This is a genomic window from Mesorhizobium sp. WSM3873 (assembly GCF_001672445.1).
GTDB lineage: Bacteria > Pseudomonadota > Alphaproteobacteria > Rhizobiales > Rhizobiaceae > Mesorhizobium.
Map to the genome: position 1 here is coordinate 340982 of NZ_LYTM01000034.1, position 205066 is coordinate 546047.

Here is a 205066-nt window from a genome sequence, read left to right on the forward strand (position 1 = left end):
CCGGCGCCCGGCGCACTGACGCTGATCCTCGTCGCCGCCATGGCCGTGACGCCATTCCTCAACAATGCCGCCACCGTGCTTGTCATGGCGCCCGTCGCGTCGGAATTCGCCGCCGATCTGGGCTACAGGCCGGAAGCCTTTCTGATGGCTGTCGCCATCGGCGCCGGCTGCGACTTCCTCACGCCGATCGGGCACCAATGCAACACCCTTGTCATGGGGCCGGGAGGCTATCGTTTCAGCGACTATCCGCGTCTGGGGCTGCCGCTGTCTTTCCTTGTCGTCATCGTTGCCGTGCCGATGCTGGCGATCGTCTGGCCAATGAACTGACAAGCCGTAGAAGGATGCGAACGACCTCGCTCTACCAAGCTGCCGGGAAGTTCACCGCAAATTGCTCTTTGGAAACAGCACGCGATCGGGTTCTGCATTCATTCGCGCCAGCATTTCCTTGATCAAGCGTGTCTTGGTGCGCCCCGCTTCCTTGGGCGGCACGAGGTAGCGCACGATGGCTTCGAGCCAGGTATTTTCGCTGACGCGAAAATGCACCACCGGATGCTCCTTCACTTGCAGCTCGTCCACCGGCGTTTTCGACAGGATGTCCTTATAGACCTTCACCTTCTGGCTCATGATGTCGCCGATCTGCTCGTCCACGACCTCTCGCATGGTTTTCGCCACGAATTCCAGGTCGCTGTCGTAGGCGAGCTGGAACTTGATTTCGTTCCAGACATAGGGAAACAGCGGCCAGGAATAATTGAAGACCGGCGTGTCGAACACGGTGGAGTTGGGGAACTTGATGACGCGTCCGCTCGGATGATCGGTCCAAAGATGTTCGCCGCCGAATTCCCACAACGTCGTGTCGAGATAGCTGACGTCGATGACGTCGCCATGGGCATCGCCGATGCGGATCCGGTCGCCAACGCGATAGGGCGCCCGGGCCAGAATATAGATCCAGGCGATGAAACTGGAGATCGGCATTTGCAGCGCGAAGCCGAGTGTCAGTGAGATCAGGCCGAGCGAAACGACGGCGGCGTACCAGTTCACGAACAGCACCGAGATGGCCACGAAGACGACGGCGACCACGACGATCAATCGAAAAATTCGTTTCAGGTTGAAACGCGAGACACGATTGGGAATTCGGCCGATGAGAAAGACTTCAATGACATTCGCTATCGTCAGCATGACGAAAATGAGAAGGCCGCCCCAGACATAGTTCAGCACGCGGACGCGCAAAGGCGCCTCAAACCATTCCACGCGCCAATTGATGAGAAGTTGGATGGCAAAAAGCAGCAAGGCAGCGGTCGCGAAACCAGCCGTCCACCAGAGGTCTTCTTTGCGAAAGCTGAAGCGGAACTTTTCCTCGGGCTTTTTCGCCTGCTGCTGGATCGTTTTCGGGTCGGCAGTCCGCTGTGCGGCCCGTTCGAGCCGGGAAAGGTTCTGCTGTTCCTTGTCGCGCCGTTCCATGACTTCGCCATCCGATGTCGCATCAACATCGAGCAGCGGCTAATCGTTCCGCGACAGTGGCATTGGGATGAGGCGCTTGCCGACTCGTGAGACCGCGTCGCCATGCTCGACGTGCTGGAACACACACGGATCTGGGTTGCCCCGGGCGCTCCCGACGCGGCAGCTGGCCGTCGCCGTCCCTTATTGCCGCGGCGCGAGCTTGGCGGCGGCGACGCGTGGTTCCGAGGTGGCGCATGCGTCTCCTCAACGAGCATTGCACCACTTCGACCGTGGCTCGCTGGTGGCGCTGCTTGAGCACAACGGCTTCGAATGTTTGACGCCGAACAGCTTCGAGGACGGCATCAGGCTGCGGCCCGGAGAAGCGGCCCGAACCTTTTACCTCGGTTTTTAGTAGGCGATAGGCAGATTCGGTCTGTCTGAACCGGAAGCCAAAGCAAACGTCCAAAATCCTATTTTGTGACGAGTTCGTACAGGCGCCGCCAGCTTCTTGTCGTTCGCGCATTCGGCGCATGCTCTGCTATGTCATCGAGAAGTCCAGCTAGGCCATGGGGAATTTGGGCCGGCTCTCTCGCGATTATGCGATCCGCCACGTTCAAAACCTGCATCGGCCAACGCTTCACCAAAGGTATGCGCTCACCATCTGTCCCGGCTTCTCGTCTTTGATGAAAGATGAACATGTCAGGATGATCAACCGGTCTTAGGTAGTCGGCTATTGTCTGAACAACTTCCGGGAAGCGCTCCGCGTTGCGCTCGGCGATACGCAGCATCGTCTCGGAGGAGGAACTGGTTTGATAGCGCGCTTCCTGGGGCCAAATGTCTGCAAAGAACTGCTTACCAAATGAAGACCAGGCATCTTGTTGGCTAATGATTTGACTGACCGTCCACAAGGCCGAGGCGCGACCTGACGGACTCATTGCCTGAAGTGCCCTTCGGCACTGCGTGTTCGTCAGATAGCGTGCGTCATGCTTGTGCCAGTAGGTAGCAATAGTAAGAATCTGTGCGGTCTGACGTTCGAGCTCATCCTCTTCCAAAAGATCGTTTCGCGTATCGATCAGGTTTAGAAATTCCGCTTTTATAAGGTCGAACAATTCAGCGGATTGCGGAGTTTCGCCTTTGAATAGAAAACCACTCCAGGCAGCCTCAGAAAGCGGCTCTGCTAGTTTGAAAAGCGGCAACAGAACCGCTCGCACCCATGAGGGGTCGACATAGAACAACCAATCCAGACGTCGACCCAACAAGCATGCCGCGTGGCTGGCGCCTTCGCCAACGGCGGTGAGTGCCCTGTCCAATCTTTCGGTTATGTTGACAGGGAGCTGCTCATCCTTGGCGAATTTCCGGTCTCCAAACGTATCAAAAAGGGAATCGACCAATTTCCCAATCGGCCCGTTTATCGCGTAGTCTAATGTCTTTCGCGATCCCTTCACGATACGCCCGCCAACGCGAACCTCGCCCATTGAACTCTGCGTTGCCTCTTCACCGGAGGCATTCAATTTCACGAAGATCGCATCCCAAATGTCGAAGAAGTATGCGGTATGATTAAGCGCGCTGGGAGCAAGATGTTTTTCAATCCAGTCAGGAAGATAAAAACGCAGTTCGAAAACGGTTTCCTGCGGAAGACGGGAGAGATGCAGGCCACACAATAGGAGCAGGCGCGTTGAAGTGCCCTCCGGCCAGTCAGACAGCAATTGTTGCCAAAATTGTGCCGGGTACTTACCTCGCCTTGACTCTAACGCTAACGCCGCGAGCGCACGGAATGGACGTTCACGTACTAGTCCTTCGAAAGGCACGTGTTCGACAAACATCTCATGATCACGGCCGGAAGCGGAGGCCGCTGAATTCAGAATCTTGTCGAGCGGGGTGTTCAGAAGTTTGCTTCCGTCCTTGCGTCGTTCAACCCAACCGGAGCGTCCGTCCCTGTCATCTGCTGCGTGCTCCTCCCACACACGTCGATAGGCCGGTTGCTTCCTTTGATCTTCTAGAAATGCTTGAGCGGGCTCCGACAAAGCGCAGCTATGCTGGTCTAACCACCCCAACCGCACAGCCGCCGCCTCCGCAGCGTCTTGTTCAAATTTGTCGGCAGGTTCCTTTTTGTATCGGTCGCGCCCTTTTATGGTCCGCGTCTCAATTGCTGTCCGCTCTTGGATCGAAAAATCGGGCCATCGCGCCGCTAAAAGCTGCAACATCTCGCGCTGCAAATATGCATCCCAAAAAACCTGTTGAGACAGACCAACGACACCAGCGGCAACGTCCGATCCGGTAAAGACTGCATTCTTCCACGCAAATAACTTCAACTTATCAAAGAAAAATCGGTCGCTTTCCGGCCAAGACGATACATCTCTTTTTGCAGCAAGCGGTGAAATATCGAGGTAACGCCTCAGAATATCAACGGCCCACATAAACAAAGCGTCGACTCCGTCGTGATGGAGATGTCGTTCGCCTGGTTTCTCGTCAGGCTCAATCGCAGGCAGATGGAAATAATATGCAAACGGGGTCTCTTCGAGCAGACTGATTGCGCGCTCTAACGCACCGCGTAGCACCTTGAAGACTGCCGGAATCATGTCCGCTGGGATTTCGCCAGGAGCTTCGTGACGTTCGGGTACCTCTACTTTAGTTCTTAGCATCGACACGGGGTCGTCTGACTGACCCGGGAGCGGCGGAAGCGGCGACCGGAGTATCGGTGGATCGAGTGCAAGCCTTGGACGAACTGCCTCGTCAAGGGCTCGCAGCACGCTGCGTGTCCAGCGGTCTTGGCGTAATTGCGCTGCAAGGTCGAACCAACTGCGATCGCGAATGTCATCTGGTGCCGCCAGATTTATTTCTCGCAGAATCAACCAAGCCCGCCTTGGCCCGTCATCAAACTTGGCACCGTGTCCATTGAGACGTCTATTTACGCCCCACATCAAATCGGGGTCTAAGTGCGATTGCCGCGCAGCCCACCAGATGGCGGGCAATTCGTGTGCGACGGACTCGAACCAGCTTGCAAGCGCCTGTAGACGTGGTGGTAGGATGCCGCGCTGACTGTTTGGAATCCCAGAGAGTCTGGAATAGCGAGGGCCATCGCCATCTGCTGGTAACGAACCAAGTGCATCGATCGCCTCAACCTTTGCGCGCCAATCCGAGGGATCGGGACGCATCGGATCATCATCGAGGCCATAAACTTCAAGGGGATCGATCTCAGGTTTGTCCTCTTCCCATCCATCTTTCCCCGGTTGGCTATACCGGATGGACCTGTCGAGGACACATAACCATTCCGAACTCGGGGGAGGGATAGCGGCGGCAAAGGTCTTTGCGCCTTCGCTGGTGCTAAGGAGCGACACGACTTGGCCCCTCTGAAATGGCATGAGATCGCGCGGTGACCGTCGTGCGAGCGCGATGGTGTTCGCCTTCCATTTCTCTTGGTTGTCAGCACGGGACGCCCATTGCTCCAAACTTTCCCAGAGGTCGGAGAATTCGCCGAATGAAATTCCCGTTACGCCAATGTCACGCCATTTGGCGCGGACTTCGTCCTCCTCGCCGCGATCGAAGGCGTAGATTGTCCTCAGCCGCGCCGAGGTACTGGCTTCTAGACCTTCAAGCAGATAGCGAATGGGTGGATCGCCAGCCGAATAACCAAGAAGTACGACCACGCGCCGTTCCAAAAGTTGCCTTATGAACGTTGTTGCCCAACCATCCGCTAAATAGGCCCGCCCGAAGTCGCCCGAGCCCAACACCAATGTGTTATTCCTTCCGTCAGCGCCTGGCTTTGCGGGTAGCCGGCCGTGAAGGTAAACGACGCCGGTGTGATTTTGATCGCCGGTCATGATGGGAAGTGCCGGCGGCAACCAACTCTTCAAACCGTGCTTTGCGCGCTCGAAGAGCAAGTCGAAGTTTGTAGTAACAACAAAAGGCGCCCCGGCCGAGTCACTCGATAGTCGTAGAACGATGTCATGCTTCGAAATGTCTGCCTTTCTGGGTGTTTTTAAGAAAGACGTTACTTCGCGTTCGATTCTTTGCGGTGTGTATTCACGCTGAAGCATGCGGAAAATTTGATCGAGTGGCGGCGCCAGTTCCGGATCGCCTTCTGCGATCGCTCGCGCCATTAGTTGGCCTATCTTTGAGTTCGGCGAAACACCGACACTCCGCATAACCGATTTTGTCAGATCAAAGAAGCTCGGCAGCCCCGCAGGGATCGAGATGCCGGCACCGCAAAAGAATACAACTTCTCCTTTATCTCTTAGCGTTAAAAGCTCAGCTGCAATTGCGGGTCCTTTCGCGGTGAATCTCAGCGTTCCTCTCCCTTCTGGCATGTGCAAGCAGTGTGTAAAAGCTTAAGCGTCATGAACGCAAATGAGATACTTGAGTCTCCGCTTTTGTCCACAATCCGTGTCTATTGGCAGCGCCAGCGGGCTAAACTCATTCGTGGCGTTACTACCGCTGCCCAATTGCGGGCACGCGTTTGGTCCACTCGGGCTGTCGCAGCAGCCGTGGGCGAGGTCATTTCATATAGACATTATTTAGGCAAAGCACGCTGAGCCATCTGAAGCCCTAAAACGTCCATGGACAGCCGCTTACATCAATCTGGCCTAAAGGGGCCGCCCGATTCGTTCTATTCCGGCTATCCGAAGAGACGCCCAAGGATCGAGCGCGGCGTCACCCCCTTGCCAACGCCGCCACCTTCGCCTAATCTCCTTTCTGAGAAAACCTTTTCCCAAATCGCCTTGCGTCCGCTGACCTCACCCGTCATCTTCGCGCAGGGCGATAAGAGAAAACCTTTTCCCAACTCAGGGATGCGCCTCGAACTATGTCTTCCGACGCCGAGCCAGCGCCAGTTTCCGCCAAGCCGCCGGTCACGCTGCGCGAGGTGGCGGCTGCGGCCGGCGTCAGCGTGGCGACGGCGTCGAAGGCGCTGAACGGGCGGGGGCGCATGACCGCCGAGACGCGCGAGCGCATCCGTGAGGTGGCGCAGCGTCTCGGCTTCCGGCCGAACCATCTGGCGCAGAGCCTGCTGCGCAAGCGCTCCTTCACCGTCGGCCTGCTCACCAACGATACCTATGGCCGCTTCTCGCTGCCGCTGATGGCCGGCGTTTCGGATGCGCTGGTCGACAATGGCGTCTCGGTGTTCCTGTGCAATGTCGAGGACGACACAAGGCTCGGCCAGCTGCATGTCGAGGCCATGCTCGACAAGCGCGTCGACGGCATCATCGCCACGGGAAAGCGCATCGACCGCCATCTGCCGATCGATCTCTCGAATCTGCGCATTCCCGTCGTCTATGCCTTCACCCAGCCGGATCCCGGCGCGGTCGGCCTGGTTTCGGACGACGCCGGCGGCGCGCGGCTGGCGGTCGAGCATTTTTTGCGGCTCGGGCGCCGCCGCATCGCCCATGTTACCGGACCGGCGGGCTTCGCGGTGGTGCACGCGCGGGCCGAGGCTTACCGGAAGGTGCTCGCGGCGCACGGCCTGCCGATCGGCGAGCCGCTGCTCGGCGCCTGGTCGGAAGCCTGGGGCCACGATGCGGTGGCAAAGCTGTTCGGCAACGGCCGGGGCAGGGAAGGCTGGCCCGATGCCGTCTTCTGCGGCAACGACCAGATCGCGCGCGGCGTCATCGACGCGCTGCGCGAGCGCGGCATCCGCGTGCCCGACGATGTCGGCGTGATCGGCTTCGACAATTGGGAGATCGTGGCCGAGGCGACGCGCCCGCCGCTGACCTCCGTCGACATGAATCTTTCGACGCTCGGCCGCGAGGCCGGGCTTGCTCTGCTTTCGCTCGTGGGCGGCCAGCCGGCCGCGCCGGGCATCAGGAAACTGCCGTGCCGGCTGGTGGTGCGTCAGTCATGCGGCCGTCCGCCGGGCGGCTGAGGCATCGAACGAAACGGCCGTCGCGCAACGGCCAAATTGGGAGGAGAACCATGAGGAGGAATACCGTGAAAACCATGTTTGCCAAGCTGGCCTTGGCCGCGGCCGTGATCGGCGGCGGCTTGCAGGCGGCGTCCGCCGAGACCGCCAACATCTGGGTGCGCGCCGACGGCTCGAATTTCATGCCGCGCATCGTCGACGCCTTCAACAAGGCGCATAAGGACCAGATCAAGCTCGACATCATCCCGAACGCCGAGATCATCCCGAAATATGGCGCCGCCGCCGCCGGCGGCACCGCGCCAGACGCGCTGTCGCTCGACCTGATCTACACGCCGTCCTTCGCTGCCGCCGGCCAGCTTGAGGACATCACCGACTGGGCGAAATCCTTGCCCTATTTTTCCAGCCTGTCGCCGGCGCATGTGAAGACCGGCACCTATAAGGGCCGCATCTATGGCCTGCCGTTCTCGGCCGATTCTTCGGTGCTGATCTGGAACAAGAAGCTGTTCAAGCAGGCCGGGCTCGACCCGGAAAAGGGGCCGAAGACCTGGGCCGAGATCGACGCCGACGCCGAGAAGGTCAATGCGCTCGGCGGCGACATCAAGGGCTTCTACTTCTCCGGCAATTGCGGCGGCTGCAACATCTTCACCTTCACGCCGCTGATCTGGGCCTCGGGCGGCGACATTCTCTCCGAGGACGGCTCCAAGGCGACGCTCGACAGCCCGCAGCTGCGCGGCGCGATCGACCTCTACCGCTCGATGGTGAAGAAGGGGCTGGTGCCCGAGGGCGCGCAGACCGACACCGGCGCCAACTTCTTCGCCGCCTTTGCCGGCGGCAAGATCGGCCTTTCGCCGTCCGGCGCCTTCGCCATCGGCGCGCTCAACACGCAATATCCTGATATCGACTACGGCATCACCTTCCTGCCGGGCAAGGATGGCGGCTGGTCGTCCTTCGCCGGCGGCGACAATTTCGTCGTCACCAAGGGTACCAAGAAGATTGCCGTGGTGAAGGAGTTTCTGGACTTCGCCTACTCGCTCGAGGGCCAGACCATCCTCGCCAAATATGGTAGCCTGCCGGTGCGCGGCGACATCGCCAAGGAGGCGCTCAAGGACCTCGATCCGCGCTACCAGGTGGCGGCCGAGGCGATGGCCAAGGGCCGCACGCCCTATTCGGTGGTGTTCAACGACCTGATCAACTCCGCCAACGGGCCGTGGACGCAGATGGTCAACGAGGTCTTCTTCGGCGACGATGTCGACGGCGCCATCGCCAATGCCCAGGAGACCATGCAGTCGATCATCGACCAGGCGCCGCAGAAGTAAAGCGCGGCCCTAAACCTCTCCCTCGAGGGAGGTCGGACCGCAGGTCCGGGTGGGGTCGCCCGCGAAGTACACCGACGCTATCTCCCCGTAGGCGCACTTCACAGCGGACCCCACCCCCGGCCTTCGGCCGGACCCTCCCCTCAAGGGGGAGGGGGACGCCGCGCTAAATGGCAGGATTATCGCGTTGAGAAAGCTCACTCATCATCATCGCCAAGTTGAGGCGCCGCGAGGTTCGCTCCCTCTTCTCCCCCTGTGGGGTGAGAAGCGGTCCGCGCAGCGGACGAAAAGCCAATTGCTTGGCTTTTCGAGCTTCGAACGCCCTGAGCCTGCGAAGGGCCGGGCGGTGGCCGATCCACCTCCGGCCGGGTCCCCGCTGCTTCGCAGCGTCCCGGCGTTCGCCGGCCTTTCATCGTGCCACTGGCACGATGAATTCACCTTCGGTGAACCGGCTGCTCACCCCACAAGGGGAGAAGGGGGAGCTCAGCCATGACCACCCTCACTGCAACCCACGCGCCCGCGCGCGCCAGACGCATCGGCGTCAGCCGCCGGCAATGGGTGGGCCTGCTCTATGTCCTGCCGGCCGTCGCCTTCGTCACCGTCTTCTTCGTCATCCCGCTCGGCATGACGGCGTGGATGTCGCTGCACAACTGGCCGCTGATGGGCGAGCACGCTTTCATCGGCCTCGATAATTATGTCGCCATCCTGCGCGACACCCGGTTCTGGAACGCGCTCAAATTCACCTTCTACTACACGCTGATCGTCACCATCGCGATCTTCGCCGTCGCCTTCCCGCTGGCGATCTTCATCGAACGGCCGCGCCCGCTCACCAATCTCTACCGCACAGCCTTCTTCATGCCGGCGGTGGTGGGCTTTGCTTCCGCAAGCCTGCTCTGGTCGTGGCTGTTGAACGTCGATTCCGGCCTGTTCAGTCCGGCCGCTTACGACCTCGGCCTGACCGAGAGGAAGGCCAATCTTCTCGCCACCTTCCAGCCGGCCTTCTGGTCGATCATCGCCATGGTGGTCTGGAAAGTAGCCGGCTTCACCATGATCATCCTGATGACCGGCCTGCAGTCGATCCCGCAGGACCTGCAGGAGGCCGCCGTCATCGATGGGGCAGGGCCGTTCGCCCGCTTCAGGGCCATCACCCTGCCGCTGATGCGCCGCACCTTGGCGCTGGCGCTGATCCTGTCGGTCGCGGGCTCGATCCTCGCCTTCGACCAGTTCTACATCATCCTGCGCGGCGGCCCGCGCAACCAGACGCTGACGGCGGTCTACTGGATCTTCAATCAGTCCTTCGTCTCGTTCAAGCTCGGCTACGGCGCGGCACTTTCCATGGTGCTGCTGGTCATCCTGGTGGCGCTCAGCCTCATCCAGCTCTGGCTGCTGCGCAAGCCCGAGGGGCTCGACTGATGGCCGAGGCGATGTCGCAGCACCGCAAGGCGGCCTTCAGCCTAGCCAGGCATTCCACCGGCATCATCGCCTCGGTGCTGTTTTTGGCGCCGATCGTGTGGACGGTGCTCTCCACCTTCAAGCCGGCGCAGGAAGCGCGCCAGCCGCCGCTGCCGCCCTGGCCGACCACCGGCTTCTCGGTCGAGAACTATCAGACGCTGAACACCTTCGGCGACGGGCTTTGGGCCTCGGCGCAGAACAGCATCTATGTCTCGGTGATGACGGTGTTGCTCTCCGTGCTGGTCAGCGTGCTCGCCGGCTACGGCTTCTCGCGTTTCCGCTTCCCGTTCCGGGACTTCTTCTTCATCCTCATCCTGTCGACGATCATGATCCCGTTCCAGTCGATCCTGACGCCGATCTTCCTGGTGCTGACGAAACTCGGTCTGCACAACACGCTGACCGGACTGGTCTGCGTCTATGTCACGCTGCAGCTGCCGTTCTCGATCTTCATGATGCGCAACGCCTTCGACGCCGTGCCGCGCGAGATCGAGGAGGCGGCGCGCATGGATGGCGCCAACAATGTCACCATGCTGGTCAAGGTGATGCTGCCGCTGGTCTGGCCGGGCGTCGTCACCATCGCGCTGTTCGCTTTCCTCGGCGCCTGGAACGAGTTCCTGGCCGCGCTCGTGCTGATGACCGACCAGTCGAAATTCACCCTGCCGGTGATGATGACGGCGCTCCAGTCCGGCCGCTTTGGCGCCATCGATTGGGGCGCGGTGCAGGCGGGCGTCACGGTGATGATGGTGCCCTGCCTGATCCTGTTCCTCGCGCTGCAGCGCTTCTACATCCGCGGCCTGATGGCCGGGGCCGTCAAATGATTTTCCCGCATTCGAATGGAGTGACGTTATGACCGCAGCACAATCCGCCACCGCAGCCCAGGCAGCCGCGACCGCGAAGCCGAAGCTTGCCTTCCGGCCGCTGCCCGTGCCGCAGGTCGATGTCCGCGGCTTCTGGGGCGACCGTGTCGACGCGGTCGCCGCCAAGACCGCCGGCATCCTCTACGACCGCTGCGTCGAGGCGCGCATGCTGGAGCAGATCGATCCCGACCGGCCGTCGCCGGGGGTCGTCATTCCGTTCCATTCGCCGTCGCCCGACGAGGCCGACGCGCAGGGCGCCGAGTTCACCGGCTCGACGGTGACGACCCAGATGTTCTGGGATTCCGACTGGGGCAAGACCATCGAGACCGCCGCCTATTCGCTCTACCGGCGCCGCAATCCGGAGCTGGAGAAGAAGATCGATGCCGTCATCGACATGTACGGCAAGCTGCAGCAGGAGGACGGCTATCTCTCCAGCTGGTACCAGCGCATCCAGCCGGGTCTCCGCTGGACCAACCTGCGCGACTGCCACGAACTCTACTGCGCCGGCCATCTGATCGAGGGCGCCGTCGCCTACTTTCAGGCGACGGGAAAGCGCAAGCTGCTCGACATCATGAGCCGTTACGCCGACCACATCGCCTCGATGTTCGGCCCGGAGCCCGGCAAGAAAAAGGGCTATTGCGGCCATGAGGAGATCGAGCTGGCGCTGGTGAAGCTCGCGCGGGCGACGGGCGAGAAGAAGTACATGGATCTGGCGAAGTACTTCATCGACCAGCGCGGCCAGCAGCCGCATTATTTCGACGAGGAGGCGCGCGCCCGCGGCGCCGACCCGAAGGCCTATCATTTCAAAACCTACGAATACAATCAGTCGCACAAGCCGGTGCGCGAGCAGGACAAGGTCGTCGGCCACGCTGTGCGGGCGATGTACCTCTTCTCCGGCATGGCCGACATTGCCACCGAATATGGCGACGACAGCTTGCGCGCTGCGCTCGACAGGCTGTGGGACGATCTGACCACCAAGAGCCTCTATGTCACCGGCGGCCTCGGGCCGTCGGCTCACAATGAAGGTTTCACCAGCGACTACGACCTGCCCAACGAAACCGCCTATGCCGAGACCTGCGCCTCGGTCGGCCTGGTGTTCTGGGCGAGCCGGATGCTGGGCATGGGGCCGAACCGCCGTTATGCCGACATGATGGAGCGGGCGCTCTACAACGGCTCGATCTCGGGCCTGTCGCTCGACGGCTCGCTGTTCTTCTACGAGAACCCGCTGGAGAGCCGCGGCGGCCACCACCGCTGGAAATGGCACCGCTGCCCCTGCTGCCCGCCCAATATCGGCCGCATGGTGGCTTCGATCGGCAGCTATTTCTACGGCCTCGCCGACGATGCGCTGGCCGTGCACCTCTATGGCGACTCCACCGCACGCTTCGAGATCGCCGGCCGGCCTGTCAGCCTGGTCCAGACCAGCAATTATCCTTGGGACGGCGCGGTCTCGATCGAGATCGAGGCACAGACACCGGTTGAATTCACGCTTTACCTGCGCATACCCGCATGGTGCCGCAACGCGGCGCTGAAGCTGAACGGCAACATGCTCGATCTCGATGCGGTCACGGTCGACGGCTATGCCGCGATCCGCCGCGAATGGCAAAAGGGCGACCGCGTCGAGCTCGACCTCGAAATGTCGATGGCGCGCCTCTTCGCCAATCCGGAAGTGCGGCAGGACATCGGCCGCGTCGCGCTGTCGCGCGGCCCGCTGCTCTACTGCGTCGAGGAGACCGACAATGGCGGCGGACTGCACCGCATTGCGCTGCCGCGCACGGCCAGGCTGGAGGCGCACAAAGAGCCGAACCTGCTCGGCGGTATCGTCACGCTTTCGGCGATCGGCAGCCGGGCCGAGGCGAAGAACTGGGGCGGCCATCTCTACCGCCCCGAGCCGCCGGAAACCGAAGAGCCGACGCTCAAGGCAATTCCTTACTTCGCCTGGGACAACCGCGACCCCGGCGAGATGCTGGTCTGGCTCAGGGAAGGGTAGGGCGATCGCTCGATCTACAGATGCACGAAGGCGGTCAGCGGCAGGTGGTCGGACGCCACGCGCGACAGCGGCGTGTCATGCGCTTCCACCGCCGACACCATGCCGTTGCGGTTGCCCATGATCCGGTCGAGCGCCAGCACCGGCAGGCCGGACGGAAAGGTGGGCACAGCGGGCAGCGAGGGGCCGAAGGTGGTGTGCAGCGTGTTGAGCGCGGAGCGGTTGCCCAGCCGCCATTCGTTGAGGTCGCCGAGCAGGAGCGTCGGCCTTTCGTCGGCGCTGCTCATGATATCGAGCACGACGCGGGCCTGTTCCGAGCGCGAGCGGCGCAACAGGCCGAGATGCGCGGCGATCACGCGCAGCGTCCGGTTCTCGTCGAGGTCGATCTCGGCGACCAGCGCCCCGCGCGGCTCCAGGCCGGGCAGCTTGATCTGGTGCACGTCGCGCACCGTGCCCCGCTTGAACAGAAGCACGTTGCCGCGCCAGCCATGTGCCTTGCCGTTTCCGGTGACCGGCACCGGCACCAGCCCCGTTTCGATTTCGAGGCGGTTGAGGTCGAGCAGTCCGGCGCGGTCGCCGAAGCGGTTGTCGGCCTCCTGCAGCGCGATCACATCGGGGCTGATCTCGCGGATGACGCGCGCGGTCCGCTCGGGGTCGAACTTGCGGTCGGTGCCGATGCATTTGTGGACGTTGTAGGAGGCGACCACCATCTCGGCGCCGCCGACCCGTTTGGGCGCCGTGGCTTTCGCTTTCCGCATCTTTCTGCCGCGGATCGACAGGAGCACGGTTTCGGGGAGGGTGCGTCCGTTTCTCTCCATGGTTCCTGCTGCTCGTCTTTCTTGCCTACAGATAGGGCGATCCCAGCCACAGCAATCGGTCGAGGACACGAATGACGAAGGCTCTGGCCCTCAGCATCTCGAGTGTCACCGGTTTCGCCGACGCGATCGCCGCGTCGATACGCGCCTCGATCGCCCGGGCGAAGTTGGCATCCAGGACCTCCATGTCGATCTCGAAATTCAGCCTGAGCGACCGGGCGTCGAGATTGGACGAGCCGACATAAGCCCACGCGCCGTCGATTGCCATAAGTTTCGAATGATCGAAGGGGCCTTCGTGGCGCCACACCCGGCAATAATGCTTCAGCACCTGGTCGAACTGTGCCGTCATGGCGCGGTCGACGAGGAAAAGGTTGTTCACCGCGGGCACCACGATGTCGATCTGGACACCGCGCGCGCCGGCCGTGGTCAGCGCGCTGATCAGCTCGCGGTCCGGCAGGAAATAGGGCGACATGATGCGGATCGATTTGCGGGCGACCGAAAACGCTCCCATCAGCAGCTTGTGGTTGGTTTCGTTCGCGGCATCCGGTCCTGTCGCCACGGCTCTGACCAGCATCGGCTGGCCGGGCGGCGGGGTGGTTCGCTCGACCTGCCAGGCGTCGCCCTTCAGCGCCTCGTTGCTGGCGAAGCGCCAGTCCTCGGCGGCGACTGAGAACAGGTCGACCACCACCGGCCCGGTGACCTCGAAATGCGTGTCCCTGGAGCTGTCGGAACCGGCGAATTCGGCCGAGAACCCCTTGCGGATGTTCATGCCTCCGGTAAACGCCACCGTCGCGTCGATGACCAGGACCTTCCTGTGGGTTCTGAGATTCGCATAAGGAAGTCTCAAGCCCATGACGATGTTGCCGTTGAAGAGATCGACGGCGACGTTGGCCTCCCTGAGCTGCTTCAGGATGCTGGGTACCGAATAACGCACGCCAACGGCGTCGATCAGCACGCGCACGGCGACGCCGCGTTTGACCGCGGCGGAGAGCGACTGCACGAACATCTGTCCGACGGCGTCGTTGTCGAAGATGTAAGTTTCGAGAAGCACGCTCTTTTGCGCGCCGTCGATCGCCCGGCACATCGCCGTATAGGCCTCGTCGCCGGTCTCGAGCACGGCGATGGTGTTTCCCGAAGTCAGCGGACGCCGCGCCACCCTGTCGCCCAGTGTCTTCAATCCGACGAAGCGCTGGCCGAATTGGGCCTCGATCAAGGCTTCGACGGCGACGTCGCGATTGTGCCCGGCCTCATCCGCCGAACCGGCGCTGGGTCGCATGGCGCTGATTGTCGCGCGGCGGATCCGGTTGATGCCGGCGATGGCGTAGATGATCGCGCCGAGGAAGGGCGACAGAAGCATCACGCCGACCCACCCCGTGGCGGCGCGCACGTCTTCCTTCGTCATGATGGCATGGACGATGCCGACCGCCGCCATCGCCAACGACAGGAGAAGGATGAGCGTCTGCCAGTGACTCGCTACCGCCTCGAACATCGCCCCGACTATTGTGCGAGCCGGCGCGGAAGGCAATGCGCCAGGTCAAGGCGATCCGGACTCGCATGCAGCTCTTCCACCGATTGCAGGAGCGGATCCCGCCAGGTGCGACCGGTCGTTCGGACGCTCGGCGCCTCTGTGCGAAAATGGGTCCAGCAGGCAGGGCGAAATCGCAGTTATGTCCGCACCCGCCTCGATGCCGAAGTGTCGGAGCTCACGCGGGAACATTCGGCGATCCGATGCGTTTGGTTTTTCGTTGCCGAGCGGGAATGGGAGATGCGCATCGAAAGCCTTCAAGGAACCGAGGGGTTTATCCGTACCCCGCAGGACGCCGTCGCCCTGCAAATTCCGCCCGACTTCATCGAGACGCTGCCCATTGCGATCTACGCTTGCGACGCGCAGGGCCGATTGCTTTGGTTCAACAAACGCGCTGCCGACCTGTGGGGGCGAACGCCCTTGCTTGGCTCGGACACCGAACTTTTTTGCGGATCTCACAGACTCTATCTCGATGGACGCGAGATCGCGCGCGCCGAAACCCCGATGGCCGCGGTGCTGCGAACCGGCATTCCCGTCAGGGGGGTTGAAGGCAAGCTCGAGCGGCCGGACGGCACGGCGATATGGGTGATGGTCCACATCGAGCCGATCGAAGACGAGGACGGTCGGGTCGTCGGAGCCATCAACTGTTTCCACGACGTCACGGACCGGCGTCTGAGCGATGAGATCATTGGGCAACAGGAACAGCGGCTCGCTGCGACTTACCAGCATGCGGCGATTGGCATCGCTGAAGTCAATGCGAAGGGCGAACTCGGGCGCGTCAACGGCTACCTGGCCGACCTGCTCGGCTATTCGGCCGATGAACTTGTGGGTAGGTCGGTGTTCGATGCCACTCTGGCGGAGAATGTCGATGCGGACCTGCGTCAGTTCGAGCGTCAGGTGCGAGGCGAGATCGACAGCTACCGGCACGAGAAGCGCTTCATCCGCAAGGACGGGGCAAGAGTCTGGGTCGCGGTCACGTCCTCGAGCGTAAGGGACTCCGAAGGCCGCTTCTTGTATGCGGTGCGCGTGCAGCAGGATATCACCGCGCGCAAGAAGGCCGAGGCCGCGCTCGTCCGGCATCTGGAGCAGCAGGCGGCGCTTTACGAATTCACGGACAGCCTTCAGCGCGCGGCGAATCTCGGCGAGGTTCGCGAGATAGCCCTTAGCACCATCATTCGCGCATTGGGTGCGGACCGGGCGTCCATACTCTTTTTCGACAACACCGGCTTCCTCAGATTTGCTGCCTCGCGGGGCCTGTCGCAAGCTTACAGAAAGGCCGTCGAAGGCCATTCCCCCTGGTCGCGAGACACACGCGATCCCGAACCAATCGCTATTGCAGACGTCGAGCAAAGCGGGTTGCCGGACGACCTCAAGGCGGCTGTGCGGGACGAAGGCATTGCAGCGCTGGCTTTCATTCCGATCTCGGTGCGCGGTCAGTTGGTCGGCAAGTTCATGACCTATTACGATCATCCGCACGATTTCGTGGAGTCCGAGCTTCGTTTTGCGCTGACGGTGGCCGGACAACTCGGCTTCGCGGTCGACCGCGTGCGGCTCGAGACCGCCCGCCAGACGACGGAGCGCGCCGCAAATCAGCTGGTGGCCATTGTCGAATCCTCTCACGACGCGATCATCAGCAAGGATCTCAACGGCATTATCGCCTCATGGAATGCCAGCGCGGAGCGCCTGTTCGGCTTCACGGCCGACGAGGCGATCGGCAGGCACATCACGATGATCATCCCCGATGACCGGCTGGGCGAGGAGCCGGAAATCATCAGGCGCATCAGCAGCGGCGAAAGCGTCGATCACTTCGAAACGGTGCGTCGCCGCAAGGACGGCAGTCTCGTCGATATTTCCCTGACGATTTCGCCCATCCGCAACAGCCAGGGCCGCATCATCGGCGCCTCGAAGATTGCGCGCGACATTACCGACCAAAAGATGGCTGAAGCCAAGCTGCGGGCGAGCGAGCGTCAGCTGCGCGACCTGCTGGCGGCAATTCCGGCCGCGATCTACACGACGGATGCCGACGGCACGATAACCTTTTTCAACGAGGCGGCCGTCGAGCTTTCCGGGCGCGTTCCGCAGATCGGCAAAGATAAGTGGTGCGTGACGTGGAAACTGTTCTGGCCGGACGGAACCCCGCTTCCTCACGACCAGTGCCCGATGGCGGTCGCCCTGAAGGAGGGGCGTCCGATACGCAACGCTGAAGCCGTCGCCGAGCGCCCGGACGGCGTGCGCATTCCCTTCATCCCGTATCCGACGCCGCTGCGCGATGAAGATGGCAAGATCGTCGGCGGCATCAACATGCTGGTCGATATCAGCGAACGCAAACAGGCCGAAACACAGCAGCGGCTGCTCTTCAATGAGCTGAATCATCGTGTGAAGAACAACATGCAGATGCTGCAGTCACTGCTGAGCTTGGCGGGTCAACGGGCAGCGAACCCGCAAGCGCGAGAAATTTTGCGTGAAGCCGGCAACCGCGTCGCGGCCATGGCCGCTGCTCAGCAGGTCCTGTACGAGACGGTCGATTCGACGCAGTTCAACGCGAAGGGTTTCTTGCTTGCGGTTTGCGGGACAATAAAGCAGACCTTCCCGAAGGAAGTCGCGGTTGAGTTCGAGGCTGATGATGCAAAGCTTTCGAATGACGTTGCAATGCCGCTGGCGCTGATCCTGAACGAGGTTCTGACCAACGCCATAAAAGATGGAACTCCCGACGGAGTCGGCACAATCCGGGTCGGGCTTCGGCGCGATGCGGACGGCTTCCAGGTATTCGTCGAAGACAGCGGTCCCGGCTTTGACCTGGCTTCGGTCCGCGACCGTTCGTCCGGATTGAAGCTGGTTCAGGGCTTGGCGCGGCAGCTGCACGGCAAGCTTGTCGTTACCAAGGAACCGAAGACGCGCTGCAGCATTCGGTTCTCATGAAGCTCTCGCCGGCTCTTCTTCAGTTCCTGGATGGCTCTCGATGACCGAGCTTGCTGCCCCACACGGACGCCGTCGGCCAATCCCAACGAAAGCCGCGTCGGCCGAACCTGTGGCCGCCGCATTGCCCACGCGGATCTTGGTCGTCGAGGATGATTTTCTCATCTCCCTCGAGATGGAGAGCACTCTGACCGCGGCCGGTTTCGAGGTCGTAGTCGTCGGCTCAGGCGAGGAAGCGCTCGATAGCGCAGCTGCGGACCGGCCTGATCTGGTTGTGATGGATATCCGGCTGTCCGGCGCCATGGATGGAATTCAAACTGCCCTGGAGTTGTTTCGAATTTACGGTTTGCGGTCGGTTTTTGCGACGGCGCATTCCGATTCCGACGTCCGCGCCCGGGCAGCGCCAGCGGAGCCGCTGGGCTGGCTGGTAAAGCCCTACACGCCGGCATCCCTGCTCTCAGCCATCCGCTCCGCGCTTAGGTCCGGCAGCTCGTCGGCAGGTTGAAACGCCGAATCCGCCGCCCCTCTGGCGAGCAGCCGCAGCCAGGGCGCGAGGTGGAAGGCAGCCATCAGGAAATACATCGGCGCCATGCCGCTGAGCACGGAGGCTCCGGGCCCGGACATGCACATCGCGTCCGGTCCGCTATCGGCGGCAGTGAGCAACGTCATGACGGCAAAGGTCGGTGCCGCCGCGAGACATAACCAGTCGGCCAGGCCGAATCCGCTCAGGCCTGCCGGGCGAGGGGCGGGATTGTCGATGCTCATGATCTCTACCTTCCAACTGCTTTCAGGAAAGTTCGGCTCTGGCGGCGCGGGCGACGCCGCCAGAGTCGCTTCGGCGCTCAGGCGTTCTTGTTGCGAAACGCCGCTTCGCCGGCATCCGACACCTCGACCCATCGCTGGTCGGGCGCGGCGCCTTCCTCATAGTTGTCGTGCCAGTTCCACCACTTGTAGGTCTGTGTCTGCGGATAGCCCTCGGGCGAATCCTCCCACACCTCCTGGCGGCCGAGCGGGGTGACGTCGAGATAGCTCCACACCGTGCCGAACGCCTCGTCGCCGCGGTTGTTGACGAAATAGGTGCGGAAGATGCGGTTGCCGTCATGGATGAACACGTTGTGGCCGTGCCATTCGTCGACGCCGAAATCCTTGTCCCAGCTGTCGGTGATGGTGTACCAGGACATCTTCCAGTCCATTCGCTGCTTCAGCCGCTGAATGTCGGCCTGCGGCGCGCGGGACGCATAGGCAAGCGTGGTGTCGCGGGCGTTGAGATGGGCGAGGTTGCCGACCATGTCGGCGCCGAGCGAGCAGCCGCGGCAGGCGTGCTCCGGCCAGCCATAGACGCCGGGCTCGAAGAAGGCGCGGTAGATGACCAACTGCCGGCGGCCTTCGAAGAGGTCGAGCAGGCTTGCCTTGCCGTTCGGGCCTTCGAAGACATAGTCCTTCTCGACAGGCATCCACGGCATGCGGCGGCGTTCCGCAGCCAGCGCGTCGCGGGCGCGAGTGAGCGCCTTTTCCTTCACCAGCATTTCTTCATACGCGCCTTCCCAGGCTTCCGGCGAAACGACCGGTGGTGTCTTCATGTGTTGGGTCATTGCTCTTGTCCCGTTCTTGCGTTTGGTTGGGGTGACAAGGGAAACTTAGAGCCGGACGGCGCGATGGTGAGAGTTACAAGTGTGACGCGATTTGATCCGGCAGACCCGGAAGGGTGCATTGGGGCGGGCGTTGCATGGACTCGCTGATCAATGCCGCCGGCCGCGCGCTCGCGACCGGTGATCCGCTGGGCGCCCTGAAACGCGTCGCGCTGCGCGACGACGCCCCGGCGCTGGCGCTGCGCGGCATCGCGATGGCGCAGCTCGGCGACTTCGCCAAGGCCAAGGCGTTGCTGAAGAGCGCCGCCCGCGCCTTCAGCCCGAAAGAGGCGGTTGCGCGCGCCCGCTGCGTCGTCGCCGAGGCCGAGATCGCGCTGGTCTCGCGCGATCTCGGCTGGCCGGACAAAGCGTTGCGAGCCGCCCGCACGACACTTGCCGCGCATGGAGATCGGGTCAACGCCGCCTACGCCGGCAGCCTCGAAGCGCGCCGCCTCATCCTGATCGGTCGGCTCGACGAAGCCGAGCGGCTGCTTGCCGGCTTCGATCCGGGGCCGTTGCCGCCGGTCGCGCGCGTCGCGCATGAGCTCGCGGCCGCGGGCATCGCGGTCAGACGCCTGCGGACGAAGGCCGCGCGCGCCGCGCTCGGCCGGGCCGCGCTCGCAGCCTACGAAGCCAATATCCCGGCGCTGAAGGCGGAGGTCGAAAGCGCATCGCTGGTGCTGAACACGCCCGTCGCGCGGCTCGTGTCGAAGGGCTTGGAGACGCCGCTGCAGCTCGACGAGGTCGAGGCGCTGCTCACCTCAGGCGCCCTCGTCGTCGATGCCTGCCGCAATGTCGTGCGCATAGCCGACACGGTGGTCTCGCTGGCGACGCGGCCGGTGCTGTTTGCGCTGGCGCGAACGCTGGCCGAGGCCTGGCCCGCGGATGCGTCGCGGGAGGTGCTGCTGAAGCGCGCCTTCCGTGCCAGGCACGCCGATGAATCGCATCGTGCGCGGCTCAGGGTCGAGATGGGCCGGCTGCGCGCCGAAATGAACGCGCTGGCGGAAATCAACGCGACGGCCGCCGGTTTTGCGCTAACGCTGCTGACCGCAGCCGAAGTCGTGGTGCTGGCGCCGCCTGTCGAGGAGGAGCATGGCGCAGTGCTCGCCTTCCTCGCCGACGGCGAGTCCTGGTCGAGCTCGGCGCTGGCGATCGCGCTCGGTGCCAGCCCGCGCACCGTGCAGCGGGCGCTGGAAGCGCTTTCGGCCGACAACAAGGTGCAGACGGTCGGCCGCGGCAGGGCGCGCCGCTGGATGACGCCGCCGGTGACCGGATTCCCGACTGTCTTGTTACTCCCGGGTCCGCTGCCGAGCGACTAGTCTGCGGCCATTGTTCAAACGGAGATCGAAAATGAAACGAGCCGCTGCCGAGATCCTGCGCGAATACGGCCCCTTTCCGGACGCCGAGCGCATCAACGGCGTCACCTATGACGGCAAGAAGGTCTGGTTCGCCACCGGCGACAAGCTGAAGGCGCTTGACCCGGAGAGCGGCGCGATCGTGCGGTCGATCGACGTTGCCTCCGATGCCGGGACCGCCTTCGACGGCGAGCATCTCTACCAGATCGGCGAGGACCGCATCCACAAGGTCGACCCGAAGACAGGCAAGGTCGTCGCCACCATTCCCGCCCCCGGCAACGGCGGTGACTCCGGGCTGACCTGGGCCGAGGGGTCGCTCTGGGTCGGCGAATACAGGGCCCACAAGATCCATCAGATCGATCCTGAAACGGGCAAGGTGATCCGCACCATCGAGTCGAAGCGTGTCGTCACCGGCGTCACCTGGGTCGACGGCGAGCTCTGGCATGCCACCTGGGAAGGGGAGGAGGGTGATCTCCTGTGCATCGACCCCCAGACGGGCGATGTGCTGCAGGAGCTGGCGATGCCCTCCGGCGTGTCGGGATTGGAATCCGATGGCCGCGGCTGCTTCTTCTGCGGAGGCGGCAGCAGCGGCAAGATCAAGGCCGTGCGCCGTCCTGGGTACAACCATGACAAGGACACGACAGTCGGCAAATAGCCGGCTCCAGCCAGGCTTGGCACGGCGGTGGTCTTCGGTCTACGACCAGTCCATTGACAAAGGTCGCGCCCCATCGCTCCATTAGGCGTTCCTAAAAAGGGAGGCAGCGATGGCGTATACGTATCGGTGCAAGGACTATCCGGGAATGGAAGCCTGTCCCGGGAGCTTCACGGCAGAAAACGCGGAAGAGGTGATGAAGCACGTTGAGCTTCATGCCCGGTCCGCGCATGGTGAAGACCCGAGCCAATGGTCCCAAGAGGACCGGAAGCAGCTACAGGCGATGATAATCGGAAGCTAGGCGCGCTTCTGCATCAAGCCGCCTCGCGCGCTGGCCGGGCAACGCCCTGGTTTGAGATCTGGCCGGCAGTCGGCCTGTCGACATGCGCCCAGGCCGGTCGCTCGAACAGGAAGGTTCCGAAGCCGGTGCGCTTGACGATGAAGTAGAGAATGACCGGGCTGACGGCCGAGACGAGCAGTACCGCGAGGCTAAGCATGCCGGTATCGGTCAGAAGGCCGCTTGCCAGCATGATCCCGCGGAAGATCGACATCGGGATGGTGAAGGCGACATAGACGACCAGCGAATGCTCGCCGAGCCAGCGCAGCCATTCCATCGCGGCGAATTTCGACAGGAACCCGCCGGCGACGCAGAGCGCCACCGCGCCTGCGACGGCCAGCGCAAGATGCAGCGGCGGCCATGCCGCCAGGCCCATCTGCATGCCGACCGGCTCGACAGCGTAGCCCGGCGAATAGACGAGCAGGCCGTTGACGGTGGCCCACACGATCAGGCCGGCAACGGCGATCGCTGGACGAGCTTGCGTCCACGCGACCAGCCGGAACACCAGCGGCGCCATGACGAAGCCGAGATAGAAGAACACGAAATAGGCGGCGAATTGCGTGAGCGCATAGCTGTCCGAATGCGGTGCCCACATCTGCAGCGCGGCGGCAGCCGAGATGACGATCCAGTGCGGCACGCCTAGCTCGCGCAGGATGCGCGCCACGAAGCCGAACACGGCCAGCATGTAGATGAACCACAGCACGCCATAGGGCTGGACGACAGCCACGGCGAGGTCGTGCAGCATGCCGGCGGGATCGCGGCTGAAGATGCCGATCTTCAGCCCGATCGAGATGACCGCCCACAGGACATAGAAATAGAGGTAGTGGACGACGCGCCGGTCGATATAGCGCCGCCAAGGCCGGTCGATCACCTGCGACAGGAACAGCCCCGAGATCAGGAAGAATTCCGGCATCCGGAACGGGGTCGCGAAGCCGATGACATAATGCAGGAAGCCGACGCCGCCGGTATATTCGCCGGTGTTGTAGGCGGAATACATCATCACCACCAGGATGATCGAAAGACCTTTTGCCGTGTCCACCCACGGCATGCGCGTCGAATTGTTCATGAAAAACCCCGCAAAGGCACCCAGCGCCATAGTACCCGACAGGCTCACCTCTAGCAGCATGAAGCTTCGGATATCGTAAACGCGGCGCTGTCGGGCTGGAGCTCGGAGCCGGGTCAGCGGCTGGTCTCTCGCATCGCCACCGCCACGATTACACCCGAGAGGAAGGTCAGCGCCGCGATCGCCGCGATCGCCGCAGCGAAGCCGAAGAAGTCGGCGATGAGGCCCGCCGACAGCGCTCCGATTGCGTAGCCGAGATCGCGCCAGAAGCGATAGACGCTGAGCGAGCGCGCCCGCCAGGACGGATGCGATGCGTCCGATACCGCCGCGATCAGGCTTGGATAGACCATCGCCGTGCCCAGGCCGAGCAAGAGGCTCGCCAGCAGCCACCAGCCGAAGTCGCGCGTCATGGCGGTGAGCAGAAGGCCGGCAGCCTGCACCCACATGCCGGCGACGATCAGGCCCTTGCGGCCCCAACGGTCGCTCAATGGCCCGGTTGCGACCTGTAAGACGCCCCAGACGGCGGGATAGACCGCCTTGAGGATGCCGATGCGCTCGACGCCGAGCCCGTTGGCGACGAAGAAGAGCGGAAAAAGCCCCCAGCTCATGCCGTCGTTCAGATTGTTGACCAGGCCCGCCTGCGAGGCCGCGAACAAATTGCGGTCCCGGAAAGAGGTCAGCATGAAGATCTCGCGAAAGCCGAGCGGGGAGACGGCTTTCGGATGGTTGGCCAGTTCCAGCCGCACATGTTCGCGCGTGTCGCGCACCAGAAGTACCGACAGCGCGGCACCCAGGATCGCATAGCCGATGCCGAGATAGATCGGCACCGGGCGCAGCCCGTACCGGCCGGCCAGATAGCCGGTCAGAAAAGCGGTGACGCCGACGGCGAGGTAGCCGGCGAACTCGTTGAGGCCGACGGCGAGCCCGCGCGATTTCGGCCCGACCAGATCGACCTTCATGATGACGGTCATCGACCAGGCAAGTCCCTGGTTGATGCCGAGCAGCGCGTTGGCGGCAATGATCCACCCCCAACTCGGCGCCCAGATGATCATGAAGGGCACCGGGAGGCCGAACAGCCAGCCGAGGATCAGCACGCGCTTGCGACCCCATGTGTCGGCAAGCTGGCCGGAGACGAGATTGGCACAGGCCTTGACCACGCCGAAGCTGACGATGAAGGAGGTGACGAGCGTCGTGGAAGCAACATGGAATTCCTCCGCGCCGATCAGCGGCACGACGGTTCGCTCGATGCCGACCATGCCGCCGACAAAGGCGTTGATCAGCACCAGCAGCGCGAACTGTTTCCAGTTGACCTTGAGGCCGAGCGCGACAGCAGGCGCCGCTGCGCTCACGATCGCGATCCGGCGTTGGCGGCGCGGTTCCGGGCCGCGTCCCGCGGCGGGGGAGGGATGTCGGCGGTCATGGCGGCGATGAACTGGTCCTCGTCCTCGATGCGGAAGGCCTTGTTGAAGCGCCGCTCGAAGCCGATGGTCGATGTCGGCTTGCCGCTGAGCGAGCGGCCGCACACCGAGCCGGAATAGGCGCCCGGCAGCACCTCGATGTGATCGGGCAATTCCTTCAGCCGGCGCACGCTGGCATAGAGCGCGCGGGCTCCGTCCTCGGCGCTCGAAGCAAGCTCGGTGCGACCGAGATCGCCAACCATCAGCGTGTGACCGGTGAGCACGAACCAGGGCTCGGTCGACCGCGTTCGGTCGGTGACTAAAAGGCTCAGATGCTCCGGCGTGTGGCCGGGCGTGTGCATGACGGTCGCCGTCACATTGCCGAGCTCCAGCACCTCGCCATCCTTCACGGGACGGAACGGGAAGCCCGCCTCGGCGCCTTCGAACAGCACGTATTCGGCGCCCGTCGCTGCTGCGAGCGCACGGCCTGCCGAGATATGGTCGGCGTGGATATGCGTGTCGACGACAAAAAGGATGCGCATGCCTGTCGCGCGCGCCGCCTCGACATAAGGCGCGATCTCGCCGACCGGATCGACTACGGCAGCAGACGCCTTGCCGCCGCAGCCGAACAAATAGGAGGCGGCGACCGGGTCGGTATGCAGGAACTGTCTGAGGATCATCGCTTTTCTCCCAAGGCAACTGCGGGTCGCTTGGCTTGACGGCAGGTCGAAACCATCATTCAATAATTACATTGAATGACGATGGGTCGCAGAAAGGTCGATGTCAATCCGCAATCCGAAGCTGGCGCTGTACGAACAGTTCGCGATCGTCGCCAAGGCGCTCGGCAATCCGCTGCGCCTGGAACTGATCGAGCATCTGGCGCAAGGCTCGCGCAGCGTCGAAGCGCTTGCTGCGAAGCTCGGCCAGCCGATCGCCAACATCTCCCAGCATCTGCAGGCGCTGCGCCGCGCCGGCATCGTCTCGGCCGAACGCGACGGCAAATACGTGCGCTATTCCCTGAGCGATGCGAGCGTGCTGTCGGCCTTTGCCGCGGTGCGCGGCATTGCCGAGCGGCAGCTTGCTGAGGTCGATCGCATTGTGCGCGACTGTTTCGAGGCACGTGACGACATACAGCCGGTCACGCGCGGCGAGCTTCAGGCGCTGATGCGCGACGGGCTGGTGACGCTGATCGACGTGCGCCCGCCGGACGAGTTCGCGCTTGGCCACGTGCCCGGCGCGGTCAATGTTCCCCTCGGAGAAGTCAAGGCCTGGTCCCAGGGTGCCGACCCCGGCCGGGAAATCGTCGCCTACTGCCGCGGCCCCTGGTGCGTGATGTCCTTCGAGGCGGTGGCCGCGCTGCGCTCGCTTGGCCATTCCGTGCGCCGCCTCGAGGACGGCATGCCGGAATGGAAAGCCGCTGGCCTTCCGGTGGAAATGGCGGCCTGACGGTGTCGCTAACAAATGCATGTCGCCCAAAAATGGGCAGCGGTTCTGGGGCAAGAGGCGCGAGCAAGTTTTGGGCTCGCAGCCGACGCAAATTGGGCGTATCGTGACATATCGTCGGTTGCTAATAAATGAGCCGGCGACTGAGAGCGCAAGACTCCCGCACCGGACTGGGCGCTAGCATCCACAACCACTCGTCGCGCCCACAAGACCACCTGCCTCTGTCGAAACCTCTTTTGCTCGGTTCCGGCCAGAATTGCCCTTCGCAATTCGGAATGGGAGCGTTCCGATGCAGCAGATCACGCAAACCCGCCGACGATTCCTAGCCGGTGCTGCCCTGGCAGGCGCTGCCGGTATCGTCGTCCTTCCGAGGTCACTCCATGCGGAACCGCCGCTGGAGCGAGAGCTGAAGATGTGAGCAAGAGGCAAGCCCAGAGCCCGCCATGCAGGTACGGCCGACTGTGCACAACACAGCATCCACGGGTCAGCGTTCTCAGTGTCGCACTGGCCACCATCTGGAAAGGAGGTTCCCATGCATACCGTATATCCCGGACGGTTCAGCCGACGGAGGTTCCTGCGTGGGATTACGCTGGCGGGGGCAGCGGGGCTTCTGGGCTGGCACCCCAGGCGCGCCGCTGCGGAGCCACCGCTTGAGACGACGCGGATCCGGCTCGTCCGAATTCCCAGCATCTGTCAGGCCCCCCAGTATGTAGCCGAAGAACTGTTGCGCAGCGAAGGGTTCACCGAGGTGCAATACCTCCAAAGAGAGGGGACGGCAGACATCGCGCCGGCCCTCGCCTCCGGTGAAGCCGACCTCAGTGCGCATTTCGCCGCCCCGCTCCTTCTCCGCCTGGAGGCGGGGGATCCCATCGTCATCCTGGCAGGCCTCCACGTCGGCTGCTTTGAACTGTTCGGGACCGATCGCATCCAGTCGATCCGGGATCTCAAGGGGAAGACCGTGGCCGTGCCAGCGCTAGATTCCAGCCGATACGTCTTTCTCGCCACTATGACGGCGTATGTGGGCCTGGACCTCCATAAGGACATACACTTCGTCACGCATCCGGGACCCGAGTCCATCCGGCTCCTAAGTGAGGGGAAGATCGATGCTTATCTAGGCTTTCCCCCCGAACCGCAGGAGATGCGGGAGCAGCAGATCGGCCATGTGGTGATCAGCAGCACCGTGGACCGGCCCTGGTCGCAATACTTCTGCTGCATGCTGGCTGGGGAGCGGGAGTTCGTTCGTACGCATCCGGTGGCCACCAAACGCGCCCTTCGCGCCATCTTGAAAGCGGCGGATTTCTGCTCCAGCGAGCCAGAGCAGTCCGCCCAGTTCCTGGTGCAGGAGGGCTATACTAAGCGCTATGACCATGCCCTCCAGGTCATGAAGGCGATCCCCTACGGTTGGCGTGAGTATAGCGCTGAGGACACCCTGCGCTTCTACGCCCTGCGTCTCCACGAGGTCGGGATGCTGAAGAGCACCCCCCAGAAGCTGTTGGCCCAAGGCACCGACTGGCGTTTCTTCAACGAACTGAAGCACGAGCTGAAGACCTGACCGGGCGGCCAGCCGCGTGCCCATTTACCACGCGAGGGAGAACCCCATGCAAATCATCCAGAACCGTCGCCACTTCATGGCCGGAGCTGCGGCAGCAGGCGCTTCAGCTCTCATCGGCACAACGACTGACGCTTGGGCCGAGGCACCCCCTGAAACGACCTCCGTTCGCTTGCCGCGGTGGATCGATGGTGCCTACTGCTGGGCAGGCATGTACCTGGCCGGAGAGTTCCTCAAAGCGGAGGGCTTCACCGACGTCCGCTACGTGCAGGGCGACGAAAAAGTCGATCAGGCGGTGTGGATTGCACGCGGCGACACGGATTTCAGCATGAACTACGCGCCGGTCCATGTCGCGTCGATCGACGCGGGCGTGCCAATCAGGGTGCTTGGCGGTCTGCATTCCGGGTGCCTCGAGCTGATCGCCAACGACAGCATCCAAGGCATCCCGGATCTCAAGGGCAAACGGGTGGGCATGCATGACATCCATGCGCCGTCGCGCGTGCTGGTCGCCCTGATGGCCGCCTATATTGGCCTGGATCCCGTCAACGACATCGAATGGGTCGAGGAAAGCAAGCCGGTGGAAGCCTTCGCCAACGGAAAGTTCGATGCATATCTCTTCACGCCGCCGGAGACGCAGCAACTGCGCGCCAAGAAAATCGGCCACACGATCCTCAACACGACCCTCGATCGCCCTTGGTCGCAGCACTTCTGCTGCATGACCTCGGCCGCTGAGGACTATGTGAACAGATACCCGGTGGCGACCAAGCGCGTGCTCAGGGCCATCCTCAAGGGCGCCGACCTATGCATTTCGGATCCGGCATGGAGTGCAGCGCAAATGGTCGATCGAGGTTTCGTCCCCAGCTACGAAATCGCGCTGCAAACGCTGAGCGACACGCGGTACGACGTATGGCGGGACTACGATGCCGAAGCCTCGATGCGCTTCTACGCGCTGCGCATGCAGGAGACGGGCATGATCAAGTCGAGCCCACAGCAGATCATCGCCGAGGGAACAGACTGGCGATTTCTGGAGCAACTGAAGCGTGAGCTCAAGACGTGAGCGGGTTGGCAGCCCGTATCTTGCTGCTGGCGCTGATGGCCGGGCCAGCGCAGGCGCATGATGCGCAGCACGATGAGCGATTGCCGGCAATCGGACCGGCTCCAGACTTTACGCTGACATCGCAGGACCGGGCGAGCGTCTCGCTGCACGACTTTCGCGGCAAGGTGATCGCCATTGCATTCATCTATACGCACTGTACCGACGTCTGTCCCATGCTGACCGCCCAGATGGCCAGCGTGCAGGAAAAGTTGGGTAGTGCGTTCGGACCCAAGATCGCCTTCATTTCGATCACGGTCGACCCGGAGCGCGATACGTCCGATGTTTTGAAGCAATATGCGCAGAATTTTGGCGCCGATCTGAAGGGCTGGTCGTTTCTTACCGGCGATCCGGCGACTGTCCATGAGGTTGGACGGAAATATGGGGTCTTCGCGAAGCAGGCGGCGAACGGTGATGTCGACCATACCTTGTTGACCTCGCTCGTAGACCCGAATGGCATCTTGCGAGTACAATATCTTGGCGTCCGGTTCGACTTGGAGGAGTTCCGGGGTGACCTTCTCGGCCTCTTGGACGAAACCAAATAGCATAACGAACTGGCTCGTTGGCTGGGTTGCCCGGCTGCCGGCGCGCGTCCAGACCAAGCTCTTGATCGCGTTCCTGTCGATCGTCGGCCTGCTGATCGTGCTCGGGTCCGTCGGGTTGCAGGTGCTGAGTGGGGTCAACGACCAGACCAACGAGCTGATCAAGCTGCAGCGCAGGATCGCGGCCTACCGCCAAGTACAGCACGATACGACCACCCAGCTCTACGGTATCTCCACCGCCCTGTTGCTACAGGATAACCGGATGCTGGATACGGCGCTGCGCCAGCTCAATCAGTTCGGCTACGACCTCGAGCGCATGGAGTTCGTCGCCAAAGCCGAGGTGGAAGTGCTTGGCCAGGTCAGGCAAGAGTACGAAAAACTGACGGCCGGGGTGACGCACGTGGCAGAGCTTGTCCGCGCGGGCCGTACCGAGGAGGCGCGCAAGGTTCAGCTTGATGAAATCATACCGTCGGCTGATCGCCTCGAGCGGCTGACAAACCAGCTGGTCAACATGGCCGAAGCCGACATGGTGGCGGCCATCGAAACGACCGAGGGTGCGTACGGCACGTCCAGACTGATCGTGGTTTCGTTTGCCGTCGGCAGTATCCTGCTGGCGTTGGGGCTCGGTTACATCATCTCCTGGTCCTTGATCGAACCGGTCAAGAAGATCGAGACGCGTCTCAGCCAGATAGCGGCCGGCGACTTCGCGCAACGGGTTGCCGTCGTCAATCGCGACGAACTTGGAGTGCTCGCCGCTAACGTCAACCAGACCTCCGACCAACTGGGGCGCCTGTATCAGGAGATTGAGACACGCACCCAGCAGCTCGACGAAGCCCTTCAGCAGCAGACAGCCACTGCAGACGTTCTGAAGGTCATCAGCCGCTCTACCTTCGATTTACAGGTGGTGCTCGATACGTTGGTGGAATCGGCTGTCAGGCTCTGTCGCGCCGACAAGGGTGGCATCGTGCAGTTGCTTGATGGCGTATTCCGCTATGTGTCGACGCTTGGCTACCCGCCCAGCTTCCGTGCCTATGTCGACGCCAATCCACTTCCAGCGCTTGCCGCTGGGCGAGGCTCCGCCGTAGGGCGCGTAATCGAAGAACGGCGGATCGTGCAAATCGAAGACGTGACCGCTGATCCGGACTACCGCGTCGCCTTGATCGCTGAGGCAGGCGGATTCCGCACCGTCCTCGCTGCCCCGCTGTTGCGGGAAGGTGATCTCGTTGGCGTATTCGTCATGACGAGGGCTGAACCGCAACCGTTCAGTCCCAAGGAGATCGCGCTCGTCGAGACATTCGCCGACCAGGCCGTGATCGCCATCGAAAACGCGCGGCTCTTCGAGGCGGTGCAGGCACGGACGCGCGAGCTTGCGGCGTCGGTTGGTGAGCTCGAGGCGCTTGGTGAAGTGAGCAAGGCGGTCAATTCGACGCTGGATCTCGACACGGTGCTGAAGACGATCGTCGCCAAGGCGGTCCAGTTGTCGGCGACGGATGCTGGCACCATCTACGTGTTCAGCAGCACGCGGCAGCAATTCCGTCCGCGCGCAAACTTTGGGATGAGCGATGAGCTTATCGCCGCAGTCTCGCAGCAGACGATCGGGCTGGCCGATATGGGTATTGGCGACGCGCCTGGACGGTGCATGCCGGTGCAGTTTCCCGACCTCAGCAAGGAAACCTCATCCTTCCTTGTGAGAAAGACGATCCTCGACGCCGGATATCGCGGCATCCTGATCGTTCCGCTGCTGAGGCCCAACAAGATCGTCGGTGCATTGGTCGTCAGGCGCCACAAGCCAGGCGCCTTCGATGAGCAAGTTGTTCACCTGTTGGAGACCTTCGCAGCCCAATCGGTGGTCGCGATCCAGAATGCCAAGCTGTTCCGCGAGATCGAGGAGAAAGGGGAGGAGCTGGAAGCAGCCAGCCGCCACAAGTCCCAGTTCCTGGCGAATATGAGCCACGAACTCAGGACGCCGCTCAATTCGGTTCTGGGCTTCACAGAACTGCTGGTCGACGGCATCTATGGCGAACTCCCGGACAAGGCAAAGGCGACCGTCGCGCGAGTGCAGGCAAACGGCCGTCACCTCCTCGGGCTCATCAACGACGTGCTCGACCTGTCCAAGATCGAAGCCGGCCAGCTCACGCTGGCGATCGAGGACTACTCCGTCGCGCAGATTGTCCGATCGACCCTTACGGCGGTCGAGCCGCTGGCACGGGCGAAGGGTCTTGAGCTTTCAGCGACTGTTGCCGAGAACCTTCCAATCGGCCGTGGGGACGAACGCCGTTTGACGCAGATTCTGCTCAATCTCGCAGGCAATGCCGTCAAGTTCACCGAAACGGGTGCGGTAGATATTCTTGCCGATGCAGTCGATGGGCGCTTCGAGATCGCCGTCCGAGACACCGGTCCCGGAATTGCGTCCAAAGACCAGGCTCTTATCTTCGAAGAATTCCAGCAAGTCGACAACAGCAGCACCAGGCAGAAGGGTGGCACAGGTCTTGGCCTGGCGATCTCGAAGCGCATCGCCGAAATGCATGGCGGAACCTTAGACGTCGAGTCCGTGATCGGGTCAGGGTCGACATTCCGTCTGAAGGTCCCGATCCGGATGAATGAGGACGTGAGGGCCGCATGAGCAAACGAATCCTGATGGTCGAAGACACCGAGGACAACCGCCAAATCATCCGCGATCTCATTGCCACCACCGAATACGAACTGATCGAGGCGGCGGACGGCGCCGCCGGCATCGCTGCAGCCGGAGCACACAGGCCAGACCTGATCCTTATGGACATTCAGCTCCCGGTGATCGACGGGTATGAAGCGGCCCGCCGCATCAAGGCCGACCCGGCGCTCCGGCACATTCCGATTATCGCCGTCACCTCCTACGCGTTGTCGGGCGACAAGGCGAAAGCCCTTGCTGCTGGGTGCGATGGTTACATTGCCAAGCCATTCAGCCCACGCCAGCTGCTTTCCGAGATTCGCGGTTTCCTTTCTTGAGGGAGGCAACACCTTGCACGATCCGCCTCGCATTCTCGCGGTCGACGATACTCCGGAAAACCTCGAGATCCTGCGCATGCGTCTCGAAGCGAATGGCTATGAAGTTGTAACCGCCGCCGATGGTGAAGAGGGGCTTGCGAAAGCCCGCGAACTCACGCCGGATCTGATCCTGCTCGACATCATGATGCCGAAGCTCGACGGCATCAGTGTGGTCCGCATGCTCAAGCAGGATCACTCGCTGCGATCGATCCCCGTCATTCTGGTCACCGCGAAAGCCGACACGCGCGACGTGGTCGAGGGGCTGGACGCCGGTGGCGACGACTATCTGACAAAGCCCTTCGAGCACAGGGCGCTGCTGGCGCGGGTGCGCTCGATGTTGCGCCAGAAGGCGCTTCACGACACTGTCGCGAGCCAAGCCAAGCGCCTTGAGGACCAAGCCGCGCAACTTTCCGACTGGAACCGCTCGCTCGAGGAAACCGTCGCCGGCCAGGTGACGGAGCTCGAGCGAATGGCGCGGCTCAGGCGGTTCCTGCCCGAACAGGTCGCCGACCTCATCGTTGCGGCGGGCAATGGAGATGCGCTCTTGCAGAGCCACCGCCGCGAGGTGACGGTTGTCTTTTGCGATTTGCGCGGCTTCACGGCGTTCGCAGAGACCGCCGAACCCGAAGAAGTCATGACAGTTCTGGCCGAGTATCATTCCTGTCTCGGCGAACAAATCGTCCGTCACGAGGGGACGCTCGAGCGGTTCGTGGGCGACGGAATCGTCGTGGTTTTCAACGATCCAATGCCATGTGCCGACCACAGCGAGAGAGCTGTCTCGATGGCTGCCGCAATGCGCGAAGCGATTGACGAGCATTCCGAGCGATGGCGCAAGCGGGACTATTTGCTTGGCTTTGGGATCGGCATTGCCAGGGGCCACGCAACCATCGGGCGCATCGGTTTTGATCAGCGCTCGGACTATGCCGTCATCGGCACTGTGTCGAACCATGCCGCCCGTTTATGCGAGGAGGCCAAATCGCGCCAGATTCTTGTTAGCCAACGGGTCCTCGGAGCTGTCGAGTCGCTGGTCGAATCCGCTCCTGTTGGCGAACTGACGCTGAAGGGCTTTCGCCGCCCGATGCCTGCCTATGAAATCGTGCGGTGGATCGGTCGGCCAATCTAGCGTTGAGCGCACTCCGGCTTCGTTCGAGGGATGCGGTGCGTCGAACCACCGGCGCCGCGGCGCGGATCTGCCGTTCACGTCGCGGCAACCGCAAATCCGCTTCGGGTCAGAGCCTCACGCCCAGACGGCGGACAAACCGTGCTGACGATAGGCCCGCCTGGCCGCAGGCGAGCTGTGATAGTTGACTGCTGTACCCTCAGTCCTTGGCGCGCTCGACATAGGAGCCGTCGGCGGTCATCACCACCACGCGCGTGCCGGTCGTGATGTGCGGCGGCACGGCCGTGCGCACGCCGTTGGAAAGCACCGCAGGCTTGTAGGACGAAGACGCCGTCTGGCCCTTGGTGACCGGCTCGGTATCGACCACCTCGAAGACGGCGCGCTGCGGCAGCGTCAGCGAGATCGGCGCGCCGTTGAACTGCGCCAGCTGCACCGCCATGCCTTCCTGCAGGTAGGGCGCCATGTCGCCGACCACGCTTTCGGAGGCTACGACCTGGTCGTAGCTTTCCGGGTTCATGAAATGGAAGCCTTCGCCGTCGGAATAGAGGAAGGTGTGCTCGCGCTCCTCGACATAGGCGCGCTCGACCATCTCGGTCGTGCGGTAGCGCTCCGAGATCTTCACCCCGTCGCCGATGCGGCGCATGTCGAGCTGGGTCACCGGCGTGCCCTTGCCAGGGTGGATGTTTTCGGCAAAGAGGATGACATAGAGCTTGCCGTCCTTATCGACGACGTTGCCTTTGCGTAAGGAACTGGCGATGACCTTGACCACGATATTCAATCCCAATCGAGTTTTTCGGCCTGCAAGCGTCTTTGCCCACGAAGCGGCGACGGCGGCCATCGCGTGCGCCGTAGCGCATCTTGCGACGAACCGCCAGCCTCATCGGCGATTTTCCCGCCCATGACCGCCGCTTCGCCCTGGTGGACGCCGCATATACACGCCGACCGCCGGCCAAGGCTGATGGCGCGCAACGCCATTGCCGCCGCCTTGCGCGGTTGGTTCGCCGAGCGCGATTTCGTTGAGGTGGCGACGGCCGCGCTGCAGGTTTCGCCCGGCAACGAGGCGCATCTTGCGGCCTTCGCCACCGAGGCGGTCGCGCCGGACGCGTCGCGCCAGCCGTTCTACCTTCACACCTCGCCGGAATTCGCCTGCAAGAAGCTGCTTGCCGCCGGCGAGAAGCGCATCTTCAGCCTGGGCTCCGTTTACCGAAACCGCGAGCGCGGGCCGCTGCATCATCCCGAATTCACCATGCTCGAATGGTACCGCGTCGGCGAGGCCTATGAGCGCCTGATGGCCGACTGCGCCGAATTTCTGGCGCTCGCCGCGGAAAAGGCCGGGGCCAAAAGCTTTCGTTTCCGTGGCCGCGAGGCCGATCCCTTCGCCGAGCCGGAGCGGCTGAGCGTGGCGGAAGCATTCATGCGCCATGCCGGCATCGACCTGCTGGCGACCCTCGGCGCCGACGGAAGCACCGACCGCGAAGCGCTCCACCAGGGCCTGGTCCGCGCCGGCCTGCGCACCGCGCCCGACGACAATTGGGCCGACCTGTTCAGCCGCGTGATGGTGGAAAAGGTCGAGCCGGCGCTGGGGCAGGGATGGGCGACAATCCTCTATGGCTATCCAGTCTCCGAGGCGGCCCTTGCCCGGCCGAGCGCGGAGGACCCGCGCGTCGCCGAACGCTTCGAGCTCTACTGCTGCGGCGTCGAGCTCGCCAATGCGTTTGGCGAGCTCACCGATCCGGCCGAGCAGCGCCGCCGCTTCGTCGCCGAGATGGACGAGAAGGAGCGCATCTATGGCGAGCGCTATCCGCTGGACGAGGATTTCCTCGCCGCGCTTGCCATCATGCCGCAGGCGAGCGGCTCGGCCCTCGGCTTCGACCGGCTGGTGATGCTGGCAACCGGCGCCGCCAGGATCGAAGATGTGATCTGGGCGCCGGTGGCCGGCTAATCCGCACTGTTCATGCGGTTGCGGCGGGGCAGTGCGCTGCGAAGGGCCGCGATTGCCTTGAGATTGCCGCATCCGCCATTGCACAAGCGGTGGTGGAACAATAGATGGTGCAGCAGCATCCAAGACGATTTTGCGGGCTTCCAGAGATGGCGGCCCGGCATCCATGGATGTGCGGTAGCATCTGCCCTCCCGCACAGCTTGAACAAACAGGACCAACCGCATGACCGACACGCTCGACGCAGGAAAACTGACCGACCGCGTCGCGGCGCTCGTCGAGGCGGCCAAGCGCGCCGGGGCGGACGCCGCCGACGCGGTCGCCGTGCGCGGCCGTTCGGCCGGCGTGTCGGTGCGGCTGGGCAAGGTCGAAGGCACCGAATCGTCGGAAAGCGAGGACGTGTCGCTGCGCGTCTTCGTCGGCCAGCGCGTGGCGAGCGTCTCGGCCACCGCCGCCTCCGACCCGAAGGCGCTTGCCGAGCGCGCCGTCGCCATGGCGAGAGTCTCCCCCGAGGATCCGTTCCAGGGCCTTGCCGACCCGGCGCTGCTCGCCCGCAATTTGCGTGATCTCGACCTCTTCGATCCGACTGAGGTGTCGGCCGATCAGCTCAAGGAGGCGGCGCTGGCAGCGGAAGCGGCGGCCCTTGCCGTCAATGGCGTCACCAATTCCTCCGGCAGCAGCGCCAGCGCCGGCCTTGGCGGCCTGGTACTTGCGACCTCGCATGGCTTTGTCGGCCAATATGTCGCGTCGCGCTTTTCACGTTCGACCAGCGTCATTGCAGGCCAAGGCACGGCGATGGAACGCGACTATGAATTCTCCTCGCGCCAGCATTTCGCCGATCTCGACGCGCCGGAGGAGATCGGCCGCAAGGCCGGCGAACGCGCCGTGCGCCGCCTCGGCGCCCGCAAGGCGGCGACCGGCCCGGTCGACGTCGTGTTCGACCCGCGTGTTGCGCGCGGCATTGCCGGCCATCTCGCCGGCGCCATCAACGGCGCCGCGGTGGCGCGCAAGACCAGCTTCCTGCGCGACATGATGGGAAAGCAGGTAGCCTCAAGCGCGATCACCGTCACCGACGAGCCGCTGCGGCGTCGCGGCCAGGCGTCGCGGCCCTTCGACGGCGAAGGCGTCGAGGGCGACAAGCTGTTGATGGTCGACAAAGGCGTGCTCAACCACTGGTTCCTGTCGACCTCGGCCGCGCGCGAGCTTGGTCTCGTCACCAACGGCCGTGGCTCGCGCAGCGGCTCTTCGGTTTCGCCGTCCTCGACCAATCTGGCCATCGAGCCCGGCGATCGCGCGCCGGAGGAGCTGATCGCCTCGCTGCAGCGCGGCTTCTACGTCACCGAGGTCTTCGGCCAGGGCGTCGACATGGTGACCGGCGAATACAGCCGTGGCGCCTCCGGCTTCTGGATCGAGAACGGCGCGCTTGCCTATCCGGTGGCCGAGGTGACGATCGCCTCCAATTTGAAGACCATGTTCCTCAACATGGTGCCGGCGAGCGATCTCGACCGCAATTTCGGCACCGCCGCGCCGACGCTGCTGATCGAGGGGATGACCCTTGCCGGCGCCTAACATGGTCATCTCAGCCGAGACGCACGAAGACCTCGCTCTGCTTCGCGAAGCCGCCCGCGAGGCGGGCACCATCGCCATGCGCTATTTCGGCCAAAACCCCCAGGTGTGGATGAAGGGCGGGACCTCGCCGGTCAGCGAGGCCGACCATGCGGCCGACGCCTATCTGCGCGAGACCCTGCTCAAGGCGCGGCCGAATTATGGCTGGCTGTCCGAAGAAACCGCCGACGATCATGCCAGGCTGTCGGCCCGCCGCACTTTCGTCGTCGACCCTATCGATGGCACGCGCGGCTTTCTCGATGGCCTGCATTCCTGGTGCGTCAGCGTCGCCGTGGTCGAGGATGGCCGCTCGCTGGCCGGCGTGCTCGAATGTCCGGCCAAGCGCGAGACCTATTGGGCGCTGCCGGGCGAGGGCGCGTTCCTCAACGGCAAGCGCATCCAGGTCCGCCAACTCGGCGATACCGTCGAGATCGGCGGGCCGAAGCCGCTGGTCGAGCGCATGCCCGCTTCCTGGCAAGCCCGGATGCGCCGCGTCGCTTACATACCCTCGCTCGCCTACCGGCTGGCGATGATCGCCAACGGCAAGCTCGACGCGACCTTCGTCAAGCCCAACGCGCATGACTGGGACATCGCCGCCGCCGACCTTATCCTCCGCGAAGCGGGCGGCGCCTTGCTCGACCGTACCGGCAAGCCGCCGCGCTATGCCGGCGAGGTGATCAACCATGGCGCGCTCGCCGCCGGCAGCGGCGAACTGCTGGGCGTCCTGGCCGGCGTCATTGCCGGAGCTGACCAAGGGTGAGTCGGCCCACGGTTTCAAAATCGGCGGCTTTGGTCTAAACGTTTCACAAAATTCATGAATCTGCGAAGGATCGGCATGGCCGTGGAAGACGGAAAGAAACAGCTTTTGCACCTGGTGTTCGGCGGCGAGCTGAAAAAGCTGGGTGGAACCGAGTTCCGTGATCTGGATGCGCTCGACATCGTCGGCATCTACCCCGACTATCAATCGGCGCACGCCGCGTGGAAGGCGAAGGCGCAGGCCAGCGTCGACAATGCCCATATGCGCTATTTCGTCGTTCACCTGCACCGGTTGCTCGACCCGGAAACAAAGGCAGCCGGTTGACATCGATGGAGCATGAAGCGGTGAAAGGAGCGACGGGGCGCGCCGCCGGGCGGGGCGGGACTCGCACGCTGTGGCGCCGCATCCGAGAGCCGCTCGCCCAGTCGCGATTCGTCAAGAATTTTATCGCCAGCCTGTTCGCCTGGTTCGTGCGGCTGATTCGCATCACCAGCCCGCTGGTGAAAGGGTCGACGCAGGTCGCCGGCGGCGCCTATGCGCATCTCGAACCGGGCATCATCGCGCTGTGGCATGGCCAGCATCTCTTGACGCCGGCTTATTATCCCAAGGGCCGGCCGCTGGTCGCCATGGTCTCGCGCAGTGCCGACGCCGAGCTCAACGCGCTGATGCTGAACAGATTCGGCATCGAGGCGGTGCGCGGCTCGGGTGGCCGCGACAGTTCGAGGCATCTCGACAAAGGCGGCGCCAAAGCCTTGATTGCGCTCAAGAAAGCGCTGGTCGCCGGCAAGAATGTCGCGATGATCGCCGACATTCCGCATGGCACGCCGCGCGACGCGGGGCTGGGCATCGTGCTTTTGGCCAGGCTTTCCGGGCGCCCGATCCTGCCTTCGGCGATCGCCACTAGCCGCCGCAAGGTGCTGGAAAAGAGCTGGGACAAGACCACCATCAACCTGCCGTTCGGCCGCTCCGCCGTTGTCGTCGGGCAGCCGGTGTTCGTGCCGTCCAACGCCGACGACGCCGAGATGGAGCGAAAGCGCCAGGAGGTCACCGCCTCGCTCAACGCCGCAACCGCCGAGGCCTACCGCCTCGTGGACGGCGACAAATGAGCGAGCGCTGGGCGCGCGCGGCCCTGACCGCCTACCGTTACGCCGGGGCCGTCGCCTATCCGCTGATCGGACCCTATGTCGCCTGGCGCGCCTCGCGCGGCAAGGAAGACCGCGTTCGCCGCCGCGAGCGCTACGGTGTCGCCGGCCGTCCGCGTCCGGAAGGACCGGTGATCTGGATCCACGCCGCGAGCGTCGGCGAGACGATCGCCGTCGTGCCGCTGGTCGAAAGCATTCTCGATTACGGCGTCAACATCGTGCTGACGACCGGCACCGTGACCTCGGCCAAGGTCGCCGACGAGCGGCTTGGCAGCCGCATCATCCACCAATATGTGCCGCTCGACCTTAAGCCCGCGGTAAGCCGCTTCCTCGATCACTGGCTGCCGGAGCTGGCCATCATAGCCGAATCGGAGATCTGGCCGATGACCATCCTGGAACTCGGCGCGCGCAACGTGCCGCAGGTCCTGGTCAACGGGCGGCTGTCGGACCGTTCCTTCCGGTCGTGGAAGAAGCGCGCCGGCGTCGCCGAGGCGCTGTTCGAGAACCTTGCCCATGTGGTTGCCCAGTCGGATGTCGACGGCGAGCGTTTCCGCGTCCTCGGCGCCAGGCCGGTGACCGTTTCCGGCAATCTCAAGGTGGACACCAACCCGCCGCCGGTCGACGAGCGGGCGCTGGCGATCCTGCAGCGCCAGATCGGCTTACGCCCGACCTGGGCGGCGATCTCGACCCATGACGGGGAGGAGGTCGCCGCGGCGGAAGTCCATGCGACCCTGCACAAGCGCCACCCTGGACTGTTGACCATCGTCGTGCCCCGCCATCCCGACCGCGCGGACGCGCTGGCCGCGCAGATATCCGGCATGGGGCTGAAAGTCGCGCGCCGCAGCAAGGGCGACCGCATCACGTCCGACACCGATATCCTGCTCGGCGACACGATCGGCGAGATGGGACTTTATCTAAGGCTGACCGAGATCGCCTTCGTCGGCCGCTCGCTGACCTCCGAGGGCGGCCAGAACCCGCTGGAGCCGGCGATGCTCGACACGGCGGTGCTGGCCGGCCGCAACGTGCAGAATTTCCGCGAAGCCTATCAGCGCCTGCTCGATCGCGGCGGCGCCAAGCTGGTGCGCGACCGCGACATGCTGGCCGGCGCCGTCAATTTCCTTTTGAGCAACGAGGCGGTGCGCCACGAGATGATGGCGGCGGGCGCGGCGACCGTCGACGAGATGCGCGGCGCGCTTCAGCGCACGCTGAAGTCGCTCGAGCCTTACATCCAGCCGCTGGTCGTCAAGGCGCGCCTGAAAGGCGCCAACGGGCGCTAGCGCATGGCCCAAAAATTCGGATCCGATCTTTGGAAAGGGTCATGCGCCACGGAGGTCGCGCCATGACCAGCGAAGCGCCGCCCTTCTGGTGGGAAAAGCCGGACTGGCGCGTGCTGGCGCTTTCGCCGGTGTCCGCGATGTATGGAATGGTGGCTGGGCGCCGCATGCGGCACGCGCCGCGCGAGAAGGTCGCGGCACCTGTGCTGTGCGTCGGCAACTTCACCGTTGGCGGCAGCGGCAAGACGCCGGTCGCCATCGCGCTGGCGAAACAGGCAAAGCGCATGCAGCTCACGCCCGGCTTCCTGTCGCGCGGCCATGGCGGATCCTTCGCCAAGCCGCATGTCGTCGATGCGCATCACGACGCGGCCAAGCATGTCGGCGACGAGCCGCTGCTGCTTGCCGAACATGCGCCGGTCGCGGTGACGGCCAACCGCGCCGCCGGCGCCAAACTGCTGATGGCAGACCATGGCTGCGACTTCCTGATCATGGATGACGGTTTCCAGTCGGCGCGCATCCATATCGACTACGCGCTGGTCGTGGTCGACGCGCGTTTCGGCATCGGCAATGGCCGAGTCATTCCGGGCGGCCCGCTCCGGGCCAAGATCGTTGATCAGCTGGTCTTCACCGGCGGCTTGCTGAAGATGGGCGAGGGGAGCGCCGCCGATACGGTGGTGCGCCAGGCGGCGCGCGCCGGCCGGCCGATCTTTTTGGCCCATGTCGAGCCGGCGAACCCGGCGCGCTTTGCCGGCGGGCGCTTCCTTGCCTTTGCCGGCATCGGCCATCCGGAAAAATTCTTTGATACGCTGCGCGGCGCCGGCGGCGAGGTCGCGCTGTCGCGCGCTTTTCCCGATCATCATTTCTACGCCGCGGACGAGCTTGCCGATCTGGCGGCCCTTGCCAAGCGCGAGGGGCTTCGGCTTGTCACCACGGCAAAGGATGCCGCGCGGCTTCGCCACGGCGCCGCACCCGCCGGCTTCCTGGAGCAGCTCGACGTGCTTGAGATCGACGCCGTGTTCGAGATCGACCACGTGCCGGAGCGCATCATCAATGAGACGCTGGATGCATGGCGGCAGCGCAAGATGAGACCGTCCTCATCCTAGGAGGTTCTACCCCCGCTTGCGCAGTTCCGGATGCGCCTCGATCTCACGCCGCAGCGACGCTGCCGCGTTCACATATGGCTCCTGCCTGGCGACGCTCCAGTATTTGAGCTCGTCCAGCGGGATGCTCTCGCCGGTCACCGCGCAGCGCACGAACGCGCCGGGGCTCGTCACCTGGAAGTCGCCGTCGAGATAGCGGATGCGCGCTTCCTTGCCGCCGGGGCCTTCAAAACGGTTCATCATGGAATGGCGCATAGGTTCATAGGGGTTCAATCGCCACAAATCGAAGGCAAGGTCAAGCTTGGCGCAATGCTCATGTAGTATGCCGGTTGGCACAATGGTTGTCGGGAAGCGCCATGGACATCACCAACGCCAGCGTGACGTCGCTGCTGAAAGAGGCGCTGGCGCCGCAGCCGGTGCCGTCGCCCAAGGCCGAACCTGCGACCGCGGCGCTGGTCAAGGCGCTCGTCCAGCCGCCGGCGCCGTCCGTCGTGTCCTCCGCACAGGTGGCCGCGCAGGCGCTGAACGGCACGTTGCCGGCCGCTCAACCAACTCAGCGTCTGTCCTCGGCCGAGATCGAGAACGCCTACAGAGCCGTCCTGGAATCCGATGCCGGCACTGATGGCGCCTCGACGAAGTCTCCGGCTGGCAGGTCGGCGGCTGACGCCGATCAGCCTTCGCGGGCGCTGCCCCAGGTTCCACCGCCAGCCGCCGATGGCACCGCAAGGGTCGTGGCGGCGCCCTCTTCGTTCTCGCCGGTGCTTGCGTCCGGAGTGCTGGTAGCGGCCAACGCCAATGCGCCGCCGCGCGGCGGCGTTCGCAGCCCCGGCCATGCCCCGCGATCCGAACCCGGCCAGACGCCGCTGTGGATGATATCGATCGTGACGGCCGTCGTCTCGGCTGCGACCACCTCGATCGTGCTGATGCTGCTTCGCTGATCCGGGCGATCTAGTCCTCGTCCTGCAGGAAGGCTTCGAGCTTCTCCGGCGCCAGGCCCGCCTGTTCGGCGATGCGCCTGGCGAGATCGGCGGCGGCCGCGCGCGGCCGGCCGACCGGGCGGTCGAGCCAGTAGGACACCGGATTGAGCGCGACCCGCTCGTCAACGGGAACAATCCGGCCCGACTTCAACTGGTCTGCCGTCAGCGGCGGCCGCGCCAGCGCGATGCCGAGCCCGTGCGCCGCCGCGTCGAGCACCAGATTGTAGTCCTCGAAACGCCGGTCCTGCGGGCGCGGGCGATAATCGACCTCCTGTGCCGCGAACCAGGCGCGCCAGGCGGACGCGTCGGAATCGTTGATCAGCGGCAATTTGAGCAGCCGGTCCGGGTCGCCGTGCCCGATCTCCTCCGCCAGCTCCGGCGAGGCGATCGGGAAGATGTGCTCCTCGAAAAGCTGGACCGAGACGCGGCCCGGAATGCGACCGCGCCCGCAGCGCACCGAAAGGTCGATGCCCTCGTCGGCAAGGTCCGCCTGGCGGTTGTCGACGTCGAGCACGATGCGCAGCCGGGTCGGGTTGTTTTCGAGCGCCGCCATGCGCGGCATCAGCCAAAGGCCGCTGACCGAAGGGATCGAAGCCAGCCGCACCACCGCGGTGCCGCGCGGCTCGACCCAGCGATCGGAATTGACCGAGATCAGCGCGAAGGCCTCGGTGGTGCGCAGGTGCAGCCGGTTGCCCTCATTGGTCAGCGTAACGCCGCGCGCGTTGCGCTCGAACACCTTGAGCCCGAGCCAGTCCTCCAGTTTGGCGATCTGACGGCTGATCGCGCCATGGGTGAGGTTGAGCCTTTCGGCCGCTGCGGAAAAGCTTCCGGTCCGCGCCGCCGCGTCGAAGGCGCGCAAAGTCTCGAGCGGCAATAGCTGGTCAGAGCTGTGAGGCATGCTCACAGCTGACCCTCGAATTGCTCGTTTGTCAATCGGCGGGCAATGGCGTTTTCTCTCTCCATGACACTGAAGGACGAGGATTCGGCAATGAGCGCGTACGCCGGCACGTTGAATGAGACACAGCGCATGGACACCACGGCCGCGATCGCGGTGGCGCTGACGGTGGTCGGCTGGGCGTCTGCCTTTCCGGCGATCCGCGCCGGCCTTGCCGCTTTCCAGCCGCTGGAGCTCGGGGCGCTGCGCTTCGCCATCGCGGCCGTGCCGGCAGCGATCTTCCTTGCGGTCAAGCGTCCGGCGCTGCCGAGGATCGATGAGCTGTGGCGTTTCGGCTTCGGCGGTGCCATCTTCGTCGCGCTCTACACCGCCATGCTCAATTTCGGCGAGCTCACCGTCTCGGCGGGCGCCGCCGGCTTCATCATCAATGTCAGCCCGATCTTCACGGCCATCATGGCCATGGCGTTGCTCGGGGAGCGTTTTTCCGGCATGGCCTGGCTTGGCACGGTGATCTCGTTTGCCGGCATCGGCATCATCGCGGTGGCGGACGGCCATGGCCTGCATTTCAACACCGGCGCGTTGCTGGTGCTGGGCTCCGCCCTTTGCTCGGCCGTCAACACCATCGTCCAGAAGCCGCTCTTTGCGCGCCATCATCCGCTGACGATCGCCGCTTCCAACATGGTGCTCGGCGCGCTCTGCCTGTCGCCCTTCCTGGCGGAAGCGTTTGTGCAGGCCGCGGTCGCCGACATGGCCGGCCTCGGCGCCGCCATCTATCTGGGCATCGTGCCCAGCCTGATCGCCTACGCCGCCTGGGCCACCGCGCTGTCGCGCCTGCCGGCCGCGCGCGCCTCGAACTTCCTCTATCTGGTCTCGCCGACCTCCGCTCTGATCGGTTTCTTCTGGCTCGGCGAAGTACCGACTCTCCTCGGCATGCTCGGCGGCGCGCTGGCGCTCGGCGGTGTGATCGTGGTGAATTTGAAGCGGTAAGTCAGAGGGTTGAGGCCGGTTCCTGACTCAAGGAAAGAGCCGCCTCGAGCGGCCCTTTATCTGGCCGCTACGCGGCCACGAGAACAGGTTGGTGCTGGCGCTGAAGGTCTCCTCTCCCCATCGGGAGAAGTCAGCGGAAGTGAAGCGGAGGCTGGGTGAGAGCCTTGGTGCGCTCACCTTCGCCCGAACAATCTTTCAATGTCGGCGAGTTTCAGCTCGATATAGGTCGGCCTGCCATGGTTGCAGGTGCCGGAGCCGGGCGTCGCCTCCATTTGGCGCAGCAGCGCGTTCATCTCTTCGGCCTTGAGCAGCCGGCCCGAGCGCACCGAGCCGTGGCAGGCCATGGTCGCGGCTATTCTGTCCAGCCGTTCCTTCAGCGTCTCGACCGTGTCGTTGTCGGCGATCTCGTCGGCGAGGTCACGCACCAGTTGCTGCACGTTGGTTTCGCCGAGCATCGACGGCGTCTCGCGCACCGCCACCGCGCCCGGGCCGAAGCGCTCCAGGCCGAGGCCGAATTTGGCCAGCGTCTCGGAATGCATCGCCAGCCGCTCGGCATCCTCTTCCGCAAGGTCGACGATCTCGGGCAAAAGCAGCATCTGCGAAGGCACGGCGCGAGAGTGCAGCGCGTTCTTCAAGGCCTCGTAGACTAGGCGCTCATGTGCGGCATGCTGGTCGACGATGATGAGCGAATCCCGGGTCTGGGCGACGATATAGTTCTCATGCACCTGAGCGCGCGCCGCGCCCAGCACCGTGCCGAGCAGCGCCTCGGCCGGCTCGGCGATGCCCGCCCGCGCGTCGGCGCTTGCCAGCGGCCCGGTGTCGAAGGCAGCCTGATCGTTTTCGGCGAAGCCTCGCGCCGGCCGGGCTTCGCCCATGTCGAGCGGTCGTTGCGGCGAGCGCGCCAAAGTCGAACCGTGGTCGAAGCTGGAGCCGGAGGCGCGAAAAGCGGCCTCATAGCTGCGGTGGCCATTGGCCGGTCCGGGATGCGAATAGGACGCCGCGCCGGGCCGGAAAGCCGCCATCATGCCGGCCGCGCCGGTGGTCGCGGCCCGGATGCCGGCGCCGGCCATCGCCTCGCGGATGGCGCCGACAATCAACCCGCGCACCAGGCCCGGATCGCGGAAGCGCACATCGGCCTTGGCCGGGTGGACATTGACGTCGACGGTTGCCGGATCGAGCGAAAGGAACAGCACGGTGACCGCATGCCGGTCGCGCGGCAGCACGTCGGCGAAGGCGCCGCGGATCGCGCCGGCGATCAGCTTGTCGCGCACCGGCCGGCCGTTGACATAGGCATATTGCTGCAGCGCGTTGGCGCGGGTGTAGGAAGGGATCGAGACGTGGCCGGCAAGATGCACGCCGTCGCGCATGGCATCGATCGCAATGGCATTGTCGGGAAAGTCGGCGCCCATCACTTGCGCGATGCGGGCGAGCCGGCCCTCCGCCGTGTCGCCGGTCGCCGGCAGCTCCAGCGTCGAGCGGTCGGACCCGGCAAGCGTGAAGCGCACGGCGGGGAAGGCGATGGCGATGCGCTTCACCACGTCGCCGGTGGCCGAGCTTTCGGCGCGCTCGCCCTTCATGAATTTGAGCCTTGCCGGCGTGGCGAAGAACAGGTCGCGCACTTCGACGGTGGTGCCGCGGTTGGCCGCCGCCGGCTTGACGGCCGACACCCGGCCGCCCTCGATGCTGATCTCGGCCGCGCTGTCGCCGGCGGCCGTGCGCGAGCGGATCGAAAGCCTGGCCACCGAGCCGATCGACGGCAACGCCTCGCCGCGGAATCCGAGCGAGCGGATGTCGTGGATGTCGTCCGACAGCTTCGACGTGCAGTGTCGGGCAACTGCCAGCGCCAGTTCGCGCTCGGGAATGCCCGAGCCGTCATCGGTGACGCGGATGAGCGAGAGCCCGCCGCCGGCGGTGACGATCTCGACGCGCGACGCGCCGGCGTCGAGCGCATTCTCGACCAACTCCTTCACCACGCTTGCGGGACGCTCGATGACCTCGCCGGCGGCGATCTGGTTGATCATCGTTTCGGAAAGCTGGCGAATGGGCATCCGAGGATTATAGGCGGATTCGAACGGTGTGGGGGAGGGGCTACTTCATGCCTGCGCCACCAGCCAGTCCCTGACCTTGCGCGCGTTGTCGCTGAGCTCGCGGTTCTTCGGCCAGATGACGTGGAAGCCGATGCCGGTCCTCATCACATGGTCGGTCACCGGCACCAGCAGCCCTGATGCGACCAGCCGCTCGACCAGATGCCGCCAGCCAAGCGAGATGCCTTGCCCTTCCATCACCGCCTGGATCACCAGGGCATAGTCGTTGATGCGCAGGCCGCGCTCGGCATTGCGCAGGCTGGTTCCGGCCGACGCGAACCATTCGTCCCAGTTCGGCGCCTCGCGATAGGGCTCCTCGAGATGGATCAGCCGGTGCGTGGCCAGTTCCTCGACCGTCTTCGGCATGCCGAATTTGGCGAGGTAGCTGGGGCCGGCGACGGGGAAGATCTCTTCATCGGACAGCGACAGCGAGTGATAGTCCGGCCAGTCGCGCGGCACGCCGCCGCGCACCCCGAGCGGAATACCCTCGGCAATGATGTCGAGGTCGCGGTCGGCGGTCTGGATGCGCAGGTCGATGCCCGGCAGTTGGTCGCGGAACTGCTGCAGACGCGGCATCATCCAGAACGAGCCGAAGGCCGTCGAGGCGGCAAGGGTGACATGGCCGCCGGTCGCCTGCAGGCGAAGGTCCTCGGCAGATTTGCGGATATGCGACAGCCCCAGCGAGACGTCCGCGTGGAAGCGCTCGCCGGCCTCGGTCAGGAGCACCTGGCGGTGGCGGCGCTGAAACAGCTTGGCGCCGAGCTGTTCCTCCAGCCCTCGCACCGCATAGGAGACGGCCGCCTGGGTCATGCCGAGCTCGCGCCCGGCCGCGGTGAAGCTCGACAGCCGGCCTGCCGCCTCGAAGACGACGAGGCTGCCGGCCGAGGGCAGGAGGTGGCGTAGGCTTCGCATAAGCGCAGCTTATACAAGAGATCAGGATTTTCCAGCGTCACATCCATATTTCGTGTCGCTAACTTGGTCGGGCGGGATGAAGGAGGCAACATGAACGCACCGGCCGCTGAATTGACTGAGCCGACCCACCGTCGCGGCGGCGGCCGCCTTGGGCGCAAGGCGCTGAGAAGCGCGCCCGTCGCGTCCTTCCCGACGCTCGTTCGCCAGATTCCGGCGTATGAGATCGTGCCCAACGAGGCGGTGGAACTGATCCACGAGGAGTCGCTCAAAATCCTCGAGGAGGTTGGCTGCGAGTTCCGCGACGACGAAGCGATCGCGCTTTGGAAGGCGGCGGGTGCCGACGTCAAGGACACACGCGTCCGCATCGATCGCGCGCTGCTGATGGAGCTCGTCTCGAAGGTCCCGCCGGAATTCACGCTCAATGCGCGCAACCCCGAGCGTACGGTTCGCGTCGGCGGCAAGAACTCGATCTTCGTGCCGATGTATGGCGCGCCCTATGTGCGCGACCTCGACAACAAGCGGCGCTACGGCACGCTCAACGACCTCAACAATTTCCACAAGCTCGCCTACATGGCGCCGGCGCTGCATTCGTCGAGCTCGATCATCTGCGAGCCGATGGAGATCCCGGTGCCGAAGCGGCACCTCCACATCATTCATTCGGCGCTCAAGCACTCCGACAAGCCGTTCATGGGCATCGTGACGTCGAAGGAGCGGGCCGAAGACACGATGGCGATGGCTGCGATCGTGTTCGGCGAGGAGTTCGTGCGCGACAATCCGGTGCTGGTGGCGATCACCAATTGCAATTCGCCGCTGGTGTGGGACGCCACCATGCTCGACGCGATGCGGGTCTATGCCCGCCACAACCAGCCGCTGATCCTGGCGCCCTTCGCGCTCTGCGGCGCCTCGACCTCGGCCTCCGCCGTCGGCGCGGTCGCGCAGGTCAATGCCGAGGCGCTCGCCGGGGTGGCCTTCACCCAGCTGATCCGTCCCGGCTCGCCGCAGATCTACGGCCAGTTCATGGTGACCGTCGACATGAAGACCGGCGCCCCGATGGGGGGCACGCCGGAGGCCGCGCAGATGATGTATCTGATGGGCGCGCTGGCGCGGAAATACAAACTGCCATGGCGCACCTCGGGCTTCCATGTCGGCTCCAAGCTCAACGACGCCCAGGCAGGCTACGAGGCGAACATGCTTATGCATGCCGCGATCCTCGCCGGCGCCAATTACATCTGGCACTCCGCCGGCTGGCTCGAGGCCGGCCTTACCTGCGGCTATTCGAAATTCGCCACCGACTGCGAGCAACTCATCGGTTGGTACAAATATGCCGGCGGCGTTCCCTTCGACGATTTCAAGGAGGCTATGGCGGCGATCCGCGAGGTCGGTCCGCAAGGGCATTTCCTCGGCACGCAGCACACGCTCGAGCATTTCGAGCGCGCCTTCTTCATGCCGAGCATCATGGACTTCAATTCCTTCGAACAATGGACAGCCGAGGGCGCGAAGGATCATGATACGCGCGGCCTCGAAAGGGCGCGCAACATGCTCGCCGACTACCAGGAGCCGAAGCTCGACGAGGGCATCGCCGAAGGTCTCAAGGATTTGATCGCGCGGCGCGAGGAAAAGCTGCCTGATACCGTTAGTTGACAAAAATGGGCAAAGGCCGTCGGCAATCGTGACTGACAGCCAGCCAATGGCTCAGCCAGCGCGCACCTTACCGTTCGCCAGGTGTTTCTGAAGCGATTGACAGGCGTTCATAATATGATCGTAGACCAACTTTGCGGCCTGTTCGGTCTCGCCAGCGCGGCAGGCGGCCAGGATTTCGCGATGTTCTCGATCCGCAAGCTCATGACCGCCGGAAATCGTCAGCTGAACTCGCAGATAGCGTTCGATGCGATCGTTAACCGACCGGATCATGCGGAGCAGATATGGTCGCCCGGCGTCTAGATAAAGACTGGAATGGAACTCCCAATTTAGTTCCGCCCAGCGGCCGACGTCGGTTTCCTTCGCAAAGGAGTCGCAACTTGCTTGCGCTTTATCGAAGGTCTTCTCGTTCATGTGAGGAAGGGAAAGCCGAATTGCGTTCGATTCCAGCATGGCTCGGACCTCGAAAATCTGCACGATCTCCGGTTCCGACATGCTGGCGACAATTGCGCCCTTGTTTCGCTGAAATGCCACGAATCCCTCTGCCTCGAGCCGCTTCAAAGCTTCGCGCACCGGAATCTTGCTGATGTTGAACATGCGGGCGACGTCGTCTTGCCTGATCGGTTCGCCCTCATCAAGCGACCCGGATATGATTGCTCCGCGGATGAACTTCAAAACCACGTCGGAAGCGGTGGGGGCGGCACCCAAATCGGGAATGTCGGCAAATGCAAATGGCACGTGTAGAGTCTCCGCACGGAGCGTCAGATCTGCAAACATAGATATCGTAGACGATGTTCGCGATCAAATACGCTCGCGATTCTGCTCAACCCGAGTGTCTGCATGGCCTGAGATGCCGTCCGGCGTGGGCTCTTTTGAGCCCGGCCGATCAGCAGCGACTGGCGCATTTCCCTTCAATCAGCCTTGACGAGAGCCGAAGATCGTATACGATATCCAATCGGAAGCCGCGGCTCTGGGGACTCCCGAATGCGAAGCACGAAAGTCATCCATGTTGTTTCCTGCCACGCGGAGGGCGAAGTCGGGGATGTCATCGTTGGCGGGGTGTCTCCTCCGCCGGGAAACACCGTCTGGGACCAGCGCAAATGGATCGCAGAAGACAACGGACTTCGTAACTTCGTTCTCAACGAACCGCGCGGCGGTGTCTTCCGGCACGTCAACCTTCTGGTCCCTCCCAAGAATCCCGATGCGCAGATGGCTTGGATCATAATGGAGCCGGAGGATACGCCCCCGATGTCCGGCTCCAATTCGATTTGCGTCTCGACGGTAATTCTGGACACCGGGATCATCCCCATACAGGAGCCGGTAACCGAAATGGTGCTCGAGGCGCCGGGCGGTCTGGTACGCGTGCGGGCCGAGTGTGCCGGAGGAAAAGCCCAGCGCATCACCGTCGAAAACGTACCATCATTCGCCAGCAGGGTCGGTGTGCCGCTTGAGGTCGATGGCCTCGGTACCATCACGGTCGACACGGCCTATGGAGGCGACAGTTTCGTCGTCGTCGACGCACCTGCCCTTGGGTTAGCGCTTGAAACCGACGAGGCTCGTGATCTCGCCGAACTTGGGGTGCGCATTACCGATGCGGCCAATCGGCAAATGGCGTTCTCCCACCCTGAGCGTCCCGATTGGCGCCACCATTCGTTCTGTCTTTTTGCCGGCGCCATCACCCAGGATGGCAACCGCCTCCGCGCAAAATCGGTCGTTTCGATAAAACCTGGCAAGCTCGACCGATCGCCGACCGGAACGGCGGTGTCGGCCCGCATGGCGCTCTTGCACGCGAAGGGTCAAATGACAGCCGAGGATTGGTTCACCGGTGTGTCCATCATCGGGTCAGAATTTCACGGCAAGATTCTCGGCACCACCCAGGTTGTCGGTATGCCCGCAATACGCCCCCAGATCAGCGGTCGCGGTTGGATCACCGGCATCCATCAGCACATGCTGGATCCTGAAGATCCTTGGCCGGCGGGCTATCGCGTGGCGGACACCTGGCCGATGAAGCGTGCGAAGGTGTGAAGGTGGTTCTTCGCCCGGCATCTTTCTCCAGCTCATGCCTCAAGAAGCTTGACGCTCAACAAGGCTCGTATACGATATTCGAAATGCCGCAGGATGGAGCGAGTTCTCACTATCTCAGGCAAGGCAGCGTCTGGACGCACGCTCACGCTGCAGGCGCCATCTACAGCTGAAAAAAAGTGCACCAGGATGGCCAATGTTTCGCAACATGGGAGGAAAAAATGACAATCTTCAAAAGCAACGGTGATCGCGTTCCTGCCGCCATCGAGGCGATGGCTAAAGAAGCGCGCGCGGGCCGCGTGGACCGGCGCGAATTCCTGGCGCTGGCAAGCGCCTTCGGCGCGTCGACGGCGTTCGCCTATGGCATGATCGGCCTTGCCGCGCCGACAAAAGCCCTGGCGCAAGAGCCGAAGAAAGGCGGAACGCTGCATGTCGCGATGTCGGTCAAGGCGCAGAAGGACCCGCGCACCTATGACTGGACCGAGATGGCGAACGTCACCCGCACCTGGCTGGAGCCGCTCGTGCGCTACACGCACCAGTTCACTTTCGAGCCGGTGCTGCTCGAAAGCTGGGACGTCAACGACGACGCCACCGAATACACGCTGCATCTGCGCAAAGGCGTCACCTGGAACAACGGCGATGCCTTCAATGCCGATGACGTGGTTTTCAACCTCAATCGCTGGTGCGAGAAGGGGGCTTCCGGCAATTCCATGGCCGCCCGCGTCGGCGCGCTGGTCGACGCCAAGACCGGCAAGGCAAGGGATGGCGCGATCACCAAGGTCGACGACCATACGGTCAAGCTGAAGCTGTCCGAGGCCGATATCGCGATCATCCCGGGTTTCACGGACTATCCGGCGCTGGTCGTGCATCGCAACTTCGACAAGGACGGCGCCGATCCGATCAAGAAGCCGATCGGCACCGGGGCTTTCGAGCTGGTGTCTTACGATGTCGGCCAGAAAGCCGTGGTCAAGCGCCGCGGGAACGGCAAGTGGTGGGGTGGCGAAGCGCCGCTCGACGGGGTCGAGTTCATCGACTACGGCACCGACTTCAACGCCACGCTGAATGCCTTCGATTCCGGCGAGATCGACCTCGATTTCGAGACACCGGCCGACTTCATCGACCCCCTCGACAAGATGGAGCTGGTGAAATCGGAAGTCGCGACGGCGACCACGCTCGTTGCGCGCACCAACATCACGCACAAACCTTACGATGACAAACGGGTGCGCAATGCGCTGCAGATGGCGGTCGACAACAACCAGGTCATGCAGCTCGGCTACGCCGGCCGCGGCACGGTCGGCGAGAACCACCATGTCAGCCCGATCCATCCGGAATATTACCCGCTGCCGAAGAAGGAACGGGACGCGGCGGGCGCCAAGAAGCTGATGGCCGACGCCGGGCAGGCCGACTTCGAGCACGAGCTGATCACGGTCGAGGACGAATGGCAGAAGAACACCGGCGACGCGATCGCCGGCCAGTTGCGCGATGCCGGCATCAAGGTGAAGCGCACGGTGCTGCCCGGTTCGACCTTCTGGAACGACTGGACGAAATATCCTTATTCCATGACCATCTGGTACATGCGCCCGCTCGGCGTGCAGGTGCTGGCGCTGGGCTACCGTACCGGCGAGGCCTGGAACGAGACCGCGTTCTCGAATCCGGATTTCGACGCCAAGCTCAAGGAGGCGCTGTCGCAGATCGACGTCGCCAAGCGCAAGGAGGTTATGAAGGACGTCGAGCAGATCCTGCAGGACTCCGGCGTCATCATCCAGCCGTTCTGGCAGAAGCTCTACTGCCACATGAACAAGAAGGTGAAGAACTACGCCATGCACCAGACCTATCAAATGGACTTCCAGAACGTCTGGCTGGAAGCTTAAGCCGCGCAGCGCAAGGACTTCATGCGCCGTGAAAAAGCCGATATGCAGGATGCGTGGTGGTGATCGTGCCACCACGCCGCCGACCATCCGGAGATCCTGCATGAGACCGATGATGCTGGCAGTTGCCATCTCGATCGCCTTGCCTGCCGCGGCGCTCGCCGGGCCGGCTTCCAACGCCGTGAAGTTCTTCTATGTGCCTGAAGTGAAGTTCGAGGCGGACGCGAAATACCGCGACCGCTTCACCGAGCCGGTCACCAAGCTCTTCGAAGCCAACGACAAGGCGCGCAAGGAGAAGCCTGACGAGGTATCCTGCATCGACTTCGACCCAGGCCTCGACGCCCAGGATTTCGACCAGAAGACCGTGTCGAAGACGCTGAAGCTTGCCGAGGCCGTCAATGGCGACACCGCCGAGGTGACGGCAAGCTTCAATCTTTTCCCGGAAGGCGATGACTCCAAACGCGAAATGGTGTGGTCGCTGAAGAAAGTGGACGGCAAGTGGAAGATCGCCGACATCACCTCCAAAACCAGCGACTGGACGCTCAGCGCGCTGGAATGCGGCTCCTCGACGGAGTGACGCCGTGCTTCGGCGTCTGGTCCTCGCGCTGTCGAGCTTGTCGATGCTGACCGCGGGGCTGAACGGCGGCGCCTACGGGCAAGGACTGTTCGGCTCGCCGCCGCCGAACGCGTCCTCAGGCGACAATGCGCCTGCGATCGACAAGTCGGCGCCGGCCACATCGCCTGAAAGCAAGCCGGCCGAACCGGCGCCAGCTGCGCCCGTCCTGCCCGGATCGCCGACGGCGGTGGTGAAGCCCTTCTACGAGCATCTCGGGCTGGAATTGGACCCCGGCCAGCGCAAGAACTTCAGCGATCCGGCGAAGAGCGTGCTCGACAAAGCCGACGCGCTGCGCGCCTCGGGTCAGGGCGAGTGCCTCGATCCCAACATGGCACTCGACAATGCCGATTACGACAAGCTCGCCATCGACAAGAGCCTGCGCACCATCGAAGCGATCAATGGTGACGAGGCCAAGGTGGTGGTCGTCTTCGTCGTCGAAGGCCACCAGCACCGTCTCGAATGGAAGCTGAAGAAGGTCGGCGGCGACTGGAAGATCTCCGACCTCCTGTCGGTCACCGGCGAATGGGCGCTCAGCCAGTACCAGTGCGAATGAATATGATTGAACTTCGGCGCCGGCGATCCTTCGCGCCCCCCTCTGGCCTGCCGGCCATCTCCCCCACAAGGGGGGAGATTGGCAGCTTCGGCGACCCGCCTACTTTGCCACGATGGAGATTGCCGAAAGCCGGGGTGACGTCCGATCTCCCTCCAAGTGGGGGAGATGTCCGGCAGGACAGAGGGGGGCGCTGTCCCGCCAGCCTTTCGCAACAAATTTCACCCGCGTCCGCGATATGGCGCGACCCCGGTGTCGGGCAGCCAGGCGCCTTCGGGCGGCGCGCCGGTCTGCCAGAAGACGTCGATGGGAATGCCGCCCCGCGGGAACCAGTAGCCGCCGACGCGCAGCCAGAGCGGCTTGGTCGCTTCGACGATGCGGCGGCCGATCATGACGGTGCATTCCTCGTGAAAGGCGCCATGGTTGCGGAACGAGGTCATGAACAGCTTCAGCGACTTCGATTCCACCAGCGTCTTGTCGGGCGCGTAGTCGATGACGATGTGGGCGAAGTCGGGCTGGCCGGTGACCGGGCAGACCGAGGTGAATTCCGGGCAGGTGAAGCGCACGATCGCGGGCGGGCCGTCGCCTCGCTCGAACGGCACGGTCTCCAGGACGGCCTGTTCGGGGCTCTGGGGCGTCTCGACGTGTTTGCCGAGTTGGGTCAGGTTTTTTGCGTCGGTCATCGATGGCTCCTCGCTGCCGCCGATGATTGCAAGGGCGGCAGGTGCAATCAGTTGAAAGTGCGCCGCGATCGAACGGACCCGGCGTGTTTGGCGGCTCATTAGCATTGGAGCGAAAGCCGCGCAGCGGTTTTCGGATGAATCCGATGCGTGAAATGGAAGCGGGAGCAGCTCCCGCGCAATTTGATACGGCAGGAAGACGATGACCAGCAACGACCCGCTTCTCCAACCTTATCAGCTCAAGCACCTGACGCTGAAGAACCGGGTGATGTCGACCAGCCATGAGCCGGCTTATTCCGAGGACGGCATGCCGAAGGAGCGCTACCGGCTCTACCACGCCGAGAAGGCCAAGGGCGGCATGGCGCTGACGATGACAGCGGGCTCTGCCATCGTGTCACGCGACAGCCCGGCCGCCTTCGGCAACCTGCATGTCTATGACGACGCCATCGTGCCGTGGCTCGCCGAACTTGCGGATGCCTGTCATGAGCATGACTGCAAGGTCATGATCCAGATCACCCATCTCGGTCGCCGCACCGGCTGGAACAAGGCCGACTGGCTGCCGGTGCTTTCCGCCTCGCCGGTGCGCGAGCCGGCGCATCGCGCCTTTCCCAAGACCATCGAGGACTGGGACATCGAGCGCATCGTTGCCGATTATGCTTCCGCCGCCCAGCGCTGCCAGGCGGCCGGCCTCGACGGCATCGAATTCGAATCCTACGGCCATCTGATGGACGGCTTCTGGTCGCCCGCCACCAACCATCGCGACGATGATTTCGGCGGCTCGCTCGACAACCGGCTGCGCTTCACCAACATGGTGCTGGATGCGGTTCGCGCCGCGGTCGGCGAGAAATTCGTCGTCGGCATCCGCATGGTCGCCGACGAGGATTTCGAAAAAGGCCTGTCGAAGGAGGAGGGCGTCGAGATCGCGAAACGTCTGGCTGGCTCCGGCAAGGTCGATTTCCTCAACATCATCCGCGGCTCGATCGAGACCGACGCGGCGCTGACCAAGGTCATCCCGGTGGCCGGCATGCGCTCGTCGCCGCATCTCGATTTCGCCGGCGAGGTGAGGGCGGCGACGAAATTCCCGACTTTCCACGCGGCGCGGATATCCGATGTCGCGACCGCGCGTCATGCGATCGCCTCCGGCAAGCTCGACATGGTCGGCATGACGCGCGCCCATATCGCCGATCCGCATATCATCAGGAAAGTGATGGAAGGGCGCGAGCACGAGATCCGGCCTTGCGTCGGCGCCACCTACTGCCTCGATCGCATCTATGAAGGCGGTGAGGCGCTCTGCGTCCACAACGCCGCCACCGGCCGCGAAGCGACGATCCCGCATGTCATCGCGAAAAGCGAAGGGCCGAAGAGGCGGGTGGTGGTCGTCGGCGCCGGGGCGGGCGGTCTGGAAGCTGCGCGTGTCGCCGCCGAACGGGGCCATCAGGTGACGGTCCTCGAAGCGTCCAGCCAGGCCGGCGGCCAGGTGCGGCTCGCGACGCAAAATCCGCGCCGCAAGGAGCTGATCGGCATCATCGACTGGCGGCTTGCCGAGCTCGATCGCCTCGGCGTCGAGATCCGCTACGACACATGGGCCGAAAAAGACGATGTCCTCGCACTTTCGCCGGATGTGGTGATTGTCGCCACCGGCGGCCTGCCGCAGAACCCGCCGCTGGCAGCGGGCGACAATCTCGTCACCTCGAGCTGGGACATCATGGCCGGCAGCGTCAAGCCGGCCGAGAGCGTGCTGCTCTATGACGACAATGGCGGCCATCAGGGCATGGGCGCGGCGGAATTGATAGCCAACAGCGGCTCGAAGCTGGAGCTGGTCTCACCGGAGCGCTTCTTCGCGCCGGAAATGGGCGGCCTGAACCACGTGCCCTATATGCGCGCTTTTCACGAGAAAGGCGTCACCGTCACCATCAACGCCCGTCTGCGCTCCGTGCGACGCGAGGGCAACCAGCTCATCGCCGAGCTGGCGTCGGACTTCGCCGATGGCTGGCGCGGCGAGCGGCGCGTCGACCAGGTGGTGGTCGAGCATGGCACCGCGCCGCTCGACGATCTCTACCTCGCGCTGAAGCCGCTGTCGAAGAATGGCGGCGCGGTCGACTACGAGCGGCTGGTAAGCGGCGGCGACATTTTTCCGCCGCGCAATCCGGAAGGCGGCTTTGTTCTGTTCCGCATCGGCGACGCAGTCGCCTCGCGCAACATCCACGCGGCCATCTATGACGGCATCAGGTTCGGCATCCGGATCTGAAGCTGGGTCGTCCATTGGCCAGGCTAGACCTGACAGATCTTATTTGCAATTTTCGGGCGCGGATTCCGAGGGCTGCAATTCGGGTCGCATAGTCGGGGGCTTGCTTGACCGGAAAAGACCTGTTCGTTCCGCGCCAGACCAATACGGCGCTCTATATCCAATTGCACGAGGCCGGGCACGCATTGGACGATATCGTACGCGTGCAGAAGGCCTATCGGGTGGCGTGCGCGATGTTCAACGGCCGCTACCGAAAGTCGGGACGGCCCTTTATCTGCCATGCGGTAGGCGCCGCCTCGTCGGTGGCGCATTTCGAAAGGGATATCGATTTCGTCGTCGCGGCGATGTTCCACGCTGCCTATGACAGCGGCCAGTATCCGGACGGCAGGTCCAGTCGGCGCAGCGAGGCGCACCGGAAATGGCTGGAGGCGCGGATCGGGCCGAGGACTGAAGGCCTCGTCGCTCGCGTCGGCGCCATGAAATTCGACACCGGCGACCCCGAGCGCCTTCTGCAGGAGGGCGTGCCGGCCGGCGATGAGGACATCCTGTTCCTGCAGCTTGCGCACGAGGTCGACGACCTCGCCGACGGCGGCTTGGCATTCGCACCCAAATATGGCCGCTCGATCGAAACGCGGGTCGCGGCCTGCGCCATCCTGGCCAGGCAACTTGGCCGCGAGGATCTCGCCGCGACGATCGAAACATATGGCGGCTGTTATGAAGCGCTTGGCTGGGCGGCAGCGCTTCAGGACGTCAGGCTGGAAGGTTTTCGCATCGCGCCCAACATGCGCACCTACATAAAGCTGCGACGGGAAAAATTACGCGGCGGTTCCGTTGAGGTGATCTGATGCACCGGTCACGGCCGCACCGAGGAAACGCACCGGACCTTCACAAGGAGAGCCACCTGCCGCGTTGGTCCGGTGCGCCGCGCGCGGCCGCCGGCCTGCACCGGTACCGCGCGAGCCGTTGACGGGTCAGAACATCCTGGCCGTGGCCATGCACAACACGGTGATGACCAGCAGCCCGCCGGCGAGGCGTTCGCCTTTGGTCATTTTCGCGCGCAACTGCGTTTGCGTCGCCGCATCGGCGCCCGCCAATCGCCCGCTGGAAGAGGCGACAAGGGCGCCCTGCACGCCGGCGGCGATCAGCGCCGTCGCAATCCCCAACGCCAGCACCATCTCCATCGAGCCGAAAGCGCCTTCGTGGAAGAAATACCAGAGCAGCAGACCGGTCAAAAAGACCATGCCGGAGGCGCCGAGTTGCGGCCGGATAAAGCGCTCCGCCTTGATCTCCGGATCACGGGCAACCGCAATGGTCGTGCCGGCCCAGAAGACGCCGGCCATAACATGCAGGCCGATGACGACGATGTAGACATATTGCATGACTGCATTCCTCTCGTTCGCCCCGCCACCGGTGTGACGCTTTGCCTGTCGGTTTTGCCTATCGGCTGGGTCCGACAACGTTAATAAGACAAAGTTAGATATCTAACAGTTAGATGTCAATACTTCATGCGAAGTTTCGCCAACCCGTTGCTTGTTCTAGTGTCCGGCCATGACGCCATTTGATCGCCCGCCCATCGGCATGAATCTCGCTCGCACCGCCAAACTGGTGGCGCAGGCCTTTGATGCTGCCTTGGTGGAGGCTGGCGGAACGCTGCCGGTCTGGGTGACCTTGCTCTCGGTCAAGTCGAAGGAACTGGCCAACCAGCGCGAGCTTGCCGGCATGATCGGCATCCAGGGCGCGACGCTGACGCATCACCTCAACGCCATGGAGGCGCAAGGGCTGCTGACGCGCCGCCGCGATCCGCAGAACCGCAGGGTGCATCGGGTGGCGCTGACCGAAACCGGCGAAGCGCTGTTCGAGAAGTTGCGCCTCGCGGCCGTCGCCTTCGACAAAAGGCTGAGAGCCGGGCTGCCGGACGACCGGCTTGCGGAATTCGCCGAGGTGCTGGCGGCGCTTCGGGCGAATGTGGGAGGTTAAGCCCGGCTGCCCTGCAGCACCTTGAGCTTCGCCTTCTTCGGGCTGCGCGCGGTAAGCCATTCGCGCGCCTTGTCCTGCGGCATCGGGAAGGCGATCGAATAGCCCTGCACCTGGTCGCAGCCGATCGCCATAAGCGAGTCGAGCTCGGCCTCCGTTTCCGCGCCCTCGGCGACGATCGAGATGCCGAGCCCGCGGGCAAGCTCGGTGATGGCGCGCACGATCTTGGTGTTGTCGCCGTTCTCGTTGATATTCTGGACGAAGCGGCGGTCGATCTTCAGCCGATCGATCTCGTTCGGGTTGACATGGCTGAGTGAAGCATAGCCCGTGCCGAAATCGTCGAGCTCGAGATGGACGCCCGCCGCGCGGATATGCCTGAGCTTGGCGGCGATGCCGGTCTTCTCGTCGTCGAGGATGACGGATTCAACGATTTCCAGCGACAGCTTCTGCGGCGCAAGCCCTGCCCGCTCCAGCGTTCCGAACAGGAAATTGTCGAAATCCGGCTCGCGCAGCTCGGTGCCCGAGACATTGACGGCGATGCGTCCGAAATCGATGCCGGCGCGATCCCATTCGGCGGCTTCGTTGATCGCCTTGCTGATGACGATGCGGCCGATATCCGGCATGAAGCCGCACTTCTCCGCCACCGGGATGAATTCGCCGGGCGAGATCATGCCGCGCGTGGCGTGCTTCCAGCGCACCAGTGCTTCGATACCGCTGATCTTGCCGCTGGTGAGCGACACTTGAGGCTGGAAATAGACCTCGAAGGTCTTTTCCGCGATCGCCGTGCGGATGTCCTGCTCGAGCTGCTTGCGGTAGTCGAGCTCGCGCCGCAGCTCTTCGGAGAAGAAGGAGAAGCTGCCGCCGCCGAGCTTCTTGGCCGAATAGAGGGCGAGATCGGCATGGACGAGCAGGTCCTGCGCGTTGTCGGCGTCGACTGGATAGACGGCGATGCCGGCGCTGGCGCCAGGCATTATGGTCGTGCCCTGGAAGGTGATCGGCTCGTTGATGTTGGCGATGATGCGCTTGGCCAGCGCATGGATGTCCTCGGTGCTGCCGGCGCCGTTGAGGATCATCACGAACTCGTCGCCGCCCAGACGGGCGCAAAGATCCGATGCGCGGCAGGAATCGCGCATGCGTTGCGCGGTGACGACAAGCACATAGTCGCCCGCCGCGTGCCCCAGCGTGTCGTTGATCTGCTTGAAGCGGTCGAGGTCGAGTTGGATCACCGCCAGCCGCTCGCGGCGACGATGCGCGCCCTTGATCAGCGTGTCGAAATGATCGGTGAGGAAGGTGCGGTTGTGCAAGCCGGTCAGGCCGTCATGCACGGCGATGAAGGCCATCGAATTGCGGGCGTCGACCAGTTCATGCGTCTTGCGCAGGATGGCCTTGGACATCGGCCGGAAGATGAATAGCGCGACCAGCACGATGACGCCGATAGTGGCAAAGAACAGCGTGCGGTGCAGGCTGAGCATCTCATCCGACCGCTCGGTGGCGAAGGCGCTGATGCGCTGGCCGAGCGCGGCATAGCCGGACAAAGTCGCATTGGCGACGGAGGCGTCGAGGCCGACGCGCTCGCCGCCGCCCTTATAGCCGTCGCTTTGCATGCCGAGCTGGGATGCAAATGATGAAACCAGTCGATCGCCGTTGGCGATAAGCCCGACCGAGAAATAGTCGAGATGAAACGGCTTGCTGAACAGCACATATTCGATCGACTGCGGATCATTGCGCGCCGGCGATAGCGGATCGGCGCCGGTCTCCTTGAGCAGCCGGTCGTAATTGGTCTCGAACTCGCCCGTTGCCTGCTTGAGCGCGGTGACCAGCGCCGGCTGCTTGTCGCGGGGGGCCGCACCGGTCGCGCTGGCCAGGAAGACGATGCGCTGCGACAGCGCCTTCTGCGTGGAGACGATGTTGAGCAGCGCGTCGTTATGCTGCTGCTGCGCCATCAACTGCTGCAGCAGGATGAAGGAAGCCATCACCATGGCGGCGATGATCAGCAAGGCCAGCCAGTAGCCGCTCTTGATCAGCAGAATCAGCTTGCGCGAAACGCTGTGCACCGGCTGCTGCGACATAATTGAGTGACCCCTCCCGATCGACGGATTCCTGCCATGGATTTGCGGCGCCAGAACCCTTGACGCGAAAGGGTTAACAGCTCGGCAAACCGGCACGGTGCCGGAGCGGGCGGCGCGACAAAGCTGAGAGGATGGTTATTATGTACTTTCGCCGATCGTCGCATTTGAACACATTCTTGTCCGGCTGCGCTGAAGGAGCTGCGGCGCGGCTTGCGCAACGCCACCGAAGCAGTCGTTTTTGCGATGGATTTTTCTTGTCCGCAGCGCGACAGTCCGCATCGAACAAACAGGGCCATACGATGAGCGCAGCGTTTCTCTCCCACATCGACAACGAGCTTGAAGGCGTGAAATCGGCCGGGCTCTACAAGTCCGAGCGGGTGATTTCCTCCACGCAGTCGGCCCTGATCGAGGTCGCCGGCCAGAAGGTGCTGAATTTCTGCGCCAACAACTATCTCGGCCTGGCCGACAGCCCCGAGCTGCGCGATGCGGCGAAGCAGGCGCTCGATCGCTACGGCTACGGCATGGCCTCGGTGCGCTTCATCTGCGGCACCCAGGAAGAACACAAAGAGCTCGAAGCCACCATCTCTTCCTTCCTCGGCATGGACGACACCATTCTCTACGGCTCCTGCTTCGATGCCAATGGCGGCCTGTTCGAGACGCTGCTCGGCGAGGAAGACGCCGTCATCTCGGACGCGCTGAATCACGCCTCGATCATCGACGGGGTGCGGCTCTCCAAGGCCAAGCGCTTCCGCTACGCCAACAACGACATGGCCGACCTCGAGGCGCGGCTGAAGGAGGCGAAGGACTGCCGCTTCCGACTGATCGCCACCGACGGCGTGTTCTCGATGGACGGCATCATCGCCAACCTGCAAGGAGTCTGCGACCTCGCCGAGAAATACGACGCCATGGTCATGGTCGATGACAGCCATGCCGTCGGCTTCGTCGGCAAGAACGGCCGTGGCTCGGCCGAGCACTGCGGCGTCGAGGGCAGGGTGGACATCATCACGGGCACGCTCGGCAAGGCGCTGGGCGGCGCGTCCGGCGGCTATACCGCGGGGAAGAAACAGGTGGTCGACTGGCTGCGTCAGCGCTCGCGGCCCTATCTCTTCTCCAACACGCTGATGCCGGCGATCGCCGGCGCCTCGCTGAAAGTCTTCGAGCTGATCCGCAATGGCGATGCGCTGCGCCGCCGCCTATATGCCAATGCGGAACGCTTCCGGTCTCAAATGGGCAAGCTCGGCTTTACGCTTGCCGGCGCCGATCATCCGATCATCCCGGTGATGCTGGGCGACGCCACTCTTGCGCAGGAGATGGCCGCCCGCATGCTGAAGCGCGGCATCTACGTCATCGGTTTTTCGTTCCCGGTGGTGCCGAAGGGCCAGGCGCGCATTCGCACCCAGATGTCGGCGGCGCACTCCGGCGCCGATATCGATCGCGCCGTCGAGGCGTTCGGCGAGGTCGGGAAGGAACTGGGTGTAATCGCTTGACGGTGCCGCCGGCAATGGAAAAGGGCCATGGCGATCGATGTAACGAGCAGTATCGAGATCGCCAGCCCGCGCGCGGTTGTCGCCGCCTTTTCTTCCGATCCGGACAATGTTCCGCGCTGGTACGTCAACATCAAGTCGGTGGAATGGAAGACTCCCCGACCGGCCCAGATAGGATCGAGAATTGCATTCGAGGCGCAGTTCCTCGGACGGCGGCTCGCTTATACCTACGAGATCCTGGATCTCGTGCCGGGCGAGAGGCTGGTGATGCGATCCGACGAAGGACCGTTTCCGATGGAGACGAGCTATGGATGGCGGGATTCCGGCGAAGGCCGCACGCATATGACGCTCCGGAATCGCGGCTCGCCGGCCGGCTTTTCCCGTCTCATGACCCCGCTCATAGCCGTGGCTGTCCGACGTTCGACCAATCGCGATCTGCTGCGGCTGAAGAACATCCTGGAAGCGGCAGGTTGATGATCCGTCAGGACGGGGAAGATTTTCTGGAGAGTGTTCGATGTCCAACATGATGAAGGCGCTGGTGAAGGCCAAGGCCGAGCCGGGCATCTGGATGGAAGAAGTGCCGGTGCCGGAAATCGGCCCCAACGACGTGCTGATCAAGGTCAGGAAGACCGCGATCTGCGGCACCGACGTCCACATCTACAATTGGGACCAGTGGGCGCAGAAGACCGTGCCGGTGCCGATGGTGACCGGCCATGAATTTGTCGGTACCGTCGCGGATTTCGGCGCGGCCGTCACCGAATACAAGGTCGGACAGCGCGTCTCGGGCGAGGGCCACATCGTCTGCGGCCACTGCCGCAACTGCCGCGCGGGGCGAGGGCATCTCTGCCGCAACACGCTCGGCGTCGGTGTCAACCGGCCCGGCGCCTTCGGCGAGTATGTAGCGATCCCGCAGCACAATGTCGTGCCGATCCCCGACGACGTGCCGGACGAGATCGCGGCGATCTTCGATCCATTAGGCAATGCTGTCCACACCGCACTGTCCTTCGACCTGGTCGGCGAGGATGTGCTGGTCACCGGCGCCGGCCCGATCGGCATCATGGGCGCGCTGGTCGCGCAATGCGTCGGCGCGCGGAAAGTCGTCATCACCGACATCAACCCGGTCCGGCTGGAACTGGCGCGCAAGCTCGGCGTCCAGCATGTGGTCGACGCCTCGAAGGAGAAGCTGCGCGACGTGATGCCGGCACTCGGCATGACCGAAGGTTTCGACGTCGGGCTGGAGATGTCGGGCGCCGCGCCAGCCTTCCGCGACATGATCGACACCATGAACAATGGCGGCAAGATCGCCATCCTCGGCATCGCTCCCACCGGCTTCGAGATCGACTGGAACAAGGTCATCTTCAAGATGCTGCATCTCAAAGGCATCTACGGCCGCGAGATGTTCGAGACCTGGTACAAGATGATCGCCCTGGTGCAGGGGCCGCTGGATGTTTCGGGTCTGATCACGCATCGCATCGGCATTGACGATTTCCAGGTTGGGTTCGATGCGATGAGGAGCGGTAGTTCCGGCAAAGTGGTGATGGACTGGTAGGTTTGGTGGAAGCAGCATCCTAGCAATGCTGGCGGGACAGCACCCCCCTTTGGCCTGCCGGACGGACAGAGGGGGTGTGAAGGATCGCTAAGAAGAAGATAAAGCCTCTTCTAGCGCTGCCACCCCCCTGACAATCGCCGCTCTCTCTTCCTCGCTCAGCCTCGCCAGCAGCTCCCTTTCAAACGCTTTCGCCAGCGGCACCATCTCGCGATAGGCGGCGAGGCCCGCCTTGGTCAGCGTCAGATGCTCGACGCGGCGGTCGTTCTCGTCCGGCGTTCTTGTCAGCCAGCGCCGACGTTCGAGCGCGGCGACTGCGCGCGACACCTTGGTCTTGTGCATGGCCGACTGCTCGCCGAGTTCCGTCGCCGTCATCATCCCGCGCTGGCCGAGGCCTGAGAGCGTGCGCCATTCCGGCCGCGTCAGACCGTGGCGCTCCTTGTAGATGCGCGAGAATTCGCGGCTCACGGCGTCGGCCAGCCGGTAGAGCCGGTAGGGCAGGAAGTTTTCTAGCTCGAGAATCTCCGATTTCATTTGGCGCACCATCGATGCGGGGTTCGGCGTTGATAGTTACATTTTCGATGGTTACAAATGAAACCAGTTTGGTCAACATCGCCGGAAAGCCTTCCTCAACGCTGAGCGCGGCAGCCCGGGATCAGAGAGGATCGGATGGCTTTTTCCTATATGCCGGGCTTCGGCAACGACTTCGAGACCGAGACGCTGCCGGGATCGCTGCCGCAGGGCCGCAACTCGCCGCAGCGGCCGGCCTACGGGCTCTATGCCGAGCAGCTTTCGGGCTCGCCCTTTACCGCGCCGCGCGGCACCAACGAGCGCTCCTGGCTTTACCGCATCCGTCCAAGCGTGAAACACACCGGCCGCTTCAAGGGCGCGAGCTATCCTATGTGGAAGACCGCGCCCAACGTCGGCGACCACGAGCTGGCACTCGGCCAGTACCGATGGAACCCGGTGCCGATCCCGACCGAGCCGACCGACTTCATTTCCGGCATGCGCACCATGACCACGGCCGGCGACGCGGTCGGACAGTCCGGCATGGCGGCACACGTCTATGTCGCCAACCGCTCGATGGTCGACGACCATTTCTTCAATGCCGACGGCGAGCTCATGATCGTGCCGCAGGTCGGCACGCTGCGCTTTGTCACCGAGATGGGCGTCATCGAGCTTCGCCCCGGCGAGATCGCGGTGCTGCCGCGCGGCCTCGTCTTCAAGGTCGAGATCGCCGACAGTCAGGCGCGCGGCTATGTCTGCGAGAATTACGGGGCAAAATTCACCATGCCCGACCGCGGCCCGATCGGCGCCAATTGCCTGGCCAATCCGCGCGACTTCAAGACCCCCTGCGCCTGGTTCGAGGAGAAGGAGACGCCATGCCGGCTGATCGTCAAATGGTGCGGCACTTTCCACGTCACCGAGCTCGGCCATTCGCCGCTCGACGTCGTCGCCTGGCACGGCAACTACGCGCCCTATAAATATGATCTGGCGACGTTTTCGCCGGTCGGCGCGATCCTCTTCGATCACCCAGACCCGTCGATCTTCACCGTGCTGACGGCGCCGAGCGGCGAGGAGGGCACGGCCAATGTCGACTTCGTCATCTTCCCGCCGCGCTGGCTAGTGGCCGAAAACACTTTCCGGCCGCCCTGGTACCACCGCAACATCATGAGCGAGTTCATGGGCCTGATCCACGGCCAGTACGATGCCAAGGAGGAAGGTTTTGTCCCCGGCGGCATCAGCCTGCATAACCAGATGCTGGCGCACGGACCCGACGCCTCCGGCTTTGAGAAGGCCTCCCGCGCCGACTTGAAACCGGTCAAGCTCGACAACACCATGGCCTTCATGTTCGAGACGCGCTTTCCGCAGATGCTGACGCGCTACGCCGCCGAACTCGACACCTTGCAGGCGAACTACATCGACTGCTGGGCCGACCTGAGGAAGCGCTTCAACGGCACGCCGGAAGGCGACTGGTCCTGATTGGTGAAGTCAGAGTCAGGAAAACATCGGCGGGTGGCTTGACGATCACTCGCGACGGCCTTGTTGTGGGACGAGCGGCACAAAGCCCGCGAGGAGAGGAAACCGCATGAAGCTTGCCACTTTGAAGAACGGGACGCGCGACGGGAAACTGGTCGTGGTCTCGCGCGATCTGACGCGGTTCACCGACGCTTCTTTCCTGGTGCCGACGCTGCAGGCTGCGCTCGACAATTGGGGGCGCTTGGCGCCGCATCTGGCGGCGATGGCGGAATCGCTCGAGACCAGCGCGGTGCCCTCGGCCCGCTTTCACGAGCATGACGCGCATTCGCCGCTGCCGCGCGCCTATCAATGGGCGGACGGCTCGGCCTATGTGAACCATGTCGAGCTGGTGCGGAAGGCGCGCGGCGCCGAGATGCCGGCGAGTTTCTGGACCGATCCGCTGATCTACCAGGGCGGCTCGGACTCCTTCCTTGCGCCGCGCGATCCGATCCGCATGGCCGACGAAGCCTTCGGCATCGACATGGAGGCGGAAGTTGCCGTCATCGTCGGCGATGTGCGGATGGGCGCCGGGCCGGGCGAGGCGCGCGAGGCCATCCGCCTCGTCATGCTGGTCAATGATGTGACGCTTCGCGCCATCACGGGGCCGGAACTGGCAAAAGGCTTCGGCTTCTTCCAGTCGAAGCCGTCTTCTGCTTTCTCGCCGGTCGCGGTGACGCCGGACGAGCTTGGTGATGCCTGGGACGGCGGCAAGGTCAGCCTGCCGCTGCTCGCCGATCTCAACGGCAAACCGTTCGGCCGTGCCAATGCCGGCATCGACATGACCTTCGATTTCCCGGCCTTGATCGTGCATGCCGCGAAAACGCGGCCGCTTGCCGCCGGCACCATCATCGGCTCCGGCACCGTCTCCAATAAGCTGAATGATGGGCCAGGCAGGCCGGTCGCGGCAGGCGGCGCCGGCTATTCCTGCATCGCCGAGCTGCGCATGATCGAGACCATCGAGAGCGGCGAGCCGAAGACCCCGTTCCTGCGCTTCGGCGACACGGTGCGCATCGAGATGAAGGACAAGGCCGGCCATTCGATCTTCGGCGCCATCGAGCAGAAGGTCGAGAAGTACGAGGGGGAGAAAGGAACCTGAAAAGGTGACCCTGCTCGAGCATCTTCGCCGCATGGCTCGCAACAATTTGTGGTCGAACGACCGGCTCTACCGCGCCGTGCTGGAGCTTCAGCCCGGCGAGTTCGAGGCCGGTCGAACCAGTTTCTTTCCCTCGATCAAGGAGACGCTCAACCACATCCTCGCGGTCGATCGTCTCTATCTCGATTTTCTGACCGATGGCGGCCTCGGTGCTGCGGCCTATGACGACTTCACACCGTTCGACGATGCGTCACGCCTGGCCGCTGCACAGACCGATTTTGACCGCAGGCTTGTCGCCTTCTGCGACGGCCTGTCGGAGGCAGATCTCGACCGCCGCGTCATCACCGACCGCCGCGAGGACGGCATGATCCCCGAAAGGATCGGCGACATCCTCGCCCATGTCTTCCTGCACGACATCCACCATCGCGGCCAGGTGCACGCGATGCTGTCGGGCACCTCGGTCTCCCCACCGCAATTGGATGAGTTCTTGCTCGATTACGACATTAAGCTCAGGAAGGACGAGGTCGAGCGGCTTGGGTTGTGAACAAGCGAGAACGCTTCGGGAATTATTGTAGTTACGAAAATTATTGACTTAATTCATGTAGGTACATAAATTCAGATGCGGATCGTCTGGGATGAACCTAAACGGTTGGCCAACATTGACAAACACGGCTTGGATTTCGCGGCGCTAGACGAGGAGTTTTTCCTTGCCTCGGCGATCCGGGCGGCCAAATCCGGCCGTTTCATGGCGATTGGTCGGGTAGTCGGCGGCGGCGTTGTTGCAGTGGTCTTTTCCCGGCTTGGCTCCGAAGGCATCTCGGTTATTTCAATGCGGGCGGCCAACCAGACGGAAAGGAGATTGTTCGATGGCGAAAGCTAAGCTGAACACTACAAAGCTGGACAACGGATTCAAGTCAGGCAAGGGATTCACCGAGGAAGATTGGGATGCGGTTTCGGACAATCCCGAATGGACCGAGGAGGATTTTCGGAATGCTCGTCCCTTCGCCGACGTGTTTCCGGACCTTGCCGAAAGCATTCGCTCGCGTGGTCGGCCGGCACTCGACAATCCGAAGAAGCAGGTAACGCTGCGCCTCGACAGCGATGTGGTTGCTCGTTTCCGTGCCAGCGGGCCCGGCTGGCAGAGCCGAATCAACGAAATTCTGAGGAAGGCCGCCGGCCTTTAGAGTAGCCGGCGGCTTGGTCTTTCGGCTGACTACGCCGCCCTGCCATCCAGCTTGATCACGCCACGCTTGATCTGGTCCTGCTCGATCGATTCGAACAGCGCGCGGAAATTGCCTTCGCCAAATCCTTCGTCGCCCTTCCTCTGGATGAATTCGAAGAAGATCGGCCCGATCACCGTCTTCGAGAAGATCTGCAGCAGGATCTTGGTCATACCGCCGTCGACGACGCCTTCGCCGTCGATCAGGATGCCGTGCTTCTTCATGCGCTCGATCGGCTCGTCATGGCCGTGCACGCGCTCATGCGACATCTCGTAATAGGTGTTGGGCGGGCCGGGCATGAACTTCAGCCCGTTGGCGGCGAGCTTGTCGGTGGCATCGTAGATCGCGTCCGTACCGACGGCAATGTGCTGGATGCCCTCGCCATTGTACTTCTTCAAATACTCGGCGATCTGGCTGGTTTCGTCCTTGGACTCGTTGAGCGGAATGCGGATCTTGCCGCAGGGCGAGGTGATCGCCCGGCTGACCAATCCGGTGATCCTGCCGTCGATGTCGAAGAAATGGATCTGCTTGAAGCCGAACAGGTCGCGGTAGAAGTCCCACCACTTGTCCATGTTGCCGCGATAGACATTGTGGGTCAGGTGGTCGAGGTAGTAGAAGCCGACGCCTTCGGGTTTCGGATTGCGCTCGCCAAGCCACTCGAACTCAGCATCGTAAGCCGAGCCCTTGTCGCCATAGGTTTCGATGAAATAGAGGAGCGATCCGCCGATGCCGACGATCGCCGGCGCGTCGAGCGCCTTGTCGGTGCCCTCGTAGGGCACAGCACCCTTCGACACGGCGTGGTCGAAGGCATGCTTCGCATCGACCACGCGCCACGCCATCGAGGCGGCGCAGGGGCCGTGCTTTTCGACGAATTTCATCGCATGCGAGCCTGGCTCGGCATTGACGACATAGTTGATGTCGCCCTGGCGCCAGACGGTGATGTCCTTGGTGCGGTGCTTCGCCACCGCGATATAGCCCATGCGGGCAAAGAGCTCGGCAAGTTTTGCCGGGTCTGAATGCGCGAACTCGACGAATTCGAAGCCGTCGGTGCCGGCGGGATTCGCCTTGCTGATCTTGGCGGGTGGGGCGTCATGCGGGAAGGGTCCCATGGCATTCCTCCGAAAGCTGTTGCGGCCGTGCTTGGCCGATTTTCACCATAATAACGCTGGACGGCTGCATGGTGCTTGCATTCAACCGCCTGGAATGCCCACAATGTGCGCAGATTGTGCATGATTGGGGACAAAACCATGGATGATGCGCGCCTTGATCAATTTGACCGCAAGATACTGGCGCTCCTGCAGGGCGATGCGCGGCTCACCAACAATGATCTTTCGGAGCGCGTGAACCTGTCGGCCTCGCAATGCTCGCGCCGCCGCCAGCGGCTGGAGGAAGATGGCTATATCAGGGGCTATCGCGCGGTGCTCGACCGCGACCGTCTCGGCTTTTCGCTGGTCAATGTGATTTCGGTGACCTTGGCCACCCACAACCGCGACAATGCCCGCCGCTTCGGCGAGCTGGTGGCGCGGCTACCCGAGGTGCAGGAAGCGCACGCGCTGACCGGCGAGATGGATTACATCCTGAAGGTGGTGACGCCCGATCTCAAATCGCTTTCCGAGTTCGTCAACGGCGTGCTGCTGCCGCATGAATCGGTGCAGCATGTGAAGACGGCGATCGTGCTGGAAACGCTGAAAGAGACCGGCGCGCTGCCGATTTAGTTTGCGGAGATCTTTGTTGGATGCGACGGCGACGGAACGCGAACCTGCGGAATTGGCTCTCGCCAATGCGCAAGCTTTCACCCCCTCTGCTGCTGGATCAGCCCATAGAGGTTGGTGCAGCGCGCGCCGGAGCGGCAATAGGCGAAGACCGGGCCTTCGAGCTCGTCGAGCGCCTCGGCCTGATCCTCGACATTGTCCATAGTGAGCTGGCCGCTGATCACCGGAATGTAGCGGAAGGCGAGCCCCGCGGCTTCCGCGGCCGCCTTGACGCTGTCGGCCGAGGGCTGGCCGGGCTGTTCGTCGTCCGGCCGGTTGCAGATGACGCTCTTGAAGCCGGCGTCCTTGATGGCAACGATGTCCTCGGGCTGGATCTGCCCCGAGACCGAATAGTCTTCGCTGATCTGGCGGTATTCCATAGCGTCGTCCTCGCAATCCTTGGCCGCAGTCATGCCACCGCGCGGCATTAGCGACAATCCGTAGCACCGGATTTCTCTGCCAAATAGAGAGTGCGGGGCGGAAAATCCAACCGGGCCGGTTTTAGCCCGGTTGGATGATGCCGCTTAGCTTCCGAGCAGCGCGCCTTTGAACTGCTCGATGTTGTTGTGCATCATGTCGATATAGGTCGAGGCCGGGCCGTCGGGCGGCGACAGCGCATCGGAATAGAGCGTGCCGCCGACCTTGATGCCGGTCTCGCTGGCGATCTGCTCGATGAGCCTGGGGTTGGTGATGTTCTCGATGAAGATCGCCGCCGCCTTGTCCTGCTTGACCTGGTTGACCAGCTTGGCCACGTCGGCGGCCGAAGGCTCGGAATCGGTCGAGATGCCTTGCGGAGCAAGGAAGGTCAGGCCGTATGCATGCTCGAAATAGCCGAAGGCGTCATGCGAGGTGATGACGACGCGCTTGGCCTCGGGGATCGCCTGGATCGCCGCGGTCACTTCGCCCTCCAACGCGCCGAGTTTCTGGGTGTAGGCGGCGGCATTGGCCTTGTAGCTGTCGCAGCCCGCGCTATCGGCGGCGCAGAATGCATCGGCGATATTCTTCACATAGATCTTGGCATTGGCGATCGACTGGAAGGCGTGCGGGTCGTTGACCGTCTTGCCGCCGCCGGTGCCGGCGCCTTCGGCCGCGTCGGCATCGGCGAATTCCGGCTTGAAGGCGATTGGCGTCACGCCCTTGGTCAGCGTCACGATCGTCGCCTTGGTGGCGCTGGTGTCGACCAGGCGCTGCAAAAAACCTTCGAAATGCAAGCCGTTGACCAGCACGACATCGGCGCCGGCCATCGCCACCGCATCGGCCGGGGTCGGCTCGTAGACATGCGCGTCGCCGTCCGGGCCGACGATGGTGGTGATGTTGACGCGGTCGCCGCCGACATTCTTGGCAAAGTCGGCAATGACCGTGAAGCTCGCCACCACCTTGAGCGGCGCCGCAAAAGCGGACGATGCGGCGAAAGCGCTTAATGTTATAACGCTCAGCGCCAGGGCGGCGCGAAAGGATTTCAACATTGGGAAGAGTCTCCTTGCTTGGGGATTAAGCTGTGCGGTGGCGGTGATGCACGATACGGGCGCGCAGCGCGCCGCGCGTGCCGAACAGGATCGAGCAGAAATAAACGACGCCGGCCGAAAGGATGATAGCCGGGCCGGACGGCAGCGAGGCGTGATAGGACAAAAGCAGTCCGGCTATGCAGGAGGCAAAGCCGATCAGCACCGCCAGCGCGCACATCGGCTCGACGCGAACCGTCCAGAAGCGCGCGGCGGCGGCCGGCAGCATCATCAGCCCGACCGAGAGCAGCGTGCCCAGCGCCTGGAAACCGCCCACGAGGTTGAGCACGACCAGCCCAAGAAAGATGAAATGGACCGGGCTGCCCATGCGGCTCACCGAGCGCAGGAACAGCGGATCGAGGCATTCGGCGACCAGCGCCCGCCAGAAGATGGCGAGGCAGGCGAGCGTCACAACCACAATGCCGCAGATCAGGATCAGCGCCTCGTTGTTGAGCGCCAGCACGGTGCCGAACAGCACATGCATCAGGTCGACGCTCGAGCCGCGGATCGACACCATCAGCACGCCGATGGCGAGCGAGATCAGATAGAAGGCCGCCATCGAGGCGTCCTCGCGCTGGATGGTGAAGCGCGAAACCGCCCCTGCGCCAAGCGCGACGATGATGCCGGCGATCAGCCCGCCGACGGTCATCGGCAGGATTTCGAGGCCATAGAACAGGAAGCCGGCGGCGGCGCCTGGCAGGATGGCATGCGCCATCGCATCGCCCGACAGGCTCATGCGCCTGAGCATCAGGAAGACGCCGACCGGGCAGGCGCCGAGCGACAGCATCAGCGAGCCGAACAGAGCCCGCTGCATGAAGGCGAAATCGGCGAAGGGCTGGATGAACAGGCCGTAGAGAAACTCCATCACGCCGCCCTCGGTCCGGAGCCGTGGTGGTGACCATGCCCATGAGCGTGATCATGGTGGTCGTGTGCGTGATCATGGCCATGATCATCGGGCTCGCACCAGGGCGCGTTCTCTTCCCAGGCCTCGTGAAAGCGCCGCGCCTTGAGCAGGTTTTCAGGCCTGAGCGTCTCTTTTGTGTCGCCCCAGGCGACAGGCTGGCGGGCGAGCAGCAGCGTCTCGGGAAAATTCCGCCGCACGAGATCGAGGTCGTGGACGACCACCATGATCGTGCGCTCCTCGCCATGCCAGCGCTTTATCAGCTGGATGAGGTCGCCGACGGTCTTGGCGTCGACGGCATTGAACGGCTCGTCGAGCAGGATGAGATCGGCATCCTGCAACAGCACGCGGGCAAACAACGTGCGCTGCAGCTGACCGCCGGAGAGCGTGTCGATCGGCCGCTTCTCGAAACCGCCGAGCCCGACCGCCATCAGCGCCTTGCTGACCGACTCGCGATCCTCTTTGGTGTAGCGTCCGAGCATGCCGCGCTTCGGCCACAGGCCAAGCGAGACCAGGTCGACCACCCGCGCCGGAAAGCTGCGGTCGAGCTCCGACTGCTGCGGCAGATAGGCGGTGCGCACGCCGGGCGCGCGGACAACCGTGCCCTCCATCGGCTTCAGCACGCCGACAATGCCCTTCATCAGCGTCGACTTGCCCGAGCCGTTGGCGCCGACCACCGCAGTCAGCGAGCCTTTTCGGACCGTGCCGTTGAGGTGATGGATGGCCGGATGGCTGTTGTAACCGAGCGTCAGGTCGCGGAAGGTCAGGCAGGCATTTGTCATCAGACGTTTCGGATCGGGCGCCAAATTCGAGAGTACCCGTCGATATGTGATGTTATTACATTAGTCAACATGCCGGTTCGGCGGAATTGTGTCCAGATCGGTCAACTCGCCGTGTACACGGAAGCGGTCCGGAGCCGATAAATTGGCTCAATCGGTTTCGCGCCGGTCGGCCTTGCCCGGAGCCGGCACGGACTCTAAACAGGCGCGACCCTAGAAAAGAAGGAGCCTCCCATGAGCATTCGTCGTATCGATGTCGGCCCGCGCATGAGCCAGATCGTCATTCACGGCAACACCGTCTATCTGGCCGGCCAGGTCGGTGAGCCCGGCGGCAACGTCGCCTCGCAGACTCGCGACATCCTGAAGACCATCGACGAATTGCTGGCCAAGGCTGGCACCGACAAGACCAAGATCGTGCAGGCGATCATCTGGCTGGCCGACATGGGCACCTTCGCCGAGATGAATTCGGAGTGGGACAAGTGGGTGCCGCAAGGCCACACGCCCGCCCGCGCCACCGGCGAAGCCAAGCTCGCCACCCCGGAATATCTGGTCGAGATCATCGTTACGGCGGCGCTGTAAGGCGCAGGAACCGCCAATCTTCCCCTCGTGGGCCCCACGAGGGGAAGATCGCTCATCCCTGCGAAGGCGTGAACCGCGCCACAAGCGTGTGGCTTTCCGCCGGATAGATGAAGCGCACTTGCGTGACCGGATGCTCGGCGCTCCAGGTGCGGCGCTCGACCACCAGGCAGGGCGCGCCGGGATCGATGTCGAGCGTGTCGGCGATAGTTTCGTCAGCCGCCATGGCGCGGATACGGTGCTCGGCCTCGCTCCACGGCACGCGTCCGATCAGCCAGGGGCCGGGCGCAATGTCGAGAAATTCTTCCTCGCTGGCCTCGCCCACCGCCGAAAGATTGATCAGGCGCTGCTCGAGCGCGAATGGCCGTTCGCCGGCAAAATGCAGCCCCTCCAGCCAAAGCACTGGACCCGTGGCTGATAGCCCAAGCAGCGACCGATCCTCGGCATTGCCACGCCGTTTCATGCGCTCGAGCCGTTCATAACGATAGGGCAGGCCAAGCGCCTCGACCTCGATCCTGATGTCGTGCAGCTCCAGCACCGCCGCCTGCGACTGCGGCTGGCGCACGAAGCTGCCCGAGCGGCGGCGGCGCTCGATCAACCCCGCCTTGGCGAGCTGCGACAGCGCCTTGTTCACCGTCATGCGCGAACAATCATATTGAGCCGTCAGCTCGTGCTCGAACGGGATGCGGTGGCCGGGTGCCCATGCACCCGACAGGATTTTTTCCCGGATGTCGGACAGGATACGCTGGTGCAGCGACAGGGTCTCGCCGTCTTCCATCTCTGCCGTTTCGGCCATGCTCATCGGGATCAGCCTTCGGACAGCGCCATCATCACTTTGCGGAAGCGCCCGGCGACCGCCTCGCGTTTGACATGCCTGCCGCCGCTCACCTGCTTCTTGCCATGCACCCAGACGCAATCGACCTTGCTGCCATTGGCAAAGATCCAGGCGTCGAGGATGGCATCGCCCGCCTTGCCGGCAAGCGAGGGATGACCGGCGTCGAGCGAGACGAAATCGGCGGGCCTGCCGACGGCGAGGGTTGAGGGGCTGTCGCCGAGCGCGATGCTGCCGCCATCGAGCGCGGCATCGAACAGCGCACGACCGGTAGAGCCGCCGGCGCGCGCCAGCACATTGCGAGCGCGGTGGGCGAGGCGCTGCGAATATTCGAGCTGCCGAAGCTCGTCCGGCAGGCCGATCAGCACATTGGAGTCGGAGCCGACGCCGAAGCGGCCGCCATGTTCGATGAACAAGGGGGCGGCGAAAGTGCCGTCGCCGAGATTGGACTCGGTGATCGGGCAGAGCCCAGCGACGGCGCCGCTCTTGGCCATGGCGATCGTCTCGGCCTCGGTCATATGCGTGGCGTGGATCAGGCACCAGCGCCTGCCCACCTCAGCATGTCCGAGCAGCAACTCGACCGGACGCTTGCCTGACCAGGCGATGCAGTCCTCGATTTCCTTCACCTGCTCGGCGACATGGATGTGGATCGGCCCGTTCGGCGCCATTGCGGCAACCGCGTTGAGTTCGTCCGGCGTTGCGGCGCGCAGGCTGTGCGGCGCGACGCCGACGACGGCTTGCTCCAGCGAGCGAACGCCTTCGCGAGTTTTCTCAAGCAGACGTTCGAAGCGTCCGACATCATTGATGAATCGCCGTTGGCCTTCGTTGGGAGCAGCACCGCCGAAGGCCGAATGGGCATAGAAGACCGGCAGCAGCGTCAGTCCGATGCCGGTGTCGGCGGCGGCAGCCGCGATCCGCTCCGCCATCTCGGCGATGTTGGCGTAAGGCTGCCCGTCGCGGTCGTGATGCAGATAGTGAAACTCGCCGACGCGCGAAAACCCGGCTTCCAGCATCTCCACATAAAGCTGCGCCGCGACCGCCTCGACCTGGTCCGGCGTCATCGACAGCGCGAAGCGGTACATCACCTCGCGCCAGCTCCAGAAACTGTCGGCCGAGGGACCGCGCAGTTCGGCAAGCCCCGCCATGCCGCGCTGGAAGGCGTGGCTATGCAGGTTGGGCATGCCGGGCAGGACGATGGCGTGGCGTTCGTCGCCGGCGTGTGCCGAAGAGCCCGCTTCGACTTCAGAGATACGGCCGCCGTCGAAAGCGATCCTCACATTGCCCCGCCAACCGCCGGGCAGCAGCGCCTGTTCCGCATAGATCGCCATCACCTCCAAACTCCCAATCCGAATGCCCGAGCGACATTAACACTTGCGTCGCGTTCCAATATGTATATACATAATCGTCATCCTTTCAAATGGAAAAGATGATGGGTGGAGCAAACGGAAAGAGCGGCCTTCGTCTGTGGCGCAATGCCCGCCTGGCGACCATGGCCGAGGGTGCTGCCGGTCTCGGCATCGTCGAGAAAGGTGCGATCGCCGCGCGCGACGGGCTGATCGTCTATGCCGGATCGGAGGCCGACCTGCCGGCAGCCGCCGGGCAGGGGGCCGAAACGGTCGATTGCCAGGGCCGCTGGATCACCCCCGGCCTGATCGATTGCCACACCCACCTTGTCTATGCAGGCAACCGCGCCAACGAATTCGAGATGCGCTTGGCCGGCGCCACGTATGAGGAGGTGGCGCGCGCCGGCGGTGGCATCGTTTCCTCGGTCAAGTCGCTGCGCGCCGCGAGCGAAGACGAGCTCGTCTCCCAGACGCTGCCCCGCCTCGACGCGCTGATGGCCGAGGGCGTCACGACCGTCGAGGTCAAGTCCGGCTACGGCCTCGATGCCGACAATGAAAAAAAGTCGCTGCGGGCCGCGCGCCGTCTGGCCGGTGAGCGCTCCGTCACGATCCGTACGACCTGTCTCGCCGCCCATGCGCTGCCGCCCGAAGCCAGGGGCGACAAGGACGCTTTCATCGATCTCGTCGCCGGCACGATCCTCCCGGCGGTTGCCGCCGAAAAGCTCGCGGACGCCGTCGACGGTTTTTGCGAGGGCATTGCCTTCTCACCGGAACAGATCGCGCGCGTCTTCGATAAGGCGAAAGCGCTTGGCCTGCCGGTGAAGCTTCACGCCGACCAGTTGTCCAACCTGCATGGCGCCGCGCTTGCCGCGCGCTACGGCGCGCTGTCGGCTGATCACCTGGAATACACCGATGGGGAGGGCGCCGCGGCGATGGCCGAGTCCGGCACCGTCGCGACCATCCTGCCCGGCGCCTACTATTTCATCCGCGAGACCAAGAGGCCGCCGGTCGATCTCTTCCGCCGCCACGGCGTGAAGATGGCGGTCGCCACCGACTCCAATCCCGGCACCTCGCCGCTTACCTCGCTGCTGCTCACCATGAACATGGCCGCGACGCTCTTTGGCCTGACCATCGACGAATGCCTCGCCGGCGTCACCCGCGAGGCCGCGCGTGCGCTGGGGCTTCTCGACAGGACCGGCACGCTGGAAGCCGGCAAATCGGCCGACCTTGCCGTCTGGGATATCGAGCGTCCGGCCGAACTTGTCTATCGCATGGGCTTCAATCCGCTCCATGCCCGCATCTGGAGAGGACAATGACCGAACTGATCCTGAAGCCCGGCAGCGCGACGCTTGCCGACTGGCGGGCCATCTATCGCGGCGCCGTGCCGAAGCTCGACGATCCCTGCCGGCCGAAGATCAAGGCCAGCGCCGAATCCGTCGCCCGCATCGTCGCCAAAGGCGAGCCGGTCTACGGCATCAACACCGGCTTCGGTAAGCTTGCCAGCGTTCGCATTCCGGCAAACGACCTCGAAACGCTCCAACGCAACATCGTGCTTTCCCACGCCGCGGGCGTCGGCGAACCGATGCCGGCCCCCGTGGTGCGGCTGATGATGGCGTTGAAGCTGGCGAGCCTCGCCCAGGGCGCTTCCGGCGTGCGCGCCGAGACCATCGACCTGCTCCAGGGGATGCTCGCCAACGACGTCATTCCGGTCGTGCCGGCGCAAGGCTCGGTCGGCGCCTCGGGTGACCTCGCGCCGCTCGCGCACATGACGGCCGTCATGATCGGCGTCGGTGAATGTTTTACCCCGCATGGTCGTTTCCCGGCCAAGGTCGCCTTCGTCTCGCATGGGCTGGAACCGGTCACGCTCGGCGCCAAGGAGGGCCTGGCGCTGCTCAACGGCACCCAGTTCTCGACCGCCTTCGCGCTCGCCGGCCTGTTCGAAGCCGAGACGCTCTACCAGTCGGCGCTGGTCGCCGGCGCCCTGTCGACCGATGCTGCCCGCGGCTCCGACGCGCCTTTCGACCCGCGCATTCATCTGTTGCGCAAGCATCGCGGCCAGATCGAGACCGCGGACGCGTTGCGCAATCTGATGGCCGGCAGCGCCATCCGTGAATCGCACCGCGTTGGCGACGAGCGCGTGCAGGATCCATACTGCCTGCGCTGCCAGCCGCAGGTGATGGGCGCCGCGCTCGACGTCCTGCGCAAGGCGGCCGACACGCTCGAGACTGAAGCCAACGGCGTCACCGACAACCCGCTGATCTTCGCCGAAGACGACACCGCGCTCTCGGGCGGCAATTTTCACGCCGAGCCGGTGGCCTTTGCCGCCGACATGATCGCGCTTGCGGTCTGCGAGATCGGCTCGCTGTCGGAGCGGCGCATCGCCATGCTGGTCGATCCGGCGCTCTCCGGCATGCCGGCTTTCCTGACGCCGAAGCCTGGCCTCAATTCCGGTTTCATGATCCCCCAGGTGACGGCGGCGGCGCTCGTTTCAGAAAACAAGCAGAAAGCCTATCCGGCGAGCGTCGATTCCATCCCGACCTCGGCCAACCAGGAAGACCATGTCTCGATGGCTGCGCACGGCGCGCGCCGCCTGCTCGGCATGATCGAGAATGCAACGGCCGTCATCGGCATCGAGCTGTTGGCAGCCGCGCAAGGCTGCGATTTCCACGCCCCGCTCGCCTCGAGCGAAGCGCTGGAGACGGTGCGCAAACTGGTCCGAGCCGAGGTGCCGCATCTCGATAACGACCGGCATTTCCACCCCGACATGGAAAAGGCGATCGCCCTGGTCCGCAGCGGCGCCGCGGTTAAGGCGGCGGCTGCGGTGGCGCTGCCGGGGATTGCGTCATGAGATTGAATGCTCTGATAGGTCGCGATCCTTCACGCCCCTCTCTGTCCTGCCGGACATCTCCCCCACAAGGGGGGAGATTGGCAACTTTGGCGCCCCGCTCCTTCTTGCAACGTGGACGATTGGCGAAAGCCGGCGTGATATCTGATCTCCCCCCTCGTGGGGGAGATGTCCGGCAGGACAGAGGGGGGCGCCGTAGAGCTCCAACCCGTGGAGAGCTCCAATGACCACGCCCTGGCTCACCATCACACGCGGTACGGCGCCGCTGCTGGTCTCGATCCCGCACACCGGCATAGATCTTGCGGGCCTCGACAGCCGGTTGGTCTCGCCGTGGCTCGGCCGCCGCGACTGCGACTGGTGGATCGACAAGCTGTACGACTTCGCGAACGATCTTGGCGCGACGGTCGTCCACACCGCCATCTCGCGCACCGTCATCGACGTCAACCGCGACCCCTCCGGCGTCTCGCTTTATCCTGGACAGGCGACGACCACGCTCTGCCCCACCGACACGTTTGATGGCGATCCGCTCTACCGCATGGGCGAGGAGCCGACGCCGTCCGAGATCGACCGGCGCCGCGAGACTTACTTCGCGCCTTACCATGCCGCACTGCAGGCTGAGATCGACCGGCTGCGCGGCATGCATGAGAAGATCGTGCTGTATGATTGCCATTCGATCCGCTCGGTGCTGCCGCGCCTGTTCGAAGGCACGCTGCCGGTGTTCAATCTCGGCACCAATGACGGCAAGAGCACCGAACCATCGCTGCAGGAAAAGGTAGCCGCCATCCTCGCGGCGAGCAGCCAGTCCTGGGTAGTCAATGGGCGCTTCAAGGGCGGCTGGATCACCAGAAGTTTCGGCCGGCCGCAGAGCGGCGTCCATGCGCTGCAGATGGAGCTCTCGAACCGCGGCTATATGCGCGAGCCGTCGGAAAAGGGCGCGCCAGACAACTGGCCGGTGCCTTACGACCCAATCTACGCGGCGCCGATCCGCGCCACGCTGAAAACCATTCTCGAAACCGCGATTGCCTGGGCCGCGCGCTGACGCTCCCGCCGCACCTGATCGAAAGGGAACTGCCGACATGACCGACCCTCGCCACAACATCCGTGAAGTCCGCGCGCCGCGCGGCGATAAGCTCAACGCCCGCTATTGGACGACCGAGGCGCCGCTGCGCATGCTGATGAACAATCTCGATCCGGAGGTCGCCGAGAACCCGAACGAGCTCGTGGTCTATGGCGGCATCGGCCGGGCGGCGCGCACCTGGAACGATTTCGACCGCATCGCCGCGTCACTGAAGACGCTCGGCGAGGACGAGACACTCTTGGTGCAGTCGGGCAAGCCGGTCGGCGTCTTCCGCACCCACAAGGACGCGCCGCGCGTCTTGATCGCCAATTCCAACATCGTGCCGCACTGGGCGACCTGGGAAAAATTCAACGACCTCGATAGGAAGGGCCTGATGATGTACGGCCAGATGACGGCCGGTTCCTGGATCTATATCGGCACGCAAGGCATCGTTCAGGGCACCTACGAGACCTTCGTCGAGGCCGGCCGCCAGCACTATGGCGGCAATCTCAAGGGCAAGTGGATCCTGACCGCCGGCCTCGGCGGCATGGGCGGCGCCCAGCCTCTGGCCGCTGTCATGGCCGGCGCCTCCTGCCTCGCCATCGAATGCAATCCGGACTCGATCGACTTCCGCTTGCGCACTCGCTACCTCGATGAGAAGGCCGAAACGCTCGACGAGGCGATGGAAATGATCGAGCGCTGGACTAAGGCGGGCGAGGCGAAGTCCGTCGGCCTGCTCGGCAATGCCGCCGAGATCGTGCCGGAGATGTTCAGGCGTGGGATCCGCCCCGATATCCTCACCGACCAGACCTCGGCGCATGACCCGATCAACGGCTATCTGCCCAAGGGCTGGACCATGGCCGAATGGCGCGAGAAGCGCGTCAGTGATCCGAAGGCGGTGGAGAAGGCGGCGCGCGCGTCGATGCGCGAGCATGTCGAGGCGATGGTGGCGTTCTGGAACGCCGGCGTGCCGACGCTCGACTACGGTAACAACATCCGCCAGGTCGCCAAGGACGAGGGTTTCGAAAATGCCTTCGCCTTCCCCGGCTTCGTGCCGGCTTACATCCGTCCGCTGTTCTGCCGCGGCATCGGCCCGTTCCGCTGGGCTGCGCTCTCGGGCGATCCGGAAGATATCTACAAGACCGACGCCAAGGTGCGCGAACTCACCCCCGGCAACACGCATCTGCACAATTGGCTCGACATGGCGCGCGAGCGCATCTCCTTCCAGGGCCTGCCGGCGCGCATCTGCTGGGTCGGGCTTGGCGACCGCCATCGATTGGGGCTCGCCTTCAACGAAATGGTGGCCAAGGGCGAGCTCAAGGCGCCGGTCGTCATTGGCCGCGACCATCTCGATTCCGGCTCGGTCGCCTCGCCGAACCGCGAGACCGAGGCGATGAAGGATGGCTCCGACGCCATTTCCGACTGGCCGCTGCTCAACGCGCTGCTCAACACCGCGTCCGGTGCCACCTGGGTCTCGCTGCATCACGGCGGCGGCGTCGGCATGGGCTTTTCGCAGCATGCCGGCATGGTGATCGTCGCCGACGGCACGGCTGACGCGGCAAAGCGCCTGGAGCGCGTGCTGTGGAACGACCCGGCGACCGGCGTCATGCGGCACGCCGATGCCGGTTATGACATCGCCATCGAGTGCGCAAAGGAGCACCAGCTCAACCTGCCGGGCATTTTGGGTTGAGGTGATGCGCATCCTTCGTGCCGCCGGCTATCGCGTCATGCCGTGGAAGAACGGCGGCGGCACGACCACCGAGATCGCCGTCTCACCTGATGGCGCCGGTCTCGAGGATTTCGACTGGCGCATCTCCATCGCGCGCGTCGAGACCAGCGGGCCATTCTCCAGCTTTGCCGGCATCGACCGCACGCTGTCGGTGCTGGAAGGCGAGGGCATTGTGCTCGACATGGCCTCTCGGCCGCCGACGCGGCTCACGCCAGCCTCGGCGCCGCTTCCCTTTCCCGGCGACGTGCCGACCAGCGCCACGTTGATCGGCGGCCCGATCACCGATCTCAACGTCATGAGCCGCCGCGGCTGCATCAGCCATACGGTCGAGCGCTTGCCTGTTTCGGGTGAAGTCGAGATAAGGTCGGCCGACGGCACGACGATTATCTTGCCGGTTGGCGGTGGCGTCACAGTCCTCACGGACACCGCTGCCAGCCTCGGACCGCTTGATGCGCTCGTCCTCGATCAGCAGAGCCAGAAACTGCGCCTCCAGCCTGAAGGGCATGAGCTGATTTTTGTGATCCGCCTGCGCGTCACCGCCGCCAATGGTTAACGGCTGTTGCCAAACATGATCGCGGCGCGGGCGAAATATCGCCTGGCCCCTTGCATGTATCACGAAAAAGCCTGAATCCTTTCCCTGATCGGACCCGGGGCGGGAAGCGAGGGGCGTTCGCCCTTGAGTTGTCGAAAGGGGACGCCCCTGTCATGGAGCGCAAACAAACTTTCGGCCGAACCTGCCATGCAACAGATTGCATTTGAACCGGTTTTAGGGCCATTGCCGTGGCGGTGACGCCGCATCGCGCCCCGCCTTACGGAATAATCAATGAACATCCAGACGAATCCCGCCAAGATCGAACAAACTAGTGCCGGCTTCCCAACCGTCACGGAAGCGCCGATACGCTCCAATTTCCTGCCGGAAGACCGGCTGCGCGCGCTGGGCGCGGCACTCGCCAAGGGCGATGTCAGGGACCTGTTCGGGCTTTCGCCGTTCGAATTCCAGGCCCGCATCCGCGATAGCGCCAAGAAGATTCTCGAAGTCTACCGTTCGACCAACGCCGCCCAGGCCAAGGGCGAGACGATCACGCCCGCGGCGCAATGGCTGCTCGACAACAACTACCTGGTCGAAGAGACCATATTTCAGGTCAAGCGCGATCTGCCGCGCCGTTTCTACCGCCAGTTGCCGACGCTCAAGCTTGCGGGCGGCACGGCGTTGCCGCGCGCCTTCGTCGTCGCCTGGAGCTATGTCGAGCATTCCGACAGCGCCGTCTCGGCGACCATGTTCAAGGCCATCGTCGAGGGCTTTCAATCGGTCGAGCCGCTGAAGATCGGCGAGCTCTGGGCGCTGCCGTCGCTGCTGCGGTTCGTGCTGATCGAAAACCTCCGACGCATCGCAGTGCGCGTCAACCGTACCAGAGAGATGCGCCAGATCGCCAACGAGGTCGCCGACCGGGTGTTGGCGACCGACGACAATGCCGACCGGACCAGGATCCTGTCGAGCTACGCCGCGCATGCGCAGGATACCACTTTCGCCACCCAGCTCCTTTATCGCCTGCGTGACGGTTCGCAGAACGCCGGCCGCGCGCTGGAATGGCTGGAGGGCGAGCTCGAGAAGACCGGCTCCGACGCCGAGGAGATCATCATCTCCGAGCATCAGACGCTGTCCAGCGGCAACGTCACCACCGGCAATATCATCCGCGGCCTGCGCCTCATCAACGACGTCGACTGGACGGTCTGGTTCGAGGGCGTCAGCCGCATCGACACGCTGCTGCGCGAGAAGACCGATTTCGCCGCGCTCGATTTCTTCTCGCGCGATCAGTATCGCACCGCGATCGAGCAGCTTGCGCGCCGCTCCGACCTTTCCGAATTCCGCGTCGCCGAAACGGCGATCGAGCTTGCAGGCCACGTGCCTGGGGTCACCGATGCGTCCGGCGTGCCGGAAACTGCCGACCCCTCCGTGCATACCGATGTCGGCTTCTTCCTGGTCGGACCGCGCCGGCCGGAGCTGGAACAGGCGATCGGCTACCGGGCTCCCTTCTATGTGACTTTCAAGCGCGCCTTTGCCGCCACCGGCTGGCTCGGCATCGTCGTGCCGGTCTTCCTGCTGACGGTGCTCCTGCTTGTGCTGTCCGGCAACGCGCTTGCCAATCTCGGCCTCTCGGCAGGGGCGATCACGCTGATGCTGGCCTTGTTCGCGGTGCCGGCGAGCGAAGGCGCGTTGGCCTTCTTCAACACCGTCGTGGCGCTCTTCCTGAAGCCGACGCGGCTTGTCGGCTATGACTATAAGCACGGCATCCCCGCCTCAGCGCGCACGCTGGTCGTCGTGCCTTCGCTCATCGGGTCGCGCGACGACGTCGAGGAAAACATCCGCAACATCGAGGTGCATCATCTCGCCAACACGGCAGAAGAGATCCATTTCGCGCTTTTGTCCGACTGGCCTGATTCCAAGACCGAAATCGACGCAGCCGACATCGAGATCCTGCAATATGCCCGCGACGAGATCGCCAGGCTGAACGCCCGCTACCCGTCGGAAGGTGCTCCGCGCTTCTATCTTCTGCATCGCCGCCGGCTCTACAATCAGGCCCAGGGCTGCTGGATGGGCTGGGAACGCAAGCGCGGCAAGCTGCACGAGCTCAACCTTCTGCTGCGCGGCGACAGCGACACCACCTTCCTGCCGCTCGATGTGCCGCTGCCGGACAAAGTCACCTATGTGATGACGCTCGACGCCGATACGCGCACCACGCGCGACGCCGTCTCGAGCCTTGTCGGCAAGCTCGCGCATCCGCTCAATCGTCCGCATTTCGATCCGGCAAAGCGCGTCGTCACAGCCGGCTACGCCATCCTGCAGCCGCGCATCACCGCCTCGCTCACCAGCGGCGACGATGCCTCCTTCTTCCAGCGCGTCTTCTCGGCCAATCGCGGTCTCGACCCGTACGTCTTTGCCGTGTCCGACGTTTATCAGGACGTCTTCGGCGACGGCACTTTCACCGGCAAGGGTCTCTACCATATCGACGCCTTCGAAACGGCGCTGAAGGGCCGCATCGAGGAAAACACCATCCTCAGCCACGATTTGCTCGAAGGCGCCCTGGCGCGCGCCGCGCTCGTCACCGATGTCGAGCTGGTCGAGGACTATCCGACCCGCTACTCGGTCGACGCTTCGCGCCACCACCGCTGGGCGCGCGGCGACTGGCAATTGCTCGGCTCCATGTTCGATCCGCGCTCTGGCGTTCCGGCACTGTCGCGCTGGAAGATGGTCGATAACCTGCGCCGCTCGGTGACCCCGATCTTCTGGGTGATGGCCTGTATCGCCGGCTGGACGCTGCTGCCGTTCACGCAGGCCGCGCAGTGGCAGGCGCTGATGATCCTCAGCCTGTTCATGGCCCCGACTTTCGACATCGTCAACGGCATCCTGCCGAAGAGCGGCGACCAGACGCCGCGGGGCCATTTCTCGGCGCTGGCGCGCGACACTGTGTTCGGCACCGCGCTGGTGGCGCTGAAGGTGCTTTTGATGGCGCACCTTGCCTGGATGATGGGCGATGCCATCGTCCGCACTCTTTACCGGCTCTTCGTCAGCCGCCAGAACCTTCTGGAGTGGCGCACCGCCTCGCAGGCGCACAAGACCGGCGGCAGCGATCTCGGCGCCTATTACAGCATGATGTATGGCGCCGTGATCATCGGCGTCGTCGGCCTTGCCGTTCCGGTGCTGGCCGATTCCACCGGCGCGTTCGTCGCCTTCTTCTTCGCGATTTTCTGGATCGGCTCGCCCGCCGTCGCCTGCTGGATCAGCCGCTCGGCCGAGACCGAGGACAGGCTGCGCATTTCCGCCGCCGACATCCATGCGCTGCGCACCGTGGCGCGTCGCACCTGGCACTATTTCGAGACCTTCGTGACGGCCGAGCATCACCATCTGCCGCCCGACAATTTCCAGGAAAGCCCGGCGCCAGTGGTGGCGCCGCGTACCTCGCCGACCAACATCGGCGTCTACCTGCTCTCGGTGGTGTCGGCGCGCGACTTCGGCTGGATCAGCCTGTCGGATGCCATCACCCGCATCGACGCCACGATGACGACCATCGAGAACATGCCGCGCGATCGCGGGCATCTCTACAATTGGTACGACACGACGACGCTGAAGCCGCTTTATCCGCTCTATATCTCGGCGGTCGACAGCGGCAATCTCGCCGGCCATCTGGTCGCCGTGGCCGCGGCCTGCGCCGAATGGGCCGAGGCGCCTTCCGTCCACCTGCAGGGCGATTTCGAGGGCATCCTCGACACCGTCACCATCCTCGACGAGAGCCTGGAGGAACTGCCCGACGACCGCCGCCAGCTGCGGCCGCTGCGCCAGCGTCTTGCCGACCGCCTCGACGGCATGCGCCGGGCAGTGATGACCATCAAGGCGCAGCCCGAGATGGCCTCGATCCGCACGATCAATCTCGCGGTGCTGGCCGGCGAGATCCGCAAGCTCGCCACGGCCATCCACGTCGAGGCGGCGTCGCCCAAGAGCGACGTCATCGCCGACTGGGCGGCCAGGCTGGAGGCGACCTGCGAGGCGCATGTGCACGATTCGCACAATGACGAAAGCGCGGTCTCGGCGCTCCGCACCAAGCTGCTCGCGCTGCGCGGGCGCTGCCGCCGCTACGCCTTCGAGATGGATTTCTCCTTCCTGATGCGGCAGGAGCGCAAGCTCCTGTCGATCGGCTATCGCGTCGAGGAGCACCAGCTCGACGAGAGCTGCTACGATCTGCTCGCCTCCGAGGCCCGGCTGACCAGCCTGTTCGGCATCGCCAAGGGCGACCTGCCGACCGAGCACTGGTTCCGGCTCGGCAGGCCGATTGTCGAGATCGGCTTCAAGGGCGCGCTGATGTCCTGGTCGGGCTCGATGTTCGAGTACCTGATGCCGCCGCTGGTGATGAAGGAGCCGCAGGGCTCGATCCTCAACCAAACCAGCAAGCTCATCATCAAGCGCCAGATCCAGTATGCGCGCTCGAAAAACGTGCCCTGGGGCATCTCGGAAGCGGCCTACAATGCCCGCGACCGCGAGCTCACCTACCAGTACACCAACTTCGGCGTGCCCGGCCTCGGCCTGAAGCGTGGTCTCGGCCAGAACACCGTGATCGCGCCTTACGCCACCATCCTGGCGGCGCAGTTCAATCCGCGTGAGGCGGTGCAGAACCTGATGCGGCTGCGCGCGATCGGCGCGCTCGGCCGGCACGGCTTCTACGATGCGGTCGACTTCACGCCGCAGCGCGTGCCGGAAGGCACCGACCACGCGGTCGTCCAGAACTACATGGCCCACCATTCGGGCATGTCGATCGCCGCCGTGGCGGACGCCATCTTCGAGGGTCGGCTGCGCGAACGCTTCCACAGCGATCCGGTGATAGAATCGGCCGAACTCCTCTTGCAGGAGAAGGCGCCGCGCGACATCCCGGCCGCCACCGTCAGGACCGAGGCCGACGAGCGCTCCAAGGACGAAACCGAGACCGAGAGCCCGGACAGCCGCATCATCCTTGACCCGATCAAGGCGCTGCGCGCGACCAACGTCATGTCGAATGGCCGTTACTCGGTCATGGTCACCGCCACCGGCTCCGGCTACAGCCGCTTCGGCGAGCTTGCCGTCACCCGTTGGCAACCGGACCCGAGCGAAGACCGTCTCGGTTCCTATATCTTCTTGCGCGACACCGCGACCGGCGACTGGTGGTCGACCACCGCCGAGCCGAAGCGCACCGAGGGCGAGCGCGTGCAGACGCTGTTTGCCGACGACAAGGCGAGCTTCACCAAATCAATCGGCTCGCTGCGTTCGGAGGTCGAGTGCATCGTCATCTCCGAAGGCAATGGCGAAGGCCGACGCGTCACGCTTTACAATGACGGCCTCACCGACCGGCACATCGAGGTGACGTCCTTTGCCGAGCTGGTGCTGGGCAACGAAGCCTCCGACAATGCCCATCCGGCCTTCTCGAAGATGTTCGTCGAGACCGAGATCTCCGCGAACAATGGCGCGATCTTCGCCACTAGGCGCAAGCGCGACAAGAACGAGCCCGACCTTACCATGGTGCATTTCGTCACCGATCCGTCGGGTCCCTCGCGCGACGCCGAGGCCGAAACCGATCGCCGCGCCTTCATCGGCCGTGGCCGCACTATCGCCGACGCTGCCGCCTTCGATCCCGGCGCCCGGCTCTCCGGCAGCCACGGCTTCACGCTCGACCCGGTGGCGGCACTTCGCCGCCAGGTGCGCGTGCCGGCCAACAAGAAGATCTCGCTGACCTTCTGGACCGTCGTCGGCGCCAACCGCGGCGAGCTCGACGAGGCGATCGGCCGCCTCGATCATCAGGAGAGCTTCGCCCGCCAGGCGATGCTCGCCTGGACGCGCAGCCAGGTGCAGACGCGCCATCTCGGCCTCAGCCTGACCGATGCCGCCAATGTGCAGAAGCTGGCGCGTTACCTGATCTATCCCGATCCGTTCCTGCGTCTGCCCGCCGACTCCATCGCCTCGGGCCTCGGCCGCCAATCGAGCCTCTGGCCGACCAGCATCTCCGGCGATTTCCCGATCTTCCTGGTGCGCATCGGCGACGTCGCCGATCTCGAGATCGTCGCCCAGGCGCTGCGCTTCCAGGAATACATGCGCGCCCGCGGCATGATGATCGACTTCGTCGTCGTCAACGAGCAGGCATCCTCCTACGTGCAGGACCTGCAGCGCGCGGTGGAGACGCTGTGCGAGAACAGCCGCCTGCGTGGTCGCGAGCTTGGCCCCCGTCAGCACATCTTCGCCGTGCGCCGCGACCTGATGGACGAGCCGACCTACAAGACCCTGCTGTCGGTCGCGCGTGTCGCGCTCCACACCCGCAACGGCACCATCTTCGACCAGCTCGAGCGGGCCGAGACGGCGGCATTGCAGGCCCGCGACGCGTTGCAGCAGGCGGAAGGCGTTCCGGCTCGCCAGCCGTCGCCGCCACTGCCTGAGTCGACGCGGGCAAGCGAGGGGGGAGCCGATATTGCCGCCGACGGCACCGGCCTCGGCCTCTGGAACGGCTTTGGCGGCTTCGATGGCGACGGCCGCCACTATGTGACGCGGCTGACCGGCCGTCGTGTGACGCCGCAGCCCTGGATCAACGTCATCTCCAACGCTTCCTTCGGCTTCCACGTCTCGGCCGAGGGCGCCGGCTTCACCTGGAGCCGCAACAGCCGCGACTACCAGTTGACGCCGTGGTCGAACGACCCGGTGTCGAACCGGCCGGGCGAGGGCTTCTATATCTACGACCAGTTGAGCGGCAAGGCGTTCTCGCCGATGGCCGCGGTGGTGCGCGATCCCTCGATGACCTACGAGACCTGGCACGGGCAGGGGTTCTCGACCTTCCGCTCGAAGCGCGGGCCGCTGTCGATGGATCTGACGCAGGTGGTCGACCCGGTGGATCCGGTGAAGATCACCCGGCTGCGCATCCAGAATGCCGGCCCCGCGCCGGCAAGGCTGCGCGTCTATGCCTATGCCGAGTGGGTGCTCGGCGGCCATCGCTCGCGCACGGCGGCAACCATCGTGCCGACCAGGGACGCCGCGACGGGGGCCATGCTGGCGCAGAACCCCTACGGGCTCGACTTCGGCGAACGGGTGGCTTTCCTTGCCGCGACAGCGCCTGTTCATTCGGTGACCGCCGACCGCGGCGAGTTCGTCGGCAGGCACGGCACGACCGAATATCCGCAGGCCGTGCTTGGCGGAGTTGCTTTGTCCGGCCGCGTCGAGGCAGGCGACGATCCGTGCGCGGTGATCGCCAGCGATATCGACATTCCGGCCGGCGGCGACGTGACGCTGTTCTGGCTGCTTGGCGACGCCGCCACGGCCGCCGAGGCGAGCGCCCTGGTCCAGACCCACAGGGACAAGGATTTCGACCGGCGTCTGGCCGACAATGAGCGCGTCTGGCGCGGCTTCCTCGACACCATTCAGGTCGAAACGCCGGACAAGGCGCTCAACGCCATGGTCAACCACTGGCTGCCCTACCAGAGCCTGGCCTGCCGCATCCGCGCGCGGTCTGCCTTCTACCAGGCGAGCGGCGCCTTCGGCTTCCGCGACCAGTTGCAGGATACGCTGGCCTTGCTGGCGCATGATCCGAAGCTGGCGCGCGACCAGATTCTCAACGCCGCCCGCCGGCAGTTCCAGGAGGGCGACGTGCAGCACTGGTGGCTGCCCCGCACCGATGCCGGCGTGCGCACCATGATCTCGGACGATGTCGTGTGGCTGGCGCACGCGACGGCCCGCTACATCGAGGTGACGGGCGATGCCGCCATCCTCAAGGAGCAGATACCGTTCATCGACGGGCAGGAGCTTGGCGAGGGCGAGCACGACGCCTTCTTCACGCCCGAGATCACCAAGACCACAGCCTCGCTTTACGAGCACTGCGCGCGGGCGCTCGATCTGGCGATCAAGCGCAGCAGCCCGGCCGGCCTGCCGCTGATCCTCGGCGGCGACTGGAACGACGGCATGAACCGTGTCGGCGAGGGCGGCAAGGGCGAAAGCGTCTGGCTAGGCTGGTTCCTGCTGAAGACGCTGGGTGACTTCGCCCCCATCGCCAAGGGACAGAGCGATGGCAAGCGGGCGCAGGCCTGGACGAAGCACGCGGACCTGCTGAAGCGGGCGCTGGAGAGCACGGCCTGGGACGGCCAGTGGTACCGGCGCGGCAGCTTCGACGACGGCAGCCCGCTCGGCTCCCGCAATTCGGACGAGTGCAAGATCGACTCCATCGCCCAGTCCTGGAGCGTGCTGTCGGGCGAGGGGGATCCTGCCCGCTCGACCACGGCCATGGAGCAGGCGACGAAGATGCTCGTCGACGACAAGCACAAGATCGTCAAGCTGTTCACGCCGCCCTTCTCGAACAGCGACAAGGATCCCGGCTATATCAAGAGCTACCCGCCGGGCGTGCGCGAGAACGGCGGCCAGTACACCCATGCCGCCACCTGGTTCGTCATCGCGCTGGCCGAGATGGGACGCACCGACGAGGCTTATCGCTGCTTCTCGATGCTGAACCCGGTCAACCACGCCTCGGACGAGGCGGCGGCCGAGCATTACCGCGTCGAGCCTTACGTCGTGGCGGCGGACATCTACGCCGGCGAAGGAAAAGGCGGCCGCGGCGGCTGGACCTGGTACACGGGGTCGGCCGGCTGGCTCTACCGGGCCGCGGTGGAAGGAATCCTCGGCATCGAGCGGCGCGGCAAGCAGATCACGTTTAGGCCGAAGCTGCCCGGCCATTGGGACGGCTACGCCGCCACACTCAAGATGTTCGGCGGCGAAATCAAGGTTCGCGTCATCCGCGACAAAAAGACCAAGTCGATCGCGCTTGAAGTCAATGGTTCGAAGACCAAATCATGGTCTTTCGAACCGAAGGCCGGCGAGATGACCGACGTCGTCGTCAAGATACCTGCGTAGGATCAACGACTTGCCTTGCAGGCCGCGCATCTCTCGGGATGCGCGGCCGAGCTTGGCGTTTTACTTTGGCCAATGGCCGGGCAGCGTGCGCCCACGCTGCTTCAGGCACGGCTAAGCAAGCGCCAAGTGATTAAAAATGTGGCAGCGCTGGGCAGGTGCCATTGTTTTGCCGCAAGGCTGACATTTCACCTTTTATCTCAAACCGTTAGGTGATCACGTCAGATTTCGCACCGTCGTCATCTTTTGTTCGCTAAATGGGAACGGAAGGGATAGACGACGCATTGTTTCGCGACACATAAACCGGTACGTGTCAAAAAATGGTGCGGCGCACAATACCGACATTGAGCACGGACAAGAGTTTGGCGGAGTAGCTGAAGTGTCACTTCTGCAGATCTACTTTAGAGCGCTGAGTTATCTGGCTGCGGACAAGAAGCGCGTCGCGCTGATCTGCGGCGCCAACGTCGCGCTTGCCGCGATCGCTATTCTCGAGCCGATCCTTTTGGGCCGGGTGATCGGCGCCATTTCCGAAAAAGGTCCGGTGTTTTCGACGCTCGCCGTCTGGGCTGCTCTCGGTGTCTTCAATGTCATAGCTTTCGTGCTGGTGTCGCGGGGCGCCGACCGCTTCGCCCATGCCCGGCGTTCGGAAGTGCTGTGCCAGTCCTTCGAGCGCGTCATCACCATGCCGCTCGCCTGGCACCACCAGCGCGGCACGTCCAATTCGCTGCACACGCTGCTGCGCGCCGTCGAGACCCTGTTCAGCCTGTGGCTCGAATTCATGCGCGTGCATCTCTCGACGGCCATTGCGCTGGTGCTGCTGGTGCCGACCGCGCTTTCCATGGACATCCGCATGTCCATCGTGCTGCTTGGCCTCGGCGTGCTCTACGTCGGAATCGGCCGTATCGTCATGCGCCGCACCAAGTCGGGGCAGACCGCCGTCGAGCGCCACTACCACACCGTCTTTGCCCATGTGACCGACAGCGTCAGCAACGTCGCCGTGCTGCAGAGCTATAACCGCATCGGCCATGAGACCGCGACGCTGAAGCGCTACGTCAAGGACCTGCTCGACGCTCAGAACCCGGTGCTCGACTGGTGGGCGATCGCCAATGCGCTGAACCGCCTGTCGTCCACCATCTCGATGATGATCGTGCTCTCGATTGGCGCTTATCTCGTCACCCGTGGCCAGCTTCGTGTCGGAGACGTCGTCGCCTTCACCGGCTTTGCCGGAATGCTGATCGCCCGTCTCGACCAGATGTCTGCCTTCACGACGCAGATTTCCGAGGCCCGCGCCAAGCTCGAGGATTTCTATCGCCTCGAGGATTCGGCCGCCGAAACCGCCGAGCCGGACGGCCTGCGCGAGTTGACCAACGTCACTGGCCGTGTGCGCTTCGAGGACGTCAGCTTCGAGTTCGCGAATTCGGGCCATGGTATCGAGAATGTCTCCTTCGAGGTGCCGGCCGGCAAGACCGTCGCCATCGTCGGCCCGACCGGCGCCGGCAAGACGACGCTCATCAACCTGCTGCAGCGCGTCTTCACGCCGTCCAGCGGCCGCATCCTGATCGACGGCATCGACACCCGCACGGTGACCCGCAAGTCGTTGCGCCACTCGATCGCCACCGTCTTCCAGGACGCCGGCCTGCTCAACCGCTCGATTGAGGATAACATCCGGGTCGGCCGCGCCGATGCGAGCAATGACGAGGTGCACGCCGCCGCCAATGCCGCCGCCGCACAGGACTTCATCCTGGCCAAGAGCAGCGGCTACGATACCGTCGTCGGCGAGCGCGGCGGCCAGCTCTCGGGCGGCGAGCGCCAGCGCATCGCCATCGCCCGCGCCGTGCTGAAGGATGCGCCGATCCTGGTGCTCGACGAGGCGACCAGCGCGCTCGACGTCGAGACCGAGGACCGAGTCAAGGAAGCGATCGACGAACTGCGCCGCAACCGCACGACCTTCATCATCGCCCACCGCCTGACCACCGTGCGCGACGCCGACCTGGTCGTCTTCATGGACAAGGGCAAGGTGGTCGAATACGGCGGCTTCACCGAGCTGTCGCTGCGCAACGGCCGCTTCGCAGCCCTGCTGCGCGCCGGCGGCCTGCTCAACGACGAGGAGGTCCGTCGCCTCAGCCGTCCGGTGACGGAAGCGGCGTAAGCTTTCTTCCCTGTGGGACAAGGTGTCGCCGCAGGCGACAGATGAAGGTGTTCCAGGAAGACCAGCGTCTCACTCCGTCGCGCACCCTATCCGTCTCGGCGCTCGCGCGCCGACCCACCTTCTCTCACAAGGGGAGAAGGAGAGAGTGCGACAACCTTCCGATTGCCCCTGATGCATCGCCGGTCTATTTAGATCGGCATGAGCGACACCACCTCACGCCTCGCCGGCTGGATCGATCTCGCCAACCCGACCCGCTTCGTCGGGCTGGCCGACAAGGTTATTCCGTGGCTCGCGGCGACCGCGGCGATACTGCTCGGCGTCGGCCTCTATATGAGCTTCACCGCGCCGGAGGATTTCCAGCAGGGCATCACGGTGCGCATCATGTACATCCACGTGCCTTTCGCCTGGCTTGCGATGATGTGCTACACCATCATGGCGATCTCGGCGCTCGGCACGCTGGTCTGGCGCCACCCGCTGGCCGACGTGGCGCTGAAGGCAGCGGCTCCGATCGGCGCCACCTTCACCGCGCTCGCGCTGATCACCGGCTCGATCTGGGGCAAGCCGATGTGGGGCACCTGGTGGGTGTGGGACGCTCGGCTGACCTCGGTCTTCGTGCTTTTCCTCATGTATCTTGGGATTATCGCGCTGACCCGCGCACTGGACGACGCCGGCCGCGCCGCCTGGGCCGCCGCCATCATCACGCTGGTCGGCTTCATCAACATCCCGATCATCAAATTCTCGGTCGATTGGTGGAACACGCTGCACCAGCCGGCCTCGGTCTTCCGCCTCGGCGGCCCGACCATCGACCCTTCGATGCTGTGGCCGCTCGCCGTGATGGCGCTTGGCTTCACCGTGCTGTTCTTCGCGCTGCACCTGATGGCGATCCGCACGGAGATTTTCAGGCGCCGCGTGATCGCGATGCGCAGGGTTGCGGCGCGGCAGGCTGAGCGGCAGTAGATTTCGGATCGCTAGCGGTCTGTCGCGTTCCTTCTCGCCCCCTCTGTCCTGCCGGACATCTCCCCCACAAGGATGGTGCGATTGCTTTCGGCAACTTTCAGCGTTTGGAGGAGGGCGCGACGCCCGAGCCGCCAATCTCCCCCAAAGTGGGGGAGATGTCCGGCAGGACAGGGGGGCGCTGTCCCGCCAGCCTAGACGAACTTAAAACATCTACGTGCGTCTCAGGATCCTCAGGCCATCTTCCCCCGCGCCGCCACCGGCAGCGTTTCCAGCACCTTGTCGCCATCGATCAGATGCACCTGGTCGAACAAATTCGTCACCACGCAGCAATGATCGGGAACCACGCGCACGCGCTCGCCAATGCGCAGGGCGGCGCCGTCTGAAAGCGTGACGTTGCCGTGCTCCTCGCTCAATCCAGTCACTCGCGCGCTGGGCACGCCGAGCAGCTCGCCGAAATCCGGCAGTCCTAGCGTATCGGAGGACAGAGCCTTGCTGCCGCTGTCGAGGATGGCGCGGGAGGGCGTCGGGTGGCTGACCACGGTGGCCAGCACCGTCAGCGCGCAATCGTCGAGCGTGCCGACGCCTTTGGCGACCTGGTAGCGGTCGAGATAGATGTAGGTGCCGGGCCGGTATTCGGTGACGACGCTGTCCTCGCCCGAGCGCCACATGTCCGGCGTGCCTCCGCTGGAGATGCGCCGGCATTCGAGCCCGGCCGCCGCAAGCGTCTCGCGCGCGTTCCGCAGCCACGCCTCGGCTTCGGCGGCGCGGCCCGCCGCCGGATAAGTCATCAGCCCGCCGAAGGTTAGTCCTCTGGCCTGGTCGATCACTTTCGCCAGTGCAACCGCTTCGGCCGGGCTCTGCACGCCGCAGCGGCCCATGCCGGTGTCGCATTCGACCAGCACCGGCAGCGGGTGGCCGGTATCGGTGAAGGTCGCGGCTAGCCCTGACAGCGTTTCGTGGCTGTCCGCCGTGACCGACAGCGTGACGCGGCCATGCAGTGCCTTCAGCCGCTCCAGCTTGGCGCGGCCGAGAATGTTGTAGGGCAGGAAAATGTCCTCAAGCCCGGCATCGGCCATCACCTCGGCCTCGCCGATCTTCTGGCAGGTGATGCCGACCGCGCCAGCCGCGACCTGCTTCTTCGCCCAGTAGGGCAGCTTGTGCGTCTTGATATGCGGGCGAAGCTTCAGCCCGTGGCGGTCGGCATGCGCCTGCGCCTTTGCGATGTTGGCTTCGGCGCAGGCCGCGTCGATCAGGATCGCCGGCGTGTCGAGATCGTCTATGCTTGCCATGAAGATCACCGTTCAAAAGCATGTCTCCCGAAAGTGGGAACCGGTTTCGGGAATGAAGACATGCGCAATCAAAAACCGGTTGGGGTTATGGGCTTGATCGGGCCGGATGTCACGAGGCCAGAGCCGTCGGTTTGCGTCGACAGCGGATCGGCATTGGGATATTCGGGTTGGCAGATTTCAGCAGGCAGCGGCCGGAAGGAAAAACGACCATGAAGCGCTCCAAAATCAACGACATCATCCGCGAAGCCGACGCCTTCATCCGCTCGTTCGGCTACATCATGCCGCCCTTCGCTTACTGGTCGCCGGAAGAGATGAAGGCGCACAAGGCGGACTCCTCGGCCATTTTCAGCTCGCGTCTCGGCTGGGACATCACCGACTACGGCCAGGAGAAATTCGATGAGCTTGGTCTCTTCCTTTTTACCGTCCGCAACGGCCGCTACGCGGACATGAAGCTCGGCATGGGCATGCTCTACGCCGAGAAGATCATGATCTCGCGCAAGGACCAGCTGTCGCCCATGCACCGCCACAACATCAAGGCCGAGGACATCATCAATCGCGGCGGCGGCAAGCTGGTGCTGGAACTGTTCATGCACGACCGCGACGGCGGCATCGATCCGAAGGCGGAAGTGTCGGTGCCGGTCGACGGCACCATCACCAGATTGCCCGCCGGCGGTCTCCTGAAGCTCGACCCGGGCCAGAGCGTGACGCTGCTGCCGGGCGTCTGGCACGCCTTCTGGGCCGAGGGCAAGGACGTGCTGATCGGCGAGGTCTCGACCGTCAACGACGACCTCACCGACAACGTCTTTCGCGATCCGATCGGCCGCTTCTCCAACGTCGAGGAGGATGTGGCGCCGGTTCACCTTCTGGTGTCGGATTATGAAAAATGGGTGGGGTAGGGCGAGGGCCTAGTCGTCCCACGCTGCTGAAAGAAGGTCCAGACACTGATAGTGCTGTCGTCCCGGTCGCTCGTGCTGTGCAGCGTGAGGACAATGTCCACGGTGGGCGGCGCTTTGATCATGGCTGTGATCACGCGCGTCCCGTCGTCGGGTACGATGCCTATGCCCCAGGTCATTTCCCAATTTCCTCCGGCCTGCTGCAGTCGGGGAGTGGAATCTTCGAACTGCTCCCTCATCGACGCATCGTTTGGAAACGGTTCATCGGTGAGTTTTGCAAAAACCTCCCACGACCCGGCAACTGCTGCCTGAATGGCGCTTTCTATTCTGGCGCTCTCGGCTTGGCTGATTGTTTCAGACATACTGAGAGCTCCAATCTACCGCGCGTACTTGTCCGCCTTCCGATTGCCCAGCAGCAGCTTCCGCTCCAGGTGCGCGCGCAGCTCGCCGTAATAGGCGGTGAGGAAGGCCCTTGAATCGACCGGCTCGACCCTGGCGCCGATCTTGCGCCCTATCGTTTCCGCCACCGCCTTCATCGCGAAATAGTCGTCGCGGCGCAGCACTTCCTCCAGCTTGTGCAGCTCGGCGATGCCATAGGCGTCGAGCTGAGCGGCGCTGAACTGGAAGCGGGCCGCGACCGGATCCTTGCGCAGCGATAGATCCTCGAGCAGCGCCACCTTCGGCGCCTCGACCACCCAGGTTCCGGCGAGCAGGTCGCCGATCCGTAGCCGGTCGCGGTTGAAGAGCGGGAATAAGGAGAACAGCAGCGCCCACACCAGGCCGAAGATGGTCGACAGCGTGTCGGCGACACCGGCGCTGCCGCGCGCCGCTAGGATCGACAGCGGCAGGAACACCTCGATCTCGCGCATCAGGTTGCGCGCGATGACCTGGTCGAGGCTGAGGCCGGCGCCGCTGCGCGAAGCGACGCGGACGCCGACCATCCGCTTGCCGGGCGTCGCCGCCCGCCGGCCCGCCTCGAAGGCGATGAAATAGACGTTGCGCAGCAGGAAGATGAAAATGATCCAGACGATGAAGAGCGGTTCGGCGTCCTTCACGCCGAGCCCGCCCAGGCCGAAGATCGCGACAAGGCTGACCGCGACGGCGGCGACGACGATGATCACCACATCGAGCAGGAATCCCGAAGCCCGCGTCCCGGCATCCGCCAGCTTGACGCGCAGGTCCACGCCCTCCGGCGTGACCAGCGGGCGCACCAGCGCGGCGGGATTCCTAGCCGTTGCCATGCCGCACCATCCGGAACAGGTAGAAATAAGAAATCCAAAGCGCCAGCATGCCGCCGCCGATCGAATAGCGGGCGATATCGCTCGTGATCGTCTGCCGGCCGATGCCTTCGAGCAGGCCGGCAAACAGCAACATCACGACGACGCCGACCATCGCGGTCGCCGCCACGCGGCCCGCTCGTGAGGCCGCGGCCATGCGCGTCAGCTCGCCGGGAAAGGCGATGCTGGTGCCGATTCGCATGCCGGCCGCGCCCGCGATGGCGATGGCAAAAAGCTCCGTCGTGCCGTGTATCGACAGCCAGCCGCCGAGCTCGAAACCGAGCCCCTTGGCGGCATAGATCTGGAAGATGGCGCCGAGCATGCAGCCGTTCATCAGGATGATCAGCACGCTGGGCACCGCGAAGCCGAAGCCGAGCGCGAAGGCCAGGATCGACACCTGCGTGTTGTGGGTGAAGAGATAAGCTGCGAAGCCCGAGAGAAAGTGGTCGCCGCCGCCATAGAGCACGCTGCGCAGCATCTCGGCCGACGAATCCGGATTGCGCCCGCCGGCGAGGCTCGGCGCGATGATGGCGTCATACCAGCGCTTGTCGGAGGCGACCAGCCAGTATCCGGCAATGGCGCCGATCACCGTCAGGGCGACCGATGCCCACACCTCGCGCCACAGGTCGCGGATCGCCGCCGGCCAGTCGTGCAGGAAGAAGTCGCCGATGCGCGTTCTCAAGGATCGCCGCGCGCCATAGAGGTAAAAATAGCCGCGCAGGCAGAGCGCTTCCAGATAGGCGATGAGCGCGCTGTCGAGCGAAGTGGCGCGTGCCACCGAAAGCGAGGACAGCGCCGAGCGGTAGAGCAGGGGCAGTGACAGCAGCTCGTCTTCCGACAGCGCGCGCGGCGCGCGCTTCTCGACCCGGGCAAGCAGCGCCTCGAACGCCTTCCAGTCGGCCTCGCGCTCCTGGCGGAAGCTTGCCAGCGACTGGCGGACGGCATCGGTGCCGGCGGACAGCGTCATAAGAGGTTTTCCTCCTTGAGCTGGATATAGCGCTCGATCAGGGCGGGGCCGAGCCGCTGGTGGTTGGCCTCGATGACATGCGCGCCGAGCAGCCTGAGCCTGCCGATCACCACCTGCCGCTGTCTGAGCAGGTCGCCGGCGGTGACCGCGCGGGCCACGTCCTCCGGGGCGGTAGGCGCCATATCGGCCAAGGTCTCCAGCTCGACATCCTTCATCAGCATGAACAGCACCAGATGCCGCTCGGTCAGCCGCCCGACGGTGCGCAGCATCAGCTCGGCGCTGATCGGGTCGACGAAATCGGTGAACACGATGACCAGCGAGCGCCGGTCGAGCTTCGCGGCGAGCGTCGTCAGCGCCAGGGTGAAATTGGTCTCCTCGGTCGAATAGTCGATCTCGGCGGCGCGCTTCTGGATCATGGTGAAGCTCGGCGAGCCGCGCACGGCGCCGCTGGAAACGCGCGGCCTGGCGTCGAAAGAAAACAGGCTGACGAGGTCGCCGCCCTTGAGCGCAATGAAGGCGGACAGCAACGCCGCCGTCACGGCCCGGTCGACTTTCGGCACGTCCTCGACCGGCTCGCACATCAGCCGCCCGCTATCGATGGCCAAGACGATGTTGTTGTTCTCTTCGATGCGGAATTCGCGGGCAAGCAATTTGCCGTGGCGGGCGCTGCGCTTCCAGTCGATCATGCGCCGGCCCATGCCGGGCTGGTAGTCCTTCAGCGCCTCGAACTCGCGGCCCTGGCCGGCGCGCTTCTGCGCATGGCCGTCGGCAAGAGCGGAGCGCTGCAGCAGCGTGATCGCCTCGTCGCGGGCGCGGCTGACATCGGGCAGCACCGCTATCTGGCGGTCCACCGGCAGCACGGCCTGGTTCCAGACCAGCCCGAACGGCCCTTGCCAGCGCAGCCACAGCCGATCGAAGCTGGCGATGCCGCGCCGAACGGCGTCGAATTCGAGATCGAGCGTGCCGCCATTTGCCGGCAGTGTGCCGCCCGTGCCGTTGACCGGCGCCAGCCGCTGGTCATGCCCGACGCGCGCCTGCAGCCGGCGCGTTCGCGCCCCGAGACCGGCCGCGATGTGCAGCGTGAAACGTCCGCCGACGCCGACCTGCGGCGGTGCGGTGAGCGTGGCGCTGAGCGACGCGCGTCCGCGCCCGGCCGCCGCGTCGACCGCCAGGAAGGCAAGCAAAGCGCAAATCCAGAGCAGCCCGAGATACCAGACATGCGGCAGCGCGAGCGCGATCAGGAAGGCGGGAATCGCTCCCGCCGCCGCCGCCCATACCGCTCTGCCGCTCGGATAGATCAACGCGGCGCTTCCGTCTGGTCGACCAGGTCGGACACGATCTGCTCGACCAGCCGTCCGTCGATCTGCGCCGCCGGCGAGAGGATGACGCGGTGGCGCAACGCCGGCACGGCTAAAGCCTTGACGTCGTCGGGGATGACATAGTTGCGGCCGTCGAGCGCGGCCCGGGCTCGCGCCGCGCGCGCCAGCATGGCGCCGGCGCGGGGACTGGCGCCGACCTCCAGATCCGGGCTTTCGCGCGTGCCGCGCACGAGGGCAGCGATGTAGCCGACGACGTCGTCGACCAGCGTGACGGCGCCCACTGTGGCAAGCGCCGCCTCCAGCGTCTTGCGGTCGGTCTGCGCCTTGATGCCGTATTGCTCGATATTGTGCGAGGCGGAGCCGCCGCCGTGGTGGATGATGATGGCACGTTCTTCCTGCGCGTCCGGATAGCTGACCCGGTGCTTGAACAGGAAGCGGTCGAGCTGGGCCTCGGGGAGCGGATAGACGCCTTGATGCTCGATCGGGTTCTGCGTCGCCACCACCATGAAGTTCTTGCCGAGCGAATGGGTCGTGCCGTCGAATGTGACCGCGTGCTCCTGCATGGCTTCGAGCAGTGCAGCCTGCGTCTTCGGCGGCGTGCGGTTGATCTCGTCGGCAAGCAGCAGATCGCAGAAAATCGGGCCGCGCGTCAGCGTGAACTGGCCGGTCTGGAAATTGTAGATGTTGGCGCCGACGATGTCGCCGGGCATCAGGTCGGGCGTGAACTGGATGCGCCCATAGGCGACGCCGAGCGCCTGCGCGAAGCAGCGCGCGGTCATGGTCTTTGCGGTACCGGGCGGACCTTCGAGCAATATATGGCCGCCGGCGAACAGCGCCGTCAGCATCAGATCGACCGTGTCGCGCTGCCCGGTGATCGCTTTAGCCACTTCTTCCCTGATCGCGCTCGCCAGGGCTTTCACTTCATCGACGTTCACCGAGCCTCCTTGCCGTCCAGTCATGCAGCTCTTCCGCTGCTTCATGCATTGCGGCCAATGTGTTGGAACCGTTCGCAGCCTTGAACCGCACGGTGAAGCCGTTCGCTTCATTTTTGTCGCGGGAATCCAGCCAGCGGTCCAGCGCTTCACCCTGCAGCCCGTGCGGCGCGCCAAGCAGCGCGGCGGCGCGCTGGCGCATCAGCGCGGCATAGCGGTCGCCGAGTTCCTGCAGCCGTCCTGCCCGCTTCAGGAGCATTGCCGTGGTGTCGACCAGCGCCAGCTTGCCGAAGGCGATGGCGCGACCCTCCGTGCGCGGCGGCCCGAAGCGACCGAGCCCGTGCAGGAAGGCGAGGGCAGCCGCCACCAGCACCGACAGCGTCAGCGCCAGGAAGGGCGGTTCGACCAGGAGCTTGCCGAGATCGTAGTTCTGGCCGATGCCGTGAAGCGTCAGGTCGAACATAACCGCGCCCTTGGCGGGCTCCAGCATGGCGATCATGTCGAGCGCCGCCGCCGCCTTTTGCGGATCCTTCAGCGCCGCGTTGTTGATGAGATCGGGATCCGTCAGGATGTAGAAGGGTTCGCTGTCGAGTTCGGTGAGAACAGCCTTGCCGTCACCCGCCGCAATCAGCGGATGATTGTCGGCTACCCATTGCAACTCCTCGGGCACGGCGATCTTGCGCCCCTCTACATCGATCCGATCGACCGATGGCTTGCCGTCGCCGAGCTTGGCCTTGGCGAGGCGACCGAGCCAGTCGTTGACCGCCGTTGCGGGCAGCCGCTCGACTTTCGTCTCCCAGCCCTCCTGGCCCGGCTGCGGAAAGGTGACCCATTTGGGCAGCACGAAAAGCGTGTGCTTGCCCAAGCGGAGCTTGATGATGCGTTGAAGCGCCGCCGGGTCGCTGTTGGGCGCGATGGTGACGATCAGCAGGAATGTGGATGCCAGGGGAGATTGCAGATCCTTCTCCCCGCGCGCCATGGGCGGCGCCTGCCCGTTGGTGAGCTTCAGCCATTCTACGAGCCCGGCATAGCCGGTGCCGCCCTTGGAGAGCGGTGTTGCGCCGCCCTGGGGCTGACGAAAGTCCGGAGCGTAGGTCGAGAGCAGGAAGAATCCGGCGGCCGCGAGCAGGCTGGCGAAGATGCCCCAGAACAGCGTCCTGCGGCTGAACGGCTCTTGTGCCTCTGTCGCCTCCGCGCTCATGCCCAGGCATCCCGGAAGGCAAAGCGCTCATAGGCGCCGCGCGCCTGCTGCCAGCCCTCGGCGCCGACCGGCCGGCGAGCGAACAAGGCGGCCTCGACGATGCGCGCGATCTCACTGAAGGCAGCGCGGGGGCGGGACGGGATGGAACCTGCGGCGGCGATGTCGCGCGCGGTCAGCGACGGGCGCAGGAAGTCGGGCAGGCGGCTGGCGATGTCGGCAACGCTGCGCCGGAGCAGCAGATGCACCGCCTCGTCATAGTCGCCGCGCGCGGCGAGCGCATCGGCTTCGGAGAGCAGGATCTGAGCCGCGCCGGCATCCGGGCGCCATTCCTCCTGCGCCTCCGCCTCCTTGCTCAGGCGCCGCCACGGCAGCCGCCAGGCGATGCCCTTCGCCTCGAGCACGAGCAGGAACACGATGATTGCGACGCCGATGATCACAGCGCCCCAGAACAGATAGATCATGTAAGGGCCTAGCTTTGCCAGGGCTTCCAGAAAAGGCTTCAGCCATTCCGGCGGCTCCGGCCGCACCAGCCCCGGCAGGTCAAACTGGATCGAATCGTCAGCCAGCAGCTGCTTGTGCATCTTGGCCAGCCATTCGGCGTCCGCTGTGGCCGGCTGTGCCGCTGTCACCAACTCGCTCCCCTGCTACCCACGGGTTCGACACTGGCAATACCGCAGGACAATTGCAAGTGATTGGACGCGTCTCGTCAATACTGGCAGATTTCCTTTGGGGCGATAGGCTGGCGTGGAGCGGCCAAGCAGGGGAGGGCGTCATGACTTCAGCCGCGTTGGTACGGCAGGAGAAGTATCAGATCGGCCGAGTGTTCAACAACACTTTCTCCGTGATCGGTCGTAATATTGTACTCTGCGTTGGTCTTGCGGCGCTGTTTTCAGGACTACCGCAACTGGTCACCCAGCTCGTGCCACAACTGGTCACCCAGCACGTGAGTCTGAATTCCCATACTGGAAATCCGGCGAATTTCGCCGCGGCTATCACGAACCACAAGCTCGGCTTCATCATTGGAACTGCGGTCATTGCAATACTTTATCTCGCCTTTGCGGTTCTGTTGCAGTCGAGCCTCGTCCGGGTGGCGATCGAGGACATGAACGGCAAGAAGCCGACTTTCGGCGATTCCATCGCAACAGCGATCCGCTTCCTGTTGCCCACGGTCGCCATAGGTCTGCTTGTAGCACTCGGCGTGGGCGCGGCCTCGATTGCCTTGCTGGTGCCCGGAATCATCCTCGGGCTCGGCTGGTCGGTGGCAATACCGGTGCTCATTCAGGAGCGCTTGGGCGTCTTCGGCTCGATGTCGCGCAGCCGCGCCCTGACCAAAGGCAGCCGCTGGGCTCTGTTGGGCCTTTTCGTGATCCTTGTCATCATGGGGCTCGTGATTCAATCCATCACCGGAGTGGTCGTTTATCTATTCCATGGCATCGTCGCCGCCGTCGTGGCCGCCATGGTCCAGAGCATCGGCTCGATGGTGGGTTCCGTCGCAGCCGCGGTCAGCTATGTCGAACTGCGCCAAGTCAAGGAAGGCACCGGCGTCGATGAACTGGCGGAGATATTCTCGTAGTCTGGGATGCTGGCGAGGCCGGCCGAAATGCTGGTGAGCGGCAGCCCCCGCTGAGAGCCTGCCTGTTCTGCAAAATCGCCTTCCTGGCCTCAAATCAGAGCGCGACCGTCAGCTTTTGCTGCAGTCGGCGGTTCTGGCTGACACCGGGAATACCCGAAACAATTGCAAGTCCACTGGACGGGGCCCGCCGTTCTTGGCAGATTTACTTTGAAGTTGCCGAATTGGATTCGGCAGCGGCTCGGGGGAAAGCTATCATGACCACTGCGACATTGGGACGACCAGGCAGATTCGAAATCGGCAGGGTGTTCAACAGCACTTTTGCCGTCATCACGCGCAACATAGGACTCTGCGTCGGGCTTGGGCTTTTGTTTGCCGGCCTGCCGACGCTGCTCATCAGGTTATGGACCCAACCGCAGATGGAAGCGGTGATGAATGGCGATCCGAGTGCCATGGCGGATCCGAACGCGGTGCTGCGCAACTCCTATCTCAGCATCCTCGCGGGATTGATTTCCTTCGTCTTCACGCTGCTGCTCCAGTCGTCGCTGGTGCGGGCAACAATCGAGGATCTGAACGGAAGGCGGCCATCCTTCGGCGACAGCGTGCAGATTGCCATCCGGTTCCTGTTGCCGACGCTTGCGATCGGCCTGCTCGTCGGCATCGGCTCTGCGCTTGCGATGATCGCGCTGATCGTTCCCGGCATCATCCTGTGGCTCGGCTGGTCGATGTCGGTTCCCGTCCTCATCCAGGAACGGTTGGGCGTATTCGGCTCGATGTCGCGCAGCCGAGCGCTGACCAAAGGCAATCGCTGGTCGCTGTTCGGCCTCTTCCTCATCCTGGTCATCATCGCGATGGTCATCCAGTGGGGAATCCTGGTGGTGCTGCTTCTCTTCGGCGGGATCCTTGCCGAACTGGGCGCCGCCGTGGTGCAGGCCGTCGTCTCGATGGTGCTCTCCGTCGCCACCGCGGTCAGCTATGTCGAACTGCGCCAAGTCAAGGAAGGCACCAGCGTCGATGAGTTGGCGAAAATCTTCTCTTAGCAACGTCCGGGCCGCCTTCCACTTTGAGGGCGGCCGCCCGCTGTCTCAACGACAACAGCAGTGGTCTGCCTGCATGGTCGTGCGGCAGAGGCATGACGATGTGATCGGCACGTCCGCCTTGGTCAGCGCCAAAGCAAGTTTCGCCTGCAAGCCCGGCAGCTCCTCGCTCTCGCGGCGCCGCTTCAGGCATTCGACCAGCCCGTGCAGCGCCCAGACATTGTCCGGATGCTGGGCGCAGCGCTGCACGGCGCCGCTGAGGCCCAGATCGTCGCGATCGGTCCTGGGAGGAATCAGGACTCCAGCCAAACCGTCTCGAAATGCTGCTCGAGCGCCTGGTGCTGCTCGCAGCCATGCACGCCCTTGCGGTAGGTGCGGTAGACCGAGCGCCAGTAGGGCTGGATGATGATGCCGGAGTCGCGCAAATTCTGCTCGATCTTGGCCATGATCTCCTTGCGCTGGGCGGCATCCGGGGTCGCAAGTGCTTTATCGAGAAGCTCGTCGAACTCCTTGTTCGAATAAGCGCTTTCGTTCCAGGCCGCGCCCGATTTATAGGCCAGCGCCAGCACCTGGACGCCGAGCGGGCGGCCGAGCCATTCGGTGCAGGAGTAGGGGAACTTGCTCCAGTCGTTCCAGAAGGTGGCAGCCGGCAGCACGGTGCGCTTGATCTTGAGGCCGGCCTCGCGGATCTGGGCGGCGATCGCGTCGGCGGTGCTCTTTTGCCATTCGATGTCGACCGAGATCAGCTCGTATTCGTGGTCGGCCTTGCCGGATTCGGCCAACAGCTTCTTCGCCGCGTCGACATCGCGCTTGGCCGGGCCGATATCGGCGAATTCGGGATGCATCGGTCCGACATGGTGGTTATCGGCGGGCTTGCCCCTGCCGTCGAGGCCGAGCTTCAGCACGGCCGCATTGTCGACGGCAAGCTGGGCGGCACGGCGCACCTTGACGTCGTCATAGGGCGCGTTGCCGACATTGAAGCGCGCGACGATGGTCGAGCCGGTCGCGATCTCGGAATTTTCGAGCCCCATCTGCTCGGTCTGCGACACGGCGTCCGAGACGGTCTCGTGGTCGGTGTCGATCTCGCCGGATTCGAAGGCCGACAGCATGGCGTTGGGATCGGAGCCGTAGTCGACCCACTTGATGCCGTCGAGATAGAACTCGCCCTTCCACCAAGGCTTGTCCTTGCGCTTCACCTCCGCACCGGTCTCGGCGTCCCAACTCACCAACTCGCACGGGCCGGTGGTGATGGCCAGAGCCTTCTTCGGATCGGCATCGCCTTCATAGGAGCGGTGCATGATCAGCGCCGGATAGTCCGCCATGCCGGCGATCAGCGAGATGTCGGGCTTTGGCAGGTTGAGCTTGACGGTGTAGTCGTCGACTTTCTGGATGCCGCCGTCGACCGGCTTCTTGGTGTCGGCGTTGACCAGCGCGCCCATGCGCGCGGCGACCGAATTGCCGGCGACCGAGGCATCGCACCAGCGGTTGAGGTTGTGGATCACGTCGTCGGCGTTGAAAGTGTCGCCGTTCGACCAGGTGATGCCTTTGCGCACGTGAAGCGTGATCGTCTTGGCGTCGTCGCTGGTCTCCCAGTTTTCGAGCAGCCAGGGCTCGAAGGTGAAGTCGGTTTTCCAGCGCACCAGATATTCGTTGCAGTGACGCGCGACATTCGACATCTCGACGCCGTCGAAAGTGCGCGGATCCTTGAAGCCCTTCACGTTCATGGCGACGCGCAGGACCCCGCCGCGCTTCGGCTCCTCGGCCCGAGCGGGCGAGGGAGTAAGGCCGCCCAGCGCCAGCGCGCCGGCGGCGCTGACGCCCAAGCCGGCCATAAGCGCCAGATACTCGCGCCGGCTGATCGCGCCCTTCTTGAAATCCTCCGCGGTCGGCTTTGCCCGCGGGTGCAGTTTTCTGTCGGTCAGCATGAATTTCATTGTCGTTCCCTCTATTGTTGGTGCAGGTCGCCCGCGCGGCGGCTTTTGGCGGCAACGACCTGCACGAAACCCAGGGCGCCCCCTTGCCGTCAGGCGCGGAGGCGGATACGGCCGCCGGGCGCCGTTGCCTGCGAGGAGATCATAGGTCCGCTTTCCGCGGCGGAATGTTTGGTTTTCCGCAATTCTTGTGCGCTGTTCCGCAGGCTAAAGTTGGCTGACGCGCATAATTGCTGCGCCTCGCCGGGCGGCTGGGTCTCCGGTCTTCGCGGTCAGAGCTCTGCGTAAAGTTGCGCCGCATTCTCGAAGGTGAAGCGCAGCGGCACCGATCCCTCGACCTGCCACACGCTCACCGTGTCGCCTGCCATCAGCCGGCAGGCGTCGAGCGTGTTGGTGACCGCTCCGCCATAGAGGCGGTTGGCGAGGTTGAGGATGCCGGTCTGGTGCATGGCGCTGCTGCCGCTGCCGCAGGCATCCTTGACCAGGAGCACGCGAAAACCGCGCGCGACCGCGTCCTTCACCGTGGCGTCGATGCAGGCTTCGGTCCACACGCCGGCAATCACCAGCCATTCGATGCCGGCTGCTTCGAGCTTGTCGCCAAAATCGTTCTTGCCGAAGACGCTGGCTTCCTGCTTGACCAGAGTGGCTTCGCCGTTTTGCGGCGCCACTTCATGGCAGATCTCCGTCAGCGGATCGTCCTTGTCGGAGAAGGCCGACTTGCCGCTCTCGTCGAGCGGATGGAACGGCCGCGCCTCGGCGAGGTCGACGATGTAGGCCCAATAATAGAGCGGCACGAAATTGCGCCGCGCCGCCTGCTGCAGGCGTTGGACGTTGGCGAGGATGTCGGCAAAGCCTTCGACCAGATAGCGCTTGTCCTTGCGATGCTCCTCCTGGAGATCGATGAACACCGCGGCCACCGTGCCGCGCCGGATGGAAATGGGGGATTTCATGCGGATGCTCTCGAAGGGGTGCCGCGGCGCGTTGGAATGTGCCGCAGCGTATCAGCTTCGTCATTCCAGGGCGAAGCAGCCGCGAAGCGGCGTCGCGAAGACCCTGGAATCCATTCCGTTACCTTGATCGAAGAGTGCGGCCTAACAGAATTCTGCACCGTTGCGGCGCTCCGACGTAACGGAATGGATCCTATGGCCTGCGCCGCGTCGCTTCGCTCCCTGCTTCGCCCGAGGATGACGACGACATGAGTGCGGCGGCCAATCTCGAACGCCTGCGACAATGTATGGGCGGCGCCAACAGAGCGTATCGGCATCAAACCGCTCATTCCAGAAACTCATCCTCATAAGGAAACCGCGAAAGCAGCTCCGTCCCCGTTTCGGTAATAAGAATCTCGTCCTCCAGCTTGACGCCCTCGCGGCCGCCTTTCTCGCCGATATAGCTTTCGACGCTCACCACCATGCCGGGTTGGATCATGCCGTCGCGGCCGTACGTCTCGTAATCCATCGCGTGGGCGATGAAGGGCGTCTCGCCATGCATGCCGACGCCGTGCATGACCGAGGTGTAGCGCTGGTCGACGAAGCGATCCGGGATTTTCCAGGCCCTCTCGGCGATCTCGCGGAAGGCCATGCCGGGTTTCACGACGGAAATGTTGTGCTGCACCTGGTCATGCGCCATCCGATAGAGCGATTTCTGGTAGGGAGTCGGCTTGCCCGGGCCGCAGCGGAAGGTGCGCGAGAAGTCGGAATAATAGCCGTAGCAGCCGATGGTGTCGGTATCGAGCGCGACCAGCTCGCCCGGCCTGATCTTGCGGCCGCTCGCCTCGTTGAACCACGGATTGGTGCGCTGTCCTGAAGTCAGCAGCCGGGTCTCGATAAACTCGCCGCCCTGGCGGATCACCTCGTGATACATAATGGCGAAGAGCTCGTTTTCGGAAACGCCGGGCTTGATCGCCTCGCGCACGGCGGCCACCGCGGCTTCGGCTCCAGCCATGGAGGCCTGCAGGCATTTCACCTCCTCCGGCGTCTTCACCGCACGCACGGCAAGAATCTCGCCCTGGCAGTCCTTCACCTCGCAGCCGCGCCTTTCCAGGGCGAGCGCCTGCAGATGGCTGCAGCGGTCGAGGCCGAGCTTCATCGAGCCGCCGCCATGCTTCTTGAGCAACTCGGTGATCTCGTCGGCGAACGGACCCGCCGTCTCGTCGTCGCGGCCGGAGACAGAGGACCAGACGAGCTTGGAAGGACGCGCCTCGTCGATCGTGTCGAGCACCATCGAGACATGGTAGCTCTGCGGATACTCGAACAGCACGATCGGCCCTTCGGTCGGGATGAAGAAGTAGCGGGTGGAATTGCGCAGGAAATAGCCGAACATGTTGCGCGAGCCGGTGGCGTAGCGCTGGTTATAGGGGTCGAACAGCACCACGCCGCCATAGCCCGCCTCGCGCATCCAGGCGCGCAGTTTGGCGAGGCGCCCCTTGCGCAGAGCGTCCGCGTCGATGAAGGACGGCTCGGTGTCGGAGAGCCACATGCCGCCGGCGGGATCGGCCGCGGCCGGATGGCGCATGCGGTCCTTGAAGTCCACATCCTCGGTGCTGTCGGGATCAAATACGACGATGCTCATGGGTGCCTCCTGTTCCCGCGAACATAGCCGGGCAGGATGCAGAGCTTGTGCGGCATTCCGCAAATATCGTGCAGGATGCCGCGCGACCGATGTCGTCACTGCAATGTCGGCGGGACAGAGGGGGTGTGTGAAGGAAGTCGGAGTAGTAGCAGCAAAGCGCACCCTAATGCCTTCGCATCGCCTTCGGCGCGTGCCCGTGCTCCTCGCGAAACGCCCGCGCAAAGCTCGACATCGAAGCAAAACCGCAGGCCAGCGCCACATCGCGCACCATCAGCGTCGAATGCGCCAGCAGATCGGCGGCGCGCTTCAGCCTGAGGCGCCGGTAATAGCCGTTCGGCGAGATATCCAGCTCGGCGCGGAAATTGCGCTCGAGCTTGTCGGGCGAGACGCCAAGCCGCTCAGCCAGCTCCGCCATGCCGAGCCGTTCCTCGACCGCGTCCTCCATGATGGCGATCGCCGACAGCACCAGCTCGTTCTGCACCCCGGTGCGCAGGCGCAGCGGCATCAGCTTGCGGTCGACGCTCGACCGCAGGGGAGAGTGCACGAACCATTCCGCGACACCCGCGGCGAGCTCGGCGCCGTAGTCGCGCGTGATGATCTCCAGCATCATGTCGAGGCTGCCGACGCCGCCCGCCGAGGTAAAACGCTTGCGGTCGATGACGAAGAGATCGCGCCTGAGCTCGATGTCGGGAAACGCCTCGGTGAAAGCGGGCTGGCTGGTCCAGTGCAAGGTGCAGGCATGTCCGTCGAGCAGGCCGGCGCGGGCGAGGAAGAACGCCGCATCCGCCACGGCGCCGATATGCGCGCCGCCGCGCAGGCTTTTGCGGATCCAGCTCATCGCCTCGTCGGCTACGACATGGTCGGCATCGCCACCGGAGCAGACGACGATGCGATCGACCTTCGGTGCGTTGGCGGCCGAGAAGCCGGGCTGGATGACGACGCCGTTGGAGGCTTCGACCGTGCCCTGATCCGCGCCGACGATCACCCATCGGTAGCAGTCGCGCTTCGCAAGGATGTTGGCGCCGCGCAGCGGCTCGATGACCGAGGAAAACGCCATCATCGGAAAGCCGGGAAAGACCAGCACCGCGAAGGTGAGCGGGGTCTCGCCTGCCTCCGGCTGCGCGCGGTCGCGTTTACGGTTGGCGAGAATGGCGCTCACGACTTTGGTATTTCCCGCGCGCAGCATTGGTGGCAGAGAAGGCCAAACTGTAGCGGGCGCTTCAGCGCCCTAGCAACGGAGAAACGACCAGGATGTTTGCGGCAACGGCCCTCGACACGAGCAACAAGCCGGCCTTCTACGATGAGCTGGCCAGGCAATTGAAAGCGCTGCTGGAAGGCGAGCGCGACTCGATCGCCAACGCCGCCAACACCTCGGCGCTCATCTACCAGATGGTGCCCGACCTCAACTGGGCGGGTTTCTATTTCCTTCAATCCGACGAAGAGCTGGTGCTCGGCCCCTTCCAGGGCAAGCCGGCCTGCGTGCGCATAGCGGTCGGCAAGGGCGTCTGCGGCACGGCGGTCGATCTCGATATGTCGATGCTGATCAAGGACGTGCACGATTTTCCCGGCCACATCGCCTGCGATGCCGACTCGCGCTCGGAGCTGGTCGTGCTCTTGCGCGACGACGAAGGCATCTTCGGCGTGCTCGATCTCGACAGCCCGCTGCCAGGCCGCTTCGACAAGGAAGACCAGGCCGGCATCGAGAAGCTTGCCGCGATCTATGTGGCCGCCAGTTCCTTTGAGGACTGAACTCTTAGCGGACTGCGGTACGGCTCCGCCGCTGGCTCAACGACCCTGTCTTGCGTTGCCATACGCGCGTCGTTATCTCTGGCGGAATATGACGCTCGCCAAGCGCGCCGAAGGGAGAAGATATGTCGCACAATCTGCAGTTCTATATCGAAGGCGTGTGGGTCGATCCGGTGGTGCCGAACAATTTCGACGTCATCGATCGTCGAACGAAGACGCCTTCGCGCAGATCTCGCTGGGCACCAAGGCCGATGTCGACAAGGCGGTCGCTGCCGCCAGGCGCGCCTTCGCCACTTTCGGCTTCAGTGAAGTCGAGGAGCGCCTCGACATCCTCAACCGCGTCATCGAGGTCTACAAGAAGCGCAGCAAGGACCTTGCGCTCGCCGTCTCGCGCGAGATGGGCGCGCCGCGCCAGATGGCGCTGGACAGCCAGGTCGGCGTCGGCCAAGCGCATCTGGAGAAGATGGCCGAGGTGCTGAAGACCTTCCAGTTTCGCCATGTCAAAGGCTCCTCGCTGATCGTCAAGGAGCCGATCGGCGTCGTCGGCCTGATTACGCCCTGGAACTGGCCGCTCAACCAGATCACCTGCAAGGTCGGCCCGGCGCTCGCCGCCGGCTGCACCATGGTGCTGAAGCCTTCGGAGATCGCGCCGCTCGACGCCATCATCTTCGCAGAGATCATGGACGAGGCCGGTGTGCCGAAGGGCGTCTTCAACCTGGTCAACGGCGATGGCCCAACTGTCGGGCAGGCTTTGGCCAGCCATCCGGATGTCGACATGATGTCATTCACCGGCTCGACGCGGGCCGGCATCCTCGTCGCCAAGGCGGCCGCCGACACGGTGAAGCGTGTGCATCAGGAGCTCGGCGGTAAATCCGCCAATATCCTGTTCCCCGACGTCGATCTGCAAAGGGCGGTGACCAAGGGCGTGGCCGGCTGCTTTGGCAATAGCGGCCAGTCCTGCAACGCGCCGACCCGCATGTTCGTGCCGCGCGACCGGCATGACGAGGCCGCCGGCTATGCCAGGACGGCGGCGGAGAAACTCACCGTCGGGCCGGCCGACGCGCCGGGAACGAAGCTCGGCCCGGTGGTAAGCCAGCTGCAGTTCGACAAGATTCAAGACCTGATCCAGAGCGGCATCGACGAAGGCGCGACCCTGGTCACCGGCGGCCGCGGCCGTCCGGCCGAGCTCAACCGCGGCTACTATGTCCGCCCGACCGTCTTCGCCAACGTGACGCACGACATGCGCATCGCGCGCGAAGAAATCTTCGGGCCGGTGCTGTCGATCATGCCTTACGACACGGTCGAGCAGGCGATCGAGCTGGCCAACGACACCGTCTTCGGCCTCGCCTCCTACATCCAGGCCAAGGACATCGAGAAGGCGCGCCAGGCCGCGGCCCGCATGCGCTCCGGCAACGTCTATATCAACTATCCGACGTGGGACGCCGGCCTGCCCTTCGGCGGCTACAAGCAGTCCGGCAACGGCCGCGAATATGCCGAATACGGTCTCGAGGATTTTCTGGAGATCAAGGGCATCGCGGGATACGCGGCGGCGGAGTAGGCGGAACAGAGGCCGGCGCAGGCAGATAGAGAAAGGGCGCGATCTCGGCTTCGCCATTTGCCATGAGCCGCTTGCCGCGACAGCCGATCAGCTCTTCCTCGCCGCCTTCTTACCCGCGCCTTCCTCGATGATGCCCACCATGGCGCGAGTGAATTCGACCACGCTGTTTGCCGTGATGGCAGCATTGTCGGGGCTCTGGCCGATTTGCTCGGCTGCTCCGCAGCACGAGCGGCGGATGAGGTCGTAATGAGCAAGTCTTTCATCGTCCGGCAACGCCGCCAAGTTCAAGGCTCGACGGTGAAGCATGCGCAACAGCTGCGCCAGCGCTGTTTCGACACTCATGCGTTTGGCTCCGCATCGGTCGTACGTCTCGGCACATAAAGTGCCGGATCGTCGATCAGGGGGCGGTTCTCGTCCCCGATCCGGCAAGGCTGCGCCTTAGTCGTTAATACATCGTTGATCGCTAATATGATCGGTGAAGGCTTTGGGCGGATTCCCGGATGCCATCGGATGTGGCGGAGGCAGATCATCCTCCGCGCGGCACGGCTAACGTCCTCGGCATTTCAAAATCTAACGATCGGCAAAATGCACCAGTAAGGATGCTTGGTAAGGGTTGATTCAACCCTTGCTGGTATGTACAAGGTGGCGGCTCCGGCCAGGGGTAGGGTTGCCTGAAAGCCGGAGCCGCCTGCGCGGCCGATGGGTAGTGTCCGCGCTGTCCCAGAATAGGACAGCGCGGTCTACGATTCGTTAATTCGCTAATATATCGTCCTATGGGCGAACCCCGCGGACAGCGATGCCGGCAAACGAAATTTCCCAAGCAATTGAATTCTCACAGTTCTAGCTGCGAATCTGGATTCGAACCAGGACCGGCGGAGTTAAGAGTCCGCTGGTCTACCCGTTCCTATCACCAGCAACGCTGCCAGCTCCCAGAGAAGATCCACCTTGTCTTTGGCCTCTTTCGGGGGCGATGGGATCGAATGGGGATGGCGATGGGGTCGACAGACCGGCCCGACCGTCATCCTGAATGATGATTGCATCGATGCACTTCGTCGCAATGCTCAAGCCCTTTGCCATGGTTAACGAGTCATGGGCCGGCGGGACCTTCATAAAGACTTTGCTAATATTAGAAAGAAGACAAGCCGTTCAGCGGAACAAGCCTCGCTGAACGCAGTTCGGTGCGACGTCGCGTCGGCTATTGCCGTCGCGTTGGGAGACAGCAGCGCAAGCGAACCCGACAGGAAGCCAAGCCTTCGCAAGGCCTCTCGCGAGCTGCCAAGAAATGAGTGGAACATCACCCCTAGGTGCGCAATGACTACCCCCAAACACATTTCAACGTTCGACCTCGATCAGCTGCGCGAAGCCTTCAAGCAATTGACTCGCGAGCAAGGCATCACAGCCGAAGAACGGGACGTATACGCCCAGCTTTTCCTTAAGCAGACCTGCGCCCCAGTCTTAGCGCTCGGCCCTGAACGGCGGCCGGTGCAGCCTTGGAGTTAGCGGCTGGTGTGCCGCATTGGCGGTTGCGGGTTTGACGGCAGCTTCCCGCAAAGTCCGGCGACACAATTGCGCCAAGCCAGGCTTGTCCGTCGATATCATGGCCCGAACGCCGCTGCAGCTCTGCGATGGATCACCAGATGGTGGGCCGGGGCCCCAGCTGATCTGGACGCCTTATGAAGCGGCGCTAAATCAAGCCGATGCGGGTTGCGTTGAGTATATTCACTTTTCTTTTTTGCACCGCCTCCCTTCAGGCCCAGGACTGGCAGCCGTTTGGGGTCCGGCAACTGGGCTTCACATTCGATGTTCCGCCTGGTTTCGTCCTCACCCAGCATTCGGATCAGGGTGCTGCATTCCAAGGCGAACGAGACGCGTTTCTTGCCGTGTGGGGCGCCAGACTTGGCAGAGCCAGCTTTCGGGCCGAGATCGAGCATCGCATGCTGGAAGACGAAAAGGCTGGCTGGAAGTTGACGTACCGGCGCCTGACCTCGACCTGGGCGAGCTATTCAGGGATCAAAAACGGCGAGATCCGATATGTTCGCGCCATCAGGGTCTGTGATGACCGCGCCGCGCTTTTCACGATCAACTACAGCAGATCGGAGAAAACGCCTTATGATCGGATCATTGTGCGAATGGTAAGATCCTTAAAGGCCGAAGGCTGCTAGCCTTAGGCCCAGGATGGGTTTCGATCTGCATTGCCGGCATGCCCTGATGCTATTTTTTACGAGCGACACGCATTTCAATGATGCCCGCATCTTACGGATTGACCGGCGGCCTTTCGCATCGCTTGCCGAACATGACGAAGCGCTGATCTCTTTCTGGAACGAGACCGTCACGCCTGACGACGAGGTCTGGCATCTTGGCGACTTCGCGCGCCACGGCAAAGCAGGCGGGGAGGCACTTCTGTCGCGCCTCAATGGGCGCAAGAACCTGATCATCGGCAACAATGACCCGGACGAAACGACCGCCGCCGACGGATGGGCCAGTATTCAGCATTACGCGGAACTCAGGTTCAACGGGGTGCTTCTCATCCTGTGCCACTATCCGTTCCGCACCTGGAATCAGATGGGCAAGAAGTCGATCAATTTGCACGGTCACTCGCATGGGAAGCTCAAGCCGCTTCCACGCCAGTATGACGTTGGCGTAGATGCTTGGAACTTTCGGCCGGTCCCGCTGCCAGCATTGATCCAAAAAGGCGGTGCCCGGACGCAGGCTTCGCCAGCTTAAAAAGTAGGTCAGCCGGCCAGCGAGAGCATCCAGGGGCGGCCGTTCTTTTGGACCGCGCTAACCGAACACCCGAGTCTTTCATCATCGACGGCGAGATGATCGCGCGGGATCCCGACGGACGGCCGAACTTTCATGCCGTCCATTCGCGCATGACCTGAACGCCGAGCTGCTCACCTTCGTCGCCTTCGACCTTCTCTACTCAACGGCGAGCACATTCGTGCTCTGCCGCTGATCGAGCGCTAGGCGAGGCTCTGGAAACTGATCAAACCGTAAGACGCGGGGCTTACAGGGCGCGATCCGGCGCGAAGACCGAGATCGCCTTTGGGTGAACCTTGAAATGGGCCGGTGTCGACGTGACGATCTCGCCATCGGTGTTGACCGGCATCGCCTTCCGCGTCTCGATGTCGAACTCGACGCACCTGGCCGTGCGCACCTCACGCCATGCGCCATGCGTTCCAGAACGAAAAGAGCGGAGCATCAGCGCCAGCTTCCAGAGGTTCGTCATTTCCAAGCTATAGAGATCGAGATGTCCGTCATCGATCTCGGCCGTTTCTTCCACCACGTTGCCGCCGCCGTAGTGCCGACCGTTTCCAACCGCGATCTGGTAGGTTTCGACCTCAATCGCCGCGCCTTTTTCGGTAATCTTCGCGTGAAACCGCGCGGCCCGGGTCAACACTTTCATCGCCGCCAGCGCATAGCCCAGCCTGCCGAAACGCTTCTTCAGTGCGGGGTCAAGACCCTGCGCCAGTTCGGTGCTGAGTCCGATACTTGCGACGTTGAAAAAGGCATGACCGTTGACCGTCCCGACATCGATCAGCCGGGTTCGGCCTCGCGCGATCACATCGGCGGCCTGCAGGAGATCCATCGGAATGTTGAGCGTGCGAGCAAGGTCATTCGCCGTCCCCATAGGAATGATGCCCATCGGCAGGCCGCTTTCCATGATCGCCGTCGCCGCCGAGGACACCGAACCATCACCACCGCACACGACCACAAGATCGGCCAAATGGCGTAAGCGAACGATGTCTCGAGCGATTTCAGGCAACGCCTCGAACATCTCAACAGTGACGGAAAGCCGAGCTCGCCCCAGCCGCTCCACAATTGGCGCGAGCATCTCCTGGCCGCGCCGAGCCTTGGGATTGAGGAGCAGCAACGCGCGCCTTTTGGCTGCTTCGCTCATTCAAAGATCGGTCCGACTGATCATGGCTCAACGCAAATAGGGTGGCTGCTTCCGGATTTCGACCGCAAACCGACGCGAAACGTCACGCCTGCCCCGCCTATGGCGCGCGGTTTCTAAGCGACAAGCGCGCCTGCGGCGTCGGATCATTCGCGGGCAAAAGGTCCACATTGGCTATGGCGAAGCGCTTTCTTGAGAAGGCGGGCTGAAGCGATCCGCTTTCTGCAGTAGGACTCCCGAGGAGCGAGAGAGCCTCTTTGGCTAGTGAAGTTTGTCCTTGGAAGGTTTGACGGCCGACTCGCTCAAGATTTCTTTAAGCGCTTGCTTCCAGCTCCAGCCCGATCATGGGCTCGGGAATCGCAATCACGTCATTCCGGTATCGTCGAGACCTTCGCTGCCCGTGGACACCCGTTCGGTGCCTGTCTCCTTGCGTATCGAAGCTGGCCCCCTCAGCGAGATCGTTGTCCGCCACCTTTTCGTTCCTCGAATGAAAGGCGACGGGATACGCTGGCCCGCCGAGCCGGAAATGACGGCAAAACCAAGCTCTGGTTCCCGCGTGGCTCCTCTGTCCACCCCTCGGGCGGGACTCTTTGCAACTCAGTGAGTTTCGCTTAGCCGCATTGTCTGGCGCCGATCGGCCTTCGAACTTGGCCATGTTCAGCCGTGTTAATCCAAGCTTGTCGTTCGCCAGCTTGCGGCTAAGCTTGCAGTATTGGGGAAGACAGGGAAACAGATTTGCCTCGTCGATCGGTACGAGCCCATCTGCTTGGACTAATCGCAGCGGCCGTGTTGCCGGTCTGGCTGTTTGCTGCCTATCTGTTCGTTGCCTACGCCCTGCATGAGCAGTCTCGTATCGAGCAGGAGGCGCTTTGGATTGCTCGTCAGGTGTCGCTGGTCGTTGATGGCGAAATCGTCAATCTCAAGACCCTTCTGGAAGGGCTTTCCAAGGCGCCTGCTCTCGCCGATGATGATCTGCAGGCTTTTAGCAACGAGGCGAGCCGCCTCGTCCAGGGTACGGATCAGGTAATCACGCTGCGTGATCTCGGTGGCCGCGCCTTGGCAAGCACTGAATCCGCCAAGGGCTCCGAGCCTTCGGCCGAACCGCTGACGCCCGAGGAGCGCGAGCACCTGGATCTTGCTGGCGTGCTGGTCAGCAACGTGTTCGCCGCGCCGGGATCGAACGCATACCGGATCGCGGTCACCAGACAAGTGTCGGGCTCGAAAGGCCAGGCGTTGCTGCTTTCGATGTCGGTCCCGACGGAACGCATTCGCCTTGCTATGCTGCCCGCGGTACCAGCAGGGTGGACGGTCGCTGTCGGTGATCGTGAGGGCAACTACGTTGCAAGGTCCAAGTTGCATGGTGAGGTGACCGGCAAGCCCGGTTTGCCGGAATATTTAGCAAAGGTCGTCGGTCGCTCCGGTACGTTCCGATCTCGCAATTTCGAAGGCACCACGCTGCTGGCCGGGTACTACCGATCGCCCTATTCGGACTGGTTCTACACCGCCAATGTTCCGCTCTCTGATGTTCAGGCACCTCTCTGGTGGTCTCTCGCACAGATTGGTGCAACAGGCTTAACAGCGCTGCTTATTTCGCTCACTCTGGGCTACGTGGTCGGTAAAACCTTCACCAAGGCCACAGTCGACCTCGCCGCGCGCGCCGATGCGCTCGGCAAAGGGAGCGAGGTCAAACCTATGTCGACGTCTGTCGCCGAGTTCGACACGATTGCCCAAGCTATGATCAAAGCCGGCCGTGCAATCGCGGAACGCACGCGCGAGTTGGAAACCGTTCTGGATACGGCGCCGGTGGCGGTCTGGTTCACCTATGATCCGCAAGCGCGACAGGTGATCCGCAACCGGTTCGCGGCGGAACTGATGGGCCTGTCGACGGAGTCCCGGAGATCCTTTGGGACGCCCGACCTGGTGATCGATACGCTGGCGTACAAAGACGGCCAGACCATCAGCCGGGAAGACCGTCCGCTGAGCAGAGCCATGCGCGGCGAGGAAACTGACAGTGAGGAATTCTCCTATACGCTGCCATCCGGGGTGCAACGGTACCTGCTTTCCAGCGCGCGGCCCGTCCGCGATGCGGCAGGCTCGGTAATAGGCGCTGTCCAGATCAGCCTGGACATCTCCGAGCGCAAACGGAGTGAGGAGCAGCGCCAACTGTTGATCAATGAACTAAATCACCGGGTCAAGAACACGCTGGCCGTAGTTCAGGCAATCGCGAGCCAGACCATGCGCAGCGCAACCAGCCTCGCGCTCGCAAAGGAGGCGCTTTCGGCCCGGCTGGTTTCGCTGGCAGAAGCGCATGATATCCTCACCCGGGAGAATTGGAGCGGTGCCGATCTCAGCACGCTCATTGCCGCCTCGATCGACCCGCATGCCTCTCTCGATCGGTTCGATCTCACAGGCGAGCCGGTTTGGTTGCCCTCGAACGTGGCGCTTTCCTTCGCGCTGGCCATTCATGAACTTACCACGAACGCCATCAAATATGGGGCGCTCTCCAATCCTACCGGATCGGTCTCGATCTCGTGGCGGTTGGAATACGTCGATGGGGGCCGAATTCTGGTCCTGGAATGGCGCGAGGAAGGCGGCCCGCCGGTCGTGCCTGGCAAACACGGCTTTGGTACGCAACTCCTGCAGCGAGTGTTCGACAGCGAAAGAACGGGCGGGGTTGAGCTGGTCTACGATCGCTCCGGGCTGCGTTGCATTTTTAAGGTGGGATTGGACCGCAGCAAGTAGCGTAGTGCCGACGCAAACACCAGACGGCGACGAGACCCGCGACGTCTTTCAGCACTACCACCTAGGAAGAATGGAGAGTTTGGCCCGGGAATTTAGGGGGTGCCTGTTCCGACAACTTCCAAACGTCTAATATGCCCAAATGCAGCGGTGTCGCATCGCCTTCGGTCCGTTCGTGCTCGATCCTGACATGGGGACGCTTTTTAAAGACCAGATCCCGATCACTGTTGGGCATCGTGGGCTGACGCTGCTTGCTGCGCTTACCGCACGGCCCGGTGAGATCCTGACGAAGGCCGAGCTGATGGACGCTGCCTGGCCGGGCACCGCCGTTGAGGAAGGCAACCTTACCGTCCAAATCGCGACGCTGAGAAAGGCACTCGGTCCGGCTGATAACGGCGGTGAGTGGATCGCCACAGTGCCTCGCCTCGGGTACCGCTTCACGGGGACTGTCGAGCCGGTGGCGAGCGCGTCCTACGGAGCGATCCCACCGCCCGGCAAGCCGTCGATCGCGGTGCTGCCCTTTGTCAACTCGGGCGGCGATCCGGACCAGCAGTATCTCAGCGACGGCATAACCGAGGACATAATTACGGAGCTGGCCAGGTTCCGCTCCCTGCTCGTCATCGCACGCAATTCATCGTTTCAGTTCCGTCACCCGGCATTGGACATAGCCGAAGCCCACCGCAAGCTCGGAGTTCGCTACCTCGTCGCAGGCAGCATACGAAAGCTCGGTGATCGCATTCGGATCACCACACAATTGATTGATGCCGCCACCGGCACCCACCTTTGGGCCCAACGGTACGACCGGGCCCTCAACGACATCTTCGCATTGCAAGACGAGGTTGCGGCTCTTATCGCCTCGATGGTCGAAGGCCAAGCGGAGGCCGATTCGGCGAGCCGCAGCAGACGCAAGCGTCCGACCGATTGGGACGCATACGACTACTACCTGCAGGGGCGCGCGCACTTCTACCGATATGAACTGGACAAGGCCGAGCCCCTCTTCGCGCAGTGTGTCGAGCTCGATTCGGCATTCGCTCAAGGTCACGCCTTCCTGGCGCAGGCCTTCGTCGGCAGATTTTGGTACGACAACGATCTGCGGACGCTACAGAAGGCCTGGGACGCCGCTCGAACGGCGCTCGCTCTCGACAGGAGCGATGGCGTCTGTCATCAGAGTATGGGGCTGGTGCTTACCCACATGCGCCAACACAGCGATGCGGGAGTGCATTTCGAGCGAGCGCGCTCGTTGAACCCGCTGGACGTGAACATAGCGGGGGATTACGCAAGCTGGCTCAACTACGGCGGACGGGCCGAGACGGCGCTCAACGTGCTCGAAACAGCGCTCCTGCGCGACCCGGTACCACCGATGTGGTTCTGGGAGGTGAAGGGTAGCTCCCTGTTCCTGCTTGGAAGGTACTCCGAAGCCGTCGCTTCGTATCAGAACGCTGGCGACCAATTCTTCGTCCATGCTTTCCTCGCAGCGTCTTACGCACATTTAGGCGAGACGGAGAAGGCCCGCGCTGAAGTCGAGGAAGCACTGACCAGGAAACACGACCTGACTCTCCGGCTGATTTCAAATCTCCCGTTCGCCGACCATGTCGCCCTCGGGCTTTTCACATCAGGCTTCAGAAAGGCCGGTTTTCCCGCCTGAACGCACCCCAGGGAAGGCTATTTTCACACTCGGAGGGGTAGATGCTTTCCCATCTCTCAAATTTGAATGCGGGTGCACCTCGTGCGGCCCACAATAATGCATGCCGAACTATCTGTTCGAAGTCTTCCGCAATGGGCAAAGCCTCGGCGATGCTTGGGTCGACCTCGGCAACCTCACCGACCTGCGACGAGAAGCGCTGAAGGCGCTTCACGATATCGCTGCAGACGAAATCGCCTCAAGCGACTTGGATGAGACTGTGACCGTTGCCGTTCATGACGAAGCCGGCAGGCCGGTATATTCCGCAAGTCTCACCGTCTCGCAGCCGTTGCCCGCCTTCAACGGCTAGGAGTCGTCCGCTCATCCTCTGGGGGAAAGACGGCAGCGGAAGAGAGCCTTTCCTGCTGCTGATCCATCGGCCGCTCGCCGCCCTGCCCACGCGAGTGGCGTTCCTCTGCAGCATATTGGCTTGGAAGACCGACCAGCCGGTTGAGCCTCAAGCCGCACATTATTCACCGTGGTGATGAGTGTTTCTGCGTTTTCCAAATTGGACGCGTACAACCTTTTTGGGCGATGGTTCGTTCAGAACGCCTCTGCTCTCAACGCCACCAGCGAAGCAGGGCTGCGTGCCTGACGACCGATGGAGCAGACATCGATGCCTGTCGGGAACGCGCCATCGGACCCACGCTGCAGCACGTCGATTGCGGGCTGGCAGGCAGAAGGCACTGCTTGCCCAGGGAAAGTTGAATAGGGAGTTGGTCGGCTCCCGCAAGAGTTGCCTTTCGACCAAGGAGTGATCGATGAAGTCGGCTTTCCGGTACCTGGTGTTCGCCGCGGCCTTGCTGTCGCCAGCGGGAATGGATGCAGTCCAGGCAGCGGACGCTCAAATGCCCCTCTTTGTTGCGACGCCCCGGGACCTCTCCATCACCACGAGCACGTCCGAGACGCCCGGCATGTCCCGGGTCAACGGCCAGAGCGCTAAGGTGCTCCATGTGAATGCGACGAAGCCTGGATTGCATGCCGTGTTGCTGCGGCTTGAGCCGCAGCAACACGGCATGCCGCTGTCGCACCTCGATTCCCGCTTCGCGACGATCCTGTCTGGAACCTTCTACGTTGCGTTTGACGACACATACGACGCAACCAAGCTCAAGGCCCTTCCGCCTGGTGGCATCTACGCTGAACCGGCCTAGGCAGCCGTTCGGCTGCCGAATGGTGTGAGTAAGAAAATCTGAAGGGTTGAGGCGACCTACACGCGTCATTGGTTCGCCTCAGGCATTGTTTCATGATTGCACTCGTCCGCATTGCCCTCAGCCGGCCCTACACCTTCATCGTATTGGCGCTGCTGATCCTGATCATCGGCCCGCTCGTGGCCCTGCGCACCCCCACGGACATCTTTCCCGATATCCGTATCCCGGTGATCAGCGTGATCTGGCAATATACGGGCCTGCCGCCCGATCAGATGTCGGGCCGCATGACGACGCCGTTCCAGCGTTCGCTGACCACCACCGTCAACGACATCCAGCATATCGAATCCACCTCTTACAACGGCTTCGGCATCATCAAGGTGTTCTTCCAGCCGAATGTCGACATCCGCACAGCCAATGCGCAGGTCACCGCAGTGGCACAGACCGTGCTCAAGCAGATGCCGGCCGGTGCAACGCCGCCCCTGATCCTCAACTACAACGCTTCCACCGTACCGATCCTGCAGATTGCCCTTTCGGGGCAGGGCCTGAGCGAGCAGGCGCTGGCTGACCTTGGCCTCCAGACCATCCGCACACCGCTTACGACGGTGCCGGGCGCCGCCATTCCCTATCCGTTCGGCGGCAAGACCCGCCAGGTGCAGATCGACCTTAACCCTTACGCACTGCAGGCGCGCGGCCTGTCGGGGCAGGACGTCGCCAATGCGCTGGCCGCCCAGAACCTGATCACACCGGTCGGCACCGAAAAGATCGGTCGCTACGAATATGCGGTGCAGCTCAACGATGCTCCGTCTTCGCTGACTGACCTCGCTGATCTGCCGATCAAGTCGGTGAACGGGACGCTTGTCTATGTGAAGGACGTGGCGACGGTGCGGGACGGCAATCCACCCCAAACCAACATCGTCCATGTCAACGGCACCCGCTCGGTCCTGCTTCAGATTCTCAAGAATGGCTCGGTCTCGACGCTCGCGATCATCCAGGGCATCAAGGATCAACTCGCCTTGATGCGAGCGAGCTTGCCCGACAATCTTCAGGTGTCGCTGCTCGGCGACCAGTCGCTCTTCGTCCGCGGTGCCATCACCGGCGTGGCGCGCGAAGGCGCAATTGCGGCCGCTCTCACCAGCATGATGATCCTGCTGTTCCTCGGCAGCTGGCGCTCCACTATCATTATCGCCGCGTCGATCCCGCTCGCGATCCTCGGTTCGGTGATCGCGTTATCGATGATCGGCGAGACGCTCAACATCATGACGCTTGGCGGCCTGGCGCTCGCCGTCGGTATCCTCGTCGACGATGCGACGGTGACCATCGAGAATATCAACTGGCATCTCGAACACGGCAAGGAAGTTCGGACCGCGATCCTCGACGGTGCCCGGCAGATCGTGACGCCGGCCTTCGTCTCAATGCTGTGCATCTGCATTGTCTTCGTGCCGATGTTCTTCCTCGACGGCATTGCACGTTTCCTCTTCGTGCCGATGGCCGAGGCAGTGATGTTCGCGATGATCTCTTCCTTCATCCTCTCGCGCACCTTCGTTCCGACGCTGTGCAACTACCTGCTCAAACCGCATGTCGATCATAGGGAGCATGGCAAGCCGCGCAGCTACAACCCGCTGGTGCTGTTCCAGCGTGGGTTCGAGGCGACGTTCGAACGCATCCGTGTCGGCTATCACGGCCTGCTGGAGCTGGTGCTCGGCCATCGCGTGGTGTTCGTTGCCGGGTTCTTGGCCTGCGTCATGGGGTCCTTCCTGCTGATGCCCTATCTGGGACGGAATTTCTTCCCCGCTGTCGACACCGGGCAAATCCTGATGCATGTGCGCCTTGGCATCGGCACCCGCGTCGAGGAGAGCGCCAACCAGTTCGCCGACATCCAAAAGGCAATCCGCCAGCTGATTCCGCCCGACCAGCTCGACACGTTGGTCGACAATATCGGCGTCCCGGTCTCGGGCATCAATCTGGCCTACAACAACACAGGCGTGATCGGTTCCCAGGATGGCGACATCCAGGTCAAGCTGTCGCGAGACCACCGACCGACCGATGAATACGTCCGCAAGATGCGCGAAGAGCTGCCGCGCCGGTTCCCGGGCGTGACCTTCGCCTTCCTGCCGGCCGACATTATCAGCCAGATCCTGAATTTCGGTGCACCAGCACCTGTCGATATCCAGGTGCGCGGCAACAATCTGTCGGCGAACTTCGAATATGCCGGTCTCGTGCTGGACCGCCTGCGGCACATTCCCGGCGTTGCCGATGCTCGCATCCAGGAATCGCAGGCCAATCCGACACTGAACGTCGATGTTGACCGCGCCCAGGCCGAATACATCGGCCTTACCGAGAAGGACGTCACCAACAGCCTCGTCGTCGACCTTGCCGGTTCGAGCCAGGTGTCGCCGACCTACTGGCTCGACCCGAAGAGCGGCGTGTCCTATCCGATCGTGATGCAGACGCCGCAATATCAGGTGGATACGCTGGGCGCCCTGCAGACGACGCCGATCACGGCGGCCGGCATCGGGACGCTGCCCATCCTCGGCGGCGTCGCCAGTGTGAAGCGCTCGGTCAGCAACGCAGTCGTCTCGCAATACAACATCGTGCCGATGGTGCAGATCTACGCCACCACGCAGGGGCGCGACCTCGGCGCCGTCGCCACCGATATCAACAAGATCCTTGCTGACACCGCCGCCGATTTGCCGAAGGGCAGCTCCGTTTCCTTGCTCGGTCAGGTGCAGACCATGAACAGCGCCTTCGCCGGCCTGCTATTCGGCCTGCTCGGCGCCATCGTGCTGATCTATCTGCTCATCGTCGTGAACTTCCAGTCCTGGTCGGACCCCTTCGTCATCGTCTCGGCGCTGCCGGCCGGCCTTGCCGGCATCGTCTGGATGCTGTTCGTCACGCAGACGCCGATGTCGGTGCCTGCCCTCACGGGTGCGATCATGTGCATGGGCGTGGCGACCGCCAACTCCGTGCTCGTGATCAGCTTTGCCCGCGAACGCCTGGCGGAACTGGGCGACCCGATTGCCGCCGCCCTCGAAGCCGGCTTCGTCCGCTTCCGGCCAGTCTGCATGACCGCACTCGCCATGATCATCGGCATGGCGCCGATGGCTCTCGGCCTCGGTGAGGGCGGCGAGCAGAACGCCCCGCTCGGGCGCGCCGTGGTCGGCGGCCTGATCTTCGCAACCATGGCAACGCTGCTCTTCGTGCCCGTTGTCTTCAGCCTCGTCCACAAGCGTGAGGCCAAGCCGGCCGCAGCGCCTTCGGAGACCTTGCATCATGCTTGAGCACGCTACGGAGCCGAACCTCGACACGACCCCCGAAATCGCTCCCATGCCGGGGCACGACGCCAACAACGGGCATGAAACCTCGAAGATAGCTGACACCAAGTCGCTCGACGGGGCTGGGGCAACCGAGGTGACGTCCTCGCAACGCAAGCCTGGCCGCTCACCGGTGGGGCTCGGCATCTTCGGCGTCGTCGCCATCGCCGGTGCCGCGACCCTGGTCTACACCGGCGTCAGCGCTCGCCAAAGGAGCGCGGTCGAGCTGCGGCAATGGACGGAGGCGCAAGCGATACCAAGCGTTGCCCTGGTGACGCTCAACGCCAAGCCTGGCGTCGTCAGCCTAAATCTGCCCGGACGGCTCCAGGCCAACGACAGTGCACCAATCTATGCCCGCGTCAGCGGTTATGTGAAGGACTGGAAGGTCGATATCGGCGCGAGCGTCAAGGCGGGGCAGACCCTGGCCGAGATCGAGGCCCCCGATCAGGACCAGCAATTGCTGCAGGCCAAGGCCGACCTCGCCAACGCTAAATCGGCCGAGGTCCTGGCCGACATCACCCTCAAGCGCGAGCGTTCGCTGCTCGAATCCCGGACCGTCGCGCAGCAGGAAATCGACCAGCGCGTGGCAGATCTAGCCAGCAAGCAGGCCGCGGTGAATTCCGGCGAGGCCAATGTCGAGCGCCTTGAGGTGCTGTCCGCCTACAAGACCGTCGCCGCGCCGTTCGACGGCCTCATCACTGCGCGCAACACCGATGTCGGTTCGCTTATATCGGCCGGATCGAGCGCCGGGCAGGCGATGTTCGTGGTCTCGGACGTACATACGCTGCGCGTCTATATCAACGTGCCGCAGAACTACGCACCGGATGTGAAGTTGGGTTCGCAGGCCACCGTCTCGGTGCCGGAATATCCGGGCCGCAGCTTCCCGGCTACCGTGGTCGCCTCGGCTCGGGCGGTCGACATCACGTCCGGCACGACGCAAATGCAGCTTTCCGTCGACAACGCCAAGGGAGAGCTGATGCCCGGAGCCTATGCCAATGTGAAGGTGGATCTTTCCGGGGTGGCCGGCACATTCCGCATTCCCGTCAGCGCGCTCATCTTCGACGAGAGAGGCCTGCGCGTCGCCACCGTCGCGCAAGACAATCGCGTCGCCTTCAAGACGGTGACGATCGCCCGCGACCTGGGCAACGAGATCGAACTGGCCTCGGGCGTCGCTGCCGACGACCATGTCATCGCCACTCCGCCTGACGGTCTGGCGGAGGGCGACGAAGTCCATATCGTCAAGCTGTCACAGGCCAAGGAAGCCACACCCAAGGTCCCCTAGGCGAAGTGGCGAAAGACTATTCCCGAACCCGGCTGGCCGGGGCCAATGTTGAGACTGGACGCCTACATGCGACCAGGTCGGGGCGGTCCTGCCGATTGCCGCCGCTAACGAGCCTTGATCGCGATCAGAGAGATCGAGACTGTCATCGCGATCACGACAAGCGTCCAAACCACCGCATTGGGCGTCAGGCGCCAACGGTGGCGTTCGGTCATCCGCTTGCGCCACAAGTCGGCGTGGTTCGCGCCTTCGTATTTTCCCGAAGGGCCAGGGCCGGGAGGTTTCTTGTGCTTGGCTCTAGCAGCCATGCCTAGCCGGCGACCGCAAGCACCAGGGCGATGCCCACGCCAATTGCGAGCCCAGTGGCGAGACTTTCTGCCATCCGCATGGCAAAGGCGCCGTAGCGCGTCCGCAGACTGGTTTGCGGGGCTGTCAGGATGCGAGCAAGATCATCGAGCGCGTCTTCCATGCCAAGATTCTAGATCGAAACGGATTCGCTGTGAATCCCCCATCCTCTGGTGCGAAGACACCAGTTCTTAGCGAAGCGTCATCGGAATCCGATAACCCGCCGCTCGGTGTGCCCCCACACCCAGCGGCGGGCTAAGGTGACCGGCGCCTTTTCTCGTGGGGGAGAATTGCCTGAGAGCCCGGCGCCGGCCCAGCGACTAGTGGTCCGCCGCATATGCAAGATAGCTAATTTCTACCTCAAAAGGACATGGTGTGATCGCGTAACCTCTTTGGCAATCGCCCTGGCGATCAGGAATAAACCTCACCGGTGCGGCGGCCCCAATTTGCGAGGATCGCCATGGCAATGAAATTTCCCTTCACGGAAGTCACGCTCGGCAAAAAAGCTGGACGCCGGGACGGGCCTTTCTGTCTATTGCCTCACTTGCCCGCGGTCGGCGGTGCTGGACGTTGCCGCACTGGTGAAACGGCTCGGGCCAGACCATAAATGCCTGCTTTACGTACCAGTTGATGGGATCGCCTACAGTTGTTCGATGGCGCAAGAGTGATCGCGTAGGCGTTGAATTCGAGGGCACCGAGCCAAAGCCGAAGTGGTTAAATGCCGGTTCCCACCCTTCCTGTCTCTAGTGGCAGAAATGTCACGCAACCTGAATATGCAGCGCTTCAACTAGGGCGCGCTTATGATCCGTCTTACCGAGGCGTACCGTCTTGGCTGCGAGGGATGCGGGGACCACTGGAGCGCTCGCTGCGGCAACGCAGCGGGCGCTTCGCATGGGAGCTATGGCGATTTGCACCAGAGCAGGGTTAGCATCCGGCTTTCCGGGCCTTCTGTCAGCCCACTCTCCGGCTGGACCGCCAGCGCGCGGTCTCGATGTCGTCGCGGGAAATCCCCATGTCGCTGAGCATGTCGTCCGGTGAGTCGCTCAGATCGTCAGTTGCCTTCAATAGCGCCCTCTGATCGGCTCGGCGACCAAACCAATCGACAACGGGACCAGCTACGACAAGAGGAAGGTTCATAAGCATAGGAAGGTTCATAAACATCAGGGCACTCCCTTCACCGCTGCACAAGCTAGGCCGATGCGCCACGAGCGTATGTGACAAGATTCACAGACCCGTTAGTGCCTGCTAATTCAAGAACGTGCCGAGAACATCACGGCCATTCCGTGTTCCATGGAGTGAGCGGGAATGTTTTGCAATGCACGGAAAAACAAGGAGTGCTGCAAATGAGATGTAACACGGTCCGGAGACCATGTTTTCATTAAGGCATAGTTCTGCTTGGATATTTCGTTGGCTGGGGAACCTGGATTCGAACCAGGACTAACGGAGTCAGAGTCCGCTGGTCTACCGTTAACCTATTCCCCAGCAGGCGCGGTTGGTGCCGCGCGAAGCGGGCGGCTCAAGCGCCGCGAGCGCTGCCTTGTAGCCGCCATCCGAAAATAGTCAACCCCGCGCCGCAGTTCAACCGCAGCCTTTTTCTCATTCGATCGCGGGCCGCATGGGGACGCTCAGCCTTCGCCGCGGCTGTATTGCGAATGCTCGAAGAACAGCACCACGCCGAGCCCGATCAGCAGCGGGATGATCAGGTAGAACAGGCGGAACACCAGGAGTGCGGCGAGCACGCCGACCGGATCCATGTGCGACAGTCCGGCCAGGAAGACCACCTCGAAGACGCCGAGGGCGCCCGGCGCATGCGACAGCAACCCGACCGAAAAGGATATCATGAAGACGCCGAGCACGACGAAATAGCCGGGATTGCCGGCCGCCGGCAAGGCAAAGTAGATGATGGCCGCCGCCGCGAGCAGCTCGACCGGGCCGATCAGCAATTGCCGCGCCACGATCGGCAGTGCCGGGTAATGCAGCTGGAAGCTGCCGACCTTGAGCGGCCTCAGATGCAGCCAGCTGCAGAACACATAGACCGCAACCAGGATCAGCATGGCGAGGCCGGCGGCTGTTGCCAGCTCGTGGTGCGGGGTCGTGGTGAAACGGTCCACGATCTGCGGCTCCAGCACCAGCACGAGGCCCCCGACAAGCAGGCTGGAGAGCACGAAGGTGATCCAGCAGATCGCCACCAGAACGCCGACATCCTGACCGGTCAGCCCTCTGGTGCCATAGGCGCGGTAGCGGATCACTGCGCCCGACAGCACCGAGCCGCCGATATTGTGCGACAGCGCATAGGTGGTGAAGGAGCAGAGCGTGACGAACAGCCACGAAACTTTCTTGCCGATATGGAGCAGCGCAATGTGGTCGTAGCCGGCGAGGGATGCATAGGCGACGACCGAGCTCAGCGCCGCCAGCACCCAGGCGCGCGGGGGGATGGCGACGATACCGGCCCAAACATCGTCGAGTGAGATGCCGCGCAACTCATGGATGAGCAGCCAGAGCGAGAACACCACGGCCGCTATGCCGATGACCGGCCAGAAATAGCGCGTCCAGTTCATGGCGTCGTCGTCATGCGATTAAGCTCATTGCTATGATGTCGCCCAAACCCGTTCCAAGTCTCATTGAGACATGCCTGATTGAAGCCGGCTATTCAACCGGCATGAGGTGCCCCCTGCGTGACGGCGCCAAAAATCGGGGCATGCGCTCTTGGTGATTGCAAAGCGCGCTGCTAGTCTGTTCTCAACTTGAAACAAATCGAGGTGCCTGCTGCGTCCTTGCTGGTTCGCGCGGCGCCGAAAGGAATTGAAGTGGAAGACCACGATACCGGCGCGGGCGCGTCGGCAGTGGGCGTGTCCGGGGCATCGCCGGCGGTACCGGCGGGCCCGCCCGCGGGGCGTTTCAGCCGCCATGCGGGCGCTCACGCAAGACATGCCGACAATCAAGGCGAGAACCAGAAAGGCAAAACGCGCAAGCGCCGCAAGCGCAGGCGAGGCCGCAAGGTTTTCGCACGTGATGAGAACGGCGGAATACCCTCGCCGGGGTCCGTCGCCGCTCCCGCCAGCCTCGCGCCTGAACCCGCGCCGATCGTCCCCCAGCCGCGACCGTCGCTTCCGAATGGCGCGCGCCCGCATCAGGAACTGCCGGTATTCGCAGCGCTCGACCTCGGCACCAACAATTGCCGGCTGCTGGTCGCGGTGCCCGCCCGCCACGGCCAGTTCCGCGTCATCGATGCGTTCTCGCGCATTGTCAGGCTGGGCGAGGGGCTTTCGGCCAGCGGCCGGCTCGGCCAGGCGGCCATGGACCGTGCCGTCGAGGCGTTGAAGGTCTGCGGAGACAAGCTGCGCAACCGCAAGATCAGGAAGGCGAGGCTAATCGCCACCGAGGCCTGCCGCTCGGCCGAAAACGGCGTCGAGTTCCTCGAACGGGTCGAGCGCGAGGCCGGTCTGAAGCTGGAGATCATCGATCGCCAGACCGAGGCCCGGCTGGCCGTCTCCGGCTGCGGCTCGCTGGTCGAGCGCGAAACGCGCGGCGTGGTGCTGTTCGACATCGGCGGCGGCTCGTCCGAGATCGCGTTGATCGACCTCACGCGCGGTCAGCGCTCGCCGCAGCTTGCCAACCACATCGTATCCTGGACGTCGCTGCCCGTGGGTGTCGTCTCGCTCGCCGAACGTTTCGGCGGCCGCACGGTGACGCGCGAGACCTTCGCCGCCATGGTCGATGACGTTGCGGTGCGGCTCAAGGCCTTCGACGGGCGCGACCGGCTCGCGCATGTGCTCGCCAGCCCCAATTTCCATCTGCTCGGCACCTCCGGCACGGTGACGACGCTGGCCGGCGTCCATCTCGACCTCGAGCGCTACGATCGCCGCCGCGTCGACGGGCTGTGGATGGACCGTCAGAGCGTCGACCGCATGGTGGAAAAACTGATCGGCTGGGATTTCCAGCAGCGCGTCGCCAATCCCTGCATTGGCGCCGACCGCGCCGACCTGGTGCTGGCCGGCTGCGCCATCCTGGAAGCGATCCGCGGCGTGTGGCCGTCGGAGCGGCTGCGGGTCGCCGACCGCGGCCTGCGCGAAGGCATATTGAGCGAACTGATGGCCGATGACGGCGTCTGGCGTCATGACGGGCGTGGCCGATAATGAGCAGGAAGCCAGAGAAGCCGGGCTCGGCCGGCATGCGCGTGCTGAAGACCCGGATCAAGAAGAAGAGCGGCCTGAAGGAATCCTCGCGCCGCTGGCTCGAGCGGCACATGAACGACCCCTATGTGCAGCGCTCCAAGGCCGATGGTTACCGTTCGCGCGCCGCCTACAAGCTCACCGAGATCGACGACAAGCATCATCTTCTGAAACCCGGCATGAAGGTGATCGACCTCGGCGCCGCGCCCGGCGGCTGGTGCCAGGTGGCGGCGGCCCGCACCAAATCGAGCGCGGAAAATCCGCACGTCGTCGGCATCGACTATCTTGAGATGGACGCGGTGCCGGGCGCTGTCATCCTGCAGATGGATTTCCTCGATCATGATGCGCCGCAAAAGCTGTCAGAGGCGCTCGGCGGTCAGCCCGATGTCGTGCTGTCGGACATGGCGGCCCCCACCACCGGGCACCGCCGGACCGATCATCTGCGCACCATGCATTTGTGCGAAGTGGCGGCGGATTTCGCGCTGCAGGTTTTGAAGCCCGGCGGCCATTTCCTCGCCAAGACCTTTCAGGGCGGGGCCGAGAACGAGCTGCTCTCGCGGCTCAAGCAGAATTTCCGCTCGGTTCATCATGTGAAGCCGCCGGCCTCGCGCGACGAGTCGGTGGAGCTTTACCTGCTGGCGAAGGAGTTCAAGGGGTAGCGCCTAACCTTCCCCCTTGTCAGGGGAGAAGGGAAGGTGGCGCTCATTTCCCCGCTGTCCCCACCGCCTCCAGCGTCTTCGGCGTCGTCAATTTGCCGTGTCCCGACACCGCATTGCCGGCGTCCGGCGCCAGCCGCATGAAGGTCAGCGATGCCGCCGCCGAAACCGCCGCGACGATGAAGAAGGCGATGTGGAAATCGCCAAGCGTCAGCGGGCCGCCATGGATCGAGGTTGACACTTCGAGGATGCCGCCGGCCAGCGCCACGCCGAGCGCGATCGACAGCTGCTGGAACACGGCAACGATCGGCGTCGCCTTGCTGGTGTCGGCGGTCGATACTTCGGCGTAGGACAGCGCGTTGACGCCAGTGAAGAACATCGAGCGGATGAAGCCGCCGACCAAAAGGATCGCGAGCATCAGCGCATAGGGGGTTGCGGGGGTGAAAAGGCCGTAGATGGCAATCGAGCCGGCGGCGATCAGCGATCCCCAGATCAGCACCCGCCGGAACCCGGCGAGCCTGAAGAGCAGCGCGGTGACGAACTTCATGCCGATGGCGCCGACCGCGGAGACGAAGGTGATCATACCGGACTGGAACGGCGTCAGCCCGAAGCCGATCTGGAACATCAGCGGCAGCAGGAACGGCACCGCGCCGATGCCGATGCGGAACAGCGAGCCGCCGAGCACGGAGGAGCGGAACACCTGGTTGCGGAAGAGCTCCAGCGCCAAGAGCGGGTTCCTGGCGCGCCGAGCATGCAGCAGATAAAGCACGCCCGAAACCAAGCCGACGGCAACGGTAATGAAGCCGGCGATCGGCGGCAAAGCGGGGAGGCTGACCACCGAGAGGCCGAAGACGATGCCGGACGCCGCGAGGCCGCTGAGCACGAAGCCCGGGAAGTCGAGCGGCGGCGTTTTGGCGCGGTCGGTTTCTGGCAAATAGCGGGTGGCAAGCCAGATGCCCAAAAACCCGATTGGCACGTTGATCAAAAAGATCCAGTGCCAAGTGAAATAGGTGGTGATGAAGCCGCCGATCGGCGGGCCGACCAACGGCCCGACCAGCGCCGGCACCGTCAGCCATGACATCGCCGCGACGAGCTCGCTCTTCGGCGTCGCACGCACCAGCACCAGGCGCCCGACCGGCGTCATCATGGCGCCGCCCATGCCTTGCAGGAAACGCGACACCACGAAGGCCGGCAGCGAATTGGAGAAGGCGCAGGCGACCGAGCCGGCAATGAAGACGGCGATCGCGGCGCGAAACACGTTCTTGGCCCCGAACCGGTCCGCCATCCAGCCGCTAATCGGAATGAAGATTGCCAGCGACACGAGATAGGCCGTCAGCGCCAGCTTCAGCGCGATCGGGCTGGTGTGGATGTCGATGGCGATTGCCGGCAGCGAGGTCGCGATCACGGTCGAATCCATGTTCTCCATGAAAAGTGCGACCGCCAGGATGAGCGGGATGATGCGGTTCAAGGGGACGCCCTGATTTGACTTCGCGATTCCGGGCCTGGCTTTGGGGGCGAGCCGGCACGCCGGGGCGGTACCACCAATTGGCCCGGATGTCGCATTAATTTGCTGTCACTTTTGTGCGACCGCAACCCTCGCTGGGAATCATCGCGCGCGCCGCTTGATAAACAGAGCCTCTGTCGTTATTGTAGTGAAAATAACTACAGGTTATGCAGCCATGGACGAAACCGTTTCGGCAGCCGATGCCAATCGCAGGTTCTCCCACATCCTGCGTGATGTACGCGAGGGCCACAGCTACGTCGTGACCATCCATGGGCGGCCGGTGGCGCGGATCGTGCCTGCGCAGAAGCACGAGGGCGTGGCCTCCCGCTCGCACGCAGCATTGCTGTCGCGCCTCGAACGGCAGCCGATCCTCAATGCCGGACACTGGACCCGCGATGAACTTTATGAGGACGGTCGGTGAAGGTCGCCATCGACCCCAACGTCCTGGCCTATGCTGAGGGCGTTAACAACGCGGAGAAGCGCGACGTCGTTATCGAACTGCTACGCAACGTGCCACGAGAGGCCGCAGTCATTCCGGTCCAGGCGCTGGGCGAACTGTTCAATGTTCTCGTCCGCAAGGCCGGAAGACATTCCCAGGAAGCTCGGGATAAGCTGCTTAGCTGGAGCGACGCCTTCGCGGTTGCCGGAACGACGCCGGAAGTGATGATGAAGGCTGTCGATCTTGCGGCAGACCATCGTTTCGGCATCTGGGATGCTGTCATTCTTTCGACTGCTTCGCAAACGGGTTGCCGGCTACTCCTGTCGGAAGATCTGCAGGACGGCTTTACCTGGGGCGGTGTAACCGTCGTCAATCCTTTTGCATCGCCGCGGCACGCTCTGCTGGATGCTCTCCTGGGTGCGGAATAGGAACCTGAAGCGTCTCGCAACGATCGGCTTTTCATCGCCTGCGGGACGTGTTACCAGCCAGCGCCAATCCTGAAAGGGAAGATGAGAGTCGGCGCTGGCCATTTCGGCCCAGCGCCTTTTCCGCATTCAAAAAGGACTGGCCATGGCAAAAATCATCGAGACGTCCACCGGCGCATTGGCGCTGACCTTCGACGACGTGCTGTTGCAGCCCGGCCATTCCGAGGTCATGCCCGGCGAGACCGATATCCGCACCCGCATCGCCACCGACATCGACCTCAACGTGCCGATCCTCTCGGCCGCAATGGACACGGTCACCGAAGCGAGGCTGGCGATCGCCATGGCGCAAGCCGGCGGCATCGGCGTCATCCACCGCAATTTCTCGCCGGCCGAGCAGGCCGAGCAGGTCAGGCAGGTGAAGAAGTTCGAATCCGGCATGGTGGTCAATCCCGTTACCATCGGCCCCGACGCCACGCTCGCCGACGCCCTGGCACTGATGCGCGCTCATGGCATTTCCGGCATTCCGGTGGTCGAGAACGGCGGCACCGGCGGTCATACGGTCGGCCGGCTGGTCGGGATCCTCACCAACCGCGACGTGCGCTTCGCCTCCGATCCGTCGCAGAAGGTCTACGAATTGATGACCCGTGAGAACCTGATCACGGTGAAAGAGAATGTCGACCAGGACGAGGCCAAGCGCCTGTTGCACAAGCATCGCATCGAGAAGCTGGTGGTGGTCGACCGCAAGGGCAATTGCGTCGGCCTGATCACCGTCAAGGATATCGAGAAGTCGCAGCTCAACCCGCACGCCACCAAGGACGCTCAGGGGCGGCTGCGCGCCGCGGCCGCCACCAGCGTCGGCGACGACGGCTTCGAGCGCGCCGAGCGCCTGATCGATGCCGGCGTCGACCTTCTGGTCATCGACACCGCGCACGGCCATTCGCAGCGCGTGCTGGACGCGGTGACGCGGGCGAAGAAGCTCTCCAATTCGGTGCGCATCCTGGCCGGCAACGTGGCCACCGCCGAGGGCACGCAGGCGCTGATCGATGCCGGCGCCGACGCCGTCAAGGTCGGTATCGGCCCCGGCTCGATCTGCACCACCCGCATCGTCGCCGGCGTCGGCGTGCCGCAGCTCTCGGCGATCATGTCGGCGGTGGAGACCGCTGAGAAGTCGGGCGTGAGCGTCATCGCCGATGGCGGCATCAAATATTCGGGCGATCTCGCCAAGGCGCTCGCCGCCGGCGCAAGTGCCGCCATGATCGGCTCGCTGCTTGCCGGCACCGACGAGAGCCCGGGCGAGGTCTATCTGCACCAGGGGCGCTCCTTCAAGGCTTATCGCGGCATGGGTTCGGTCGGCGCGATGGCGCGTGGCTCGGCCGATCGCTACTTCCAGGCCGAGGTGCGCGACACCTTGAAACTGGTTCCTGAGGGCATCGAAGGACAGGTTCCCTACAAAGGACCTGTGGCTGGCGTGCTGCACCAGCTTGCAGGCGGCCTGAAAGCCGCTATGGGTTATGTCGGTGGGCGCGATCTTGCCGAGTTCCGCGAACGCGCCACCTTTGTGCGCATATCAAACGCCGGACTTCGTGAAAGCCACGCCCATGACGTCACGATCACCCGCGAAAGCCCGAACTATCCGGGCGGACTTTGATCAGGCGGACGAGCGGCCGGATCGCTTGGGGCTATGGCGCAACCTGATCGTCACGGTGTTGCGCCTGTCGCGTCACGCGGCGGCGCTCTCGATTGCGTCCGCGGCGATCTTCATCGCCATGACGGCGCTCGAGTTCTTTTATTTCCGTCACCTGAGCGGCGGGCTTCCTTCGCTCGACATGCGTGTTACCGGCTTCACGCCGGATGAGGGCATGGCATGGCTGACGGCGCTCGGCCGGCGCGGCAGCGAGATCATCATCGTTTGGCATTATCTGACGTTTGATCTGCTCTTCCCGGCGCTGCTGTCGCTCACCTTGCTCAGCCTGATCCTGGCCTTCGGCAGGCGGCTGAGCACTTTCCGCTCCATGCCCGCGCAATTGAAAGCGCTGTCGGCACTGGTCCTGGTGTTGCCCTATACGATCGCCGACTACGCGCAGAACTTCGCCGTGGCGCGGCTTTTGTCGGATTTCCAGTCGGCCAATCCCGACTCGCTGGCCTTCGCCTCGTCGCTGATCGTGACAAAGTTCACGCTTCTGGCGATCCCCTTCGCGGTCGTTGCGGTCCTGGGGCTTGCCGGGCAGCGGCGACGTTAAACGGCAGGGGCAAGATGAACCAGACCGCCATCTTCTGGCCGATGCTGGCGCAGGTGCTGCTGGTCTACATCGTCTATCTGGTGATGCTGAAGCGGCGTTATCTTGCCGTGAAGTCCGGCGAGGCTAAGATCAGCCAGTACAAGGTCCGCTCGACCGAGCCGGCCTCAAGCGTTACCGTCGCCAACAACCTCATCAACCAGTTCGAGCTGCCGGTCCTCTTTCACGTGCTATGCCTGGCGCTGTTCGTTACCAATGGCGTGAATTACCTGACGCTGACGCTGATGTGGCTCTTCGTCGTCACGCGCTATGTGCACGCCTGGGTGCATCTCACCAGAAACTATCTGCTGCACCGCAGCCGCGCCTTCTTCCTCGGCGCGGGCATCCTTCTCGTCGCCTGGATCTGGTTCGCGCTGCACCTGCTTGGGGCGGTGTAGATTGATGCATGTCGCCCAGAAGCGTGCGCGGTTCTGGGACAACGACACGCCATGAAATTCAAGTATTTGAAGCGGTTGCCGGAATCCGTTTCGGCGCGACGCGCTTTAAAGGTCGAATACCGCTATCCTGCGCTTGTCGAACTTGATGCCGATCTCGCCGCGCACCAGTCTAAGCGCCTGCTCGCCGAACACGGCACGCCGCCAGCCTTGCAGCGCCGGCACGTCGGCGGCATCACCCTCGGCGGCGATGCGGTCGATGTCGTCGCTCGAGGCGAGCACCTTGGAGGCGACGCCTTCCTTCTCGGCGACGATCCTGAGCAGCACCTTGAGCAGTTCCGCCGCCGCGCTCGAGCCCTCCGGCGGCTGGAACGTCTTCGGCAGCTTGGGCATCGCTTCCTTCGGAAGGGAAAGGGCGGTGTTGACGGCGCTGAGCAGCGCGGTTGCCGTCGCCGAACGCTCCCAGCCCTTCGGCGTCGTCCGCAGCCGCCCCAACGCAGTCGCGTCGCGCGGCGCCTGTTGCGCGATTTCGTAGATCGCATCGTCCTTGAGCACGCGGCCGCGCGGCACGTCGCGCTCGCGCGCCTCGCGTTCGCGCCATGCCGCCACCGCCTGCACGATCGCCAGCTCCTGCGGCTTGCGCAGCCGCATCTTCAGCCGCTTCCAGGCATCCTCCGGATGCGGATCGTAGGTCTGGCGCGAGGTGAGGACGTCCATCTCCTCGTTGAGCCAGTGGGCGCGGTCCTCGCGCCTCAGCTCGGCGCTGAGGTGCTCATATACCTTGATCAGGTGGGTGACGTCGGCGAGCGCGTATTCGAGTTGCTTGTCGGAGAGCGGCCGGTGCCGCCAGTCGGTGAAGCGCGAGGATTTGTCGAGCCGCGCGCCGGTGATGCGCTGCACCAGCTGATCGTAGGAGACGCTGTCGCCGAAGCCGCAGACCATGGCCGCCACCTGCGTGTCGAACACCGGATGCGGCACCAGATCGCCCAGATGAACGATGATTTCGATGTCCTGGCGTGCGGCGTGAAAAACCTTGACCACCGCTTCGTTGGCCATCAGCCGGAAGAAGGGTTTGAGGTCGATGTCGGGCGAAAGCGGATCGATCAGCGCCGTCACGCCCGGCGCGGCCATCTGGATGAGGCAGAGGATCGGCCAGAAGGTCGTTTCGCGGATGAATTCGGTATCGACGGTTACGAATTCGGACTTTTCGAACGCCGCGATGACGCTCTCGAGTTCTTTCTGGGTGGTGATGACGTGCATCAATTCGCTTTTGGCATCATATCAGGCCTCTTTCAATTTCAGCCGCAAGCGCTTTCGTCAAGCCGCAGTTAGAGCAATTCCAGGAAAAGTGACGAACGGTTTTCCGTCCGGAATTGCGTAAAAACAAAGAGATAGAGCGGTTCGGCGCTTCCGCGAAACGCTGAAAAGCTCTAGTCCTGCTTGTCGGAATCGCCGCCCCGCCGCGCCAGTCGCGCGAACAGCGTCGACGTGCGCAAAAGCGCGGTGAAGCGGCTGCGGCTGCCGGCCGGCACACCCGACCGCACCTGCATGCGGTAGAGGATCACGATGATGAGAACGGCATAGACGACGGCGTTGAAAACGAACAGCGCGCTCGGCCCGAAATGTTGCATCACCGCCGAGGCCGCAATCGGACCGCCGATCGCGCCGAAGGAGTAGAACAGCATCAACGCCGCGTTGATCAGCACGAATTCGCCTTTGCCGGCGCGGTCGTTGGCATGCGCTGCCGATAGTGAATAGAGCGGCATCGCGAAGCTGCCGAAGATGAAAACGATGATGAAGTTGAGGAACGGGTCGGCGCGCGCCACGAAGGCCAGCGCCAGCGCGGCAAGCATGGCGCAGCACGTCGTCGTCAACAGCACCGAGCGCCGGTCTCGGCGGTCGGAGAGATAGCCAAGCGGATATTGGATGAGGGCGCCTCCAAAAATGCCGACGCTGACGAAGGTCACGACATCGGCGACCGACATGCCGATCTCCTCGGCATAGACCGGCGACAGCGTGCGAAAGGCGCTGTTTGTGAGGCCGACGGCGATGCAGCCGATCGAGCCGAGCGGCGAGATCCGCCAGACGCGCGGCAGGTCGAGCTTGACGTCTTCCGGAGGCGCCGGGTTCGAGCGGTCCCCGAGCGAGACCGGCACCAGCGAAAAGGTGATCATCATCGACATGACGGCGAAGATGGCGAAGCCGCCGGCGCCGAAGATCGGAATCAGGAATTGCGCGCCAGTAACCGAGCCGATGTCGACCATGCGATATATGGCGAGCACCCGGGCGCGGTCCTTGTTGCCGACGCCGGAATTCAGCCAGGCTTCCATGACGGTGAACAGGCCGGCGAAGCAGAAGCCGCCGGCAAAGCGCACCGCGCACCACATGACGGGGTCGATGACGAGCACCAGAAGCAGCGTGCCGACCGAGGCGATCGCGGCCAGCGCGGCAAAAGTCCGGACGTGGCCGACCGCCTTCAGGATACGCGTGACGGCCAGGCAGCCGAGCAGGAAACCGGCGAAATAGAACGTGCCCATCAGGCCGATATCGGAAGCGGAAAAGCCTTCCTGCGCGCCGCGCAAGGCAATCAGCGTGCCCTGCAGCCCGTTGCCGCCAAGCAGGATGCCTGCGGCAATCAGGAGCGGAATAAGCGGGCGGATGGACGACATTAAAGAGAGGCAATCACGGATCTGTGACCTCTTCTTGGACCATAGATCCTGTCAACGCCAGCGGCAAATGCAACTTCACATCCTTGCACCCGGCCGAGGAGATGGGCTGCCGATCGGGGTAGGGGTGTCCTAAGCCTTGCCGGCCCGTATTTCTATCTCCAGCTCGACCGTAGCAGGTGTCTCGCCCGGAAACGCATGGATGTTCTCCGCGGCCGGCCTCCGGCCAAGTGAACCTACCGTCAGCAGGCTGAGCGCGATGAAGGGGATGCCGATGCCATAGGCGGAGCGGATGCCCCAATGGTCCGATACGAAGCCGAGCAGCGGCGGGCCGAGCAGGAAAGCGATGAAGGAAATCTGCGAGAGCGCCGCGACGTTGATCGCCGCCGGGCGATCCGTCCGTTGCGCGGCGGCGGAGATCGCCAGCGGGAAGAGGGCGCTGCTGCCGATGCCCAACAGGGCAAAGCCAAGCATCGAAACGGCCGGCAGCGGCGAGAAGAAGACGATGAGCACGCCGGCCGCCATCGCTGCCAAGAGCACGCGCGCGACCCCGCTTGGCGAGTGGCGGTCGACGAAGGAGTCGGCGAAAAAGCGTGTGGTTGCCTGCGAGAAGGCAAACAGCGCCACCGTCAATCCGGCGACGAAGGGGCCGGAGTCGAAGACGGTGCGCATGTAGATCGCCGACCAGTCGATGCTGGCGCCTTCGAGGAGCATCGCCGAAAGCGTCACGGCGACCAGGACCAGGATCGGCAATGTCGGCCGCGCGAACATCGGCGCCTTGTCGCCGGAGTTGGCGAAGCGGGCGGGCGCCGGCTCGAAGCCGCCGAGAAACAGAGCCGTTGCAATGGTCACCATCGGCACCACCAGCGCCAGATGCAACTGCGGCGACAGGCCGAGATGCGCCATGGCGCCGCCGAACAGCCCGGCGCCGAAGAAGCCCGCGCTCCAGAAGGAGTGCGCCCGGTTCATGATTCGGCGCTTGAGCAGGAACTCCGTCCGGTCGGCCTCGACATTGAGGATGATCTCGACGCTGCCGATCATCAGACCGACCGGCAGCAGCATCAGGAACAGCCCAAGCGGCCCCGGCGCGTGCACCGCGACCGAATAGGCGAGCGCCAGAAGCGGGACGAGCCAGAGCAGCGCGCGCCGAAAGCCGACACGCTCAAGGACGGGCGTCGCGAGCGTCAATGCGGTCAAAGTGCCGATCGGCGTCCCGATTAGGCTGAGCCCCAGCGTGCCGTCCTCGATCGCCATGGCGTGCTTGATGTCCGGCAAGCGCGGAAAAATGTTGCCCATTGCGAAGGAGTAGATCGCGAAACCGGCATAGACGCGATGCTGAGGGGCGAGTTTCAAGCCAAAGGTCATTGCGACTTTCCATCGGGGAAGGGCGGACGGCACTGCGCATTTTCTTGCATGAACACGCAAAACATGCAAGAACACGCACAAAGAAATAGGATCGTGCATGCTCACCGAGGAACGGTATCAATTTATTCGCGACCGGCTGGCAGCGGAAGGCAAGGTCCTGGCTGGCGAGCTCGCCAGCCGCTTCGGCGTTTCGGAAGACACGGTTCGCCGCGATCTGCGGGAACTGGCCAAGGCCGGGCAGTTGCGTCGCGTGTATGGCGGTGCGGTAGCGCCGGCGCCTTTCGCAGCGGCAACGATCAGCGAGCGCGCTCGCCACGCCCCTGAGGAGAAGCTACGCCTTGCGAAGGCCGCAGTCGGTATGCTGAGATCCGGACAGGCCCTGTTCATTGACGGCGGTACGACCAACGAAGCGATCGCCAGGGCCATCCCGCGCGATATCGAGCTGACGGTCGCTACCAATTCGCTGGGCGTCGCATCGGCACTCGCCGATCTGCCCCTGGTCGAGCTGTTTGTGCTGGGCGGCAGGTATGTCCGCGACCTCGGCACCTGTGTCGGCGGCGATACGCTGGCCGCCGTGGCGCAGCTTGGCGCCGATCTGTTCTTCCTTGGCTCCTGCGGCCTCGATGCCTCGCGTGGCGTCACCGCTTTCGATTCGGCGGAAGCGGAGGTCAAGCGCGCCATGGCCAGGAATAGCGCCGGCATCGTGATCGCCGTCACCAACGACAAGCTCGCCACCGCGGCGCCTTATCGCGTCGCCGCGCCCGACGCGATAAGCCATCTGGTGGTGGACAAGACGGCGCCATCAGCCATCCTTGCCGATTTCGAGCGCCTGGGTGTCGAAATCCACTTTGCCTGATCTGCGGCACCCGCCTGCGTGTGACCGCTTGCCTTGACAAAGCCGGCCTCTCATGCGCTTTTCGCGCCAATTTTCGAGCCGGGCTTTAGCCCGCAATTCCGGACTCCACCAATGACAATGCATCGTTACCGCAGCCACACCTGTGCCCAATTGAGAAAGACCGACGTCGGCAATTCGGTCCGCCTGTCCGGCTGGGTGCATCGCGTGCGCGACCATGGCGGGCTGCTCTTCATAGATCTGCGCGACCATTACGGCCTGACCCAGATCGTCGCCGATCCGGACTCGCCGGCCTTCAAGGTCGCCGAGACGGTGCGCGGCGAATGGGTGATCCGCGTCGACGGCGAGGTCAAGGCGCGCCTGCCGGAGACCGTCAACGCCAATTTGCCGACTGGCGGGATCGAGATTTTCGCGCGCGAGATCGAAGTGCTGTCGGCGGCCAAGGAACTGCCGCTGCCGGTGTTCGGCGAGCCTGAATACCCCGAGGACATCCGCCTGAAATACCGCTTCCTCGACCTGCGCCGCGAGACGCTGCACAGGAACATCGTTGCGCGCACCAAGATCATCGCCGAGATGCGCAAGCGCATGGACGAGGTTGGTTTCACCGAGTTCTCGACGCCGATCCTGACCGCGTCGTCGCCCGAAGGCGCGCGCGACTTCCTGGTGCCCTCGCGCATCCATCCCGGCACCTTCTATGCCCTGCCGCAGGCGCCGCAGCAGTATAAGCAGCTGATCATGGTCTCCGGCTTCGACCGCTACTTCCAGATCGCGCCCTGCTTCCGTGACGAGGATCCGCGCGCCGACCGCCTGCCCGGCGAGTTCTACCAGCTCGACCTCGAGATGAGCTTCGTCGAGCAGGATGACGTGCTCTCCACCATGGAGCCGGTGCTTCGCGGCGTCTTCGAGACCTTTGCCGCCGGCAAGCCGGTGACTCAGCAATTCCGCCGCATTCCCTTCGACGAGGCGATGCGGACCTACGGCACCGACAAGCCGGACCTGCGCAACCCGATCGAGATGCAGGCGGTCTCGGATCATTTCCGCGATTCCGGCTTCAAGGTCTTCGCCAACATCCTGGCCAACGATCCGAAGGCCGAAGTCTGGGCTATCCCCGCCAAGACCGGCGGCAGCCGCGCCTTCTGCGATCGCATGAACTCCTGGGCGCAGGGCGAGGGCCAGCCGGGTCTCGGCTACATCTTCTGGCGCAAGGAGGGCGACAAGCTCGAAGGCGCCGGACCGATCGCCAAGAACATCGGTGAGGAACGCACCGAGGCGGTGCGCCAGCAGCTTGGCCTTGCCGATGGCGACGCCGCCTTCTTCGTTGCCGGCGACCCGAAGAAGTTCGTTTCCTTCGCGGGCGCCGCGCGCACCCGCGCCGGCGAGGAATTGAACCTCGTCGACCGCGATCGCTTCGAGCTCTGCTGGATCGTCGACTTTCCGTTCTTCGAATGGAACGAGGACGAGAAGAAGATCGACTTCGCCCACAATCCGTTCTCCATGCCGCAGGGCGGCATCGACGCGCTCGGCGGTCAGGAGCCGCTGGGCATCAAGGCGTTCCAATACGACATGGTCTGCAACGGCTTCGAGATCGCTTCCGGCGGCATCCGCAACCACCTGCCGGAGACCATGGTCAAGGCCTTCGAGATGGTCGGCCTCGATCGCCAGACGGTCGAGGAGCGCTTCGGCGGCCTCTACCGCGCCTTCCAGTACGGCGCGCCGCCGCATGGCGGCATGGCGGCCGGCATCGACCGCATCGTCATGCTTTTGGTCGGCGCCAAGAACCTGCGCGAGGTCACCATGTTCCCGATGAACCAGCAGGCCTACGACCTGCTGATGAACGCGCCTTCGGAGGCAACCCCGCAGCAGCTTCGGGAGCTGTCGCTGCGCGTCGCCGTGGCGAAGAAGGACTGACGAGAGGACTCTTCCTGAATCGATGGTAGCTCCGGGAGCGATTGGCGGCTGGCGATCGCTCCCAGAGCCATTTTCTCAAGGATTGGGTCAGAGCGTGTGGGCAACCGCCCGGATTTCAACCAATTGCTGCGGGAATGCCAAACCCGAGACCCCGAGGAGGGTCACGGCGGGCCGGTGTGGTCCGACATACTCTTGTAAAGAGCGACGAACGCCTTCGTCGAGGAGATCAGGCCCTGATCTTACGAAAACGGCGATCCGGATCATCCGAACCGCCGTTCGACAATGCTGGCAGGTGCGAAGCGCGCCGATCAGTCCTCGTTCGCCTTGACCTTCACGCCCAGCGTCTTCGGCAGGTCGAGCGGGTTGGACATGGCGCCGGCCATGATCAGCGCGAACGGCACCGACGCCGGCGGTTCGGCCGAGATCTCTAGGCTCTTGGGGTCGTCGAGGAACCTGTTGACCGCGGCCGACACCTCGGCCGTCAGTTCGGGATTGTTGAGCTGCGCCATGCCGAACGGCACGATCGCCTTGGCCTGGTTGGCGACGTCCTTGCCGGACATGCCCTGCTGCTTGCCGACATAGTCGAGCACCTTGCCGGTCAGCGAATCGTCGTCGAAGCGCACCGAGGCGCCGTTGAAGGACAGCTGCTGCAAGAGGCCGAGCATGGCCATGCCCTGCGCGGAATTGTCGGCACCCTCCGGCTGTGCGGCGAACTTCTTTTGCATCTCCTGCATCGACTTGATGAAGTCGAGGGTGTAGCCGCCGAGATTGAAGGTCATGCCGAGCGTGCCGGCATTCTCGACCGAGATGTCGTATTTCGAGAGCTCCATCTTGCCGTCGCTGGGCTGCCAGGTGCCGGCCATCGAGACCGTACCGGAGATGTTCTGGTAGCCGAGCGCTTGGATCGCCTCCTTCGACTTCGGGTCCTCGACCAGTGTCAGGTCGGCGTTGAACTTTTCCGTGTTGGCGGTGAAATCCATCGCCTTGCCGTCGGCCGGCGGGGTGATCTGGACGGCCAGCCCGTCCATCGAGAAGGCCGTCTTGTCGCCGACCTTGACCGTCATGTTGGAGAGCTCGGCCGACTTGTACATCATCAGCGAGCCGAGCGGGTCGGTGCTGCCTTCGGCCGGCACCTTCATGCCGTGAATGACAACGGGGCTGAGGTTGAGCGTCACGGCGTCCTGGCTGCGCTCGAATGCCGAGCTCGAGACGGTCGCGATCTCGAAGCCGCCATTGGCCTCGGTGATGCCCTCCAGCTTCACGTCGCCGATCGGCAGGGCTTGCTTTTCAGCTGCCGGCTTGATGGACACGCCCTGCAGCACCGCGTTCGAATCGTCGCCGGAGACGCCGGTCCAGGAAATGTCGACGCCCTGGGCGGCAAGGGCCGCCTTGACGCGCTCGGCCACCGCCGGATCGGCGGCGAAGGCGGTGTTGAGCGGCAGGGCCAGCAGAATGGTTGAAAAAGCCAGTTTCTTGAGCATTGAGCGTTGAATTGTCATGGCGAGTTCCCTGTCCTGAAAAGTGTTTTTGAATTCTACTCCGTCACCATTCCGCGACGAACGGGTCGGGAACAAGGCGTTTCCCGGCACATTTGTCGAAAACGGCGATGAAAAGCAAACCCGGCCGGCACGCTTTGCATGATGCGGTGAATTTGTCATGAAGACCGCGGCTCTCCTGCGCCGGCGCGTTGCCTGCCCAGATAGAGGGCGCATGTAACAGATTGATGTTGGCCGGTTAGCCCGCTTGCTGCCGAGGCCGGTTGCAGAATGGGCAAACTGGAATGCTCGCCTTGCCGGTTCCGTGAAATCCTTCACGTCGCCATTTGCGACGAATCCGCCGACTGCCAACCCGGCGCTTGCCGCGAATCACCCGCTCGGCTAGTCCAAATCCATGGGCAAAAGGCATTTGCCGCCTGAAGACAATGGCGGCGGCGACAACATCGAACCGGTCGATCTGAAGGAAGCGCTCGAGAAGCGCTATCTCGCCTATGCGCTGTCCACCATCATGCATCGGGCGCTGCCGGATGTGCGCGACGGACTGAAGCCGGTCCATCGCCGCATCATGCATGCCATGCGGCTCTTGCGGCTCAACCCGGATCAGGGCTTCGCCAAATGCGCCCGCATCGTCGGCGAGGTGATGGGTAAGTTCCATCCGCATGGCGACCAGTCGATCTACGACGCGCTGGTGCGCCTCGCGCAGGAATTCTCGATGCGCTACCCGCTGGTCGACGGGCAGGGCAATTTCGGCAATATCGACGGCGATAACGCCGCCGCCATGCGCTACACCGAGGCGCGCATGACGGAGGTGGCGACCGAGCTACTTGCCGGCATCACCGAGGACGCCGTCGACTTCCGGCCGACCTATAATGAGGAGGACGAGGAACCCTCCGTTCTTCCCGGCGCCTTCCCGAACCTGCTCGCCAACGGCTCATCCGGCATTGCGGTCGGCATGGCGACCTCGATCCCGCCACACAACGCCGCCGAGCTTTGCGACGCGGCACTTCATCTGATCGAGCATCCGGACGCGCCGGTGACGAAGCTGATGGATTTCGTCCAAGGACCGGATTTCCCGACCGGCGGCATCATCGTCGACAGCCGCGCCTCGATCCTCGAAGCCTATGAGAGCGGCCGCGGCGGTTTCCGCGTGCGCTCCAGATGGAGCCAGGAGGACCAGGGCAGGGGCACCTGGAGCATCGTCGTCACCGAAATCCCCTATGGCGTCCAGAAGGCCAGGCTGATCGAGAAGATCGCCGAGCTGCTGATGGCGCGCAAGCTGCCGCTGCTCGAGGACGTCCGCGACGAAAGCGCCGAGGATATCCGTATCGTGCTGGTGCCGAAGAGCCGCAGCGTCGATCCAGGCATCCTGATGGAATCGCTGTTCAAGCTGACCGAGCTCGAAAGCCGCTTCCCGCTCAACATGAACGTGCTGTCGCGCGGCAAGGTGCCGAACGTCCTGTCGCTGAAGGGCGTGCTGAGGGAATGGCTCGATCACCGCCGCGACGTGCTGATCCGCCGCTCGAGATATCGGCTGGGCGAGATCGAGAAGCGGCTGGAAATCCTGGCCGGCTATCTGATCGCCTATTTGAACATCGACGAGGTGATCAGGATCATCCGCGAGGAGGACGAGCCCAAGCAGGTGATGATGGCCCGCTGGTCGCTCACCGACAATCAGGCCGAGGCCATTCTCAACATGCGGCTGCGCGCCCTGCGCAAGCTCGAAGAGATCGAAATCCGCAAGGAGTTCGACGGCCTTACCGAGGAGAAGAAGCAGATCGAGGCATTGCTTGCCTCCGACGCCAAGCAATGGGCGACGATCAAGTGGGAAGTCGCTGAGGTTCGTAAGAAGTTCGGTCCGGAGACCGAGCTCGGCAAACGCCGCACCCAGTTCGCCGACGCGCCCGAGCATGACCTCACCGATATCGCGCACGCCATGATCGAGCGCGAGCCTGTCACCGTCGTGGTTTCGGAAAAGGGCTGGCTCCGCGCGATGAAGGGTCACCTGACCGACTATTCGCAGCTTGCCTTCAAGGAAGGCGACAGCCTGAAGCTCGCCTTCCACGCGCAGACGACCGACAAGATCCTGGTCTTCACCACCGGCGGCAAGTTCTACACCATCGGCGCCGACCGGCTGCCGGGCGGGCGCGGCCATGGCGAGCCGATCCGCATCATCGTCGACATGGAGAACGACCAGGACATCGTCACCGCCTTCGTCCACGACCCGAAGCGCAGGCTGCTTCTGGTCTCCTACGACGCCAACGGCTTCGTCGTCTCCGAGGAAGAGGTGATCGCCAACACCCGCAAGGGCAAGCAGGTGATGAACGTCAAGGCGCCGGACGAGGCCAAACGCTGCATTCCGGTTGCCGGCGACCATCTCGCCATCGTCGGCGAGAATCGCAAGATGCTGATCTTCCCGCTGTCCGAAATCCCGGAAATGGCGCGAGGCAAGGGTGTGCGCCTGCAGAAATACAAGGACGGCGGCGTGCTGGACCTTAAGACCTTCACGATTGCAGCGGGGCTGACCTGGCAGGATTCGGCCGACCGCACCTTCACCAAGTCGCGCGAGGAATTGGCCGAGTGGATCGGCGCCCGTGCAGCCGCAGGTCGCATGGTGCCGAAGGGTTTCCCGAGGACGGGGAAGTTCGGCTAGCCAGGCTTCCCCTTCTCCCCTGTAGGAGAAGGTGTCGCCGAAGGCGACGGACGAGGGTGTTCCAGGGAACACAGACATCTCACTCCGCTGGAACATCCCTGATCCGTCTCGGCGCTACGCGCCCATCCACCTTCTCCCACATGGGAGGAGGCTAGGCGCAAACATTTGGACTATCGTCACGATTGCTGCACTATGATGGTCCATAAGCAACCATCGGAGCTGGCAGGGGAGAACCGCAGGGTTGAAGCGGGCTGAGATCCAGAAACCAGGGCAGCGCCTGTTCGGTCTGTCGGCGCCGCTGAGGGCTGCCGTCATCCCGCCGCTGTCGGCGGCGCGCTGGCTCCTGGTGCTGATCGTCGCCGCCGGCGTCTATTTCTTCCACGGCTTCCTGTTCCCGGTGCTGGCGGCGCTCGTCATCGCCTTCGCCAGCTGGCCGCTCTACCGCCGGCTGCTCGCCGGGGTCGGCGGCAACCGCACGATCGCCGCGACCCTCGCGATCCTGTTCATCCTGACCTTCCTGGTGGTGCCGATAGCGCTCGCCGGCACTTACGCCATCAACGAGCTTCGCGAGTGGGTGGTGTGGGCGATCGAGACCAACCGCAACGGGTCCGCCACGCCGCAATGGATCGCCACCATGCCGGTCGTCGGCGAATGGCTGAACCAGCAGTGGACGGCCAATCTCGGCCATCCCGGCGGCATCGGCGAATTGATCCAGATGGTCAGCGGCTCCAACATCGGCACCATCTATCGCGGCGCGCTGGCCGCCGGCGGCAGCGCCTTCGGGCTGCTGCTCACGCTGCTTTTCATGCTGATCGCGCTGTTCTTTGCCTATCGTGACGGCGAGGGCTTCGCGGCGCAGGTTGATCGCCTCGGCGAGCGCATCCTGCCGACGCGCTGGGAGCGGATCTCGCGCGTCGTGCCGGCCACCATTTCATCGACCGTCACCGGCATGACCGTCATCGCCATCGGCGAGGGCGTGGTGCTCGGCGTCGCCTATTGGCTGGCCGGCGTGCCGTCGCCGGTGACGCTCGGCGCGCTTACCGGCATCATGGCGCTGATCCCGGGCGGCGCGCCGCTCTCCTTCACGCTGGTGTCGATCTACCTCGCCGCCAGCGGCAAGTTGTTTGCGGGCCTTGCGCTGTTCGTCTGGGGCGCGGTCGAGCTTTTCATCGTCGACAAGACGCTGCGCCCGAAGCTGGTCGGCGGGCCGATCAAGCTGCCTTTCCTGCCGACCTTCTTCGGCCTGATCGGCGGCGTCAAGACGATGGGCTTCCTCGGCCTGTTCATAGGCCCTGTACTGATGGCGCTGCTCGTCGCCATCTGGCGCGAATGGCTGCGCGAGGTCGAGCTGATGGATGAGCTTCCACCTGCGGCCGAAGAAGGGAACGGGCCGCCACGAATCGAGACGGCGCCTGAGACCAGGAAAATTCAGGCCGGGTAGGCGACGGCGAGCGCCGCGCGGCGCCTGCGGCCTTCGTGCAATTGCCAGAGCGAGTGGGCTACCAGCGCCACGATCAGGATCGCGCCGCCGATCAGGCTGTTTCGCGTCGGAGCCTCGGCAAAGACCAGCCAGACCCAGACGGGCGCGAGCACCGTCTCCAGAACGTAGAACATCGCCACCTCCGGCCCTGAAATATATTTCGGGCCGGCGGCGAGACAGAAGAACGAGATCGGCATGATCACCGCGCCGTTGAAGATGATCCACCACGGCGCGTTGACGTGCAGCCCTTCACCCGAGACCATGAATGCGGCGAGCGCCAGCGGAAAGACGACGCCGATCAGCGCGGTGAAGCCCATGTCCTTGCCGCTGGCGCGCGAGATGGTGATGGCGAGTGCGACGAAGAAAGCCGAGCAGAGCGCCATGAAGTCGCCGAACAGTTTTCCGGTGCCGACCGAACCCCCGACAATGATCAGCACGCCGACGATCATCGCCAGCATTGCGATCACGGTGCTCAGCCGCGGTCGTTCTCTGAGGAACAGCCAGGAGAGCAGCGCCGCGAAGACGGTGTTGAAGGCCAGGATGAAGACGAGGTCGGCGGTCGAGGTATTATAGACGGCGGTGACGAAAGTGATGGAAGTCAGGCCGTAACAGATCGCCGCCGCCAGGCCCGACCAGCCGGGGATGAGCTTCGGCACGTTGCCGCGCACCGCTCGCCAGACGACCCAAATCAACAGGGTGGCGACAAGCGTTGTCCCGGTCCGCAGCGCCATGATGGTCCACGGGCTGCCATCCGCGAGCCGGATCAGGGGAATGTCGAAGGTGAGCACCAGGCCGCCGATGGCGGTGATCAGCAGGCCTTTCCGATGGTCGTGGTGGGAAGACATGATAGGTCTCGCAATGATTTGCAGGCGGTGGCTGGCTCGATGGCGCACTCTTCCAGCGAGTGGCGGAAACACCAGCTTCCTGCCCCTTGAAACAGTTTAAGAACGGGCTTTGGAAAAAACGTCAGCGACTGACCGCTTCGTGGTCGTAGCGTTCCCAGCCTTTCGGGCCGAGATGCTCCTGCGGCATGAATCGCATCTTATAGCTCATCTTGCGCGAGCCGTTGACCCAATAGCCGAGATAGACGTGGGGCAGTCCCATCGCCTTGGCGCGGGCGATGTGATCGAGGATCATGAAGGTGCCGAGCGAGCGGTCCTCGAAATCGGGATTGAAGTAGGAATAGACCATCGACAAGCCGTCGGCCATCTTGTCGGTCAGCGCCACCGCGATCAATTCACCCTGGCCCTTGCCGGTGATGAAGGTGTCGGGGCCGCGCCGCCGGTATTCGATGATCTTGGTGTCGACATGCGTGTCCTCGACCATCATCGCATAGTCGAGCACTGTCATGTCGGACATCCCGCCGCGGCGATGGCGCGCGTCGAGATAGGCGCGAAACAGCGAATATTGCTCGGTGGAAGGCTGCGCGTCGTGCATGGCGCCGATGAGGTCGGCATTGCGCTGGGTGACGCGGCGCATGTTGCGGCTGGCGGTAAACTCCTGCGCCAGGATGCGCACCGACACGCAGGCGCGGCAGGATTCGCAGGCTGGCCGGTAGGCGATGTTCTGGGAACGCCGGAAGCCGCCTTGCGTGAGCAGATCGTTCATCTCGGGCGCCTTGTCGCCGACAAGGTGCGTGAACACCTTGCGCTCGAACTGGCCCTCCAGATAGGGGCACGGGGACGGCGCGGTCAGGAAGAACTGCGGCGACTGGGTCGGATGCTGCGTCATCGATTCTTGGACACGCTCCTGCGAATCGCCCTACCTTTGGCCCGGCCGGCGAAAAATTCAACAGGATTGTGCTGTCTCGGCCGGCCCAAGCTGTTCATAATCTAGCACAACCGGCGCGGCGAGGGCGGCCGCACATATCGTCAGCTATCGGTGCGGGTGACGACGGTGCCGAGAAGCAGGTCGTGCAGCGTGCGCTTGCGATCGGAAAACAGCGTGACCAGCAGCACCAGCGGCGTCAGGATGACGTTGCCGGCCCAGAACAGCACCGAATGCACGACGGCGGTCAGGCCGTCGATGCGCGTGCCGTCGAGCCTCTCAAGCCGGATGCCCATGATCTTCATGCCGGTTGTGGCCTGGTCGCGGCTGCCCAGCGTGTTCCAGATATAGAGGATGGCAACCGCCGGAAGAAGGACGGAGAACAGCGCCCAGCCCAGGCCGAAGGTCAAAAGCCCGAGTAGGGCGACCAATATGGCGAAGGGGATGGTGAGCAGCGCCACGAAGAAATAGTCGAGGATGAAGGCGAAGACGCGCCTGGTGCGCACGCCGCGGTAGGCGCGTGTATCCTCGAGCCTTGTGGTGATAATCTCGCCGTCCAGCACGCGCGTGTTCATGTGTCATGCCCTCGCAACAGACCAGAAATCAGTCTCGGCCATTCGCCACTGAAATGGTGAAAGCCGGTGGCGGAATCAAGATGGACTGCTCGTGACGCCCGCGCGGCAGGCTGTGGCGAGCCGCGCTGCGGCGATTGAATTCATGGCGCGGATCGCGTTAGCCTGCTGCGGCGCAAAAAGACGCCGAGGGGATGTGGAATATGGACTACGACATGTTGGTCATCGGCAGCGGCCCCTCCGGGCGCCGCGCCGCGGTGCAGTCGGCCAAGCTCGGCAAGTCGGTTTTGGTCGTCGATAGGGGCCGGCGTCTCGGCGGCGTCTCCGTGCACACCGGCACCATTCCATCCAAGACGCTGCGCGAAACCGTGCTCAATCTCTCCGGCTGGCGCGAGCGCGGCTTCTACGGGCGCGGCTATCGGGTCAAGCAGGATATTTCGGTCAGCGACCTCGTCGAGCGCCTGCGCAAGACGCTCGATCACGAAGTCGAGGTGCTACAGCATCAGTTCATGCGCAACGCGGTCAAAAGCGCGCGGGCCACGGCCAAGTTCATCGGCGCCAACAAGGTCAGCCTGACCACCGACAATGGCGACTACAGCGAGATCGGTTTCGCCAATGCGCTGATCGCCGTCGGCACCAGGCCGCACCGCCCGCGCGACGTGCCGTTCGACAAGACGCGCGTCTTCGACAGCGACGAGATGCTGGAACTCGACCGGTTGCCGCGCACGCTGACCGTCATCGGCGCCGGCGTCATCGGCGTCGAATACGCGACCATCTTTTCGGCGCTCGACGTGCCGGTGACGCTGGTCGAGCCGCGCAACACCATCCTCGATTTCGTCGATCGCGAAATCGTCGACGACTTCATCCATCAGATGCGCGACCGCGGCATGACCATTCGCCTCGGCAGCACGGTGAAGGAAATCGCCTCCAAGCCCGATCATGCCGAAGTGACGCTTGCCGATGGCCGTACCATTCGCTCCGAAATCGTGCTTTACGCTGCCGGCCGCAGCGGCAATCTTGGCAGCCTCGGGCTCGACGTGGTCGGCATCGAGGCCGACAGCCGCGGCCGCATCAAGGTCGATCCCCAGACATTTCAGACCAGCGCGCCCAATATCTATGCCACCGGCGACGTCATCGGGTTTCCGAGTCTGGCCTCGACCTCGATGGAGCAGGGCAGGGTGGCTGCCTGCCATGCCTTCGGCGTGGCGCTGCCACCGCCGCCGGAAACCTTCCCTTACGGGATCTACGCCGTGCCGGAAATCTCCACCGTCGGCCAATCGGAGGAGCAGGTGCGCGAGAGCGGGATCGCCTATGAGGTCGGCGTGGCGCGCTTCCGGGAAACCTCGCGCGGCCACATCATGGGCGTCAACTCAGGTTTCCTGAAGCTCCTGTTCTCGGTCGACACGCGCCGCCTGCTCGGCGCCCATATCGTCGGCGAGGGTGCGACCGAGCTCATCCATATCGGCCAGGCGGTGATCAATCTCGGCGGCACGGTCGACTTCTTCGTCAACAACACCTTCAACTATCCGACGCTCGCCGAAGCCTACAAGATCGCCGGGCTGGATGCCTGGAACCGGATGGGGCAGGGTTAGCCTCGGCAGCAGCGTCTATCTCTCGTCAGGCGGCCGGCGTCGAGGTCGCGGCAAGCCACTGCCGGGCGATCGCGGCATCCGCGGCGCCGAACTCGTGGCCGGAGGCGACGATGTGCGCATCGACCTCGGCACGGCGCTGGCTGAAGAGCGTCACCAAGGCTGGCGCGAACGGGCCGTAGGTCTGGTCGGCCGCGCCGGCGATGATCAGCACTCGCGTTGCGGCAAGGTCGGTCGCCGGCGCATCGTCGAGCACCGGCATCGCCCTGAGCAGCGCCGCCTGCCTGACGAGGCCCGGGTGAAGCAGCATCAGCGTGGAAACCAGATTGGCGCCGTTTGAGTAACCCAGGAAGGTCGCGCGAGTGAGATCAACCTCGTGGTGCCGTGCGGCTTCCACCGCGAATTGGGCGAAAGCGGCCGTCTCCGCGCGGATGCTCGACTGCTCGAAGCTGGTCGGCGTGATTCGCTCGAACCAGCGAAAACCGTCCTCCTGGCGGATGCGGCCGCGTGCTGCGACAACCACCGCGCGCGGCGCGATCCGCCTCGCCAGCGGCAAAAGTGTCGCTTCGTCCACGCCCGATCCATGCAGCACGAAAAGGCATTCGCCGCTCGCATTTTCCGGTCTGATCAGACGATAGGAAAAGGGCAGATCACGCTGCAGCTCGCTGTTTTTGCTGTCATGTTCGGACATGATCAGATCCTTTTGATTCTACGGTGATTTCGCTGATTTGCCGGCTTCAAAACGGAATGTTTTCAAGCTCCGCGAAAGTTGATTGAACCCGGCGCATTTCGGGCCGTTTCTGCGCCGATACACTCCCGAACGGGAGGAATCGAAGCGGTGCGTCGGGGGTCGCATTGCTGGACATGAAACACCAGCTCTGAGGCCTTTTGTCGATGACCATCCCCGTTTCTCAACGCGATACGCGTATCGATGTGCTGCGCGCGCTCGCCTTGCTCACCATTTTCGTCGACCACGTGCCGGGTACCGTCTTCGAAAACCTGACCTACAAGAACCTCGGCTTTTCCGATGCGGCAGAGGCCTTCGTTTTGATCTCCGGCATCTCGGTGGCGCTCGCCTATGGCACCAAGTTCAAGCCGGGGGGCAGGCTGCTGGCGACCCTCAAGATGTGGCGGCGCGCCGGCGTGCTCTACGTCACCCACATCGTCATCACCATGCTGGTGATCGCCCTGTTTTCCGCCACGGCCGTGTTCGCCCACCGCCCGGAGCTGTTGAAGATGATCAACATCGAGCCGCTGATGAAGGACACGCCGGAGGTGCTTTTCGGCATCGTCACCCTCGGCCATCAGCTCGGCTACAACAACATCCTGCCGGTCTATGCGGCGCTGCTTCTGGCGGCGCCGGCCTTCGTTCTGTTCGTCAGCTACAGGCCCGTGGCGGCACTGACGGTATCCGGGCTGCTGTGGCTGATCGCCGGCATCTGGCAGATCGCGCCGCCGAATTATCCCGAGCCGGGTCTCTGGTTCTTGAACCCGTTGTCCTGGCAGTTCCTGTTCAACATCGGCCTTGCCGCCATGCTGCATGTCAAGCGCGGCGGCACCATCCCCGTAAACCGGTGGCTGCTGGGTTTCGCCGGCGTCTATGTGGTGGGCGCGGCGATCTGGGTGCACAGCCCACTCTGGGGGCAGATCACCTGGTTCAATCTGCCGGTGGTGATCGGCGGCTTCGACAAGACCTTCCTGTCGCTGCCACGGCTGCTGCATATCCTGGCCGTCAGTTATTTGATCGTCGCCCTGCCGGCCGTGTCGAACCTTTTCCGCGCCAAGCCTGACAATCCGCTGGCGATCCTCGGCAAGCGCTCGCTGCCCGTTTTCGTTGCCGGAACGCTGATCGCCATGGCCGCTCAGGTGCTGAGGCTGATCAATCCGGGCGGCCTCGCCTATGACACGCTGCTGATCGCTGCCGGCATCGCCATGCAGTTCGCGCTGGCGCTCTATCTCGAATGGCTCGCCGGTCTCGGCCCGACCCGCATCAAGCCGGCGCGTGCGGAGCCGGCGCGCGCCGGGTTCCCTGTGCCGCCCATGCCGGCGCGGGTCGGCGGATATTGAGATGTGGTTCTAGGATATGGGAGCAGGGCCCGTTGAGGCCCTGACGACGAGCTCAACGCCCATCGTCTCGCGCCGCACCGCGCCGTCATAGTCGAGGATCATGCGCGCGGCCCGCCGGCCGATCTCGGTGATCGGCTGCGCGATCGTGGTCAGCGGCGGGTCGCAGAGCGCGCCGTCGGGCACGCCGTCGAAGCCGACAACGGAAACGTCTTCCGGCACTTTCAGACCGCGCGCAGTCAGCCAGTCGATGGCGATCATGGCCATCCTGTCCGACATTGCCAGGATGGCGGTCGGCCGCTCGCCGCCGGCAAAGATCGCTTCGAGCCCGGCCCAGGTGCTCCTTTGCTCGTTCTCGGTCTCGAAGACCGGGATGCTCTTCGTGTCGACACCGAAGCCGGACAGTTCCTCGAAATAGCCGGCCAGACGATCGCGCGTTCCCGTGTAGACGGCCGAGCGGACCATTTCGGGCGTGACGAAGCCGGTGCGGTCATCGCCGAGAGTAAGCGACAGCACGGCGAAACGGCGATGTCCGAGTTCGGCAAGATGCCGCGCGGCGAGCCGTCCGCCGGCGATGTTGTCGACGCCGATGGCCGAGATCGTCTCGTCGTGAAAGCCGAGCTCCAACGCCACGAAGGGCAGCCTGCGTTCGCGCGTCAGCTCGACGAGACGCGAGCCGCCTTCGATGCAGAACAGGATGAAACCGTCGACAAGCGCGCTCTGGATGTTCCAGGCGAGCTTCTCCTGGTTGGCCGCCGAAACCAATGCGATGCCGGCGCCGGTGGCGTCGCAGGCCTCGGAAATGCCGGCCATCATGACGCGCGCGAAGGGATCCTCGAAGAAGTAGGAAAGGGGCTCGGTCGTGCCGACGCCGATGGCATTGACCTTGCCGGCGCGCAGCAGGCGGCCTTTCGGATCAGGCCCGGCGTAACCCATCGCCTCCGCCACCGCCCTGACCCGCTCGCGCACCTCGGCGCGCACGACCTCCGGGCGACTGAAGACATTGGAGGCCGTCCCATGCGAGACGCCCGCCGCCTTGGCAATATCCGCCAGCCGGATGGGGCGTGCCTGGCCTTCGATGAGTGATGCCATGTCTGTTCTCCGAATCCGGTCGCATGTCGAACATGGACGCGGAATGTCCGACGGTCCACTTACCATTTTTGTTGGATCGATTCAAATTTCTCCTTGACTTCGGCGGTGCAAGGCTTATGATTGAATCGATCCAAGTCACCTGACATGAAGCAAGATACGAGAAGGAGGGTTGCCATGCATCCGGTCAATTTTTTGTTCGAGGACGTCCACCGCAACGATTGGGGCATTGCTTCGGCCGCGCAGAGTGAGCGGCGCCGCGGCAAGACAGGCCCGTGGAAGCGTCAGCCCCGCTTCGTCGTGGAGCGCAAGCGCGCCTGAGCAGCCAGTCTTTTTCGCGTCGATCGGTTGGATCGATTCAATTGAAGGAACCAAGCCATGCATCCCATCAGCCATCTTTTCGAGGCCATCTATCGCAACTATTGGGGCATCTCGCCGGCAACCGACCGGCCGGAACGCCGGCGCGCGGCGGAGCCGGCGTCGCGCCAGCGGCGCCTGCGTCGGGGAGGGCGGTAGTCGCGGCCCATTTTCCGACGAGCCTCAGCAATGGCAAGGCGGATCTAGGACCCTGGGCGCCACAGCGCCGAGACCGCAATCGCCAGCCAGCCGACGATAAGCAGCGTGCCGCCGATCGGCGCCGACATCGGAAACAGTCGCGAACCGAGGAAATCCCGGGCGAGAAGATCGCCCGAGAACAGCAGCAGGCCGACAAGGAGCGCCAGGCTTGCGATCCTGAGATACCGGCTGCCGCCGATAAGACCGATGGCGAGGAAGACCGGCGCATGCATCAGCAGGAAGGATGCGGCCGTGCCGGTGAAGGCGCCGCCGCGATGCGCGGCCGCCGCCGACAGCGCCACCCCTGCCGCGCCGACGAGACCGCCTGCCAGCACGAGGATGCGGCTGCCGCCGTCTGATGGTTGCCCGGCAAGACTCATTTCGATGCTCCGTCTTCGATCGCGCGCGGCTCAGGATTCGCCGGCCTCGAGCAGCATATGCCGTGCGCGCCGCGTCTGGACAATCCAGTTATAGACCGCCCCCAGCGCCATCAGCACCGATGTGCCCAAGAACACCGCCCGCATGCCGAAATGGCCGCCGACGAAGCCTCCGGCGAGCGGTCCCGCGACCTGGCCGACATACTGCGCCGAGATCGATAGTCCGAGCACATTGCCGCCGACGCCGTCGGGGATGTTGTGACGGATGACGCTGGTGATGCAGGGCAGGAGGCCGCCCAGCGCCAGCCCCATCAGGAAGCGCAACCCGATCAGCTGCCAGCCGTCGGTGACGAAAGCTTGCGGGACAAGCAGCAGGGCCGAAACGGCGAGCGCGCCGACGACCACGTTCCAGTGGCCGACCCGATCGGCAAGCTTGCCCAGCCACGACGAGGACAGGATGGTTCCAAGCGCGGCCGCCGACATCACCACGCCCGCGACCATCGTCACCTTGCTCTGGTCCGCGACGAGCTGCTGCACATAGACCGTGATGATCGGCTCGATCGACATGGTTGCAAAGGCGAGCAGCATGCCGGTCGTCAGCATCGCGACGACCGGGCGCTTGTCGGGAATCTGTGCCCAGCCGCTCTTCGGCTTTGCCGACGAGACAGCTTTGGGAGCCGGCGGGTTTTCCTTGATCAGGAAAGTCGTGGCCAGGAAAGCGAGAAAGATGACAGCGCCCGACAACAGGAAGGTGGCGCGGATGCCGATCAGCGGCGGCAGCATGCCACCAAGCAGCGGTCCGACCAGCGAGCCGGCCGTGATGCCGGCCGACAGCACGCCGAGCGCCCAGCCGGAGCGCTCCTTTGGCGTCTGCATCGCCACCAATATCGTCGATCCCGAGGAGTAGCCGCCGGCAAAGCCGATCAGGAGCCTCAGCAACACCAATTGCCAGACGCTTTCGACCATACCGGTCAGCGACATGCAGATCGCCATGCCGAACGAGGCGCGCACCAGCATCAGCTTGCGGCCGTAAAGGTCGCCGAGCCGCCCCCACAGAGGGGCGACCAGCGCCGCGGCAAAGAAGGTGGCACCGTAAGCAACTCCTGACCATTGCACGATTGCCGCGTGCCCTTTGGCACCCAGCTGTTCGACATAAAGCGGCAGGAACGGCAACAGCAGCGTCATGGCAATCAGCGTGCTGAACGAGCCGGCGAAGCAGACGGCGAGATTGCGTCGCCAATGGATATTGTAGCCGCTCTGGGTGCTGTTTTCTGCCATGTCATGCCTACTTGGTTGTCCGGGATTGTTCCGGATACCATTTTGGGATACCAGATCGGTATCCGTCATGAACCTCAACCCCGCCGCTGTCAATGCGGCGCCGAAGAGCGGAACGACAAATGTCGCAAATGCAGAATGTCGAAAGGCAGCTTCGCGAAATGATCCTCGGGCTCGAGATCGGCCCGGGCGAGCGGCTGACCGAGCGTTGGATCGAAAGCCGCTTCGGCGCCTCCCGCACCCCGGTCAGGGCGGCGCTGCTGCGCCTCGAGACCGAAGGGCTGATCGCTCGTGACGGCCGCGGCTGGACGGTGGCGCCGATCAATCTCGCCGAGCTCGGCCAGATCGCCGTCTACCGCGAGGCGGTCGAGGTGGCGGCGGTGCGGTTGACGGCGTCGCTGGAAGATCGCAGCGGGATCGAGGTGATCGCGGCGATGCTCGATTCCTGCGACGCCGGTACGCCGCGCGAGGAATGGCACCGCGTTGGTCTGGATTTTCACATCGAGCTGGCCAGGCTTTCCGGCAATGAATTCCTGCTTAGGGGAGTCCGCGATGCAATGACCAGGCTCTCCCGCGCGCGTTGGCTGGAAGTGCGCGACGAGGCGGCGCTTGGCCGCGCCTGGGCCGAGCACCACGCCATCCTGGCTGCCGTGCGAAAGGGTGACGCCGAAAAGGCGGCACGGCTGCTCTCGGCCCACATCGCCGGCAGCCGCGACCGCCTGGTGACTTCGCTGCATGACGACCGGCGCGGCCTGCGCGCCAGGGGCTTTGCCGTCGTCGCTGCCTGATCCTCGGCCATCGTCGAACTTCAACAAGTTCGTCAGCTTGGGCGGGCTTGCAAGATGTTCGGCACAATGCTGTAGGAGGCGACGGACATCTTTAAACGACGGACGCATGGCCTCGCCCTTACGCACCGCAGCGCGGGTATTTTATTTCATACGCAACATCACGCGCGATGTGGCGCCGCAGGCTCTCTTTCGCCGGCGGCTTGCGCGCCGGCTGGACCAGGCGAGGCTCTCCAGCAAAACGGTCCGTGATCGGGTCAACTACTACAACCGGCTCGACCATAGCTTCGTGCCGAGCGCGGCGGCGGTGCCCGCCAGTCAAATACCCAAGTTCGGGAGCATGTACTATTACGACCTGAAGGAGTTCGCCCGCTACTTCGATCGCCACCTGCTCATCGATCTCGAGTTTGGCGACGTCGTCGACGTTCCGGCGGTGCCGTCAATCGTCAAGGACCGGCCGATCCGTAACGACAACGGCAACGCCGTGATCATGAAGCTCGACAAGTTCCGCCATTTCAACATGCCAAAGGACAATCTGTCCTTCGCCGACAAGCGCCCGATGGCGGTCTGGCGCGGTCATTTCAACAATCCAATCCGCAAACGGTTCGTCGATGCCGTGCGCGACCTGCCGTCTTGCGATGCCGGCTCGCCCAAGCCAAGCGCCCCGGAGAACTATCGCAAGCCGTATCTCACGATCGCGCAGCAGCGGCAGTTCCGCTACATCGTCTCGCTCGAAGGCAATGACGTGGCGACGAACCTCAAGTGGATCATGAGCTCGAATTCGCTCTGCCTGATGCCGCCGCCGACCTACGAAACCTGGTTCGCCGAGGCTGAGCTCGAGGCCGATGTCCACTACGTGCCTCTGGCGTCGGATTTTTCGGACGTCGCCGACAAGATCGCCTATTTCGAAAAGCACCCGGCGGAAGCCCAACGCATCATAACGGCGGCCAACGCCTATTGCCGCCGGTTCAGCAACGAAAAGGACGAGCGGGCGGTATCGCTGCTCGTCCTCTACAAATATTTCGTGCTCAGCGGCCAGATCGAACCCGACCCGGAGGTCTGGCGTTTTATCGCCGGCTGACCTCCGCGCGTTTTCGGGCGCGGAGCACGGCGCGCATTCTCAGATATCGCTGCGGTCGAGCACCAGGTCGGCGGGGCCGAACCGGTTCTTGGCGGTGAGCTGCTGGTGCCAGTAGGGATAAAGCACCGGCGGCCGGCTGACGTCGTCGAGGCGCAGGCGCTCGTCCAGGGACAGCGTCAGGCTGGCCGCGGCGAGGTTGTCCTTGAGCTGGGCTTCGTTGCGGGCGCCGATCACCAGCGAAGAAACGGCCGGGCGGCCGAGCAGCCAGGCAAGCGCCACCTGTGCCGCCGAAACGCCGCGCGCCTTGCCGATTTCGACCAGAACGTCGACGATCCGCCACAACCTGTCCTCGTCGCGGATCGGCGGTTCGGACCAGCCGCCAAGCTGGCGGGCCGTCGGGCTGTCGCGGCGGTATTTGCCCGACAGCAGGCCGCCGGCCAGCGGGCTCCACACCAGCACGCCAAGACCCTGGTCGACCGAGATCGGCAGCAACTCGTACTCCGCCTCGCGCGCTTCCAGCGTGTAGTGGATCTGCTGCGTGACGAAGCGCGGCTGATGATGGCTGTCGCTGATCGAGAGGGCCTTCATCACCTGCCAGCCCGAATAATTGGAACAGCCGACATAACGGATCTTGCCCTGGCTGACCAAAGTGTCGAGCGCAGCGATCGTTTCCTCCAGCGGCGTGACCCCATCCCACTCATGCAGGAAATAGATGTCGATGACGTCGGTCTTGAGCCGCTTCAGGCTCCGCTCGCATTCCCGGATCAGGTGATGGCGCGACAGGCCTTCGTCGTTGGGGCCGTTTCCGATCCGCATGCGCGCCTTGGAGGCGATGAGCACATCGTTCTTGCGCTTGCCGCCGAGCGCCTCGCCGACGATCTCCTCCGACAGGCCGTTCGAATACACGTTGGCGGTGTCGATGAGATTGATGCCGGCATCGATGCAGGTATCGATGATGCGGCTCGCCTGCGAGAGATCGGATTCGCCGACGGCGGCGAACGGGCCCGTCCCGCCGAAGGTCATCGTGCCAAGGGTCAAAGTCGAAACCTTCAGGCCGGAACGGCCAAGCGTGCGGTATTCCATGTCAGGTCCTTGCGATTTGTTTTGAAGAGGCGCGCCGTCGCGGGCGCCGGGAAGAGGCGAAGTATTTGTAGGACAATTCGGGCGGCTTGTCGCCCCGCCATCGATACGGGCCGATCACATATCGGCTGGTCCAGCGTTGCCGGCTCCTGCTCGCAATAAAACCGTCATTGCGCGTCTGTATCTCAGTCGGCTTACGGAGTTGTGCTTCCGGCCGCGGCCGGAGCGCATCCGAGGCGAAAGTGGCTGACAGGCAGGAGCTGCGCAATGAACGAGGTCAAGACGAATTCCGGAGCCAAGGACTGGCTGGAAGCCGAACTCGAGGACACGCTCGACGAGGACTACGAGCTGGAGATTTCCGAACCCGCGCTCTCGCTCGAGATCGCCAGGATCTACAAGAAGTCGCATCCGCCCTCCATCGAGCGAATTACCTATTTCCGCGAGCTGCTGCGGCTGCAGTCGGAGCTCATCAAGCTGCAGTCCTGGGTTGCCTACCACAAGAAGAAGCTGGTGGTGATCTTCGAGGGACGCGACTCGGCCGGCAAGGGCGGCGTCATCAAGCGCATCACCCAGCGCCTCAATCCGCGCATCTGCCGCGTCGTCGCGCTGCCGGCGCCGACCGAGCGTGAAAGATCGCAATGGTATTTCCAGCGCTACGTGCCGCATCTGCCGGCGGGCGGCGAGATCGTGCTGTTCGACCGCTCCTGGTACAACCGATCGGGCGTCGAGCGGGTGATGGGCTTTGCCAATGCGGATCAGGTCGAAGAGTTTTTCCGCGACGTGCCGGAATTCGAACGCATGCTGGTGCGCTCCGGCATCACGCTGGTGAAATACTGGTTCTCGATTACCGACGAGGAGCAGCAGATGCGCTTTTTGATGCGCATCCACGATCCGATGAAGCAGTGGAAGCTGTCGCCGATGGACCTGCAGTCGCGCGTGCGCTGGGAACAATACACCAAGGCCAAGGAAGAGACCTTCGCCCGTACCAACATCAAGGAAGCGCCGTGGTTCATTGTCGAAGGCAACGACAAGAAGCGGGCCCGACTGAACTGCATCGATCACCTGCTGCAGCAAATGCCTTACGAAGACGTGCCGCATGAGGAGATCACGCTGCCGGAGCGCGTCTTCAACCCGTCCTACGAGCGGCAGGTGCTGCCGCGCGAGCTTTATGTGCCGGAAAAGTATTGAGCACTTCCCCATCTCCCACAGGGGGAGAAGGGGGAGCCGAGCTTACGCCCGCCCGATCATCACATGCGTCGCGTCGGCGGTCGCGACCTGGCTGGTGCAGCGGTAGCCGAGCTTCGGCATGTCCAGCCCGGCGAAAAGATGCTCGCCGGAGCCGAGCAGGATCGGCGAGACCGCGAGATGCATCTCGTCGATCAGGCTTTCCTTCAGATATTGCCGGATCGTGGCGACGCCGCCGCCGACCCGCACATCCTTGTCCTTGGCGGCCGCCTTCGCCTGTTCGAGCGCCGAATGGATGCCGCCGGTGACGAAGTAAAACGTCGTGCCGCCTTCCATTAAGATCGGCGCCCGCTTGTGATGGGTGAGCACGAAGACCGGCACGTGATAGGGCGGGTTGTCACCCCACCAGCCTTTCCAGCTCTCGTCCGGCCATTCGCCGCGGACCGGCCCGAACATGTTGCGGCCGAGGATCCAGGCGCCGACATTCTCGAAACTGCGCACGGCGAAGCTGTCGTCGATGCCCTTGGTCCCGCCGTCTTTGCCGATCACCATCTCACGAAAGGTGCGGGTGCCGATCATCCATTTATGCAGTCCTTCGCCGCCGACGCCGAGCGGGCTTTCGAGAGTCTGATCGGGGCCGGCGCCGTAGCCGTCCAGCGACAGGGTAAAAGCGTTGACGCGCAGCTTTGACATGATCGCCTCGTGAACTAGTTGTATTTTGCAAGCAGTCATGGGGTAACTTAACTGATTGCATAATGCAAGCGGAATTTTCCGGCGAGCGATCGTCTCGTCGGGCGGCGCCCAGGTGACGCGGCGAGAATTTAAGATTTCGCCTGGGCCTAGCCCCTCAGCATCTCCGCTACGGTCGGCGCGAAATAGGTGAGGACGCCGTCGCAGCCGGCTCGCTTGAGGGCGAGAAGCGATTCCAGCATCGCCTTTTCGCCGTCGATCCAGCCATTGGCGCTGGCCGCCTTGATCATCGAATATTCGCCCGACACCTGGTAGGCGAAGGTCGGCATCTGGAACTCGTCCTTCAGCCGCCGGATGATGTCGAGATAGGGCAGCCCCGGCTTCACCATCAGCATGTCGGCGCCTTCGGCCAGATCCTGCTCGGCCTCGCGCACGGCTTCATCGGAATTCGCGTGGTCGATATAATAGGTCTTCTTGTCGCCCTTGAGCAGGCCGGCGGTGCCGACTGCCTCGCGATAGGGGCCGTAGAAGGCCGAGGCGAATTTCGTCGCATAGGACATGATCGCCACGTCCTGGAAGCCGTTGGCGTCCAGCGCGTCGCGGATCGCGCCGATGCGGCCGTCCATCATGTCGGACGGCGCGATGATGTCCGCGCCGGCGGCTGCCTGGATGACGGCCGCGGCCGTGACCTGCTCGACGGTTTCGTCGTTGACGATGATGCCGTCGCGCAGGATGCCGTCATGGCCATGGCTGGTGAACGGATCGAGCGCCGCGTCGGTGATGATGCCGATCTCCGGCACCGCATCCTTGATGGCGCGGGTGGCCCGGTTGATGACATTGTCGGGATCGAGGATATGCGAGCCCGTCTGGTCGCGCAGCGAAAGCTCGATGTTGGGAAAAGTCGCGATCGCCGGGATGCCGAGCTTGGCGGCGCGCTCCGCTTCCTTCACCGCGAGGTCGACCGACAGGCGGTAGACGTCCGGCATGGCGGCGATCGGCTCGCGCACATTTTTACCCTCGACGACGAAGATCGGCCAGATCAGATCGTTCACCGAGAGCTGGTTTTCCTGCACCAGCCGGCGCGACCAGTCGGCCTTGCGCATGCGCCGCAGCCTGCGGCTGCCTGTGATCTCGTCGACGCTGCGGGCGCCGGCAGGCTTTGCGGGGGTAAACTTGTTCATCGCCAGAACTCTGTTGTCGTCCCGGCTTTTACCATGCGCCCCTGCCGCTGACCAATGCGACACGATTGTGCCAGTTGCTTCCGTGAAGAACGGGGAGAGGCGATCGCCGGCGCTGGAGCACTTCCCTTCTCCCTTGACGGGGAGAAGGTGCCGGCAGGCGGATGAGCGGCAGCGCCGACGTTTACGGCTGTCCATTCCCCGACAGAATCTGTGCCGCGCCCTTCACAGCCACGCGAAAAGCCTCGTCGAAGCTGACGCCACGCACCTGCCATTGATAGGTCTTGCCGTGTTCGGCCAGCCGCCAGTCGGCGATCCAGCCCAATTCCTTGTCGTTCCACACGATGCTGCCGGCGAGCGCCCGGTCGGCACCCGCCTGCCGGGCGAGCTGGTCGAGCTTTGCCATATCGGCAGTGCGCAGCGCCTTGTCGTCGAGGCCGGCGAGCTGGTTAGCCTCTGGAAAGCTGACATGCACCGAGAGCGGCGCCGTGGCATTGGCAAAGGATTCGCGCATTGACTCGCCGCGATCCTCGTCGGCCGTCAGCACGAAATGTTGCGCCCCTTGCTCGGCCGTTATGAAGACGGCAATCAGCGGCCGCTCGCCCTGCCATGGCTTGCTGCCGAGCTGCGCCAGGAGCTTGTCGACCACTGTGGGCTTGTAGAGGCAGGTGAGGTCGTGCGGCCGGTCATGCGTGCCTTGCTCGTCATGGATCGGAACGCCTTCCAGCCGGTCGCGGTAGCGGAAGGATTGGACGAAGTCAGCCGCCTTATTGCGCAGCGCCAGCATCTCCGGCTTCTGCGTCAGCCGCTGATCGCCTGAAACCTTGACCAGCACCTTGTCCAGGCAATCCCTGAAGCCGATCTCGCGATTAGGCTCGCCGGTGCCGGTGACGATCGTCTGCGCCAGGTAGAGTTCGGAGGCTGCCTCGGCGGCGGCCGGCGCAACTCCCAGAAAGAGGAGACCTGCCAATCCAGCAACGAGACGAGAAACCCCAGCCATGTCGATTAGCTCGAAATCTGTCGCGCCGCCTACGCGCGACACTTTGCCGGTTACCTAACACCGGAAGCGGCTGGCCGCCAGCGCGGCGTTGCCGCCATTGACGCATCCCTATGCCGCCTTTAGCACTTCAATCCCCCTGGAAGGGCGGAGAGGAGGATTCTCTGGCGATGGATTTTGGCGGAGGCGACGAGATTCGCTTCGAGCGTCTAGGCAAGGCGGGCGTCGTCACACTGACGCGGCCGCAGGCGCTCAATGCCGTCACCCATCGCATGGTCAAGGCGCTTGGCAAGGCGCTTGACGCCTGGGAGGGCGATGCCGGCGTCGCCGTCGTCGTCGTCAAGGCTGAGGGCAGGGCATTTTCCGCCGGTGGCGATATTCTGCACATTTACGAGGCGGGCCGCGCCGGCAAGCCGCCGGTCGACTTCTTCGCCGACGAGTATCGTCTCAATGCCCGCATCGCCCGCTTCAGGAAACCCTATGTCGCGCTGATCGACGGCATCGTCATGGGCGGCGGGGTCGGCATTTCCTTCCACGGCTCGCACCGCGTGCTGACCGAGAACGCGCAATTCGCCATGCCGGAAGTCGGCATCGGCTTCTTCCCCGATGTTGGCGCCAGCCATTTGCTGCCCGATCTCGGCGGCAGCTTCGGCATGTATCTGGGGCTGACAGGAAACCGCATCCGCTATGGTGATGCACTGTGGTCGGGCCTCGCCACCCACACGATCAAGGCCGAGGACCAGGCGGGGCTGCTTGACGAGCTGGCCACAAGCGGCGACGCGAACGCGGAGTTGCGCGATTTCTTCACACCCGCAAGACGCGAGACCGAGCGGCAGGATCTGGAATCGATCGCCCGCCATTTTTCGCAACCCTCGCTCGCCGCTATCGTCGCCAGCCTGGAGCGGGCATCCGCCACCGACGCTTTCGGCGACAAGACGCTGGCAACGATCAGGACGCGTTCGCCGACCAGCCTCAACGTCGCCTGGCGCGAGATCAGCGCCGGGTCGACGCTGTCGATGGACGAGTGCATGAAGATGGAGTTCCGCATCCTCAACCGCATGCTGGCCGGCCACGACTTTTATGAAGGCATCCGCGCCGCCATCATCGACAAGGGTTCGAAGCCGGAATGGCGGCCCGCCAGCCTCGATGCGGTGAGCGCAGCCGATGTCGACGCGTATTTCGCGCCGCTCGGGGCCGGGGAGCTGGAGCTGTGAGCGAGGTCACCTCCAGGCGCGTGGTGCTGCAGCCCTCGACCACCGAGATCATCTTCGCCTGGTTCCAGCGGGTCATTGCCGGCTACTGCCTGCTGTTCGGTGTCCTCTACTGGGTCCGGCTGATCGGCATCTATCCGGGCGAGCTCTGGCGCTTCGATCTGATGCCGGTGCACTGGCAGGTGGCCGCGGCCACGCTTGCCGTTTTCTTTCCTTTCGCCGCCGCGGGCCTTTGGATGCTTGCCTCCTGGGGGCCAGTGATCTGGTTCATCTGCGCGGCGACCGAGACCGTCATGTATGCCGGTTTTCCCAATCTCTTCGGCCACCGGATCCTGATCGTCGTCTCACATGCCTGCGTGGCGCTGCTCTACATCGTCTTCCGCGTGGTCATCTGGCTGCAGAAGCGCCAGCTCAGGCAATAGCTTGCCGGGCGGCGTAAGGAACCTAGATACGGGGTCGGCGACTGCCCCAAAACCCTTGGCTAAATCTTTAGGTTAATTGTTCTTGCTCGTATGACCGTTCGTTAAGCCTCTTTCGAAACCTCTTACCGGTAAGCTCTTGTTAGCCCTGGCGTTTAAGTCGAATTTTATGAGTATTCGATAGTGTCGCGATCAAGGTGAAGAACAAAAAATCACCGGGCGACAAACGAGAGGCAAAGACAATGATCAATTCGCGTCCGGCGGCGAAGACCGCCAACGTTTCCGACGATCGCCGCGAGGCGATCCGTTCGCTGTACATGGAATCGCTGCAGCTGGTGGAGCGTCTGCATCGCCGTCTGCTTGACGTGATCAAGGACGAGTTCGACCGCAACGGCCGCTCCGACATCAACGCCATCCAGGCGCTTTTGCTCTTCAACATCGGCAATTCGGAGCTGACCGCCGGCGAGCTGCGCTCGCGCGGTTATTATCTCGGCTCGAACGTCTCCTACAATCTGAAGAAGCTGGTCGACCTCGGCTTCATCAACCACCAGCGCTCGCGCATCGACCGCCGCTCGGTCCGCGTCTCGCTGACGCCGAAGGGCAACGAGGTGGCCGAGGTCGTCGCCGGCCTCTACGAGCGCCATGTCGGCTCGATCGAGGCCGTGGGCGGCATCAACACCGACGAGTTCAAGCAGATGAACCGCGCGCTCCAGCGTCTGGATCGCTTCTGGAACGACACGATCGCTTACCGGATGTAAGCGGATTCGAAATCTGAGACGATCGAAGTCGCGCCGAAGAAGCGCGGCCGGAGGAAACAATCAGGGCCGGTGCCGACAGGTGCCGGTTCTTTTCTTTTGCGAAAGCGCGCTGCAGCAGGGCGCTTGACCGCCGAGCAGCGCGCGTGGAAGCTCTGCAGGCAAAAGAGGAGGGCCTCATGCGTCATATCCTGCTTGCGATTTGCGCTGTGATCCTTGTTTCACCGGCCGCTGCCCGGACCCTCGGTTATGGCTCCAAGGCCGGAATGGAGGTTACGGTCGTCAAGAAATCCGGCATCAACACCTCGCATGCCAGCATCCTGACCAAACATACGAGGCAGAACGCCATCGGATCCTGCCGCGACTATGTCGGTGAGGTAACCGAGGATTGCATCGCTAAGGAAATGAAAACGCCCTTGCATCTGGAGATCACAGCGGACTGCAAGAGCGGAAAATTCACCACCTTTTACGGCGCCAACATGCTGTTCCAGGGGCGCAGCCCCGCCGGAAGCGAGACGGATTATCAGATCACCGACACCGACGAGAACGTGGTGCTCGATGGCTCGGGGGCCTCGGGCTACGACTTACACGCTGGAGCAGTTCAAAGCCCTCTGCCCGAACCGGGTGAAATAGGGGCAAACCGAGGATGACGGCGGGCATCTGGTGAACCCGCCGCTATCGGCGATGCCAAAATGCCTCGGTCCCATTTTTTGATCATCTTGCCGGATGCAAATCGCGGGCCAAGGTCACGTTGCCGCCATAATCGCAGTGAAAGCGAGAATGCGGGTGATGCTGCGGGCCGAGGCCCTGCGCTTCCTGGAGCAGGTGTCGTGTCCTACGTTTTCACGCCCTGCTGACGCAAGTCATGGTTGGCTAATTGTTAAGATTGCCGACCCTAGAGTGCGGGCAACCCGCCAGTAGAGCGAACTGAGCGAGATTAGATATAGCTAAAATGTCTGGAACATCCATGAGAACCAGCCGCCGTTTCTTCCTGACCGGAGCCTCTGCGCTCGCCGCCGCCGTCGTCGCCGGCCATGCCAGCGCGCAGGATGTGATCGGCGACATTCTGAAATCCTCGACCCGCGGCAATTGGGACGACCAGTTCGACGCTCGTGCCAGCGAGACCGGCAAGGTTGCGTCGACGCTGCCGATCTTCAGCCTGCAGACCGTAGCCTTCACCGAGCAGGCGGTGGCGCAGTACCAGGGCATTGTCGGCCAGGGCGGCTGGGAGCAGGTTCCGGCAACCAAGAAATTGCAGCTCGGCGTCGACGATCCGGATGTCGTGCCGCTGCGCAAGCGGCTGATGGTCTCGGGCGACCTGTCGCAGAGCGCCGGCATTTCGACGGCGTTCGATTCCTATGTCGACTCGGCGGTCAAGCGCTTCCAGCTCCGTCACGGCCTGCCGGCCGACGGCTCCATGGGCAAATACACCTATTCGGCGATGAACGTGCCGGCGCCGATCCGGCTTGGCCAGCTGCAGACCAATCTGCAGCGGCTGCGCGAGAAGGCGGGCACGCTCGGCGACCGCTATGTGCTGGTCGATATTCCGGCCGCGCAGGTGGAAGCCGTCGAGAACGACCGCGTCGTGCTGCGCCACACCGCGATCGTCGGCAAGATCGACCGCCAGACGCCGATCGTGAATTCCAAGATCAACGAGATCATCGTCAATCCTTACTGGAACGCGCCGGTCTCGATCGTGCGCAAGGACATCATTCCGCTGATGCGGAAGGATCCGAACTACCTCAAGGACAGCCACATCCGGCTGTTCGCGCCTGACGGAAGCGAGGTCGATCCGATGACCGTCGACTGGTCGACGGACGATGCCGCCAAGTACCGCTTCCGCCAGGATCCCGGCGCCGGCAACGCCATGGCCTCGGTCAAGATCAATTTCCCGAGCCCGGACGGCGTCTACATGCACGACACGCCGCAGCAGAGCCTGTTCGGCAAGCTGATGCGCTTCGACTCTTCCGGCTGCGTGCGCGTCCAGAATGTGCGCGACCTCGTCACCTGGATCCTGCGTGATACGCCCGGCTGGGATCGCCAGCATTTCGAGGCGGCGATCAAGACTGGCGAGAATACGCCGGTTCAGGTGGTCAACCCGGTGCCGGTCCACTTCCTGTATCTGTCGGCATGGTCGACCGGACCCGGCGTCGTGCAGTTCCGCGACGACATTTACGGCCTCGACGGCAACAGCGAGCTGCAGATTACTTCTGCGCTGTAACCGATTGATATAAATCACGAAAAGGCCGCTCTTGGAGCGGCTTTTTTGTTTGCATGTCGCCAAACAGTGCGCAGCGGTTTTGGCAGAGCGACATGCGTCGAAAAGTGAGACTTAAAGCGCGAGCAGCTGGAATTGCATCATGGACGTCGCCGTCTTCATTCTCGTCGTGCTTGCTTTCGTGGCGCTTTCCGGCGCTCTCGTGCGGCTGGTGCGGGTGCCGCTCCCCGTGCTGCAGATTGCGATCGGCGCCGCGCTTGCCTGGCCGGCCAAGGGACTGCATGTCGAGATCGATCCGGAACTCTTCCTGCTGGTGTTCATTCCGCCGCTTCTGTTCGGTGATGCCCTCGCGACGCCGAAACGGGAGCTGATCGAGCTGCGCCGGCCGATCCTCGATCTCGCCGTCGGACTTGTCTTCTTCACCATCGTCGGCTTCGGGTATGCTCTGCACTGGCTGGTGCCAACCATCCCGCTGGCGGTTGCGTTCGCTTTGGCCGCCGTGCTGTCGCCGACCGATGCCGTTGCTGTGTCCTCGATCGTCGACCGCAATGTCGTTCCGGCTCGGCTGATGCACATATTGGAAGGCGAATCCCTGCTCAATGATGCCTCCGGCCTGGTCATGTTCCGCTTTGCCGTTGCGGCGGCGCTGACCGGCAGCTTTTCGTTCGCCGCCGCCTCGTTGAGCTTTTTTTACGCCGTGGCGGCCGGCATCCTCGCGGGCATTGCGGCGTTGTTCGTCGCCGCCAAGGCGCTGCAGGTGCTTGGCCGCATCGGCGGCACGCCGGCGGGGGCGCAGGTGCTGGTGATGGTTCTGCTGCCCTTCGTCGCCTATCTGATTGCCGAGCATGTCGGCGCTTCGGGCATCCTGGCCGCGGTCACCGCCGGCCTGGTTACGGGCACCTCCGGCATTTTCCGCCATCTCTCGATCTCGGCGCGGATCCAGGCGATGTCGCTATGGTCGATGCTGACCTTCGTCTTCAACGGCGCTCTCTTCATCCTGCTTGGCCTGCAGCTTCCTGACATCATCCGCAGGGTCCCGCCGGAACTCACCAGCCGGCACTGGCTGTTCGAGCCGGTGCTGACCGTGCTCATTTTGACGCTCTGCTTGATCGGCCTGCGCTTCCTCTGGATCTGGATCGGCGACATGGCATCGATGATCGCCGCGCGACTCGGTAAGCGCAAGGCAGAGCCCTTTGGTTTCCGCGTCAGGCTTGCCGGATCGGTGGCCGGTGTGCGCGGCGCGATCACGCTTGCCGGCATCCTGTCGCTGCCGCTCGCGCTGCAGGATGGCTCGCCCTTTCCAGCGCGAGACGTGGTGATCTTCCTCGCCGCCGGCGTCATCATCTGCTCGCTGGTCATCGCCAGCCTTGCTTTGCCGAGGATCGCCCGCGGGCTGGTCGAGCCAGGCGAGGATCCGGGTGCGGCCGAGGAGCGGCGGGCGCGTGTGGGCGCCGCCGAGGCCGCCATCGCCAAGATCGAGAGCCTCGCGATCGAGGGCGGCGAAGGCGAGGCGGCCGAGGCTCGGCTCGCGGTCGCCGACAGCATCGTTGCCGGCTACCGGCGCCGCATCGCGGCTTCCGACGAGGTCGAAGAGGCGCGCGCCGAGGCGCGCGAATCCGGGCGGCTGGAGCTTGAGCTCAGGCACGCCGGCATCGAGGCGGAGCGCGCCGCCGTGCGCGCCATGTTCCGCACCCGCCAGATCAACGATCACACGATGCGGGCGCTGCTTTCCGAGATCACTTTGACAGAAGCGCTGCTCAAAAGCCGGCGCGACCGGAAATAGTGTTCAGCCGATTTGCTTGGCGCAATCCGGCTAGCAAATTTCGCGCCGCAAACGTGGCGGGCTCCAAACAACTGTGTTAATGGCGCGGCGACCTCGCAGACCTCCGGCCCCAAGGGAAAGCAAGCCATGTCAAATGCCGCGGCAGCCTCCAACAAATTCGAATCCTTCTTCGAGACCACGCTTGCCGACGCCGATCCGGAAATTTTCGGCGCTATCCGCAACGAGCTTGGCCGCCAGCGCCATGAGATCGAACTGATCGCCTCGGAAAACATCGTGTCCCGCGCCGTGCTCGAGGCGCAGGGGTCGATCATGACCAACAAATATGCCGAGGGTTATCCGGGCAAGCGCTATTACGGCGGCTGCCAGTTCGTCGACGTGGCCGAGGAACTGGCCATCGAGCGCGCCAAGAAGCTTTTCGGCTGCAACTTCGCCAATGTCCAGCCGAACTCGGGCAGCCAGATGAACCAGGCCGTCTTCCTGGCGCTTCTGCAGCCCGGCGACACGTTCATGGGCCTCGATTTGAACTCCGGCGGCCATCTCACGCATGGCTCGCCGGTCAACATGAGCGGCAAATGGTTCAAGGTCGTTTCCTACGGGGTGCGCAAGGACGACCACCTGCTCGACATGGACGCGATCGAGAAGACCGCGCATGAGACGAAGCCGAAGCTGATCCTGGCCGGCGGCACGGCCTATTCGCGCATCTGGGACTGGAAGCGTTTCCGCGAGATTGCCGATTCGATCGGCGCCTATCTGATGGTCGACATGGCGCATATCGCCGGTCTGGTCGCCGGCGGTATGCACCCGTCGCCGCTGCCTTATGCGCATGTCGTGACCACCACCACGCACAAGTCGCTGCGCGGGCCGCGCGGCGGCATGATCCTCTGCAACGACGAAGAGATCGCCAAGAAGATGAACTCGGCGGTTTTCCCGGGCCTGCAGGGCGGCCCGCTGATGCATGTCGTCGCAGCCAAGGCGGTGGCGCTCGGCGAGGCGCTGAAGCCGAGCTTCAAGGCCTATGCCGAGAGCATCGTCGCCAACGCCAAGGCGCTGGCTTCGAGCCTGCAGGAAACTGGCCTCGACATCGTGTCGGGCGGCACCGACAACCATCTGATGCTGGTCGACCTGCGCCCGAAGAACGCCACCGGCAAGCGCGCCGAGGCGGCTCTCGGCCGCGCCAACATCACCTGCAACAAGAACGGCATCCCCTTCGACCCCGAAAAGCCGTTCGTCACCTCCGGCGTCCGTCTCGGCACGCCGGCCGGCACCACGCGCGGCTTCGGCCAGGCCGAGTTCCGCGAGATCGGCAAGCTGATCGCCGAGGTGCTGGACGGGCTGAAGGCGGCGAATTCCGACGAGGGCAATGCGGCAGTCGAGGCTGCGGTCAAGGCCAAAGTCACGGCGTTGACGGATCGCTTCCCGCTCTATCCTTATCTCGGTTGACCGGAAGCCGCGCGTCATCTTTTATCCGCCGGCAATGCGCGCCGTCCTGATTGGACGGCGCCGCGAACTGGAGACTTGATGATGCGCATTTTCCATCTTGCCGCCTTGGCCCTGGTCGGCTCGCTGGCCGGTTTCGCCGTGTCCGGCGCGGCCGGGCAGGAGCAGGCGCAGCCAGAACCGGCCACAAACACCTTCGGCAGATGGACCACGATCATCGACACGCTCGACGCCGGGCAGGATGCGCACAAGACCTGCGCGGCCTCCGCGGCTTTCGTCGACGGCATCGGCAATGCTGGCACGCTCACGCTGTCGATCTCGACCGGCGACGCGCTGCCGCCGGATGCCTATCCCGCTATCATGATCGCTGTCGACAACAAGGACCTGCCGACCGGCAAGGACATCGCGGCGACCTTCGGCGACCCCGGCATCAAGGTTTCCGCGAAAGTCTATTCGAACGCCGTCGGCGGTCGTCCCAGCTGGACGGTCGACAACCAGGCGAAGACAAGTCTCGCTCTGCTGCGCGCCATGCGCAAAGTCACCTCGCTCGATGTTGTTTTTGGCAAGCAGACCGTCGCCAGCATTCCGATGGACGGCTTCACCAAAGCCTACCGCAACCTCGGCACGTCCTGCGGATTCCCGACCAAGGACGTCGCGCCCTGAACCGACCGGGCACGACAGGGGCAGGGCGCTGGCAATCTTTCTCGCGCCTCGCTATCTCTGAGAAATGAAAGGCTCTAAGCCTTCCGCTCACCAGAGCGAGATGACGCTTCCTTGAATCGCCATCTCGCTCTAAGATTTTGTTTTTGAAGCATGATCTTCTCCGAAGAGTCTGCAACTTTTCGGGATCATGCTCTGAATCGCAAACCCAAGGCTCTCCATGCGCTGCCCCTATTGCCAGTCCGAAGATACGCAGGTGAAGGATTCGCGTCCCGCCGAGGATGGCGCGGCGATCCGCAGGCGCCGCGTCTGTCCGGACTGCGGCGGCCGCTTCACCACCTTCGAGCGCGTGCAACTGCGCGATCTCGTCGTCATCAAGAAGTCCGGCCGCAAGGTGCCGTTCGACCGCGACAAGCTGCTGCGCTCGGTCGAGATCGCGGTGCGCAAGCGCAATGTCGATCCCGAGCGGATCGATCGCGCCGTGACCGGTATCGTGCGCCAGCTCGAAAGCTCCGGCGAGACGGAAGTGGCCTCCGGCGAGGTCGGTCGGCTCGTCATGGAGGCGCTGAAATCGCTCGACGACGTCGCCTATGTGCGCTTCGCTTCGGTCTATCGCAATTTCCGTGAAGCCAAGGATTTCCACGAATTGCTGGGCGAACTGAAGGGCGACGAAGAAAAGACCGAAGAGGACGCCGGCTGATCATGGCGAAAGCTCAATTGGGCGAGGCCGAGCAAGCAGCCCTTGATAGCCGTTTCATGGCGGCGGCCATCAGACTGTCGCGCCGCAATGCCGGCCGCACTGCGACCAACCCTTCCGTCGGCACCATCATCGTGCGCGACGACGGCGCCGGCCCGATGATCGTCGGTAGCGGCGTCACTGCTGTCGGCGGCCGGCCGCACGCCGAGACCGAGGCGCTGGCCGAGGCCGGCGAACTGGCCCGCGGCGCCACCGCCTATGTGACGCTTGAGCCCTGCGCCCATCACGGCCGCACGCCGCCTTGCGCCACCGCGCTGGTCAATGCCGGCATTGCGCGCGTCGTCGGCGCGGCAAGCGATCCCGATCCGCGCGTTTCCGGCAAGGGTTACGCCATGCTGCGCGCCGCCGGCATCGAGGTCGTGGAGAAGGTGCTCGCCACAGAGGCCGCCGAGCAGATGGCCGGCTATCTGATTCGATCTTTGAAGAAACGTCCCGAAGTGACACTGAAGCTTGCGCTTTCGAGCGACGGCAAGATCGGCCGGAAAGGCGCCGGCCAGGTCGCCATCACGGGCGAGATCGCCAGGCGCGAAGTCTATCTTATGCGCGCGGAGGCCGACGCTATTCTGGTCGGCATCGGCACTGCGCTGGAGGACGACCCGGCGCTGACCGTGCGCCTACCGGGGTTGGAGAACCGCTCCCCGGCTCGCATCATCCTCGATCGCCAGATCCGGCTGCCGGAGTCGTCGAAGCTTGTTTCCGGGGTCGATCGTGTACCGCTCTATGTCGCGGCGTGCGCCGAGGCCGATCCGCAGCGGCGGGCTGCGCTCGAACGCGCAGGCGTGCACTTCATCGGCACTGAAACCTACGAGAGCGAAGTAGCCCTGCCGGAACTGCTCGAGGACATTGCAGCGCTCGGCATGGCGAGCGTACTGGTCGAGGGCGGCGCCAAGGTGGCCGAGGCCTTCCTGGCGGAAGACCTCGTTGACCGCATCGTCCTGTTCCAGGGACCGGAGGCGATCGGCGAGGATGGTATCACCTCGCCGATCGACGCTGCGCATATCCCGCCGGGTTTCCGCAAATTGCGTGAGATGCGCTTCGGCGAGGACAGCTATGCCGAGTGGGTAAGACCATGATCCCAAAAAGTGGGAAATGGTTTCGGATAAGAGCATGGTCAAACTGGAAGACACGATCTGATGTTTACGGGAATCGTTACGGATGTCGGCACTGTCGCTTCGGTGAAGCCGCTCAGCGAAGGCGTCGGCCTGCGCATCGACACGGCCTATGACCCGGAAACGATCGCGATCGGCGCTTCGATTTCCTGCGGCGGCGTCTGCCTGACCGTGACGGCGCTGCCCGAGAACGGCTCGAACGCGCGCTGGTTTGAGGTCGAAGCCTGGGAAGAGGCGCTCAGGCTGACGACTGCATCCGGTTGGAAATCGGGCACCAGGATCAATCTCGAACGGGCGCTGAAGATCGGCGACGAGCTCGGTGGCCATATCGTCTCCGGCCATGTCGACGGCACGGCGGAAATCGTCGAGCGCAAGGAAGAGGGCGATGCCGTGCGCTTCACGCTGGAGGCGCCGCGTCACCTGGCGAAGTTCATCGCGCCGAAAGGCTCCGTCGCGCTCGACGGCACCTCGCTTACGGTGAACAAGGTCGAAGCTACGCGCTTCGATGTGCTTCTGATCCAGCACTCGCTGAGCGTCACTACCTGGGGCGAGCGCCAGGCTGGCGACCGCGTCAACATCGAGATCGATATCATGGCCCGTTATGCCGCGCGCTTAGCCGAGGCGGCGAAACAGGGGCTTTGAGCGCAGCCGAGGGGTTCCGGGGAGGCGGCGCGGATCGCTGAGGTGCCAGGTCGCGCCGGCGCCTCAGCTTCCCTTCTCGGACTGAAGCTTGAGCGGGGTGATCGGCACCCTCGAGCACCGATCTCGATCCTCGAGGCTTCGCCTGCTAGCTGAAGAAAGCCCCGGAAGATCGCGATGCTTGGGATCTGGGCCTGTCGGGAGATGCTGGACCTGTGTCGGGCGGCAATCTTGTGCTTGCGATCGATCCGGCTTCGGCCTAAGTCACCGGCAACCCCCCGGAGACGTTTATGGCAGGCATATCCCAACACGGCAAAGCGTTCATTCGTCCGCAGGCGAAGGCGCATCTGCTTATCGTCGAGGCGCGTTTCCACGACGACCTCGCCGACGCGCTGCTCGAAGGCGCGACCAGCGCGCTGGACGAGGCCGGCGCCACTTATGACGTCGTGACTGTTCCTGGCTCGCTCGAAATTCCGGCCGTCATCACCTTCGCGCTGGACGGTGCCGGCGAGGGCGGCGTACACTATGACGGCTTCGTCGCGCTCGGCACCATCATCCGTGGCGACACCTATCATTTCGACATCGTCGCCAATGAATCGAGCCGTGCGCTGATGGATCTTTCCGTGCAGGAAGCGGTCGCGATCGGCAACGGCATCCTGACCACCGAAAACGATGCGCAGGCCTGGACGCGGGCCAAGCGCACCGAAGGCGACAAGGGCGGCTTTGCCGCCCGCGCGGCGCTGACCATGATCGCGCTCAAAGAGAAATTCGGAGCCCAATCGTGAGCGATCCTGCCCAGACCGGTGCGGCGCGCCACGCCAACAAGCGCGGTGCCGCCCGTCTTGCCGCCGTCCAGGCGCTCTACCAGATGGACGTGGCCGGCAGCGGTGTTTTCGAGATCACCGCCGAATACGAGGCCTTCCGCCTCGGCAAGGAAGTCGACGGCGCGCTCTATCGCGAGGCCGACGCGCAGTGGTTCCGCGCCATCCTGACCGGCGTCGTCGAGAACCAGAAGACCATCGATCCGATCATCCGCCAGGCGCTGACTGACGACTGGCCGCTGTCGCGGCTGGACTCGACGCTGCGCGCCATCCTGCGCGCCGGCGTCTATGAGCTGATGAAGCGCGAGGACGTTCCCGTGGCCGTGATCGTGTCGGAATATGTCGACATCGCCAAGGCCTTCTACGAGGAAGACGAGCCGAAGCTGGTCAACGCCCTGCTCGACCGTGTCTCGCGCCGGGTACGGGGCGAGGGTCGCGGCAAGGACGCATCGTGACCGCCACGGCAGTCGTCGCTGACGCCGGCAGGGAAGCGCGCCGCACGGCAGTGCTCCTCGCGGCCGCGCAGGCGATCGTCGGTTCCGCCGCGCCGATCGCCATTTCCATCGGCGCGCTTGCCGGCCAATATCTGCTCGGCCCCGACAAGTCTCTGGCGACGGCGCCGGTCACCGGCTTCAACCTCGGCGTTGCGCTCGGCGCCCTGCCGGCGGCCGCCATCATCCGCCGGCTCGGCCATCGCGGCGGCTTCATGACCGGCACCATCGTCACCGCCCTCGGCGGGCTGATCGCGACGCTCGCGCTCTTTCAGGCGAGCTTCTGGCTGTTCGCCTTTGGCCTGGGCGTGATCGGTGTCGGCGGCGCCTTCGTGCAGCAGTTCCGCTTCGCCGCCGCCGACAACGCGCCGCCGCAATTCAAGGCGCGCGCCATTTCCTTCGTGCTGGCTGGCGGCATCGTCACCGCCATCCTCGGGCCTCAGATCGTCATCTACACCGGCGACCTTCTGGCGCCGGTGATGTTTGCCGGATCCTTCGCCTCCATCCTGGTGCTGGCCGCCATAGGCGCGATTATCCTTTCCTTCCTGCATACGTCCAGGCGGACGAGCAGCGCCGCCGAAGCCGCCGCAAGCGACGCACGTCCGCTGGTCGAGATCGCCACCCAACCGCGTTTCGTCGCGGCGCTGTTCTGTGCCGTAGGCAGCTATGCGCTGATGAGCTTCGTCATGACCGGCGCGCCGCTCGCCATGGTCGGCTGCGGTCTTTCGACCGACGATGCCACGCTTGGCATCTCCTGGCACGTTATGGCGATGTTCGGGCCGAGCTTCTTCACCGGTTCGCTGATCCACCGCTTCGGCGCCGAGCGCATCGTCGCTATTGGGTTGGTGCTGCTCATCGCCTGCGCAGTGGTGGCGCTCTCAGGCCTTGCGCTATGGCAGTTCTGGACCGCGCTGATCCTGCTCGGCCTCGGCTGGAATTTCGGTTTCATCGGCGCGACCGCCATGGTCGCCGCGAGCTACCATCCATCCGAAAAAGGCAAGGTGCAGGGCTTCCATGACTTCGTCCTGTTCGGCTCCGTCGCCTTCGCCTCGCTGATGTCGGGCGCGGTCTACAATGCCTGGGGCTGGACCATGCTGAACTGGATCGTGTTCCCGGTCGTTGTGCTCTGCTTCCTGGCGCTCGGCACCCTGAAGCTGCCGGGCTTGCGCCGCGCCAACTGACATTGCGCCGTTTGCCGGCGCGCAATCGATCTAAATGCACGGCGGCCCCTGCCGGTGAGTCGCGGCGTTCGTCTTTCCGGCGAAAGCCGGGCAAAAACCGAACAATATCTTGACGTTCCCAGCCCTGTTTCGCATACACCTTAGCCAAGGGGTGGATTCCGCGTGCGGCGTTCATCTCCGTCCCAACGGCCCAGGGAGGGGTTCTTCTGGGCCATCAATCGAGGAAAATTCGGCAATGACCATCATTACCGCCGTCATCGCCTGCGGCTTGCTGTCAGTCCTGTACGCCATCTGGGCGACACGATCGGTCCTGGCGTCCGATCAGGGCAACCAGCGCATGCAGGAAATCTCCGCCGCCATTCGCGAAGGTGCTCAAGCCTATCTGGCGCGCCAGTACACCACCATCGCCGTCGTCGGCATCGTCGTGCTTCTTCTCGCCTGGTGGCTGCTCTCCATCACGTCCGCGATCGGCTTCCTGATCGGCGCCGTGCTTTCGGGCGCTGCCGGCTTCATCGGCATGCATGTCTCGGTGCGCGCCAATGTCCGCACCGCGCAGGCCGCTTCCAACAGCCTGGCCGCCGGCCTCGACATCGCCTTCAAGTCGGGCGCCATCACCGGCCTGCTGGTGGCGGGCCTGGCGCTGCTCGGCGTCTCCATCTACTACCTCATCCTGACCGGCCCGATGGGCCTGCAGCCGAACGACCGCGTCGTCATCGACGCGCTGGTCTCGCTCGGCTTCGGCGCCTCGCTGATCTCGATCTTCGCCCGTCTCGGCGGCGGCATCTTCACCAAGGGCGCCGACGTCGGCGGCGACCTCGTCGGCAAGGTGGAAGCCGGCATTCCGGAAGACGATCCGCGCAACCCGGCCACCATCGCCGACAATGTCGGCGACAATGTCGGCGACTGCGCCGGCATGGCCGCGGACCTGTTCGAGACCTATGCGGTGACGGTCGTCGCCACCATGGTTCTGGCTGCAATCTTCTTCGGCGGCACGGCGGTGCTGGGCGCCGCCATGCTCTATCCGCTCGCCATCTGCGGCGCCTGCATCCTGACGTCGATCGTCGGCACCTTCTTCGTCAAGCTAGGTTCCAACGGCTCGATCATGGGCGCGCTCTACAAGGGCCTGATCGTCACCGGCCTGCTGTCGATCGTCGGCCTGGCCGTCGCCACTTCGGCGACGCTCGGTTGGGGTGAGGTCGGCACCGTCGCCGGCATCGTCATCACCGGCAAGAACCTGTTCATCTGCGGCCTGATCGGTCTTCTGGTGACCGGCCTCATCGTGGTGATCACCGAATACTACACCGGCACCAACAAGCGCCCGGTGAATTCGATCGCCCAGGCCTCGGTGACCGGCCACGGCACCAACGTCATCCAGGGCCTCGCGGTCTCCTTGGAATCGACGGCGCTGCCGGCCATCGTCATCGTCGGCGGCATCATCGCCACCTACCAGCTTGGCGGCCTCTTCGGAACGGCGATCGCCGTCACCACCATGCTCGGGCTCGCCGGCATGATCGTGGCGCTCGACGCCTTCGGCCCGGTCACCGACAATGCCGGCGGCATCGCCGAAATGTCGGGCCTGCCCAAGGAAGTGCGCCACTCCACCGACGCGCTCGACGCGGTCGGCAACACCACCAAGGCCGTGACCAAGGGCTATGCCATCGGCTCCGCCGGCCTCGGCGCGCTGGTGTTGTTCGCGGCCTATTCGAACGACCTCAGGTTCTTTGCCGCCAATGGCGACAAGTACCCGTACTTCCAGGGCATGGGCGAGATCTCCTTCGACCTTTCCAACCCGTATGTCGTTGCCGGCCTGATCTTTGGCGGCCTCATTCCGTATCTGTTCGGCGGCATCGCCATGACCGCCGTCGGCCGCGCGGCGGGCTCGATCGTCGAGGAAGTGCGCAAGCAGTTCCGCGAGGATAAAGGCATTATGGCCGGAACCTCGAAACCGAACTACGCGCGCGCCGTCGACCTGCTGACCCGGGCAGCAATCCGGGAAATGATCATCCCGTCGCTGCTGCCCGTGCTGGCGCCGCTCGTCGTCTATTTCGGCGTGCTCCTGATCTCGGGCTCGAAGGCCTCGGCCTTCGCGGCCCTTGGCGCCTCGCTGCTCGGCGTCATCGTCAACGGCCTCTTCGTCGCCGTCTCGATGACCTCCGGCGGCGGCGCCTGGGACAACGCCAAGAAGTCGTTCGAGGACGGCTTTACCGACAAGAATGGCGTCAAGCACCTGAAGGGCTCCGAGGCGCATAAGGCCTCGGTCACCGGCGACACCGTCGGCGATCCCTACAAGGACACCGCCGGCCCGGCGGTCAATCCGGCGATCAAGATCACCAATATCGTGGCGCTGCTGCTCCTGGCCGTGCTCGCGCACGGCTGAGCCACGTTCTACCAAGTGACCCGCGGGAGCGATCCCGCGGGTTTTGTTTACGGCCAAGCCGTTTCGGCAAAACAAAAACCCGCCGAAGCGGATTCGGCGGGTCTTGGTCCGTGGACGTCGCTGACAGCGAACTCAGGGCGTGCCGCCGCCCGGGATGCCGGGCGCCAGCTTGCTGGCGCCGTTGATGATCTGGCTGAGGAAGTTCTGGTCCTTGCCGCCCGTCGGCGTCGTCCTCGAGATGAAGTCGAAGACCTTGCCGTCCTTCAGGCCGTAATTGGCGATCTGGGTGACGCGGCCGTCGGCGCCGAAATAGACCGCCAGCACATGCTGGTCGACGATGCGCGGGTTGTCGAAGGCGACGTAGCGCTTGCGCGTCTGCGAGATGTAATAGAACGCCTCGTTGTCGAAGGTCGCCGTCGTCGACGGCGTGCCCAGCGCAAGAAGAACCTGCTCGCGACTCGATCCGACCGGCACCGAGTCGATCGCCGCCTGGTCGATGACGTAGCCTTTCGTCAGCGTCTCGCTCGGACGCAGATCACCGAACATCTTGGACGAATTGCAGGCGGAAAGCGCGGATACCGCCACCAGCAGAGTGGCCACGCCCGCCCGCACAGGCATGAAAAACGACTTGAATTTCAGCGCACCCAACAACAATTCTCCATCACATCCCCGCAGCTTGCGCTGGGCCGCAAAACCGGTAAACCAGCTTGCATGCCGATGCAACAAGGCCAAATCAAACAAAAGGTCCCCGGGAGACCACCCTCAATGTTCCAGCGCCTTTTTGGTCGCGAACGTCACGCCAACCGCGCCATCACCGAGGCGCTCTACGCACAAATCGTGGCGGCGGCGCGGCAAACGGTGTTTTATTCCGACTGGAATGTGCCGGATACGCCGCTCGGCCGCTTCGAGATGCTGTCGCTCCATATGTACCTGATCCAGCACCGGCTGCGCGGCGAGGGCGGAGCCGCGGCCGAGATCGCTCAGGTGCTGATCGACGAGTTCTTCCTCGATGTCGACCATTCGCTGAGGGAACTCGGCATCAGCGATGTCGGCGTGCCGAAGCGCATGAAGAAGCTGGCAAAGATGTTCTATGGCCGCACCGCGGCCTACGACGAAGCCTTGCGGGACGACGACGGCGCGGCGCTTGCCGCGGCGCTCGCCCGCAATGTCAGGCCCGATGCCGGCGAATGGCCTGAGGCGTCGCTGCTGGCGAATCATGTTGGCGCGGCGACCGGGCAGCTTGCCGCTCAGCCGACCGAATCGATCATGGCCGGCGTCGTCGCTTTCCCGGCCGCCGGAGCCGCCTGAAGGAGGCGAGAATGAAGCACGCCGAACCGCAGAGCCCCGTATCCTTTGTCGCCAATGTCGCCCGCCTGCCGCAAAAGGGTTTGCCGGTTGCAATCGAGGCCGACGAAAGGCAGCGCACTGCGCTTGCCGCCGAACATGACCTGCTTTCCGTCGAGAGCTATCGCGCCGAGCTCTTGGTGGCGTCCTGGAAACGCAACGGCGTCAAGGTCAGCGGCCGCGTCGAGGCCGACATCACCCAGGCCTGCATCGTCACACTCGATCCGGTCGCGGCTCACATCGACGAGCCCGTCGAGGCGCTGTTCTTGCCGGAGCAGTCGAAACTCGGACGCGAAGGCTTCGACGGCGGCGGCGAGATCGTCCTCGACGCTGACGGGCCCGACAGCCCGGAAACTTTTTCCGGCGACACCATCGATGTCGGGGCGCTCGCCGAGCAGTTTTTCGGCCTGGCGATCGACCCTTATCCGCGCAAACCCGGCGCCTCGCTAGAGGGCGCGGGTGACGATCAGCCCGAGGAAAGCGAATTCCAGAAAAAGCTGCGTTCGCTGCTCGGAAAATCCTGAAGGCGGCCTGGATTTTGGAAAAGTTGGTTGTGCGGCAGCCCAAAACCGCTATTTTCGCCGAACCTTCGCGAGCCCCCTTACCTCGGCAGGCGCCCGCCGCTAGCCAGGCAAACCGTGAGAAAAACACCGCGTGATCAGGATTTCCATCGATGCCATGGGCGGGGATCACGGACCAGGCGTCGTCATCCCCGCGCTGATGACGGTCGCCATCCGCCGCCCTGACATCCGTTTCGTCATCTATGGCCGCGAGGACGCCGTGCGTCCCGAACTGGCCAAGTTTCCCAAGCTCGCCGAGGTGAGCGAGTTCGTCCATTGCGAGATCGCTGTCAGGATGGACGACAAGCCGAGCCAGGCGCTGCGCCACGGCCGCTGGAAATCGTCGATGTGGAAAGCGGTCGAGGCGGTGAAGAACGGCGCCGCGCAGGCCTGCATCTCGGCCGGCAACACCGGCGCGTTGATGGCGATGTCGAAATTCTGCCTGCGCACCATGGCCACCATCGACCGCCCGGCGATCGCGGCGCTTTGGCCGACGACGCGCGGCGAGAGCGTGGTGCTCGATGTCGGCGCCACCATCGGCGCGGATGCGCATCAGCTCGTCGATTTCGCCATCTTGGGCACCGGAATGGCGCGCTCGGTGTTCGGTATCGAGCGGCCGAGCGTCGGCCTGCTCAATGTCGGCGTCGAGGAGATCAAGGGCCAGGAGGAGGTCAAGGAGGCCGGGCGCATGCTGCGCGAGGCCAACATGGCCTCGATGAACTATCGCGGCTTCGTCGAGGGCGACGACATCGGCAAGGGCACGGTCGACGTGGTCGTCACCGAGGGCTTTGCCGGCAACATCGCACTTAAGACCGCCGAGGGCACGGCAAGGCAGATCGCGGGCTATTTGCGGGCCGCCATGAGCCGCACGCTGATGGCCAGGATCGGCTACGTGTTTGCCAAAGGTGCCTTCGACCGGCTGCGCGAAAAGATGGATGTCGGCCGCTCCAATGGCGGCGTCTTTCTGGGCCTGAACGGCATTGTGGTGAAGAGCCATGGCGGTGCCGATTCGGATGGCTTTGCCGCGGCGATCGAGCTCGGCTACGACATGGTGCGCAACAATCTGCTTGACCGGATCGAGGCCGATCTCGATCTGTTCCATGCGCGCAATCCGACTGCCCAGGCAAACAGGAAATCCGGCGTCGCCGTCGAGGCCGAGGAATAGGAACGAACCTTGATCAGATCAGTTGTGCGCGGCAACGGTGCCGCGCTGCCCCGCCGCATCATGAAGAATGCCGATTTCGAAGGCATGGTCGAGACCTCCGACGAGTGGATCGTCCAGCGCACCGGCATTCGCCAGCGCCACGTCGCGGCCGATGACGAGACGACGGCCTCGCTGGGCGAGGCGGCGGCGCGCGCCGCGCTCGACAGCGCCGGCCTGACGCCAGCCGATATCGACCTGATCGTGCTGGCGACCTCGACGCCCAATAACACGTTCCCGGCGACGGCTGTCGAAATCCAGAACCGCCTCGGCATGCATCACGGCTTCGCCTTCGACATGCAGGCCGTGTGTTCCGGCTTCGTCTATGCGGTCGCCACCGCCGATCTCTATATCCGCGGCGGGCTGGCAAAACGCGTCCTGGTGATCGGCTCCGAAACCTTCTCGCGCATCCTCGACTGGAGCGACCGCTCGACCTGCGTGCTGTTTGGCGATGGCGCCGGCGCCGTGGTGCTCGAAGCGGCGAAAGGGGCTGGCAACATCGCCGATCGCGGCGTGCTGGCCGCCAGCCTGCGTTCGGATGGCGTCCACAAGGAAAAACTCTTCGTCGACGGCGGCCCGTCCACCACGGGAACGGTCGGCCATCTCAAGATGGAAGGCCGCGAGGTCTTCAAGCACGCGGTCGGCATGATCACCGACGTTATCGAGGCCACTTTCGCCGAGGCCGGCATCACGGCGGAAGACCTCGACTGGTTCGTGCCGCATCAGGCCAATAAACGGATCATTGACGCTTCCGCCAAGAAGCTCGGGATAGCCGAAGAGAAAGTCGTGGTCACCGTCGATTTGCACGGTAATACCTCGGCTGCCTCCGTGCCGCTCGCTTTGTCGGTGGCTGTCGCCGACGGCCGCATCAAGAAGGGCGACCTTGTTCTGCTCGAGGCGATGGGCGGGGGTTTTACCTGGGGCGCGGTGTTGCTGCGCTGGTAAGTGCCGAACGCGGGGGTTCGGTCCTTGACCTTGCCGGATCAATTACTTAGGCTCTGCCGCTGCCTGTATCGATTTATGTTTTTGAGCTGATGGGACGGTCGCATGGGGGGAAAGACACTGACGCGTGCCGACCTAGCCGAAGCCGTTTACCGCAAGGTTGGTTTGTCGCGAACTGAATCGGCCGAGTTGGTCGAGGCCGTCCTGGATGAGATTTGCGAAGCAATCGTTCGCGGCGAGACGGTGAAGCTGTCTTCCTTCGCGACTTTCCATGTCCGCTCCAAGAATGAGCGCATCGGCCGCAATCCCAAAACCGGCGAAGAAGTGCCGATCCTGCCGCGCCGCGTGATGACCTTCAAATCCTCGAACGTGCTGAAGAACCGCATCTTGCGTTCGCACCAGAACAGCAAGGCCAAGGGCGTCAAGTAACCCTCGAATGCCGGTTGAAAACCGCGGCCCCTTTGACGCCGGGCTTGAATATCGCTTCATAAACCGCTGAAATAAGGTGCGATTCGGATCAACTCCGGATTGCGGTCCAGCGTGAGGATTCGCCCATGGACAAGAGCCCCGATGCTTTCCGTACCATCAGCGAGGTTGCGGAAGATCTCGACCTGCCGCAGCACGTGCTGCGTTTCTGGGAAACCCGTTTCAACCAGATCAAGCCGATGAAGCGTGGTGGCGGCCGCCGTTACTACCGGCCGCAGGATGTCGAACTGATCAAGGGCATCCGGCACATGCTTTATGATCAGGGCTATACGATCAAAGGCGTGCAGAAGCTGTTGCGCGAGAACGGCAACCATTTCCTGGTCGCGATCGGCAATGGCGACATGGCAGCCGTCGAGGCGATCGCGCAGCGCCGCCAGGCCGAGCAGGTGCCGCTGACCGCGGCTGCCCAGCCGCGCGGCGACGAGGATGCGCTGGTCGGTCAGCCCAAGGTGAAGCCCAGCCGCCGTTTCTTCGGCCTTGGCAAGGGAGACGACGAAGGTCCCGTGCAGCCGGACTCCTCGAAATTGTCGCGCGACAACCGGGCCTTGCTGCAGGAGGCGCTCTTCGACCTTCTGGAGTGCAAGCGCCTGCTCGACCAGGTGCGTTGAGCTTCGGTTGCCGCTCCCGCGGCTTGGACGGCCGGCGTCCCTGACAGCCGGAACTGCTGTCGCATCCATGCGTTAGCCCTTCTCTGCAAGAGAAGGACATCAGGCATGGCGTGGTTTTCGACCCTTTCCGATCTCGATCTGGACAGGCAGGTCGCGGCGCTCTCGCGTCAACTTGACGATGTCAGGAAAGCCTTGGCAAAACGCGGCGACACCTATTACGAGGACGGCCGCGAGGCGGCGTCCGTTTATTATTCGCAGCTCGCCGACCGCTTTCACGAGGCGCTGCCGGCAATCAGGCGCCGGAGCAGGGCGCTCGAGCACACCGCGCGCGAGCATCCGGCCACCGTGGCCGCCGTCGGACTGGTCGTGGTCGGCCTGCTTGCCGGCCTTCTGATCAGCCGGCGCTGACCCCGGGCTGCGAAACAGAAATGGCGACCGTTCGCGCCGGCCGCCATTCCGTCAGCACGAGAGCCCAACCGGATGAAATCGGGATGGAGTGGGCTCCGGCTTCGATCAGTTCGCGAGCTTGATCCGGCTCTTAGGATCGACCTTCATGACCTGGCTGCACTTGCCGTAGACGGTGCCGTTCTTATCGGTGGCGTCGGTGTAGGTGCCCTTACAATCGAGCTGCAGCACCAGACAGGAGCCGGAGCCTTTGCAGACCGCGCCGCCGTCGCCGGTCGGATGCGTGCCGGCAAAGGCCGGCGCGGAAACCGAGCCGAAAGCCGAGACGACGAAGGCGGCGGCGAGCGAGATACGCTTGAAGTTGGTCATTTGAGCATTTCCTTCCATTGGTTGCTGGGAGCGCTTTCTGGCGTCCCGGTCGGGTTGAGGAACGCCTTAGTGGCGTCCATGACCGCTTGGTGCGGCCTCCAATGGAAAGGTTCATGGCCCGCGCGATTTTTGTCGCCTGGCGAGCATTGCTGTGAAGGTGTCAGGGTTCAGGGATTACCGTAGGTGCCGGATCTGCCAGCAGCGCTAAGCGCTCGTTGGGCAGTGGCGACTTGATGCGGCAAGAGGTCGGGACCGCTTGAAAAGCGATCGAACCCGGCTGCGCGCTCATCAGGGGACAGCGGGTGCTCAAAGGAGAGGCTTGTCCCACGAAGCGAAAAATTCCGATGGGAAGACTTGCGCGACCAATACAATGAAGGCCTGTCTTCCCATCGGCAGGTGGGAAGGATCAGGCCTTCTTCTCAACCACCTTCTTATGGTGGTGATGATGGTGGTGGTGATGATGATGATGGTGCCGGCGATGATGCTTGTGATGGTGGTGCTTTACCACCGGGGCCGCATCGGCGCTGGTCGTGCCGAGGATCGGCATGGTGAATGCCAGGGCCAGAGCCAGCCCGAGCGCGGAGAGGAGGGACTTCTTCATGATTTCGTTTCCTTTTACGCGGGCGTTCCGGAGTTCACCGGACCAAATCGGTGACCCAAGCCCCGCGATCGGCACTATCCTCCTGGATTTTTTCGACACTTTTTCCGGACTGTAGATTTTTGTTTCTGGATTGTTTCTGGCGAACCACGATCGCGCCGCGCGCTCTTGCGGGCGCGCATGGACGGCTCGACATCATGCTTTTCGAGCCTGATGCGTCAGCTGCGCGCCTCACATCGGCGGAGCCACGCCATGATTGCCGACCACCACCCGGCGCGAAACGAGCTTGCCGCCGCTGCCGCGCTCGGCGCTGACGAACACGGTCATGCCTGGCTTGAGATCCGCAGGCGCAGCGGGCGCGAATTTCACGATCGGCGTCGATTGCGGGATGGCGATCTCTTTCTTCTGGCCATTGCTGTAGGTCAGCGTCACGGTCCTGCCGTTGACCTCGGTCACGTCGGCGACAGTGCCGTTGGTCATTCGGCTGTTGGGCTGCAAATCCCAATCGCGGTCGCCTTCTCCGGTTCCCTTTAACGCCGCCGGGAAGATCACTACTTCCAGCGCGCCGCTGCCGCCGTCGGCCTTGGACACCGATGCGATGCCGAGGAAATCGCCCTGTTTGATATCGGCGGCCGACGCCTTGGCGACACCGGAGATCATCCAGTCGGGGGAAAGGGTGATCGTTTCGGTCTTGCCGTCGCGGGCTTTCACCGTCAGCGTCGTACCGGCGAGGTCGACCACCGTGCCGCGCAAGCGCACGGTGTCCGCCTGAGCGGCGCCCGCAAAGCCTGAAATCATGCCGAGTACGATAGCGAATAGCTTCAGTTTCATGGAATCCGATCCTCTTCAAAGGGGCTGGCGTCGCCCGCCTTCCGGCAAGCGACGGAGAGCTAACGAATCGGAGTGGGCTAAATGCCGGCGGGTGCGGCCTTCGGCGCTTCAAAAGATCTTGATTGGGCCTCGCGCCACCTTACATGTCGGTGGCCTGCGGCCTCGGCTCCCAGCCGATGAACCACGGTCACGATGGCGTGACGGCCAAAACGGCCTCTTGGCAAATCATCCGTTAACGGCCATTCTCCCGCCCGTCTCAGGCAACGCCACATTTCATCTGTGTTGTTTCATCCCAAGGAGTTGCCATGCCCAACACCGCAAGAAACGCTGTTTCCAACAACATTATTGCCGCGTCCGGCCTCAATCCGCTGAAAGCCGTCCGCGAAACGAGGGGATATACGATTGAGGAGCTTTCCTTGACCTGCGGCCTGGCCGTGGGCGAGATCGTCGACATCGAGGACGGCAAAGACGCCGACCCCGCCAAGCTCAGGCGTATCGCTTCCGCGCTGCAGGTGCCGGAAGAGGAATTGATCATGATGCCGACCGAAGAGAATTGGCCCACACAGCAATAGAGACGCTGAAGCGTCCGCGAAAAAAGCCCGCCATGGCCCGCCCTGGCGGGCTTTTTTGCGTCTTCCACAGATGATCCCCTGGCCCTTGCCAACTGCCGGCGCGCCATGCGGCAATCCCGGCCGCTGCCACGATTCGGCGGCATCGACTGGCCAACATGCCTGATTGAGGTTTCGCTCATGAGCTTGGAATCGGTCCGCGCCTTCTTTGCCGAACATGCACCCGACATCGAGGTGCTGGTCACCGAAGCGAGCTCGGCGACCGTGGCACTGGCGGCCGACGCCCATGGCGTGCTGCCGGCGCAGATCGCCAAGACCATCTGCCTGCGCGTCGGCGACGAGACCATGCTGGTCGTGACCAGCGGCACTGCCAGGCTCGACAACCGCAAATGCAAGGACACGCTCGGCGGCAAGCCGCGCATGCTCGACGGCGAACAGGTGCTTGCCGCGACCAGCCACCCGCCGGGCGGCGTCTGTCCCTTCGGTCTGCCGGCGCCGCTGCCGGTCTTTTGCGATGTGACGCTCAAAGCCTTCGACGAGGTCGTCCCCGCCGCCGGCGCGACGAATGCCGCCGTGCGGATTGCGCCGCAGCGGATGGCCGAACTTGTAGACGCCAAATGGGTCGACGTGTGCCAGTAGGAGATTGGAGGGGACTTCTGGGGGGCAAGTCTCAGGCTTGAAAAATGGTCGGAGTGGCCGGATTCGAACCGACGACCCCTTGACCCCCAGTCAAGTGCGCTACCGGGCTGCGCTACACTCCGGACCGGGTGGCGATGTATCGTGATAACCCCGTGCGGGTCAACCGAATTCGGCGGCTAATTCGCCGATGACAGTGCCGCAGCAGGGACGGCGCGCGCCAACCGCAATTCCTTCTGGTGCCGGTATTCCAGCGCGCTCGCGCCCCAGATCAGCCCGAGCAGCAGATAGAGATGGCGCCAGTGATCGATGTCGATGAAGGTGCCGAGCCCGATATTGCCGAGATAGGCGACATAGGCGCAAAGCAGATAGGGCTGCCAGGGACGAGCGCGAAGGAGGATGCGGAAGCCGGCGCAGATCGTCCACAGGGTTAGCGTCAGGAACGAGACGAAGCCCAGCCAGCCATAGTCCATCAGCGCCTTCAGCCAGATGTCGTGCGTGTCCTCGCCGTAGATCGTGCCGAAGACCAGCGGGCCGATGCCGAACGGGTGTTCCAGTGCCAGCTGGAAGCCGATCGTATAGCGTGCGAAGCGGCCGAGGCGCGCGGTATCGTAGCTTTGCTCGAGATGCGCGCGCTGGGTGAACATGTCCGACACGCCGGGCAGCTGCAGGATGACGAGGATGGCGATGATCAGCAGCGCGAGCGCGGCGATCGTCATCACCACGACCCGCAGGCGGAACATGCCGCTGGCGCTCTGCAGGAAGAGGCAAGCGGTGAGCAGCACCGCCGAAACCGCGAACATGCCCCAGGCGCCGCGCGAGAAGGAGAAGAAGATGCCGGCGGTGATGCTCAATAGCGGCACCGCCAGAAGCGGCATGCGCGATACCGGGCCGGTCAAGAGCAGATAAAGCAGGTAGGTGCCGGGCAGCACCAGGAACGGACCGAACACGTTCGGGTCCTGAAAGGCGCCGGCGGCGCGGTCGTATTTTGTGAACATCTCCGCGCCCGGAAAGGCATGGAAGTAGCCGGCGATGCCGAGCAGCGAGGTCGCCACAGCCGAGGCCACATAGGCGATGAAGATCAGCCGGTAGAGGTCAGGCTGGACCGATGTCACCGAGGCGAAGAAGACCGCGCTGAAGGCGAGAAACAGCGAGACCGCCAGATAGAGCGGCGTGTTGGCGAGATCCGCCATCTGCGTCATCGCGATCATGCCGCCGATGTTCATCGCCACCAACAGCACCAGCAGCGGCAATATCGCTCGCGATATTCTGAGGCCGAACAGCGCCCAGACGGCGATCAGCCCGGCCATGTAGAGCTCGTAGGGTGCCGGCTCGCTGATGACGAAGCCGGAAAGCAGGATGCCGACGACGATAGCGGCCGACGAGATCAGCGCGATCAGCTTTGCGTTGACCGCCTGCGGCGGCAACTGGTTGACCGCCTGTGGCGGCAACTGGTTGACCGCCTGAGGCGGCAACTGGTTGACCGCTTGAGGCGGCAACTGGTTGACCGCGTCCGCCGGCAACTCCTGCGCGAGCGCGCTCAATAGGCGTTTTCCGTATTGAGCAGGCGCACGGGTGTCAGGAACAGGATGCGCAGGTCGAACAGCATCGACCAGTTCTCGATGTAGTAGAGATCGTATTCGGTGCGCATGCGGATCTTTTCATTGGTGTCCATCTCGCCGCGCCAGCCGTTGATCTGCGCCCAGCCGGTGACGCCGGGCTTGACCTTGTGGCGGGCGAAATAGCCGTCGACCACCTCGTTGTAGAGCAGGTTGTGCGATTGGGCGGCGATCGCATGCGGGCGCGGCCCGACCAGCGACAGCGAGCCGAACAGCGAGTTGAAGAACTGCGGCAGCTCGTCGATCGAGGTCTTGCGGATGAAGCGGCCGACGCGGGTGACGCGCGGGTCGTTCTTGGTGACCGTCTGCTTGGCGGTCGGGTCCGACCTGTCGGTGTACATCGACCGGAACTTGTAGACCTCGATGACCTCGTTGTTGAAGCCGTGGCGCTTCTGCTTGAACAGCACCGGCCCCTTGCTGTCGAGCTTGATGGCGATCGCGGTGGCGAGCATCACCGGCGAGAAGACGATGATGCCGACAAGCGAGAAGATGATGTCGAAGCTACGCTTGGCGACCGAGTCCCAGTCGTTGATCGGCTTGTCGAAGATGTCGAGCATCGGCACCGAGCCGATGTAGGAATAGGCGCGCGGGCGGAACTGCAGCGCGTTGGAATGCGCCGAGAGCCGGATGTCGACCGGCAGAACCCAGAGCTTCTTCAAAAGCTGCAGCACGCGCGATTCGGCCGTCAGCGGCAGCGATACGATCAGCATGTCGATGCGGGCGATGCGGGCGAACTCGATCAGCTCGGAAATAGTGCCGAGCTTCGGGTAGCCGGCGACGATCGGCGGCGAGCGCTTGTCACCGCGATCGTCGAAGATGCCGCAGATGCGAATATCGTTATAGGGCTGCTTCTCGACCGAGCGGATCAGCATTTCGGCCGACTTGCCGCCACCAACGATGACCGCGCGGCGCTCCATGCGCCCGTCGCGCGCCCAGCGCCTGATCAGCCTGGACATCACCAGTCTGAGCCCGAAGATCAGCACAAAGCCGACCACGAACCAGCTGCCGAACAGGAGGCGCGAATAGTCCTCCGAGGCCTTCATGGCGAAGGCCGTGAGAGCCATCAGCGCGAAGGTGCCGGCCCAGACGAGGAGCACGCGGCCGAAATTGGCGAGGGGGCGCATCAGCGCCGCGATCTGGTAGCTGTCGCTGACGTCAAGCAGCACCACCGCCAGGAACGAAGCTGCCGCGATCGTCAGCGGATATTGCCAGGCGAGATAGTTGAAGAAGCCGACATAGTAGAAATAGAGGCACATGCCTGACACAAAGAGCACGGCGAATTCGACCATGCGCAGCACGCCGCTGACCATGATCGGCGACATCGTATCGCGCCGGTACTGCGAGGCGACCTGTCGCGCCACGTCATTGATGCCGGGCACTTGAGCTTCGGCAGGGCCGTCGAATTTGCGCACCGCCTCGATCGAAAAGCGGTGCGCGGGGTCGATCTCGTTCATGGGGATTGTCCGCGAGCTTCGCGCGAGTGAATAGCAAAAGAGAGCTAAGAAAGCCTTGAAACAACAGGTGGCTTTGAATGCGTGTTGTTGCTTGCGACGACTGGCGGTTTTTTCACGCCGATTGCAGATTAGTAAAGTCTAAAGCTTTAGCGCCGCGAAGTAAGCCTTCTCGATCTCGGCCGCCATCACGTCGGCCCCGAATCGCGCCTTCAACTCGGGGTTCTGCGGCATCAGCTTGCGGTAGGCGCCGCGATCGTCGAGAGCCGTTCTGAGCCTGTCGGCGAGCTGGCGGGCATCGGGCCGGATCAGGGCAGGGGAGTCTTCGCCGAAGATCTCGGGAATGCCGCCCACGGCGGTGGCAATCATCGGCATGCCGGCTGCCAGCGCCTCGAGCACGATATAGGGCATTGCTTCCGCGCGGGACGGGACGACGATCAACTCGGCCAGGGCGAAGGCTTCTCTGGCCGGCATCGGCGGCAGGAAGCGGACATGGCCCTTAAGTCCTAGTCGCTCCACCTGAGCGTGGTAGCGTGGCAGGTCGTCGCCGGCGCCGACCATCACCGCGCTTAACCGGCGGCCGAGCGCCCTGCCGGCCCGCGCCAGCGCGTCGATGAAGATGTCCGGGCCTTTGAGATCGCGCATCATGCCGATGTATATGAGATCGGCCGCATCGGCCGCCGGCGCCACCGGTTCGAACTCGACGGCCCGCAGGCCGTTATAGACCAGCCTGTTGGGGATGGGCGGCTCGCCGACCTTCCGTCGATAGGTTGTCCGCTCATAATCGGAAACGAACAGAAGGCAGTCGCTGAAGCGGGCCATGAAACGCTCCAGCGCGAAGAACAGCCTTCCGGTGGCCGTCGTTTCGTCATAGTGCAGCGAGCCGCCATGCGGCGAATAAAGGCGGGCCACGCGAGACCTTGAAACCCGCAACAGTGAGCCGAACAGACGGGCATAGGCGCCACCCTTGGCGCCATGCCCGTGCAGCACGTCCGGCCGCAATTCCTTGATGATTTGATAGGTGCGCCAGGCCGCGGCGATGTCGCCCGGTCCGATATGGCGCTGCATGGGCGTGCGATGGATGCCGAGCGCCAGGCGCTCCTTCATCGCTCCGAACAGCCGCTCCTCATAGTCGCCGCCCGTGGTCGAATCGCAGACGATACCCACGGAATGGCCGGCGGCGACCTGCGCCTCGGTCAGGTCGCGCACATGCCGGAAGATTCCCCCGACAGGTGAGCGGAAGCAGTGGACGATCCGAAGGTGAGCCGCCACGTTGATTTTCAGAACAGGCGTTCGCGGACGTAGACGGTGTCGCCGGGCAGGAGTGGATCGGATGTCTGCACCCTGCCGGTCATCACCTTGCCGTTGATGTCGCGGGTGATGTCGACGCTTTCCTGGTTGGCGCGCGGTGTGAAGCCGCCGGCGATCGCGATCGCCTTCTGCACCGTCAGTCCGGGCACATAGGAATATTGCCCTGCGGCACCGACTTCGCCCATGACGAAGATCGGCCGGTAGCGGTCGATCTCGACCGAGACGTCGGGATCGCGCAGATATCCCTGGCGCAATTTATCGGCGATTTCCTTCTCGAGCTGCTGGGCGGTGTGGCCGCGCGCCGGCACGGCGCCGACGAGCGGGAAGGAGATGTAGCCGGACTGGTCGACGCTGTAGGTGTTGGTCAGCCCGTCCTGCTCGAACACCGTGACGCGGATGCGGTCGCCGGCGCCGAGTCTGTATGGCTGGTCGAGCACTTCATGAAAGGCGGCGGGCGCCGGCCGGTAGCTGGAACAGCCGGTAAGCAGCGACAAGGCGAGCATGGCGCGAAAGAGATGAGCAGTGCTTTTCATGATCGGACACGAACCTTCGTCGCTCTCGCCACCGGTGAGGCGGCCAACCCCAGGAGTGCGCCCGTTATCATCCTGTTAGGGTTAATGGTCGGTAAAGGATGGGCCTTAGACTCATCGGCTGCTGGCAAAAAACCCAATTGTTCTATTGCTTTCGCAGGACGTTCTTTGAGTGGGTTCTAATAAGTACGCATCCTGATCTTAACGGCTGAGTTACCATAGTTGTTTACGGTCCATCCTCGACTCAAAGTTCGGAGCAGGATGCATGTCCGTTCAGTCCGCGGCCGCAGATGTCGATGTCGACCTGAGACAGCTCTTCGCCAGCCTGGCGAGGAATTGGCTGCGTATTGTTCTCGTCGCGCTTGTCGTGACCGGGCTGGCGTTTGCCTTCGCCTGGCTGGCCACGCCGCAATATAAGGCAGTGGCCAAGCTGGAGATCGGGCCGCGCGAATCGGTCTTCACTCGGCCGGCCGGCACAACCAGCGACGACAAGCCGGCAACCGATGAGGAGGCGGTGGCCACCGAGGTCCAGATCATATCGTCGCCCGATATCCTCAAGAAGGTTGCCTCGGACCTCAACCTGGAAAAACTGCCGGAATTCGACGAAGCGCTGAAGATGTCGGCGCTCAGTCGCGCGCTTGTGCTTGTCGGGCTGAAGAGCGATCCCTTCGACATCCCGCCGGAGGAGCGCGTGCTCAAGGCAATGCACGATAAGCTCAACGTCTACGGCGTTGAAAAATCCCGCGTAATCGCCGTTGAGTTCTCCTCGAACGATCCGAAGCTCGCCGCCCAGGTCGCGGACGCCATTGCGCAGGCCTACCTTGCCTCAAAGGGCAGTGCGAAGATGGAATCGAACACCGCCGCCACAGGCTTCCTTGGCCCGGAAATCACCGATCTGCAGAACCGGGTGAAGGATGCCGAAGCCAAGGTTGCCGCCTATCGCGCGCAATCCGACCTGTTGATGGGCGGCAACAATTCGGTGCTCGCGACGCAGCAGCTCTCGGAACTGTCGAGCGAGCTTTCACGGGTGCGCGCCAACCGCGCCGCCGCAGAGGCGACCGCCGACAGCGTGCGCAAGGCGCTGCAGAATGGCGGCACGCTGGACAGCGTGCCGGAAGTTCTGTCTTCCGAGCTGATCCAGCGCCTGCTCGAGCGGCAGGTAGAGCTCAGGACCAATATTGCCGATCTGTCGACGACGCTGCTCGACAACCATCCTCGCATCCGGGCGCTGAAGTCGCAGCTTGCCGATCTCAACGGCCAGATCCGCAACGAGGCGCAGAAGATCCTGAAGGGATTGGCGACTCAGGCACAGACCGCCAAGGCTCGTGAGGACCAGCTGGTCCAGGAGGTCAACACGCTGAAAGCCGCTTCGGCCCGTGCCGGCGAGCAGCAGGTGGAGCTCGATGCGCTGCAGCGCGACGCCAATGCCCAGCGCCAGCAGCTCGAATCCTATATGGCAAGCTACCGCGAGGCGGCTTCGCGCGCGGACCGCAACTATCTGCCGGTGGACGCCCGTCTGCTTTCGAAAGCACAGGTGCCGACCGAACCGTATTTCCCGAAGATCGGCCCGATCACTGGTGCTGCCGCCGCCGCGTCGCTGCTGCTGATGGCGATCAGCACACTTCTGAGGGAATTGTTCTCCGGCCGTGCCATGCGTGCGGCCGCCGGAGCCCGATTCGAGCCGATCGAACAGGTGGCGATGCCGGTGGCGCGCACCGAACCGGCGCTCGCCGATGCCGAGGATGAAGCTAGCGACGATTCCGTCGCTGACGAGCGGATCGGGCAGGGCACCGTCATGGAGGCAGCGCCTGCCGAGCCGGTAGATCCACCAGACCCGGCACAGCCCGAAGCGCGCCGGTCATGGCAGCCGAGGCTTGGCGAGATCGATGTCGAGAAGGCGGCGGAAAAGCTGATTGCCTCGGGTGCCGCGCGCGCCATCTTTGTCTCCCCGGAAGGCGACGAGGCCGCCGCCACCGCCGTGCTGGTGGCGCGCGAAGTGTCGGATGCGGGCCTCCGGGTGCTCCTGCTCGATCTCACCGCCTCGGGCGCCGCCTCGCGCCCGATGCTGGACAGCGGACTGCTTCCCGGCATCACCAATCTGCTGGCCTCCGAGGCGCAGTTCAGCGACGTCATCCATCCCGATCTCTATTCGGACGCGCATGTGATTCCGGTCGGTACCGCCGATCCTATCCGCGCCATGCGCGCCGCCGACCGGCTGCCGATCATCATGCAGTCGCTGACCACGGCTTACGACCTCGTCGTCGTCGAATGCGGCCCTGCCGACGCACAAGGCATTGGCCGACTGGTCGACGATGGCACGGAAGTCTTCCTGTCGATGCTTGAAGCCGATGACGAGGTGACGCAGGCGGCGATCAAGCTGATCGAGAACGGCTATCCGGATGTCACGCTGGTCACGCCGGTTGGCCATGAACCGGGAGATCCGTTGCCCGGACGCCGGTCGGCGGCCTGAACAGATATCGCCCGCGAAGCGCTCGGATTTTGAGTCTCGCGCTGGCGGACGACGGTCAGGCGTCGTCCTCGGCAACAATAGGGGCGGCCTGTCCGGCAGCCTTCCGGCGCAAGCTCTTGGTCAGTTTCCACACCGTCGGACTATTCTTGATGAAGGCCTTCGCCCGCGCGCCTTGCCGTAACCCTGTGGCTAGCACGCGACCTTTCAGCGTCAGCGGCATCAGCACCTCGAAATGCTGGACCTCAATGTCGCACCAGAGCCGCTTGTAGGGCTCGTCGCCGACCGAGAAATCATAGAGGCCGAAGCCTTGCTCGCAGGCTTCCTGGATGTTGTCGAAGAACAGGAAGTCGCCGGGGCTGGTGAAGGCGAGATCATCCTCGGCGATCGCGCCGAACTCGCAGATCAGGCGCTTGCCTGAGCGGCTGGAGCCGGTAACGGCGCGAAGTTTTCCCGCTACCTCCAGCCCGTGCAGCAGGAAGGATGGCTCCTGCTCGGCAAGCGCATCGGCAAACAGCGCCCGGAAGAAGGCGCGCACGCCTTCATCGCCGAACACGTTGGCGATGCCCATCTTGGCGAAGCGCGCCTGCTTCATGTCGAAGAAAGCGTCGAGCAACCTGTCGACCTCCTTGCGGCTTCGCCCCTCGATACGGCGGAAGCTGCCGACGGCCTCGAACTTGCGCGTCTGCGAGCGGTGCTTCTTGCGCTTCCGCTTGCCGCTCGCGCGGCTGAGCAGCGCCTCGAAGCCGCCATCGAGGTCGACGGCCAGCGCAAGGTTAGGGCTCGCAAAATTGGGCAACGCGGCGAGCGGGTTGGCGGTGCCGTCGAGATCGGGCAGCAGCCGCTCCAGTGAAACGAGGTCGATGTCGGGCCGTGCCGTGGCGATTGGCGAGAGCAGGGAGCGGATCGCAGGACCGTTTACAGCAGGCAAAAGCCGCGGGTCGGTTGCGGGGAAATTGCCGTTGGCATGACGTCCGCCGGTGAAACGAGCGACGCGGAACGGGCCGTTTCGGACCACTTCCAGCGCCAGCGAAAGAGCCGGTCGACCCTCGATGCTTAGCGTGGCGACCGCCATATCGGCTTTGGTCTTGGCCGCCCAGTTGCTCACCCAGGACGCGCTCTGCGCCGGAGCAAACAGCGCCGAAGCGCAGAATTCTGCATAGCCCGCAAGACCGGTGCCGTCGGTCACCGCCGCCGTCAGTCTGCCTCGGCTCGAGGCAGGCGCACGCGCCGGCGCTTCGTTGGCAGCGACGCGATTGCCGTCAAATGACGCGGCGGCGTCAACCATCCCTCAATCCTTAAGACGTATTGGTTGCAACCTGGGGTTCGCGTAGGTCCTTGGATGAGCCTAGGCGCAAAAGGTGAAGGAATGATCGACGGGGCCGAGGCAATCCGGAAGCTGGCGTTGAACGTTGCCCGCTACACCGGTCTCGCTCCGCTGGCGAGGCCGTTTGTCGGCGGCATCGGTGCCATCTTGATGTTGCATCGCGTGACCGCGACGCCCGAGAAGCCGAACAGCGTCAATCGCCATCTGAACATCGCCCCTGCCTTCCTCGACAAGCTGATCGCCGACATGAAGGAAAGGGGCTATGCCTTTGTTGCCCTTGATGAAGCGATCGAACGCATCGAAGCGGGCGGCAAACACGGCCAGTTCGCCACCATCACCGCCGACGATGCCTATCGCGACAACATGACGGAGGCGCTGCCGGTATTGGAGAAGCACGGTGCGCCGATCACCATCTATGTCGCGCCCGGCCTGATCGACGGTGCCGTCGACCTGTGGTGGGAAGTCATCGAGGATATCGTCGACACCGGCTCGCACCTGACGCTGAAGACTGCGAGAGGATCGACGGTCGTCGATTGCTCGACACCCGGCCGAAAGATCCAGACCATTGCAAGGCTGAACGCGTGGTTGACCCTGGAGGTCCCGGAGGAAGAGCAGGGCGCCGCGCTGCGTGAACTGGCGCGCTCCAACGGCATCGAGCTCGGCACCGGCCGCCCCGGCACCCTGATGAGCTGGGATGAGATTCGCAAGGTGGCCGCCCATCCGCTGGTGACGATCGGCGCGCACACCGTCAACCACCGCAACCTCAAGCGGTTGTCCGAGGCGGAAGCGCGTCACGAGATCGGCGACGTCCGCCGTATCCTCATGGAACGGCTGGGCGCAGAGCCGCGCCACTTCGCTTACCCCTACGGTTATCCCAGCGCGGTCGGCTGCCGCGAGGTCGGCTTCGCTCGTGATGCCGGCTATGTCTCGGCGGTGACGACCCGGCATGGCGTCCTGAGAGCCGAGCATGCCGGTTTCCTGCATGCGCTGCCGCGCATCTCCGTCAACGGCCGCTACCAGAGCGTCGCCCATATCCGCACGATGTTGTCGGGTGTGACCACGCCGCTCGCCAATGCCGGCAAGATGGTCGTCACCATTTAGCCCGAAGGGGCGTCAGCATCTGTGGAAATAGCGGTAGGTGTCCGGCGCGCTCATCCATTTGAGCTGCGACGCAAGCCCGCCATGCGCGTTGATCCAGCCTCGGATGTCGGCAGCATAGGCATTCCACAAGACGGCGGTCATGTCGGTGCGGTGCGCCAGATGGAAGCCGAAGCTTGCCGCAGGCATCACGCAGATGCGGCTGCGGGGAATGTAGCCGAGCAGCACCGTGCAGGCCGACTGGCATTTGCCGACGATGCGGACATTGACGCCGCGCGCGGCGAGCCCCTTCCAGCGCTGGCTGTACGCGGCGACGCTGCCGCCATGATCGTCCGACACGTTGATGGTTTCGGCGGCTGCCATCGAGGCCGCCATGCAGGCGATGATCAGGATCAATCCCGCGAACGAGGCTTTTGGCATGACGCAAGCCCTCCCTGCCATGCGGTCAAGCCAGGCAAGTTAGTCCCAATGCGCAATCACGTATGAATCACGTTAGCGTTGGCGCGGCCGCGCTCAGCCCTTCTGAGGCGGCTCCAGGATCAGCCATTTGATGATGCCCATCGCCGGCAGCACCCAGAACAGGCCGCTGAGCAGGAAGAACAGGAAATGCGCCAAGGAGCCGTATTCGGCGAGCCTTGTGACCGCGATGGCCGAGGCGATCAGCGCGTAGATGACGACCAGCGCCACCAGCAGGATGGTTCCGATCAGCTTTCTCAGGCGAATGGGCATGTCGCGGTCCCGTTGACCCGCTTCGCTTAGGCCGATTGGGGAGCGGGCGCAACCGCCGCGGGCCGGCGCGACGGCGTGCCGCGCTGTCCGGTCTTGCCAGCCGGGCGGCCATGGTCCACCAATCCCGCGATTTCAACTGCCGGGAAACTCCCATGGCCGCCATAACCACCACGGCCCCATACGCCGCCCGCGACCGCGATCTGCACAACCGCGCGCTGGTGCGCGGCTGGCTTTATTTTGTGCTGGTCGTGCTGGCCGCGCTGGTGCTGGTCGGCGGCGCCACAAGGCTCACCGGTTCCGGCCTGTCGATCACCGAATGGCAGCCGATCCACGGCGTGATCCCGCCGCTCAACGATGCCGAATGGCAGGAAGAGTTCCAGCGCTACCAGCAGATCCCCCAATATACAGAGCTCAACAAGGGCATGAGCCTAGATGCGTTCAAGTCGCTCTTCTGGTGGGAATGGGTGCACCGCATCCTCGCCCGCAGCGCCGGCGCGGTCTTCGCCTTGCCGCTGCTGTTCTTCTGGGCGACGGGGCGCATCGAACGCCGCCTCGGGCCGAAGCTTCTAGGTATACTTCTGCTCGGCGGCCTGCAGGGCGCCATCGGCTGGTGGATGGTGGCCTCGGGTCTGGTCGACCGTGTCTCGGTCAGCCAGTACCGGCTGGCGACGCATCTGACGCTCGCGGCGCTAATCTTCACCGCCACCATGGTTGTCGCGCGAGGATTGGCGCCGCACTCCGAGCGCACCGCCGACCGCTCGACCCAGCGGCTTGCCGGCGCGATCGTGCTCTTGGCAATGATCCAGATCTATCTCGGCGGCCTGGTTGCCGGCCTCCACGCCGGCCTCTCCTACAATACCTGGCCGCTGATGGACGGCAAGGTGATCCCGGCCGATCTCCTGCTCTTGAAACCCGCCTGGCTGAATTTCTTCGAGAACCCCAAGACTGTGCAGTTCGTGCACCGGCTCGGCGCTTACACGCTCTTTGCGGTGGCGCTCTGGCACATGATCGCCACCTGGCGGCGTCAGCCCGGCACCACGCATGCCCGCCGCGCCACGCTGCTGTTCCTGCTGGTGCTGGCGCAGGCCTCGATCGGCATCGGCACGCTTTTGATGCAGGTGCCACTGCATATGGCGCTCACCCATCAAGGCGTCGCGCTGATCGTGCTCGGCTTCGCCGCCGCGCACTGGCGCGGCACCAAGGGTGCCTATCCGCTGCCGACCGAGATCGCCGTCAGAGGCTGAGGCGCGCCTTGCGCATTGTCGCTCAGTGCTTGATGCCGAGCATCAGGTCCAGATTCTGCACGGCAGCGCCGGAAGCACCCTTGCCGAGATTGTCGTAGACGGCCAAAAGCAGCGCCTGCGCCCGCTCGTCATTGGCGAACACATAGACCTTCATCCGGTTGGTGCCGTTATAGGCCTCCGGATCGATCTCCGGCATGCGCTCCATATGCGTATAGGGCGCAACCTCGACCACGCCGCCGCCGACCGACGCATAGTGATCGGCGATCGCCGCATGAAGCTCGGCGCCGCTCGGCACACGGTCGAGGCCGCCCAACTGCAGCGGCACCACCGTGATCATGCCTTGCGCGAAATTGCCGACGGCGGGCTGCATGATCGGATCGTGCGACAGCTTCGCGTAGGTCCTGAGCTCCGGCACATGCTTGTGCTGCAACGTGAGCCCATAGGGCAGGAATTCAGGCGCGTCCTCGCCCTTGCCGACATAGTCCTCGATCATCGGCCGGCCGCCGCCGGAATAGCCGGAGATGCCGTTGACGGTGACGGGGAAATCGGCAGGCAGCAGGCCGGCCGAGACCAGCGGACGCAGCGTCGCGATAGGGCCCTGCGGCCAGCAGCCGGGATTGGCGATGCGATTTGCGCTGGCGATCTTGTTGGCCTGATCCTTGTCCATCTCGGCAAAGCCGTATTCCCAGCCTTCGGCCACACGATGCGCAGTCGATGCGTCGATGACCTTGGTCGTATCGTTCTCGATCAGCGATACGCTTTCCTTGGCCGCGGCATCCGGCAGGCAGAGGATCGCGACATCGGCGGCGTTGAGGAATTCGGCCCTGGCGGCGGCTTCCTTGCGGCGGTCGGCGGGAATGGAGATGATCTCCAGATCGCCGCGGTCGGCCAGCAGCGCCCTGATCTGTAGGCCTGTCGTGCCATGTTCGCCGTCAATGAAGATTTTCGGTTTCATCGGTTGCCAAAATCCCTGCGATTCCAGAGCTATATGCCTTGAGCGTTATGTAGTACGGCATGAGTGCCGTTGTTCAGGTCGTCGAGCCGCGCCTTCCTTTCGGCCACCAGGCCGAGATAGTGCATGGCGATGATCGATCCGGCGATCGCCGTAATATCGGCATGATCATAGGCCGGCGCAACCTCGACGACGTCGGCACCGACAATATCGATCTGGCCGAGTTGGCGCAGCGTCGAAAGCATCTTGGCCGAAGACGGGCCGCCGGCCACAGGCGTGCCGGTGCCCGGCGCGAACGCCGGATCGAGGCAATCGATGTCGAAGGTAAGATAGGTCTTCCTGCCGCCTGTGCGCTCCACGATCGCGTAGGCGATGTCGGAGGCGCGCATCTCCTCGACTTCATGGCCGTAGATGATCTTGATACCGAACGTGTCCGGCGCATGGGTGCGGATGCCGATCTGGATCGAGCGGTCTGGATCGATGACGCCTTCTTTGACCGCGCGGGCGACGAAGGAGCCGTGATCGATGCGCCTGCCGTCGTCCGGCCAGGTGTCCTGATGCGCGTCGAACTGCACCAGGGCCAGCGGCCCATGGATCGCTGCATGCGCCTTCAGCAGCGGCCAAGTGACGAAATGATCGCCGCCGAGCGTCAAAAGAAATGCGCCTGAGCTCAGGATCTTGGCCGCCTCGCGCTCGATCGTACCGGGCGTCTTCTGGTGGTTGCCGCTGTCGAGCAGGCAATCGCCGTAGTCGACCACGGCGAGCTGTTCGAACAGGTCGCGCGAGAACGGATATTGCGGATCGTTGTCGAGGATCGCCGAGGCGCGGCGAATCGCCTGCGGCCCGAAGCGCGCGCCGGGACGATTGGTGACCGCGGCGTCGAAGGGAATGCCCCACACGACGGCGTCCGCGCCCTTCGCATCCTTCGTATATTTGCGCCGCATGAACGACAGCGCGCCGGCATAGGTCGGCTCGAGCGACGCCCCCGTTTTGGAACGGGCGGTGAAGGCGTGGTCGATCTCTTGGTTCGCCATTACGGGTCCTCGGTTGTCATCGGGGAGCCACAACTACAGAACCGGCACGCAACTTGCCAGTCACAGCTTGCCGATATCGAGCGGCGCTCGAGGAGTGCCACGGCAGCACAGGATTTGTCTCGCCATGACGCCTCGCCAAACGGATTTGAGCAAACAGCTAGCCGGCTTCGTTCACCTCCCTGTCATGGGCATCGCCTAACCGGGTCCCGACCCGGAACGGAGCGATTCCCCGATGCGAACACTCTGGCTGAGCCTTCTTCTGTCTGCCGCGCTTGCGACTGCCTCGAGTCAAACCTTAGCCGGTGAGACGCGCGCCGCCCAAATCCTCGACCGCTTCGAACACGCCAACCAGTGGCGCGACCATGTGATGATCGCGGCGCATCGGGCCGGCAGCATGCAGGCCGGCAAGACGCTTTATGCCGAGAATTCGCTTGCCGCGGTCGAGGGCTCGATCGCGAGCGGCGCCGAGATAGTCGAGGTCGATGTGAGGCGCTCGAAGGACGGCGCGTTCGTCATCATGCATGACAGCTGGCTCGACCGTACCACGAACTGCAAGGGCGAGGTGGTGGAATATACGCTGGCGGAGCTGAAGAAGTGCCGGCTGGTGATCGAGGGCACTGGCGCCGTCACCAGCGAGCCGGTGTCGACGCTGCGCGAAATGCTGCTGACGACCAAGGACAGGATCCTGATCAATCTCGACAACAAGCTCGAGGTGACGGACCTGCCCGGCATGATCGCGGTTGCCCGCGATCTCGGCATGGCCGATCAGGTGATCGTCAAGGAGAACCTGTGGAACCAGGCGCGCATTGAAGCCGCGAAGGCCGCGCTCGCCCAGGCGGGCGGCGGCTTCCAGTTCATGCCGATCCTTGCCGATGACGCCGTGCACGATGCCGCCTTTGCCGGCGAGGTCGACAAGGCGTTCGCGCCACGCGCTATCGAGCTGATCAACTGGCGCAACGGCGCCGAGACGCTGACCGCAAACGGCGGCCCGCTGTTCAGCACGCGCATGCGGGCTACAGCCGTCCGCGGCGACTGGCACCTCTGGGCCGATACCTATGCCATCGTCAACAAGCCGGGCGGCTTCCTTGCCGGCGGCCGTGGCGACGAGCTGGCGGTCGCTGCCAGCCTGCCGCGCGAGGCTTGGGGTTTCTGGGTCGATCGCGGCGCCACCATCATCCAGACCGACGAGCCAAAAGCGGTGATCGAATGGCTGGCTGCCAATGGCTATCGCGTACCGTACACGACGGACATCAAGCAAGCCGAGTCGGCGCATACGGCCAGTATCAATTAAGCTGACGTCGGCGCTTCACCCCGCCCGCCGCTTCGCGCCGACCTCCCCATCGAGGGAGCTAGAGCGTCGTGCCAGCCTGCCGTCGCTGCATGCCTGCGACATTCATGAAATGCTAAACCAGTGTTTGAGCGTAAAGCGCGGCGCCTTACCTCCCCTTGATGGCAGGGCTATCGCATATGAGTAAAGAGTTCATAGAAGAAGTCTTTGCTCCAGTTGGCCCTGCGCATCTTGCTGGCGATTGGTTTGTCGAGGGGATGGGCAGCCAAGATGTTTTGGGCGAGCCTGCGGATGACGGCCAGGTTTTGTGGCGCGTTGTCCTTTCGGGTGCGGGCGTCATCCTCGTGGAAGACAACATCAAGGCTCCAGTGCAACTGGTTCTCGATCGTCCAGTGGGCACGAACCGTCTCAGCCAATTTGTTGGGCGTCAGCACCTTGGAGAGGGCGATATAGCGGACCGATGTGGTCGTCTTGCCGTCG

At 63.7% G+C, this 205066-nt stretch carries 184 protein-coding genes, 3 tRNA genes and 2 pseudogenes (1 of these 189 only partly in view); 113 read left to right on the top strand and 76 right to left on the bottom strand.

The window, feature by feature from the left end; all coding sequences use genetic code 11:
* Positions 1 to 327, top strand: the 3' end of a protein-coding gene (locus A9K71_RS21240) for an SLC13 family permease (protein WP_067000365.1). It extends 1446 nt beyond the left edge of the window; the window shows 327 of its 1773 coding nt (coding positions 1447-1773); its start codon lies beyond the left edge, outside the window; its stop codon occupies positions 325 to 327.
* 51 nt (positions 328 to 378) lie between these two features.
* On the opposite strand, the gene A9K71_RS21245 is transcribed toward A9K71_RS21240, so the two are convergent.
* Complete coding sequence (locus tag A9K71_RS21245) at positions 379 to 1458, bottom strand: mechanosensitive ion channel family protein (protein ID WP_067000368.1); 1080 nt, start codon at positions 1456 to 1458, stop codon at positions 379 to 381.
* A gap of 199 nt (positions 1459 to 1657) precedes the next feature.
* Here A9K71_RS21245 and A9K71_RS32690 point away from each other — a divergent pair, with 199 nt between their 5' ends.
* Positions 1658 to 1849 carry a hypothetical protein gene (locus A9K71_RS32690; RefSeq protein WP_245299699.1) on the top strand — a complete coding sequence of 64 codons (192 nt, stop codon included), beginning with the start codon at positions 1658 to 1660 and terminating at the stop codon, positions 1847 to 1849.
* A gap of 58 nt (positions 1850 to 1907) precedes the next feature.
* Here the strand turns inward: A9K71_RS32690 and A9K71_RS21255 are convergent, their stop codons facing one another.
* Complete coding sequence (locus tag A9K71_RS21255) at positions 1908 to 5744, bottom strand: SIR2 family protein (RefSeq protein WP_082980623.1); 3837 nt, start codon at positions 5742 to 5744, stop codon at positions 1908 to 1910.
* A 494-nt stretch (positions 5745 to 6238) separates the two neighbouring features.
* On the opposite strand from A9K71_RS21255, the gene A9K71_RS21260 reads away from it, so the two are divergent.
* From A9K71_RS21260 to A9K71_RS21280, 5 genes are all read left to right on the top strand, one after another.
* The gene (locus A9K71_RS21260; RefSeq protein WP_067000374.1) at positions 6239 to 7294 is read left to right on the top strand and encodes a LacI family DNA-binding transcriptional regulator; all 1056 of its coding nucleotides are present in this window, start codon (positions 6239 to 6241) and stop codon (positions 7292 to 7294) included.
* 65 nt (positions 7295 to 7359) lie between these two features.
* Positions 7360 to 8607 (top strand): sugar ABC transporter substrate-binding protein, encoded by a 1248-nt coding sequence (locus A9K71_RS21265; RefSeq protein WP_067000377.1) that lies wholly within the window; start codon positions 7360 to 7362, stop codon positions 8605 to 8607.
* A gap of 486 nt (positions 8608 to 9093) precedes the next feature.
* The gene (locus A9K71_RS21270; protein ID WP_067000380.1) at positions 9094 to 10017 is read left to right on the top strand and encodes a sugar ABC transporter permease; all 924 of its coding nucleotides are present in this window, start codon (positions 9094 to 9096) and stop codon (positions 10015 to 10017) included.
* Positions 10017 to 10874, top strand: a complete 858-nt coding sequence (locus tag A9K71_RS21275) for a carbohydrate ABC transporter permease (protein ID WP_067000383.1) — start codon at positions 10017 to 10019, stop codon at positions 10872 to 10874. Before A9K71_RS21270 ends, A9K71_RS21275 begins: the two co-directional genes overlap by 1 nt.
* Before the next feature lie 28 nt (positions 10875 to 10902).
* Complete coding sequence (locus A9K71_RS21280; protein ID WP_082980624.1) at positions 10903 to 12900, top strand: glycoside hydrolase family 127 protein; 1998 nt, start codon at positions 10903 to 10905, stop codon at positions 12898 to 12900.
* A gap of 14 nt (positions 12901 to 12914) precedes the next feature.
* On the opposite strand, the gene A9K71_RS21285 is transcribed toward A9K71_RS21280, so the two are convergent.
* Both A9K71_RS21285 and A9K71_RS21290 read right to left on the bottom strand, forming a co-directional pair.
* Positions 12915 to 13715, bottom strand: coding sequence for an endonuclease/exonuclease/phosphatase family protein (locus A9K71_RS21285; protein ID WP_067000387.1), 801 nt, complete (start codon positions 13713 to 13715; stop codon positions 12915 to 12917).
* Between the two features lie 25 nt (positions 13716 to 13740).
* Positions 13741 to 15201 (bottom strand): phospholipase D-like domain-containing protein, encoded by a 1461-nt coding sequence (locus A9K71_RS21290; RefSeq protein ID WP_067000389.1) that lies wholly within the window; start codon positions 15199 to 15201, stop codon positions 13741 to 13743.
* A gap of 276 nt (positions 15202 to 15477) precedes the next feature.
* Between A9K71_RS21290 and A9K71_RS21295 the strand changes: the two genes are divergently transcribed.
* A complete protein-coding gene (locus A9K71_RS21295) occupies positions 15478 to 18156 on the top strand; it encodes a PAS domain S-box protein (protein ID WP_067000935.1) in 2679 nt (892 codons plus the stop codon).
* A 40-nt stretch (positions 18157 to 18196) separates the two neighbouring features.
* Positions 18197 to 18658, top strand: a complete 462-nt coding sequence (locus A9K71_RS30710) for a response regulator (protein ID WP_082954105.1) — start codon at positions 18197 to 18199, stop codon at positions 18656 to 18658.
* Here the strand turns inward: A9K71_RS30710 and A9K71_RS21300 are convergent.
* Positions 18589 to 18918 (bottom strand): hypothetical protein, encoded by a 330-nt coding sequence (locus A9K71_RS21300; RefSeq protein ID WP_067000392.1) that lies wholly within the window; start codon positions 18916 to 18918, stop codon positions 18589 to 18591. The genes A9K71_RS30710 and A9K71_RS21300 overlap by 70 nt on opposite strands.
* A 77-nt stretch (positions 18919 to 18995) precedes the next feature.
* The gene (locus tag A9K71_RS21305; RefSeq protein WP_067000395.1) at positions 18996 to 19745 is read right to left on the bottom strand and encodes a DUF899 family protein; all 750 of its coding nucleotides are present in this window, start codon (positions 19743 to 19745) and stop codon (positions 18996 to 18998) included.
* 134 nt (positions 19746 to 19879) lie between these two features.
* Between A9K71_RS21305 and A9K71_RS21310 the strand changes: the two genes are divergently transcribed.
* From A9K71_RS21310 to A9K71_RS21320, 3 genes are all read left to right on the top strand, one after another.
* A complete protein-coding gene (locus A9K71_RS21310) occupies positions 19880 to 21100 on the top strand; it encodes a DNA-binding protein (RefSeq protein WP_067000398.1) in 1221 nt (406 codons plus the stop codon).
* A 31-nt stretch (positions 21101 to 21131) separates the two neighbouring features.
* Positions 21132 to 21791: a PQQ-binding-like beta-propeller repeat protein gene (locus A9K71_RS21315; RefSeq protein WP_067000401.1), complete on the top strand. Its 660-nt coding sequence runs from the start codon at positions 21132 to 21134 to the stop codon at positions 21789 to 21791.
* A 109-nt stretch (positions 21792 to 21900) separates the two neighbouring features.
* The gene (locus A9K71_RS21320; RefSeq protein WP_067000403.1) at positions 21901 to 22089 is read left to right on the top strand and encodes a DUF1059 domain-containing protein; all 189 of its coding nucleotides are present in this window, start codon (positions 21901 to 21903) and stop codon (positions 22087 to 22089) included.
* A gap of 13 nt (positions 22090 to 22102) precedes the next feature.
* Here A9K71_RS21320 and A9K71_RS21325 read toward each other — a convergent pair whose 3' ends face one another.
* From A9K71_RS21325 to A9K71_RS21335, 3 genes are all read right to left on the bottom strand, one after another.
* Entirely contained in the window at positions 22103 to 23191 is a 1089-nt protein-coding gene (locus tag A9K71_RS21325) for an acyltransferase family protein (RefSeq protein ID WP_067000938.1), read from the bottom strand.
* A 113-nt stretch (positions 23192 to 23304) separates the two neighbouring features.
* Positions 23305 to 24546 carry an MFS transporter gene (locus A9K71_RS21330; RefSeq protein WP_067000941.1) on the bottom strand — a complete coding sequence of 414 codons (1242 nt, stop codon included), beginning with the start codon at positions 24544 to 24546 and terminating at the stop codon, positions 23305 to 23307.
* A complete protein-coding gene (locus tag A9K71_RS21335) occupies positions 24534 to 25265 on the bottom strand; it encodes an MBL fold metallo-hydrolase (protein WP_067000406.1) in 732 nt (243 codons plus the stop codon). The genes A9K71_RS21330 and A9K71_RS21335 overlap by 13 nt, the downstream gene beginning before the upstream one ends.
* A gap of 100 nt (positions 25266 to 25365) precedes the next feature.
* Here A9K71_RS21335 and A9K71_RS21340 point away from each other — a divergent pair, with 100 nt between their 5' ends.
* From A9K71_RS21340 to A9K71_RS21370, 7 genes are all read left to right on the top strand, one after another.
* Positions 25366 to 26031 carry a metalloregulator ArsR/SmtB family transcription factor gene (locus A9K71_RS21340; RefSeq protein ID WP_067000409.1) on the top strand — a complete coding sequence of 222 codons (666 nt, stop codon included), beginning with the start codon at positions 25366 to 25368 and terminating at the stop codon, positions 26029 to 26031.
* A 529-nt stretch (positions 26032 to 26560) separates the two neighbouring features.
* Complete coding sequence (locus tag A9K71_RS21345; protein ID WP_067000412.1) at positions 26561 to 27580, top strand: ABC transporter substrate-binding protein; 1020 nt, start codon at positions 26561 to 26563, stop codon at positions 27578 to 27580.
* Positions 27581 to 27626: 46 nt separating this feature from the next.
* Positions 27627 to 28634 (top strand): ABC transporter substrate-binding protein, encoded by a 1008-nt coding sequence (locus A9K71_RS21350; RefSeq protein ID WP_082980626.1) that lies wholly within the window; start codon positions 27627 to 27629, stop codon positions 28632 to 28634.
* Positions 28635 to 28654: 20 nt separating this feature from the next.
* Positions 28655 to 29215, top strand: a complete 561-nt coding sequence (locus tag A9K71_RS21355) for an SCO family protein (RefSeq protein WP_156752736.1) — start codon at positions 28655 to 28657, stop codon at positions 29213 to 29215.
* Positions 29181 to 31835 (top strand): GAF domain-containing protein, encoded by a 2655-nt coding sequence (locus tag A9K71_RS21360; protein WP_067000425.1) that lies wholly within the window; start codon positions 29181 to 29183, stop codon positions 31833 to 31835. The genes A9K71_RS21355 and A9K71_RS21360 overlap by 35 nt, the downstream gene beginning before the upstream one ends.
* Entirely contained in the window at positions 31832 to 32197 is a 366-nt protein-coding gene (locus A9K71_RS21365) for a response regulator (protein ID WP_067000427.1), read from the top strand. Before A9K71_RS21360 ends, A9K71_RS21365 begins: the two co-directional genes overlap by 4 nt.
* Positions 32115 to 33359: a response regulator gene (locus tag A9K71_RS21370; protein ID WP_245299700.1), complete on the top strand. Its 1245-nt coding sequence runs from the start codon at positions 32115 to 32117 to the stop codon at positions 33357 to 33359. Before A9K71_RS21365 ends, A9K71_RS21370 begins: the two co-directional genes overlap by 83 nt.
* A gap of 196 nt (positions 33360 to 33555) precedes the next feature.
* On the opposite strand, the gene efp is transcribed toward A9K71_RS21370, so the two are convergent.
* Positions 33556 to 34125, bottom strand: coding sequence for an elongation factor P (gene efp, locus A9K71_RS21375; RefSeq protein ID WP_067000944.1), 570 nt, complete (start codon positions 34123 to 34125; stop codon positions 33556 to 33558).
* Positions 34126 to 34254: 129 nt separating this feature from the next.
* Between efp and epmA the strand changes: the two genes are divergently transcribed.
* The 7 genes from epmA to lpxK all read left to right on the top strand — a co-directional run bounded on the left by epmA (position 34255) and on the right by lpxK (position 41174).
* Complete coding sequence (gene epmA / locus A9K71_RS21380; RefSeq protein ID WP_067000433.1) at positions 34255 to 35298, top strand: EF-P lysine aminoacylase EpmA; 1044 nt, start codon at positions 34255 to 34257, stop codon at positions 35296 to 35298.
* A gap of 220 nt (positions 35299 to 35518) precedes the next feature.
* Complete coding sequence (locus A9K71_RS21385) at positions 35519 to 36862, top strand: TldD/PmbA family protein (protein WP_067000436.1); 1344 nt, start codon at positions 35519 to 35521, stop codon at positions 36860 to 36862.
* A 1-nt stretch (position 36863) separates the two neighbouring features.
* On the top strand, positions 36864 to 37658 hold the full coding sequence (locus A9K71_RS21390) for a 3'(2'),5'-bisphosphate nucleotidase CysQ (protein WP_095780018.1): 795 nt from the start codon (positions 36864 to 36866) through the stop codon (positions 37656 to 37658).
* A gap of 75 nt (positions 37659 to 37733) precedes the next feature.
* Positions 37734 to 37979 (top strand): DUF4170 domain-containing protein, encoded by a 246-nt coding sequence (locus tag A9K71_RS21395; RefSeq protein ID WP_040973997.1) that lies wholly within the window; start codon positions 37734 to 37736, stop codon positions 37977 to 37979.
* A gap of 5 nt (positions 37980 to 37984) precedes the next feature.
* Positions 37985 to 38761, top strand: a complete 777-nt coding sequence (locus tag A9K71_RS21400) for a lysophospholipid acyltransferase family protein (RefSeq protein ID WP_067000444.1) — start codon at positions 37985 to 37987, stop codon at positions 38759 to 38761.
* Entirely contained in the window at positions 38758 to 40074 is a 1317-nt protein-coding gene (gene waaA, locus A9K71_RS21405; protein WP_067000447.1) for a lipid IV(A) 3-deoxy-D-manno-octulosonic acid transferase, read from the top strand. The genes A9K71_RS21400 and waaA overlap by 4 nt, the downstream gene beginning before the upstream one ends.
* A 62-nt stretch (positions 40075 to 40136) precedes the next feature.
* Positions 40137 to 41174, top strand: a complete 1038-nt coding sequence (lpxK, locus tag A9K71_RS21410; RefSeq protein ID WP_067000450.1) for a tetraacyldisaccharide 4'-kinase — start codon at positions 40137 to 40139, stop codon at positions 41172 to 41174.
* A gap of 6 nt (positions 41175 to 41180) precedes the next feature.
* Here the strand turns inward: lpxK and A9K71_RS21415 are convergent, their stop codons facing one another.
* On the bottom strand, positions 41181 to 41414 hold the full coding sequence (locus A9K71_RS21415; protein ID WP_067000947.1) for a DUF2093 domain-containing protein: 234 nt from the start codon (positions 41412 to 41414) through the stop codon (positions 41181 to 41183).
* A 113-nt stretch (positions 41415 to 41527) separates the two neighbouring features.
* Here A9K71_RS21415 and A9K71_RS21420 point away from each other — a divergent pair, with 113 nt between their 5' ends.
* Positions 41528 to 42109, top strand: a complete 582-nt coding sequence (locus A9K71_RS21420) for a hypothetical protein (protein ID WP_067000453.1) — start codon at positions 41528 to 41530, stop codon at positions 42107 to 42109.
* Between the two features lie 10 nt (positions 42110 to 42119).
* Here A9K71_RS21420 and A9K71_RS21425 read toward each other — a convergent pair whose 3' ends face one another.
* Positions 42120 to 43046, bottom strand: a complete 927-nt coding sequence (locus A9K71_RS21425) for a LysR family transcriptional regulator (protein WP_067000457.1) — start codon at positions 43044 to 43046, stop codon at positions 42120 to 42122.
* A gap of 90 nt (positions 43047 to 43136) precedes the next feature.
* Here A9K71_RS21425 and A9K71_RS21430 point away from each other — a divergent pair, with 90 nt between their 5' ends.
* A complete protein-coding gene (locus A9K71_RS21430; RefSeq protein ID WP_067000950.1) occupies positions 43137 to 44030 on the top strand; it encodes a DMT family transporter in 894 nt (297 codons plus the stop codon).
* A gap of 173 nt (positions 44031 to 44203) precedes the next feature.
* Here the strand turns inward: A9K71_RS21430 and mutL are convergent, their stop codons facing one another.
* Positions 44204 to 46078: a DNA mismatch repair endonuclease MutL gene (gene mutL / locus A9K71_RS21435; protein WP_067000460.1), complete on the bottom strand. Its 1875-nt coding sequence runs from the start codon at positions 46076 to 46078 to the stop codon at positions 44204 to 44206.
* Positions 46079 to 46123: 45 nt separating this feature from the next.
* Positions 46124 to 47026 (bottom strand): LysR substrate-binding domain-containing protein, encoded by a 903-nt coding sequence (locus tag A9K71_RS21440; RefSeq protein WP_067000463.1) that lies wholly within the window; start codon positions 47024 to 47026, stop codon positions 46124 to 46126.
* Positions 47027 to 47116: 90 nt separating this feature from the next.
* Between A9K71_RS21440 and A9K71_RS21445 the strand changes: the two genes are divergently transcribed.
* Positions 47117 to 48667 (top strand): trimethylamine methyltransferase family protein, encoded by a 1551-nt coding sequence (locus A9K71_RS21445; RefSeq protein WP_067000953.1) that lies wholly within the window; start codon positions 47117 to 47119, stop codon positions 48665 to 48667.
* 51 nt (positions 48668 to 48718) lie between these two features.
* Here A9K71_RS21445 and A9K71_RS21450 read toward each other — a convergent pair whose 3' ends face one another.
* On the bottom strand, positions 48719 to 49402 hold the full coding sequence (locus tag A9K71_RS21450) for a GntR family transcriptional regulator (RefSeq protein WP_067000956.1): 684 nt from the start codon (positions 49400 to 49402) through the stop codon (positions 48719 to 48721).
* 246 nt (positions 49403 to 49648) lie between these two features.
* Here A9K71_RS21450 and A9K71_RS21455 point away from each other — a divergent pair, with 246 nt between their 5' ends.
* The 4 genes from A9K71_RS21455 to A9K71_RS21470 all read left to right on the top strand — a co-directional run bounded on the left by A9K71_RS21455 (position 49649) and on the right by A9K71_RS21470 (position 53723).
* On the top strand, positions 49649 to 50689 hold the full coding sequence (locus A9K71_RS21455; protein WP_067000466.1) for a proline racemase family protein: 1041 nt from the start codon (positions 49649 to 49651) through the stop codon (positions 50687 to 50689).
* Between the two features lie 218 nt (positions 50690 to 50907).
* Positions 50908 to 52557 (top strand): ABC transporter substrate-binding protein, encoded by a 1650-nt coding sequence (locus A9K71_RS21460; RefSeq protein ID WP_067000470.1) that lies wholly within the window; start codon positions 50908 to 50910, stop codon positions 52555 to 52557.
* Between the two features lie 100 nt (positions 52558 to 52657).
* Positions 52658 to 53131, top strand: coding sequence for a DUF3828 domain-containing protein (locus tag A9K71_RS21465; protein ID WP_067000473.1), 474 nt, complete (start codon positions 52658 to 52660; stop codon positions 53129 to 53131).
* Between the two features lie 4 nt (positions 53132 to 53135).
* The gene (locus A9K71_RS21470; RefSeq protein WP_067000476.1) at positions 53136 to 53723 is read left to right on the top strand and encodes a hypothetical protein; all 588 of its coding nucleotides are present in this window, start codon (positions 53136 to 53138) and stop codon (positions 53721 to 53723) included.
* Positions 53724 to 53941: 218 nt separating this feature from the next.
* On the opposite strand, the gene queF is transcribed toward A9K71_RS21470, so the two are convergent.
* Positions 53942 to 54403, bottom strand: a complete 462-nt coding sequence (gene queF, locus A9K71_RS21475) for a preQ(1) synthase (protein WP_067000959.1) — start codon at positions 54401 to 54403, stop codon at positions 53942 to 53944.
* Positions 54404 to 54602: 199 nt separating this feature from the next.
* Here queF and A9K71_RS21480 point away from each other — a divergent pair, with 199 nt between their 5' ends.
* Both A9K71_RS21480 and A9K71_RS21485 read left to right on the top strand, forming a co-directional pair.
* The gene (locus A9K71_RS21480) at positions 54603 to 56648 is read left to right on the top strand and encodes an NADH:flavin oxidoreductase (protein WP_067000479.1); all 2046 of its coding nucleotides are present in this window, start codon (positions 54603 to 54605) and stop codon (positions 56646 to 56648) included.
* A gap of 104 nt (positions 56649 to 56752) precedes the next feature.
* On the top strand, positions 56753 to 57490 hold the full coding sequence (locus A9K71_RS21485) for an HD domain-containing protein (RefSeq protein WP_067000482.1): 738 nt from the start codon (positions 56753 to 56755) through the stop codon (positions 57488 to 57490).
* A gap of 126 nt (positions 57491 to 57616) precedes the next feature.
* Here A9K71_RS21485 and A9K71_RS21490 read toward each other — a convergent pair whose 3' ends face one another.
* The gene (locus tag A9K71_RS21490) at positions 57617 to 58024 is read right to left on the bottom strand and encodes a hypothetical protein (RefSeq protein ID WP_067000486.1); all 408 of its coding nucleotides are present in this window, start codon (positions 58022 to 58024) and stop codon (positions 57617 to 57619) included.
* Positions 58025 to 58193: 169 nt separating this feature from the next.
* On the opposite strand from A9K71_RS21490, the gene A9K71_RS21495 reads away from it, so the two are divergent.
* Positions 58194 to 58622, top strand: coding sequence for a MarR family winged helix-turn-helix transcriptional regulator (locus A9K71_RS21495; protein ID WP_067000490.1), 429 nt, complete (start codon positions 58194 to 58196; stop codon positions 58620 to 58622).
* On the opposite strand, the gene A9K71_RS21500 is transcribed toward A9K71_RS21495, so the two are convergent.
* A complete protein-coding gene (locus tag A9K71_RS21500; protein ID WP_067000493.1) occupies positions 58619 to 60688 on the bottom strand; it encodes an EAL domain-containing protein in 2070 nt (689 codons plus the stop codon). The genes A9K71_RS21495 and A9K71_RS21500 overlap by 4 nt on opposite strands.
* A gap of 299 nt (positions 60689 to 60987) precedes the next feature.
* Here A9K71_RS21500 and A9K71_RS21505 point away from each other — a divergent pair, with 299 nt between their 5' ends.
* The 3 genes from A9K71_RS21505 to tdh are packed head-to-tail and all read left to right on the top strand — an operon-like array spanning position 60988 to position 63721.
* Entirely contained in the window at positions 60988 to 62175 is a 1188-nt protein-coding gene (locus tag A9K71_RS21505) for a glycine C-acetyltransferase (protein WP_067000495.1), read from the top strand.
* Between the two features lie 27 nt (positions 62176 to 62202).
* Positions 62203 to 62646: an SRPBCC family protein gene (locus A9K71_RS21510; RefSeq protein WP_067000499.1), complete on the top strand. Its 444-nt coding sequence runs from the start codon at positions 62203 to 62205 to the stop codon at positions 62644 to 62646.
* A 40-nt stretch (positions 62647 to 62686) separates the two neighbouring features.
* Positions 62687 to 63721, top strand: coding sequence for an L-threonine 3-dehydrogenase (gene tdh, locus A9K71_RS21515; protein ID WP_067000502.1), 1035 nt, complete (start codon positions 62687 to 62689; stop codon positions 63719 to 63721).
* 87 nt (positions 63722 to 63808) lie between these two features.
* On the opposite strand, the gene A9K71_RS21520 is transcribed toward tdh, so the two are convergent.
* Positions 63809 to 64252 (bottom strand): MarR family transcriptional regulator, encoded by a 444-nt coding sequence (locus A9K71_RS21520; RefSeq protein ID WP_067000962.1) that lies wholly within the window; start codon positions 64250 to 64252, stop codon positions 63809 to 63811.
* Positions 64253 to 64387: 135 nt separating this feature from the next.
* On the opposite strand from A9K71_RS21520, the gene hmgA reads away from it, so the two are divergent.
* The 5 genes from hmgA to A9K71_RS21545 all read left to right on the top strand — a co-directional run bounded on the left by hmgA (position 64388) and on the right by A9K71_RS21545 (position 68014).
* Positions 64388 to 65701 (top strand): homogentisate 1,2-dioxygenase, encoded by a 1314-nt coding sequence (gene hmgA / locus A9K71_RS21525; protein WP_067000505.1) that lies wholly within the window; start codon positions 64388 to 64390, stop codon positions 65699 to 65701.
* A gap of 106 nt (positions 65702 to 65807) precedes the next feature.
* Positions 65808 to 66833, top strand: coding sequence for a fumarylacetoacetate hydrolase family protein (locus A9K71_RS21530; RefSeq protein ID WP_067000507.1), 1026 nt, complete (start codon positions 65808 to 65810; stop codon positions 66831 to 66833).
* Positions 66834 to 66837: 4 nt separating this feature from the next.
* Positions 66838 to 67374: a DinB family protein gene (locus A9K71_RS21535; RefSeq protein ID WP_067000509.1), complete on the top strand. Its 537-nt coding sequence runs from the start codon at positions 66838 to 66840 to the stop codon at positions 67372 to 67374.
* Positions 67375 to 67449: 75 nt separating this feature from the next.
* A complete protein-coding gene (locus A9K71_RS21540; RefSeq protein ID WP_067000512.1) occupies positions 67450 to 67710 on the top strand; it encodes a BrnT family toxin in 261 nt (86 codons plus the stop codon).
* Positions 67697 to 68014, top strand: a complete 318-nt coding sequence (locus A9K71_RS21545; RefSeq protein WP_067000515.1) for a BrnA antitoxin family protein — start codon at positions 67697 to 67699, stop codon at positions 68012 to 68014. Before A9K71_RS21540 ends, A9K71_RS21545 begins: the two co-directional genes overlap by 14 nt.
* Before the next feature lie 29 nt (positions 68015 to 68043).
* On the opposite strand, the gene hppD is transcribed toward A9K71_RS21545, so the two are convergent.
* A complete protein-coding gene (gene hppD / locus A9K71_RS21550) occupies positions 68044 to 69159 on the bottom strand; it encodes a 4-hydroxyphenylpyruvate dioxygenase (RefSeq protein ID WP_067000517.1) in 1116 nt (371 codons plus the stop codon).
* Positions 69160 to 69297: 138 nt separating this feature from the next.
* Between hppD and A9K71_RS21555 the strand changes: the two genes are divergently transcribed.
* Complete coding sequence (locus A9K71_RS21555; RefSeq protein WP_059187534.1) at positions 69298 to 69765, top strand: Lrp/AsnC family transcriptional regulator; 468 nt, start codon at positions 69298 to 69300, stop codon at positions 69763 to 69765.
* Positions 69766 to 69842: 77 nt separating this feature from the next.
* Here A9K71_RS21555 and A9K71_RS21560 read toward each other — a convergent pair whose 3' ends face one another.
* The 4 genes from A9K71_RS21560 to aztA all read right to left on the bottom strand — a co-directional run bounded on the left by A9K71_RS21560 (position 69843) and on the right by aztA (position 72986).
* On the bottom strand, positions 69843 to 70181 hold the full coding sequence (locus A9K71_RS21560) for a TIGR01244 family sulfur transferase (RefSeq protein ID WP_067000965.1): 339 nt from the start codon (positions 70179 to 70181) through the stop codon (positions 69843 to 69845).
* A 144-nt stretch (positions 70182 to 70325) separates the two neighbouring features.
* Positions 70326 to 71267 carry a zinc ABC transporter substrate-binding protein AztC gene (aztC, locus tag A9K71_RS21565; RefSeq protein WP_067000519.1) on the bottom strand — a complete coding sequence of 314 codons (942 nt, stop codon included), beginning with the start codon at positions 71265 to 71267 and terminating at the stop codon, positions 70326 to 70328.
* A 25-nt stretch (positions 71268 to 71292) separates the two neighbouring features.
* Positions 71293 to 72168 carry a zinc ABC transporter permease AztB gene (gene aztB, locus A9K71_RS21570; protein WP_067000522.1) on the bottom strand — a complete coding sequence of 292 codons (876 nt, stop codon included), beginning with the start codon at positions 72166 to 72168 and terminating at the stop codon, positions 71293 to 71295.
* The gene (gene aztA / locus A9K71_RS21575; RefSeq protein WP_067000968.1) at positions 72168 to 72986 is read right to left on the bottom strand and encodes a zinc ABC transporter ATP-binding protein AztA; all 819 of its coding nucleotides are present in this window, start codon (positions 72984 to 72986) and stop codon (positions 72168 to 72170) included. Before aztA ends, aztB begins: the two co-directional genes overlap by 1 nt.
* Positions 72987 to 73217: 231 nt before the next feature.
* On the opposite strand from aztA, the gene A9K71_RS21580 reads away from it, so the two are divergent.
* Positions 73218 to 73562, top strand: a complete 345-nt coding sequence (locus A9K71_RS21580; RefSeq protein WP_067000525.1) for a RidA family protein — start codon at positions 73218 to 73220, stop codon at positions 73560 to 73562.
* Positions 73563 to 73614: 52 nt separating this feature from the next.
* On the opposite strand, the gene hutC is transcribed toward A9K71_RS21580, so the two are convergent.
* Positions 73615 to 74361 (bottom strand): histidine utilization repressor, encoded by a 747-nt coding sequence (gene hutC / locus A9K71_RS21585; protein ID WP_067000527.1) that lies wholly within the window; start codon positions 74359 to 74361, stop codon positions 73615 to 73617.
* A gap of 5 nt (positions 74362 to 74366) precedes the next feature.
* Positions 74367 to 75722 (bottom strand): formimidoylglutamate deiminase, encoded by a 1356-nt coding sequence (locus tag A9K71_RS21590; protein WP_067000970.1) that lies wholly within the window; start codon positions 75720 to 75722, stop codon positions 74367 to 74369.
* A gap of 98 nt (positions 75723 to 75820) precedes the next feature.
* Between A9K71_RS21590 and hutI the strand changes: the two genes are divergently transcribed.
* The 8 genes from hutI (at position 75821) to A9K71_RS21630 (ending at position 93871) form a co-directional block, all read left to right on the top strand.
* Complete coding sequence (hutI, locus tag A9K71_RS21595; protein ID WP_197504264.1) at positions 75821 to 77050, top strand: imidazolonepropionase; 1230 nt, start codon at positions 75821 to 75823, stop codon at positions 77048 to 77050.
* A complete protein-coding gene (gene hutH / locus A9K71_RS21600) occupies positions 77047 to 78582 on the top strand; it encodes a histidine ammonia-lyase (RefSeq protein ID WP_067000531.1) in 1536 nt (511 codons plus the stop codon). Before hutI ends, hutH begins: the two co-directional genes overlap by 4 nt.
* 220 nt (positions 78583 to 78802) lie before the next feature.
* Positions 78803 to 79618 (top strand): N-formylglutamate deformylase, encoded by an 816-nt coding sequence (gene hutG, locus A9K71_RS21605; RefSeq protein ID WP_067000535.1) that lies wholly within the window; start codon positions 78803 to 78805, stop codon positions 79616 to 79618.
* A 37-nt stretch (positions 79619 to 79655) separates the two neighbouring features.
* Positions 79656 to 81326, top strand: coding sequence for a urocanate hydratase (hutU, locus tag A9K71_RS21610; RefSeq protein ID WP_067000539.1), 1671 nt, complete (start codon positions 79656 to 79658; stop codon positions 81324 to 81326).
* Positions 81327 to 81330: 4 nt separating this feature from the next.
* Positions 81331 to 81918 carry a HutD family protein gene (locus tag A9K71_RS21615; protein ID WP_067000541.1) on the top strand — a complete coding sequence of 196 codons (588 nt, stop codon included), beginning with the start codon at positions 81331 to 81333 and terminating at the stop codon, positions 81916 to 81918.
* A gap of 270 nt (positions 81919 to 82188) precedes the next feature.
* Complete coding sequence (locus A9K71_RS21620) at positions 82189 to 90768, top strand: glucoamylase family protein (RefSeq protein ID WP_067000543.1); 8580 nt, start codon at positions 82189 to 82191, stop codon at positions 90766 to 90768.
* Positions 90769 to 91144: 376 nt separating this feature from the next.
* On the top strand, positions 91145 to 92914 hold the full coding sequence (locus A9K71_RS21625; RefSeq protein WP_067000546.1) for a glucan ABC transporter ATP-binding protein/ permease: 1770 nt from the start codon (positions 91145 to 91147) through the stop codon (positions 92912 to 92914).
* A 198-nt stretch (positions 92915 to 93112) separates the two neighbouring features.
* Entirely contained in the window at positions 93113 to 93871 is a 759-nt protein-coding gene (locus A9K71_RS21630; protein WP_067000549.1) for a heme ABC transporter permease, read from the top strand.
* A gap of 230 nt (positions 93872 to 94101) precedes the next feature.
* Here the strand turns inward: A9K71_RS21630 and A9K71_RS21635 are convergent, their stop codons facing one another.
* On the bottom strand, positions 94102 to 95160 hold the full coding sequence (locus A9K71_RS21635; RefSeq protein ID WP_067000976.1) for a D-TA family PLP-dependent enzyme: 1059 nt from the start codon (positions 95158 to 95160) through the stop codon (positions 94102 to 94104).
* 209 nt (positions 95161 to 95369) lie between these two features.
* Between A9K71_RS21635 and A9K71_RS21640 the strand changes: the two genes are divergently transcribed.
* A complete protein-coding gene (locus tag A9K71_RS21640; protein WP_067000552.1) occupies positions 95370 to 96056 on the top strand; it encodes a D-lyxose/D-mannose family sugar isomerase in 687 nt (228 codons plus the stop codon).
* On the opposite strand, the gene A9K71_RS21645 is transcribed toward A9K71_RS21640, so the two are convergent.
* The 7 genes from A9K71_RS21645 to A9K71_RS21675 are packed head-to-tail and all read right to left on the bottom strand — an operon-like array spanning position 96035 to position 102378.
* On the bottom strand, positions 96035 to 96415 hold the full coding sequence (locus tag A9K71_RS21645) for a hypothetical protein (RefSeq protein WP_067000555.1): 381 nt from the start codon (positions 96413 to 96415) through the stop codon (positions 96035 to 96037). The genes A9K71_RS21640 and A9K71_RS21645 overlap by 22 nt on opposite strands.
* Positions 96416 to 96430: 15 nt before the next feature.
* Complete coding sequence (locus A9K71_RS21650; protein WP_067000558.1) at positions 96431 to 97294, bottom strand: RDD family protein; 864 nt, start codon at positions 97292 to 97294, stop codon at positions 96431 to 96433.
* Positions 97281 to 98297, bottom strand: coding sequence for a stage II sporulation protein M (locus A9K71_RS21655; RefSeq protein WP_067000561.1), 1017 nt, complete (start codon positions 98295 to 98297; stop codon positions 97281 to 97283). Before A9K71_RS21655 ends, A9K71_RS21650 begins: the two co-directional genes overlap by 14 nt.
* On the bottom strand, positions 98294 to 99598 hold the full coding sequence (locus tag A9K71_RS21660; RefSeq protein ID WP_067000564.1) for a DUF58 domain-containing protein: 1305 nt from the start codon (positions 99596 to 99598) through the stop codon (positions 98294 to 98296). The genes A9K71_RS21655 and A9K71_RS21660 overlap by 4 nt, the downstream gene beginning before the upstream one ends.
* Positions 99595 to 100551, bottom strand: a complete 957-nt coding sequence (locus A9K71_RS21665) for a MoxR family ATPase (RefSeq protein ID WP_067000979.1) — start codon at positions 100549 to 100551, stop codon at positions 99595 to 99597. Before A9K71_RS21665 ends, A9K71_RS21660 begins: the two co-directional genes overlap by 4 nt.
* Complete coding sequence (locus A9K71_RS21670; RefSeq protein ID WP_067000567.1) at positions 100538 to 101749, bottom strand: hypothetical protein; 1212 nt, start codon at positions 101747 to 101749, stop codon at positions 100538 to 100540. The genes A9K71_RS21665 and A9K71_RS21670 overlap by 14 nt, the downstream gene beginning before the upstream one ends.
* Positions 101746 to 102378, bottom strand: a complete 633-nt coding sequence (locus A9K71_RS21675) for a DUF4129 domain-containing protein (protein WP_067000982.1) — start codon at positions 102376 to 102378, stop codon at positions 101746 to 101748. Before A9K71_RS21675 ends, A9K71_RS21670 begins: the two co-directional genes overlap by 4 nt.
* A 143-nt stretch (positions 102379 to 102521) precedes the next feature.
* On the opposite strand from A9K71_RS21675, the gene A9K71_RS21680 reads away from it, so the two are divergent.
* Positions 102522 to 103322, top strand: a complete 801-nt coding sequence (locus A9K71_RS21680; protein ID WP_067000570.1) for a hypothetical protein — start codon at positions 102522 to 102524, stop codon at positions 103320 to 103322.
* A 254-nt stretch (positions 103323 to 103576) separates the two neighbouring features.
* Positions 103577 to 104359 (top strand): hypothetical protein, encoded by a 783-nt coding sequence (locus A9K71_RS21685; protein ID WP_067000573.1) that lies wholly within the window; start codon positions 103577 to 103579, stop codon positions 104357 to 104359.
* A 45-nt stretch (positions 104360 to 104404) separates the two neighbouring features.
* Here the strand turns inward: A9K71_RS21685 and A9K71_RS21690 are convergent.
* The 5 genes and pseudogenes from A9K71_RS21690 to A9K71_RS21710 all read right to left on the bottom strand — a co-directional run.
* Positions 104405 to 104632: pseudogene (locus tag A9K71_RS21690) on the bottom strand (hypothetical protein); the annotation flags it as partial.
* A 17-nt stretch (positions 104633 to 104649) separates the two neighbouring features.
* Positions 104650 to 106290 (bottom strand): ABC transporter substrate-binding protein, encoded by a 1641-nt coding sequence (locus tag A9K71_RS21695; protein ID WP_067000579.1) that lies wholly within the window; start codon positions 106288 to 106290, stop codon positions 104650 to 104652.
* Between the two features lie 269 nt (positions 106291 to 106559).
* The gene (locus A9K71_RS21700; protein ID WP_067000582.1) at positions 106560 to 107237 is read right to left on the bottom strand and encodes an isochorismatase family protein; all 678 of its coding nucleotides are present in this window, start codon (positions 107235 to 107237) and stop codon (positions 106560 to 106562) included.
* Positions 107238 to 107559: 322 nt separating this feature from the next.
* Positions 107560 to 108855 (bottom strand): Xaa-Pro peptidase family protein, encoded by a 1296-nt coding sequence (locus A9K71_RS21705; RefSeq protein ID WP_067000585.1) that lies wholly within the window; start codon positions 108853 to 108855, stop codon positions 107560 to 107562.
* 163 nt (positions 108856 to 109018) lie between these two features.
* Positions 109019 to 109915 (bottom strand): GlxA family transcriptional regulator, encoded by an 897-nt coding sequence (locus A9K71_RS21710; protein ID WP_245299718.1) that lies wholly within the window; start codon positions 109913 to 109915, stop codon positions 109019 to 109021.
* 191 nt (positions 109916 to 110106) lie between these two features.
* On the opposite strand from A9K71_RS21710, the gene A9K71_RS21715 reads away from it, so the two are divergent.
* A complete protein-coding gene (locus tag A9K71_RS21715; protein WP_067000588.1) occupies positions 110107 to 110604 on the top strand; it encodes a GAF domain-containing protein in 498 nt (165 codons plus the stop codon).
* Between the two features lie 122 nt (positions 110605 to 110726).
* Positions 110727 to 112159: pseudogene (locus A9K71_RS21720) on the top strand (aldehyde dehydrogenase family protein).
* 87 nt (positions 112160 to 112246) lie between these two features.
* Here A9K71_RS21720 and A9K71_RS21725 read toward each other — a convergent pair.
* Together A9K71_RS21725 and A9K71_RS31710 are read right to left on the bottom strand one after the other, a co-directional pair.
* A complete protein-coding gene (locus A9K71_RS21725) occupies positions 112247 to 112501 on the bottom strand; it encodes a hypothetical protein (protein WP_067000591.1) in 255 nt (84 codons plus the stop codon).
* 500 nt (positions 112502 to 113001) lie between these two features.
* Positions 113002 to 113074: transfer RNA gene (locus tag A9K71_RS31710), tRNA-OTHER, on the bottom strand.
* A 794-nt stretch (positions 113075 to 113868) separates the two neighbouring features.
* Between A9K71_RS31710 and A9K71_RS21735 the strand changes: the two genes are divergently transcribed.
* Together A9K71_RS21735 and A9K71_RS21740 are read left to right on the top strand one after the other, a co-directional pair.
* Complete coding sequence (locus A9K71_RS21735; RefSeq protein ID WP_245299703.1) at positions 113869 to 114321, top strand: hypothetical protein; 453 nt, start codon at positions 113869 to 113871, stop codon at positions 114319 to 114321.
* Positions 114322 to 114334: 13 nt separating this feature from the next.
* Positions 114335 to 114883, top strand: a complete 549-nt coding sequence (locus A9K71_RS21740) for a metallophosphoesterase (RefSeq protein ID WP_245299705.1) — start codon at positions 114335 to 114337, stop codon at positions 114881 to 114883.
* A gap of 283 nt (positions 114884 to 115166) precedes the next feature.
* On the opposite strand, the gene A9K71_RS21745 is transcribed toward A9K71_RS21740, so the two are convergent.
* Positions 115167 to 116060, bottom strand: coding sequence for a lipid kinase (locus tag A9K71_RS21745; protein WP_067000602.1), 894 nt, complete (start codon positions 116058 to 116060; stop codon positions 115167 to 115169).
* 783 nt (positions 116061 to 116843) lie between these two features.
* Here A9K71_RS21745 and A9K71_RS21750 point away from each other — a divergent pair.
* The 6 genes from A9K71_RS21750 to A9K71_RS21775 all read left to right on the top strand — a co-directional run bounded on the left by A9K71_RS21750 (position 116844) and on the right by A9K71_RS21775 (position 126218).
* The gene (locus A9K71_RS21750) at positions 116844 to 118799 is read left to right on the top strand and encodes an HWE histidine kinase domain-containing protein (RefSeq protein ID WP_245299706.1); all 1956 of its coding nucleotides are present in this window, start codon (positions 116844 to 116846) and stop codon (positions 118797 to 118799) included.
* A gap of 187 nt (positions 118800 to 118986) precedes the next feature.
* Positions 118987 to 120441, top strand: a complete 1455-nt coding sequence (locus A9K71_RS21755) for a winged helix-turn-helix domain-containing protein (protein ID WP_245299708.1) — start codon at positions 118987 to 118989, stop codon at positions 120439 to 120441.
* A 100-nt stretch (positions 120442 to 120541) separates the two neighbouring features.
* On the top strand, positions 120542 to 120787 hold the full coding sequence (locus A9K71_RS21760; RefSeq protein WP_067000612.1) for a hypothetical protein: 246 nt from the start codon (positions 120542 to 120544) through the stop codon (positions 120785 to 120787).
* A 451-nt stretch (positions 120788 to 121238) separates the two neighbouring features.
* A complete protein-coding gene (locus tag A9K71_RS21765; protein WP_067000615.1) occupies positions 121239 to 121628 on the top strand; it encodes a hypothetical protein in 390 nt (129 codons plus the stop codon).
* 92 nt (positions 121629 to 121720) lie between these two features.
* Positions 121721 to 124903 carry an efflux RND transporter permease subunit gene (locus A9K71_RS21770; protein WP_067000618.1) on the top strand — a complete coding sequence of 1061 codons (3183 nt, stop codon included), beginning with the start codon at positions 121721 to 121723 and terminating at the stop codon, positions 124901 to 124903.
* Complete coding sequence (locus A9K71_RS21775; RefSeq protein WP_245299710.1) at positions 124896 to 126218, top strand: efflux RND transporter periplasmic adaptor subunit; 1323 nt, start codon at positions 124896 to 124898, stop codon at positions 126216 to 126218. Before A9K71_RS21770 ends, A9K71_RS21775 begins: the two co-directional genes overlap by 8 nt.
* 307 nt (positions 126219 to 126525) lie before the next feature.
* Here the strand turns inward: A9K71_RS21775 and A9K71_RS31715 are convergent, their stop codons facing one another.
* The 3 genes from A9K71_RS31715 to A9K71_RS21795 all read right to left on the bottom strand — a co-directional run bounded on the left by A9K71_RS31715 (position 126526) and on the right by A9K71_RS21795 (position 129118).
* Positions 126526 to 126684, bottom strand: a complete 159-nt coding sequence (locus A9K71_RS31715) for a hypothetical protein (protein ID WP_156752737.1) — start codon at positions 126682 to 126684, stop codon at positions 126526 to 126528.
* 1284 nt (positions 126685 to 127968) lie between these two features.
* Positions 127969 to 128042, bottom strand: a tRNA-Gln gene (locus A9K71_RS21790).
* Between the two features lie 143 nt (positions 128043 to 128185).
* A complete protein-coding gene (locus tag A9K71_RS21795) occupies positions 128186 to 129118 on the bottom strand; it encodes a YbhN family protein (RefSeq protein ID WP_067000626.1) in 933 nt (310 codons plus the stop codon).
* A 249-nt stretch (positions 129119 to 129367) separates the two neighbouring features.
* Here A9K71_RS21795 and A9K71_RS21800 point away from each other — a divergent pair, with 249 nt between their 5' ends.
* Together A9K71_RS21800 and A9K71_RS21805 are read left to right on the top strand one after the other, a co-directional pair.
* Complete coding sequence (locus tag A9K71_RS21800) at positions 129368 to 130696, top strand: Ppx/GppA phosphatase family protein (RefSeq protein ID WP_067000993.1); 1329 nt, start codon at positions 129368 to 129370, stop codon at positions 130694 to 130696.
* Complete coding sequence (locus A9K71_RS21805) at positions 130696 to 131391, top strand: RlmE family RNA methyltransferase (RefSeq protein ID WP_067000629.1); 696 nt, start codon at positions 130696 to 130698, stop codon at positions 131389 to 131391. Before A9K71_RS21800 ends, A9K71_RS21805 begins: the two co-directional genes overlap by 1 nt.
* 43 nt (positions 131392 to 131434) lie before the next feature.
* Here the strand turns inward: A9K71_RS21805 and A9K71_RS21810 are convergent, their stop codons facing one another.
* The gene (locus tag A9K71_RS21810) at positions 131435 to 132856 is read right to left on the bottom strand and encodes an MFS transporter (RefSeq protein ID WP_067000632.1); all 1422 of its coding nucleotides are present in this window, start codon (positions 132854 to 132856) and stop codon (positions 131435 to 131437) included.
* 211 nt (positions 132857 to 133067) lie between these two features.
* Between A9K71_RS21810 and A9K71_RS21815 the strand changes: the two genes are divergently transcribed.
* From A9K71_RS21815 to A9K71_RS21835, 5 genes are all read left to right on the top strand, one after another.
* Positions 133068 to 133313 carry a type II toxin-antitoxin system prevent-host-death family antitoxin gene (locus A9K71_RS21815; RefSeq protein ID WP_067000635.1) on the top strand — a complete coding sequence of 82 codons (246 nt, stop codon included), beginning with the start codon at positions 133068 to 133070 and terminating at the stop codon, positions 133311 to 133313.
* A complete protein-coding gene (locus A9K71_RS21820) occupies positions 133310 to 133759 on the top strand; it encodes a PIN domain-containing protein (RefSeq protein WP_067000638.1) in 450 nt (149 codons plus the stop codon). Before A9K71_RS21815 ends, A9K71_RS21820 begins: the two co-directional genes overlap by 4 nt.
* A gap of 142 nt (positions 133760 to 133901) precedes the next feature.
* Positions 133902 to 135404, top strand: a complete 1503-nt coding sequence (gene guaB, locus A9K71_RS21825) for an IMP dehydrogenase (RefSeq protein ID WP_067000642.1) — start codon at positions 133902 to 133904, stop codon at positions 135402 to 135404.
* Positions 135405 to 135447: 43 nt separating this feature from the next.
* Positions 135448 to 135996, top strand: coding sequence for a hypothetical protein (locus tag A9K71_RS21830; RefSeq protein WP_067000996.1), 549 nt, complete (start codon positions 135448 to 135450; stop codon positions 135994 to 135996).
* A 14-nt stretch (positions 135997 to 136010) separates the two neighbouring features.
* Positions 136011 to 136430 carry an MAPEG family protein gene (locus tag A9K71_RS21835; RefSeq protein ID WP_067000646.1) on the top strand — a complete coding sequence of 140 codons (420 nt, stop codon included), beginning with the start codon at positions 136011 to 136013 and terminating at the stop codon, positions 136428 to 136430.
* A gap of 105 nt (positions 136431 to 136535) precedes the next feature.
* On the opposite strand, the gene rnd is transcribed toward A9K71_RS21835, so the two are convergent.
* From rnd to A9K71_RS21850, 3 genes are all read right to left on the bottom strand, one after another.
* Complete coding sequence (gene rnd / locus A9K71_RS21840; protein WP_067000650.1) at positions 136536 to 137687, bottom strand: ribonuclease D; 1152 nt, start codon at positions 137685 to 137687, stop codon at positions 136536 to 136538.
* Between the two features lie 170 nt (positions 137688 to 137857).
* On the bottom strand, positions 137858 to 139096 hold the full coding sequence (locus A9K71_RS21845; RefSeq protein ID WP_067000652.1) for an MFS transporter: 1239 nt from the start codon (positions 139094 to 139096) through the stop codon (positions 137858 to 137860).
* Between the two features lie 129 nt (positions 139097 to 139225).
* Positions 139226 to 140458 (bottom strand): MFS transporter, encoded by a 1233-nt coding sequence (locus tag A9K71_RS21850; RefSeq protein WP_067000654.1) that lies wholly within the window; start codon positions 140456 to 140458, stop codon positions 139226 to 139228.
* Between the two features lie 97 nt (positions 140459 to 140555).
* Between A9K71_RS21850 and A9K71_RS21855 the strand changes: the two genes are divergently transcribed.
* The gene (locus A9K71_RS21855) at positions 140556 to 141314 is read left to right on the top strand and encodes a DeoR/GlpR family DNA-binding transcription regulator (RefSeq protein WP_067000657.1); all 759 of its coding nucleotides are present in this window, start codon (positions 140556 to 140558) and stop codon (positions 141312 to 141314) included.
* A 117-nt stretch (positions 141315 to 141431) separates the two neighbouring features.
* Positions 141432 to 143219: an aspartate--tRNA ligase gene (gene aspS / locus A9K71_RS21860; RefSeq protein WP_067000662.1), complete on the top strand. Its 1788-nt coding sequence runs from the start codon at positions 141432 to 141434 to the stop codon at positions 143217 to 143219.
* 308 nt (positions 143220 to 143527) lie between these two features.
* On the opposite strand, the gene A9K71_RS21865 is transcribed toward aspS, so the two are convergent.
* On the bottom strand, positions 143528 to 144718 hold the full coding sequence (locus tag A9K71_RS21865) for a hypothetical protein (RefSeq protein WP_067000665.1): 1191 nt from the start codon (positions 144716 to 144718) through the stop codon (positions 143528 to 143530).
* A gap of 391 nt (positions 144719 to 145109) precedes the next feature.
* On the opposite strand from A9K71_RS21865, the gene parC reads away from it, so the two are divergent.
* Positions 145110 to 147365, top strand: a complete 2256-nt coding sequence (gene parC / locus A9K71_RS21870) for a DNA topoisomerase IV subunit A (RefSeq protein ID WP_067000669.1) — start codon at positions 145110 to 145112, stop codon at positions 147363 to 147365.
* A gap of 241 nt (positions 147366 to 147606) precedes the next feature.
* The gene (locus tag A9K71_RS21875) at positions 147607 to 148806 is read left to right on the top strand and encodes an AI-2E family transporter (protein WP_067000672.1); all 1200 of its coding nucleotides are present in this window, start codon (positions 147607 to 147609) and stop codon (positions 148804 to 148806) included.
* On the opposite strand, the gene A9K71_RS21880 is transcribed toward A9K71_RS21875, so the two are convergent.
* The 3 genes from A9K71_RS21880 to A9K71_RS21890 form a co-directional block, all read right to left on the bottom strand.
* Positions 148794 to 149690 carry a DMT family transporter gene (locus A9K71_RS21880; RefSeq protein WP_067000675.1) on the bottom strand — a complete coding sequence of 299 codons (897 nt, stop codon included), beginning with the start codon at positions 149688 to 149690 and terminating at the stop codon, positions 148794 to 148796. The two genes, A9K71_RS21875 and A9K71_RS21880, sit on opposite strands and share 13 nt — an antisense overlap.
* Positions 149691 to 149811: 121 nt before the next feature.
* Positions 149812 to 150576, bottom strand: coding sequence for an arginyltransferase (locus A9K71_RS21885; RefSeq protein ID WP_067000678.1), 765 nt, complete (start codon positions 150574 to 150576; stop codon positions 149812 to 149814).
* A gap of 140 nt (positions 150577 to 150716) precedes the next feature.
* Positions 150717 to 151187 carry an RDD family protein gene (locus A9K71_RS21890; protein WP_067000681.1) on the bottom strand — a complete coding sequence of 157 codons (471 nt, stop codon included), beginning with the start codon at positions 151185 to 151187 and terminating at the stop codon, positions 150717 to 150719.
* Positions 151188 to 151387: 200 nt separating this feature from the next.
* On the opposite strand from A9K71_RS21890, the gene sthA reads away from it, so the two are divergent.
* A complete protein-coding gene (sthA, locus tag A9K71_RS21895) occupies positions 151388 to 152776 on the top strand; it encodes a Si-specific NAD(P)(+) transhydrogenase (RefSeq protein ID WP_067000999.1) in 1389 nt (462 codons plus the stop codon).
* 25 nt (positions 152777 to 152801) lie between these two features.
* On the opposite strand, the gene A9K71_RS21900 is transcribed toward sthA, so the two are convergent.
* Positions 152802 to 153464 (bottom strand): alpha/beta hydrolase, encoded by a 663-nt coding sequence (locus A9K71_RS21900; RefSeq protein WP_067000684.1) that lies wholly within the window; start codon positions 153462 to 153464, stop codon positions 152802 to 152804.
* 203 nt (positions 153465 to 153667) lie between these two features.
* Here A9K71_RS21900 and opgC point away from each other — a divergent pair, with 203 nt between their 5' ends.
* On the top strand, positions 153668 to 154840 hold the full coding sequence (gene opgC / locus A9K71_RS21905; protein ID WP_067000687.1) for an OpgC domain-containing protein: 1173 nt from the start codon (positions 153668 to 153670) through the stop codon (positions 154838 to 154840).
* A gap of 9 nt (positions 154841 to 154849) precedes the next feature.
* On the opposite strand, the gene A9K71_RS21910 is transcribed toward opgC, so the two are convergent.
* Positions 154850 to 155929 (bottom strand): substrate-binding domain-containing protein, encoded by a 1080-nt coding sequence (locus A9K71_RS21910; RefSeq protein ID WP_067000691.1) that lies wholly within the window; start codon positions 155927 to 155929, stop codon positions 154850 to 154852.
* 174 nt (positions 155930 to 156103) lie between these two features.
* Here A9K71_RS21910 and A9K71_RS32150 point away from each other — a divergent pair, with 174 nt between their 5' ends.
* On the top strand, positions 156104 to 156247 hold the full coding sequence (locus A9K71_RS32150; protein WP_082980644.1) for a hypothetical protein: 144 nt from the start codon (positions 156104 to 156106) through the stop codon (positions 156245 to 156247).
* Positions 156248 to 156304: 57 nt separating this feature from the next.
* A complete protein-coding gene (locus A9K71_RS32155; RefSeq protein ID WP_082980633.1) occupies positions 156305 to 156442 on the top strand; it encodes a hypothetical protein in 138 nt (45 codons plus the stop codon).
* Between the two features lie 44 nt (positions 156443 to 156486).
* On the opposite strand, the gene A9K71_RS21915 is transcribed toward A9K71_RS32155, so the two are convergent.
* A complete protein-coding gene (locus A9K71_RS21915) occupies positions 156487 to 156861 on the bottom strand; it encodes a DUF423 domain-containing protein (protein ID WP_067000694.1) in 375 nt (124 codons plus the stop codon).
* Between the two features lie 30 nt (positions 156862 to 156891).
* Positions 156892 to 158136, bottom strand: coding sequence for a multidrug efflux MFS transporter (locus tag A9K71_RS21920; RefSeq protein WP_067000697.1), 1245 nt, complete (start codon positions 158134 to 158136; stop codon positions 156892 to 156894).
* Positions 158137 to 158255: 119 nt separating this feature from the next.
* Here A9K71_RS21920 and A9K71_RS21925 point away from each other — a divergent pair, with 119 nt between their 5' ends.
* Positions 158256 to 158921, top strand: a complete 666-nt coding sequence (locus A9K71_RS21925) for a GntR family transcriptional regulator (RefSeq protein ID WP_067000700.1) — start codon at positions 158256 to 158258, stop codon at positions 158919 to 158921.
* Between the two features lie 106 nt (positions 158922 to 159027).
* Positions 159028 to 159999, top strand: a complete 972-nt coding sequence (locus tag A9K71_RS21930; RefSeq protein WP_067000703.1) for a glycosyl transferase family 90 — start codon at positions 159028 to 159030, stop codon at positions 159997 to 159999.
* 39 nt (positions 160000 to 160038) lie between these two features.
* Here the strand turns inward: A9K71_RS21930 and A9K71_RS21935 are convergent, their stop codons facing one another.
* Positions 160039 to 161082 carry an aldo/keto reductase gene (locus A9K71_RS21935; protein WP_067000706.1) on the bottom strand — a complete coding sequence of 348 codons (1044 nt, stop codon included), beginning with the start codon at positions 161080 to 161082 and terminating at the stop codon, positions 160039 to 160041.
* A gap of 264 nt (positions 161083 to 161346) precedes the next feature.
* On the opposite strand from A9K71_RS21935, the gene ppk2 reads away from it, so the two are divergent.
* Positions 161347 to 162267, top strand: a complete 921-nt coding sequence (gene ppk2 / locus A9K71_RS21940) for a polyphosphate kinase 2 (RefSeq protein WP_067000709.1) — start codon at positions 161347 to 161349, stop codon at positions 162265 to 162267.
* A gap of 42 nt (positions 162268 to 162309) precedes the next feature.
* Here ppk2 and A9K71_RS21945 read toward each other — a convergent pair whose 3' ends face one another.
* From A9K71_RS21945 to A9K71_RS21955, 3 genes are all read right to left on the bottom strand, one after another.
* Positions 162310 to 162957, bottom strand: coding sequence for a dihydrofolate reductase family protein (locus A9K71_RS21945; protein ID WP_067000711.1), 648 nt, complete (start codon positions 162955 to 162957; stop codon positions 162310 to 162312).
* 146 nt (positions 162958 to 163103) lie between these two features.
* Positions 163104 to 164135 carry a porphobilinogen synthase gene (gene hemB / locus A9K71_RS21950; RefSeq protein ID WP_067000713.1) on the bottom strand — a complete coding sequence of 344 codons (1032 nt, stop codon included), beginning with the start codon at positions 164133 to 164135 and terminating at the stop codon, positions 163104 to 163106.
* A 181-nt stretch (positions 164136 to 164316) separates the two neighbouring features.
* The gene (locus A9K71_RS21955) at positions 164317 to 165132 is read right to left on the bottom strand and encodes a DUF2066 domain-containing protein (RefSeq protein WP_067000714.1); all 816 of its coding nucleotides are present in this window, start codon (positions 165130 to 165132) and stop codon (positions 164317 to 164319) included.
* 167 nt (positions 165133 to 165299) lie between these two features.
* Between A9K71_RS21955 and A9K71_RS21960 the strand changes: the two genes are divergently transcribed.
* From A9K71_RS21960 to A9K71_RS22035, 15 genes are all read left to right on the top strand, one after another.
* Complete coding sequence (locus A9K71_RS21960) at positions 165300 to 166343, top strand: enoyl-CoA hydratase/isomerase family protein (RefSeq protein WP_067000717.1); 1044 nt, start codon at positions 165300 to 165302, stop codon at positions 166341 to 166343.
* Positions 166340 to 166762, top strand: coding sequence for a DUF6163 family protein (locus tag A9K71_RS21965; protein WP_067000719.1), 423 nt, complete (start codon positions 166340 to 166342; stop codon positions 166760 to 166762). The genes A9K71_RS21960 and A9K71_RS21965 overlap by 4 nt, the downstream gene beginning before the upstream one ends.
* Before the next feature lie 239 nt (positions 166763 to 167001).
* Positions 167002 to 167517 (top strand): winged helix DNA-binding protein, encoded by a 516-nt coding sequence (locus A9K71_RS21970; protein WP_067001002.1) that lies wholly within the window; start codon positions 167002 to 167004, stop codon positions 167515 to 167517.
* 176 nt (positions 167518 to 167693) lie between these two features.
* Positions 167694 to 168164, top strand: a complete 471-nt coding sequence (locus A9K71_RS21975; protein ID WP_245299712.1) for a hypothetical protein — start codon at positions 167694 to 167696, stop codon at positions 168162 to 168164.
* 317 nt (positions 168165 to 168481) lie between these two features.
* Positions 168482 to 169735, top strand: a complete 1254-nt coding sequence (locus tag A9K71_RS21985) for a L,D-transpeptidase family protein (protein WP_067000724.1) — start codon at positions 168482 to 168484, stop codon at positions 169733 to 169735.
* Between the two features lie 139 nt (positions 169736 to 169874).
* Positions 169875 to 171515, top strand: coding sequence for a Na+/H+ antiporter (locus tag A9K71_RS21990; RefSeq protein WP_067000727.1), 1641 nt, complete (start codon positions 169875 to 169877; stop codon positions 171513 to 171515).
* A 126-nt stretch (positions 171516 to 171641) separates the two neighbouring features.
* A complete protein-coding gene (glyA, locus tag A9K71_RS21995; protein ID WP_067000730.1) occupies positions 171642 to 172955 on the top strand; it encodes a serine hydroxymethyltransferase in 1314 nt (437 codons plus the stop codon).
* Positions 172956 to 173036: 81 nt separating this feature from the next.
* A complete protein-coding gene (locus A9K71_RS22000; RefSeq protein WP_067001005.1) occupies positions 173037 to 173615 on the top strand; it encodes a hypothetical protein in 579 nt (192 codons plus the stop codon).
* Between the two features lie 217 nt (positions 173616 to 173832).
* The gene (nrdR, locus tag A9K71_RS22005) at positions 173833 to 174312 is read left to right on the top strand and encodes a transcriptional regulator NrdR (RefSeq protein ID WP_059184872.1); all 480 of its coding nucleotides are present in this window, start codon (positions 173833 to 173835) and stop codon (positions 174310 to 174312) included.
* Between the two features lie 2 nt (positions 174313 to 174314).
* Entirely contained in the window at positions 174315 to 175442 is a 1128-nt protein-coding gene (gene ribD, locus A9K71_RS22010) for a bifunctional diaminohydroxyphosphoribosylaminopyrimidine deaminase/5-amino-6-(5-phosphoribosylamino)uracil reductase RibD (protein WP_067000732.1), read from the top strand.
* Positions 175443 to 175502: 60 nt separating this feature from the next.
* Complete coding sequence (locus tag A9K71_RS22015) at positions 175503 to 176120, top strand: riboflavin synthase (protein WP_067000735.1); 618 nt, start codon at positions 175503 to 175505, stop codon at positions 176118 to 176120.
* Between the two features lie 287 nt (positions 176121 to 176407).
* A complete protein-coding gene (ribH, locus tag A9K71_RS22020) occupies positions 176408 to 176902 on the top strand; it encodes a 6,7-dimethyl-8-ribityllumazine synthase (protein WP_067000738.1) in 495 nt (164 codons plus the stop codon).
* Positions 176899 to 177393, top strand: coding sequence for a transcription antitermination factor NusB (gene nusB, locus A9K71_RS22025; protein WP_067000741.1), 495 nt, complete (start codon positions 176899 to 176901; stop codon positions 177391 to 177393). Before ribH ends, nusB begins: the two co-directional genes overlap by 4 nt.
* A complete protein-coding gene (locus A9K71_RS22030; protein ID WP_067000744.1) occupies positions 177390 to 178610 on the top strand; it encodes an MFS transporter in 1221 nt (406 codons plus the stop codon). Before nusB ends, A9K71_RS22030 begins: the two co-directional genes overlap by 4 nt.
* A gap of 235 nt (positions 178611 to 178845) precedes the next feature.
* Entirely contained in the window at positions 178846 to 180987 is a 2142-nt protein-coding gene (locus A9K71_RS22035) for a sodium-translocating pyrophosphatase (RefSeq protein ID WP_067000747.1), read from the top strand.
* Between the two features lie 132 nt (positions 180988 to 181119).
* On the opposite strand, the gene A9K71_RS22040 is transcribed toward A9K71_RS22035, so the two are convergent.
* The gene (locus A9K71_RS22040; protein ID WP_067000750.1) at positions 181120 to 181635 is read right to left on the bottom strand and encodes an outer membrane protein assembly factor BamE; all 516 of its coding nucleotides are present in this window, start codon (positions 181633 to 181635) and stop codon (positions 181120 to 181122) included.
* A gap of 117 nt (positions 181636 to 181752) precedes the next feature.
* Here A9K71_RS22040 and A9K71_RS22045 point away from each other — a divergent pair, with 117 nt between their 5' ends.
* The 7 genes from A9K71_RS22045 (at position 181753) to A9K71_RS22075 (ending at position 186536) form a co-directional block, all read left to right on the top strand.
* Positions 181753 to 182295, top strand: a complete 543-nt coding sequence (locus A9K71_RS22045) for a ubiquinol-cytochrome C chaperone family protein (RefSeq protein WP_067000752.1) — start codon at positions 181753 to 181755, stop codon at positions 182293 to 182295.
* 11 nt (positions 182296 to 182306) lie between these two features.
* Positions 182307 to 182855, top strand: a complete 549-nt coding sequence (locus A9K71_RS22050; protein WP_067000755.1) for a DUF177 domain-containing protein — start codon at positions 182307 to 182309, stop codon at positions 182853 to 182855.
* A gap of 130 nt (positions 182856 to 182985) precedes the next feature.
* Positions 182986 to 184056: a phosphate acyltransferase PlsX gene (gene plsX / locus A9K71_RS22055; protein ID WP_067000757.1), complete on the top strand. Its 1071-nt coding sequence runs from the start codon at positions 182986 to 182988 to the stop codon at positions 184054 to 184056.
* A 9-nt stretch (positions 184057 to 184065) separates the two neighbouring features.
* A complete protein-coding gene (locus A9K71_RS22060) occupies positions 184066 to 185037 on the top strand; it encodes a beta-ketoacyl-ACP synthase III (protein ID WP_067000775.1) in 972 nt (323 codons plus the stop codon).
* A gap of 102 nt (positions 185038 to 185139) precedes the next feature.
* Entirely contained in the window at positions 185140 to 185463 is a 324-nt protein-coding gene (locus A9K71_RS22065) for an integration host factor subunit alpha (RefSeq protein ID WP_067000778.1), read from the top strand.
* A gap of 125 nt (positions 185464 to 185588) precedes the next feature.
* Positions 185589 to 186128, top strand: a complete 540-nt coding sequence (locus A9K71_RS22070) for a MerR family transcriptional regulator (RefSeq protein WP_067000781.1) — start codon at positions 185589 to 185591, stop codon at positions 186126 to 186128.
* Positions 186129 to 186233: 105 nt separating this feature from the next.
* On the top strand, positions 186234 to 186536 hold the full coding sequence (locus A9K71_RS22075) for a DUF883 family protein (RefSeq protein ID WP_067000784.1): 303 nt from the start codon (positions 186234 to 186236) through the stop codon (positions 186534 to 186536).
* A 105-nt stretch (positions 186537 to 186641) separates the two neighbouring features.
* Here the strand turns inward: A9K71_RS22075 and A9K71_RS22080 are convergent, their stop codons facing one another.
* The 3 genes from A9K71_RS22080 to A9K71_RS22090 form a co-directional block, all read right to left on the bottom strand.
* Positions 186642 to 186902 carry a hypothetical protein gene (locus A9K71_RS22080; RefSeq protein ID WP_067000787.1) on the bottom strand — a complete coding sequence of 87 codons (261 nt, stop codon included), beginning with the start codon at positions 186900 to 186902 and terminating at the stop codon, positions 186642 to 186644.
* Positions 186903 to 187308: 406 nt separating this feature from the next.
* On the bottom strand, positions 187309 to 187503 hold the full coding sequence (locus tag A9K71_RS31720) for a hypothetical protein (RefSeq protein WP_127246941.1): 195 nt from the start codon (positions 187501 to 187503) through the stop codon (positions 187309 to 187311).
* 228 nt (positions 187504 to 187731) lie between these two features.
* A complete protein-coding gene (locus A9K71_RS22090) occupies positions 187732 to 188331 on the bottom strand; it encodes a hypothetical protein (protein WP_067000792.1) in 600 nt (199 codons plus the stop codon).
* A gap of 305 nt (positions 188332 to 188636) precedes the next feature.
* Between A9K71_RS22090 and A9K71_RS22095 the strand changes: the two genes are divergently transcribed.
* Both A9K71_RS22095 and A9K71_RS22100 read left to right on the top strand, forming a co-directional pair.
* Positions 188637 to 188903: a helix-turn-helix transcriptional regulator gene (locus tag A9K71_RS22095; RefSeq protein ID WP_067000795.1), complete on the top strand. Its 267-nt coding sequence runs from the start codon at positions 188637 to 188639 to the stop codon at positions 188901 to 188903.
* A 177-nt stretch (positions 188904 to 189080) separates the two neighbouring features.
* Positions 189081 to 189539: a YbaK/EbsC family protein gene (locus tag A9K71_RS22100; RefSeq protein WP_067001008.1), complete on the top strand. Its 459-nt coding sequence runs from the start codon at positions 189081 to 189083 to the stop codon at positions 189537 to 189539.
* A 45-nt stretch (positions 189540 to 189584) separates the two neighbouring features.
* Here the strand turns inward: A9K71_RS22100 and A9K71_RS22105 are convergent.
* The 5 genes from A9K71_RS22105 to A9K71_RS22125 all read right to left on the bottom strand — a co-directional run bounded on the left by A9K71_RS22105 (position 189585) and on the right by A9K71_RS22125 (position 194450).
* A tRNA-Pro gene (locus A9K71_RS22105) sits at positions 189585 to 189661 on the bottom strand.
* A gap of 54 nt (positions 189662 to 189715) precedes the next feature.
* On the bottom strand, positions 189716 to 190963 hold the full coding sequence (locus tag A9K71_RS22110) for an O-antigen ligase family protein (RefSeq protein WP_156752743.1): 1248 nt from the start codon (positions 190961 to 190963) through the stop codon (positions 189716 to 189718).
* 113 nt (positions 190964 to 191076) lie between these two features.
* Positions 191077 to 192609 carry an undecaprenyl-phosphate glucose phosphotransferase gene (locus A9K71_RS22115; protein ID WP_067000798.1) on the bottom strand — a complete coding sequence of 511 codons (1533 nt, stop codon included), beginning with the start codon at positions 192607 to 192609 and terminating at the stop codon, positions 191077 to 191079.
* Between the two features lie 138 nt (positions 192610 to 192747).
* Positions 192748 to 193878, bottom strand: coding sequence for a glycosyltransferase (locus tag A9K71_RS22120; RefSeq protein ID WP_067000801.1), 1131 nt, complete (start codon positions 193876 to 193878; stop codon positions 192748 to 192750).
* An 8-nt stretch (positions 193879 to 193886) separates the two neighbouring features.
* Positions 193887 to 194450, bottom strand: a complete 564-nt coding sequence (locus A9K71_RS22125; RefSeq protein WP_067000804.1) for a polysaccharide biosynthesis/export family protein — start codon at positions 194448 to 194450, stop codon at positions 193887 to 193889.
* Positions 194451 to 194712: 262 nt separating this feature from the next.
* On the opposite strand from A9K71_RS22125, the gene A9K71_RS22130 reads away from it, so the two are divergent.
* Positions 194713 to 196917 (top strand): exopolysaccharide transport family protein, encoded by a 2205-nt coding sequence (locus A9K71_RS22130; protein WP_067000808.1) that lies wholly within the window; start codon positions 194713 to 194715, stop codon positions 196915 to 196917.
* Between the two features lie 55 nt (positions 196918 to 196972).
* Here the strand turns inward: A9K71_RS22130 and A9K71_RS22135 are convergent, their stop codons facing one another.
* A complete protein-coding gene (locus tag A9K71_RS22135; protein WP_067000811.1) occupies positions 196973 to 198202 on the bottom strand; it encodes a GNAT family N-acetyltransferase in 1230 nt (409 codons plus the stop codon).
* An 81-nt stretch (positions 198203 to 198283) separates the two neighbouring features.
* On the opposite strand from A9K71_RS22135, the gene A9K71_RS22140 reads away from it, so the two are divergent.
* The gene (locus tag A9K71_RS22140; protein ID WP_067000815.1) at positions 198284 to 199342 is read left to right on the top strand and encodes a polysaccharide deacetylase family protein; all 1059 of its coding nucleotides are present in this window, start codon (positions 198284 to 198286) and stop codon (positions 199340 to 199342) included.
* A gap of 12 nt (positions 199343 to 199354) precedes the next feature.
* On the opposite strand, the gene A9K71_RS22145 is transcribed toward A9K71_RS22140, so the two are convergent.
* Both A9K71_RS22145 and A9K71_RS22150 read right to left on the bottom strand, forming a co-directional pair.
* A complete protein-coding gene (locus tag A9K71_RS22145; RefSeq protein WP_067000818.1) occupies positions 199355 to 199759 on the bottom strand; it encodes a hypothetical protein in 405 nt (134 codons plus the stop codon).
* Positions 199760 to 199852: 93 nt separating this feature from the next.
* The gene (locus A9K71_RS22150) at positions 199853 to 200068 is read right to left on the bottom strand and encodes a DUF2842 domain-containing protein (RefSeq protein WP_067000821.1); all 216 of its coding nucleotides are present in this window, start codon (positions 200066 to 200068) and stop codon (positions 199853 to 199855) included.
* A 152-nt stretch (positions 200069 to 200220) separates the two neighbouring features.
* Between A9K71_RS22150 and A9K71_RS22155 the strand changes: the two genes are divergently transcribed.
* Complete coding sequence (locus A9K71_RS22155; RefSeq protein WP_082980634.1) at positions 200221 to 201312, top strand: COX15/CtaA family protein; 1092 nt, start codon at positions 200221 to 200223, stop codon at positions 201310 to 201312.
* A 22-nt stretch (positions 201313 to 201334) separates the two neighbouring features.
* Here A9K71_RS22155 and argC read toward each other — a convergent pair whose 3' ends face one another.
* Both argC and speB read right to left on the bottom strand, forming a co-directional pair.
* On the bottom strand, positions 201335 to 202267 hold the full coding sequence (gene argC, locus A9K71_RS22160; protein ID WP_067000827.1) for an N-acetyl-gamma-glutamyl-phosphate reductase: 933 nt from the start codon (positions 202265 to 202267) through the stop codon (positions 201335 to 201337).
* Positions 202268 to 202296: 29 nt separating this feature from the next.
* Positions 202297 to 203298, bottom strand: coding sequence for an agmatinase (gene speB, locus A9K71_RS22165; protein WP_067000830.1), 1002 nt, complete (start codon positions 203296 to 203298; stop codon positions 202297 to 202299).
* Positions 203299 to 203530: 232 nt separating this feature from the next.
* Here speB and A9K71_RS22170 point away from each other — a divergent pair, with 232 nt between their 5' ends.
* On the top strand, positions 203531 to 204589 hold the full coding sequence (locus A9K71_RS22170; RefSeq protein ID WP_067000833.1) for a glycerophosphodiester phosphodiesterase family protein: 1059 nt from the start codon (positions 203531 to 203533) through the stop codon (positions 204587 to 204589).
* A gap of 167 nt (positions 204590 to 204756) precedes the next feature.
* Here A9K71_RS22170 and A9K71_RS22175 read toward each other — a convergent pair.
* Positions 204757 to 205066, bottom strand: a 310-nt coding sequence (locus A9K71_RS22175; RefSeq protein ID WP_156752739.1) for an ISAs1 family transposase, incomplete at its 5' end; no start/stop codon positions are given.

What these genes read in the sequence shown, in the direction of transcription:
- A9K71_RS22015 (WP_067000735.1), top strand. Translation starts at nt 175,503, where the DNA reads ATGTTTACGGGAATCGTTACGGATGTCGGCACTGTCGCTTCGGTGAAG.
- A9K71_RS21620 (WP_067000543.1), top strand. Translation starts at nt 82,189, where the DNA reads ATGAACATCCAGACGAATCCCGCCAAGATCGAACAAACTAGTGCCGGC.
- A9K71_RS21845 (WP_067000652.1), bottom strand. Translation starts at nt 139,096, where the DNA reads ATGTCGTCCATCCGCCCGCTTATTCCGCTCCTGATTGCCGCAGGCATC.
- A9K71_RS21695 (WP_067000579.1), bottom strand. Translation starts at nt 106,290, where the DNA reads ATGAAATTCATGCTGACCGACAGAAAACTGCACCCGCGGGCAAAGCCG.
- A9K71_RS21420 (WP_067000453.1), top strand. Translation starts at nt 41,528, where the DNA reads ATGGACATCACCAACGCCAGCGTGACGTCGCTGCTGAAAGAGGCGCTG.
- parC (WP_067000669.1), top strand. Translation starts at nt 145,110, where the DNA reads ATGGGCAAAAGGCATTTGCCGCCTGAAGACAATGGCGGCGGCGACAAC.
- A9K71_RS22050 (WP_067000755.1), top strand. Translation starts at nt 182,307, where the DNA reads ATGAAGCACGCCGAACCGCAGAGCCCCGTATCCTTTGTCGCCAATGTC.
- A9K71_RS22100 (WP_067001008.1), top strand. Translation starts at nt 189,081, where the DNA reads ATGAGCTTGGAATCGGTCCGCGCCTTCTTTGCCGAACATGCACCCGAC.
- A9K71_RS21920 (WP_067000697.1), bottom strand. Translation starts at nt 158,136, where the DNA reads ATGGCAGAAAACAGCACCCAGAGCGGCTACAATATCCATTGGCGACGC.
- A9K71_RS22130 (WP_067000808.1), top strand. Translation starts at nt 194,713, where the DNA reads ATGTCCGTTCAGTCCGCGGCCGCAGATGTCGATGTCGACCTGAGACAG.
- speB (WP_067000830.1), bottom strand. Translation starts at nt 203,298, where the DNA reads ATGGCGAACCAAGAGATCGACCACGCCTTCACCGCCCGTTCCAAAACG.
- A9K71_RS21580 (WP_067000525.1), top strand. Translation starts at nt 73,218, where the DNA reads ATGAGCATTCGTCGTATCGATGTCGGCCCGCGCATGAGCCAGATCGTC.
- A9K71_RS22155 (WP_082980634.1), top strand. Translation starts at nt 200,221, where the DNA reads ATGGCCGCCATAACCACCACGGCCCCATACGCCGCCCGCGACCGCGAT.
- A9K71_RS21390 (WP_095780018.1), top strand. Translation starts at nt 36,864, where the DNA reads ATGGTCATCTCAGCCGAGACGCACGAAGACCTCGCTCTGCTTCGCGAA.
- A9K71_RS21255 (WP_082980623.1), bottom strand. Translation starts at nt 5,744, where the DNA reads ATGCCAGAAGGGAGAGGAACGCTGAGATTCACCGCGAAAGGACCCGCA.
- A9K71_RS21725 (WP_067000591.1), bottom strand. Translation starts at nt 112,501, where the DNA reads ATGAGTGTCGAAACAGCGCTGGCGCAGCTGTTGCGCATGCTTCACCGT.
- A9K71_RS21430 (WP_067000950.1), top strand. Translation starts at nt 43,137, where the DNA reads ATGAGCGCGTACGCCGGCACGTTGAATGAGACACAGCGCATGGACACC.
- A9K71_RS21710 (WP_245299718.1), bottom strand. Translation starts at nt 109,915, where the DNA reads ATGATGGCGTTTTCCTCGGTCATCGAGCCGCTGCGCGGCGCCAACATC.
- A9K71_RS21865 (WP_067000665.1), bottom strand. Translation starts at nt 144,718, where the DNA reads ATGACAATTCAACGCTCAATGCTCAAGAAACTGGCTTTTTCAACCATT.
- hutI (WP_197504264.1), top strand. Translation starts at nt 75,821, where the DNA reads ATGGGTGGAGCAAACGGAAAGAGCGGCCTTCGTCTGTGGCGCAATGCC.
- A9K71_RS21280 (WP_082980624.1), top strand. Translation starts at nt 10,903, where the DNA reads ATGACCGCAGCACAATCCGCCACCGCAGCCCAGGCAGCCGCGACCGCG.
- A9K71_RS22095 (WP_067000795.1), top strand. Translation starts at nt 188,637, where the DNA reads ATGCCCAACACCGCAAGAAACGCTGTTTCCAACAACATTATTGCCGCG.
- A9K71_RS21645 (WP_067000555.1), bottom strand. Translation starts at nt 96,415, where the DNA reads ATGTCTGAAACAATCAGCCAAGCCGAGAGCGCCAGAATAGAAAGCGCC.
- A9K71_RS21925 (WP_067000700.1), top strand. Translation starts at nt 158,256, where the DNA reads ATGTCGCAAATGCAGAATGTCGAAAGGCAGCTTCGCGAAATGATCCTC.
- hutG (WP_067000535.1), top strand. Translation starts at nt 78,803, where the DNA reads ATGACCACGCCCTGGCTCACCATCACACGCGGTACGGCGCCGCTGCTG.
- A9K71_RS21540 (WP_067000512.1), top strand. Translation starts at nt 67,450, where the DNA reads ATGCGGATCGTCTGGGATGAACCTAAACGGTTGGCCAACATTGACAAA.
- A9K71_RS21705 (WP_067000585.1), bottom strand. Translation starts at nt 108,855, where the DNA reads ATGAGCATCGTCGTATTTGATCCCGACAGCACCGAGGATGTGGACTTC.
- sthA (WP_067000999.1), top strand. Translation starts at nt 151,388, where the DNA reads ATGGACTACGACATGTTGGTCATCGGCAGCGGCCCCTCCGGGCGCCGC.
- A9K71_RS21555 (WP_059187534.1), top strand. Translation starts at nt 69,298, where the DNA reads ATGGATGATGCGCGCCTTGATCAATTTGACCGCAAGATACTGGCGCTC.
- A9K71_RS21400 (WP_067000444.1), top strand. Translation starts at nt 37,985, where the DNA reads ATGGAGCATGAAGCGGTGAAAGGAGCGACGGGGCGCGCCGCCGGGCGG.
- A9K71_RS21310 (WP_067000398.1), top strand. Translation starts at nt 19,880, where the DNA reads ATGGACTCGCTGATCAATGCCGCCGGCCGCGCGCTCGCGACCGGTGAT.
- A9K71_RS21745 (WP_067000602.1), bottom strand. Translation starts at nt 116,060, where the DNA reads ATGAGCGAAGCAGCCAAAAGGCGCGCGTTGCTGCTCCTCAATCCCAAG.
- A9K71_RS21520 (WP_067000962.1), bottom strand. Translation starts at nt 64,252, where the DNA reads ATGAAATCGGAGATTCTCGAGCTAGAAAACTTCCTGCCCTACCGGCTC.
- A9K71_RS31720 (WP_127246941.1), bottom strand. Translation starts at nt 187,503, where the DNA reads ATGAAGAAGTCCCTCCTCTCCGCGCTCGGGCTGGCTCTGGCCCTGGCA.
- A9K71_RS21760 (WP_067000612.1), top strand. Translation starts at nt 120,542, where the DNA reads ATGCCGAACTATCTGTTCGAAGTCTTCCGCAATGGGCAAAGCCTCGGC.
- ribH (WP_067000738.1), top strand. Translation starts at nt 176,408, where the DNA reads ATGGCAGGCATATCCCAACACGGCAAAGCGTTCATTCGTCCGCAGGCG.
- A9K71_RS21415 (WP_067000947.1), bottom strand. Translation starts at nt 41,414, where the DNA reads ATGATGAACCGTTTTGAAGGCCCCGGCGGCAAGGAAGCGCGCATCCGC.
- A9K71_RS21670 (WP_067000567.1), bottom strand. Translation starts at nt 101,749, where the DNA reads ATGAGCGCGGAGGCGACAGAGGCACAAGAGCCGTTCAGCCGCAGGACG.
- hutH (WP_067000531.1), top strand. Translation starts at nt 77,047, where the DNA reads ATGACCGAACTGATCCTGAAGCCCGGCAGCGCGACGCTTGCCGACTGG.
- A9K71_RS21740 (WP_245299705.1), top strand. Translation starts at nt 114,335, where the DNA reads ATGGGTTTCGATCTGCATTGCCGGCATGCCCTGATGCTATTTTTTACG.
- A9K71_RS21700 (WP_067000582.1), bottom strand. Translation starts at nt 107,237, where the DNA reads ATGAAATCCCCCATTTCCATCCGGCGCGGCACGGTGGCCGCGGTGTTC.
- A9K71_RS22075 (WP_067000784.1), top strand. Translation starts at nt 186,234, where the DNA reads ATGGCGTGGTTTTCGACCCTTTCCGATCTCGATCTGGACAGGCAGGTC.
- A9K71_RS21640 (WP_067000552.1), top strand. Translation starts at nt 95,370, where the DNA reads ATGAAGCGCTCCAAAATCAACGACATCATCCGCGAAGCCGACGCCTTC.
- A9K71_RS21650 (WP_067000558.1), bottom strand. Translation starts at nt 97,294, where the DNA reads ATGGCAACGGCTAGGAATCCCGCCGCGCTGGTGCGCCCGCTGGTCACG.
- A9K71_RS21615 (WP_067000541.1), top strand. Translation starts at nt 81,331, where the DNA reads ATGCGCATCCTTCGTGCCGCCGGCTATCGCGTCATGCCGTGGAAGAAC.
- A9K71_RS22170 (WP_067000833.1), top strand. Translation starts at nt 203,531, where the DNA reads ATGCGAACACTCTGGCTGAGCCTTCTTCTGTCTGCCGCGCTTGCGACT.
- A9K71_RS21770 (WP_067000618.1), top strand. Translation starts at nt 121,721, where the DNA reads ATGATTGCACTCGTCCGCATTGCCCTCAGCCGGCCCTACACCTTCATC.
- A9K71_RS21680 (WP_067000570.1), top strand. Translation starts at nt 102,522, where the DNA reads ATGACTTCAGCCGCGTTGGTACGGCAGGAGAAGTATCAGATCGGCCGA.
- A9K71_RS21655 (WP_067000561.1), bottom strand. Translation starts at nt 98,297, where the DNA reads ATGACGCTGTCCGCCGGCACCGATGCCGTCCGCCAGTCGCTGGCAAGC.
- hmgA (WP_067000505.1), top strand. Translation starts at nt 64,388, where the DNA reads ATGGCTTTTTCCTATATGCCGGGCTTCGGCAACGACTTCGAGACCGAG.
- A9K71_RS21440 (WP_067000463.1), bottom strand. Translation starts at nt 47,026, where the DNA reads ATGCGAAGCCTACGCCACCTCCTGCCCTCGGCCGGCAGCCTCGTCGTC.
- A9K71_RS21890 (WP_067000681.1), bottom strand. Translation starts at nt 151,187, where the DNA reads ATGAACACGCGCGTGCTGGACGGCGAGATTATCACCACAAGGCTCGAG.
- A9K71_RS21345 (WP_067000412.1), top strand. Translation starts at nt 26,561, where the DNA reads ATGCATACCGTATATCCCGGACGGTTCAGCCGACGGAGGTTCCTGCGT.
- A9K71_RS21775 (WP_245299710.1), top strand. Translation starts at nt 124,896, where the DNA reads ATGCTTGAGCACGCTACGGAGCCGAACCTCGACACGACCCCCGAAATC.
- A9K71_RS21560 (WP_067000965.1), bottom strand. Translation starts at nt 70,181, where the DNA reads ATGGAATACCGCCAGATCAGCGAAGACTATTCGGTCTCGGGGCAGATC.
- A9K71_RS22080 (WP_067000787.1), bottom strand. Translation starts at nt 186,902, where the DNA reads ATGACCAACTTCAAGCGTATCTCGCTCGCCGCCGCCTTCGTCGTCTCG.
- A9K71_RS21795 (WP_067000626.1), bottom strand. Translation starts at nt 129,118, where the DNA reads ATGAACTGGACGCGCTATTTCTGGCCGGTCATCGGCATAGCGGCCGTG.
- A9K71_RS21990 (WP_067000727.1), top strand. Translation starts at nt 169,875, where the DNA reads ATGGACGTCGCCGTCTTCATTCTCGTCGTGCTTGCTTTCGTGGCGCTT.
- A9K71_RS21340 (WP_067000409.1), top strand. Translation starts at nt 25,366, where the DNA reads ATGTCAATCCGCAATCCGAAGCTGGCGCTGTACGAACAGTTCGCGATC.
- A9K71_RS21885 (WP_067000678.1), bottom strand. Translation starts at nt 150,576, where the DNA reads ATGACGCAGCATCCGACCCAGTCGCCGCAGTTCTTCCTGACCGCGCCG.
- A9K71_RS21295 (WP_067000935.1), top strand. Translation starts at nt 15,478, where the DNA reads ATGCGCATCGAAAGCCTTCAAGGAACCGAGGGGTTTATCCGTACCCCG.
- A9K71_RS22115 (WP_067000798.1), bottom strand. Translation starts at nt 192,609, where the DNA reads ATGAACGAGATCGACCCCGCGCACCGCTTTTCGATCGAGGCGGTGCGC.
- A9K71_RS21505 (WP_067000495.1), top strand. Translation starts at nt 60,988, where the DNA reads ATGAGCGCAGCGTTTCTCTCCCACATCGACAACGAGCTTGAAGGCGTG.
- A9K71_RS21930 (WP_067000703.1), top strand. Translation starts at nt 159,028, where the DNA reads ATGGCCTCGCCCTTACGCACCGCAGCGCGGGTATTTTATTTCATACGC.
- waaA (WP_067000447.1), top strand. Translation starts at nt 38,758, where the DNA reads ATGAGCGAGCGCTGGGCGCGCGCGGCCCTGACCGCCTACCGTTACGCC.
- A9K71_RS21290 (WP_067000389.1), bottom strand. Translation starts at nt 15,201, where the DNA reads ATGTTCGAGGCGGTAGCGAGTCACTGGCAGACGCTCATCCTTCTCCTG.
- A9K71_RS21755 (WP_245299708.1), top strand. Translation starts at nt 118,987, where the DNA reads ATGGGGACGCTTTTTAAAGACCAGATCCCGATCACTGTTGGGCATCGT.
- A9K71_RS21315 (WP_067000401.1), top strand. Translation starts at nt 21,132, where the DNA reads ATGAAACGAGCCGCTGCCGAGATCCTGCGCGAATACGGCCCCTTTCCG.
- A9K71_RS21500 (WP_067000493.1), bottom strand. Translation starts at nt 60,688, where the DNA reads ATGTCGCAGCAGCCGGTGCACAGCGTTTCGCGCAAGCTGATTCTGCTG.
- A9K71_RS21805 (WP_067000629.1), top strand. Translation starts at nt 130,696, where the DNA reads ATGAGCAGGAAGCCAGAGAAGCCGGGCTCGGCCGGCATGCGCGTGCTG.
- A9K71_RS21635 (WP_067000976.1), bottom strand. Translation starts at nt 95,160, where the DNA reads ATGGCAAGCATAGACGATCTCGACACGCCGGCGATCCTGATCGACGCG.
- A9K71_RS21460 (WP_067000470.1), top strand. Translation starts at nt 50,908, where the DNA reads ATGACAATCTTCAAAAGCAACGGTGATCGCGTTCCTGCCGCCATCGAG.
- A9K71_RS21270 (WP_067000380.1), top strand. Translation starts at nt 9,094, where the DNA reads ATGACCACCCTCACTGCAACCCACGCGCCCGCGCGCGCCAGACGCATC.
- A9K71_RS21960 (WP_067000717.1), top strand. Translation starts at nt 165,300, where the DNA reads ATGGATTTTGGCGGAGGCGACGAGATTCGCTTCGAGCGTCTAGGCAAG.
- A9K71_RS22140 (WP_067000815.1), top strand. Translation starts at nt 198,284, where the DNA reads ATGATCGACGGGGCCGAGGCAATCCGGAAGCTGGCGTTGAACGTTGCC.
- A9K71_RS21465 (WP_067000473.1), top strand. Translation starts at nt 52,658, where the DNA reads ATGAGACCGATGATGCTGGCAGTTGCCATCTCGATCGCCTTGCCTGCC.
- A9K71_RS21955 (WP_067000714.1), bottom strand. Translation starts at nt 165,132, where the DNA reads ATGGCTGGGGTTTCTCGTCTCGTTGCTGGATTGGCAGGTCTCCTCTTT.
- A9K71_RS21765 (WP_067000615.1), top strand. Translation starts at nt 121,239, where the DNA reads ATGAAGTCGGCTTTCCGGTACCTGGTGTTCGCCGCGGCCTTGCTGTCG.
- A9K71_RS21245 (WP_067000368.1), bottom strand. Translation starts at nt 1,458, where the DNA reads ATGGAACGGCGCGACAAGGAACAGCAGAACCTTTCCCGGCTCGAACGG.
- A9K71_RS21300 (WP_067000392.1), bottom strand. Translation starts at nt 18,918, where the DNA reads ATGAGCATCGACAATCCCGCCCCTCGCCCGGCAGGCCTGAGCGGATTC.
- A9K71_RS21685 (WP_067000573.1), top strand. Translation starts at nt 103,577, where the DNA reads ATGACCACTGCGACATTGGGACGACCAGGCAGATTCGAAATCGGCAGG.
- A9K71_RS30710 (WP_082954105.1), top strand. Translation starts at nt 18,197, where the DNA reads ATGACCGAGCTTGCTGCCCCACACGGACGCCGTCGGCCAATCCCAACG.
- A9K71_RS21305 (WP_067000395.1), bottom strand. Translation starts at nt 19,745, where the DNA reads ATGACCCAACACATGAAGACACCACCGGTCGTTTCGCCGGAAGCCTGG.
- aztA (WP_067000968.1), bottom strand. Translation starts at nt 72,986, where the DNA reads ATGACAAATGCCTGCCTGACCTTCCGCGACCTGACGCTCGGTTACAAC.
- A9K71_RS21275 (WP_067000383.1), top strand. Translation starts at nt 10,017, where the DNA reads ATGGCCGAGGCGATGTCGCAGCACCGCAAGGCGGCCTTCAGCCTAGCC.
- A9K71_RS21490 (WP_067000486.1), bottom strand. Translation starts at nt 58,024, where the DNA reads ATGCAATATGTCTACATCGTCGTCATCGGCCTGCATGTTATGGCCGGC.
- A9K71_RS21975 (WP_245299712.1), top strand. Translation starts at nt 167,694, where the DNA reads ATGCGTCATATCCTGCTTGCGATTTGCGCTGTGATCCTTGTTTCACCG.
- A9K71_RS21325 (WP_067000938.1), bottom strand. Translation starts at nt 23,191, where the DNA reads ATGAACAATTCGACGCGCATGCCGTGGGTGGACACGGCAAAAGGTCTT.
- A9K71_RS22145 (WP_067000818.1), bottom strand. Translation starts at nt 199,759, where the DNA reads ATGCCAAAAGCCTCGTTCGCGGGATTGATCCTGATCATCGCCTGCATG.
- A9K71_RS21815 (WP_067000635.1), top strand. Translation starts at nt 133,068, where the DNA reads ATGGACGAAACCGTTTCGGCAGCCGATGCCAATCGCAGGTTCTCCCAC.
- A9K71_RS21350 (WP_082980626.1), top strand. Translation starts at nt 27,627, where the DNA reads ATGCAAATCATCCAGAACCGTCGCCACTTCATGGCCGGAGCTGCGGCA.
- A9K71_RS21285 (WP_067000387.1), bottom strand. Translation starts at nt 13,715, where the DNA reads ATGGAGAGAAACGGACGCACCCTCCCCGAAACCGTGCTCCTGTCGATC.
- A9K71_RS21480 (WP_067000479.1), top strand. Translation starts at nt 54,603, where the DNA reads ATGACCAGCAACGACCCGCTTCTCCAACCTTATCAGCTCAAGCACCTG.
- A9K71_RS21935 (WP_067000706.1), bottom strand. Translation starts at nt 161,082, where the DNA reads ATGGAATACCGCACGCTTGGCCGTTCCGGCCTGAAGGTTTCGACTTTG.
- A9K71_RS21445 (WP_067000953.1), top strand. Translation starts at nt 47,117, where the DNA reads ATGAACGCACCGGCCGCTGAATTGACTGAGCCGACCCACCGTCGCGGC.
- A9K71_RS31715 (WP_156752737.1), bottom strand. Translation starts at nt 126,684, where the DNA reads ATGGAAGACGCGCTCGATGATCTTGCTCGCATCCTGACAGCCCCGCAA.
- A9K71_RS22065 (WP_067000778.1), top strand. Translation starts at nt 185,140, where the DNA reads ATGGGGGGAAAGACACTGACGCGTGCCGACCTAGCCGAAGCCGTTTAC.
- A9K71_RS21985 (WP_067000724.1), top strand. Translation starts at nt 168,482, where the DNA reads ATGAGAACCAGCCGCCGTTTCTTCCTGACCGGAGCCTCTGCGCTCGCC.
- A9K71_RS21495 (WP_067000490.1), top strand. Translation starts at nt 58,194, where the DNA reads ATGACGCCATTTGATCGCCCGCCCATCGGCATGAATCTCGCTCGCACC.
- A9K71_RS21365 (WP_067000427.1), top strand. Translation starts at nt 31,832, where the DNA reads ATGAGCAAACGAATCCTGATGGTCGAAGACACCGAGGACAACCGCCAA.
- A9K71_RS21630 (WP_067000549.1), top strand. Translation starts at nt 93,113, where the DNA reads ATGAGCGACACCACCTCACGCCTCGCCGGCTGGATCGATCTCGCCAAC.
- A9K71_RS22045 (WP_067000752.1), top strand. Translation starts at nt 181,753, where the DNA reads ATGTTCCAGCGCCTTTTTGGTCGCGAACGTCACGCCAACCGCGCCATC.
- hemB (WP_067000713.1), bottom strand. Translation starts at nt 164,135, where the DNA reads ATGAACAAGTTTACCCCCGCAAAGCCTGCCGGCGCCCGCAGCGTCGAC.
- A9K71_RS21915 (WP_067000694.1), bottom strand. Translation starts at nt 156,861, where the DNA reads ATGAGTCTTGCCGGGCAACCATCAGACGGCGGCAGCCGCATCCTCGTG.
- aztB (WP_067000522.1), bottom strand. Translation starts at nt 72,168, where the DNA reads ATGGAGTTTCTCTACGGCCTGTTCATCCAGCCCTTCGCCGATTTCGCC.
- epmA (WP_067000433.1), top strand. Translation starts at nt 34,255, where the DNA reads ATGACCGCCGCTTCGCCCTGGTGGACGCCGCATATACACGCCGACCGC.
- A9K71_RS21530 (WP_067000507.1), top strand. Translation starts at nt 65,808, where the DNA reads ATGAAGCTTGCCACTTTGAAGAACGGGACGCGCGACGGGAAACTGGTC.
- lpxK (WP_067000450.1), top strand. Translation starts at nt 40,137, where the DNA reads ATGACCAGCGAAGCGCCGCCCTTCTGGTGGGAAAAGCCGGACTGGCGC.
- A9K71_RS21715 (WP_067000588.1), top strand. Translation starts at nt 110,107, where the DNA reads ATGTTTGCGGCAACGGCCCTCGACACGAGCAACAAGCCGGCCTTCTAC.
- A9K71_RS21335 (WP_067000406.1), bottom strand. Translation starts at nt 25,265, where the DNA reads ATGATCCTCAGACAGTTCCTGCATACCGACCCGGTCGCCGCCTCCTAT.
- A9K71_RS21545 (WP_067000515.1), top strand. Translation starts at nt 67,697, where the DNA reads ATGGCGAAAGCTAAGCTGAACACTACAAAGCTGGACAACGGATTCAAG.
- A9K71_RS21455 (WP_067000466.1), top strand. Translation starts at nt 49,649, where the DNA reads ATGCGAAGCACGAAAGTCATCCATGTTGTTTCCTGCCACGCGGAGGGC.
- A9K71_RS22150 (WP_067000821.1), bottom strand. Translation starts at nt 200,068, where the DNA reads ATGCCCATTCGCCTGAGAAAGCTGATCGGAACCATCCTGCTGGTGGCG.
- A9K71_RS22090 (WP_067000792.1), bottom strand. Translation starts at nt 188,331, where the DNA reads ATGAAACTGAAGCTATTCGCTATCGTACTCGGCATGATTTCAGGCTTT.
- argC (WP_067000827.1), bottom strand. Translation starts at nt 202,267, where the DNA reads ATGAAACCGAAAATCTTCATTGACGGCGAACATGGCACGACAGGCCTA.
- aspS (WP_067000662.1), top strand. Translation starts at nt 141,432, where the DNA reads ATGCATCGTTACCGCAGCCACACCTGTGCCCAATTGAGAAAGACCGAC.
- guaB (WP_067000642.1), top strand. Translation starts at nt 133,902, where the DNA reads ATGGCAAAAATCATCGAGACGTCCACCGGCGCATTGGCGCTGACCTTC.
- A9K71_RS22035 (WP_067000747.1), top strand. Translation starts at nt 178,846, where the DNA reads ATGACCATCATTACCGCCGTCATCGCCTGCGGCTTGCTGTCAGTCCTG.
- A9K71_RS21835 (WP_067000646.1), top strand. Translation starts at nt 136,011, where the DNA reads ATGAACCAGACCGCCATCTTCTGGCCGATGCTGGCGCAGGTGCTGCTG.
- A9K71_RS22000 (WP_067001005.1), top strand. Translation starts at nt 173,037, where the DNA reads ATGCGCATTTTCCATCTTGCCGCCTTGGCCCTGGTCGGCTCGCTGGCC.
- rnd (WP_067000650.1), bottom strand. Translation starts at nt 137,687, where the DNA reads ATGCACGTCATCACCACCCAGAAAGAACTCGAGAGCGTCATCGCGGCG.
- tdh (WP_067000502.1), top strand. Translation starts at nt 62,687, where the DNA reads ATGTCCAACATGATGAAGGCGCTGGTGAAGGCCAAGGCCGAGCCGGGC.
- opgC (WP_067000687.1), top strand. Translation starts at nt 153,668, where the DNA reads ATGACCATCCCCGTTTCTCAACGCGATACGCGTATCGATGTGCTGCGC.
- hppD (WP_067000517.1), bottom strand. Translation starts at nt 69,159, where the DNA reads ATGGGACCCTTCCCGCATGACGCCCCACCCGCCAAGATCAGCAAGGCG.
- A9K71_RS21260 (WP_067000374.1), top strand. Translation starts at nt 6,239, where the DNA reads ATGTCTTCCGACGCCGAGCCAGCGCCAGTTTCCGCCAAGCCGCCGGTC.
- A9K71_RS21510 (WP_067000499.1), top strand. Translation starts at nt 62,203, where the DNA reads ATGGCGATCGATGTAACGAGCAGTATCGAGATCGCCAGCCCGCGCGCG.
- A9K71_RS21385 (WP_067000436.1), top strand. Translation starts at nt 35,519, where the DNA reads ATGACCGACACGCTCGACGCAGGAAAACTGACCGACCGCGTCGCGGCG.
- A9K71_RS32155 (WP_082980633.1), top strand. Translation starts at nt 156,305, where the DNA reads ATGCATCCCATCAGCCATCTTTTCGAGGCCATCTATCGCAACTATTGG.
- A9K71_RS22135 (WP_067000811.1), bottom strand. Translation starts at nt 198,202, where the DNA reads ATGGTTGACGCCGCCGCGTCATTTGACGGCAATCGCGTCGCTGCCAAC.
- A9K71_RS21945 (WP_067000711.1), bottom strand. Translation starts at nt 162,957, where the DNA reads ATGTCAAAGCTGCGCGTCAACGCTTTTACCCTGTCGCTGGACGGCTAC.
- A9K71_RS21970 (WP_067001002.1), top strand. Translation starts at nt 167,002, where the DNA reads ATGATCAATTCGCGTCCGGCGGCGAAGACCGCCAACGTTTCCGACGAT.
- A9K71_RS22125 (WP_067000804.1), bottom strand. Translation starts at nt 194,450, where the DNA reads ATGAAAAGCACTGCTCATCTCTTTCGCGCCATGCTCGCCTTGTCGCTG.
- nrdR (WP_059184872.1), top strand. Translation starts at nt 173,833, where the DNA reads ATGCGCTGCCCCTATTGCCAGTCCGAAGATACGCAGGTGAAGGATTCG.
- glyA (WP_067000730.1), top strand. Translation starts at nt 171,642, where the DNA reads ATGTCAAATGCCGCGGCAGCCTCCAACAAATTCGAATCCTTCTTCGAG.
- A9K71_RS21880 (WP_067000675.1), bottom strand. Translation starts at nt 149,690, where the DNA reads ATGTCTTCCCACCACGACCATCGGAAAGGCCTGCTGATCACCGCCATC.
- A9K71_RS22070 (WP_067000781.1), top strand. Translation starts at nt 185,589, where the DNA reads ATGGACAAGAGCCCCGATGCTTTCCGTACCATCAGCGAGGTTGCGGAA.
- mutL (WP_067000460.1), bottom strand. Translation starts at nt 46,078, where the DNA reads ATGCCCATTCGCCAGCTTTCCGAAACGATGATCAACCAGATCGCCGCC.
- ppk2 (WP_067000709.1), top strand. Translation starts at nt 161,347, where the DNA reads ATGAACGAGGTCAAGACGAATTCCGGAGCCAAGGACTGGCTGGAAGCC.
- A9K71_RS21900 (WP_067000684.1), bottom strand. Translation starts at nt 153,464, where the DNA reads ATGTCCGAACATGACAGCAAAAACAGCGAGCTGCAGCGTGATCTGCCC.
- A9K71_RS21425 (WP_067000457.1), bottom strand. Translation starts at nt 43,046, where the DNA reads ATGCCTCACAGCTCTGACCAGCTATTGCCGCTCGAGACTTTGCGCGCC.
- ribD (WP_067000732.1), top strand. Translation starts at nt 174,315, where the DNA reads ATGGCGAAAGCTCAATTGGGCGAGGCCGAGCAAGCAGCCCTTGATAGC.
- hutU (WP_067000539.1), top strand. Translation starts at nt 79,656, where the DNA reads ATGACCGACCCTCGCCACAACATCCGTGAAGTCCGCGCGCCGCGCGGC.
- queF (WP_067000959.1), bottom strand. Translation starts at nt 54,403, where the DNA reads ATGACCGACGCAAAAAACCTGACCCAACTCGGCAAACACGTCGAGACG.
- A9K71_RS21855 (WP_067000657.1), top strand. Translation starts at nt 140,556, where the DNA reads ATGCTCACCGAGGAACGGTATCAATTTATTCGCGACCGGCTGGCAGCG.
- A9K71_RS21320 (WP_067000403.1), top strand. Translation starts at nt 21,901, where the DNA reads ATGGCGTATACGTATCGGTGCAAGGACTATCCGGGAATGGAAGCCTGT.
- A9K71_RS32150 (WP_082980644.1), top strand. Translation starts at nt 156,104, where the DNA reads ATGCATCCGGTCAATTTTTTGTTCGAGGACGTCCACCGCAACGATTGG.
- A9K71_RS21850 (WP_067000654.1), bottom strand. Translation starts at nt 140,458, where the DNA reads ATGACCTTTGGCTTGAAACTCGCCCCTCAGCATCGCGTCTATGCCGGT.
- hutC (WP_067000527.1), bottom strand. Translation starts at nt 74,361, where the DNA reads ATGAGCATGGCCGAAACGGCAGAGATGGAAGACGGCGAGACCCTGTCG.
- A9K71_RS21395 (WP_040973997.1), top strand. Translation starts at nt 37,734, where the DNA reads ATGGCCGTGGAAGACGGAAAGAAACAGCTTTTGCACCTGGTGTTCGGC.
- aztC (WP_067000519.1), bottom strand. Translation starts at nt 71,267, where the DNA reads ATGTTGAAATCCTTTCGCGCCGCCCTGGCGCTGAGCGTTATAACATTA.
- A9K71_RS21910 (WP_067000691.1), bottom strand. Translation starts at nt 155,929, where the DNA reads ATGGCATCACTCATCGAAGGCCAGGCACGCCCCATCCGGCTGGCGGAT.